The sequence below is a fragment of the Streptococcus sp. 29896 genome, assembly GCF_032594915.1.
GTDB lineage: Bacteria > Bacillota > Bacilli > Lactobacillales > Streptococcaceae > Streptococcus > Streptococcus suivaginalis.
In genome coordinates this window covers 1,672,474-1,903,159 of sequence record NZ_CP118733.1, presented here as the reverse complement: position 1 = coordinate 1,903,159, position 230,686 = coordinate 1,672,474, and the positions used below count along the sequence as shown (strand labels likewise).

At 44.1% G+C, this 230,686-nt stretch carries 169 protein-coding genes, 11 tRNA genes, 3 rRNA genes and 5 pseudogenes (2 of these 188 running past the window's edge); 158 read left to right on the top strand and 30 right to left on the bottom strand.

The genetic code is table 11. The features are described from left to right. From purR to PXH68_RS08500, 28 genes and pseudogenes are all read left to right on the top strand, one after another. On the top strand, window positions 1-694 hold the 3' portion of the coding sequence (purR, locus tag PXH68_RS08635) for a pur operon repressor (protein ID WP_158456438.1). Its footprint begins 119 nt before the window's first position; 694 of the gene's 813 nt are visible here — the last part of the coding sequence; its start codon lies beyond the left edge, outside the window; its stop codon occupies window positions 692-694. Between the two features lie 243 nt (window positions 695-937). Next, the gene (locus PXH68_RS08630; protein ID WP_013730614.1) at window positions 938-1,228 is read left to right on the top strand and encodes a WXG100 family type VII secretion target; all 291 of its coding nucleotides are present in this window, start codon (window positions 938-940) and stop codon (window positions 1,226-1,228) included. Window positions 1,229-1,301: 73 nt separating this feature from the next. Then, a complete protein-coding gene (gene esaA, locus PXH68_RS08625; RefSeq protein ID WP_248027097.1) occupies window positions 1,302-4,448 on the top strand; it encodes a type VII secretion protein EsaA in 3,147 nt (1,048 codons plus the stop codon). Then, window positions 4,449-4,913 (top strand): type VII secretion protein EssA, encoded by a 465-nt coding sequence (gene essA, locus PXH68_RS08620; protein ID WP_024388549.1) that lies wholly within the window; start codon window positions 4,449-4,451, stop codon window positions 4,911-4,913. 29 nt (window positions 4,914-4,942) lie between these two features. Next, entirely contained in the window at window positions 4,943-5,182 is a 240-nt protein-coding gene (locus PXH68_RS08615; RefSeq protein WP_014638709.1) for an EsaB/YukD family protein, read from the top strand. 1 nt (window position 5,183) lies between these two features. Beyond that, complete coding sequence (essB, locus tag PXH68_RS08610) at window positions 5,184-6,458, top strand: type VII secretion protein EssB (RefSeq protein ID WP_248027099.1); 1,275 nt, start codon at window positions 5,184-5,186, stop codon at window positions 6,456-6,458. Window positions 6,459-6,461: 3 nt separating this feature from the next. Beyond that, window positions 6,462-10,880 carry a type VII secretion protein EssC gene (essC, locus tag PXH68_RS08605; RefSeq protein ID WP_316715654.1) on the top strand — a complete coding sequence of 1,473 codons (4,419 nt, stop codon included), beginning with the start codon at window positions 6,462-6,464 and terminating at the stop codon, window positions 10,878-10,880. Continuing rightward, window positions 10,880-11,539: a hypothetical protein gene (locus PXH68_RS08600; RefSeq protein WP_044693880.1), complete on the top strand. Its 660-nt coding sequence runs from the start codon at window positions 10,880-10,882 to the stop codon at window positions 11,537-11,539. The genes essC (PXH68_RS08605) and PXH68_RS08600 overlap by 1 nt, the downstream gene beginning before the upstream one ends. Next, on the top strand, window positions 11,532-14,015 hold the full coding sequence (locus tag PXH68_RS08595; RefSeq protein WP_052836306.1) for an SA1320 family protein: 2,484 nt from the start codon (window positions 11,532-11,534) through the stop codon (window positions 14,013-14,015). Before PXH68_RS08600 ends, PXH68_RS08595 begins: the two co-directional genes overlap by 8 nt. Window positions 14,016-14,450: 435 nt before the next feature. Then, a pseudogene (essC, locus tag PXH68_RS08590) lies at window positions 14,451-18,884 on the top strand (type VII secretion protein EssC). Then, the gene (locus tag PXH68_RS08585; protein ID WP_158456446.1) at window positions 18,881-19,210 is read left to right on the top strand and encodes a TIGR04197 family type VII secretion effector; all 330 of its coding nucleotides are present in this window, start codon (window positions 18,881-18,883) and stop codon (window positions 19,208-19,210) included. The pseudogene essC (PXH68_RS08590) and the gene PXH68_RS08585 overlap by 4 nt, the downstream one beginning before the upstream one ends. A gap of 11 nt (window positions 19,211-19,221) precedes the next feature. Next, complete coding sequence (locus PXH68_RS08580) at window positions 19,222-19,608, top strand: hypothetical protein (protein WP_202848485.1); 387 nt, start codon at window positions 19,222-19,224, stop codon at window positions 19,606-19,608. Next, window positions 19,601-21,142: a hypothetical protein gene (locus PXH68_RS08575; RefSeq protein WP_248028206.1), complete on the top strand. Its 1,542-nt coding sequence runs from the start codon at window positions 19,601-19,603 to the stop codon at window positions 21,140-21,142. Before PXH68_RS08580 ends, PXH68_RS08575 begins: the two co-directional genes overlap by 8 nt. Then, window positions 21,136-21,810, top strand: coding sequence for a hypothetical protein (locus tag PXH68_RS08570; protein ID WP_158456452.1), 675 nt, complete (start codon window positions 21,136-21,138; stop codon window positions 21,808-21,810). Before PXH68_RS08575 ends, PXH68_RS08570 begins: the two co-directional genes overlap by 7 nt. Next, window positions 21,810-22,130: a DUF4176 domain-containing protein gene (locus tag PXH68_RS08565; RefSeq protein WP_238336259.1), complete on the top strand. Its 321-nt coding sequence runs from the start codon at window positions 21,810-21,812 to the stop codon at window positions 22,128-22,130. Before PXH68_RS08570 ends, PXH68_RS08565 begins: the two co-directional genes overlap by 1 nt. Before the next feature lie 285 nt (window positions 22,131-22,415). Further along, window positions 22,416-23,993: a T7SS effector LXG polymorphic toxin gene (locus tag PXH68_RS08560; protein ID WP_248028207.1), complete on the top strand. Its 1,578-nt coding sequence runs from the start codon at window positions 22,416-22,418 to the stop codon at window positions 23,991-23,993. Then, on the top strand, window positions 23,977-24,672 hold the full coding sequence (locus tag PXH68_RS08555; protein ID WP_024383270.1) for a hypothetical protein: 696 nt from the start codon (window positions 23,977-23,979) through the stop codon (window positions 24,670-24,672). Before PXH68_RS08560 ends, PXH68_RS08555 begins: the two co-directional genes overlap by 17 nt. A 44-nt stretch (window positions 24,673-24,716) precedes the next feature. Next, the gene (locus PXH68_RS08550) at window positions 24,717-25,022 is read left to right on the top strand and encodes a DUF4176 domain-containing protein (protein WP_248028208.1); all 306 of its coding nucleotides are present in this window, start codon (window positions 24,717-24,719) and stop codon (window positions 25,020-25,022) included. A gap of 372 nt (window positions 25,023-25,394) precedes the next feature. Beyond that, complete coding sequence (locus PXH68_RS08545) at window positions 25,395-26,489, top strand: hypothetical protein (protein WP_248028209.1); 1,095 nt, start codon at window positions 25,395-25,397, stop codon at window positions 26,487-26,489. Further along, entirely contained in the window at window positions 26,477-27,082 is a 606-nt protein-coding gene (locus PXH68_RS08540; RefSeq protein ID WP_158456456.1) for a DUF443 family protein, read from the top strand. Before PXH68_RS08545 ends, PXH68_RS08540 begins: the two co-directional genes overlap by 13 nt. A gap of 57 nt (window positions 27,083-27,139) precedes the next feature. Further along, the gene (locus tag PXH68_RS08535) at window positions 27,140-27,862 is read left to right on the top strand and encodes a hypothetical protein (RefSeq protein ID WP_248028210.1); all 723 of its coding nucleotides are present in this window, start codon (window positions 27,140-27,142) and stop codon (window positions 27,860-27,862) included. Then, window positions 27,802-28,125 carry a hypothetical protein gene (locus tag PXH68_RS08530; RefSeq protein ID WP_248028211.1) on the top strand — a complete coding sequence of 108 codons (324 nt, stop codon included), beginning with the start codon at window positions 27,802-27,804 and terminating at the stop codon, window positions 28,123-28,125. Before PXH68_RS08535 ends, PXH68_RS08530 begins: the two co-directional genes overlap by 61 nt. Continuing rightward, window positions 28,118-28,453, top strand: a complete 336-nt coding sequence (locus PXH68_RS08525) for a hypothetical protein (RefSeq protein WP_248028212.1) — start codon at window positions 28,118-28,120, stop codon at window positions 28,451-28,453. The genes PXH68_RS08530 and PXH68_RS08525 overlap by 8 nt, the downstream gene beginning before the upstream one ends. A 78-nt stretch (window positions 28,454-28,531) precedes the next feature. Next, entirely contained in the window at window positions 28,532-29,377 is an 846-nt protein-coding gene (locus PXH68_RS08520) for a hypothetical protein (protein ID WP_248028213.1), read from the top strand. Window positions 29,378-29,525: 148 nt separating this feature from the next. After that, window positions 29,526-29,981 (top strand): hypothetical protein, encoded by a 456-nt coding sequence (locus PXH68_RS08515; RefSeq protein ID WP_248028214.1) that lies wholly within the window; start codon window positions 29,526-29,528, stop codon window positions 29,979-29,981. 79 nt (window positions 29,982-30,060) lie between these two features. Then, window positions 30,061-30,294, top strand: a pseudogene (locus PXH68_RS09900) (DUF6572 domain-containing protein); the annotation flags it as partial. A gap of 232 nt (window positions 30,295-30,526) precedes the next feature. Next, window positions 30,527-32,170 carry a hypothetical protein gene (locus PXH68_RS08505; RefSeq protein ID WP_248028215.1) on the top strand — a complete coding sequence of 548 codons (1,644 nt, stop codon included), beginning with the start codon at window positions 30,527-30,529 and terminating at the stop codon, window positions 32,168-32,170. Next, window positions 32,170-32,742 carry a DUF6572 domain-containing protein gene (locus PXH68_RS08500; RefSeq protein ID WP_248028216.1) on the top strand — a complete coding sequence of 191 codons (573 nt, stop codon included), beginning with the start codon at window positions 32,170-32,172 and terminating at the stop codon, window positions 32,740-32,742. Before PXH68_RS08505 ends, PXH68_RS08500 begins: the two co-directional genes overlap by 1 nt. A gap of 116 nt (window positions 32,743-32,858) precedes the next feature. On the opposite strand, the gene PXH68_RS08495 is transcribed toward PXH68_RS08500, so the two are convergent. After that, window positions 32,859-33,728, bottom strand: a complete 870-nt coding sequence (locus PXH68_RS08495; RefSeq protein WP_248028217.1) for an RluA family pseudouridine synthase — start codon at window positions 33,726-33,728, stop codon at window positions 32,859-32,861. A gap of 1 nt (window position 33,729) precedes the next feature. Further along, window positions 33,730-34,698, bottom strand: coding sequence for an NAD(P)/FAD-dependent oxidoreductase (locus PXH68_RS08490; protein ID WP_248028218.1), 969 nt, complete (start codon window positions 34,696-34,698; stop codon window positions 33,730-33,732). 153 nt (window positions 34,699-34,851) lie between these two features. Between PXH68_RS08490 and pbp2a the strand changes: the two genes are divergently transcribed. The 5 genes from pbp2a (at window position 34,852) to PXH68_RS08465 (ending at window position 43,477) form a co-directional block, all read left to right on the top strand. Next, the gene (gene pbp2a / locus PXH68_RS08485) at window positions 34,852-37,086 is read left to right on the top strand and encodes a penicillin-binding protein PBP2A (RefSeq protein ID WP_398582980.1); all 2,235 of its coding nucleotides are present in this window, start codon (window positions 34,852-34,854) and stop codon (window positions 37,084-37,086) included. A 47-nt stretch (window positions 37,087-37,133) separates the two neighbouring features. Beyond that, window positions 37,134-37,286: a 50S ribosomal protein L33 gene (gene rpmG / locus PXH68_RS08480; RefSeq protein ID WP_158456468.1), complete on the top strand. Its 153-nt coding sequence runs from the start codon at window positions 37,134-37,136 to the stop codon at window positions 37,284-37,286. A 9-nt stretch (window positions 37,287-37,295) separates the two neighbouring features. Continuing rightward, the gene (gene secE, locus PXH68_RS08475; protein WP_248028219.1) at window positions 37,296-37,472 is read left to right on the top strand and encodes a preprotein translocase subunit SecE; all 177 of its coding nucleotides are present in this window, start codon (window positions 37,296-37,298) and stop codon (window positions 37,470-37,472) included. Window positions 37,473-37,582: 110 nt separating this feature from the next. Next, window positions 37,583-38,122, top strand: a complete 540-nt coding sequence (nusG, locus tag PXH68_RS08470) for a transcription termination/antitermination protein NusG (RefSeq protein ID WP_044689788.1) — start codon at window positions 37,583-37,585, stop codon at window positions 38,120-38,122. A 144-nt stretch (window positions 38,123-38,266) separates the two neighbouring features. After that, the gene (locus PXH68_RS08465; RefSeq protein WP_248028220.1) at window positions 38,267-43,477 is read left to right on the top strand and encodes a S8 family serine peptidase; all 5,211 of its coding nucleotides are present in this window, start codon (window positions 38,267-38,269) and stop codon (window positions 43,475-43,477) included. A gap of 42 nt (window positions 43,478-43,519) precedes the next feature. On the opposite strand, the gene PXH68_RS08460 is transcribed toward PXH68_RS08465, so the two are convergent. Beyond that, a tRNA-Cys gene (locus PXH68_RS08460) sits at window positions 43,520-43,590 on the bottom strand. A 290-nt stretch (window positions 43,591-43,880) separates the two neighbouring features. On the opposite strand from PXH68_RS08460, the gene rpsB reads away from it, so the two are divergent. Together rpsB and tsf are read left to right on the top strand one after the other, a co-directional pair. Beyond that, window positions 43,881-44,657, top strand: coding sequence for a 30S ribosomal protein S2 (gene rpsB, locus PXH68_RS08455; RefSeq protein WP_172044535.1), 777 nt, complete (start codon window positions 43,881-43,883; stop codon window positions 44,655-44,657). A 240-nt stretch (window positions 44,658-44,897) separates the two neighbouring features. After that, the gene (tsf, locus tag PXH68_RS08450; protein WP_248028221.1) at window positions 44,898-45,938 is read left to right on the top strand and encodes a translation elongation factor Ts; all 1,041 of its coding nucleotides are present in this window, start codon (window positions 44,898-44,900) and stop codon (window positions 45,936-45,938) included. A gap of 364 nt (window positions 45,939-46,302) precedes the next feature. Here the strand turns inward: tsf and PXH68_RS08445 are convergent, their stop codons facing one another. Beyond that, complete coding sequence (locus PXH68_RS08445) at window positions 46,303-47,004, bottom strand: GNAT family acetyltransferase (protein WP_248028222.1); 702 nt, start codon at window positions 47,002-47,004, stop codon at window positions 46,303-46,305. Continuing rightward, window positions 47,004-47,342: a conjugal transfer protein TraF gene (traF, locus tag PXH68_RS08440; RefSeq protein ID WP_248028223.1), complete on the bottom strand. Its 339-nt coding sequence runs from the start codon at window positions 47,340-47,342 to the stop codon at window positions 47,004-47,006. Before traF ends, PXH68_RS08445 begins: the two co-directional genes overlap by 1 nt. A gap of 283 nt (window positions 47,343-47,625) precedes the next feature. Between traF and PXH68_RS08435 the strand changes: the two genes are divergently transcribed. The 5 genes from PXH68_RS08435 (at window position 47,626) to PXH68_RS08415 (ending at window position 53,298) form a co-directional block, all read left to right on the top strand. After that, window positions 47,626-48,084, top strand: a complete 459-nt coding sequence (locus tag PXH68_RS08435; protein ID WP_248028224.1) for a CtsR family transcriptional regulator — start codon at window positions 47,626-47,628, stop codon at window positions 48,082-48,084. Then, complete coding sequence (locus tag PXH68_RS08430; protein ID WP_248028225.1) at window positions 48,085-50,541, top strand: ATP-dependent Clp protease ATP-binding subunit; 2,457 nt, start codon at window positions 48,085-48,087, stop codon at window positions 50,539-50,541. Between the two features lie 128 nt (window positions 50,542-50,669). Then, window positions 50,670-51,707 carry an AAA family ATPase gene (locus PXH68_RS08425; protein WP_158456482.1) on the top strand — a complete coding sequence of 346 codons (1,038 nt, stop codon included), beginning with the start codon at window positions 50,670-50,672 and terminating at the stop codon, window positions 51,705-51,707. A gap of 9 nt (window positions 51,708-51,716) precedes the next feature. Beyond that, complete coding sequence (gene pnuC / locus PXH68_RS08420) at window positions 51,717-52,523, top strand: nicotinamide riboside transporter PnuC (RefSeq protein ID WP_398582962.1); 807 nt, start codon at window positions 51,717-51,719, stop codon at window positions 52,521-52,523. A gap of 1 nt (window position 52,524) precedes the next feature. Next, window positions 52,525-53,298 carry an NUDIX domain-containing protein gene (locus tag PXH68_RS08415; RefSeq protein WP_248028227.1) on the top strand — a complete coding sequence of 258 codons (774 nt, stop codon included), beginning with the start codon at window positions 52,525-52,527 and terminating at the stop codon, window positions 53,296-53,298. A 38-nt stretch (window positions 53,299-53,336) separates the two neighbouring features. Here the strand turns inward: PXH68_RS08415 and dusB are convergent, their stop codons facing one another. The 4 genes from dusB to gshAB all read right to left on the bottom strand — a co-directional run bounded on the left by dusB (window position 53,337) and on the right by gshAB (window position 60,796). Beyond that, on the bottom strand, window positions 53,337-54,341 hold the full coding sequence (dusB, locus tag PXH68_RS08410; protein ID WP_248028264.1) for a tRNA dihydrouridine synthase DusB: 1,005 nt from the start codon (window positions 54,339-54,341) through the stop codon (window positions 53,337-53,339). Further along, window positions 54,334-55,200, bottom strand: coding sequence for an Hsp33 family molecular chaperone HslO (gene hslO / locus PXH68_RS08405; RefSeq protein ID WP_248028228.1), 867 nt, complete (start codon window positions 55,198-55,200; stop codon window positions 54,334-54,336). Before hslO ends, dusB begins: the two co-directional genes overlap by 8 nt. A 78-nt stretch (window positions 55,201-55,278) precedes the next feature. Beyond that, window positions 55,279-58,380, bottom strand: a complete 3,102-nt coding sequence (locus PXH68_RS08400; protein ID WP_248028229.1) for a DUF6359 domain-containing protein — start codon at window positions 58,378-58,380, stop codon at window positions 55,279-55,281. Window positions 58,381-58,564: 184 nt separating this feature from the next. Next, window positions 58,565-60,796 (bottom strand): bifunctional glutamate--cysteine ligase GshA/glutathione synthetase GshB, encoded by a 2,232-nt coding sequence (gshAB, locus tag PXH68_RS08395; protein ID WP_248028230.1) that lies wholly within the window; start codon window positions 60,794-60,796, stop codon window positions 58,565-58,567. A 354-nt stretch (window positions 60,797-61,150) separates the two neighbouring features. Between gshAB and PXH68_RS08390 the strand changes: the two genes are divergently transcribed. The 12 genes from PXH68_RS08390 (at window position 61,151) to PXH68_RS08335 (ending at window position 78,670) form a co-directional block, all read left to right on the top strand. After that, window positions 61,151-62,443, top strand: a complete 1,293-nt coding sequence (locus PXH68_RS08390; protein WP_002937782.1) for an adenylosuccinate synthase — start codon at window positions 61,151-61,153, stop codon at window positions 62,441-62,443. 89 nt (window positions 62,444-62,532) lie between these two features. Next, entirely contained in the window at window positions 62,533-62,859 is a 327-nt protein-coding gene (yajC, locus tag PXH68_RS08385; protein WP_248028231.1) for a preprotein translocase subunit YajC, read from the top strand. Window positions 62,860-62,969: 110 nt separating this feature from the next. After that, window positions 62,970-63,725, top strand: a complete 756-nt coding sequence (locus PXH68_RS08380) for an isoprenyl transferase (RefSeq protein ID WP_205031209.1) — start codon at window positions 62,970-62,972, stop codon at window positions 63,723-63,725. A 24-nt stretch (window positions 63,726-63,749) separates the two neighbouring features. Further along, a complete protein-coding gene (locus tag PXH68_RS08375) occupies window positions 63,750-64,544 on the top strand; it encodes a phosphatidate cytidylyltransferase (RefSeq protein ID WP_248028265.1) in 795 nt (264 codons plus the stop codon). 9 nt (window positions 64,545-64,553) lie between these two features. Then, window positions 64,554-65,813, top strand: coding sequence for an RIP metalloprotease RseP (rseP, locus tag PXH68_RS08370; protein WP_248028232.1), 1,260 nt, complete (start codon window positions 64,554-64,556; stop codon window positions 65,811-65,813). A gap of 407 nt (window positions 65,814-66,220) precedes the next feature. Then, window positions 66,221-68,077 (top strand): proline--tRNA ligase, encoded by a 1,857-nt coding sequence (locus PXH68_RS08365; RefSeq protein WP_248028233.1) that lies wholly within the window; start codon window positions 66,221-66,223, stop codon window positions 68,075-68,077. 90 nt (window positions 68,078-68,167) lie between these two features. Continuing rightward, entirely contained in the window at window positions 68,168-72,559 is a 4,392-nt protein-coding gene (locus PXH68_RS08360) for a PolC-type DNA polymerase III (protein WP_248028234.1), read from the top strand. Between the two features lie 143 nt (window positions 72,560-72,702). Then, on the top strand, window positions 72,703-73,305 hold the full coding sequence (locus PXH68_RS08355) for a nitroreductase family protein (RefSeq protein WP_248028235.1): 603 nt from the start codon (window positions 72,703-72,705) through the stop codon (window positions 73,303-73,305). Window positions 73,306-73,499: 194 nt separating this feature from the next. Continuing rightward, window positions 73,500-74,741 carry an aminopeptidase gene (locus PXH68_RS08350; RefSeq protein WP_105108170.1) on the top strand — a complete coding sequence of 414 codons (1,242 nt, stop codon included), beginning with the start codon at window positions 73,500-73,502 and terminating at the stop codon, window positions 74,739-74,741. Between the two features lie 54 nt (window positions 74,742-74,795). Further along, window positions 74,796-75,026 (top strand): GlsB/YeaQ/YmgE family stress response membrane protein, encoded by a 231-nt coding sequence (locus PXH68_RS08345; protein WP_158456508.1) that lies wholly within the window; start codon window positions 74,796-74,798, stop codon window positions 75,024-75,026. Window positions 75,027-75,446: 420 nt separating this feature from the next. Next, window positions 75,447-76,331 (top strand): ABC transporter ATP-binding protein, encoded by an 885-nt coding sequence (locus PXH68_RS08340; protein ID WP_248028236.1) that lies wholly within the window; start codon window positions 75,447-75,449, stop codon window positions 76,329-76,331. Beyond that, window positions 76,328-78,670 carry a hypothetical protein gene (locus PXH68_RS08335; RefSeq protein WP_248028237.1) on the top strand — a complete coding sequence of 781 codons (2,343 nt, stop codon included), beginning with the start codon at window positions 76,328-76,330 and terminating at the stop codon, window positions 78,668-78,670. Before PXH68_RS08340 ends, PXH68_RS08335 begins: the two co-directional genes overlap by 4 nt. A 41-nt stretch (window positions 78,671-78,711) precedes the next feature. Here the strand turns inward: PXH68_RS08335 and def are convergent, their stop codons facing one another. Further along, on the bottom strand, window positions 78,712-79,326 hold the full coding sequence (gene def / locus PXH68_RS08330) for a peptide deformylase (protein ID WP_044772074.1): 615 nt from the start codon (window positions 79,324-79,326) through the stop codon (window positions 78,712-78,714). Between the two features lie 129 nt (window positions 79,327-79,455). Here def and PXH68_RS08325 point away from each other — a divergent pair, with 129 nt between their 5' ends. From PXH68_RS08325 to PXH68_RS08315, 3 genes are read left to right on the top strand one after another with little or no spacing between them, the layout of a single operon-like run. Continuing rightward, entirely contained in the window at window positions 79,456-80,619 is a 1,164-nt protein-coding gene (locus tag PXH68_RS08325) for an MFS transporter (protein ID WP_248028238.1), read from the top strand. Between the two features lie 36 nt (window positions 80,620-80,655). Beyond that, window positions 80,656-81,282: a GNAT family N-acetyltransferase gene (locus PXH68_RS08320; RefSeq protein ID WP_316715644.1), complete on the top strand. Its 627-nt coding sequence runs from the start codon at window positions 80,656-80,658 to the stop codon at window positions 81,280-81,282. After that, complete coding sequence (locus PXH68_RS08315; RefSeq protein ID WP_248028240.1) at window positions 81,273-82,001, top strand: pseudouridine synthase; 729 nt, start codon at window positions 81,273-81,275, stop codon at window positions 81,999-82,001. The genes PXH68_RS08320 and PXH68_RS08315 overlap by 10 nt, the downstream gene beginning before the upstream one ends. A gap of 41 nt (window positions 82,002-82,042) precedes the next feature. Here the strand turns inward: PXH68_RS08315 and PXH68_RS08310 are convergent, their stop codons facing one another. Beyond that, window positions 82,043-82,624 (bottom strand): xanthine phosphoribosyltransferase, encoded by a 582-nt coding sequence (locus tag PXH68_RS08310; protein ID WP_248028241.1) that lies wholly within the window; start codon window positions 82,622-82,624, stop codon window positions 82,043-82,045. A 216-nt stretch (window positions 82,625-82,840) separates the two neighbouring features. Between PXH68_RS08310 and PXH68_RS08305 the strand changes: the two genes are divergently transcribed. The 29 genes and pseudogenes from PXH68_RS08305 (at window position 82,841) to PXH68_RS08165 (ending at window position 131,172) form a co-directional block, all read left to right on the top strand. After that, window positions 82,841-84,148 (top strand): nucleobase:cation symporter-2 family protein, encoded by a 1,308-nt coding sequence (locus PXH68_RS08305; protein ID WP_248028242.1) that lies wholly within the window; start codon window positions 82,841-82,843, stop codon window positions 84,146-84,148. Between the two features lie 116 nt (window positions 84,149-84,264). Beyond that, the gene (locus PXH68_RS08300) at window positions 84,265-85,494 is read left to right on the top strand and encodes an NAD/NADP octopine/nopaline dehydrogenase family protein (protein WP_248028243.1); all 1,230 of its coding nucleotides are present in this window, start codon (window positions 84,265-84,267) and stop codon (window positions 85,492-85,494) included. After that, complete coding sequence (locus PXH68_RS08295) at window positions 85,495-86,259, top strand: aspartate/glutamate racemase family protein (RefSeq protein ID WP_248028244.1); 765 nt, start codon at window positions 85,495-85,497, stop codon at window positions 86,257-86,259. It abuts the gene before it with no gap. Window positions 86,260-86,346: 87 nt separating this feature from the next. Then, window positions 86,347-86,796 carry a MarR family winged helix-turn-helix transcriptional regulator gene (locus tag PXH68_RS08290; protein WP_248028245.1) on the top strand — a complete coding sequence of 150 codons (450 nt, stop codon included), beginning with the start codon at window positions 86,347-86,349 and terminating at the stop codon, window positions 86,794-86,796. Further along, on the top strand, window positions 86,789-87,520 hold the full coding sequence (locus PXH68_RS08285) for an ATP-binding cassette domain-containing protein (RefSeq protein WP_248028246.1): 732 nt from the start codon (window positions 86,789-86,791) through the stop codon (window positions 87,518-87,520). The genes PXH68_RS08290 and PXH68_RS08285 overlap by 8 nt, the downstream gene beginning before the upstream one ends. Further along, on the top strand, window positions 87,520-89,034 hold the full coding sequence (locus tag PXH68_RS08280; protein WP_248028247.1) for an ABC transporter permease/substrate-binding protein: 1,515 nt from the start codon (window positions 87,520-87,522) through the stop codon (window positions 89,032-89,034). The genes PXH68_RS08285 and PXH68_RS08280 overlap by 1 nt, the downstream gene beginning before the upstream one ends. 9 nt (window positions 89,035-89,043) lie before the next feature. Continuing rightward, window positions 89,044-89,805: a nuclear transport factor 2 family protein gene (locus tag PXH68_RS08275; RefSeq protein ID WP_248028248.1), complete on the top strand. Its 762-nt coding sequence runs from the start codon at window positions 89,044-89,046 to the stop codon at window positions 89,803-89,805. Window positions 89,806-89,939: 134 nt separating this feature from the next. After that, entirely contained in the window at window positions 89,940-91,802 is a 1,863-nt protein-coding gene (locus tag PXH68_RS08270) for an AAA family ATPase (protein WP_248028249.1), read from the top strand. A 16-nt stretch (window positions 91,803-91,818) separates the two neighbouring features. Beyond that, the gene (locus PXH68_RS08265; protein ID WP_044673278.1) at window positions 91,819-92,349 is read left to right on the top strand and encodes a hypothetical protein; all 531 of its coding nucleotides are present in this window, start codon (window positions 91,819-91,821) and stop codon (window positions 92,347-92,349) included. A gap of 33 nt (window positions 92,350-92,382) precedes the next feature. Then, window positions 92,383-93,333 carry a helix-turn-helix transcriptional regulator gene (locus tag PXH68_RS08260; RefSeq protein WP_248028250.1) on the top strand — a complete coding sequence of 317 codons (951 nt, stop codon included), beginning with the start codon at window positions 92,383-92,385 and terminating at the stop codon, window positions 93,331-93,333. A gap of 88 nt (window positions 93,334-93,421) precedes the next feature. Next, complete coding sequence (locus PXH68_RS08255) at window positions 93,422-93,547, top strand: hypothetical protein (RefSeq protein WP_316715641.1); 126 nt, start codon at window positions 93,422-93,424, stop codon at window positions 93,545-93,547. A gap of 32 nt (window positions 93,548-93,579) precedes the next feature. Further along, window positions 93,580-94,473 (top strand): ribonuclease D, encoded by an 894-nt coding sequence (locus PXH68_RS08250; protein WP_248028251.1) that lies wholly within the window; start codon window positions 93,580-93,582, stop codon window positions 94,471-94,473. A 67-nt stretch (window positions 94,474-94,540) separates the two neighbouring features. Further along, window positions 94,541-95,284: a hypothetical protein gene (locus PXH68_RS08245; RefSeq protein WP_248028252.1), complete on the top strand. Its 744-nt coding sequence runs from the start codon at window positions 94,541-94,543 to the stop codon at window positions 95,282-95,284. A 28-nt stretch (window positions 95,285-95,312) separates the two neighbouring features. Then, window positions 95,313-95,423 (top strand): annotated as a pseudogene (locus PXH68_RS08240) (nuclear transport factor 2 family protein); the annotation flags it as partial. A gap of 82 nt (window positions 95,424-95,505) precedes the next feature. Continuing rightward, window positions 95,506-96,015: a hypothetical protein gene (locus PXH68_RS08235; protein ID WP_248028253.1), complete on the top strand. Its 510-nt coding sequence runs from the start codon at window positions 95,506-95,508 to the stop codon at window positions 96,013-96,015. Window positions 96,016-96,156: 141 nt separating this feature from the next. After that, the gene (locus PXH68_RS08230) at window positions 96,157-96,375 is read left to right on the top strand and encodes a helix-turn-helix transcriptional regulator (protein ID WP_024378860.1); all 219 of its coding nucleotides are present in this window, start codon (window positions 96,157-96,159) and stop codon (window positions 96,373-96,375) included. Then, entirely contained in the window at window positions 96,356-96,829 is a 474-nt protein-coding gene (locus PXH68_RS08225) for a DUF6773 family protein (protein ID WP_248028254.1), read from the top strand. The genes PXH68_RS08230 and PXH68_RS08225 overlap by 20 nt, the downstream gene beginning before the upstream one ends. A gap of 219 nt (window positions 96,830-97,048) precedes the next feature. After that, on the top strand, window positions 97,049-98,326 hold the full coding sequence (locus PXH68_RS08220) for a uracil-xanthine permease family protein (protein WP_248028255.1): 1,278 nt from the start codon (window positions 97,049-97,051) through the stop codon (window positions 98,324-98,326). Between the two features lie 206 nt (window positions 98,327-98,532). Then, a complete protein-coding gene (rpsO, locus tag PXH68_RS08215; protein ID WP_002938849.1) occupies window positions 98,533-98,802 on the top strand; it encodes a 30S ribosomal protein S15 in 270 nt (89 codons plus the stop codon). Between the two features lie 565 nt (window positions 98,803-99,367). Then, entirely contained in the window at window positions 99,368-109,063 is a 9,696-nt protein-coding gene (locus PXH68_RS08210) for a beta-N-acetylglucosaminidase domain-containing protein (protein WP_248028256.1), read from the top strand. A gap of 213 nt (window positions 109,064-109,276) precedes the next feature. After that, complete coding sequence (pnp, locus tag PXH68_RS08205; RefSeq protein ID WP_172049436.1) at window positions 109,277-111,496, top strand: polyribonucleotide nucleotidyltransferase; 2,220 nt, start codon at window positions 109,277-109,279, stop codon at window positions 111,494-111,496. Window positions 111,497-111,549: 53 nt separating this feature from the next. Continuing rightward, window positions 111,550-112,167 carry a serine O-acetyltransferase gene (gene cysE, locus PXH68_RS08200; protein WP_248028257.1) on the top strand — a complete coding sequence of 206 codons (618 nt, stop codon included), beginning with the start codon at window positions 111,550-111,552 and terminating at the stop codon, window positions 112,165-112,167. A 31-nt stretch (window positions 112,168-112,198) separates the two neighbouring features. Continuing rightward, on the top strand, window positions 112,199-112,375 hold the full coding sequence (locus PXH68_RS08195; RefSeq protein ID WP_248028258.1) for a hypothetical protein: 177 nt from the start codon (window positions 112,199-112,201) through the stop codon (window positions 112,373-112,375). Window positions 112,376-112,383: 8 nt separating this feature from the next. Beyond that, window positions 112,384-113,727 (top strand): cysteine--tRNA ligase, encoded by a 1,344-nt coding sequence (gene cysS / locus PXH68_RS08190; RefSeq protein WP_248028259.1) that lies wholly within the window; start codon window positions 112,384-112,386, stop codon window positions 113,725-113,727. After that, entirely contained in the window at window positions 113,720-114,121 is a 402-nt protein-coding gene (locus PXH68_RS08185; RefSeq protein ID WP_248028260.1) for a Mini-ribonuclease 3, read from the top strand. The genes cysS and PXH68_RS08185 overlap by 8 nt, the downstream gene beginning before the upstream one ends. A gap of 295 nt (window positions 114,122-114,416) precedes the next feature. Continuing rightward, a complete protein-coding gene (locus tag PXH68_RS08180; protein ID WP_316715627.1) occupies window positions 114,417-128,744 on the top strand; it encodes a CshA/CshB family fibrillar adhesin-related protein in 14,328 nt (4,775 codons plus the stop codon). A gap of 148 nt (window positions 128,745-128,892) precedes the next feature. After that, window positions 128,893-129,744: a helix-turn-helix domain-containing protein gene (locus PXH68_RS08175; RefSeq protein WP_158457217.1), complete on the top strand. Its 852-nt coding sequence runs from the start codon at window positions 128,893-128,895 to the stop codon at window positions 129,742-129,744. A gap of 109 nt (window positions 129,745-129,853) precedes the next feature. Then, window positions 129,854-130,984 carry an ABC transporter ATP-binding protein gene (locus PXH68_RS08170; protein WP_044677868.1) on the top strand — a complete coding sequence of 377 codons (1,131 nt, stop codon included), beginning with the start codon at window positions 129,854-129,856 and terminating at the stop codon, window positions 130,982-130,984. A 59-nt stretch (window positions 130,985-131,043) separates the two neighbouring features. After that, complete coding sequence (locus PXH68_RS08165; RefSeq protein ID WP_316715624.1) at window positions 131,044-131,172, top strand: hypothetical protein; 129 nt, start codon at window positions 131,044-131,046, stop codon at window positions 131,170-131,172. 17 nt (window positions 131,173-131,189) lie between these two features. Here the strand turns inward: PXH68_RS08165 and PXH68_RS08160 are convergent, their stop codons facing one another. From PXH68_RS08160 to PXH68_RS08150, 3 genes are all read right to left on the bottom strand, one after another. Continuing rightward, a complete protein-coding gene (locus PXH68_RS08160; protein WP_248028704.1) occupies window positions 131,190-131,777 on the bottom strand; it encodes a cadmium resistance transporter in 588 nt (195 codons plus the stop codon). A gap of 88 nt (window positions 131,778-131,865) precedes the next feature. After that, window positions 131,866-132,846 (bottom strand): aromatic acid exporter family protein, encoded by a 981-nt coding sequence (locus tag PXH68_RS08155; protein ID WP_248028705.1) that lies wholly within the window; start codon window positions 132,844-132,846, stop codon window positions 131,866-131,868. 69 nt (window positions 132,847-132,915) lie between these two features. Then, on the bottom strand, window positions 132,916-133,305 hold the full coding sequence (locus PXH68_RS08150) for a DUF1761 domain-containing protein (protein WP_248028706.1): 390 nt from the start codon (window positions 133,303-133,305) through the stop codon (window positions 132,916-132,918). 247 nt (window positions 133,306-133,552) lie between these two features. Between PXH68_RS08150 and PXH68_RS08145 the strand changes: the two genes are divergently transcribed. From PXH68_RS08145 to rpsI, 12 genes are all read left to right on the top strand, one after another. Next, window positions 133,553-134,725 carry a PASTA domain-containing protein gene (locus PXH68_RS08145; protein ID WP_248028707.1) on the top strand — a complete coding sequence of 391 codons (1,173 nt, stop codon included), beginning with the start codon at window positions 133,553-133,555 and terminating at the stop codon, window positions 134,723-134,725. Between the two features lie 57 nt (window positions 134,726-134,782). Beyond that, window positions 134,783-135,511: a 23S rRNA (guanosine(2251)-2'-O)-methyltransferase RlmB gene (gene rlmB / locus PXH68_RS08140; protein ID WP_248028708.1), complete on the top strand. Its 729-nt coding sequence runs from the start codon at window positions 134,783-134,785 to the stop codon at window positions 135,509-135,511. Continuing rightward, the gene (locus PXH68_RS08135; protein ID WP_136671262.1) at window positions 135,512-136,033 is read left to right on the top strand and encodes an NYN domain-containing protein; all 522 of its coding nucleotides are present in this window, start codon (window positions 135,512-135,514) and stop codon (window positions 136,031-136,033) included. It abuts the gene before it with no gap. Then, window positions 136,030-136,890 (top strand): DegV family protein, encoded by an 861-nt coding sequence (locus PXH68_RS08130; protein ID WP_248028709.1) that lies wholly within the window; start codon window positions 136,030-136,032, stop codon window positions 136,888-136,890. The genes PXH68_RS08135 and PXH68_RS08130 overlap by 4 nt, the downstream gene beginning before the upstream one ends. A 61-nt stretch (window positions 136,891-136,951) precedes the next feature. Beyond that, the gene (locus PXH68_RS08125) at window positions 136,952-137,845 is read left to right on the top strand and encodes a DUF7916 family protein (protein ID WP_248028710.1); all 894 of its coding nucleotides are present in this window, start codon (window positions 136,952-136,954) and stop codon (window positions 137,843-137,845) included. A 583-nt stretch (window positions 137,846-138,428) separates the two neighbouring features. Continuing rightward, the gene (locus PXH68_RS08120; RefSeq protein ID WP_248028711.1) at window positions 138,429-138,713 is read left to right on the top strand and encodes a hypothetical protein; all 285 of its coding nucleotides are present in this window, start codon (window positions 138,429-138,431) and stop codon (window positions 138,711-138,713) included. A 115-nt stretch (window positions 138,714-138,828) separates the two neighbouring features. Beyond that, entirely contained in the window at window positions 138,829-140,526 is a 1,698-nt protein-coding gene (locus PXH68_RS08115) for an FAD-dependent oxidoreductase (RefSeq protein WP_248028712.1), read from the top strand. Further along, window positions 140,519-141,862, top strand: coding sequence for an APC family permease (locus PXH68_RS08110; protein WP_248028713.1), 1,344 nt, complete (start codon window positions 140,519-140,521; stop codon window positions 141,860-141,862). Before PXH68_RS08115 ends, PXH68_RS08110 begins: the two co-directional genes overlap by 8 nt. Next, window positions 141,859-143,118 (top strand): YeeE/YedE family protein, encoded by a 1,260-nt coding sequence (locus PXH68_RS08105; protein WP_248028714.1) that lies wholly within the window; start codon window positions 141,859-141,861, stop codon window positions 143,116-143,118. Before PXH68_RS08110 ends, PXH68_RS08105 begins: the two co-directional genes overlap by 4 nt. Window positions 143,119-143,217: 99 nt before the next feature. Beyond that, window positions 143,218-143,871: an ArsR/SmtB family transcription factor gene (locus PXH68_RS08100; protein WP_248028715.1), complete on the top strand. Its 654-nt coding sequence runs from the start codon at window positions 143,218-143,220 to the stop codon at window positions 143,869-143,871. Window positions 143,872-144,080: 209 nt separating this feature from the next. Next, window positions 144,081-144,527, top strand: coding sequence for a 50S ribosomal protein L13 (gene rplM / locus PXH68_RS08095; protein WP_002876943.1), 447 nt, complete (start codon window positions 144,081-144,083; stop codon window positions 144,525-144,527). 19 nt (window positions 144,528-144,546) lie between these two features. Further along, on the top strand, window positions 144,547-144,939 hold the full coding sequence (rpsI, locus tag PXH68_RS08090) for a 30S ribosomal protein S9 (protein WP_002942223.1): 393 nt from the start codon (window positions 144,547-144,549) through the stop codon (window positions 144,937-144,939). Between the two features lie 107 nt (window positions 144,940-145,046). On the opposite strand, the gene PXH68_RS08085 is transcribed toward rpsI, so the two are convergent. The 7 genes from PXH68_RS08085 to PXH68_RS08055 form a co-directional block, all read right to left on the bottom strand. Further along, window positions 145,047-146,264 carry a site-specific integrase gene (locus PXH68_RS08085; protein WP_248028716.1) on the bottom strand — a complete coding sequence of 406 codons (1,218 nt, stop codon included), beginning with the start codon at window positions 146,262-146,264 and terminating at the stop codon, window positions 145,047-145,049. A gap of 64 nt (window positions 146,265-146,328) precedes the next feature. After that, window positions 146,329-146,592, bottom strand: coding sequence for a helix-turn-helix domain-containing protein (locus tag PXH68_RS08080; RefSeq protein ID WP_248028717.1), 264 nt, complete (start codon window positions 146,590-146,592; stop codon window positions 146,329-146,331). Continuing rightward, window positions 146,583-147,182 (bottom strand): replication protein, encoded by a 600-nt coding sequence (locus PXH68_RS08075; RefSeq protein ID WP_248028718.1) that lies wholly within the window; start codon window positions 147,180-147,182, stop codon window positions 146,583-146,585. Before PXH68_RS08075 ends, PXH68_RS08080 begins: the two co-directional genes overlap by 10 nt. A 135-nt stretch (window positions 147,183-147,317) precedes the next feature. After that, a complete protein-coding gene (locus PXH68_RS08070) occupies window positions 147,318-147,929 on the bottom strand; it encodes a hypothetical protein (RefSeq protein WP_248028719.1) in 612 nt (203 codons plus the stop codon). Then, window positions 147,929-149,014, bottom strand: coding sequence for a helicase HerA domain-containing protein (locus PXH68_RS08065; RefSeq protein WP_248028720.1), 1,086 nt, complete (start codon window positions 149,012-149,014; stop codon window positions 147,929-147,931). The genes PXH68_RS08070 and PXH68_RS08065 overlap by 1 nt, the downstream gene beginning before the upstream one ends. Further along, window positions 149,014-149,334 carry a hypothetical protein gene (locus tag PXH68_RS08060; RefSeq protein WP_248028721.1) on the bottom strand — a complete coding sequence of 107 codons (321 nt, stop codon included), beginning with the start codon at window positions 149,332-149,334 and terminating at the stop codon, window positions 149,014-149,016. The genes PXH68_RS08065 and PXH68_RS08060 overlap by 1 nt, the downstream gene beginning before the upstream one ends. A gap of 143 nt (window positions 149,335-149,477) precedes the next feature. Then, window positions 149,478-149,963 carry a helix-turn-helix transcriptional regulator gene (locus PXH68_RS08055; protein ID WP_248028722.1) on the bottom strand — a complete coding sequence of 162 codons (486 nt, stop codon included), beginning with the start codon at window positions 149,961-149,963 and terminating at the stop codon, window positions 149,478-149,480. 417 nt (window positions 149,964-150,380) lie between these two features. Between PXH68_RS08055 and PXH68_RS08050 the strand changes: the two genes are divergently transcribed. The 28 genes and pseudogenes from PXH68_RS08050 to PXH68_RS07910 all read left to right on the top strand — a co-directional run bounded on the left by PXH68_RS08050 (window position 150,381) and on the right by PXH68_RS07910 (window position 191,067). After that, window positions 150,381-150,614: a hypothetical protein gene (locus tag PXH68_RS08050; RefSeq protein WP_316715608.1), complete on the top strand. Its 234-nt coding sequence runs from the start codon at window positions 150,381-150,383 to the stop codon at window positions 150,612-150,614. A 63-nt stretch (window positions 150,615-150,677) separates the two neighbouring features. Then, on the top strand, window positions 150,678-152,282 hold the full coding sequence (locus tag PXH68_RS08045) for a site-specific DNA-methyltransferase (protein ID WP_202568011.1): 1,605 nt from the start codon (window positions 150,678-150,680) through the stop codon (window positions 152,280-152,282). Next, window positions 152,279-154,504, top strand: coding sequence for a DEAD/DEAH box helicase (locus PXH68_RS08040; protein WP_248028724.1), 2,226 nt, complete (start codon window positions 152,279-152,281; stop codon window positions 154,502-154,504). The genes PXH68_RS08045 and PXH68_RS08040 overlap by 4 nt, the downstream gene beginning before the upstream one ends. An 8-nt stretch (window positions 154,505-154,512) precedes the next feature. Continuing rightward, on the top strand, window positions 154,513-156,351 hold the full coding sequence (locus PXH68_RS08035) for an ImmA/IrrE family metallo-endopeptidase (RefSeq protein WP_248028725.1): 1,839 nt from the start codon (window positions 154,513-154,515) through the stop codon (window positions 156,349-156,351). Between the two features lie 33 nt (window positions 156,352-156,384). Then, the gene (locus tag PXH68_RS08030) at window positions 156,385-156,939 is read left to right on the top strand and encodes a hypothetical protein (protein ID WP_248028726.1); all 555 of its coding nucleotides are present in this window, start codon (window positions 156,385-156,387) and stop codon (window positions 156,937-156,939) included. 594 nt (window positions 156,940-157,533) lie between these two features. After that, window positions 157,534-158,211 carry a LexA family transcriptional regulator gene (locus tag PXH68_RS08025; protein WP_248028727.1) on the top strand — a complete coding sequence of 226 codons (678 nt, stop codon included), beginning with the start codon at window positions 157,534-157,536 and terminating at the stop codon, window positions 158,209-158,211. 9 nt (window positions 158,212-158,220) lie between these two features. After that, window positions 158,221-159,636, top strand: a complete 1,416-nt coding sequence (locus tag PXH68_RS08020; protein ID WP_248028728.1) for a Y-family DNA polymerase — start codon at window positions 158,221-158,223, stop codon at window positions 159,634-159,636. Continuing rightward, a complete protein-coding gene (locus PXH68_RS08015; protein ID WP_248028729.1) occupies window positions 159,633-159,986 on the top strand; it encodes a hypothetical protein in 354 nt (117 codons plus the stop codon). Before PXH68_RS08020 ends, PXH68_RS08015 begins: the two co-directional genes overlap by 4 nt. After that, window positions 159,983-160,291: a DUF5960 family protein gene (locus tag PXH68_RS08010; RefSeq protein ID WP_248028730.1), complete on the top strand. Its 309-nt coding sequence runs from the start codon at window positions 159,983-159,985 to the stop codon at window positions 160,289-160,291. The genes PXH68_RS08015 and PXH68_RS08010 overlap by 4 nt, the downstream gene beginning before the upstream one ends. 100 nt (window positions 160,292-160,391) lie before the next feature. Further along, window positions 160,392-160,841 carry a pyridoxamine 5'-phosphate oxidase family protein gene (locus tag PXH68_RS08005; RefSeq protein ID WP_248028731.1) on the top strand — a complete coding sequence of 150 codons (450 nt, stop codon included), beginning with the start codon at window positions 160,392-160,394 and terminating at the stop codon, window positions 160,839-160,841. Between the two features lie 68 nt (window positions 160,842-160,909). Next, window positions 160,910-161,869 carry a polysaccharide pyruvyl transferase family protein gene (locus tag PXH68_RS08000; RefSeq protein WP_248028732.1) on the top strand — a complete coding sequence of 320 codons (960 nt, stop codon included), beginning with the start codon at window positions 160,910-160,912 and terminating at the stop codon, window positions 161,867-161,869. Window positions 161,870-161,989: 120 nt separating this feature from the next. After that, on the top strand, window positions 161,990-162,859 hold the full coding sequence (locus tag PXH68_RS07995) for a glycosyltransferase family 2 protein (RefSeq protein WP_316715603.1): 870 nt from the start codon (window positions 161,990-161,992) through the stop codon (window positions 162,857-162,859). After that, window positions 162,860-163,864, top strand: a complete 1,005-nt coding sequence (locus PXH68_RS07990; RefSeq protein WP_248028734.1) for a sugar transferase — start codon at window positions 162,860-162,862, stop codon at window positions 163,862-163,864. Next, on the top strand, window positions 163,861-165,612 hold the full coding sequence (locus PXH68_RS09895) for an SP_1767 family glycosyltransferase (RefSeq protein WP_248028735.1): 1,752 nt from the start codon (window positions 163,861-163,863) through the stop codon (window positions 165,610-165,612). Before PXH68_RS07990 ends, PXH68_RS09895 begins: the two co-directional genes overlap by 4 nt. A 7-nt stretch (window positions 165,613-165,619) precedes the next feature. Further along, window positions 165,620-166,498, top strand: coding sequence for a glycosyltransferase family 2 protein (locus PXH68_RS07975; protein WP_248028736.1), 879 nt, complete (start codon window positions 165,620-165,622; stop codon window positions 166,496-166,498). A 174-nt stretch (window positions 166,499-166,672) separates the two neighbouring features. Next, window positions 166,673-172,852, top strand: a pseudogene (locus tag PXH68_RS07970) (DUF445 family protein); the annotation flags it as partial. 438 nt (window positions 172,853-173,290) lie between these two features. Further along, window positions 173,291-173,533, top strand: coding sequence for an LPXTG cell wall anchor domain-containing protein (locus tag PXH68_RS07965; protein ID WP_316716092.1), 243 nt, complete (start codon window positions 173,291-173,293; stop codon window positions 173,531-173,533). Between the two features lie 278 nt (window positions 173,534-173,811). Then, window positions 173,812-173,907: pseudogene (locus PXH68_RS07960) on the top strand (KxYKxGKxW signal peptide domain-containing protein); the annotation flags it as partial. Between the two features lie 921 nt (window positions 173,908-174,828). Beyond that, window positions 174,829-179,709, top strand: coding sequence for a DUF445 family protein (locus PXH68_RS09890; protein WP_398582979.1), 4,881 nt, complete (start codon window positions 174,829-174,831; stop codon window positions 179,707-179,709). Between the two features lie 570 nt (window positions 179,710-180,279). Then, window positions 180,280-181,533, top strand: a complete 1,254-nt coding sequence (gene secY2 / locus PXH68_RS07950) for an accessory Sec system protein translocase subunit SecY2 (RefSeq protein WP_248028295.1) — start codon at window positions 180,280-180,282, stop codon at window positions 181,531-181,533. A 10-nt stretch (window positions 181,534-181,543) separates the two neighbouring features. After that, a complete protein-coding gene (gene asp1 / locus PXH68_RS07945; protein ID WP_248028294.1) occupies window positions 181,544-183,115 on the top strand; it encodes an accessory Sec system protein Asp1 in 1,572 nt (523 codons plus the stop codon). Between the two features lie 4 nt (window positions 183,116-183,119). Beyond that, window positions 183,120-184,694 (top strand): accessory Sec system protein Asp2, encoded by a 1,575-nt coding sequence (asp2, locus tag PXH68_RS07940; protein WP_248028293.1) that lies wholly within the window; start codon window positions 183,120-183,122, stop codon window positions 184,692-184,694. Beyond that, window positions 184,694-185,236 (top strand): accessory Sec system protein Asp3, encoded by a 543-nt coding sequence (gene asp3, locus PXH68_RS07935; protein ID WP_105160033.1) that lies wholly within the window; start codon window positions 184,694-184,696, stop codon window positions 185,234-185,236. Before asp2 ends, asp3 begins: the two co-directional genes overlap by 1 nt. Before the next feature lie 13 nt (window positions 185,237-185,249). Further along, window positions 185,250-187,628, top strand: coding sequence for an accessory Sec system translocase SecA2 (secA2, locus tag PXH68_RS07930; RefSeq protein ID WP_248028292.1), 2,379 nt, complete (start codon window positions 185,250-185,252; stop codon window positions 187,626-187,628). Window positions 187,629-187,643: 15 nt separating this feature from the next. Beyond that, window positions 187,644-189,143, top strand: coding sequence for an accessory Sec system glycosyltransferase GtfA (gtfA, locus tag PXH68_RS07925; protein WP_248028291.1), 1,500 nt, complete (start codon window positions 187,644-187,646; stop codon window positions 189,141-189,143). A 1-nt stretch (window position 189,144) separates the two neighbouring features. Further along, window positions 189,145-190,470: an accessory Sec system glycosylation chaperone GtfB gene (gtfB, locus tag PXH68_RS07920; protein ID WP_172095959.1), complete on the top strand. Its 1,326-nt coding sequence runs from the start codon at window positions 189,145-189,147 to the stop codon at window positions 190,468-190,470. Next, complete coding sequence (locus PXH68_RS07915; RefSeq protein WP_172095958.1) at window positions 190,471-190,638, top strand: hypothetical protein; 168 nt, start codon at window positions 190,471-190,473, stop codon at window positions 190,636-190,638. 87 nt (window positions 190,639-190,725) lie between these two features. Beyond that, window positions 190,726-191,067, top strand: coding sequence for a metal-sulfur cluster assembly factor (locus PXH68_RS07910; protein ID WP_205031147.1), 342 nt, complete (start codon window positions 190,726-190,728; stop codon window positions 191,065-191,067). A gap of 25 nt (window positions 191,068-191,092) precedes the next feature. On the opposite strand, the gene PXH68_RS07905 is transcribed toward PXH68_RS07910, so the two are convergent. The 5 genes from PXH68_RS07905 to PXH68_RS07885 all read right to left on the bottom strand — a co-directional run bounded on the left by PXH68_RS07905 (window position 191,093) and on the right by PXH68_RS07885 (window position 195,774). Continuing rightward, the gene (locus tag PXH68_RS07905) at window positions 191,093-191,479 is read right to left on the bottom strand and encodes a DUF6176 family protein (RefSeq protein ID WP_248028290.1); all 387 of its coding nucleotides are present in this window, start codon (window positions 191,477-191,479) and stop codon (window positions 191,093-191,095) included. A 54-nt stretch (window positions 191,480-191,533) separates the two neighbouring features. After that, a complete protein-coding gene (gene ilvD / locus PXH68_RS07900) occupies window positions 191,534-193,249 on the bottom strand; it encodes a dihydroxy-acid dehydratase (protein ID WP_248028289.1) in 1,716 nt (571 codons plus the stop codon). Between the two features lie 162 nt (window positions 193,250-193,411). Continuing rightward, complete coding sequence (locus PXH68_RS07895; protein WP_248028288.1) at window positions 193,412-193,819, bottom strand: hypothetical protein; 408 nt, start codon at window positions 193,817-193,819, stop codon at window positions 193,412-193,414. After that, complete coding sequence (locus PXH68_RS07890; protein WP_248028287.1) at window positions 193,800-194,729, bottom strand: phosphodiester glycosidase family protein; 930 nt, start codon at window positions 194,727-194,729, stop codon at window positions 193,800-193,802. Before PXH68_RS07890 ends, PXH68_RS07895 begins: the two co-directional genes overlap by 20 nt. Then, a complete protein-coding gene (locus PXH68_RS07885) occupies window positions 194,716-195,774 on the bottom strand; it encodes a glycosyltransferase (protein ID WP_248028286.1) in 1,059 nt (352 codons plus the stop codon). Before PXH68_RS07885 ends, PXH68_RS07890 begins: the two co-directional genes overlap by 14 nt. A gap of 266 nt (window positions 195,775-196,040) precedes the next feature. Between PXH68_RS07885 and PXH68_RS07880 the strand changes: the two genes are divergently transcribed. The 5 genes from PXH68_RS07880 to PXH68_RS07860 all read left to right on the top strand — a co-directional run bounded on the left by PXH68_RS07880 (window position 196,041) and on the right by PXH68_RS07860 (window position 201,614). Then, window positions 196,041-197,744: an acetolactate synthase large subunit gene (locus tag PXH68_RS07880; protein ID WP_248028298.1), complete on the top strand. Its 1,704-nt coding sequence runs from the start codon at window positions 196,041-196,043 to the stop codon at window positions 197,742-197,744. Further along, window positions 197,737-198,213 (top strand): acetolactate synthase small subunit, encoded by a 477-nt coding sequence (gene ilvN, locus PXH68_RS07875; protein WP_158457297.1) that lies wholly within the window; start codon window positions 197,737-197,739, stop codon window positions 198,211-198,213. The genes PXH68_RS07880 and ilvN overlap by 8 nt, the downstream gene beginning before the upstream one ends. A 141-nt stretch (window positions 198,214-198,354) precedes the next feature. Continuing rightward, entirely contained in the window at window positions 198,355-199,377 is a 1,023-nt protein-coding gene (gene ilvC, locus PXH68_RS07870; RefSeq protein WP_248028285.1) for a ketol-acid reductoisomerase, read from the top strand. A gap of 560 nt (window positions 199,378-199,937) precedes the next feature. Next, the gene (ilvA, locus tag PXH68_RS07865; protein WP_248028284.1) at window positions 199,938-201,191 is read left to right on the top strand and encodes a threonine ammonia-lyase IlvA; all 1,254 of its coding nucleotides are present in this window, start codon (window positions 199,938-199,940) and stop codon (window positions 201,189-201,191) included. A gap of 213 nt (window positions 201,192-201,404) precedes the next feature. Beyond that, complete coding sequence (locus tag PXH68_RS07860; protein ID WP_158457303.1) at window positions 201,405-201,614, top strand: capsule biosynthesis transcriptional regulator; 210 nt, start codon at window positions 201,405-201,407, stop codon at window positions 201,612-201,614. 96 nt (window positions 201,615-201,710) lie between these two features. Here PXH68_RS07860 and PXH68_RS07855 read toward each other — a convergent pair whose 3' ends face one another. Further along, window positions 201,711-202,454: an amino acid ABC transporter ATP-binding protein gene (locus tag PXH68_RS07855; RefSeq protein ID WP_248028283.1), complete on the bottom strand. Its 744-nt coding sequence runs from the start codon at window positions 202,452-202,454 to the stop codon at window positions 201,711-201,713. Then, entirely contained in the window at window positions 202,447-203,997 is a 1,551-nt protein-coding gene (locus PXH68_RS07850) for an ABC transporter substrate-binding protein/permease (protein WP_248028297.1), read from the bottom strand. The genes PXH68_RS07855 and PXH68_RS07850 overlap by 8 nt, the downstream gene beginning before the upstream one ends. A 116-nt stretch (window positions 203,998-204,113) precedes the next feature. Between PXH68_RS07850 and PXH68_RS07845 the strand changes: the two genes are divergently transcribed. The 8 genes from PXH68_RS07845 (at window position 204,114) to sufB (ending at window position 212,350) form a co-directional block, all read left to right on the top strand. Further along, window positions 204,114-204,977 (top strand): undecaprenyl-diphosphate phosphatase, encoded by an 864-nt coding sequence (locus PXH68_RS07845; protein ID WP_248028282.1) that lies wholly within the window; start codon window positions 204,114-204,116, stop codon window positions 204,975-204,977. A gap of 130 nt (window positions 204,978-205,107) precedes the next feature. After that, window positions 205,108-205,821, top strand: coding sequence for an adaptor protein MecA (gene mecA, locus PXH68_RS07840; RefSeq protein ID WP_248028281.1), 714 nt, complete (start codon window positions 205,108-205,110; stop codon window positions 205,819-205,821). 4 nt (window positions 205,822-205,825) lie between these two features. Beyond that, the gene (locus PXH68_RS07835) at window positions 205,826-207,013 is read left to right on the top strand and encodes a glycosyltransferase family 4 protein (RefSeq protein ID WP_158457426.1); all 1,188 of its coding nucleotides are present in this window, start codon (window positions 205,826-205,828) and stop codon (window positions 207,011-207,013) included. Between the two features lie 79 nt (window positions 207,014-207,092). Then, complete coding sequence (gene sufC / locus PXH68_RS07830) at window positions 207,093-207,866, top strand: Fe-S cluster assembly ATPase SufC (RefSeq protein ID WP_248028280.1); 774 nt, start codon at window positions 207,093-207,095, stop codon at window positions 207,864-207,866. A 16-nt stretch (window positions 207,867-207,882) separates the two neighbouring features. Next, the gene (gene sufD / locus PXH68_RS07825; protein WP_248028279.1) at window positions 207,883-209,145 is read left to right on the top strand and encodes a Fe-S cluster assembly protein SufD; all 1,263 of its coding nucleotides are present in this window, start codon (window positions 207,883-207,885) and stop codon (window positions 209,143-209,145) included. Between the two features lie 3 nt (window positions 209,146-209,148). Next, on the top strand, window positions 209,149-210,372 hold the full coding sequence (locus PXH68_RS07820) for a cysteine desulfurase (RefSeq protein WP_248028278.1): 1,224 nt from the start codon (window positions 209,149-209,151) through the stop codon (window positions 210,370-210,372). Beyond that, window positions 210,359-210,799 carry a Fe-S cluster assembly sulfur transfer protein SufU gene (gene sufU / locus PXH68_RS07815; RefSeq protein WP_248028277.1) on the top strand — a complete coding sequence of 147 codons (441 nt, stop codon included), beginning with the start codon at window positions 210,359-210,361 and terminating at the stop codon, window positions 210,797-210,799. The genes PXH68_RS07820 and sufU overlap by 14 nt, the downstream gene beginning before the upstream one ends. Window positions 210,800-210,934: 135 nt before the next feature. Beyond that, window positions 210,935-212,350 carry a Fe-S cluster assembly protein SufB gene (gene sufB, locus PXH68_RS07810; protein WP_105210248.1) on the top strand — a complete coding sequence of 472 codons (1,416 nt, stop codon included), beginning with the start codon at window positions 210,935-210,937 and terminating at the stop codon, window positions 212,348-212,350. A 373-nt stretch (window positions 212,351-212,723) separates the two neighbouring features. Here sufB and pbp3 read toward each other — a convergent pair whose 3' ends face one another. Next, window positions 212,724-213,971: a D-alanyl-D-alanine carboxypeptidase PBP3 gene (pbp3, locus tag PXH68_RS07805; RefSeq protein ID WP_248028276.1), complete on the bottom strand. Its 1,248-nt coding sequence runs from the start codon at window positions 213,969-213,971 to the stop codon at window positions 212,724-212,726. Between the two features lie 283 nt (window positions 213,972-214,254). Between pbp3 and PXH68_RS07800 the strand changes: the two genes are divergently transcribed. The 19 genes from PXH68_RS07800 (at window position 214,255) to recG (ending at window position 228,350) form a co-directional block, all read left to right on the top strand. Further along, window positions 214,255-216,039: an oligopeptide ABC transporter substrate-binding protein gene (locus PXH68_RS07800; protein ID WP_248028275.1), complete on the top strand. Its 1,785-nt coding sequence runs from the start codon at window positions 214,255-214,257 to the stop codon at window positions 216,037-216,039. Window positions 216,040-216,292: 253 nt separating this feature from the next. Further along, window positions 216,293-217,291 (top strand): ABC transporter ATP-binding protein, encoded by a 999-nt coding sequence (locus tag PXH68_RS07795; RefSeq protein WP_172044501.1) that lies wholly within the window; start codon window positions 216,293-216,295, stop codon window positions 217,289-217,291. A gap of 2 nt (window positions 217,292-217,293) precedes the next feature. After that, window positions 217,294-218,235: an ATP-binding cassette domain-containing protein gene (locus PXH68_RS07790; protein WP_248028274.1), complete on the top strand. Its 942-nt coding sequence runs from the start codon at window positions 217,294-217,296 to the stop codon at window positions 218,233-218,235. 2 nt (window positions 218,236-218,237) lie between these two features. After that, on the top strand, window positions 218,238-219,194 hold the full coding sequence (opp4B, locus tag PXH68_RS07785) for an oligopeptide ABC transporter permease (RefSeq protein ID WP_248028273.1): 957 nt from the start codon (window positions 218,238-218,240) through the stop codon (window positions 219,192-219,194). 11 nt (window positions 219,195-219,205) lie between these two features. Continuing rightward, on the top strand, window positions 219,206-220,108 hold the full coding sequence (locus tag PXH68_RS07780) for an ABC transporter permease (RefSeq protein ID WP_248028272.1): 903 nt from the start codon (window positions 219,206-219,208) through the stop codon (window positions 220,106-220,108). A 347-nt stretch (window positions 220,109-220,455) separates the two neighbouring features. Then, window positions 220,456-222,012, top strand: a 16S ribosomal RNA gene (locus PXH68_RS07775). 52 nt (window positions 222,013-222,064) lie between these two features. After that, window positions 222,065-222,137 (top strand) — tRNA-Ala (locus tag PXH68_RS07770). Window positions 222,138-222,305: 168 nt separating this feature from the next. Next, window positions 222,306-225,209, top strand: a 23S ribosomal RNA gene (locus PXH68_RS07765). Window positions 225,210-225,294: 85 nt separating this feature from the next. Further along, window positions 225,295-225,410: ribosomal RNA gene (rrf, locus tag PXH68_RS07760) — 5S ribosomal RNA — on the top strand. Together the 16S, 23S and 5S rRNA genes with 10 tRNA genes alongside form the textbook arrangement of a ribosomal RNA operon. 4 nt (window positions 225,411-225,414) lie before the next feature. Next, window positions 225,415-225,487 (top strand) — tRNA-Val (locus PXH68_RS07755). A 2-nt stretch (window positions 225,488-225,489) separates the two neighbouring features. Beyond that, window positions 225,490-225,562 (top strand) — tRNA-Asp (locus PXH68_RS07750). A 65-nt stretch (window positions 225,563-225,627) separates the two neighbouring features. Further along, window positions 225,628-225,700 (top strand) — tRNA-Lys (locus tag PXH68_RS07745). Window positions 225,701-225,703: 3 nt separating this feature from the next. Continuing rightward, window positions 225,704-225,785: transfer RNA gene (locus PXH68_RS07740), tRNA-Leu, on the top strand. A gap of 16 nt (window positions 225,786-225,801) precedes the next feature. After that, window positions 225,802-225,874 (top strand) — tRNA-Thr (locus PXH68_RS07735). Window positions 225,875-225,887: 13 nt separating this feature from the next. Further along, a tRNA-Gly gene (locus PXH68_RS07730) sits at window positions 225,888-225,959 on the top strand. 7 nt (window positions 225,960-225,966) lie between these two features. After that, window positions 225,967-226,050 (top strand) — tRNA-Leu (locus PXH68_RS07725). A gap of 6 nt (window positions 226,051-226,056) precedes the next feature. Beyond that, window positions 226,057-226,130: transfer RNA gene (locus tag PXH68_RS07720), tRNA-Arg, on the top strand. 48 nt (window positions 226,131-226,178) lie between these two features. Further along, window positions 226,179-226,252: transfer RNA gene (locus tag PXH68_RS07715), tRNA-Pro, on the top strand. Window positions 226,253-226,334: 82 nt separating this feature from the next. Next, a complete protein-coding gene (recG, locus tag PXH68_RS07710) occupies window positions 226,335-228,350 on the top strand; it encodes an ATP-dependent DNA helicase RecG (protein WP_248027666.1) in 2,016 nt (671 codons plus the stop codon). A 47-nt stretch (window positions 228,351-228,397) separates the two neighbouring features. Here the strand turns inward: recG and PXH68_RS07705 are convergent, their stop codons facing one another. Then, complete coding sequence (locus PXH68_RS07705; RefSeq protein ID WP_248027662.1) at window positions 228,398-229,357, bottom strand: asparaginase; 960 nt, start codon at window positions 229,355-229,357, stop codon at window positions 228,398-228,400. A gap of 72 nt (window positions 229,358-229,429) precedes the next feature. On the opposite strand from PXH68_RS07705, the gene PXH68_RS07700 reads away from it, so the two are divergent. Both PXH68_RS07700 and PXH68_RS07695 read left to right on the top strand, forming a co-directional pair. Next, on the top strand, window positions 229,430-230,281 hold the full coding sequence (locus PXH68_RS07700; RefSeq protein WP_248027661.1) for an HAD family hydrolase: 852 nt from the start codon (window positions 229,430-229,432) through the stop codon (window positions 230,279-230,281). Between the two features lies 1 nt (window position 230,282). Further along, window positions 230,283-230,686, top strand: the 5' portion of a protein-coding gene (locus PXH68_RS07695) for a pyrophosphohydrolase domain-containing protein (RefSeq protein WP_239513532.1). The gene runs 112 nt beyond the window's last position; only the first 404 of its 516 coding nucleotides appear in the window; the start codon lies at window positions 230,283-230,285; the stop codon falls past the right edge of the window.

Below are 230,686 nucleotides of genomic sequence, written 5' to 3'. Positions count from 1 at the left end.
TTCAGAAGATATTGCCATCATCAAAAAGGCCTTTGAGGAAAGCTCAATCGGTCAGATTGAAACCATTACAGGTGCTAGTGGTGGGGTTATTTTCACGCCTTCGATTTCACGAGAAGAGTCCCTCGCCATCGCAGAAGACCTTCGCCAGCAGATGGCTGAAAGTAACCGTATCCTTCCAGGTGGTTATATCTATTCATCTGACTTGCTGTCTACACCTCAAACCTTGAAAAACGTTGGCCGTATCATTGCCAACGCCTTTAAGGATGAGAAAATTGATGCGGTTATGACGGTTGCGACCAAGGGTGTTCCTTTGGCCAATGCCGTTGCCAATGTTTTGAATGTTCCCTTTGTCATTGTCCGTCGTGATTTGAAAATCACAGAAGGTTCAACCGTTTCTGTCAACTACGTATCTGGCTCAAGCGACCGGATCGAGAAAATGTTCTTATCCAAACGTAGTCTGAAGGCAGGCAGCCGGGTGCTGATTGTGGATGACTTCTTGAAAAACGGAGGTACCATCAATGGTATGATTAGCCTCCTGTCCGAATTTGACTCAACCCTTGCCGGTGTAGCAGTATTTGCTGAAAACCAAAAAGGAGACCGCAACGTAGCCAATTATAAATCCCTTCTAGCCGTGACAGACATCAACGTTAAAGAAAACCGAGTTGATGTAGAGTTGGGAAATATTTTTGAATAACCTTTCAAATCTGATCTTGAAATAGATGTAGGTCAGACCTACTTTACCTTTATTCGTGCAGAAAGAAAAAGCTGAGTTTTCGGCTTTTTTTGTTTTTTGGCGGCTAATCAAAAGATTCACTACCTAGATCGAAAAAAGCGGACAAAATACACATAAAAAATAGATAAATAAAGTAGCATATATATTGTGTTTCACCTATGATTGATGTACAATGAACCTATAAATAGAAAAAAGGGGAACACTATGTCACGCATTAAATTAACACCAGACGAACTCCGTACTTCAGCGATTCGCTATACAGAAGGTTCAGATAATATCGATGCTATTTTGTCATCTTTGTCAAATGAGCAATCTGTTATTCGTGAAAACTGGGAAGGTACAGCTTTTGACAGTTTTGATGCTCAATTTGAAGCGCTTAAGCCAAAAATTGTTGAATTTTCTGAGTTGCTTCGAGATATCAATGCCCAATTGAATAAAGTAGCTGACATTATCGAGCAAACAGATGCAGACATTGCAGCGCAAATCAATGGCTAAGGGTTGACGAAGTTCAAATGCTAGGAAGGCGCCAGCCTTCCTATTTTTTATCGAGATGAAGGAGATATGAAAAATGGATAAACAGCGCATTTTGAAGTATGGGAGAAATGCTTTGCTGGTCTTACTTTTGCTTCTATCTATCATTGGATTAAATATTGCCGTTCAAAACAACACGAGTATTTCCAAGAAAGAGCAAGAAGCAGGGCAACAAACGATTAAGCTGGATGTTGCCCTAGTCAATGAAGATAATACTGTAACCCTAAATGGTACGGAATATAATCTTGGTGCTAGTTATGCAAAAAACATCGAAAAAAATACTGCCCATAACTGGTCAACTGTCAGTCGTGGTACGGCTGATAAGGGATTAAAAGAAGGGCTTTACCAATTGGTGGTGACCATCCCAAGCGATTTTTCAACAAAAATCTTGGATATCAACAATACCAATGTGGATAAAGCGACAATTACCTACAAAATCAATGCAAATGGTAACTTGCAAGTTGAGAATGAAGCGGTTAAGGTGGCAAAAGGAATTATCGCTGACCTGCAAAGTCAATTGATTGATATGTATATGGCTAGCATTCTTGGCAACCTTTACCAAGCGCAACGAAATGTTCAAACCTTGTCAGATACAAAGGTGAACAATATCGCTGTCTTTCGAAGTAATCTTTATCAAACAGCCGTTGATTTTCAGACACTGTTCCCTAATTTGGTCACAACGGCAGATTCGACATTGGCAGCTAACAATCTCTTAAAAGAAGCACTTTCTGGCAATGTAACAGTCTATGATAGTCTGAATACAGCACAAACAGGCTTGAAAGATAATTTAGCTGGTTTGATTGAGCAACGAAATCAAGGTAAATTATCCCAGGAAGAATTTACAGTTGCACTGTTAGAGATGAATAGCTCGGTGCTCAATGCTGAAACAGAGCAGCTGTTTACAGCCATCAAGACGACTCAAGAAGCACTTTCGGGTCAATTAGGGGCAGCTGCAACAGATGAAACCGGTTCAGCAAGTGGCTATACAGGTCTGGTTGCAAAACTAGATCAGGCTATTGCAGATTTACAGGTCGCCATTGAAGCGGAAAGTACAAAATTAGCAGAACATGAGGCTGCCATTGCTAGTTTTGCTGAGACACACCTCAGTAATTACTACGGTGAGAATTTAGAAACGATTGACCTCGAAGCATTTTTGAGTAAGAGCACAGACCTGCCCGTTTCTCTAGCGTCCTATAAAGCTAGCTTAGATCAGATGGTATTGAATCAATTGGCAGGATTGCCAAGTTTGAACCCTGCAGACCTGGCTTCTGACTTAAACAAGCTAGATTCGCAAGCTACAGGTAAGATTCAATTTGATACAGCATTTGCACAAGCCCTATTTGGAGAAGGATTTACGCCATCTAATGATTTGACAGAGTTACAGAGATTGGCCGCTGAATTAGAACCTCATCTTCAAGCAGCCGCAGATTTTACAGTGCCAACACCAACGACTCAGGCAACTCTTTCTTTAGATATCCCATCGGGGTTTGACCTGGTATCATGGGAACTAAATGGATCCACTTATACCAATCCAAGTGAAGTTGTGGAGCTACAAAAGGACAATGTTGTGCTTGTCACCCTGCAATATGAAAAGAGTTCGACAACTGTCTCAACAACAGTAGTTACTGCCCCAGTATCCGATTCTTCAACGACGGATTCAAGCTCAACAGATGCAGTGACCCCTCCATCAACAAGTACCTCTACTGCTGCGCCAGTTACAAGCACTGAGGTGGTAACGGGGACTGTTGGAGTCCGTGTGAATAATTTGGAGATTACAACGGCGGGATTTGATTGGGAAAGTTTTTTGAACAATCAGGAAAATTACCGCAAGGCAGAAGCAGCCTATGCTGCAAAGGTTAGTGAAATTATTGCAAAATATAATCAGGTTAATAATCTGTTCAATCACTACTATCCTGCGGATCCTACTACTGGTGAACGCAGCAGTTTGACGTCTAGCTTCTTTCATCAAGATGCAAAATCTTTATTAACATCTTTAGTTACGGACTCTATCATAGCAAATCTGCAGTCCTATTCAGAAGCGCGTGCGCAAGATCAAGCTCTAAAGGATAAACTAGCTGAGTTAGAGGGGCAGAGACAAGAATTAACAGACCAACTTCAAAATATTAGTACAACAAATTCTGATTTAGCACAACAGATTGCCAATCAATTAGCATTTTTAGATGACATCAAGGCACGGGCTCAGGCGATTGCAGAAGGGCAAGAGCAGCAGGCCTCTCTTCAAGGAACACATGATACAGAACTAGCAGCTCTTGCTACAGAACTGGATGCCTCACTTTCGATTACTGATGAAGTCAAGACACTATCAACTCAAAACGTCGAAGAGGCAACCAATGTTAATACCATTTTTACAACCTTTACAGATGATGTGCAAGCAGCGCAAGAAAGTGGAAATCGCCTTTCTTCAGAGGCAACTTCCTTGATGGAGAGATTTGAATCAGAATTGGCTGAAAATGGCGACTTTGTCAAAACCTTTACTTCTGTCTTAAGCAATACCTATGACAATGGTGTTCCAAATGAAGTGATTTTGGATTTCTTGTCTGCACCATTGACAGAATCGTCTTCATCTGTAAAAGCAACAGTCAACACCTACAGACCTTTCACCTGGATTTTACTCTTGGAGATGGTGGCCCTGTTTGCAGCTTATGTTTTTGGTACTCATCGTGTGATTAAGGCTGTGAAAGATAAGTTTAAAGTCAGCCGTCTAGAGGATACAGATTTAGTAACGGTGACTGTGCTCAGCGTTCTATCACTTCTGGTCGGTGGATTGATCGGGGTTGTATCAAGTCAACAGTTGCAGATTGATAGCGAGTTGATCCCGACTTGGGTGCTGATGATTACCTTGTTTAGCCTATTACTAGCACAAGGTCAGTATCTATTGATAAAAAATGCTAAAGGACTTGGCATGGGGATTAGCTTCTTCATGGTTATCAGCTTTATTTACCTATCCAATGCCATTGGTACAACTGCTAGTTTGACAGGCCTGCCTGCAACACTGAAAGCTATCAACCCTCTTTCTGTTTTAGAAAATAGTTTATCTGGTTACTTTGATGGCCAAGCTGCCAGTCTGACAGTGATTGCTACGGCGCTCGTATTGGGGCTTGGTTTTGCGGCTTTGAATGCTTTTGTTGATGTGGAAAAATTCCTAAATAAAAAAGAGGATTAAATGAAAAAGATAGCACTTGTTCTTAGTTGCCTGGTTCTCTTTCTTCCGGTTGGGATAGAAGCGTCCGAACTTGGAGACAATAGTCTTCAAATTGATAGTTCACGCATTGAAGTAGAAAAAGAAAAGAAAATAGGTAGTCAGGATTTACTGGTCCAATCTTTGTTTCTGGCGCCAGATCAAGCAGAATTGACTGCCAAAAAAGAAGCTGATCAAGTATTATTAGAGCATCAGCTAAATAGCCTATTCCAAACTGGTGAGAAACCAAGCACGGATATTTTGCAAGTGGGGACCTTGTTTGATACTCGGACCCATAAGGTGATGACAACCAAGGTAGATAGTGGGACAGAGGGGGCTCCAGCAGGGCTTCTCTCTGGCCTGTTTTTTGCTTCTATTGTAGTTGGCATTCTATTGCTTGCAAGTTTAGCAACCTATTTGATGGGTAAGGATGAAGTAGGCCTGGAATAATCTTCTAGTGGTCTATTGGAGGAGATGAGATGGAGACGCATATCAATGTTACCTTACATGATGGAGGACGAATCAGGGACTTACGGATTCCGACTCACATTGAGGTTAGGAGATTAATCAAGGAGTTGGATGGCATCTTCGAAAAAGAGAATGCTAGAAAAAAATACCAACTCCATGTTGTTAATAAGGGGTTCATTTTGGACGAAGGGAAAGTATTAGCCGATTATCCTGTGACAACGGGAGATATTGTAGAGGTTTTGGAGGTTTAGGGTGAAAGAAGAAACATTTGTCTTTGGTGGACAGGAATTTGTCTTTTTAAAGGGTGATAAAGAGTGGCACCTTGATGTAAAACGGTCTGATGTGGCAACTCAAGAGCTATCTGACCTGCTCTTGTTGGATCTGCACCACCCTCAATTTTTACAACAGGAAATGACGGTGGATGAAGATACAGTTCATTTCACCTATCATCTGGATGCATTTGGGCAAACCTTTGAGGACATGAAAGAGAAAGAGGTCTCTGAAAAACTACGACTTTCTCTCAATGTTTTAGAATTGAAGCAGGCTTTGAAATTGCCAATCACCTTTTTCGTGCATCCGTCATCTGTCTTTATTACTAAGGATGGTCGGGCCAAACTAGCCTATCGGGCTATCCCGGAGAAGATGGTGCCTCAGACCTTGGATGCTGCGGATTTGTTGAAGCAATTAAAATCTTATATCCTTGCCTTATTTACAGAGCATGATTTTATGGATCTTTACAATGGTGCGCTGGATGTGGTTCCTGTACCGGAGTTCTTAGATACCATTCGCAAGGCAGAGGATATGGATAGTTTGGAAGGACTTTTGCAGGGCTATTTTCAGGATAAGTTGGAGGAGGAGAAGGCGACTTTGACAAGGGTTTCTCGCTCTAAGCACCGTCTCTATCGCTATGCGACCATCTGGCTTTCTGCTCTGGCAGGATTATTGGTCTTGCCGCTGATTTATCTAGTTTTCATGCACAATCCCTTCAAGGAAAAAATGCTGGATGCGGATACGGCCTTCATCAAGGTGGACTATCCTGGGGTGATTAGTGAGCTGGAGCGGGTAGAGGTCTCTAATCTTCCCTACACTCAAAAATACACGCTTGCCTATGCCTACATCCAAGGGTTTGATTTGAGTAATGAACAACGTTCTGTTATCTTAAATAATGTAACGCTCAAATCAGATGAGCAATACTTGGACTACTGGATTGAAATTGGTCGTGGTAATAGCCAAGAAGCTTTGGATTTGGCCAAGCGTTTGGATGATTCGGATTTGATTTTGTATGCTCTTTATCAGCAAATGGAACAGGTTCGTGAAAATACGACTTTGTCGGGAGAAGAGCGGGAAACAACCTTGGATGAGTTGAAAGCGGAGTATCAAAAGTATTGGGATACCCGAACTACGATTTTGAATGAAGATGGGTCACAGGTGGAAACAGGTACAAGTTCGACGTCTAGTTCAACCTCTAGTTCAACCTCTTCTACAGAGCCATCATCAACGAGTCCATCGAGCTCGAGCGGGGAGTAAGCTATGGCAGAGACAGTAGTTTTTTATAAAGATGGTTTTCGCTATGTGGCGGATGTGTCTGCTGGGAAAAAGATTCTTTTTCAAGGCACAGAAAAGGCACAGGTTTTTGTCTCCTCACTGGATACTCCCTTGACGATTTGGTTAGATGAAGCACAAGTTTGCTATGACTATGATGGAGTGGAAGGAAAGCTTGTATCTGGTATGTCTTTGGCGGGGGGCGTGGTCTATCTTCTTCCGTCGGAACAGGTAATCCTAGACCCTCTGGATAAGCAGGAATTGACCATCGGCCAGCATGCGGGCAATAGTTTTGTCCTTGCAGGGTCAAGTTGTCATGTCTTACTCAAACGCAGTGACCAGTCATGGATGCTTTATCGTTTGGCGGGCTCCATCTATATCAATAACCTTCTGATGGAGAAGGGGGAAATGGAGCTGGCTCTTGGAGATGAGCTTGCTTTTGAGGATACTTTTTTCAAATTTTATGCAGATGAGGTCCTGGTTGCGGGTCCTGTAGAGGCTAGTGATGAGTTGGCTCGTAAGTCTGCATCGCGCTATGCTTTTTATGAGGATTATCCAGACTACCATCGCTCTCCACGGATTATCTATCGGAGTTCAGAAGACAGGGTGGCTATCAATGCTCCTTCGAATGCACCTTCAAAACCGTCTGACAGTTTGTTGAAACTAATCTTGCCTCCTCTTATGATGGTGGGGATTACATTGGTTATCATGATTTTCCAACCTCGTGGTCTCTACGTGCTTGCGACTATCGCCATGTCGATTGTGACGTTGGGGATGTCTATTGCTGGCTATATAAAGGGGAGAAAGGATTACCAGAAAGAGCTGAGAGACCGAGAAGGGCTCTATCATGACTATCTGGCTGATAAGGCCAAGGAGTTGGCTGGTCTGACCAAGTCGCAGAAAGATGGTCAGCTCTACCATTATCCTGCTATTGAGACCTTGGTGGATCTGGCAGATAGCTACCACCATCGGATTTATGAGAAGACGCCTCTTCATTTTGATTTCTTGTATTATCGCTTGGGTCTGGGTGAGGTTCCGGTGTCTTATGACCTGTCCTATGCTCAGACGGAACGGTCGGGCAAGCGGGATCCCTTGGAGATGGAGGGTTTTCAACTCTATGAACAAAACAAGACCATTTCAGATATGCCTATTGTGGCCAATCTGTCCCATGGTCCTGTCGGCTATATTGGTCCGCGGGCTTTGGTGATTGAGCAGCTCCAACTCATGGTCAACCAAATAGCACTTTTCCATTCCTATCATGATGTGCAGTTTATTACCATCATGCCAGAGGAGGAGAAGGAGCAGTGGGATTGGATGCGGTTCTTGCCTCATGCGACCTTGCAGGACATGAATGTGCGTGGTTTTGTCTATAACCAGAGGACCCATGATCAGGTGCTCAACTCGCTCAATCAGATCTTGAAATTGCGCAGGGCTCAAAAGGAAGACAAGTCCAATCGTGAGTCGACCCTCTTCAGTCCTCACTATGTGGTCTTGGTGACGGATGAGAAGTTGATTTTGGACCATGTGATTATGGAGTTCTTCACGGAGGATCCGACGGAGCTAGGCTGTAGCCTGGTCTTTGTGCAGGATGTGCTGTCTTCTCTGTCTGAGAATATCAAGACCATCATTAACATCAAGGATCGAAACACTGGTCAGCTGGTCATGGAGGAGGGTCAGTTGCGTGAGATTGACTTTGCCTTGGACCATTTCCCGGTTGGCTACGACAAGGAGACCTTGGTACGCCGTTTAGCTCCGCTTAATCACCTACAGAACCTTAAGTCTTCTATCCCTGAAACGGTGACCTTTATGGAGATGTACGGGGCTGAGACCTTTGAGGACTTGGGTGTTGTCAGTCGTTGGGAAAAGCATGCGCCTTATAAGAGTTTGGCGGTACCTCTGGGTCTTCGTGGCAAGGAGGATATCGTCTATCTGAACTTACATGAAAAGGCTCACGGTCCGCACGGTTTGGTGGCAGGTACTACGGGTTCTGGTAAGTCAGAGGTCATCCAGTCTTATATCTTAAGCCTTGCGGTTAATTTCCATCCGCATGATGTTGCCTTCCTCCTCATCGACTATAAGGGCGGGGGCATGGCCAACCTCTTCAAGGACCTGCCTCACTTACTTGGGACCATCACCAACTTGGATGGCGCCCAGTCCATGCGGGCCCTAGTGTCCATCAATGCGGAGCTGAAGCGCCGTCAACGTCTCTTTGCGGAGAATGATGTCAACCATATCAATCAATACCAGAAGAAGTACAAGCTGGGTGAGGTGAGTGAGCCTATGCCTCATCTCTTCTTGATCTCCGATGAGTTTGCGGAGCTCAAGACCAACCAACCTGACTTCATGAAGGAGCTGGTCTCAACCGCTCGTATCGGTCGGAGTTTGGGTATTCACCTGATCTTAGCTACTCAGAAGCCATCTGGTGTGGTGGATGACCAGATATGGTCCAACTCCCGCTTCAAGCTGGCGCTCAAGGTGGCAGATCGGAGCGACTCCATGGAGATGCTTAAGACGCCAGATGCGGCTGAGATTACTCAGGTGGGTCGTGGCTATCTGCAGGTCGGAAACAATGAAGTCTATGAACTCTTCCAGTCTGCCTGGTCTGGAGCTGATTACCAGCCAGATAAGGATGAGCAGGGGATTGAGGACCATACCATCTATGCCATCAATGACATCGGTCAATATGAGATTCTCAATGAAGACCTGTCAGGTCTGGATCAGGCTGAATCCATCAAGGAGGTTCCGAGTGAGCTTCAAGCCATCGTAAGTAAGCTGAAAGCCTTGACAGAGCGCCTGTCCATCCAGGCCCTGCCACAACCATGGTTGCCTCCGCTGTCTAAGGAAATCTTCTTGCAAGATCTACGACCACAAGGTTTCAAGGACTTGTGGGGACAGGCAAGTGGTTTGGTTGCACGCTTGGGGATGGTGGATATACCGAGTCGCCAGAGCCAAGAAGTCTTGGAACATGACTTTGAAAAGGATGGACACATCGCCTTGTTCTCTAGTCCGGGTATGGGGAAATCGACCTTTGTTCAAACCCTAGTGATGGACTTGGCACGCCAACTGACACCGGAGGAGCTACACTTCTATCTCTTGGACTTCGGTACCAACGGACTCTTGCCGTTGAGAGATCTGCCTCATACTGCGGATCTATTGATGGCGGAGGATACAGAGAAGTTGACCAAGTTCATGCGTCGGATGAAGGAAGAGTTGGCTAAGCGCAAGGCGGCCTTTAGTCGCTATGCCGTCCCAAATCTCACCCTCTATCGACAGGCGAGTGGAGACGAGCTTCCTGTTATCTTCTTGGTTTTGGATAATTTTGATGGTTTGAAAGAGGCAAGCCTTGGAGCTGAAATGGAGACTCTCTTACAAACTCTGGCACGTGAAGGAGCCAGCCTCGGAATCTACCTGGTCCTCACAGCTGGTCGCAGTGGGGCTCTTCGCCCAGCTTTACAAGCCAGTCTGAAAACACGTTTGGCATTGAAATTGACGGATGACGTCGAATCTCGTACCATTGTCGGTCGCCACCAACATGTGATGGAAGAGGTTCCTGGTCGAGGCTTGGTTCATTTGGATGAGGTTGAGGTCTTCCAAGTCGCCCTTCCAGCCTATGCCAAGGACTCCTTTGGTCTGGTGCAGGCAGTACAGGATGAGGCAAAAAGCATGGCTGCTTCTTGGACGGGTCGTCGTCCAGAAGGCATACCAGTCATGCCTGAGAGCCTGAGCTTTGAAGAGTTTGCGGGTCTAACAAGCGTGCAAGAAGCTGTCGCAGGTGGTGAGCTACCAATCGGACTAGACTTTGAGAATGTGGAAAGTGTTGGTTTGAATATTGGAGCTATGAAGCATTTATTGGTTTTTGGGGATCAATTATCTACGGTGGGCCGTGTGATGAAACATATAGTGACTTATTCTCTTTCTCTTTTGCCAGAAAAAGAAATTATCTACGTTTCATCAGAGCAATCATCGTTTAATTTTACAAGTGAGACTATAGATAGAGTTATTACTGCTGAGATTGGAGTTGAGAAACTTCTGTTTCAAGAAATTCAACAGAGGAAGACTCAATCTATTCGAAAAGTAAGTTTCTGCATTATTCCTGATATAATAGCTTTTCTGGAGCAGACTAAGATGAGTTACTCAGACTTTATAAAACTCTACCAAGAATCACTCAAAGTAGGGGTCCAACTGATAATTGGTGCACAAAAATCATCGTTACTCAAGACAGATTTATCTATTAAGTATATTAAAGAGAATCTGGTGACGGCAATCGTTGCTCAAAGACTATATGATCAAAGTATTGTACAACATAAAATGACAAGTCGTGAGGAGACTTTGAAAGTAGATGAAGTGTATCTATATCATGACCAAGACTATCAAAAAGTAAAAATTAGTAAGCAGGTGGCGGAGTAATGAATCGAATAAAAAAACTAATGATGTGCATTTTAGGAGGTGTTATGATAATGGGTTTGACAGGTTGTAATAAAGAAGCAGAGATTAGAACAGAGTTGGCACCGATGTATGAGGTGCTGGACCAGCAATCGATAGAGAATTTTGATATTCTTTCGATTGAAGACAGTTTGAGGATATATGGTATGGAGAGTGCCAAGGGATTTCAGACTGATTTGACTATCAACTCAGATGGACAGTTTGAAGGAATGAGTTATGATTTGTCTGTTTCTGAAACGGAAGGTTATCCAACGACTTATATAGATGGAGAATTGAAAATAAATACGACTAGTGAAGTGTTAGTAAATAGAAAACTGATGTTTGAAGAATTCCATTTTTCAGAAGACTATTTTAATAATCTAGAGCTAGTGAAGGTACTGGACCATCCCAATACTTATATGAAGGATATGAGTTACCAAGAGAAGACTCCTTCGGACTACACAAAGAAACTAATAGAAACTTATGGATTAACTGATCCAACAGTTGCTAAAATCGAAGTAAGCAAAACAAGGCATGATGAAAAAACATTTTCCTATATACTAACGTATTCCTTATATGACGAAGCTGATATTGAAATTATTCGTGTTTTCAAATTCGTAATGGAGGATATAGAGGATGAGTAGAGAAGAAATAAATCGTCGGGTTGAGGTATCTGCCGCTATTGCAGACAGTGTTTATAAATTTGAAGAATATTATGTGAACAATGTTAGGTCTTTGCTTGATAAAGATAAGGAAGATTTTCAGAAAATAAAAAATAGGTTAGAATCAAAGGATGCTCCCCTTCCTCCTAACACAGAATTAAAGGATTATTACTATGACCCCTCCACAGGCGTAGCTGCCATTGCAGTGTATGATTCTGTAACTGGGGAAACCTATATTGCTTATGCCGGGACAAATATGGATGCGGATGGTAGTGCTGACGTCATTTCTGATGTCAATATAGGGTTCAACAATGGTTTAGCTTTGAAGAAGTTGGAAGAAAGTGCGACCTCATTTTATCGAGAGGTGCAGAAAAGTGGGGCCAATGTAACCGTTACTACTGGACATTCTTTTGGGGACTTCCTTTCAACGCGTGTGGCTATTGTTGAGCAGACCCCCTATAAGTTTGGTTATCAAGGGGCTCCGCAATCCGTAAGTGTAAAAACATTTTTGGAAATGAACTACGATCGCCTACTTTCTTATAAGGTGATCAGTAAGGAGGAACTGGATAAGTTAATAGTTCAGGAGGAGATTGAGGAGCAACGTGTCAATCAACTAATCTCAAATTATTCAGGTTATGCGGTAACTTTTTCTACAACAGCAGATGCGTTAACAAATGCCTTGTGGGATCAAAAACCAAATGAAATAGACTTTGATGGAAAAACCACTGTTAAGGGGTTTCATTTAGATGGTCCCAAGGATCTATTGTTAAATTTTCTGGCTAAAAAGTTTGATACAGAGCTAGAGGCCGTCTACGTTGGAAATGTGATTGCCATTGATGTGCCTATTGAACATGATATGTCCGCGTATAAAAATAGTATGGAGGCTATGCATTACACAACCACAGCTGTTTTAGCTGATTTAAATAGTGTGGACTTCAACCGAGATGGAGTAGCGGATTTTGTACTTAGTCCGGAGTATTTAGTAAAGACGCCTATTATACCTGCATGGGCTTCTGGGGGAGCGGGCTCAACCATTAACTTAGATTTAGGCGTTTTAGAAGTGGTAGCTACTAACCTTCGAGGAATATCCACCTATCTATCCGATCTTCTCACGCTCAATGGGGAAGGGATTTCAGCGAACCAACAAGTAGTTGATGGAGTGAACCAGCGCAAGGAGTCGTACAAGGAGACTATTTCGGAGCAGTTGGAATCAATCGCCTTAGTTCAAGCGGTAAAAGATATTGATTCAGCGTTTGAGCAGATTGTTGATTTAGAAACTATGCTTTCGACAATAGTTTCGTATGATAGCTATGAATTTTCAAGAAGATTTGACAATTGGGGAAGCAGTATTTTCTATAGTTGGTACAAAGAAAATGGTTCTTCGTGGAACTATAATTCTGTTGTAAATTCTTTAACAAGGCTATCCATTGGTTCTGGGGAATTGAGGTCTGTGGCGAGAAATAACTCCGATGTAGGTCCAAGTAAATATGGTGGTATTTTTTCAATAGGAACACGGACAAATGTCGCAAGAAGGGGAGAGGAACTTATCAATTCATTTGAGGAAGAGATTGAATCTGTTACCAAAGGAATTGGTAATCGTAGTTCTTATTCAGACGGAATTCCGTTAGCTATTGGCGAGGTCTTAGAGGTTATCCATTTTAATTTACAAGCAGTTATTCAATGCGTAAATTACACAGTTGAAGTTGTTGAAACGATAAAGGATGCAATGATTTCAGTAGATGCTCAGCTGGCTAGTGATATTACCAAATTAGACTTATCCTTGATTTCTCCTGTAGATGTATCTATCTATACGGACTATCAGACATTTTTAGAATCAACGGGGGTCTTTGATGATATGAGTGTACTTAGAGCATACGATGATCAAATTGATAGAAAAGCAGATGAGTTAGCAGATTCAATGTCTACCGAGTTTGGTAACTATTTATCCGAGGTGTCATCTGAAATTTCCTCAACCAATTCATTGCTTTCTACGATTATCTCTAGCTGTAATAAATTAAATAGTCAAATGGCAACGAATGTTTATTATAAAGAATGGGGAGAAAAGGAGAGACACTATTATGGTCGAGTTGGAGACTTTATTAGTATTTCATATGCTATTTCACGCTTACAGAGTGAGAGTTCAGAAATTGATCGAATGCTAACCACTGCCTCCACAAAAGTGAATACAGTTGTAGGGGCATTAGGAAACTTATATGAACCATTTAGAAGAGGTGCTGAGGATGCGATTTATGGGCTCAGTGGACTAGAAGCCATTGTAAAGGCGCAATTGAGTATTTCAGAAGTTTTATTGTCTATGAAGTCAAGGTTTGAAGAAATGAAAGTTCAGATTTCAAGTAATCAAGGTGTCGCTGTTAACGCTCTTGGAGAAAAAATGGATGAAATTATTTCATTGATGTCAACTTCTGAGCAATTAATTACGGACTGCTTCGGTAATTAGATGATAGTCAGTAAGTTTCCTTCACTAAGCTTATAATAGTATGTTGCCCGGCTAGTATTAGCTGGGTATTTTGACCTAGCGAGAGGTGGATATAACTAAAAAATATAGAAATTATAATGTGAATACTATTTTCTCTTACATTCAACCGTTCAAGGTCACCTTGTCTGGATTTTTTGGCATAATGGAAAGATATATTCTTCCTTGATACATAAGATGTCAAGCTAAGCTCGGTCTAAAGCTGAGCCTGATTGCTGACAAAGGTAGGAGGCTTTGCATCTTATCTCTTTATAACTAAGTTTAGTAGCTCTGCTATTTTCCAAAAACTACCATGAAGATGGGTCACAGGTGGAAACAGGTACAAGTTCGACGTCTAGTTCAACCTCTTCTACAGAGTCATCATCAACGAGTCCATCGAGCTCGGGCGGGGAGTAAGCTATGGCAGAGACAGTAGTTTTTTATAAAGATGGTTTTCGCTATGTGGCGGATGTGTCTGCTGGAAAAAAGACTCTTTTTCAAGGCACAGAAAAGGCACAGGTTTTTGTCTCCTCACTGGATACTCCTTTGACGATTTGGTTAGATGGAGCACAAGTTTACTATGACTATGATGGAGTGGAAGGAAACCTTGTATCTGGTATGTCTTTGGCGGGGGGCGTGGTCTATCTTCTTCCGTCGGAGCAGGTGATCCTAGACCCTCTTGATAAGCAGGAATTAACGATCGGCCAGCATGCGGGAAATAGTTTTGTCCTTGCAGGGCCAAGTTGTCATGTCTTGCTCAAACGCAGTGACCAGTCATGGATGCTTTATCGTTTGGCGGGCTCCATCTATATCAATAACCTTCTGATGGAGAAGGGGGAAATGGAGCTGGCTCTTGGAGATGAGCTTGCTTTTGAGGATACTTTTTTCAAATTTTATGCAGATGAGGTCCTGGTTGCGGGTCCTGTAGAGGCTAGTGATGAGTTGGCTCGTAAGTCTGCATCGCGCTATGCTTTTTATGAGGATTATCCAGACTACCATCGCTCTCCACGGATTATCTATCGGAGTTCAGAAGACAGGGTGGCTATCAATGCTCCTTCGAATGCACCTTCAAAACCGTCTGACAGTTTGTTGAAACTAATCTTGCCTCCTCTTATGATGGTGGGGATTACATTGGTTATCATGATTTTCCAACCTCGTGGTCTCTACGTGCTTGCGACTATCGCCATGTCGATTGTGACGTTGGGGATGTCTATTGCTGGCTATATAAAGGGGAGAAAGGATTACCAGAAAGAGCTGAGAGACCGAGAAGGGCTCTATCATGACTATCTGGCTGATAAGGCCAAGGAGTTGGCTGGTCTGACCAAGTCGCAGAAAGATGGTCAGCTCTACCATTATCCTGCTATTGAGACCTTGGTGGATCTGGCAGATAGCTACCACCATCGGATTTATGAGAAGACGCCTCTTCATTTTGATTTCTTGTATTATCGCTTGGGTCTGGGTGAGGTTCCGGTGTCTTATGACCTGTCCTATGCTCAGACGGAACGGTCGGGCAAGCGGGATCCCTTGGAGATGGAGGGTTTTCAACTCTATGAACAAAACAAGACCATTTCAGATATGCCTATTGTGGCCAATCTGTCCCATGGTCCTGTCGGCTATATTGGTCCGCGGGCTTTGGTGATTGAGCAGCTCCAACTCATGGTCAACCAAATAGCACTTTTCCATTCCTATCATGATGTGCAGTTTATTACCATCATGCCAGAGGAGGAGAAGGAGCAGTGGGATTGGATGCGGTTCTTGCCTCATGCGACCTTGCAGGACATGAATGTGCGTGGTTTTGTCTATAACCAGAGGACCCATGATCAGGTGCTCAACTCGCTCAATCAGATCTTGAAATTGCGCAGGGCTCAAAAGGAAGACAAGTCCAATCGTGAGTCGACCCTCTTCAGTCCTCACTATGTGGTCTTGGTGACGGATGAGAAGTTGATTTTGGACCATGTGATTATGGAGTTCTTCACGGAGGATCCGACGGAGCTAGGCTGTAGCCTGGTCTTTGTGCAGGATGTGCTGTCTTCTCTGTCTGAGAATATCAAGACCATCATTAACATCAAGGATCGAAACACTGGTCAGCTGGTCATGGAGGAGGGTCAGTTGCGTGAGATTGACTTTGCCTTGGACCATTTCCCGGTTGGCTACGACAAGGAGACCTTGGTACGCCGTTTAGCTCCGCTTAATCACCTACAGAACCTTAAGTCTTCTATCCCTGAAACGGTGACCTTTATGGAGATGTACGGGGCTGAGACCTTTGAGGACTTGGGTGTTGTCAGTCGTTGGGAAAAGCATGCGCCTTATAAGAGTTTGGCGGTACCTCTGGGTCTTCGTGGCAAGGAGGATATCGTCTATCTGAACTTACATGAAAAGGCTCACGGTCCGCACGGTTTGGTGGCAGGTACTACGGGTTCTGGTAAGTCAGAGGTCATCCAGTCTTATATCTTAAGCCTTGCGGTTAATTTCCATCCGCATGATGTTGCCTTCCTCCTCATCGACTATAAGGGCGGGGGCATGGCCAACCTCTTCAAGGACCTGCCTCACTTACTTGGGACCATCACCAACTTGGATGGCGCCCAGTCCATGCGGGCCCTAGTGTCCATCAATGCGGAGCTGAAGCGCCGTCAACGTCTCTTTGCGGAGAATGATGTCAACCATATCAATCAATACCAGAAGAAGTACAAGCTGGGTGAGGTGAGTGAGCCCATGCCCCATCTCTTCTTGATCTCCGATGAGTTTGCGGAGCTCAAGACCAACCAACCTGACTTCATGAAGGAGCTGGTCTCAACCGCTCGTATCGGTCGAAGTTTGGGTATTCACCTGATCTTAGCTACTCAGAAGCCATCTGGTGTGGTGGATGACCAGATCTGGTCCAACTCTCGCTTCAAGCTGGCGCTCAAGGTGGCGGATCGGAGCGACTCCATGGAGATGCTTAAGACGCCAGATGCGGCTGAGATTACTCAGGTGGGTCGTGGCTACCTCCAAGTCGGAAATAATGAAGTGTATGAACTCTTCCAGTCTGCCTGGTCTGGGGCTGATTACCAGCCAGATAAGGATGAGCAGGGGATTGAGGACCATACCATCTATGCCATCAATGACATTGGTCAATATGAGATTCTCAACGAAGACCTGTCAGGTCTGGATCAGGCTGAATCCATCAAGGAGGTTCCGAGTGAGCTTCAAGCCATCGTAAGTAAGCTGAAAGCCTTGACAGAGCGCCTGTCCATCCAGGCCCTGCCGCAACCATGGTTGCCTCCGCTGTCTAAGGAAATCTTCCTGCAAGATCTACGACCACAAGGTTTCAAGGACTTGTGGGGACAGGCAAGTGGTTTGGTTGCACGCTTGGGGATGGTGGATATACCGAGTCGCCAGAGCCAAGAAGTCTTGGAACATGACTTTGAAAAGGATGGACACATCGCCCTCTTCTCTAGTCCGGGTATGGGGAAATCGACCTTTGTTTAAACCCTAGTGATGGACTTGGCACGCCAACTGACACCGGAGGAGCTACACTTCTATCTCTTGGACTTCGGTACCAACGGACTCTTGCCGTTGAGAGATCTGCCTCATACTGCGGATCTATTGATGGCGGAGGATACAGAGAAGTTGACCAAGTTCATGCGTCGGATTAAGGAAGAGTTGGCTAAGCGCAAGGCGGCCTTTAGTCGCTATGCCGTCCCAAATCTCACCCTCTATCGGCAGGCAAGTGGAGACGAGCTTCCTGTTATCTTCTTGGTTTTGGATAATTTTGACGGTTTGAAAGAGGCAAGTCTTGGAGCTGAAATGGAAACTCTCTTACAAACTCTGGCACGTGAAGGAGCCAGCCTCGGAATCTATCTGGTACTCACAGCGGGTCGCAGTGGGGCTCTTCGCCCAGGTTTACAAGCCAGTCTGAAAACACGTTTGGCATTGAAATTGACAGATGACGTCGAATCTCGTACCATTGTCGGTCGTCACCAACATGTGATGGAAGAGGTTCCTGGTCGAGGCTTGGTTCATTTGGAAGAGGTTGAGGTCTTCCAAGTAGCCCTTCCAGCCTATGCCAAGGACTCCTTTGGTCTGGTGCAGGCAGTACAGGATGAGGCAAAAAGCATGGCTGCTTCTTGGACGGGTCGTCGTCCAGAAGGCATACCAGTCATGCCTGAGAGCCTGAGCTTTGAAGAGTTTGCGGGCCTAGCAAGCGTGCAAGAAGCTGTCGCAGGTGGTGAGCTACCAATCGGACTAGACTTTGAGAATGTGGAAGCAGTACGTTTACCACTGAATAAATTGAAACATGTATTGATGGTATCTGATACTGAGGAGAACCAAGTGGTACTCATCCATCATGTCTTGAGGTCGGTGACGCAGTTAATGAAAGAGTTCAAAGTTATGTTGGTTGATTCCAGTGAGAATTTTGTGTCTTACAGAGAACAAGTTAGTCAATATATCAGTGATGAAATCACCTTGAAAACTTATTGCCAGCAACTTCTTTTCGAAATGGAAGAACGCCTCAACGAAGATATATCAAGTTTGAGACCGTGGATGATTCTCATTCCATCAATATCAGACTTTATCCACTCCACGGGTGTGACGGCTGATGAATGGAATCGCTTGTTTGAGCTTTCTCATAAAGTAAAACTTTATTTATTGATTGGCGGACAACATCAAGTACTTGGGGTAAGTAATGATTCTATTCTTAAGAAAATACGAACGGAAGCTCAGTATGTATTATTGGGTATGCGTTTAATGGATCAAAACTTCTTGGAAAAAACTTATAATAGTAAGGAAGCAAAAGTTGCGATAGATGAAATATACTTGCACAATAGAAGAGATTCTATTAAGCTCAAAATTAGTAAGGAGGGGGAAGAATGATTCAGAGTAATAGCCAAATTGCTTCACAAGTAGCGACAGGAATAGCCACAAGTGCATCGAATATATCTGGTATTGGCATGGCAACAAAAGATGGAGTTTCTAGCTACAATGGTAATAATGATGCTTCGACTCATATTTCGCGCGAAAAGGACTATAGTACTCAGGTTTCTCATAAGTTGGTTGAGTTTGTCTCTTTAGTCCAATCCATGGCTGCCGAATTTGAGGCGGTTGATCAATCCATTAGTCGTTCCTTGGATCAGTTGGTTCCTTCAGGTGGTGGTCAAGGGGCTTATTCAGGTGGTGGACGTCGCTTACTGACGGATTAAGGTGCTAGGATATGGTGGAAAAACAAGAAGAGAAAGTTCAACTGTTGCTTGAAAGACAAAAAAAGTTGGAGAGGGATATTGAACAACTAGACGAAGTGCGAAAAAAACAGGAACAATTTGAAGAAGAAGTAACGGAATCAATGGGGGAAGTCATGTATTATTTGAGGGAAACCTTGGATCTTGCTTCTTCCCCTACTGATAGTAAGGAGACTAACGAATTGATAGATGATGTGCGCATTAGTCTTTCTAAATTCCAGGGTGAGATGGATGAACAGCGTTCATTCTTGAAACAGGAAGAGAATCGTCTCTTATCGGACTTAGATGAAACACGAGTTGCTTGCATTCGTGAAGAAATTCGACTAGAAGAAGATAGCAGAAAGGAGATTAGTCATGGTTAAGGTTGAAGTAGGTAGTCTGGCAAGTCAGGCTTCCTCTAGCTCCTCTATCGTTAGTGCGCGCATCTCCACCTTACAGGGGGCAATCGGCGCTTTAGAGAGGTTTTTGGTTGAGTCGGGCTTGGAAGGTGCGGCCTATACAAGTGCCAAGAGTTATGCCAGTCAAGTCTTGATTCCCTTGGTTCAGGCTATGATACTTTATTCAGAGAGTGTCAGTGAGAATACCTCTCAATTACAGCGTCAGTATAGCTCTATTTGTAAAGGTGAGAGCCTTGATAGTGATAATTTAGAACGACAGATCCAACAATTAGAAGCTAGCTATCGAGCTGCAAGACGGACCTACGATATTTTGCTTCGAGAGTTGTCTCCGATGGCAGCAGAGTACTCTATACTAATGGGGAATATTCGTCGCCGTATCACCAAACTTCAAACGAAGTTAGATAGGCTCCATCGATTTAATGCGGTCTCTGCTCATACCTTTAGTGATATTGGTAGTCTTGAAGTGGCCTTGATGAGCGGATTGAATCAAGTCAGTGTTAACTTTAGTGGGTTTTCCGCAAGTCAGGGATTTCCAAGTTATAACAAGTCCAACCTCTCATGGGCTAAGACTGTGAATAGTCAGTGGGAGAAGAGGGAGGAGGTAATTACTGAATTTTCAGCGGTTGAGAAGAAATTGAAAAATGGTTCATCATTAACTGAAGAAGATCTCAAGATAATTGAATCTTATCAGAATCGTTTTCCTGGGGTAGAGTTGCCAGATTACGTACAGGGGTATCTAGCCAACCAAAAGGTGTCTAAATCTGAGAATGAAATAGTCTCAAATGTAATTTTTTCTGATCAAAATAAAGAGGCTATTAATACAATAGAGAATGCTGTCGAATTTGCGAAAAACGGCCTGTTTGTTTCTGCATCTGTAAGATATTGGAATAAGCATAAAAATAAATGGACAAGTGAAGTGTTTGAAGCAAGGACGTTTTCTAAAAGTGGGGCTCGCATTGAGGATATAAAAGGTGTGGGGAAATTTTTGAAAAAAAGTAAGACTCTAAAAAAGATCACATCAAAATTTCCATCGTTTGAGCATGGTCGCTTAAATAGAGATTTGAATATGATGAGAGAAACTAATATCAGTAAAAGTCTGAATCAATTTGGAAAGATAGGGGAAGTTACTGGTAAGACACTGAATATTGCATCTAAAGGATTAAAGGTTGCAGGGTGGTTGGGAACGGCTATTAGTGCAAAACAATCATTTGATAAGTATAAGAACGAAGGTTATAGCGACGAGCAAAGCATATCTTTAACAACACGGAAAGTAGTAATTGAAGGTACCACATCTGCTGTAGGTAGTGTAGCTGGCAGAGTAGCAGGTGCAGCTATCGGACAAGTGTTGATTCCAATTCCGGGAGTTGGAGCGGCTATTGGTTCAGTTGCTGGAGGAATCCTTGGTGGTATAGCAGGGAGTTGGATTGGTAGTATGGTAAATGATAATATGGATAGAAATGTGTCACCTAAAAAAAGAGGATGGAGCTGGCCATGGTAATGATCTTAAGAACTTTGTTATTCCCTGTTGATAATGGTATGGGAACTGGATTGAGTGGAGATGGATACTCCGCTGAATATGATTTGTGGACTGGTAAAGTTAGATGGCGGAAAGCTGCTGAAGGCTCAATTAGTAAACAACAAGAGCTGACATTCAGACTATTGGTACTATCTTCTATACTTTCTCCAATACTGGTGGCAGGTTTGCTATTCTTTAGCAGAAATCTATTTCAGGGGACAAAAATTTTATACAAAGATGTAGATAAGTACGCACCAATAATTTTAGGTATTGTTTTATTTTTAGCATTTGAAACTTTGATGCTTGCTATAAGAAGACGAGACCCTATTGTTCAAGTAGAACCAAGTTTAAAGAATCAACATGAATACTTTGAAAAAATGTTTGACTTTTCAATAAAGAAAAATATTTCAGGAAGAAAAATCCCTCCCTATGTAACCACATATTTAGCTTCTTTTAGTGTCTTACTATGTATCCCTCTATCTTACTATGTTTACCTAAATCCTGAGAATTTTTCAGACACAAATTATGGTCCCATTGTGACACTTTTAGTGACGAGTGTTTTTGTTTCGTTGCTACCTAACGTTCTATGGAATCTTATTATTAAGCATATTATTTATTTAAAACTTATTAGAAAAACGAAAGAGGAATAATGATGAACAAACCAGAACATATCTTACCAATCGGTACAATAGTACTTACTCAAATGGGTGAGTTTCCGTTAATGATTGTCAGCCGCGCATCTCTATATGATGATAATGGAGAAATCGGATATTTTGATTACGCTGCAGTCCCTTATCCGGAAGGAATGGGAAATGATGGTGAATATCTTTTCTTTAATCATGAAGATATTGCAAATGTTATTTATTTCGGTTATGTTAATTCACACGAACAAGTATTTTCTGACCAGTATTATGACTTGGTTAGAGAGTCTGGGTATAAAAAATTAAGTTTAGATAGTATTTTAGACTGATTCAAGTATTATTCTTTATTTCATCTGTGCTTAAATTGATATTTGAAAATTTTGAAATACAATTAGTTATAATAAGTATATATGATCAAAAGTTATAGAATATAGTCTTCCAAAGCAATTTCTATCCAGACAAGATTACCTTGTCTGGATTTTTGGCATAATGTAAGAGTATTGTTCTTCCTTGATGGATAAGAAGATTCTTCATTTACTGGTTCGATAAAAAGGAGAAACAGAATTACTACAGTCAATCAAGAGTCAGTGAAGAAAAAGTAAAGGAGAAACCGAATGGTTAAGATGAATCTACCTAGCTCGGATAATCAGGCGACTTCCATCGGTCGAGTATCGGCTTCTCGGATGGGAGCGTATGAGTCGGCTATGCAGGCTCTGGGCTCTTTTATAGGAGCAGAGGGTCTATCTGGTCAGGCTTATGACAATGCCAAAGACTATGCGGCGAGCACTCTTTTGCCTCTGCTTAAAGCAGCGATTCTCTACGAGGAATCTTTGAGCGAGGCGGTTAAGCGCCTCCCTTCCGATTATCGTGCTACCGAATACCTGGAAGGGAAAAGTCTTGATTCGGATGTATTGGAAGCAGAGTTAGCTCGTTTAGAGTCGGTTGGCATGCGTCTGGATTGGTCGATTGATCGAGCTTTGGAGATGGCTCGTGACTATCCCGATTATGAGTGGCATGCCCATTCCATGATGCGTCAGCTCAACCAGGTTATAGACCGTAAGAACAAGGTTCGTCGCCAGCTTCAAGCCTTGCGGTCTTTTGATGGGCGGTCGAGTGGTTTCTTTTCGGGTATAGGTGACTTAGAAACACAGCTTAGTCAAGGGATTGCCCAAGTCGGCAGTGACATGAGTAACTTTTCAGGAAGTTTTCCAAGCGGTCTAAGTCCAGTATGGGTTTCAGCGGTCAATCAGAAGTGGAACGACCGTGTGAAGCGGATGAGGGATACTTCCAGCCCTGCGGATTTCAGGAAGTTGGAGGAGAGGGAAGCGGATGCCTCGGATCTGAATGCTGATATTTATGGGGTTGCAGAGGATGCTGGAATTCCATATGAAGCAGTGATTAAATGGATTATTAAAGGAGAGCCACCTGGAGGTTATAAAATTGCTACTGGTATATTGGCAACCTTTGGGAGTCGGATAACTCAAGAAGGTGAAATTAAGTTCTTAGATGGTAAAAAAATTACCGTTGATAGTGCCGGTAACGTAAAAGTTGGCAACAAGATGCTTTACAATCAGAAAACTGGTCACGTTTATAATGCAAACCGTAATAATGTCGCTAGAGGACGCAGTTCTAAAACAAATTCGAAAACAGCAAGTGGAGAATATAGAAGAAATGTTGGTCATGATTTAGATGTTGATATCACTCAAGTTGGTAAAGCTAGGAACATTACGACTGCCATTGATGCTGCAAAAAGTGGATTTAAATCTGGCTTGGAATTTTGGGATGATTTTGATTGGCGCGCAAACAATATTTCAAGTCTAGGAAAGGTAGGGAAGACTGTCAAAGCATTTGGGATGATTGGAACTGTTGTGGAAGTTGGTAGCAATATCCAAGAAAACTTCATTGACGATACAACGTCTTCCACAGGTGAAAAAATTCGAAATTTTGCCATTGACCAAGGTGTTGATTTGGTTACTGGTACTGGAGCAACAGCTGTTGGTGCAGCAGTTGGAGGATTTTTTGGTACATTTATTCCTATCCCGGGAGCCGGTACGGCTATTGGGGTTGCGATTGGTATAGGTATTGGTGCGGCTATAGATAATTTGAAGGTGAATGAAGATGAATCTTTATCAGATATGGCTAAAAATGCCTTAACAGACTTGTTTGGAGGAGATAATGGCAAAGAAAAATAAAAAATTTACGAAGGAGCTTACCCCTCTTGAAAAATATGGCACAACGGTTGGTTTTCTTGGCTTGTTAGGTTGGGTAAATTTACCTTTTGTTGTTGGTTTCGCGTTAATTGGGAAAAATAATTGGCTCGGAGAATATTCAGATATACTAGCTATTTTCTTCTCGATACTAAGCATCTTCACTATGTTTTGTATCATTTTGTCCTACTTTAAAAAGTTTATTTTGGAGCATTCATTTTTGACCTACATACTCATATCTATCGAATCTATAATAATGCTTATTTGGATAGATTTTATAGGTTTTCTTTTGTTTTCTTCGAAAGATGGACATAAAACGGATAATTTTATAACCGAAAGTTTTTGGATATTTATTTTTTCGTTAACAGTACTTTTTGTCCTATCCCTTGTTTTCTTTTATTTTTACCATAAGAATGAATCTGTTTATAAACTGAATAATTATTTTAATAATGGGAAGGCTTCAAAAGGTGCTGTTAGTGTGCCAATCATATTTTCGGGTGTGATGGCAAGTAGGATGTTTTTTGAGGGGAATGCCTCATACTTGAACATAGTGGGGCTAATCCTTGCTGTTATGTTGACTGCGGTTACACCAGCAGCTATTATGGGCGGTCTCTTTTCGGCAGCCTATATTCGAAAATATCCAGATAGGAAAGAAATTCAGTAATTCTGAAATGAATATCATAACAATTATATGTAAGGAGTAACTATATGATTAAACTATTACCACTTGGTAGCATTGTCCGATTAGCGGAAGGAGATGCAAAACTAATGATTATCAGTCGATATCCGTTATATAAGAATCAAGGAGAGTTGGGCTACTTCGAGTATAGTGCCTGTCTTTATCCAACAGGACAAAATCAGGAAGAATCTTACTTTTTCAATCACGAAGATATTTCAGAAGTGATTTTTGAAGGATTTAGCGATGAGGCTGAGGAAGCAGCTCAGGAAATTTTCGAAGAAAAAATTTCTTCTGTAACAATTCCCCGTTTCAAAGTGGAGGATACCTTACAGTGACTTCAAACGTTGCGTTTTAGTTGATGAAACTGAGGTGAATTTTGATAATACAGGAGTCATTAACAAGCTATTTTCTATCTAGACAAGATTACCTTGTCTGGATTTTTGGGTATAATGGAAAGATAGAAATATTCTTCATTGACACAATAAGAAGCTAGGTTAGAATTGGTTTAAAGCGGAGTTGGTGGTGTAAAGTGAGTTTGAATAGCTATGCTTTTTCTCTGGTTTGAATCAATATGAGTAGCTCTGCTATTTTTCATGTGATAAAGCAAGGAAGGAAAAAGTCTCGGTTCGAATGTATTAGAAGCAGAGTTAGCTCGTTTAGAGTCGGTTGGCATGCGTCTGGATCGGTCGATTGATCGAGCTTTGGAGATGGCTCGTGACTATCCCGATTATGAGTGGCATGCCCATTCCATGATGCGTCAGCTCAACCAGGTTATAGACCGTAAGAACAAGGTTCGACGCCAACTTCAAGCCTTGTATGCCTTTGATGGGCGGTCGAGCGGTTTCTTTTCGGGTATAGGAGACCTAGAAACACAGCTTAGTCAAGGGATTGCCCAAGTCGGCAGTGACATGAGTAACTTTTCAGGAAGTTTTCCAAGCGGTCTAAGTCCAATGTGGGTTTCAGAGGTCAATCAGAAGTGGAACGACCGTGTGAAGCGGATGAGAGATACTTCTAGTCCTGCAGATTTCAGGAAGCTGGAGGAGAGGGAGGCGGATTATGAATTAGTTAATGCAAAATTCCAATCGATTTTTGAAAAAGCTCAAAAAGGATTTAGTCTAACAGATGAAGATATTCAAGCGGTTGAAAAATACCTTGAAAAATATCCACAAGCAAAAATCCCGGAATATCTGCAAGATGCAATAATTCGGTTTGAAAAACAAAAAGAAAATCAAATGACAGTCGCGGAAAAAATCGAGGATGCGACTCATGGGGCAGTAACTGATGTAAGTTTAGGTGGATTATCTTACTTGCTTACTAAGGAGAATGGATTGGCGTCAAAAATAGGTTACTCACTAGGGACAATTTTTGATGATGCAGCAGGACCGATTGCCCGTTCGGCTAATGATGCAATTCGCGTTAGTTATACAGGTGCAATTAATACTGTCGGTGATGCAATAGGATCAACAGTCTTTGGGGCAACTATTGGTTCAGTGATCGGTATGGTGCAAGGAGATAGCCCTGGACAGGCAATTGCAAGTTCAGTTATGACGACTGTTACATCGGTAGTGGTTGGACAAGGAATTACCTTAGGTCTTTATTCTATAGGTTTGATTGCTAGTGCAACACCAGTGGGCTGGGCCGCTATTGGTGTAGCAGCTTGGGCAATATCATCATGGCTATATAATTCTGATTTTATGGGTATGAGAAGTGTTGCTCAAGATTTTGGACAAGGTTTGGATAAGACGTTTTCTGATATCGGCAACACATTTAAAAATATTGGAGATTTTATATGGGGGAATTAGAACAAAACTACATTATTACAAAAATTGGAAATCTTCGCTATCGTCAGCTTCAAATCGGGAATGAGTACTATCTCTTGGATTTAGATACACATATCTGGACTTGGCTTGTCCCTGCAAGCGTTTGGTGGTTTCCTATGAGGGCTTATCGATTACAAGGACCAAAATCTTTTGTTGGTAAAAAACAGCCGAGTATTTCTCCTTATCTAGTTTCATCGCTAGTTGCTATCATTTTTACACGTTTTCCTTTAGGACATACAATTGAAAACCAGTTTTTTGCGATTTCAATTGTGCTAGGGGGATGCTTGCTACTATTTTTAGCGAGACTGGTATGGAGTAAGCAACAAGTAGTGAATATTGCTGATGTGAAGACTGTTCGTATAGATTTTTCTAAGTCCTCAAGACTTAACTATTTAAAAAGGATGGTATTTCCAATCTTATTTTTATTCACATTACTATTTGTTGGCGCATATTATTTTTTAATGGGAGAGCTACTTGGGATCGTTGTCGTTTTTATTTTATTTTTAATGCTACTGAATACGAGCGGTGCTTCAGTGGTACCTGATGACATTGAGAAGATAACTTGGATGCTTTAAATACCTATATGGAAAACCACTATGGAGATAATAGATGATGAAAAGGAGGAGTATTCGATGGACAAAAGCAAGTTTTTTCACAAAGTAATAGGGCTACTTTCTCTTTGTTTCCTCCTGTCAGCCTGTACAGAAGCACATGCCGTAAAGCCTGAGGGAGATAAACTCTATGAGGATTATATTATTACTCCAGTCTTGGAGGTGGAAGATTATCGTTTTGTGGCAGATGGGAACGGCATCGTCATTGTCTGGAAGGTGACCAATCAGGATGAGGTGGAACAAGCGGGAAGTGACGGTTTCGATGAACTAGCCGCCAATAAGAGCTACCTGATTCGCAATGTCATTAAGAAACTTGACCGCAACTTAGGTCCAACAATCAAGGAAATGGGGGAAGAAGAATACCATTATTTGGATATCTATGATCTGAGAACACCGAGTCTAACGAAAAAGCGGATTGACCTTGTGGAGGTCAGTCTGGCCTATCTGAAAGATGAGGGCTACAAAGTCTATGGTGCAGGGGGCTTAGGCGAACTCTTTCAGATTGGCGAGTCCAACTACACCATGATACATGTAGGGAAGCTGCATGGGGAGGACATAAAGTCTAAAAACCTCCTATTCAATCTAGATACAGGCCTGGTCGAGGGTGAGGTACCAGAATCAGATCCTCAACTAACCAACCGGGAGCTTCTTTACTTGGATACATATGTAGAAAAAAATCTCAGGTGTCATTTGGATATAGTGGGACTAGAAAGACTGACCTCTATGATGGCTCGATCAATCTGAGGGATGTGGATGTCCATGCGGCTGTCATCCTCGACCAGGAAGATGCGGAGGCTTATCCCCTCTATGAGATTGTAGATAATACAATCATCAATCAAGAGGGAATCATAGCGACAGAAGAGTTGTTTATGAATAGCGGTTTGAAGTTCTATGACCATGCTTACCTAGATAGAGTAGCTACTGTCGACGGTGAAGACCACCGGATTACTAAGTTTGAGGACATCGCGACCTATGCCAAGAAGCCAGAGGAGTACAACAATGACTAGTCAAAAGAGTATCAACCCTAACCAGATTTTGAGTATCAAATCCAGCTATGAGGATATGTCTGGGATGATCGCTGATAGCGCAGACTTTTTCGATTCTGATGATGCTTCGAAAGAAAAGGTAGCTTCCACTACTAGTCGGCTTAAGTTAGTGAGTCAAGAGATTGTTTCGACAGTTGAGCAGTTGGATGGCTACTTGAACACGGTGGCAGAAACCTTTCGTCAAGCAGACCAGTCGATTGCCAATTCCATCGAGGAAAGTCTGGTGAACGGAAAGGAATTAAGAAAAAGAGATATAACTAAGAGCTCATCCTATCAGATGTTGCCATAAACCAACCCAGACAGGATTATCTTGTCTGGATTTTCGGTGTAATAGACAAGTATGATAATCTGATAAGGATGAGAAAACATGAAAAAATCAATATGGAATGCCTCTTTAGAAGAGAGCATGGGGTTGGTAACGGATCAGTACATTCAGACTTCAATGGAGGATATAGAGAAAAATGGTTATGGAAAGAAAATAATAGGTTTTTTGACAGTTGAATTTTTTATATTTCTAATATCATTTATCGGACCGTATTCGGATAAAGAAGTTGGAAATATATTATTTGTGGAGGCGAAAATCCTATTTTCAATCCCCGTATGGCTTGGCTTATTAGTAATCGTTCATTACCTAATGGATGTTAGAAAGATACGCCACAATCGAATTTTGTCGTATTACTATTTCAATTGGAATATGTTCTTGATGGTGAGTTTACTTAATTATCAAGTATTTGTACTATGTGCGATTGGTTCAGCCATGTTTTTTGGTTCGCTAATTGCAGTCATTCTAAACCTATCTATCATAATCTTTGTAATCGCAGAAAGATATCTATGGTTTAAGAAAGAGGTTTTGAATGGCTTATATGGAAATCAATCTGTTTCTAATCCATTGAATGACGTGTTAGAGAAGTTTGTCGTCTTAGGGAGGAAATATGGTGGCTTAATCGTCTTTCCCTTTGTTGTACTTCGTCTCTTTTTACCCAATCAGGGTAAAGGGATTTATGAGAATGATTTTCTAAGAAGTTTAGTCATGATTTTTGGGATTGGTGGGCCTATATTACTTTTCTACTTTATCGTAGCAATAGTATTTAGTTGCATTGAAGGATTTTATATCAATAAATACATGGAAGACTATCGTATTCTCTCAGGATATAGCATTGAAGACTGGTATGGTAAAGAATCCAAGCGATATAAGGAAAGTTTGGGAGAGTAGGTTTTGTTTAAATCGTCTTAATTTACTTTTGGTTTATGGCTAAGTAATGGATTCCAAAATCCCAAATTACATAATTTTTTTGATGCAACTTGTAAACCCAGACAGGGTCAAGTTGAAAATTACCAAAGAAATAGAATAGGAGAGTAGGATGCAAAAAGAAAAAATGACAGTAGAAGAGTTCTTACAACTGAAGAAGGATGCTCAGGTATCCTTGATTCTGTTTATTGTTTTTGGAGTTTTCCTGTTTTCAAGCATGTTTTATATTACAGCGATTGGTGCAAGAACACAAGTATACAATTCTATAGGGATTACAGTGTTTTTATCTGTGGCCATGACAGCTTTTAGACCCTATTTTTTACCAAAAAATATCTTAGAGAAAAAACAACCTGAGCTGAAGCAGTATTCGACAAAGGGCTACTCAGTTTCTAGTGCCTTTCTAAAAAGGGTTTTTCTAGTTTATTCGGTTGCGATTATTGTGGTTGTTTTCGGTTTTGCCTCTGCCTACGCAACTCGGGTTGAGACCATCCTTCCCGATGATACCTTACCAAGTCTGGAACAGAAGTCTATTATCGAGCAAAAATTGGAGGGTAACAGTAATGAGTGATGAGTATTTGCTTAGTTGTATTACCAATAGTCGTGAAAAGCTTGCAAAGTATGAACGCGTAAGGAATACTATTATGAGTCATAATCTTCATACTCAACGTAGCCTATCTGGTCTCCAATCCTACATTGAGCATTGTCAGAAGGTCATTGATAGGATTGATAGTCAGGAAGGATATGGGGATGACTTTACAGAAAAAGTTATCAATCTGACTTTTCAGTATGCCCCATCAGACAATGGTCTTGCTTTCCTTGTGCAAGTTCAAAAAGTATTACAGCCAACAGATATTCGTTTGAAGGTTGTTGTGCCAGAGTAGAGTTTTAAGTCCAGACAGGGTCATCTTGTCTGGATTTTTAGTATAATAGAAGGGCAGAAATATTCTTCATGTGTGCATAAACAGTTAGGTTAGACTTGGTCTAAAGCGGAGCCCAGGAGTGGGAATGAGGTTGGAGTTGTTATCTCTCGCATCCATTTTGCAACAAGTTGAGTAGCTCTGCAATTAACCACTCCGCCAGACCGACCAGCTAACGGATAAACAAATCAAAGAGTTGGAGTCCAAGAGTGATGCGGAGTTGGTTCAGGAGTTCTATCCGATTCTGGAGTCAGACTATAGTCAAATCAAAAATAGCACTTGGCAGGAGGAGAATAAGGAAGCCTTAGGCTTGGTTGATACAGGTCTCAAAATTTTGGCGGGCGTTGCCCTAGCAGCAGGAACGGTTATGACTGGAGGTGCTGGCCTTCCACTTGCCCTTGCAGGTGGCGCGTACCTCTTTGCGGATGGTGCCCACTCTGCGATTACAGGCAACACCTTGATTACTGGTAATCAGTTGAACACGGAAGAGCGTATCTGGGCTGGTGCTGAGGCTGTTGTGACATTGGCTACTCTTGGTAGCTTTGCGGCAGGTCAGAGTGCCTTGCGAGCAGGTAAACAAATCCCGACGACCGTTCAGACTATTGGTAAGTTGGCTGGCTATGCGGATGAGGGTGTGGAACTTGGACAATTGGCATCTGGTATCCTTAGTGGAGACGGTACGAATGCGACCTTGAATTACATCGGAGGTAAAGCATTTGAAGGCATTGTAGAGGGCTCTGTTAAGGGACTCCAAAGCCAACTTTCTCACATTGAAGTCTCAAGCCCAAGCCAAATTCAGCTCAACGCTCGTCAGGGTCAGGACTTTGTGGACTTACAAACGGTTGAGTTTGGTAAAATCGCCAGCAAGGTCGAGAACAACATCACGATCAAGATGACGGTTGATGGCGTTGAACAGAAAATCCGAGTGGATGCGATTGGCTTTGATGAGGCGGGGAATATCCGTATTCAAGAGTACACAACTGCTCAGAATGGTTTGAAAATCAGTCGCCAGAACCTCTTGGAAGACCTGTCCAAGTACGGCGGCACCATTGTCGGAGCAGGCAAGGGCGACTTTGTGGGTGGTGTTGAGATACCCAAGGGCATACGGATTGATGTCGTGTCGCAGAAGACGGGGAATTTTTCAATAGATAGCACTCCTAACTATATCCAAGTAGGACGTTATACTACAGAACTTTCGAAGATGGATCTACCTCTTGAGGAAAAAGTTATAAGACTTCAAGAGTTTTATTCAGATCTTTCGGATAAGACAGATATTAACGTTCCATCGGATTCTCAATATGTAGTGGCGGTACGCGACGGTTGGGTTGAGTATGATTGGCCAGAGAACTTAGGTTATCAAGAAGGTACCGTTCAGTCGATTACCAGAGAGTCAGGATTGCCAGATCAATGGGATCGTTTTGGACATATGGGAGGAGGGAACTTCTCGGACATCCCTAGTGATGGTCCATATACCTATAGTCAGCGTGCCATTCCGTATGTAGAAAATCCGAATGCTTATCATAAAGGAACCTTTAATAGACAAACGTATTTTGATAAGATTGATGCCATTGCCAATCAAGATAGGGATGCTCTCAATAATATTCTAAAGCAGGAAGGTATTACTCCTGTTTCGCAAGATAAATTTGCAGAATACCTCGCAAAGTATAATAAATACAATGCAGAAAAAACCTCTGCATTGGGATTGTCCATTGAGGACATTAAATATGGTGTTCACGGTAAAGCGGCTACTTGGGGGGATATGTCAGGAGGAGCTGAACAAATTGTAACACCATTTGGAGGGTCTGATATGTTAAAATTAGGGATGATGGAGGAGAACTAATGACAAAGCAAGAATTACTGAATTTTGTGGAAGCTCATCAATCTGAAATAGGGGCATTTAATATTATGCCAGGAAAAAAATTTGGTGGGCAATTTACTCTCGGCTACTATTTTGATGAGGAGTCGCAAAAATATAAAGTATATGAGATGAGTGAGCGTCAAGAATTCTGGGTATGGGATGAATTTGATAGGGAATCTGAAGCAATAGATAGGCTATATAAAAAAATACTTTTCGACTTCAATATAGAAAATGACATTGCAATTAGTCCAACCACCATCGACTCTATCGGCATCGTAGACGGCCACCTAGAACTATTATTGGCAGATGGGAACGAATGGCTCCCTGACACTGAACAAGACCATCTTCTCAAACTCCAAGAAAAGCTGAACAACTACATCCACTTTATCGAAAGCAAGCAGTATGTGGACAGCTACGGGGATGACTTTACAGAAAAGGTTATCAATCTGACTTTTCAGTATGCCCCATCAGACAATGGTCTTGCTTTCCTTGTGCAAGTTCAAAAAGTACTACAGCCGACAGATATTCGTTTGAAGGTTGTTGTGCCAGAGTAGAGTTTTTAAGTCCAGACAGGGTCATCTTGTCTGGATTTTTTGGTTAGTGGAAACATAAAAAAATCACTGGATTAGTCCAGTGAAATTGGGATATAGAATTCTAAGGGTACCGCTATTTATTTCATGTGTTTCAAAACCTTCTCAAAACTCTCTGATCGTGCTTCCACGCTGATTTCTTCAAGGGTCAGCGGGTGCGTTAAGCTAAGTTTTTGGGCGTGGAGCATGAGGCGAGGGGCTGCGATTCGACTATAGAGTGGGTCGCCAATCAGAGTATGGCCATGATGAGCCAAATGCACCCGAATCTGATGGGTCCGCCCAGTTTGGAGGCGACAGGTAACCAAACTATTTTTGCCAAGGGTCTTCAAGAGATAGACCTGGGTAAGAGCAGTCTGCCCTTTGCGGTTGTCGACCACCCGCTTTCTGCGGTCGTGTCGGTCTCGTCCGATTTTATCAGTGATAGTCCAGTCTGTCTTTCTTAGCTGCCCTTGGCAGAGGGCCAGGTAGTCACGGTAGATGACCTTGTCCTCCAAAAGACGATTGAGAATGGGCAGGATAAAGGGATTTTTAGCAAAGAGAATGGCTCCGCTGGTTTCCATATCCAGTCTGTGGACCACATAGCAGGTCTGGCCGACATAGGCAGATACATGATTGAGCAGGGCGATTTCCGTAGGCTCATTGCCGTGGGTTTTCATGCCTTCGGGCTTGTTGACGATAATCAAATGCTCATCTTGATAGAGTTCCTCTACCAAGTCCGCCTGTCCTAGAGGAATACTTTTTTCAGGATAATCTTCCTGGTCAAAGGTCAATTCTAGCAGGTCGCCTGCAGCAATCGGACTCTGCCAGTTTATCAGCTCTCCGTTGACACGGACCTGCTTCTTGGTACGGAGGAAGTGGCGGATTTTTCTGGGAATGAGAAAATAATCTTCCAAGACTTCCTTGACAGTCAGTTGTGGAAAGGCTTCGGGAATGCGAATATCAATTTTCATCTTATAGGCTGGTCGAGTGCTTGGGTTGCACTTTTTCATTTGGATTGAGGTAGTTCATAGCATTGTTAACTGCGGTTGGGGCTTCGCCTAGTCCAGTCGCAATCAGGTCAACCTTGCCCTCGTAGAAGCAACAGTCACCGATAGCATAGATACCAGGGACAGAGGTTTCTTGCTTGCTGTTGACGACGATGCGGTGGCGATTGAGTTCCAAGCCCCATTCTTTCAGCGTGCCAACAGATGATTTGAAGCCGTAGTTGACAAAGAGGTGGTCGAAAGACAGGTTAAGCTTGTCCTCGCTCTTCACCTTGTCAAAATGAATGCTAGAAGCTCTGCCATTTTCCCCAGAAAGCCCTTTAGGAACAAAAGGTGTGTGGATGTTGACGCTGGACTGCTTGAGCTCTTCCACGCTGTGCTCAAGGGCTCGGAAGTTGTCACGACGGTGGACGATCTGAGTGGTCTTGGCGATTTTTTCAAAGGCCAGGGACCAATCGACCGCAGAGTCACCGCCACCCAAGACGACGATGTCCTTGTCGGCATACTGCTGGATATTGGATACGTGGTAGTGGACGTTGTCAAAGCTGTCAGCACCGTCAATCTCCAGCGGACGTGGCTTGAAGGCACCGCCACCCATAGCGATAATCAGGGTCTTGGTTTGGTGGCTACCTTTGTTAGTCGTCAGGGAAATGACCTCTCCTGGCTCAATAGCAGTCAGGGTTTCATTGAGGCAGATGGTGGTGTCAAATGGAGTCAGCTGGGCGAGGAGGTTGTCGGTCAACTCTTGTCCTGTCAGGCTTGGAAAGGCGGGAATGTCTAAAATAGCCTTCTCAGGATAGAGAATGGCAGGTTGGCCACCCAGTTGGGGCAGGGAGTCAATGATTTTGACCTTGGCTTGACGGAGATGGGCGTAGAAGGCGGCGAAGAGACCGACTGGTCCGCCACCGATGATGGTAATGTCATATACTTGTGTCATGGGAATCCTCTTCTTTGTTCAGAATGACCCTATTTTATCATATTTTTGGAAAAAATTCCCTGTCTGTTGTCACAAGTTATCGCAGGCTTTTTTCTGCTAGTTTTTACGAAATGGTGTATAATGGTACAAAATTCACATAGAAAGGAAGAGATGATGGACCAGGATTTACAAGAAACCATCCAGTTAAAGGGATTAGATGAAAAAGAAAAAATGGATAAACCAGACCAGTCTGGACAAGACAGTCTAGAACAAGAGGGATTGAGCCGACGCAAGAGCCGTGGTGGTCAGGATCCCAAACCAAAGAAGCCTTCGCGCATACCAGAACCTATCCGCAAGTTCTGGCGTCGCTACCAGCTAACTAAGATCCTTCTCATTATTGTCGGAATGGGGATATTGACGGTTGGTAGTTACTTGTTCTATTTGGCCAAGACGGCAAATGTTGGAGACCTGCAGGCTGCCCTGAAAGCTACGACGGTCATTTATGACAAGGACGGTGTGGAAGCAGGAACTTTGTCGGGACAAAAAGGGACCTATGTTGAATTGGACGCCATTTCCGATGTCATGGAAGAGGCGGTTATAGCCACAGAGGACCGGACTTTTTACGAAAACTCAGGAATCAATTACATGCGGACTATCTTGGCGGTTCTGACGCTGGGGCGGTCTGGCGGTGGTTCCACCATTACCCAGCAGTTGGCCAAAAATGCATTCTTGACCCAAGAACAGTCAATTAGCCGTAAGGCTAGAGAATACTTCCTAGCCCTGGAAATCAATAAAAAATACAGCAAGGAAGAGATTCTCACCATGTACCTCAATAATGCCTATTTTGGGAATGGGGTCTGGGGTGTAGAAGACGCCAGTCAAAAGTATTTTGGTATTTCTGCCAGCCAGCTGACCTTAGAACAAGCTGCTCTATTGGCAGGGATGTTGAAGGGACCGGAAATTTATAACCCTTATTATTCACTTGAAAATGCGACCAATCGTCGTAATACGATCCTGCAGGCTATGGTAGATGCAGGGGCGATTGATCAGGCAACGGCAGATGCTGGTTTTCAGGTTGATTTAGCCAGTCAGCTCAATGACACCTACGCAGGCAAGCAGAGCAATTATAATTATCCTTCTTACTTTGATGCTGTCATTGCTGAAGCGATTGAACGCTATGGTCTGACGGAGTCAGATATCATCAATAATGGTTATCGTATCTATACTGAGATGGACCAAGCTTCCCAGGCCAGCATGCAGGTCATCTATGATGATGAAAGTCTCTTTCCAACGGCAGCTGTTGATGGCAGCTCTGCCCAATCGGCAAGTGTTGCTTTGGATCCTACAACGGGTGGGGTTCGTGCCTTGGTTGGCCGTGTTAATTCTTCCGAAGGTCAATCCTTCCGCAGTTTTAACTTTGCGACCCAGTCCACTCGAAGCCCAGGTTCGACCATTAAGCCACTGGTCGCCTATTCGCCAGCTGTCGCAGCGGGGTGGGCGATTGATCGTGAGATTGACAACCACACGGAGACCTATGGTGGTTATACACTCCATAACTATGATCGTACAACTTCGGAAACCGTTCCTATGTACCAAGCTTTAGCGCTTTCTTACAACCTACCGGTCGCTGCTATTGTCAACACTTTAGGATTGAACAAGGCATTTGAATATGGTAAGAAGTTTGGGCTTGAGATGGATTCTGTGGAAAAAGTTCTCGGCATGTCTATCGGTAGTGGTGTGTCCACCAATCCTCTGGAAATGGCGCAAGCCTATGCGACCTTTGCAAATGGGGGTGTGATGAAGGATGCCCATCTGATTACCCGCATTGAGTCGGCCAATGGAAAGGTCTTGGGCCAACATAAGGAATCCTCGACCCGAGTGATTGACAAATCTGTTGCCGATAAGATGACCTCCATGATGCTCGGTACCTTTACCAATGGTACAGGAGTTAATGCGGATGTTTACGGATATAATATCGCCGGAAAAACTGGAACAACAGAAACTGGTTTTGATGGAGGATTAATCAATGACCAGTGGGTGATTGGCTACACGCCAGATTTGGTGATTAGTCAATGGGTTGGCTTTGAGGTTACAGACGAAAGCCACTATATTGATGATAGCAACTCCTGGATGGCCCCTCAGGTCTTTCGTACTGTTGCAGGAGCAATCCTGCCCAATACGGCTGGCACGCAGTTTAGTGTTGAAAATGCCTACGTACAAAATGGAATTGTCTCCGTCGCTGAAGATGTGAGTCAGACGACAGAAGATACTGCCTTGCAGGATCAAATTGCTGAGGTCAGTCAGCAGACACAAAACTTATTGGAACAAGCCAAACAGAATATCGTGGATGCCCAACTACCAGAACGTGCAAAGACCTTGATTGATACGGTGATTGGGTGGTTCCAGTAGTTGTCAAAACCTCTTAAACGTGTTACAATAGTTTGGATGGAGGGCTTATGGCACTTAAAAAAGCAAGTTTAGCCTGTACAGTTTGTGGGTCTCGTAACTATTCAATTCAATTATCGAGCAATCCAAGACCAGTACGGTTGGAAGTAAATAAATATTGTAAGCATTGTGGACAATACCAGCCACATAAGGAAACAAGATAGGAGTTTGTTGTGAAATTTTTTGCAGATACCTTTCGAATTTTAAAAGAAACCACTTGGCCAAGCGGTAAGCAGAGCTGGTTGGATTTCTCATCTGTACTTCAATACACAGCCTTTTTCGTAACAGTGGTATACCTCTTTGACTTGATTTTGTCACGAGGAATTATCAGTTTAATTAACCTTTTCTAGAAAATACTTGCCATTTGTAAAATGGAAGTGATATAATAAAGAAAAGCGAAAGCCTTCGGGCTTTTTTTAGCGTCTAAAAATGCAGTGGTTCCATAGAAAGGAAGATAAAAATGTACGATAGTTTTGATAAGGGCTGGTTTGTTTTGCAAACCTATTCAGGATATGAGAACAAGGTTAAGGAGAACTTGCTCCAACGTGCTCACACCTATAACATGTTAGAAAACATTCTTCGTGTAGAAATTCCTACTCAGACCGTTCAAGTTGAGAAGAACGGTGAGGTCAAGGAAGTAGAAGAAAACCGTTTCCCAGGTTATGTCTTGGTGGAAATGGTTATGACCGACGAAGCTTGGTTTGTAGTGCGTAACACACCAAACGTTACAGGTTTCGTGGGTTCACACGGTAACCGTTCAAAACCAACACCGCTCTTGGAAGAAGAAATCCGTCAAATCTTGGTATCTATGGGTCAAACTGTTCAAGAATTTGATATTGATGTAAAAGTTGGCGACACTGTGCGTATCATTGACGGTGCCTTCACCGACTACACAGGTAAAATCACAGAAATCGACAACAACAAGGTCAAGATGGTTATCTCTATGTTTGGTAATGATACCATTGCTGAAGTTAACTTGAGCCAGATTGCTGACTTGTAATAAATATGTAAAAGCACAGGGAAACTTGTGCTTTTTCTTGTTGTTGAGGTAGGGTTCAAAAAAACTTGCCAAATATTTGAAAAAATTATAAAATTAGGTATACTTAATTTATAAATTAACCAAAATTAAAAAACGGAGGTTTTTATGAAACAAAAGTGGTTTCAAATCGAGAGTAAACAACGCTTTGGCATCAAGAAGTTAAGTGTCGGCGTGGCATCGGTATCAATAGGCTTTTTTATCACGGGTGTCCCGATGGTTCAAGCAGATACTAGCGGAGAAGAATTGCAACCTAGGGTTATGCTAGCAAGGGCTATGGACAGTAAGCAAGATGCTGAGGTAGAGAAAGAAGATGAAGCCGTTAAAATGGAGCAGGTGGATGAACCAGTTGCTGAAGAGGAAGTGGTCGAAGAAGTTGTAGATACAGAGGCAGAAGAAGAGTCAGGTTTTCTCGCAGATCGAGCTGCGACCGAGATAAAAACTACAGCTGGTAAGACAACAGATGAGTCAAGGGAAAAAGAAGACATTAGCGGAAAAGAAGCTAGTGCTCCTCAAACAAGCCCGCAGGAATCACCGGTTGAGCCAGAAGAGGTGACAAGAGGGCGCTATATTTTACAATTTTCCGACGAGAACCGAAATCTTGTATTGGATAAATTAAAGAAAATTGATGGCGTTAAAATTGTTCATGAGTATAAGGAGGTTTTAACGGGAGCATCTGTAGAGGTAGGGAAAGAAAGTTTGTCTGATGTGAAGGCAATTACCGAATTAACCTCTTTAGAAGAGAGTCGCCGTATCCGACCGACTCTTCATACTGCTAAACAGCTGGTTGGTGCCTTAAAAGCAAGTTCTAAATATCAGACAGATGGTCGCGGAATGGTGATTGCAGTCATTGACTCTGGTTTGGATATTAAGCACAAAGACATGAGGTTGGATGAAGGTGTCGTCCCTAAAATCAAGGAAATTACTCCATCTACGACAGGGACATACACACTGAAAGTTCCCCATGGCTATAATTACGTATCTGGTAACGATAATCTCTACGATGATACCCACGAACCACATGGTATGCACATAGCAGGAACTCTGGCTGGAAATGCAACAGACGAAGAAGTTGCGTCTAAACAGGGGATTGATGGTATTGCTCCCAACGCACAACTGCTAGTCTACAAGATTTTTTCAAATGACCCTAAAAATTATAAAGCTGAGACGGAGGATGCTGCTTATGCTGCTATTGAAGATGCTATCAAACACGGGGCAGATGTCATTAGTTTGAGCGTTGGTTATTATGATAGCGGGCTGCCAGGGAATGCCTACTACACGATTGCTAAGAGGGCAGCAGAAAAGGGGATTATCATTACAGCAGCTATTGGTAATGCTGGTGCCTCCTCTTCAGACACCTCCTTTGACTTGCATACAAATAATGCCTTAGGAGCTGTGGATACGGCAACAACAGTTGGTGTGGCAGCGACTCCTGCAGTTATCGGGGTTGGTTCGGCGAGAAATACCCATCTTGTTCAACGTGAATTTATGCTGAATGGGCAGTCTTTTGGCTACTATCCTATTGGCTATACAACACTTCCAGAGGGAAATTATGAATTTGTAGATGCTGGAAATGGTCGTTGGGAAGAGGTACAGGGGCTAAATTTGGCTGGTAAAGTAGCGATTATCAAAAATGATAAGTTTGACTTGAAAGATGCCGTTCGTAATTTGAAATTCAAGGATGTTGTTGGACTTGTTGTGGTAAACACTGATCAGGGATGGAACAAGGATTATTATAAGACCCATCAGTTATTGGTAGATGATAAGACTTTGCTTTCCTATTCCTCTATCTGGGGAATTAGTCTTAGCGGGGAAGATGGAAGGCGATTATTGGAAGTTGCCAACCAATCGCAAGGTAACACTGGTTTGGTTCTTAAACCTACAATTGGAATGAAGAAGTTGATTGAAGTGCCGACTGTATCAGGTTTTTCTAGTTGGGGGCCTACGGTCAACTTAGAATTGAAGCCAGAGATTGTGGCGCCGGGAGAGGATGTTTATGCAACCTTGAATGACAATCGTTATGGCTCCATGTCAGGGACTTCGATGGCTTCGCCAATTGTGGCGGGTGCCAGTGCACTTTTATTGCCACGGATTCGCCAAATGACACCACCAGAAGGCATGACTAGGATGGATTTGCTGAGAATCATTTTGATGAATACTGCTACCCCTTTGGTTGATGTTCTAGATTCATCTGGGCATGCTTTGGAAAATTCTCCGAGACAACAAGGTGCTGGTCTGTTGCAGATCGATAGAGCCTTTGAAACAGACGTGATTCTTCACCACCGTCTAAAAGGAGGGGTGGAATTAAAAGAAATAGGGCGTGAGACAGAATTTGAGGTGACCTTGGAAAATCTGGGGAACCAACAAAGAAGCTTTGCTATTTCAGCCGGGAAAGTATTGACTAGTCAAGATATTCCTGTTGATAGAGTAGGACGTTCTGGAAAAGTAGTTAAAGAGATTCATGCGGCAGAAATCAAGGGGGCGAGTCTTCATCTTTCTGAGCAATCCATTCAACTAGGTCCGAAAGAGAAGAAAACCATTCGCCTGAGACTGGATGCAGGAGAAGCGAAGGACCAGTTTGCAGAAGGGTATATTTACTTCAAATCATTGACGGAGGGGCAGTCTGACATCAGCATTCCTTATTTTGGCTTTGTTGGTGACTGGTCAAAAGAAAGGATTGTTGATGCACCGACTTGGGAAACAGACTCTAAATTGAAACTGACCTCGGTTTTATCTAGCTATAAATACAACAAGTCTGGGCGCTATATTGAACTTGGGCGTGAAAAGATTCAAGATAATCAATCGCCTCTCAATCCAGAAAATATCGCAATTCAAAACCAGCATTCGGACAGTCAGATTGGAAATGCCTTTGTTCGATTTGCGCTATTGAGGGATATTACCAACTATGACTTGGATATTGTAAAAGAGGCTACAGAAGATGCTCCTGTTCTAAGGCGGATTGACACAGGAACCATGCTATCTCGCATTCGCTATGTAGATTATTTTGAAAGTCTTTCGGAGTATTCCAAGTTTCGTACCCCGATAGAATTGCACCGCTGGGATGGAAAACTGTACGATGCAAGCCAGGATGAAAACATACCAGCACCAGAAGGACAATATTTCTTCAGATTGCGGGTGAAAAACAAAGAAAACGGGGCCTATCAGTATACTTATCTGCCAGTCAAAATTGATAATCAAAAACCTGAGATTTTAGCCATCGATACTAGTCGATTAGCTAGCCATAAAGAATTAGTCGTCACAGCCAAGGATAATAATAAGGTTTGGGAGGTTCGAGCTAATCTAAATGGAGAAAATCTTCTTGTTGAAAAGGTTGTAGATGATTCAGGTCAACTACATTACCATCTCAAAGAAGTGGAATTGCCACTCGATGCTAAAAATTATCTCCGTGTTGAAGTGATGGATATAGCGGGAAATGTGATTGCTGTTGAAAAAGACTTAGTGTCGCCTGTAATCCAGTTTAAAAATTTGGAAGATTTGATGGCAACTCGCAGTAAGAAAACTGTAGAAATTAAAGCGAACGTCTCAGCCCAAGTTTCCGATGTACAGGCTAACTTGGATGCTCAGGCTGTGAATTACTCTTTGGAAAATGGTCAACTATCTCTCCAAATTCCAGAGCAATCAGATGGACGTCATAGTTTTGAATTAATCTTGAAAGATAAAGACGGCAACCTTATTTACACTAAAACCTTGAATTATTTGGTGGATAATGAAAAGCCGACAATTGATCTTGATATTGAAAAAGATGAAGAGGATGAAGAGGTTATCCAGATTGGTAAAAACGGGCGTTTTACATTGAAGGGGAAAGTGAGTGATAATGTTAGTCTTCCTAAGGACATCAAACTTTACTATTCCAATTTAGACATTGGTAAGGGAGTGCTGAAAATCATAGATGTAAAAGAAGACGGCAGTTTTGAGCAAGACTTCTTTAAGTCTGATTTTCCTAGAGCCATCATGTTAACTGCGGTAGATGAGAAGGGCAATAAATCGACGGCCCTTCGTATCAATACAAGTCCAGAGAGTCTGGATGATGAGGAAGAAACAGAAGTTCCGATTACTGTTAATAACTGGTTGATTGACCCGATTCGTTTCAATAAAGAAAGTCTTGGTCGTGAGCTAGATAGCGAGTTGGTCGACTTCAAAAAGCAAGAAGATGGGACTTATCTATTTACATTTGAAATAGAAGCAGAAACCGAACAAGCTCATTCTGTGCGCATCAATGGTGGCGAAAAACGCTATTTTGAGGATGGGAAGTTGACCTATCCAGTTACCCTAATTGAAGAGGGAAATGTTGTGGATATAAGTGTGTACAATGAGGCGGATGAGTTGACTTACACGAAGAAATATCAGATGTTGGTTGATACAGAAAACCCTGTTTTACAGCTGGAAAATGAGGTGCTACCATTGGAAAGACAGGTAGTGGATAGTAATGAAGATGAAGACGAGGAAAATCAGTATGCAGGAATCCTCCTGGCAGATGCTGATGGGCACTTGATACTTACCGGAAGCGCCAAGGATAATGGAATTTATTGGTCCTTGAAGATCAACGAAGATTTTGTAGCTCGAGGAGGTTTCTGGAGGCAGTATGGAAATAATGAAAAAGACTTTCGCTATGAGCTACATAGTCTGAAAGACGGAGATACAGTCAAACTTGATTTGAGTGACAGTTTTGGAAATGCTGTTGTGAAGAAATATAAGGTACGGTTAAATGACAAGGAGGTATCTGAGCAGGTTCCTGAAAGTGGCCTTCATGTGGAGCAATCAGATAAGGATCAAGCCTCTAGCATTCCTATTTCGAAATCGGAAGCGCACGTACCAATGCCAAAAGAAGAGAATTCGCTTGCTTCGCAAACAGAATCCACTGAAATCGCGCTGTTAACTGGCGATACAAGAGAAGACGGTGTGGAGCAATCAGATAAGGATCAAGCCTCTAGCATTCCTATTCCGAAATCGGAAACTCCTGTACTAGTGTCAAAAGACGATGGCTCACTGATTCCGCAAACAGAATCTACTGAAATCGTGCTGTTAACTGGCGATACAAGAGAAGATGGTGTGGAGTATTTGGGGAGACTTACAAAACATGAGGAGGCATTAGGAATTTCTGACGAGAGAATAGAAGTGTCCATACCTCACAGAGAATTATTTGAAAGAAGCGGAAAAGGAGAGACAGGTACATTGGCAGCGGATACTAGTGGGAAACTGCCTCAAACTGGGGATAACCTGGGAAGTGTCTTTATAAGTTCTTTGTTAGGTCTATTTGGTGGAGCTATAGCTCTTGGAAATATGAAACGAAAAGAATAGCAAAAAACCTAGGAAGTTTCCTAGGTTTTTTAGAAGATTAAAAGGCGGTAGACGGATTTGAACCGACGATCAAGCTTTTGCAGAGCCGTGCCTTACCACTTGGCTATACCGCCATAACAAAGAATATTGTACCTTAAATAGTGAAATAGGTCAAGTGGAAATTTTCGTATCAGCCCCATTTCTAATTTTGGGGTTAGACTAGAACTTACTTTGAGAATTTAATGTGCCGAATTTTGCCGAATTTCTCTACTATTTTACTTGAAAATAGACAGTTATTCTGATATACTAATAGAGTTGCTGTGCGACAAATACTCATCTCGGACCAATTGTGGTCTTGTTGCCGAAAGGTTGGGCTGCAAGTCGAAGTTCGGGAGAGGAGAAAAAACAAAAAGGAGAAATACTCATGGCAGTAATTTCAATGAAACAACTTCTTGAGGCTGGTGTACACTTCGGTCACCAAACTCGTCGCTGGAATCCTAAGATGGCTAAATACATCTTCACAGAGCGTAACGGTATCCACGTTATCGACTTGCAACAAACTGTAAAATTGGCTGACCAAGCTTACGAATTCATCCGTGACGCTGCAGCAAACGACGCAGTTATCCTCTTTGTAGGTACTAAAAAGCAAGCTGCTGAAGCTGTTAAAGACGAAGCTATCCGCGCTGGTCAATACTTCATCAACCACCGTTGGTTGGGTGGAACTCTTACAAACTGGGGTACAATCCAAAAACGTATCGCTCGTTTGAAAGAAATCAACCGTATGGAAGAAGATGGAACGTTCGAAGTGCTTCCTAAGAAAGAAGTAGCATTGTTGAACAAACAACGTGCTCGTCTTGAAAAATTCTTGGGCGGTATCGCTGACATGCCACGCATTCCAGACGTAATGTTCGTTGTTGACCCACACAAAGAGCAAATCGCTGTTAAAGAAGCTAAAAAATTGGGTATCCCAGTTGTAGCTATGGTTGACACAAACACTGATCCAGATGATATCGATGTTATCATCCCAGCTAACGATGACGCTATCCGCGCTGTTAAATTGATTACAGCTAAAATGGCTGACGCTATCATCGAAGGCAACCAAGGTGAAGATGGTCTAGCAGCAGTTGAAGCTGAATTCGTAGCTGAACCAGCATCTACAGAATCAATCGAAGAATTGGTTGAAGTTGTAGAAGGTAAATAAGTAACGAAGGCGTTTAGAAATCTGTATGAAAATAGGAAACTGACGCAGTATGCTTGCATACAAGGAAGTTTATCTTTTTCACTAAGATTTTAGCCTGAGTACAATTGAATAAGTAACGAGGACGATTTAAAATCTATATGGTTTTAGCTCGTGTACAATTCTAAACAACAAAAACAATCCTAGAGGGGCAGGGCTGAGCCCGCTCCTCTATTTTATAGAAAACAAACAAGGAGAATAGACATGGCAGAAATTACAGCAGCTCTCGTTAAAGAATTGCGTGAAAAATCAGGTGCTGGCGTTATGGACGCGAAAAAAGCATTGGTAGAAACTGACGGTGATATCGAAAAAGCGATTGAATTGCTTCGCGAAAAAGGTATGGCTAAGGCAGCTAAGAAAGCTGACCGTGTAGCAGCTGAAGGTTTGACAGGTGTTTACGTTAACGGTAACGTAGCAGCAGTTATCGAAGTCAACGCTGAAACAGACTTCGTTGCGAAAAACGCTCAATTCGTTGAATTGGTAAACACTACTGCTAAAGTAATTGCAGAAGGTAAACCAGCTGACAACGATGCAGCTCTTAAATTGACAATGCCTTCAGGTGAAACCCTTGAAGAAGCATACGTAAACGCAACTGCAACAATCGGTGAGAAAATCTCATTCCGTCGCTTTGCATTGGTTGAAAAAACAGATGCTCAAGCATTTGGTGCATACCAACACAACGGCGGCCGTATCGGTGTTATCTCAGTTATCGACGGTGGCGACGAAACCCTTGCAAAACAAATCTCAATGCACATCGCTGCGATGAAACCAACTGTTCTTTCTTACACTGAATTGGATGAGCAATTCGTTAAAGATGAGTTGGCACAAATCAACCACAAAATCGAACAAGACAACGAAAGCCGTGCAATGGTTGACAAACCAGCATTGCCACTCTTGCAATATGGTTCAAAAGCTCAATTGACTGACGAAGTGATTGCAGCAGCTGAAGAAGCAATCAAAGCTGAATTGGCAGCAGAAGGCAAACCAGAAAAAATCTGGGACAAAATCATCCCAGGTAAAATGGACCGCTTCATGCTTGACAACACTCAAGTTGACCAAGCATACACACTTCTTGCTCAAGTTTACATCATGGACGACAGCAAAACAGTTGAAGCTTACTTGAACTCAGTAAACGCTTCAGTTGTAGAATTTGCTCGTTTCGAAGTGGGTGAAGGTATCGAGAAAGCTTCAAACGACTTTGAAGCAGAAGTTGCAGCGACAATGGCAGCAGCTCTTGGTAAATAAGATGTAACGAAGAACTTCCGAGTAGGAGGTTCTTTTTATATTGAGGGCACTACTTCACGAATATGACTTGCTTCATAAGTTCGATTTCCAATCTTGTACATGTACAAGCTGTACGGCTCTTTTGAGGCTAATTTGGTTCGCACTATCTCCAGTCTTCAAAGGATTCCCAAACCTTTGAAGCGACTACTAAAAGCAAACTGAAAGACTACTCGACAATTCAAGAACTTCCGACAGGGAGTTCTTTTTTGTAAAATCGGTCTTAAGGCTGATGTCTGAACGGGTCGAGTGAGTTATACTAGTATCAATCCTAAATATTTTTCATAATCTCCTTAAAAAGCACCGGCCATGTGGTCGGTGCTTTTTGTTAGATTTCTAAAATATAAGTATCCCAGCTAGGCTTGTTTGGTTGTCGGAATTGGTCAGCTAAATGCATGGCGATAGGATCGCAGTCATCAGCCTCAAAGCTAATCTGTTCATACTGTTCAAATAGTTGGCAAATAACTACTTGGATGAAGGAACCAAAGCTTTGTACATCTTTTCCGCATACGTAGGCAATTTCATTGTTTTCTATAAAAGCCCAATTTTCTGAGTCTGTATAAACCAGGTCAGGTAGATCCTTTTCAAAGTCTTCTTGACTGGCAGTCCAAGGATTGATGTCTTGGTGGACTGTTTGATAGTGGTCAAAAATTTGCTGACAGGCTATTTGATAAGGTGCGGTGCCTTTGCGGACTATGCTTAAGTTGGAAGTGCCTGTTTGACTGAGATAGTCTTGCTTGGTCACTTCGAACTCATAACATTTCCGCTTGCAGACAAAGCCAGCTGCGGTAAGGAAATGGATTCTTTCCTGCTCTGCAGAGGAGAGCATAACTTGAAGAGGTTTTCCGCCTAAGGAAGTCTGTAGGGACTGGAAGAGCTGCTTTGCTATTTTGCAATCGTAATCGACCAAATCTAGTCGAAGATAGATATTGGTCTGGTGGTAGGGATTTTGGTAGCTGTGAATCTTGCCGACTGGTCTTCCGTGATGAGAGATGTGGAAGGTGTTGGCTTGGTAGGAAATGTCTAGCATTAGCCTTGAATAAAAGCCGCAATCTCTTCTTCCGTCATGCTGGAGTCGCAGCGGACTTGGACTCCAGTAGGTTTAGCGACGAGGAGACCTGGGACGGTAGGAACTTGGTAGTGGTCGCGAAGGGTCTGGAGTTCTGGACTGATTTGGCTAGAGTCGAGGAAGTGGATGGTCACTTGCTTTTCTTGGGCGACCTTGTGGAGTTTTGGTGCAAAGCGGTTGCAGTATGGGCAGGTGCTACGTCCGATGAAGAGAATGCCGCCCTCTTTGGCAGCTAGAAGGTTCTGTGCCTGCTCCACGGTCACACTTGTAAAATCTTGGATGTAGTCTTGAAAGTTCATGGTATAAGATATAAAGGGCCTTAAGTGGACACAGACAAAATAGAAAATAGAAGGACGATGCAAGCGTCTAGTTCTCGTTTATCTTTTTGGCCCAGTCCCTAGCCCGTATTCAGTTCAACTAAATACGGGAGCCCTAGTCCTTTCTGTTTTTTCTTTTATTATAGAAAAAAGCAGAGCAGATTTCAAAAATTGGCTACGTTTGTGTGGAAGTGAGGCTTTCGCTTTCAAAATGTGAACAAAAATAGTATAATGGTCAAAGATAGTCAAAGAAAGAGGCGATACTATGGCGATGAAAAATACATCGGATTATATCGAAGAGCATATCAAAGCCATCTTGGACCAGGTCAATGTGGCAGAATTGCGTCGGAGTGAATTGGCCAGTCGGTTTGAAGTGGTGCCAAGTCAGATTAACTACGTGATAAAAACCCGTTTTACAGCCAGCCGTGGTTATATTGTGGAAAGCAAGCGTGGTGGCGGGGGTTATATTCGCATTGGTCGGATTACTTTTTCGGATAAGCACGAACTGGTCCATGATTTGTTAAATAATATGGGTGAGCAGTTGTCTGCGACGGTCTATTCAGATATATTGCAGTTGCTGTTTGATGAGGGCTTGATGACAGAGCGAGAGGGCAACCTCTTTTTGGCTACTGGGTCAGATGATGTTTTGGGGCGAGATGCGGACAGTATTCGGGCGCGTATGATGCGTCAGGTATTGCGTCGCTTAGATAGGAAAGAGGATTAAATGGGAAAAAAGATTTCAAAAGGTTTACAAGGAGTATTTGAAGATGCTCAGTTGATTGCCCAACGTTACCGGAGCGAGTATTTGGAGACTTGGCACTTATTGCTGGCTTTTGTGATCAATCCAGACACGATTGCAGGCTCTGTTTTGGCAGAATATCCTGCTTCTATCTCTGATTATGAGCAAGCCACTTTTGTGGTGACAGAAAAAGTCTATCAAGAAGAGTTGGAGAGGTTTGATTTTCTGCCGTCTTCCAGCCGCATGGTCGAGGTCAATATTCTAGCGGAAAAAATTGCAGAGATTGTCAAGGCTAAGGAACTAGGGACAGAGCATCTGTTTATGGCCATTCTCTTGGACAAGCGCTCGATTGCATCGCAAATATTGGACAGGGTTGGTTTTCATTTTGAAGATAGTGGTGATAAGACCCGCTTTATTGATTTGCGGAAAAATTTGGAAGGTAAGGCAGGTTTTACCAAGGACCACCTCAAAGCCATCCGGAGTATCTTGAAGGGCGGAAAACCCAAGCAAGCCAATGTAGGAAACATGATGGGTATGCCTCAGCCACAAAGTGGAGGTCTGGAAGATTATACACGGGATTTGACGCTCTTGGCTCGTTCTGGTCAATTGGAACCTGTGATTGGTCGAGATGAGGAAATTGCTCGTATGGTCCAGATTCTCTCACGAAAAACCAAGAACAATCCAGTCTTGGTTGGGGATGCGGGTGTCGGAAAAACTGCGCTAGCTTTGGGCTTGGCCCAGCGAATCGCTAATGGTCAAGTGCCAGCCAGCCTTGTCAATATGCGGGTTCTTGAGCTGGATTTGATGAATGTGATTGCTGGAACACGTTTTCGTGGAGATTTTGAGGAACGGATGAACAATATCATCAATGATATCGAAGAAGATGGTCAGGTGATTTTGTTTATCGATGAGCTGCACACGATTATGGGGTCTGGTTCAGGGATTGATTCGACTTTGGATGCGGCCAATATCCTTAAGCCTGCCCTGTCTCGTGGAACCTTGCGGACAGTAGGGGCAACGACTCAGGATGAGTACCAAAAGCATATTGAAAAAGATGCGGCCTTGGTGCGTCGTTTTGCAAAGGTTTTGATTGAAGAGCCGAGTGTGGAAGATAGTATCAAGATTTTAGAGGGGTTGAAATCCTCCTATGAAGCTCATCACAAGGTTTCGATTTCAGATCAGGCTTTGGCAACAGCGGTGCGGTATGCCAAGAGGTATTTGACCAGTAAGAACCTGCCAGATTCGGCCATTGACTTGTTAGATGAAGCCTCTGCCAAGGTGCAAAATCGTGCCAAGGGTCAAGCGCCAGAAGGTGATCTGACTGCCTTGGATCAGGCGCTGATGGCTGGAAAATATAAGAAGGTCAGCCAACTGATGGTCAAGGCGCAGGTTGCTCAGGAGGAGGGCAACCAGTATCAGCTAGAAGTGACGGAAGAAGATATTTTATCTACTCTGAGTGTCCTATCAGGGATCCCTGTGTCTAAATTGAGTCGTTCGGACGCCAAGAAATACCTCCATCTGGAAGAGGAGTTGCACAAGCGTGTGATTGGACAGGATGAGGCGATTTCTGCCATCAGTCGTGCCATTCGCCGTAATCAGTCAGGTATTCGGACAGGACGCAGACCGATTGGCTCCTTCATGTTCTTAGGGCCAACTGGTGTCGGTAAGACAGAGTTGGCCAAGGCTTTGGCAGAAGTTCTCTTTGATGATGAATCGGCTCTTATTCGTTTTGACATGAGTGAGTACATGGAGAAATTTGCGGCTAGTCGCCTAAATGGAGCGCCTCCTGGTTATGTTGGCTATGAAGAAGGTGGCGAGCTGACAGAGAAAGTTCGTAATAAACCCTATTCTGTTCTGCTCTTTGATGAGGTAGAAAAAGCCCATCCAGATATTTTTAACGTGCTTTTGCAGGTCTTGGATGATGGTGTCTTGACCGATAGCAAGGGTCGCAAGGTTGATTTCTCCAACACGGTGATTATTATGACTTCTAACTTAGGAGCAACCGCTCTTCGTGATGATAAGACCGTTGGGTTTGGAGCTCTTGATTTGTCCAAGGACCACAAGGAAGTTGAAAAACGGATCTTCGAAGAGTTGAAAAAGGCTTATCGCCCTGAATTTATCAACCGTATTGATGAAAAAGTAGTCTTCCACAGTTTGACAGAGTCGGATATGTTGGATGTTGTCAAAGTGATGGTGAAGCCATTGATTGCGGTTGCCGCGAGCAAGGGAATCCTTCTGAAACTTCAACCATCAGCTCTTAAATTGCTGGCCAAGGAAGGCTATGATCCAGAAATGGGTGCCCGTCCACTCCGTCGTTTGCTCCAAACAAAATTGGAAGATCCGATGGCGGAAATGCTCTTGCGCGAAGATGTTGGTGCAGGTATGACCTTGAAAGTGGGTGTCAAGGCCAACCAGCTCAAGTTTGAGAGTGTGAACGAATAGACTCGAGAGAAACAGGGAAACCTGTTTCTTTTTACTACACCTTTTTATAAAAAATAATAAATAGGTCTTGACTGGTTATGGAAAAAGGGGTATGATAGAAAATATAAAAAAATATAAAAAGGTTATCTATGAAAAAAACAGTTGCAGTTATCTTTGGGACTTTTGCGCCAATGCACAAGGGGCACATTGACTTGATTCAGCGTGCCAAACGAGAAAATGACCGAGCGGTGGTCATCGTTTCGGGCTATGATCAGGACCGTGGACATCAGATTGGTTTGGGCTTGCAGAAGCGCTTCCGCTATATCCGTGAAACCTTTAATGACGAAGCCTTAGTTTCTGTTTTTAAGTTGGATGAGACTGGCATGCCGCCTTATCCAGAGGGTTGGACCCCTTGGTTAGAAGCCTTGGAGGCCTTGGTTTCTCCTCGGGAAGACGAGGATTTGGTCTTCTATGTTTCAGAAAAAGAGTATGCAGAGGAATTGCGGTCACGGGGCTATCTAGCTTCCTTTACGGAGAGAAATTTTGGGATTTCTGCGACACTGATTCGGGAAAATCCTGCCAAGTATTGGAATTCCATCGCCAAGCCCTTCCGACGTCACTTTTCTAAGAATGTCTTGGTGGTCGGCTCAGCTTCAAATGGAAAAACCACGCTAGTGCGAGATCTGGGCCGCTATTATTCCTGTCCCGTTTCGTTGGAATATGCCCGCTACTACCAGCAACGCTACAATGTCCGTGACGATGAGTTGACAGGAAAGGACTACAACTATCTTCTGACAGGTCAATACCGGCAAACCTCTGATTTGATTGATTCGGAGACCAACAGGGGATTGGTGATTGCAGATACCAACGCGACTGTTACAGAAGCCTACTACGACTACTACATCGGTGAAACTTCTAGTTCCTTCCACTCGCTTTGTGCGGATACGGTGAAGAATGAAAAATGGGATTTGATTATCTTTGTCTTGCCGACGGGTTCTTATGTTGATGATGGTTTTCGGGATATGACCATGGCTGACGCTGACATTCGCAATGCCTTCACCGAGCATTTGAAGGATTTGGTTGCCAAAAACCATCCGCAAACCCAGTTGGCTTATATCGGTGGGGATTATGCAGAAAACTATGCCAAGGCCATTCAGTTGATCGATGGTATTTATCAGGAATATTAGGAGGAAGATATGAATCAATTGCTTCAGCGTATCGAAGGGATGAAGACCGCTGTGACACAGGTTCCAGAAAATATGGCTGCGATTGCAAGCAGGGCAAGGAAAATGGGGCTACTTGGGGTCTTGCAGGCGGTTGTTGCAGACCTGTTTTTAGGGCGGACGCTCTTTCAATGGTCTTACTTACTGGTCCTGTCGAGTGTGCCTTTTGTCTTAGAGTTTACCAATGGTGCTGCCAATCATGACTGGGTTGGGCTTTTTACCTCCTGGACGGGCATTGTCTGCGTGATTATGGTGGCAGAAGGTCGTGCAAGTAACTACTTTTTTGGTTTTCTGAATAGTGTGATTTACTTTGCCCTCTCCTACCAAAATATGTTTTATGGAGAAGTAATGACAGCCATCTTTTTCATTGTCATGCAGCCAGTTGGTCTTTATTTTTGGTTGACTGCCCGTGTTAATGGAGTGGCGGAAGAGGAGAAGACGGAGTTTGAGGCCCGTAAGTTGGACTTGAAGGGCTGGATCAAATGGCTGGGCTTCACTTTACTGGTTTGGGCAAGTTTTGGCTTGATTTATCAATCGGTTGGTTCGGCTCGTCCATTCCGTGACTCTATCACAGATGGGACCAACTGGACGGGTCAATTTTTGATGACCTATCTTTACCGTGAACAGTGGATTTTCTGGATTGCGACTAATCTATTCTCTATCTATCTCTGGTGGGGGACTTCTCTTCACATGCAAGCCATGTACTGGGTTTATGCCCTGAACAGTGCGGTTGGTTGGTACCAGTGGTCTAAGTCTATAAAAGAGGGGCAGGTGGCGTAGGATGGTTAGGCCAGAAGGTCTATCAGACAAGGAATATTATGAAAAATATGGGACGGAAGAAGAATTTTTGGCCTGGTACCAACAACAGGATTTGCCGCGTTTTGAAAAGCCTAGTGTAACGGCTGATATGGTGGTTTATAGTTTTGTCCAGGGTCGAATCAAGCTCCTCTTGATTCGGCGGGCTGCCCATCCTTGTCAACACAAACTCTCCTTGGTAGGTGGCTTTATTGCCAGAGGCGAGGATGCCTACCAGACCTGCCAGCGTGAGATAAAAAAAGAAGCAGGACTGGATTTGCCACGGAATCACATTGAGCAGCTTTTGACGGTTTCCAATCCAGAACGGGATCCGCGGGGCTGGATGATGACCATTGCACACTTGGTTTACCTGCCTAGTCAGGCCTTGGACTTGGTCAAGCCAGGTCCAGATGGACGGGAGCCGATTGTGATTGATGTAGATTTTAAGACAGCGCAGTGCTTCTATGAGGATCAGGTCTTGGGGGCAGAGGATTTTGCCTTTGACCATTATGAGATTGTTATGACCTCTATCCAGCGGATTCAAGGGCGAATGAAGTGGAATCCTACTTTTCTCAATCTCTTGCAGCAACCTTTTACCATCTATGCTGCGACGGACTTGGTCAATCTGATTTCTCCTGACAAAAAAATACTCCACAACAATTTCCTTGCCAAATATGGAGATTTTGTGGAAGAAGTGGGGGAAGAGCGCCTGCCCAAACGCAAACCCAGAAAAACCTACCGTTTGAAAGAAAGTTTATAAAACAAAGAAAACTCCAGCTGATACTGGAGTTTTTGATATTATTTGGTTATCCGTTCTTGATAGGCTTCTCTGGCTTGGTCAAAGAGTTCTTGGACCTGCTCAATGGTTTCTGCCTTGGCAACGGCGCCACGAATTTTGGCAGCACCTGCTGAGCCACGGAGATAGTGGGGAGCAAGGCCACGGAATTCGCGGACGGCAACGGACTCACCTTTGAGATTGGTCAATCGGGTCAGGTGGTCGAAGGCGACATTGAGTTTGTCATCGAAGGAGAGGTCGGGCAGGACTTCTCCTGTTTCAAGATAGTGGTTGATTTGGTTGAAGATGTAAGGATTGCCCATGGCAGTTCGTCCGACCATGACGGCATCGGCTCCGACTTCCTCGATTCGCTGGCGGGCATCTTGGACATTGCGGATGTCGCCGTTTGCGATGAAGGGAATCTTGGTCAGGCTGCCAGCCACCTTGGTCAAGGTTTCCAGGTCAACCGTTCCTGTGTACATCTGCTCGCGGGTTCGTCCGTGCATGGCTAGGGCAGCCACACCGCCACTCTCTGCGGCCAGGGCATTTTCGACCGCCAGGTCGGTGTTATTCCAACCGGTCCGCATCTTAACGGTCAAGGGAATATCGAGGACCGAGGTCACTTCCTTGATGATGTGGTAAATCTTGTCGGGGTCCTTGAGCCACTTGGCACCGGCCTCGTTCTTGATGACCTTGTTGACGGGGCAGCCCATGTTGATGTCCACGATATTGGCCTTGGTGTTCTTCTGGATGAAGTCCGCAGCCCGTTTCAGTCCTTCGGCATCGCCACCAAAAAGCTGGATGGACATGGGGTATTCGTTGTCGTCGATATGGAGCATGTGGAGGGTCTTTTCGTTGTTGTAGAGAAGGCCTTTTTCAGAGATCATTTCCATAACGACCAGGCCTGCGCCCATTTCCTTGGCAATGGTGCGGAAGGCCGAGTTGGTCACGCCAGCCATTGGGGCCAGCACGCAGCGATTGGGGATTTCCACATCACCAATCATAAAAGGGGTGTTGAGATTAGCCATTGATGAGTTCCTCCAAATCGTTTTCGTCAAAGTGGTAATGGGTCTGGCAGAATTGACAGGTGATGTCCACGCCCTTGTCCTCGTCTTTCATCTCTTGCAGGTCTGTTTTTGGCAGGCTGGCTAGAGCATCGAGGAAGCGGTCTTTAGAGCAGTCGCAGACAAAGCCGATTTCCTCTTCGGATAGGTGTTTGAAGTCGTCGTCGCCATAAATGGCGGATAGCAGAGCTTCTATGTGGTTTTCAGAAGCCAGCAAGCTCGAAATGGCAGGCATTTCCTGGATGCGTTTCTCGAAACGGGCAATTTCAGCCTCAGTTGCACCTGGTAAAACTTGCAGCAAGAATCCGCCAGCTACCTTGACCTTGTCTTCTTCGTCTAATAACACGTTCAGTCCCACCGCAGAAGGTGTCTGCTGGCTGTCTGTTAAGAAATAAGCAAAGTCTTCACCGATCTCACCCGAAATCAAGGGTGTCATGGAGTTGTAAGGATGGCCTGTTCCGTAGTCTGTGATGACCAGGAATTGGCCATTGCCCACAAGCGGCCCAACGATGACTTCACCAGTCGCTGTCCGTTTGTAGTCCAAGTCTGGATTTTGAATGTAGCCCTTGACCTGACCTTTGGTATTAGCAACGGAGATGATAGCCCCAACAGCACCGCTGGCCAAGATTTTCAGGGTAATCTTGGTATCGCCTTTTTCATTGGCAGCCAAGATCTGATTGGCGATGAGGGTGCGGCCCAGAGCCACGGTGGACGACGCCATGGTGTCATGTTTTTCTTGGGCAGTTTTTACGGTTTCTGTGCTGTCTAGCACAAAGGCACGGAAATGCCCGCTTTTTGATAGAGTCTTAATAATTTTATCCATAAGGATTATTATAGCACAAGTGGAGAGGGAGGGGGAAGAAAATAAGCCTGAAAGTCAGGCTTTCAGGCTTAAACTCTATTAGGAGCGGTTGCATTTTTTGAATAGATTGAGTGCCAAGGTAAGAAGTCCTAGCGAAATCAAAACAAAGCTCGCTTCCTGTCCTGTACGAGGTAGGATTTTTTTCCGGCTCGTTTTTATTGGTGCTGGGTTGGTTTCTGAAGAAACAGTAGCTGATTCCTTGGTTTCTTTTTCGGTTTCAGTCTGATTTTTTCCGTTTTGCCCCTTGTTTGTTTCACCAGTGTTTGTAGGTGCTGTGTCGGTAGGTTGGTCTGTATTTGGTTCGGTTGGTGTAGTCGTTACAGATTTTGTCAAATCTAGCTGTACCAAGAGTGGGTCATGGTCAGAAGCTCTGCCATGTTCCTCCATAAAGGCTGAATTGACATGGACCATGTCAAAGGCATAGCGATCAAGGAGATTGGTAGAGACCAAAATGTTATCTAGTGATTGATTATTGCCGTTGTAGAAATAGGAGAAGCGGTCTGCTGCATCATGAAGGCTGACCAGGTTTGCCATTCCTTCTGCTTCTAATATGCCAACTGTTTGGGTAAATTCAAAATCGTTGAAGTCGCCTAACATAACAACATTGGCACTCGGATTTTGAGCTAGACCTGTCTTGGTAAAGTCAGAAAGAATCTGAGCTAGGGCATGGCGTTTTACCTCTGACTGGAGGCTAATCGGTTGAATTTTTCCGTAGAGGCCGGTGTCGCCGCGTTTTGAATTGAGATGGTTGGCAAGGACAACGACTTTCTCGCCTTTGAAGACAAACTCAGCTGCAAGTGTTTTGCGGACAGCAGCCCAAGCGCTGTTGGTTGGGTCGATGCGGCCAAGACTAAGGTTGAGTTCGCCGTTTTCCCAAACTACTGCCTGTGTTGCAGTACCAATTGGTTTATCGGAAAGGCTGACGCGGTTGGCGTTATAAAGGAAGCCGACACGAATATTGCCCCCTTCTTGTCCACCGTCCTGATTATTTTCAGGAGCAATGTCCACATAGGTATAGGCTGGACCTCCAGCTGCCTGAATAGCGGCAATCAAGCGTGCGGCACTCTGACTGGCATCCGTTGTGCCATCGTTTGTAGCACCGTTGTTGTCCTGCACTTCAATCAATCCGATGATATCTGGAGAATGCAGGTCTGCAACAAAGGATTTGGCAATGCGTTGGACTTTAGCATCTGATGTTGACTTGCTGTCAGCAGAGAAATTTTCAATGTTATAAGAAGCGATGGTCAGCTTGTCCTCGCTTGGAAGAATGGTAGTTGTTTCAGGTTGTGTCGTTCCCTCATGAAGGGGTGGTAAGGTACTGTCATCTACATAGACCTTATAATTGGTATAAGAATAGGTAACTGGTCCAGCGATTCGGCCAGTAAAATAGTCCCCTGATTTGACAATTTGTTTACCGTTTTTCAAAAGGAGGGGAATAATGTTGGTGTTATTTCCGTCAGGTCGAAGGTTAACACCGCCAACCTTATTTAGAGTCAGCTGGCCAGCAGCTGGTGTAACGTAGATTTCCTTGTTTTTTAGTGGGCCGAGGATTTTTGCATCATCAACGGCGACAACCATGCCTTCAAGTGATTCCCAGAAATCGAGTGCATCTTCTTCTGGATCAAATTGTGCAAAGCCGTCATTGTCAATAATATCTGCTGGGATGGTTCGATCAAGACCAAGGACGATAGGAGCTGGTACAGGTGCAGTCCCATCCACAGTTACTTCAGTAGCTCGAATTTGTGTGATGGTTAAATCGGTGTCCTCACGTTCCGCATATCCTCTGCCTAGGTATTCTTCAACTCGTCCAGAAAGACTCACCTGGTCACCGACTTTTACGTTTGTTTTGAGAGAATCTGTGTAAATGAGGATGCCGTCTGATGTTTTTGGATCGCTGTCTGGTGTATGGTCTTGGACATAGAAGGTATTGTTGGAGACGACATAGGTCACTACGGCATTTTTTAGGCTCACATTTTTGTCAACCAGAGGAGATCTGTGGCTAGCTCCTTGGATTTGCCCGACCGTCACTTCTTCGGTTTGGCTTGGTTGTGCGCTGGCTTTTTCAACCACTTCAAAATGCGACAGGGCAAATGGTTTTAATTGCAATTTACCATTAAAAGTGGATAAAACAGCAGTGAGGTTGATCTTGTCTCCCTGGTTGATGTGGGTAAGCAGATCAGCGGTCTTGATGCCGGATCGGCTATCGAGACGGACTTCAACGGTCTGTCCATCGGCATCTGTTACAGAGAAGGTCGAATTTTGATAGTTGTCGCTTTGGATTTGTCCAACGGTTACCCCTTTTAGGCTAATCATAGTTGCCTGTTGTTGGTTGGGCAATTGGGCGATGGTGGTCTCAAGGACAGGAGTCTCAATTGATTCGGTCACAGGCTGGTGCTGGCTGACTGCAGTTAATTGACGTTCGCCCTTGTATTCTCCAAGGGTTCCTGTCAGTTGAACGGTATCGCCTGTCTGGTAGCTTAAGGCTGCTCCTGGATAGATGTAAATTCCGGCTCCATCGGATCCCTGAAGGTAAAAACCATGGCCACCCCAAGCATTTACCGCGCTGATAATTTTTCCAGAAATGGTATAGCTGGTGCCTAAGTTACCTGCTCGAACGGTCGAAATGGGTGTAGAGGTCAGCTGGGCGTTTTCTGTAGCTGGGGGAGTTTCGGTTGAACCAGTCGGTTCAGCTGGGGTTTCAACTGATGAGCTTGCCTCGTCCAATACTTGGATACTGGTCGTTGATTTGATACCGGGCCTGCCCATGTAGCGCTCGCTTGTTCCGGTGATGCGAACCAACTTACCAATCAACTCAGGATGGTCAACCAGGTTGAATTGACTGCGCAAAGGCTCCCGTAATTGTACAGGAATGGTATCGGTGGCAGCGGTCGTTGGGCTAGCTCCTAGTCCGATGTTGGTTTTGTTCGTAGCTTCGAAGGCTGTCCCGCTACTGTTGAGTGGAGCGACAAGGTAGCCTTGAATGGTCACCTCAGCATTTGTCACAGCTAGGGTCGGATAGTTCTCGATGGCTACTTCCGTAGCGTGGATGGACAAGGGAGCGACAGACAGGCTGATCAAGAGACCGGCGGTGACTGCGGCAGAGCCCAAACCTGTAAGAAGGGAATAGCTTCGCAATTTCATACTAAACTCCTTTTCATTGAACTTGCTTAAAACGCTTTTATTACTATATACATATATTGTAACAAAAAATGAATCGGATGGACGAAAAAAGAATCCGTTTTCACATTTTTATTCAAAAAACGAAGCTTTCTGCCTACCCTCGAAAAGAAAAAACCAAGAAACCGTTAAGGTTCTTGGTTGAAAGCTATAGTTCTGGAAACAATTTCCGCAAGATTTTTGGTGTAATGCTCTGCCCAGGTCCTGCGTAAGTATAGGTGTGCAGGTACATGGCAGGGTTGAAGTTGAGTTCGATGCAGGTACAGTTAGGATCTTCTTTGCTGGCTGGCTTGGTGCGGTCGGGGATAATCAAGTCCACACCACAGGCCCAAGCTCCCATAGCAGTCGCCATATCAGCGGCCAGTTGCTTGTAGGACTCGTCCATCTGGTCGGTCATATCGATGGAGTCGCCACCTGTTGAGATATTAGAATTGCCACGCAGAAAGGCTTGAACGCCCTCTGGCAAAACTGTATCAGGCGTGTAGCCCTGTTGCTCCAACATAAGCAGTTCGATGTCACCCAAGTTAATGATTTCCAGCGGCGAACGGTGGTCACGCCCTCGCAGTGGATCTTGATTTTTCTTGTCCACTAATTCACGGATGGTTGAGCTACCGTCCCCCACGACATTGGCTGCGACGCGGAGCAGGACAGCCTCGCACTTGCCGTCCAGGACGAAGAAGCGGTACTCGGTTCCCGCTACGAATTCCTCCACTAGTACATGGCTGTCTTCTGAAAAGGCAATGTCCAGGGCCTTTTCATAGTCCGCAAGGCTGGCTGGTTCTTGGAAGATAGAGATGCCAAGACCGAAGTTGGTGGATTTTGGTTTGACAACAATAGCAGAGCTGGCTACCTGTCCGTAATACCGCAGGGCATCTGTCTTGTTTGCAAATTCAGCTCCCGCAGGCACTGGGAAACCAGCCTGGTCCAAAATCTTTTTGGTTACGACCTTGTTGGCCATGGCGAGAGGAATGACATAGTTGTCCTTGGAGGTCATGTTGCCATTCTTGATATACTCGACATGGTCACCATGCCAGAGCTTGAGAAACTGGTCTTCTTCATCCAAAATATCGACATGCAAGCCCATTTGAATGGCGTCAAAGAGAATCATTTGGGTGGAGAGTTCCATGTTTTCATAGCCCTTGAGGGCGTAAGGGGCTGTCCAAGCATAGTCATGGAAGAGTCGTCCTTGCTGCTGGCCAAATCTTTCCAGAGACCCATCTTCAACCTGCTCTGCTATTTTTCCAGAAAGGGTCAGACGAGGGTCTTGAAGGGCTGTCTCTACCTGAGTAATGAGCTGACTGTAGTAATCATCCAGTCCGAAATGCTGAACGATAGCCTTCATAGCGGTCAGGATAGGGCTGGCATCTGCCTCTGCTGGTAGGGGGGTGTGGGGATGACTGAGGGCGATGCGGTTGTTGAGGTCTGCCGCCTGAGCCAACTCTTCATCAACTTGGTCCATATCATCAAGACAGAGCAGTGCCAAGGCAAAGAGATGGGTGGTGTCCAGCGTTTCTTGGCTAATAGCCAGTGGCTCGAAGGGGTTGAGGTCGAAGTTGCGGAACTCCAGATAGGTAATGCCCTTGGTTAAGAATTCTCGACTGGTCTTAGCTCCACGGAGGCGGACAGCTGAATAAAATTCCTTTTCAGCAGACAGCTGACCGCTAGCCACGGCTTGTTCGATGTCGGTCACGTATTGCTCTAGCGAAGAGAAGGAGATGTGGACATCGGGGGCGTTGACATAGCCGTAGTTGGAGTTGCGAATGGACCGCACGCAGCCAATCTCATCTGCTAAAAATCCCTCCTCAGCCAGACTGCTAGCTCCATAGAGGTAGGTCAAGAGCCAACGGTAGCGTAAGAAATTCTGAGCCAGTTTGAGATAGAGGGTATTTTTAAAGCTGGTAAGGTCGTCATACCCACTGACTGCAAAGAGTTGTTGGGTCAGGTCTTTACCTAGCTCAAAATTGTAGTGAATGCCAGACATGGATTGGAGTAGTTTGCCGTAGCGGTCTGCCAAGCCGACACGGTACTGGTACTCGTAGTCGCTCTCCAGCTGGGCAATCTGAATCTCGTCTTCTGAAATCACAGGTGGCATGGACAGGGGCCAGAGGTACTCGCTCTTGTCCATGGACCGCACAGCGACATCCGTAATGGCTCCTAGGAAACGGCGGGCCTCCTTGGTCGAATGAGCCACAGGCGTAATCAGCTCCAGCTGTGGCTCGCTGTAGTCTGTCTGGATATAGGGATGAAAATTGCGTGAGCCTAGGTTTTCTGGGTGGGACGTCTGAGCCACGCGGTTGTCAGCATTGATGCGTAAGGATTCCCGTTCCAAACCGAAGGTGGCTTGGAGGATGGGACTGTTTGGGGATAATTTCTGTAACATAAGCAATCCTTTTTTGTTTCTCTAAAAATCTACTTCCAATTTTATCTAGTTTGGGGAACAAATACAAATTTCTGCTACGTTTTTCCTTTGGAATGAAGAAAAATCATCATCTTCTCTTCGGAAATATCGACCGATTCCTAGCATATACTGGGACAAACCGAGAGAAAGGTCGGATAATGGTTTCTTTAAGCGTTTAATTTGTGTAAATGTTCGCTTTATTTGAAATACGGAAGAATTCTTGAAAAAATGTTCGTTTTTTTGTAAAATAGAGTGTAAGACAAACTTGCAGGTGAGATTCCTGCCAGGAGTTGAAGAAAGGCTGGACTGAGGACAGTCCAGAAAGTAGAGAAGTTTATGACATCAGTAGTTGTTGTAGGAACCCAGTGGGGTGACGAAGGTAAGGGCAAGATTACCGATTTCTTGTCAGCTAATGCAGAAGTGATTGCCCGTTACCAAGGTGGTGACAATGCAGGTCACACGATTGTCATTGATGGAACAAAATACAAGTTGCACTTGATTCCGTCAGGAATCTTCTTCCCGGAAAAGATTTCTGTCATCGGTAATGGTGTGGTTGTCAATCCAAAATCTTTGGTCAAGGAAATCAACTATCTCCATGATTCAGGTGTGACAACAGATAATTTGCGGATTTCAGATCGTGCACACGTCATCTTGCCTTACCACATCAAATTGGACCAGTTGCAAGAAGAATCTAAAGGTGAGAACAAGATTGGTACAACCAACAAGGGTATCGGCCCTGCTTACATGGACAAGGCAGCCCGTGTTGGTATCCGTATTGCAGACCTCTTGGACAAGGAGATTTTTGCGGAGCGTTTAAGAACAAACTTGGCTGAGAAAAACCGTTTATTTGAGAAAATGTATGAGTCAACTCCGATTGAGTTTGATGAAATCTTTGAAGAATACTACGCTTACGGTCAAGAAATCAAGAAATATGTAACAGATACCTCTGTTATCTTGAACGATGCTCTCGATCAAGGCAAACGTGTCTTGTTTGAAGGGGCGCAAGGGGTTATGTTGGATATTGACCAAGGTACCTATCCATTCGTTACTTCTTCAAACCCAGTTGCTGGTGGTGTGACGATCGGTAGCGGTGTCGGTCCAAGCAAGATTGACAAGGTTGTCGGCGTATGTAAAGCCTACACTAGCCGTGTTGGTGACGGACCATTCCCAACGGAATTGCACGATGAAATCGGAGACCGTATCCGAGAAATCGGTAAAGAATACGGTACGACAACTGGCCGTCCACGTCGCGTTGGTTGGTTTGACTCAGTGGTCATGCGCCATAGCCGCCGTGTGTCAGGTATTACCAACTTGTCCCTCAACTCAATCGACGTCTTGTCAGGTCTTGAAACGTTGAAAATCTGCGTGGCTTATGACTTGGATGGTGAGCGGATTGACCACTACCCAGCAAGCTTGGAGCAACTCAAACGTTGCAAACCAATCTATGAAGAAATGCCAGGTTGGTCTGAAGACATCACAGGTGTACGTAGCTTGGATGAATTGCCAGAAGCGGCTCGTAACTATGTTCGTCGTATCAGCGAATTGGTCGGCGTTCGTATCTCAACCTTCTCAGTAGGACCTGGTCGTGAACAGACCAACATCCTTGAGAGTGTATGGAGCGCAAAATAAAACAGAAAAGGCAAGCAGTTTTCTGCTTGTTCTTTTTTTCAGATTTGTTATAATAGTCAGCAAAGTAAAAAAATGAACGAGGTGTTCCAATGGAAGGATTAATTTTACCACTAGCTATGGTTGCCATGTTGGCCTTTATGATGTACAGCCAGCGCAAGCAACAAAAACAACGCCAAGATGCGCTCAACCAGATCAAAAAAGGTGATGAAATCGTCACAATTGGTGGTCTATTTGGTATTGTCGATGAAATCGATGAGAAAAAAGTTGTCTTGGATGTAGATGGGGTTTATTTGACCTTTGAACGTGGTGCTATCCGCCAACGCGTAGCAGAGGCAGCGAACGTGACAGCAGAAGATTTGAGCCCAGCAGTAGAAGAAGTTGCAAGCACAGAAGTGGCAGCAACTGAGGCTGAATAAGTTTCTCCTGCAAAAAATAGCTAGAAAGAGGGAATCCTAAAGGTCCCTCTTTTTCATTTGCCTGAAAATATGGTATAATAGACTGATTTAATATACAAAGGAACAAGGATATGTTTAACTTCGGTTTTAAGAAAAAAACAACCATTGAAACAGCCATCGAAGTCCCCAAACATATTGCCATCATTATGGATGGAAATGGACGGTGGGCGAAAAAAAGGATGCAGCCGAGGGTCATGGGCCACAAGGCGGGAATGGATGCCCTTCAAAAGGTGACCAAGGCAGCTTCAGATTTAGGCGTCAAAGTGCTGACAGTCTATGCTTTCTCGACAGAGAATTGGTCTCGACCAGAAAAAGAAGTCTCCTTCATCATGAACCTGCCGGTAGAGTTCTATGACAAATATGTCCCAGAACTGCACGCCAACAATGTGAAAATTCAGATGATCGGAGACCACAGTCGCCTGCCACAGGCAACCTTGGATGCTCTTTACAAGGCTGAAGAGACGACCAAACGCAATACAGGGTTGATTTTGAACTTTGCCTTGAACTATGGTGGACGTGCTGAATTGACCGATGCGGTTAAAGCCATCTCCCAGGATGTCCTGGATGCCAAATTGAATCCTGGGGATATTGATGAAAACTTGATTTCGGATTATCTCTACACGCATTTCTTGAATCCGAATTTGCGGGATCCTGATTTGGTCATCCGCACGAGTGGAGAAATTCGACTCAGTAATTTTTTACCTTGGCAGACTGCTTATAGCGAGCTCTACTTTACAGATGTCGCTTGGCCAGATTTTGACCAAGAAGCCTTGACAGAGGCGATAAAAGAATACAATAGACGCCATCGCCGTTTTGGTGGTGTGTAGCGAGGATATATGATGAAGAACGATTTGCAAAAACGTGTCATTTTTGGAGCGGCGGCCTTTGCGGTCTTTGTTCCCTTTTTATGGGCGGGTGGAGTTGCCTTTCAGCTTTTTGTTGCTCTCTTGGCAATGATTGCAGTGGCTGAGTTGATCAAGATGCATGGTTTAGCTCCTAATTCACTTGAAGGTGTCTTGGCTATGCTAGCGACCTTGGTCCTGACCTTGCCCTTGGAAAATTACCTGTCCTTTTTGCCGACAGATGGTAATTATACTGCCTTTGCCTTGGTTATCTTCCTTTTACTAGGCTCCATCGTTATCAACTTTGGTTCCTACAACTACACGGAAGTTGTCTTTCCTATTGCTTCCAGTTTCTATGTTGGTATTGGTTTCCATAATCTGATTTTGGCGCGAATGGATGGACTCAACAAGGTTTTTTATGCCTTGCTGATTGTCTGGGCAACAGATATTGGTGCTTATATGATTGGTCGTCAGTTTGGTCGCCGACGATTAGTGCCAAGAGTGTCTCCGAATAAAACTGTTGAAGGTTTTGTAGGAGGAATCTTATCAGCTGTTCTTGTGGCGGGAATATTTTTGATTTTTGACAAGACCATCCGTGGCATCTTCCCAATTCCGACCATGTTGCTTTTGGTTGCGATTTTCTCTGTTTTCTCCCAATTTGGAGATTTGGTCGAATCAGCTATCAAGCGTCGTTTTGGAGTCAAAGATTCTGGGAAACTCATTCCAGGACACGGTGGTATTTTGGACCGTTTTGATGGGATGATCTTTGTCTTCCCAATCATGCACCTCTTCGGTTTGTTCTAAGGAGAGTTTATGAAGGGAATTCTAGCGTTTCTATTTATTTTTGGGGTGATTGTGGTCATCCACGAATGGGGTCATTTTTACTTTGCCAAAAAGGCAGGTATCCTGGTTCGTGAATTTGCAATCGGAATGGGACCCAAAATCTTTTCGCATCGTGGACAAGATGGAACCCTCTATACGATTCGGATTTTGCCCTTGGGAGGCTATGTTCGAATGGCGGGTTGGGGCGAAGATAAGACTGAAATTAAGACAGGTAGTCCTGCTAGTCTGAGCCGCAACGCTTCAGGAATCGTAACCCGAATCAATCTGTCAGATAAGCCGATTGATCCGCAAGCCTTGCCGATCAATGTGACCCACTTTGATTTTGAAGAGAAGTTGACTATTACTGGCTTGGTGGCAGGGGAGGAAGAGACCTACTCTGTCGAGCATGATGCTACGATTGTGGAAGAAGATGGGACAGAGTTGCGGATTGCTCCGTTAGATGTCCAGTATCAAAATGCCAGTGTTTGGGGGCGCCTCTTGACCAACTTTGCAGGTCCTCTTAACAACTTTATCTTGGGTATCTTGACTTTTATCCTCTTGATGTTTATGCAAGGTGGGGTTGCCGATACGACCAGTAATGCCATTACGGTTGTTGATGGTGGGGCTGTCCAGGCAGCTGGAATTGAGACAGGGGATCGAATTGTATCGATCAATGGACAGTTGACTACTGATTACTATGCGATTGTGGAGCAGATTGATGCAGCTGTTTCGGATGCCACGACCGCACCAAGTTTGGAGTTAGAAGTAGAGCAGGATGGTCAGACAAAAATAGTGACGGTCCTTGCCCAAGAGGTTGATGGTAGTTACCGTATTGGGGTTTCTCCAGCCTTGAAAACAGGATTTTTTGATAAGATTATCGGAGGTTTCCAAGAGGCGGGAGCAACTGCACTTCTGATTGTGACAGCCCTGAAGAACCTGATTGCTAATTTTGATGTTAAACAGTTGGGTGGACCAGTTGCGATTTACAGCGTTAGTGCCCAGGCTGCCGAAAGCGGGTGGGCAAACGTCCTGCAATTGATGGCTGCCCTGTCCATTAACCTCGGAATCTTTAACTTGATTCCTATTCCAGCCCTAGATGGCGGTAAAATTGTAATGAATATCCTAGAAGCTATTCGCAAAAAACCGCTCAAACAAGAGACAGAATCTTACATCACTCTAGCAGGAGTTGCTATCATGGTCGTTCTCATGCTAGTCGTGACATGGAATGATATTATGCGCGTCTTCTTCTAGAGACGAATGAAAGTGTAAACACAGGCCCAACCTGTGTTTTACTGATAAAAAAGATGGAAAGAAACAGAGAGTTTTCAGATTTGAACTCGAGCGTCAGCGAGGGTTTTGATAAGTGACTTCTGTGATTCCTAATCCAGTTAAACTACGAAAGGAATTGAATGCGTGCTAAACGCAGGATGTTCTGAAAAATACGAAAAAGAAAGGAACAGAGAGTTTTCAGATTTGAACTCGAGCGTCAGCGAGGGTTTTGATAAGTGACTTCTGTGATTCCTAATCAAGTTAAACTACGAAAGGAACTGAATGCGTGCTAAAAACTTTACGAAAAAGATAAACCTGCCTAGTGCCAACGGCACTGCGTTAGGTTTCCTATTTTCGTTTCGTTTTCTTAACGCACTTATATCTTAACTATGAAACAGTCTAAAATGATTATCCCTACTTTACGGGAGATGCCTTCAGATGCGTCGGTGATTAGCCACGCTTTGATGTTACGTGCGGGTTATGTCCGTCAGATTTCTGCTGGTATCTACAGCTACTTGCCATTGGCTAACCGTGTGATTGAAAAAGCAAAAAATATCATGCGTGAGGAGTTTGATAAGATTGATGCTATTGAATTTTTGGCACCAGCTCTTTTGTCAGCGGACATTTGGCGTGAGTCAGGTCGTTACGAAACATATGGCGACGACCTTTACAAGCTCAAAAACCGTGAAGGTTCTGACTTTATCTTGGGTCCAACCCACGAAGAAACGGTGACCCTTTTGGCGCGTGATGCGGTCCAGTCTTACAAACAGTTGCCGCTCAACATCTACCAAATCCAGCCGAAATACCGTGATGAAAAACGCCCACGTAACGGTCTTCTCCGTGGTCGCGAGTTCATCATGAAAGATGGCTACAGCTTTCATGCTAGCTACGAGAGCTTGGACCAGACCTACGATGATTACAAGCGTGCCTATGAGGCTATTTTCACTCGTGCAGGCTTGGAGTTCAAAGCTATCATCGGTGACGGTGGTGCCATGGGCGGTAAGGACAGCCAGGAGTTTATGGCTATAACTCCAGATCGTACCGACCTGGACCGTTGGGTTGTCTTGGACAAGTCAGTTGCTTCTTTTGAAGAAATCCCAGAGGATGTTCTTGAAGCGATCAAGGAAGAACTCTTGGCTTGGTCTGTGTCTGGTGAAGATACCATCGCCTACTCTAGTGAATCAGGCTACGCTGCCAACCTAGAGATGGCAACTAGCGAGTACAAACCAAGTACAGCAGTTGTCGTCGAAGAAGACTTGGTTAAAGTGGCGACGCCAGATGCTAAAACGATCGACGAAGTTGCTACCTTCTTGAATGTCGCTGAAGAGCAAACTATCAAAACTATGCTCTTTATGGCAGACGGTGAGCCAGTTGTTGCCCTCCTTGTTGGCAATGATCAAGTTAACGATGTCAAATTGAAAAATTACCTCGGTGCAGATTTCTTTGATGCTGCTAGCCCAGCGGATGCGGAAAAAATCTTCGGTGCAGGTTTTGGTTCCCTTGGACCAGTCGGCTTGCCAGAAAACATCAAGATTATTGCAGACCGCAAGGTGCAAGATGTGAAAAATGCTGTAGTCGGTGCCAACGAAGACGGTTTCCACTACACAGGTGCCAATGCGGGACGTGATTTCCAAGTGACTGAGTATGTGGACATTCGTGAAGTCAAGGAAGGTGAACCTTCTCCAGATGGACACGGGGTTCTCAACTTTGCCCGTGGTATCGAGATTGGTCACATCTTCAAACTCGGTACACGCTATTCAGACAGCATGAATGCCAACATCTTAGATGAGAATGGTCGTTCTATGCCGATTATCATGGGATGCTACGGAATCGGTGTTAGTCGCCTCTTGTCAGCCGTTCTTGAGCAACACGCTCGCCTCTTTGTTAACAAGACACCAAAAGGCGAATACCGGTACGCTTGGGGAATCAACTTCCCTAAAGAATTGGCACCGTTTGATGTGCATTTGATTCCAGTCAATGTCAAAGATGAAGTGGCAATGGAATTGACTCAGTCTATCGAAGCAAGTTTGGTTGGTGCAGGCTATGAAGTATTAACTGACGACCGTAACGAGCGTGTCGGCGTTAAGTTCTCTGACAGTGACTTGATTGGCTTGCCGGTACGAGTGACTGTTGGTAAGAAAGCAGCTGATGGCATTGTCGAAGTGAAAATCAAGGGAACAGGTGATACTGTTGAAGTTCATGTGGACCAACTCCTTGAAACCTTGCAGATTTTACTACAAGTATAAAAAGTGAGACCCGCCTTGCGGGTCTTTTTGTTCTCGAATAAAGAGACAGAATATGGTAAAATAGGTGTACTATACTGCAAAGGAAAAACTATGTCAGATACATTTCAACTCTTAATGGAGCAAATTGGTTTGCCTGCTGAACTCAAACAGTCAGCAGTTTTTTCGGTAGCTAAAATTGAGTCTGTCCGTGTCCACAAACTCAGCAAGGTTTGGGACTTCCTCTTTCGCTTTCAGGCTCCGCTGTCTGCGGTTGATTACCAGCTATTTCAGGCGCGTTTGCTGACAGAGTTTGAAAAGACAGGGAATCGGGCTCGCTTTGCAATTGTGACGGATACGACAGAGTATCCTGCCGATCTTGTTGAAGCCTATTATAAGTTGGCTTTTAAGGAAGAGCTGTGTCAGAGTGCAGGTTTTCGCTCGCTCTTCCAGGATTTGGAAGTGGAATACCAGGAGGGCGTACTATGGATTAAGGGGCCAGAAACCATAGACACTCCTCATTTTCGGAAGAACCACCTACCAAATTTGGTGGAGCAATATGCACGTTTTGGCTTTTCTAATCTCAAGGTAGATATTCGAGTTTGTCAGGATATGACTGCAAGTATGGTGGCAGATTTTCATGCGCAAAATGAGGAAATCTATCAGCAGGCCAATCAAGACAACCTGGCGGCTATGGAGCAACTGGCACAAATGGCCCCTCCTCCAGAGGCAGCTCAGCCATTTGTCCCAGAGTTTAAGAAAAATCGTCCTGCCAAGGTCAGCCTAGACAAGGCCGAAGTGACTCAGATGATTGATGTGGATACGGAAGAAAACCGTATCGTCTTTGAGGGACTAGTTTTTGAGTCTGAGCAGAAGACGACACGGACTGGGCGGATCATCATTAATTTCAAGATGACGGACTATTCGTCTTCTTTCACCCTGCAAAAATGGGCTAAGAATGAGGAGGAAGCGCAAAAGTTCAGCATGGTCAAAAAAGGAGCCTGGTTGCGGGTGCGTGGAAATGTAGAGATGAACAACTTCACGCGCGATTTGACCATGAATGTCCAAGAGGTTCAAGAGGTCAAGCGAGAGATTCGAAAGGATCTGATGCCCGAAGGGGAGAAGCGTGTCGAGTTTCACGCCCATACCAACATGTCCACTATGGATGCTCTTCCTGCGGTCGAGGATTTGGTGGCACGTGCTGCGGCTTGGGGACACAAGGCGGTGGCCATTACTGACCATGGCAATGTTCAATCCTTTCCTCATGGTTACCATGCAGCCCGCAAAGCGGGGATCAAGGCTCTTTTTGGTATGGAAGCCAACATCGTAGAGGATTCGGTTCCAATTGTTTATAACGAGCAAGAAATGGATCTGTCTGATGCGACCTACGTGGTCTTTGACGTGGAAACAACCGGTCTTTCTGCGGTCAATAACGCCTTGATTCAGATTGCGGCATCGAAGATGCACAAGGGCAATATCATCGCAGAATTTGATGAATTTATTGACCCAGGTCATCCGTTAAGCCAATTTACGACGGATTTGACAGGGATTACAGATGAACATGTGCGTGGTTCCAAGCCTTTGGAACAAGTTCTGCGTGAATTTCAGGATTTTTGCCAAGATGCGATTTTGGTTGCCCACAATGCCAGCTTTGACGTTGGTTTCATGGATGTCAACTACGAGCGAGCAGGTCTTGCGACCATTAGCCAGCCAGTTATCGATACCTTGGAATTTGCCCGAAACCTCTATCCTGAATACAAGCGACATGGTTTGGGGCCGTTGACCAAGCGCTTTGGGGTTGCTCTTGAGCACCACCACATGGCCAACTATGATGCGGAGGCGACAGGACGCCTGCTCTTCATCTTTCTAGAAGAAGCCAAGGAAAAACACGGTTTGACCCAGCTCCAGGAATTGAACAGCCGCCTGATTGCGGAAGATTCCTATAAAAAAGCTAGGGTAAAGCATGCAACACTTTATGTCACCAACCAGGTCGGCTTGAAAAATATCTTTAAACTGGTTTCTCTTTCCAATACCAAGTATTTTGAAGGGGTGCCACGTATTCCGAGAACACTCTTAAATGAACACCGAGAAGGTCTTTTGCTAGGAACGGCCTGTCAGGAGGGGGAAGTCTTTGATACCCTCTTGTCAAAAGGGATGGATGATGCAGTAAAGGTCGCTGCCTATTATGACTTTATCGAGGTCATGCCACCTGCTCTTTATGCACCAATGATTGCGCGTGAGCAGTTCAAAAACATGGCAGAAATTGAAGAAACCATTAAGCAATTGATTGAAGTAGGTCGCAAAGCAGGTCTGCCTGTTCTAGCGACAGGAAATGTCCACTACATTGACCCAGAAGAAGAAATTTACCGTGAAATTATTGTGCGGGCCTTGGGACAGGGAGCGACCATCAACTGGACCATTGGAAGTGGCGAAAATGCCCAGCCAGCTCCCTTGCCAAAAGCCCACTTTAGAACGACCAGTGAGATGCTAGATGAGTTTGCCTTTTTGGGAGAAAGTCTGGCCCGTGAGATAGTTATTACCAATCCAAATGCTATGGTAGAGCGATTTGAAGATGTTCAGGTGGTTAAGACCGACCTCTACACGCCTTATATCGAAAAGGCTGAGGAAACGGTTGCAGAATTGACCTATCAAAAAGCCTTTGAGATTTATGGCAATCCTCTACCGGATATTATCGATCTGCGGATTGAGAAGGAATTGACGTCTATTTTGGGTAATGGCTTTGCCGTGATTTATCTGGCTTCGCAGATGTTGGTGCACCGTTCCAACGAGCGGGGCTACCTAGTTGGTTCACGGGGGTCTGTCGGCTCCAGTTTCGTTGCGACTATGATTGGGATTACCGAAGTAAACCCTATGCCTCCTCACTATGTCTGTCCAAATTGTCAACACAGTGAATTTATCACAGACGGCTCCTATGGTTCAGGCTTTGACCTGCCAGACAAGGATTGTGAAAAGTGTGGGACCAAATATAAAAAAGATGGCCAGGACATTCCTTTCGAGACCTTCCTTGGTTTCGATGGAGACAAGGTTCCCGATATTGACTTGAACTTCTCAGGGGATGACCAACCGTCTGCCCATTTGGATGTTCGGGATATTTTTGGTGAAGAAAATGCCTTCCGTGCAGGAACGGTTGGTACGGTGGCTGCGAAGACTGCCTACGGTTTTGTCCGAGGCTATGAGCGGGATTATGGCAAATTCTACCGTGATGTGGAAGTAGAACGCTTAGCTGCTGGCGCGGCTGGTGTCAAACGGACGACTGGTCAGCACCCAGGGGGAATTATCGTATTCCCTGACTACATGGATGTCTATGACTTTACGCCTGTTCAGTATCCTGCTGATGATGTGACAGCCAACTGGCAGACCACCCACTTTAACTTCCACGATATTGATGAGAACGTCCTGAAACTCGATGTCCTGGGTCACGATGATCCGACCATGGTTCGCAAGTTGCAGGATTTGTCAGGCATTGATCCGCAGACCATTCCTGCTGATGACAAGGGAGTGATGGCCCTCTTTTCTGGTACGGAAATTCTGGGAGTAACCCCAGAGCAGATTGGGACGCCGACAGGTATGTTAGGTATTCCTGAATTCGGAACCAACTTTGTACGGGGGATGGTGGAGGAAACCAAACCGACCACCTTTGCAGAACTCTTGCAGCTGTCTGGTCTATCCCACGGTACAGATGTATGGTTGGGCAATGCACAGGACTTGATTAAGGCAGGAATTGCCGACCTATCCACAGTTATTGGTTGTCGGGATGACATCATGGTTTATCTCATGCACGCAGGTTTACCGCCTAAGATGGCCTTTAATATCATGGAGCGGGTACGGAAGGGTATGTGGCTCAAGATTTCCGAGGAAGAGCGAAATAGCTATATCCAACACATGAAGGATAATAAGGTACCAGACTGGTACATCGAATCCTGTGGAAAAATCAAGTACATGTTCCCTAAAGCCCACGCAGCTGCCTACGTTATGATGGCCTTGCGGGTTGCCTATTTCAAGGTTCACTATCCAATCTACTACTATTGCGCCTATTTCTCTATCCGTGCCAAGGCCTTTGATTTGGCGACCATGTCAGGCGGTCTAGATAAAGTCAAGGCTAAGATGGAAGAAATTGCTCTCAAGAAGAAGAACAATGAAGCCTCAAACGTCGAACAGGACCTCTACACCACGCTTGAATTGGTCAACGAGATGCTGGAACGTGGCTTCAAGTTCGGTAAATTGGACCTTTACAAGTCCCATGCGACTGACTTCTTGATTGAAGAAGATACACTTATCCCACCATTCGTCGCTATGGATGGTCTAGGAGAAAACGTAGCCAAGCAGGTTGTGGCGGCGCGTGCTGAGGGAGAATTCCTCTCCAAGACAGAACTTCGTAAACGGGGAGGCCTATCTAGCACTCTTGTTGAAAAAATGGATGAAATGGGCATCCTTGGTAAAATGCCAGAGGATAACCAGCTGAGTCTCTTTGATGAATTATTTTAGATCTGATCACTGTTTCTTTTGGAAGCAGTGATTTTTTATAAAAAATAAGTCAAGACTCTTGACTATTTTCCTGTACAGGTATATAATCTCTACATAGTGATAAATACTACTATGTAGTAATAATTAAGAAAAGAGGAAATTTTATGTCAGACTTTGCAAAACTTCAAGAAACTCGTCGTTCTATCTATGCACTTGGTAAAGAATTGCCAGTATCAAACGAAGAAGTAGTAGCGCTTGTAGAAAAAGCTATGAAAGAATCTCCATCAGCTTTCAACTCACAATCAAGCCGTGCCGTTGTGCTTTTCGGTGCTGAATCAGACGCTTTTTGGAATGAAATTGCCTACAGCGAATTAGAAAAAGTAACGCCAGCAGACGCTTTTGAAGGCACAAAAGGTCGTTTGGCAGGCTTTGCGGCTGGTGCTGGTACTATCTTGTTCTTCGAAGACCAAGATGTGGTGAAAGGTTTGCAAGAAAGCTTCCCACTTTACGCTGAAAACTTCCCAATCTGGTCTGAGCAAGCTCACGGTATCAACTTGTACGCGGTGTGGTTGGCTTTTGCTGAGAAAAATATCGGCATGAACGTACAACACTACAACCCACTGGTTGATGCACAAGTTGCTGAAAAATACGGTATCCCAGCTAACTGGAAACTCCGTGCCCAAGCGCCATTCGGTAGCATTGCAGCTCCAGCAGCAGATAAAGAATACATGGCGGATAGTGACCGTGTAAAAGTTTTTGGTAACTAATACTCTGCGAAAATCGGTATCAGCCGTTGTTGACTTGATGTGGTGAGTGTAAAGCTCCGATGTGGCAACGGATGGAAACTAATCCATCAAAGAATATCGATTAAACTTCCTGTTTGTGCAGGAAGTTTTTTTGTCAGCCCAGCTTCAAAATATGATACAATAATAGGGTATTTCAAAGTACAAAGGAGAAAAAAATGGTATTACCAAATTTTAAAGAAAATCTCGCTAAATATGCTAAACTTTTGGTTTCAACAGGTATCAATGTGCAGCCTGGTCACACGGTTCAATTGACTATCGGTGTGGAACAGGCTGAATTGGCTCGTTTGATTGTGAAGGAAGCTTATGCGCACGGTGCGGCTGAAGTCTTGGTCAACTGGTTGGACGATGTGATTGCGCGTGAACGTCTGGTCAATGTAGATGTGGAACTCTTGGAACAAGTTCATCCACAACGCATTACAGAAATGAACTACCTCTTGGAGCGCAAGGCAAGCCGTTTGGTGGTCTTGTCTGAAGATCCAGGAGCTTACGACGGTGTGGATCCAGAGAAATTGTCTCGTAACGCTCGTGCACTCAGTCAAGCTTTGCAGCCAATGCGTCAAGCAACGCAAGCTAACAAGGTTAGTTGGACACTTGGTGCAGCCTCTGGTTTGGAATGGGCTAAAAAAGTCTTTCCAAATGCAGCGTCTGACGAAGAGGCAGTGGACCTCCTTTGGGATCAAATCTTCAAGACTTGCCGTATCTACGAGGAAGATCCAATCAAGGCTTGGGAAGAGCACGAGGCACGCTTGGTGGCTAAGGCTAAGGTCCTTAACGACGAGCAGTTTGTCAAATTGCACTACACAGCACCAGGAACTGACCTCGTTCTTGGTATGCCGAAGAATCACTTGTGGGAAGCGGCTGGTTCGGTCAATGCCCAAGGTGAACACTTTATTGCCAACATGCCAACAGAAGAGGTCTTCACAGCACCTGATTACCGTGTGGCAGATGGCTATGTAACGTCTACAAAACCACTCAGCTATAATGGTAACATCATCGAAGGCATCAAAGTAACCTTCAAAGATGGTGAAATCGTGGATGTAACGGCTGAAAAAGGCGACGAAGTCATGAAGAAATTGGTCTTTGACAATGCCGGTGCACGCGGTCTCGGTGAAGTTGCCCTTGTGCCAGACAAGAGCCCAATCTCTCAATCAGGTGTGACTTTCTTCAACACTCTCTTTGATGAAAATGCCTCAAACCACTTGGCGATTGGTCAAGCCTATGCCTTCTCTATCGAAGGTGGTACAGAAATGAGCCAGGAAGAGCTGAAAGAAGCTGGTCTCAACCGCTCAGATGTCCATGTGGACTTCATGATTGGTTCTAACAAGATGAACATTGACGGTATCCGTGAAGACGGTACTCGTGTACCAATCTTCCGCGACGGCGAGTGGGCTATCTAATGATATTATATAAGACTGGGCAACCAGTCTTTTTGTCAATAGAAAGGAAAAACTATGTTATCAAGTATTATCGCAGGAGCCATTATTGGCTTAATTGCAGGTGCTCTTACTTCGTCAGATGACCGTCGTGGTTGTCTGGGGAATATTATCCTTGGACTTGCTGGTTCGTGGATTGGACAGTTGCTCTTTGGTGATTGGGGACCACAATTTGCTGGCATGGCCCTGGTACCGTCAGTCTTTGGAGCGGTATTGTTGGTGGCTCTCTTTGGTCGAAGAAATTCCTAAAACTTGTCCCCATGTGGACAAGTTTTTCTTTTCTCTAGGGGAAAATATGGTATAATCAATATAACAATATACAGAAATACGGAGCAGGATATGGCAATTGTTAGTTTGGGGAGCTTTTTCTTGGGATGGCTTTGTATGTGGCGGTATAGATTGGAGAAAAGAGGGGCCTTTAAATGGCTAAGTTACTGTCTTTGGGGCCTAAGTTTGGTATTTTTTGTCTATACATTCTTTCGTAGTAGCTAGCTTGCTGTGCATTTGTGCTTGGCTTTTAAAAAGAATGATGTGGAAACGATCCTTTGGATCGTTTTTTGCTGTTTTATTTTTGTATAAGTTCTTGATATACATATTAAAAAATGCCATAATATACTTAGTTGATGTAATCTTCTCTGCTCTGCTATTTGCCCAAAGAAAGGAGTTTCTATGCTAAAAGTAGTCGATGTCTGTAAGCGATACGGTACCCACCAGGTCTTGTCCTATGTGTCCTTTGAGTTGCAAGCGGGGAACTTGGTTGCCCTAGTAGGTCCCAATGGTGTGGGAAAATCCACCCTCCTAAATATCATCAGCAATACAGATACCGCTGACCGTGGGTCGGTAACCATCAATGGTCGGCCCAATAGTGACCGAGCGATTTTTCAGGACATGTCTGTCATGTTGGATGCTCAAGCTCTTTATCCACAGTTGACGGGTTATGACCATCTGACCTATGTGGCTGCGACCCACAAGTTGGGGAAAAAGGAAGTGGCTGCGTTGGTGGAAGAATTGGGGATGGGCTACTATGTCAAAAAGCGGGTGGCTGGTTATTCCATGGGTATGAAGCAGAAGCTGCTCTTTGCCATGGCTGTCCTTCCCAAGCCCAAGCTCTTGTTGCTGGATGAACCCCATATCGGCTTGGACCCGACCAATATCATTCAACAGCGGGAATTTCTTCTGAATCTACAGGCAGAAGGGGTTGCTATTTTGCTTTCTTCCCACCATTTGTCGGAGATTGAGAAGCTGACCAATCAGGTTTATTTTCTCAAGGCCAGCAAGTTGATTGCCACAGAAGTGGAGTTGACGGCGGATTATGATTACCATCTTGTTGTGGAAAACTCCAAACAGGTTCAGGAATTTTTACGGGATTATCCTCAACTCTTGTGGAAAAAGGCAGAGCAGGGTCTGGTGGAAATCTTCTTGCCCGAGCGAGATTTACTAGACTGTTTGGATTGTATTCCCATCCAGCAAGTGGCTGGCCTTACAAAAGCCAGCGACTATATGGAATCCCTCTATCGAGATCTCTATGTGGAGGAAGGTGGTGAGGAGACATGAGGCTGCACTTTGAAATCAAGAAAATTCTATGGTCGCCTCTCTATTGCCTGCTCGTGCTGGTTTTTTTAGGTCTGGCCTACCTTCCCATCTCACAAAGGCAAGCCCATCAAGCGGCCTATGTGGAAACCTATAAAGAAGAACTGAGTGAATTGGCCAGTGTCTTGGCAGATATAAAAATTGAGGAGGGGTCAGAAGAGGCGCCGCGGATGGTGGGCTTGAAATCCGATATTGAAAGTATCAGTCAGGCCTTGGATGAGGGGAAGTTTGAAGCTATCCCCAACTACCGCAAACTCATGTATCAGGATTTGGACTATTTTATCAGCCGCAATCGGCAGCTTTTTCAAACGCGGCAATCCTTGACGCTTAGTGAAGTCGAGCGTTTGGTCAGATGGAATGACTGGTTACTTGCCTACCAATTGCCTGATGGTCCTGAAAATCAAGCTTGGTCAACAGGCCGTATTGTTCAAGCCTACTTGGAAAGTTTGTTTGGTTTTCTTCCTGTATTTTTAGTGCTGGGTTTTCTACTTGCCAATCAGCTGGCAGAAAAGACACTTGCGCATCAAGTTTGGCAGTTGCGGCAATGGGATAGTCTGAGTTTGCAGGGGGTCAGGCGTTTGGCTGCTTCCTTGCTTTCGCTTTTACTGGCTGTGGGGATAGGTTTGCTCTTTATACTGGTCTATGATGGGCTGACAGGTCAGTTGGCTGTATCTAGTTTTCAAGCTCCTCTTGAGATGTTGGGTCAGAGTCAGTTGATAGGCTCTTGGCTTTACGGGCTTATCTTGCTTGGTTTTTGGCTGGTCTTGCTTCTAGCTGTTCGCCTACTTTTTGGATTTTTGGACTACTTGTTAGCCAGTCGGCTGACTTTTGTGGTGACTGGCTTACTGTTAGCTCTGGGGCTTTCCTATCAGGCAGGTGCAGTAGCTGGTTGGTCAGGTCAAATTCTGCCCTTGCTTGCCTTTCCGAGTTTTTTAGACACAGCTGTATTTTCACAGGTCTTTATACAGGTGGATGTCTTTCTCCTGCTGACCATTGGGCTTTTTGTGGCTTATTATCTGCTGACAGAGAGGAAAAGGGTGGTCCTGACCGTGGGGCATCAGAAGGAGTTAGACACAGGGCGTTTGGACAAGGCTTGGTCTTTTGATGTTCTCATCCTTAGTCGGCTCAATTCTTGGAAAGGGCTCGTCTTGGGCAACTTGCTTTTAGCTCTGCTATTTTCCCTACTGACGGGACTAGAAAAGCAAGAGGTTGCCCAGGAGGAGAGGGGTTCGATGGAGTTGGTTGCCCAGTCCTATGAGCAAGATGGGGCCTATGTGGAGAGTTTGCAGTCGGAAATCAACCGTCTGAGGCAGTTGGTCAAAGAGGATACGAGCTATCAAGAGGAGTTGGAGCTGAGGCTTGGTCTCTTGCAAGAATATCGTGTCTATAAGGACCTCTATGTCAAGCAATGGCAGGTATATCAGGAAAACCCTCAGGCTCTGCCGGCTAGTCACCTTGCTATGCTGAAGGCAGAGCAGGTCTATCTATGGGCTAGAGAGGAAAAGGCTTTTGCCGATGGTGATATTGGGGCCAGCCAGACGGTGGATAATCTTCGCCGTTACCAGACCCGCAATCAGGTCAGTCAGTATTACTGGCAGCAGCTGATGGAGGCTGGGGTGCCTGCAACTAAGCGAGGCAAGGATGTCGTTTTGACCAGCTTGGAAAATCGTTTTGATACCAATGATGCCTTGGTTCCAGTAGACGATCCTTCTTGGGACCGCTCCAGAGATCTGTCAGGTATTGGCAGTCTGCGCTCTCTCTTTGATGGTCCGGCCTATTTGTTGGTGCTCTTGCTGGCGGTTTGGCTGGGCAGTCGGGGTAAGGCAGTGGAGGTTGCAGGGAGAAACTGGCGTCTCTATCAGACCCAGCCTGTGGATTTGCGCAAGGTTCTAGTCACCAAGTGGTTGCTGGGACTGGGTCAGGCTCTTTGTTTTACAATGCTCTTTCTAGCTAGTCTTTTCCTAGTCAATAGTCTGATCGGAGGAATCGGTTATCTGGAAGATGGCCTTATCTTGCTTTCGCATTCGGAGAGGGGGATTTTTCTTGAACTCCTGAGGGGACAGGAACTCTGGGCTTGGTTCCTTCCAAATGCCCCTTATCTCTTGTGGATGGTGCTTGGCTTGCTTGTCTTGGAAATTGTTCTAGTCAGTCTCAATCATCTTTTGCAGGTTCGGTTTTCAAATCGCTTAGTGGTTTTCATCCTGCTAGCTGGTTTGCTGGCTTTGCTGGACTATCTCCTCTTTCAAGACCTGGTCTTGGATGGGCAGGAAATTTTTAGGCAGTTAGCTCTGCTATGTTTATAAAAAAGAAAAACTGACCGAAGATTTCAGTCAGTTTCTTATGTTTATTCAATCACTAGCATGCCTTCTTTAACGGCAAATGGGTGTTCTGGGTCAATGCGGTCGTAGAACATGACACCGTTGAGGTGGTCGATTTCGTGTTGGACCACGATGGCATTAAATCCTTTGAGTTTGATACGGTGTGTTTCTCCGTTTTTGTCCATGTAATCAACAGTCACGCGCGCGTGGCGGACTACGTAGCCTTGGACTTCGCGGTCAACAGATAGGCAGCCTTCGCCCCCTTCCATAGCCGCCTCTTGGACAGAGTGTGCCACGATTTTAGGGTTGTACATAACCTCTTGTAGAGAGTAGGCTTGGGCAGGTGGATTGCCTTCTTCGTCCTCTGGATTTGGGACTAAGACAGCAATGATGCGTTTGGAAACGTCAATCTGAGGCGCTGCTAGACCAACTCCGCCACGGAGTTTCATTTTCTCAGCCATGACTGGATCCTGTGAATGTTTGAGGAATTGCATCATTTTTTCGCCTAAAATAATTTCCTGATCAGATAGGGGAAATACAACTTCTTCAGCGATTTGGCGTAGGGTTGGGTGCCCTTCACGGATGATGTCATCCATGTCAATCAAATGGGCAGCTTTTGTCAATCGTTCAATAACAGACATGATTCTCTCCTTTGAGTATAGTTAAGTTAAGTATAGCATGAAATGGGAGAGAATAAAAGTCGGACTTTTCTATCCATTCGCTTTCAAATCTGCTATACTAGTAAAAGACGAACGTTGAAAGGGAGAAAAATGAAAAGAATTTTAGAAAAAGCCAGTTTGCTGGCCCTGTCCACCATGCTGGTTTCGACATTTGCAGTTTCACCAGCCATTCCACAGATGATTGAGCATTTTGCCCAGCAGGGAATTGTAGCGGCCCAGGTGGAAAACTTAATTACGGTGACCTCCTTTGCTATTATGGTAGCACTCTTGATGAATGGTCTAGTTGTCCGTTTCTTATCGGAACGCAACATTATCATTGCAGGGCTCTTGTTAATGGCAATTGGAGGTGCTTTACCGGTGTTTCTAACTGCCTATCCTCTGATTTTGTTGGCTCGTATCTTGCTTGGTTTGGGGATTGGCTTGATCAATGCGCGTGCGATTAATATCATCGGTAACTTTTTCACCGGTCAGGAACGGGTCAAAATGATGGGTTTGCGTGGTTCGGCAGAGGTAGTGGGAAGCGCAGGGCTGACTCTCCTTGTTGGTTGGTTGACTCAATTTGGTTGGCAACCTGCCTTCTTGGTCTATCTTTTTGCCTTGGTTATCTTGGTTCTTTTTGTCCTCTTTGTGCCCAAGGAAGAATTACTTGCTCGCATGGAGGTAAAGGTTGAGGAGAACGCGCCCAAGGTCAAGCTGGATAAGACCATGTGGATGATGGGCATTTATCTGGCATTCTTAGCCTTCTTTGTTATCAATGTCAATACCTTTCTGACCATTCGTATTCCTCAGATTGTTTTAGCCAAGGGCATCGGTACTGCTCAGCAAGCCAGTCTGATTCTCAGTCTTATGCAGGTCATGGGGATTGTGGCAGGGACGGTCTTTAGTAGTCTGGTTGGTCGTTTGAAGGGCTGGCTTTTAGCGGTTTCCTACGTGGTCTTTGGACTCGCGGTTGTCGGCATTGCCTTTGCGGATAATCTCTGGGTGCTGGGCCTCGGTGGCATGGTGTCAGGATTTTTCTACAGCATCATTCTAACCATTGTCTTTAGTCAGGTAACGGACCGTGCGCCTAAGGCCTTGCTCAATGCAGTCATGACAATCGTCCTTATGGGTTGCAATATCGGTGGTGCCACATCTGCCATCTTGCCGACTTATCTGGAAAAACTCAACCCAACCCCAACAGGAGCCTTTGGTATCTACGCCATCGGCTGTGCCTTGATAAGCGCTGGCTTGATTTATAAACAACTGAAGAAGTAGGAGCGGTTTTCCGCTCCTTTTTGGTATAATATTCCTATGTTAGAAAACAACCGCTTAAATGAATTAATACTCCGTTTTCCCGAGGATGTTCAGTTGATTTTTAAGGATATGATTCCCTCTTATCAGTTGGGCTATGTGGATTATGTCTATCAGACAGATAATTACGCCACCCAAAACCGTCGGATTAAAAATTTGGCAAAAAATTTCCGAAGAATGGATTATTTTTACATCATGCCCCTGCCCCAGGATCTGGCATTGGAGATTGCTAACCAATGGCGCTATCAACCACCTTTGGATGCCTATACGATTAGTGCAAACTCCAAGATTTATGCTGAGATGATTTCACCAGAGGCGCGTGGGGATCGCTTTTTTGCAGTCATCCGCAATGCCGCCCTCATGGGCTATTTCTGTATTGACCAAGATGGCGAGACCGTTGACATTCGTTTGGGTATGAAACCGTCTTTGACAGGTCAGGGAAATGGCAGAGCTTTCTACCAGACTATTGAAGACTATTTAGTAGAGAATGTTCAGCCAGCTAGTATCAAACTGACAGTTGCTACCTTTCATCAAGTAGCTCAAACCCTCTTTCATGCTCTTGGATTTACAGAAAGAGAAAAGCAAGCAGAATATATCAAAATGGAAAAGAAACTCGTATGCGATTAGATAAATTTTTAGTGGATTGTGGTGTTGGAAGTCGGACAGAAGTCAAGAAAGTCCTGAAAAACAAGCAAGTCACAGTCAATGGCCAAGTAGAGACGTCCCCAAAGCAACAGATTGATGAAAAGTCAGACCAAATTGCAGTAGCAGGTCAGGTCTTGAACCATGAGACCTTTGTTTACTATCTGTTGAATAAACCCAAGGGTGTCATATCAGCCACCGAGGATGACCGTCATCGGACTGTCTTGGACCTGCTAGATGATACAGCTCGCCATAAGGAAATTTTTCCAGTTGGACGCTTGGATATTGATACCCACGGTCTCTTGCTCTTGACCAACAACGGTCAGCTGGCCCATGCCATGCTTTCTCCGAAAAAACATGTTGATAAACGCTACCGTACACAGGTTGACGGGATCGTGACCCAAGAGGATGTGGAGCGATTTGCGGCAGGAATTGAGCTGAAAGACTTTACCTGTCAAACAGCCCAGTTGACCATCTTGGAGATGGATGAAGACAAACAGACCTCACTCGTTGACATCACCATCCGAGAAGGGAAATTTCACCAGGTCAAACGTATGGTGCAGGCCTGTGGCAAGACGGTGACAGACTTGCAACGATTGACCATGGGGCCACTTGAGTTAGATCCAGCGCTCGCTCTTGGAGAATACCGCAGGTTGACTGCTACCGAATTAAAGCAATTAGAAGTCTTTGGTGTGGAATTATAGATAAATAGAAGAGACTTGCTCCCGATTGGAAGCAAGTCCTTTTAAATATCAGCAGGTGCGAAAACAACCTGTCCATCTTGGAATTTTTCAATACGAGCGAGAGAAGTAACAGGTACACCAGCATCAAGCAAGAGCTGGCGGCCATCTTGGAAGGATTTTTCGATGATGATACCGACCCCAGCCACTTGTGCCCCGGCCCGTTGGATAATGTCAATCAGGCCTTTTGCTGCTTGTCCATTGGCCAAAAAGTCATCAACGATTAGAACACGGTCCTCAGATGACAAAAACTTGCTAGCGATGGAGACCGTGCTGGTGACTTGCTTGGTAAATGAATAGACTTCAGCAGTCAATATCCCTTCTGTCATGGTGATATTTTTATGCTTTTTGGCAAAAATCATCGGAACTTCTAAACTTTCTGCAACATAGACGGCTGGTGCAATACCCGAGGCTTCGATCGTGACAACCTTGGTAATTTCTTTAGATCGATAGGCATCTGCCAAGACCTGCCCCATTTCTTTCATCAAGCGAAAATCAACCTGATGGGTCAAAAATGAGTCAACTTTTAAGATATTTTCTCCTAATACCTGACCATCTTTTAAAATGCGTTCTTCTAATGCTTTCATGTTTATCTTCTCCTCCAAATGCTACTTTTGTGTATTATAGCATTTTTTTAACAGAATCAAAACAATAAACGAATTTTCAGGTTAGAATATTGTAAATATTAACGAAACTCTTCTATAAACACGAACATTATTTGTTTATAGGAACAAAATGTATTGAAAATGGTTGTGTTTTCTGATAGACTAATACCATTATTTAGGAATAATGAAGGAGAAATCATGTCTCAGAAAATAACAAATGAACATTCCTCAGGGATGCTTTACGGAATTGATGAACAACCACCAAAAGGGATGGCTGTTCTGCTTGCTTTTCAGCATATTTTAGCAGCATTTGCAGGAATCATCGCAGTGCCTCTTGTCGTTGCAAGTGCCTTGGGATTATCGGTCGAAGATACGTCTATCATGGTATCAGCCTCTATCTTTGTTGCCGGTATTGCCACCATTTTGCAATCTAAAGGTTTGGGGCCAATTGGTTCACGTGTCTCTGGTATGATGGGGACGGACTTTACCTTTGCCAATCCAGCAATCAGCGTTGGTAGTCAGTTGGGAATTGCTGGTATTGTAGGAGCAACCATTGCTGGTTCATTTGTAGAGATTGCTCTCAGTCGCTTTGTCAAACCCTTGATGCGCTTCTTTCCGCCATTGATTACGGGGACTGTTGTATCCCTCATCGGTATTACCCTCATGCCAGTAAGTATGGACTGGGCAGCTGGTGGAGCTGGCGCTTCAGACTATGCTTCAGTTGAAAATATCGGTATTGCCTTTATCGTCTTGGTCTTTACTTTGGCCTTAAATCATTATGGTAAAGGCATGCTAAAAACAGCCTCTGTCTTCTTTGGGATGGTTTTTGGTTACATCTTGTGTATTTTTCTTGGGAAAGTTGATTTATCGGCTGTTGGAGAAGCAGCCTGGTTTGCTCTTCCTAAAATTTTCCATTATGGTGTGAAATTTGACCTATCTTCTATTCTAGCCTTCATCCCGGCCTATGTCGTATCCTTGATTGGAACGGTGGGGATTATGATGGCCATTGGAGAAGCCTCAAATCAAAAGATTTCTTCTGAGCGGGCAGCAAATGGTGTTCTGGCAGACGGTGTTGGTTCCTTGATTGCCGGTATTTTTGGGGCTGGTCCAAATACAGCCTTCTCACAAAACGTTGGCCTCATTACTTTGACTAAAGTTGCTAGTCGTCATGTCATGATTTTAGCAGGTATTATCTTGACCATACTTGGCGTCTTTCCAAAATTATCAGCCTTGATTTCCATCATGCCTCAGCCTGTTCTTGGTGGTGTTGGGATTATCATGTTCGGTTTGGTTGCAGCCCAAGGGATTAAGACTCTTGCAACGGTTAAAATTGGGGATCGTGAGCTCTTGATTATTTCCATTGCCTTTGCGCTGGGGATTGGAGTGACCGTTCGTCCAGAATTATTGAGTCATCTTCCATCAGCTCTTCAAATGGTCTTCTCATCAGGTATTTCAACAGGGACCTTGGCAGCTCTCTTACTAAATGTTGTTTTGAAAGAAAAATAAGATGAAATAGGCTATCCTCGTGATAGTCTATTCTTATAGATGGTCATAATTTACTGGTATTGGCCGAGTGAGTGTGGTTTTGTTATACTAGGAAGAAACGACTATGGGAGGGATTTATGTCAGTAGAAGAATGGAAACAAGCACCGATAGCGATTTTGGGGGCAGGTGCAGTTGGAAAAGCGGTTGGAGCGGATTCTAAGTTGGCTGGGAATCGTGTCCACCTCTTTGAGTTGCCAGCATTTGCGGGACAAACCTTAAAAAATCTGGACAAGACAGGGATCACCTTGACAGGTGGACAAAATAGTCTTTATGGTTTTGAGCGTAGCGGACGTGCCTTTTTTGACCTGGTGACAGACCGCATTGAAGAAGCTGTAGCAGGAGCCAAGATTGTCATTGTGGCGGTGCCGTCCATTGCCCATGACCAATTTTTTGAAGCCTTGGTGCCTGTCTTAGAAGATGGGATGATTGTTCATATCATTCCGGATAATTTTGGCAGTTTGAAACTTCGTAAGAAGATGAGAGAGTTGGGTTGTCAGAAGCAGGTTATTGTCGGCGGCTGGACCAGTGCCCCTTATGGAGCTCGAATTGTCAGGGAGGGCGGGGTCATGACGCCAAAAATCGAGTTAAAATATCGGGCTATTACGCTTCGAGGTGCAGCTCTGCCCTTGACCGACCAAGACATCTTCCTAGAGAGTTCGCGGGCGATTGGAGCCTTTGATGCTATTACGGAGGGGGACGGTGTGACAGGCGGACAGACCGTTTTGGATGTTGGTTTTAGCAATGTCAATCCAGTCTTGCATTGTCCTGGTACGATTTTGGGGGCTAGTGTGATGGAGAATTTTGGTCGGATTTTCGGTGGCAATGATCCGCTCCAGTACTCTATCTATTCACACGCTTATAGTGAATCCGTGGCAGAAGTGCAATATGCCTTTTATCTGGAGCAAGTGCAGCTGGCAGAGGCAATTGGTGTTGATTTGCTCCGCTATCCCAAGGAGAACTTTTTGTCGCGGACCAGTATTTTGGGGCCAGAGTATATGGGAGATGACTGCATTGTTCCCTTCGACCAGCAGTTTCCAATGGCTTATGGGACAGGTCCTTTCACCATTCAGGACCGTTATGTGACCGAGGATGTGCCTGTTGGTTGCCATATCTATCATGAATTAGGTAAGAAATACGGGGTGGCTACGCCGGTTATTGATAGTATGATTGTCTTGGGCTCCGTCATGACAGGTCGTCAATTTTTTGAAGAAGGCTTGACCTTGGAAGACTTGGATTTGGCCCATTTGACCAAGGAGGAGACCTTAGCTTACTTGGAAACAGGACTCTTTCGAGAGCGGGAGGTATAAATGACACATTTCAGAGCGAGTATTGAGAATGCTGGGCAGTTGGACCAGTTTTATCAGGTGCAGAATGCTTCTGTGGCAGGATTCTCGATTGGAATTATTACCATTGACTTTAACTATGTCAAGTTGCCAGGCAATGTCGCCAATGCGACTACCTTCTCCTTCCCGGTCGTCTATGAGGACATTGTTTTGGAGATAGAAGACCTCTTCAATGGTGAGGAGAAATTGTTGGATATGGTCATTGAGGCTGCTAAGAAGCTGGAGAAAAAGGGTGTGCGGGCTATTGTCGGTGCCTGTGGCTACTTCAATCATTTTCAGGAGCAGGTGCGGGATGCGGTAGCTGTTCCTGTCTATCTGTCCAGCGTTCTTCAGATTCCCTTGATTAAAATGGGGCTCAAGCCAGACCAGAAAATTGCAGTTCTGGTAGCAGACGGAGAGGGGGCCGATGCAGAATTCTTCGCCAAGGCCAATGCCTCTATTTCAGACTGTATTGTCAAGGAAATTGGTAGCTTGGAGAGTTTTGCTCCTATCCGCTACAACAAGCCCTATCTGGACAATGGTCGCTTGAAGGCAGACCTAATAGCAGTTGTGCAGGAACTACGTGCCAATCATCCAGAAATTGGGGCGATTTTGCTGGAATGTAGTGACCTGCCTCCCTATGCGGCGGCTCTTCATCGAGCAACAGGCCTGCCAGTCTTTGATTTCACCACCTTGATTAACTGGGTGCATTCGGCAGTAGTCCGCAGGGAATTTTATGGGTATATGTAAGAGAAAAGATGGTCAATAATATTGACTATCTTTCTTTTTCTGGTAAAATAGTAAAAAAAATTGACTATTCACAGGAGCAGAGCGACGATGACAGAATTGAGACAGCGGAGTAAGGACTTGGCCCGTATTTTTGACCAGCAGGTCGGGCTTTACGAGGGTTATGCACGGCGGCAGAGCCTCAACGGCAAGTGCCTATCGATCCTTATGTGGCTTTATTATAATCCCGGAGGTATGACACAGAATTTGGTCAGTAAGAAGACTTACTCTAGTAAGCAGGTGGTCAATGCCACCATTAAGAAATTTCTGGATAAGGGCTATGTCTTTTTTGAGGAAAATCCAGCAGACAAACGGCATAAGAAGGTCAAATTGACCGAGGCTGGCCGTGTCTATGCCAGTCGGATTTTGGACCCCTTAGAAGAGGCGGAAAAAACAGCCCTGTCCCAGTTCAGCTTGGAAGAACAGGAGCAGTTACTGGACCTCTTTGGTCGCTATGGGCAGGCCTTGACAGAAATCATAGGAGGAGGAACCAATGATTGAGTACCAAAATGTGTCCTTGACCTGTAAGGTTAACGGACCAATCTTGAAGAATTTGACCTTTGACATTCAAGAGGGAGAATTCTTTGTCCTGATTGGGCCAAGCGGTAGCGGAAAAACAACGACGTTGAAACTGATTAACCGCCTGATTGAGCAGACAGACGGAGATATTCGGATTCAGGGCAAGCGGCTGAAAGACTTTGACCTGCGTGAGCTACGCTTGGAAACTGGCTACGTCCTGCAACAGATTGCTTTATTTCCAAATATGACAGTGGCTGAAAATATCGCCCTCATTCCTGAGATGAAGGGTTTGAACAAGGAAGAAACCTTGAAAAAATCCAGACAACTCTTGACCAAGGTGGGTTTGGATCCTGACAGCTACTTGGACCGTCTGCCCAAGGACTTGTCTGGGGGAGAAAAGCAGCGGATTGGGATTCTGCGAGCGATTATTGCCAATCCCAAGGTCTTGCTGATGGATGAGCCTTTCTCAGCCCTAGACCCTATTAGTAAAGGGCAGTTGCAGGACTTAATCAAAGACTTGCATGAGGAATTCAAGATGACAACGGTTTTCGTCACGCATGATATGGATGAAGCGGTTAAGTTGGCAGACCGTATCTGCTTGATGAGGGCAGGAGAAGTAGTCCAGCTGGGCACGCCTGATGAGCTCCGCAATCAGCCTGCTAATGACTTTGTTGTTGAATTTATGAAAAATCGGGGAGGTGCCTAATGGATCAGTTGATTGCAACTTTTATCGAACGCAAGGCAGACTGGCTGACAGCCCTCTTTGAGCACCTGCGGATTTCACTTCTGGCCTTAATTATCGCCATTGCTATTGCGGTGCCACTGGGCTTGGTCTTGTCCAACAAGAAAAAGCTGACCGAGTGGAGCTTGCAGGTGACAGGGGTATTTCAGACTATTCCCTCCTTGGCACTGCTGGGACTTTTCATTCCCTTTATGGGTATCGGAACGCTGCCTGCGGTGGTGGCTCTGGTCATTTATGCCATTTTCCCCATTTTGCAGGGGACGTTGACCGGACTTTCGGAAATCGATCCCTCTCTGGAAGAGGCTGCGACAGCCTTTGGAATGACCAAGCTGGAAAAACTGCGTAAGTTTCAGTTGGCTCTGGCCATGCCCATTCTCATGTCTGGCATTCGGACGGCGTCCATTATGATTATTGGAACGGCAACGCTTGCTGCCTTGGTCGGTGCGGGTGGTCTGGGCTCCTTTATCCTCTTGGGAATTGACCGCAATGACTCGGCTCTGATTTTGATTGGGGCGATATCGTCAGCCGTCTTGGCTGTTCTCTTTGGCTCGATCATCAAGTTCTTACAGGACAAGAAGCCTCGTACTATTCTGGCGGCTCTCTTGGTGACACTTTTGGCAGTCGGAGCTAGCTATGTTCCGCTCAACCAGTCTTCATCGAAAAAGCTGGTCATCGCTGGGAAACTAGGGGCAGAGCCTGAAATCCTCATCAATATGTACAAACTCTTAATTGAAGACCAGACGGATATCGAGGTGGAGCTGGAGCCAAACTTTGGCAAGACCAGCTTCCTCTATGAAGCCCTCAAGTCAGGCTCGATTGATATTTACCCTGAGTACACTGGTACCATTATGACCACCCTTTTGACCAATCCGCCGTCTGATTTGTCCAATAACCCTGAGGAGGTTTACACTTACGCTAAAGAAGCGATTTTGGAGCAGGATGGTCTGATGTATTTAGCACCAATGGCTTTCCAGAATACCTATGCTTTGGCTGTGACGGAAGACTACGCTCAAGATCATGGTCTTGAAAAGATTTCGGATTTGGCAAAAGTGCAGCAGACAGCTGTTGCAGGCTTCTCTTTGGAGTTTAATGACCGTGAGGACGGGAATATCGGTCTGACCAATCTTTATGGGCTCAATCTCAATGTCAAAACCATGGAGCCTGCCCTTCGCTACGAAGCCATTAAAAATGGAGATGTGCAGCTAGTTGATGCCTACTCAACGGATAGCAAGATTGTTTCTTACAAGCTGAAAATCCTGGAAGACGACAAACAGCTTTTCCCACCTTATCAGGCCGCTCCGCTATTGACCAAAGAAACCTTAGACAAATATCCCGAGTTGGAGCAAGTCCTAGGGGCTTTGGCGGGCAAAATCTCGACCGAGGAAATGACCCAGATGAACTATGCGGTCGATGTGGAAGGCAAGTCGGCAGAGCAAGTGGCGAGGGAATATTTAGAACAAGAAGAATTGTTAAAATAGGTGAAAATCATGACTAATCAACTAGAAAATGCTAAAAATCTCTACCTCCGTGGCATTCGCGACGGGGAAATCAAGGAAGTCCATGAAAACTATATGGGAGCTACGTACACCCAGCATAGTACAGGTGTGCCGGATGAGAAAGAGGGCTTTGCGGCTTTCTTTGAGGATTTTTTCAAACGCAATCCCAAGCGGGCAATAAATATTGTTCGTGCCATTGAAGACGGAAACTTTGTCTTCGTCCATGTCCACCAGAAATTCAATGATGGTGAGGCTGAGTGGGTGACGGCGGACATCTTCCGTTCAGATGAAAACGGCCGTATCGTCGAGCATTGGGATGTCATTGATGCCTATCCAAAAACCATTGGCGACTTTGACCCGATTTACGCTGACTTTGCCTTGACTGACTTGGACAAGACCGAGGAAAACAAGAAAATCGTCCGTCGCTTCTTGGTCGATGTCCTTCAAAACGGGGAAATCGACAAGTTTGACGACTATGTGGCAGCAGACCTGATTCAGCACAACCAAGAGATTGCTCAAGGCGGCGCGGCCTATAAGGACTATCTGGTAGAGAATAAAGTCAACTACGACTTTGTCTTTAAGGTGATGGGACAGGGGGACTATGTTGTGGCTTATTCAAAAGTCTGGATTGCAGGTCAGGACTACGCCCACTTTGACATCTTCCGCCTCAAAGACAGGTTCATTGTCGAGCACTGGGACAACAAGGAAGTCATGCCAGAGAAGAAAGACTTGACCAACCTTGGGAAGTTTTAATGGAAAAGCAAAGCAGGCAGAATATTTCTGTCTGTTTTTCTTATTTTGAAAAATAAATCAAATAGGTGGACAAATTATGTCTATCTGTTTTTATATACTTTCTATAGAAACATAAGAACAGGGGTGGGATAAAGATGAATTATTATCATATCAAGCTTATGGGAGAAGTACAGCAACTAGAGCGACCTAGTGAATCTTTTACACAAGAAAATAATTGGATGTATTTTTTGAATGAGAAGCAGGACTTATTCATTGTAACGGGAGCCGCAAATACAAAAAGAGAGATAGCAAAAAAGGTTCAATCACTTTGGAAAGTAGATGTTTATTTAGACGAGTATTCTTCACTAACCGAGAGTGATTTTATTGAAAAAGTTGGGCGTGAAAATTTGGGAGAATTTGGTTATTTCTTATTGAAGCAATCAAAGGAAGATAAGCAAGGACTTACTCCGAATGCAGATGTGTTGTCAGAAAATATGATTGGACTCAGCGACTTTAAAAATAGCATTCAGCATCTTATAAACTATTTAGACTACCAATCAAACTATTTAGAATCGCATGCGAAAGAACCATTTTTCTTAATTTTCAACGGTCAAAAGGGGAGTGGTCGAAAATATGCCCTCCAATATTTAGAACGATTGTTCGACTTGCAAGCAGTTGATACTCATTGCAGCGAATATTTTCTTCCCAAGACTGATGAAAAGCAATTTCCAGTTGTTTATGACTATTTAAAAGCAAGGGCTCGCCCTAAATTAGAGCTTTTCGCTAATATTAATACAAAGAAGGAGAATAATATTTGTATTCTAATTGCTCAATCGACTGAAGAAGCTAAAAAAATAGAAATGGAATTACAGGAGGAATACTATAATGTAAATAGAATCGAGTTTCCTCCTTATACAAATGACGAACTGGTTGAAATTGCTATTCAACTATTGGCAAAAAGACGAATTATTATAGATAAGAAAATTGTTAGGGAGTATGTAGAAAAGGCTTCAAATCTCATTAATGCAAAAGATATTCGACGAATGGTTCAGAGAATCCATGAATATGCGGTGGCAACCAATTATTGTCAAGAAAATGGATTGATTGACCTTAGCCAATTTAGTTTGCAAAAGGAACAATCTAAAAGCAAATGTGGCCAAGCTGAGAAGAGGCTGAATCAAATGATAGGTCTTCATTCTGTAAAAAAATTAATCAGACAACAGGTTGCTTTTGAAGAACTATCGAAGCTGAGGAAAGAAAAAGGCTATCATGTTGAAGAAAGTAATGGGCACCTGTTATTCACAGGTAATCCCGGGACGGGTAAGACAGAGGTAGCTCGTCTTTATACAGAAATCCTGTATGAACATGGTTTGATCGTAGAAAACAAGATAGTAGAGGTTGGAAGAGCAGATCTTATTGGGGAATATGTTGGCCAAACAGCACCAAAAATAAAAAAGGTGTTTGATAGTGCAAGTGGTGGTGTACTGTTTATCGATGAAGCTTACAGTCTGATTCCACAGAGTGAAAGAGATTTTGCCAATGAAGCTATACCCACCATTATTCAAGAAATGGAAAATCGTCGCAATGAGGTAGTTGTTATTTTTGCTGGCTATAAAGATTTGATGCACAATTTTATAGACACGAATCCAGGATTACAATCTCGAATCTCAAACAACATTCATTTTGAAGATTACGCTGTGGACGAACTGTACGAAATTTTTAGAATGATGTTGAGTAAAAAAGACTATTCTCTTGAATCTAGTTGTGAGAGGGTATTGCGTTCGCATTTTTCAAAAGTTGGAACAACCGAACATTTTGGCAATGGTCGTTATGTTCGTAAGCTAATAGAGGCTAGTTTGTATCAACAAGCGACTCGAGTGATGGAAAAGATGGGCAATAGAACCTTAGAAGAAACAGAGATGAATGTTGTAATAGAAGCTGATATTAAAAACGCCATCCAAGAATTATCAGAGTTGGAATCAACTCAACGGTTAATAGGTTTTGGATTACAGGGATAGAAGAAAGGAAATGCATATGAATAACAAAGACTTGAAAGAAAACACTGTGTTTAATGATATGGAAATTTTAGAAATATTTATCGATTTGCTATACAGAAATTTGGACTTAGATACTAGGTTGAGAAGTTCTTTTGACAGTATCAATCGTGAAGTAAGTGATTTTTTTGGGATTCCCCCAAAGAGCTATATCGGACAACTTTTATATATTATTTCAGATGTTGATCAGATTAGAAGGAGCTTTATTGACCACATAGAATTTTACTATCGAGAGATGAATAAGAAAGTAAAACGAGTAGTCGGAGTCAGTCTGGCGATAGAAATAGCCCAAAATGTTCATTTTCTAGAAGAATTTGATGTTGTGATGATTGAAAATATTGAAGAATTTTATAATAGTACCGATGCGATTCAGAAGAAGTTGGCAAGAATTTTGGAAAATTATCTAGAAACAGGCGGAAAATTACTGGTAACAGGTTGTGAGTTTGATAATTCAAATGACGCATTGAGCAAGATTCTTTACCAAGGAAATTTATTGAATTTGACTTGTTAAGAGTGTTATAATCTTTTTAGAATTGAGGTTTCTATGAACGATCAGGAAAGATTACTTACAATATTTTTACGCTTACAATCAGGGGCGCATCTAAAAAAATCACAATTGGCAGATGAATTTGGGGTTAGTGAGAAGACTATTCAAAGAGATTTTGCCCTTCTAGGAGGATTTATCGAAAGTCAGCCGATGATTGCAGCAGAATTAGCCTATGATTCCAAGCATCATACTCGCTTCTTAAAAGGGAAGTCTCTTTTTAACAAAAAGGAAATTCTGACCATTTCTAAGATTTTACTGGAAAATCGTGCTTTGAATACGGAAGAAAACAAGGCTGTTTTAGATAGCTTATTAGCACTAGTATCGAAAGATGAGCAGAAAGAAATTTCAGCCATTATCGCCAGTGAACTCTTAAACTATGCCCCGCTTTCAGATACTCAAAACAGGATCGATAAGATTTGGGAATGGTCAGAGGCCATTCGTAAGGAATTGGTATTAGACATTCGCTACCAATCTCCCTACAATATAGAAAAGAAACACACGGTTTTTCCTGTGTCACTCTATTACGATAGTCATTACTTTTACCTTGTAGCTTATAATCTAAAACATTCTTCCTATATGACTTTAAAGTTAGATCGGATTTTAGAGTGGAAAGTTTCGACTGAGAAGAAACCGGATATTTCTTATGGCAAAAAGTTTCGAGACGGTGAAGTACGGAATAAGCGCGTGGATTCTTTTATGGGACGGGAACGAACCATAAGAGTCAGATTTAGCTATGATCCAACCATTGTCTTGGATCAATTTCCGACAGCAAGGATTATCGAAACAAGCTCAGAGGGCAATGTGATTGAACTTGTCAGTCAAGACACACTAGGCTTAAAACGTTGGTTGCTGAGCCAGGCTGATGCCCTAACTGTGCTTTCTCCAAATTCGCTTGTAGAAGATATGAAGCATTTTATCAAAAATATGCAAGAAAACTATAAAAATTAGAAGAGCAGGACATTATTCGTCCACCCTATGTATTAGAATGAATGTATCAAATAGATAGTGAATTCTTAATTGAAAGGAGGAGAAGTAAATGCAAGAATGGATTGTAGTCGATCAATTTGGGAATGTCGTTGCAGGACCTTTTTATGATAAAACAGCCGCGGAAATGCATGCGAAAATGATTCCGAATGCAACAGTTGTTTTGAAGAACAAATAGATTGTAAGGATAGGAATGGAGCTAGTAAGAATATGGAATACGTAGCAAGAATTAATTTGAAAACAGATACAGAATTTCGTAATGAATTGATTGACTTTTGCCTAAAATCAGACGAGCAATTTCTTGCGATTGGCTGGAGTCGTATTTATGGAGAAAATAAATCGCTAACTTTTTCTGAATACTACGATCGTATTCGTCAAGATTCGAATAGAGTGAATACTGTCCTGAATATTTTTAAGGACGCTGTCCTTGATGATTTATTTTGGACACGTGACTTAGATGGTAATTATTGGATCTGTCGGGTAACAGGTCCTGTGGCGATGAAGCGAGACCACCGTTTAGATTATGGGGCGTTGTTACCCGTCAAAGCCTTTAAAGTTGGAACGCAGGTTCCTGGACAGATCAAAGCAACATTTAATAGAGCTAACGCAGGAACGGCACAAAGAATTCGAGAATCAGTCATTATTGAGTATTCTAAAGCTGTTTATAACGAACTCTCTAACGAAAATTATTATGAGATTTCACACTTAGAAGGAAATCTACTGGACAACTTACCTGATTTTGACTTGGAGGAATTAGTGATAGCTTTTATCCAAATCAAGTATAATTACTATGTTTTATCCAATTCAATTGCTCGAAAATCTACAACTATTAAGGTCGAGTGTGAATTCCTTTCTCGAAATACAGATCAGCCTAAAAAAGCAATTGTTCAGGTAAAGGGAAGAAAAGCTGCTCCATTGGATGCCCTGCAATTCATTGACTTTTTACAGGATGGGTATGAGGTGTTTCTATATGCCCCGACAATTGTAAACGCAGAGAATTTGAACAACCTCGTTGTTATTACGCCAAGTGAGTTACTGGAGTTTTATCATCAGTATAAGGCAGTCTTGCCTGCTTCTATAACACAGTGGGAAAAGTTGTATTAATGAGTTTAACGATGTCTGAGTATTGGAAATCAATCAACTCATAAAAAGTACAGATAAAGGAGAGGGTATGAGGCTACTTTATAAAATAGAACGAAGAAAAAGTACCAAGTATGAAAGTTTCCAAAATGAATATTACCAAAACGGAAATATAGTTGAAAGATATACAACTACTTGGACAAAAATTCCTGGTCGTCTTGAAAGAGACGAAACAAGAACGAAGGAAATACGAAGTTTAAGTGGTTCATGGGAGATTGATGACCCTCGTTTGCCACAATGGCTCAAAAAGTATATCGTTGTTGATTCGGATTCAGAATTACCTACTGAAGAATACATTGCGAAACTCAAAGAAAAAGGATTTCGAGTTTATTTGTGGGGTGATGGTCACCTAATCGTTTTTAAAAATCGAATGGTCAAAATTTTGCTTGAAGTTGTTTGGATGGATATAGTTCCGCTTATTAAGCTCTACTATGGTAAGAAAAATACTACTGGAAGACTATTGACTACTTTTGAGAATGATTGGTTAGCTCAAAAAGTTACTTATCAGCAACTCTTAGACAGGGAAGAAGAAATAAATCAGGAAAAGAAACAGAATGTATATGATAACGCTTATCAAAGATTCTATGATATGGACTATGATAGTGAGGCGTCAACAAGTCAACTCATCAAACTGTTGAAGAAGCTTGTCTCAATATCCAAAAAGAGCGATAAAGAATTTTATAACAATCTACTCGAACAAGTTCAACAAACGGACCCGAGTCACGAGAGTTTTGCAACCTTTATGGCTACTATTTTCAAGCATAGGTCGCAATAAGCTATTACTGAATAATATTGTCTAAGACTACGCCCACTTTGACATCTTCCGCCTCAAAGACAGGTTCATTGTCGAGCACTGGGACAACAAGGAAGTCATGCCAGATAAAAAAGACTTGACCAATTTAGGGAAGTTTTAAGAAGGGAATTTTCTCTTCTTTTTTCTTGACTTGTTTAGCTTCTCGGTTGATAATAGAAAAAAACAGATTGGAGTAGTTGTTCATGTTCAAATACCTTCGAGCTCTTCCCTTGCTTGTTGTAGCAGGTGCTGTTGTATATCTTTCGATTTGGATGTGGATTGATAATGGGGACTGGACCTACATCATTGCCAGAGTGTCTGGTATGACTGAAAAACATGCTAACAATCTGGCGCTTATTGCTATCGCCATTCAGTCCCTCTTTTTTACGTCCGATTGGTTTTATAGTCGTATCCGTTCCTTTCTAAATCGTCGTTTGGAAAAAGCCAGAGGGCTCAATCGGCAGATTTATCTGGGCTACAAGGCTGGAGTTGAATTCCTGATGGCTCTGCCCAAACGGACCATCTTGTTTAGCTTTTACCTGCTCTTGACTATTTTGGAAAACCTAGGTGTGATTGATAGTGCCAAAGACTATGCGGTGGTCATTGTGTTTATTATTGCCGTGGACCGTGTGACTAAAATATGGCCAGACGAAAAGCGGAGGATGATTGAGTTTAGTCAGAAGATTAAGAAACGGATTAAGAGTGTGGGATAAGTCAAGATTAAATATTTTAAGAAGGCAAGGCTGCCTTCTTTTTTGTTAAAAAAACCAAACAAAATGTAATATATATATTGCAAAATAGAAAATATAGTGTATAATATAACTATAAAAATACTAAAGGAAGATGGCTATGATATGAAGAACATACGGCTTAAGCTGGCTCGTGTAGAAAAAGACATGACCCAAGGGGACTTGGCGGAGGCTATCGGAGTGACCCGCCAGACAATCGGTCTGATTGAGGCGGGGAAATACAATCCCAGTCTTAGTCTCTGTCTATCGATTTGCCACTGTTTAGGGAAAAGTTTAGATCAATTATTTTGGGAGGAACCAACTAATGAAAAAAATTGTGACTGATGAGCGTGTTCGACAAGAAGAAAACCAAGTCTTTGCCTGGGTAGGCAGGACTATGAATTTTCTTTTGCCTCTCTCATTTCTCATCAAGCGCCTTGTCTTAAAATGGTCGTTTGATACCTATGTTTTTGAACTGCTTGCCATGTTGGTAGTTTCGGTCTATCTCTTTTACGGTTACTGGAAGAAGGGGATAGATATGGAACGGGGGCCTGCTTGGAAAGGTTACCTTTATCTAGGAGGGATAATTGGTGGCACAACAATTGTAATAGCTTGGACCAATTACCAGACCTATGGTCATCATTATACTGGTATTTGGGATGGACATTTTTGGGCAGTCGTTTTAATATTCTTTATTTCTATGACCTGTCTTGTTCTGTTATTGCTGAACATAGTATCTTGGGTAAATACCTACCGTCAGAAGCAGGTGGAAAAAGAGTTGGAAGAAGAGCTTGGATAGACAATTGAGTTCGCCTTTCCTGCTCTGCCATTTTCCTAAAAAATAAAAATTTACAAAATTCCTTGCAAAAAACTTCCTCTTTATGCTACAATACCAAAAGCGTAGGTTTTTAAACTCATCCCGTGAGGTGAGAAAGACAACAGGAAAATCAATTAAGGGCCTATGACTATGTATATTTAGAAAGTCTGGGTCTTTTTGCGTACCCAGAATGGGAGATTTATGAGTACAAAAGCCAATCTTTTGTTTGATGTCCATGAGAAACCAGCACCCTTGCAAGGGATTTTGTTGAGTTTCCAGCACGTGTTCGCTATGTTCGGAGCGACAATCTTGGTGCCCTTGATTCTCGGTATGCCAGTTTCGGTTGCCCTCTTCGCATCAGGTGTCGGGACTTTGATTTACCAAGTAGCGACACAGTTTAAGGTGCCGGTTTACCTGGGCTCTTCCTTCGCCTACATCTCAGCTATGGCCCTCGCCATTAAGGAAATGGGCGGCGATGTGTCAGCTGCGCAGACAGGTATTCTCTTTGTCGGCTTGATTTATGTCTTGATTGCTGCACTTGTTAAAGTTATCGGCACCAAGTGGATTGACAGTCTCTTGCCACCAGTTGTTATCGGACCTATGATTATCGTTATCGGTCTGGGTCTCGCCAACTCTGCCGTGACTTCGGCAGGCTTCGTTGCAGACGGCGACTGGAAAAACGTCGTCGTGGCGATTGCAACCTTCTTGATTGCGGCTTTTGTCAATACCAAAGGGAAAGGCTTCGCCAAGATTGTTCCTTTCTTGATTGCCATCGTCGGTGGTTATGTGATTGCCATCTTCCTTGGACTAGTTGATTTCAAACCTGTTTTGGAAGCTGCTTGGTTTGAATTGCCAGGTTTCTACCTACCATTTGAAACAGGTGCTTTCAAATCTTACAATTTCTACTTTGGTCCGGAAATGATTGCCATCTTGCCAATCGCAGTGGTGACCATCGCAGAGCATATTGGAGACCACACGGTTCTAAGCCAAATCTGTGGCCGCCAGTTCTTGAAGGATCCAGGTCTCAGCCGTACCTTGATTGGTGACGGTGTGGCGACTGCCGTATCAGCCTTTATCGGTGGACCTGCTAACACGACTTACGGTGAAAACACAGGGGTTATCGGTATGACCCGCATCGCATCAGTGTCCGTTATCCGTAACGCAGCCTTGATTGCCATTGCCTTCTCATTCTTGGGTAAATTTACAGCCCTTATCTCAACCATTCCAAGTGCCGTTCTTGGTGGTATGTCTATCTTGCTCTACGGTGTTATCGCCTCAAACGGTTTGAAAGTCTTGATTGAAAGCCGTGTTGATTTCGGTCAAGTCCGCAACCTGATTATTGCAAGTTCGATGCTAGTATTGGGCCTCGGTGGTGCAGTGCTTAACATCGGTGCCATCACCCTTTCAGGTACAGCCCTCTCAGCCATTGTTGGCATCGTCCTCAACCTCATCTTGCCAAAGGCAGAAAAGGCTGAGTAAGTAAATTTGAAAGAATAGCAGAAAGTCAGCTCCGGCTGGCTTTTTTTGAAAATAGCAGAGCAGCTCAGCTATTTCTCAAATCAGTTGACAAAAGAGCCATTCCTTGATAGAATAAATGAGGTCCAAAAGGACAAATCTAGCCTTTTCTTGGTTGCAGGTCGCCAACCTGTCACTCGGATTTGGCTCAAAAATAAAGGAGAACGATTATGGCAATCTCAAAAGAGAAAAAAAATGAAATCATGGCACAATATGCTCGTCATGAAGGCGACACAGGTTCAGTTGAAGTTCAAGTAGCAGTACTTACTTGGGAAATCAACCACCTTAACGACCACATCAAACAACACAAAAAAGACCACGCAACTTACCGTGGTTTGATGAAAAAAATCGGTCGCCGTCGTAACTTGTTGGCATACCTACGCCGCACAGACGTAAACCGTTACCGTGAATTGATTCACTCACTCGGACTCCGTCGTTAATCAAGATGTGAGAGCGTCAAGAAAGTCCAGCAAAAATAGGAATTCATCGCAGTGTGCTTTAGCACACAAGCTGAATTATCTTTTTTGCCAGACTTTTAGCTCGAACTCAATTCAGAAAGAGCCTGTTTTCAGGCTTTTTTTGTTTTCCCGTTCTTTTCCGAGTTTTTAGGCTGTGTTCGACTGCTCAAGATGTGAGAGCGTTAAGAAAGTCCAGCAAAAATAGGAATTCATCGCAGTGCGCCTTAGCACACAAGCAGCCTGTTTGTTCCATTATCCTCTTTGAGGAACGACCTTTAGAAGTCTCTTCCCAGACTTCTAAAGTTTGCCAGACTTTTAGTTCGCTCCAACAGTCTGGGGATAGACTGTTGGAGGTTGGAAATGAAGCGAACGCAGTTCGTGTCAACAATTCAGAAAGAACCTGTTTTCAGGTTCTTTTTTTTTGTTTTCTATTACGCTTGGTTTTGAAAATATCAATATATTGAAATACAAGAAAAAAAGAGGTATAATATGCTTGATACAAGTTTACAAGCGCTTACATAAGCGAAAAATAGTAAAGGAGGACTAGATGAAACGTAGTTCAAAAGACTTGTTTGACAAGCGATACAGCTACTCAATTCGGAGGCTAAGTGTTGGTACAGCTTCTGTTGTTGTGGGTTGTATGTTGTTCGGCAGTCAGATGGTTCAGGCCAATACAGTAGAGGCGAGTGATCCATCCTTAGAATTGGTGACCGATGAGACAGAAGAATTGCCGGTCATTCCAGAGGAAGAAGCTGTGGAAGAAACACCTGCAGTTCTTTCCGAAGGGGGAGAGGTGGGGCAAGATGATGGCTCAGAGTCTGTGACAGAGCTTGAAGCACTTGAAGCAGTGGCTGCAGAGCCGATGTTGGCACCTGCAGCGGACCTTCCTCAAGCGAATGAGAGTGAGGGTGGTGAGACTCGAGAAGCAACAGCTCAATCCCAAGATCAGGTTGTGGCGCCAGCTAGCTGGACGACCATCCACCATTATAACCAGGTGGACCAACAGGTCAATTTCGATCAAGCCTGGAAATTTAGCTTGGGGGAGACTGCTGGTGCATCTGCCAAGCAGTTTGATGATTCAAGCTGGCAGGTTTTGGATTTGCCACACGACTTTAGTTTGATTCAGGACTATACCCAATCGGGTGAGGCTGAGAGTGGCTACAAGCCAGGCGGAACTGGCTGGTACCGCAAGGCATTTACCGTATCAGAAGAGGTTGCGGCAGGTCGTGTTGAATTGCAGTTTGATGGTGCTTATATGGAGACCGAGGTCTTCATTAACGGGACTTCCTTAGGAGTGCATCCAAATGGATACAGTCCATTTACCTTTGATTTGACAGGCCATGTCCGGGCAAATGAAGAAAATATCATTGCAGTTAAGGTTGTTAACCCTGTTCCAAGTTCCCGTTGGTATTCAGGAAGCGGAATCTACCGTTCTGTCCATCTCAATATGACACCTAAGGTTCATTTGGCGGAGTACGGAGTGGTTGTGACCAGTCCCAACCTCAAGGAGTCGAAGACTGGTCAAGGTACAGCTAGTCGGGTAGAAGTTGTGACCGCATTAGAAAATGCTGGTAGTCAGTCTGCGGCTGTTACAGTGAGAACAAGCCTCTTTGAGCGGTTGGCAGATGGCAAGGTCGGAACAAAGGTAGCTGAGAAAACCAGCAGTTTGACGACTATTTCTAGCCAAACCAGTAGCAAGATTCGCACGGAGTTTGATATTAACAACCTCAAACTTTGGTCTGTCAGCAACCCACATCTTTATATCGTACGGACGGAAATTCTTGATGGTGCAACAGTAGTACAGAGTCGGGATCAGGAGACAGGTTTCCGTTATATTGAATTCGACAATGTTTCTGGCTTTAAGTTAAATGGTGAGAAGCTCAAGTTACAAGGGGTTTCCATGCACCATGACCAGGGCGGTTTAGGAGCTCGTGCCTATTACGATGCCATTGAACGCCAGTTTGAAATTCTCAAAGGGATGGGTGTCAATGCGGTTCGGGTGACCCATAACCCAGCCGCTCGTGCCATGAAAGACATTGCCAATCGAATGGGCATGCTCTTGATTGATGAGGCATTTGATACTTGGGAACGGCCGAAAAACTCCAACGTTAATGACTATTCTCGATTCTTCAATCGTACAATTGGCACAACAGCAGAAAACCTAGTCGGTGCCCGTGCCCAGGACCAGCAATGGTCGGAATTCCATGTGAAACAGATGGTCAAGAGCGGTATCAACGATCCGTCCATCATCATGTGGTCAACAGGAAACGAAGTGCTTGAAGGAATTAGCGGTAGTGCTAGCAATTATGTATCGGTCATCAATCGTCTGATTGGCTGGATCAATGAAGTTGACCCAACCCGTCCGGCTACTATCGGTGACAACAAACTCAAACATGGGGATCGGATCGCGGTTGGTATGGGTAATGCCTTAAACGATGCGACGGTGCGTGGTATTGTCGGTTACAACTATGCCGATGGTAGCAAGTACGACGAAAGCAAAGCCAACCATCCTAACTGGATTATCTATGGTTCAGAAACGGCTTCATCTGTCAATAGCCGTGGGGTCTACAATATCAAAGGCAATGCCAGTCGTTCAGACAAGCAGCGGACAGCCTATGACCAGAGCCATGTTAACTGGGGGCACACAGCTAGTCAGGCCTGGTATGATGTTATCACACGGGATTTTGTAGCCGGTGAGTTTGTATGGACTGGTTTTGACTACCTTGGAGAACCAACTCCGTGGAATGGAGTTGGTCCAGGTACCCAACATGGTTGGCCAGCGCCAAAGAGCTCTTATTTTGGTATTGTCGATACGGCGGGCTTCCCTAAAGATTCCTATTATTTCTACCGGAGCCAATGGAAACAAGACGACACGACGCTCCATGTCCTTCCTGCTTGGAATGACGCAGTTTTACAGAAAGATAGCAACAACCGTGTTGAAGTCGTCGTCTATTCCAATGCAGCCAAGGTGCAGTTGGTTCACATTGCCGCAGATGGAACGCAGCGTGATTTAGGAACCAAGGAATTCACAGAAGTTACGACAGATGCTGGTTACAAGTACAAAATTTACAACGGTGCAGACAAGAGTAGCACCCCTCATAAGAATCTCTATCTGACCTGGCAGGTTGACTACCAGCCAGGCACCATCAAGGCCATTGCCTATGATGCTCAGGGAAATGTGATTGAACAGACTGTCGGTAGCAGTCAGCATTCAACCTTTGGTGCAGCCAGCAAGCTCCTTGCCAAGGTTGCCAAGGTGGATCAAGCTGTGACAGACCATTCTCTAGCTTATATCGAGATTGATGTTGTTGATGCCAATAACAATCTCGTTGTCAATGCTGCCAACCCTGTATCCATTTCTGTCAGCGGACCAGCTAAGTTGGTAGCCATGGATAACGGAAATGCTATGGACCATCAAAGTTATCAGGCAGATAACCGCAAGGCATTTGCCGGTAAGGTCTTGGCTATTGTCCAGATGACGGGTGCTAGCGGTACAGTTTCTGTGACCGCGAGTGCAGATGGGTTGACTGCTTCAACGGTTGAATTTGCAGTGACAGGTCAGGCAGACCAAGCGGCAAACAAGGCTAAGGAATACAAATTATCTAAAAATATTTATATCAAACGTGGAGCAGAAGTGAATCTGCCAACCAGCGTGACAGTTCGCTTCCAAGATGGTAGCGAGGCCGAGAAGGCTGTCAGTTTTGATAAGGCTGCTATTCGAGAAAAATTGGCAACAGAAGACACGGTGACAGCTCGTGCTCGTGTTGCAGACCTGGATTTGGATGTATCCTTGCTGATTTCTGTCATCGATCAGGTTGCGGCAATTAAAAATGTAGCCACCGCGGTTGAAATCGGGTCACCTCTGGTTTTACCACAAATGGTCGAAGCCTTTTTGGCAGACGGTACCTTGCTCTCATCGCAATTCCCAGTGACTTGGACCCAACCAAGTGACGACCAGTTGCGAACAGAAGGGGTCATCGAGGTGCGTGGGGTTGCAAATGTTTTGGGTGATCAACTTCCAGTAATTGCTAAGGTGCGTGTGGGCAACCGTGCGGTCACTATCGGGGGCAACGTTGCACCAAAAGCAACCCGTATCGAGCAGGATATCCCGCAAAATCTTCAGTCGGATACCCTGATGGCTATTGTTGACGGTGGTTTGCAGGCTTCTGCCAACAACGATGGTGGAGCAAACGAAACCATCTGGTCCAATTACGATGCCGCCCAAGCAGACCGCAAAACAGCGACGCTTAGCTTTGTATACGATACTGCGCAAAACATCGCAGAAGTGTCCATCTACTACCACCGAGACAACTGGTCTCTTCGTCAGCCTAAGTCAGTAACCTTCTCTTATCAGACAAGTTCTAGCGCAGAAGCGACAGTTGCCGCTCATCGCGTGACAGAGACAAAACCAGTCAACGGCTTGACCAAGGTAACCTATCGCTTGGATCGGCCAGTTTCAGCTGAAATCTTTAAGGTGACAGTTGAAAATTCTGACGAGGTTCTATCTGGTCGCAAACCGTCTGTCGGTATTGTTGAGCTGGAATTGAAGACGGCCCTTGAGGCATTTGTCAAGTCGAGTGATGCTAGTATCAATGAGATTCAAATCGGCAACCAAGTCCTCCGCGGTGCCTCCATCACCAACAACATGACAGTATCAGGTCGTGGGGATATCACAGCTCGTAACAGTGCCAATAATGTCGGAGTGACCGTTCTGCGAACAGCTGATAATACGGTGAAAATCGTTACCTCATCTGAGGACGGTAGCCAGTCAGAAACCTATACTCTGACCTTTGTTCCAGATAGTCCGACAACAGAAGGCCGCAACTATATAGAGCGGTCGGAGATGACCCTTACTGCGGGTTCTGTGGAAAATAGAGCCAGCGAAGCAGTGGACAATGCCAAAGACTTTAACTTGAACAGCCACTGGCACTCTGCCTGGTCAGGAACAGATATCAGCAACCTCTGGTTAACAGTTGATACAGGCCGAGTTCGCCAGCTCAATGGTCTGGCTTACCGCCACCGTCAGGATGGAAGTCCAAACGGCAAGGTCGCTAGCTATGACATTTTAGTGAGTACAGACAACCGTACTTGGACATCTGTGAAAACAGGTAGCTTTGATGAGAATAATCGTGATTGGCAGGAGGTAAGTTTTGATCCAACTAGCGCTCGTTACATCAAGTTACAGGCTGTCAATACCTTGGGAGATGGTGGCCGTCCAAATCGCTTCATGTCTGTCAGTGAGATCCGTGTCAGCGAATACTTGGGTCAAGTAGAAGCAGTTGCTCTGACAAGTGACCATGTCCGCCTAGCAAGTCAAGAATATGCCTATACAGGTCAAGCCTTGACACCGAAGCCGACAGTTAGAGTCAACGGGGTTGACCTGGTTGAAAATCAAGACTACCATCTCGATTATAGTGACAATATCGGCCAAGTAGGCACAAGCAGTCGGGCAAGTATCCGAGTGACCGGTTTGGGCCGCTATACTGGAGTTGTCTCCCTTAACTTTACGATTCGAGCAGGTCAGGCAGAAACAGTCTCTGATGGAACGATTGAGACTGCGGATCGGTTCGATGCGACTCGCCCAGCTAGTGCAGAAGTGATTGCGGTGGCCTTGGCAAGCGAGGACTATCTCAATAAGAACTATCAAGTCTTTCCTACCCCTCAAACTGTGACCTATGGCAATGGACTGGTAGCCCTAAATGGCCGTGTCAACCTGGTCATTGGTCAAGGAGTGGATATTTATACCCGTAACCGTCTCAAAGATACCTTGCAGGCCCACCAGATTTCGTATGCAACCAGCACAAGTGCGGTGGAAGGTGCAACCAATATCTACATTGGTATTCATGGTCAGGCTGGTTTTGCCCAAAGCCATCAGGCTAATGCAGGACGTACTGCCCAGCTCTTTGATAAGATTGATGCCTACCGTTTGGTGGTCAAAGACAATGCTATTTCAGTCATTGGTAAGGACACAGATGCAGTCTTCTTTGGTTTGACAACCTTGAAGCACATGCTCAATGACAGTCCGGCTCCAGTTCTGCGTGAAGTAGATGTAGAAGACTTTGCAGACATTAAAAACCGTGGCTTCATCGAAGGCTATTATGGCAACCCTTGGAGTACAGCTGACCGCATGGAATTGATGCGCTACGGTGGTGACCTCAAGCTGACCCAGTATTTCTTTGCACCAAAAGATGATGAATACCACAACAGCCGCTGGCGTGAACTCTATCCAGAAGACAAGCTAGAAGAAATTCGTCAGATGGCGCGTGTGGGGAATCAAAACAAGACCCGCTATGTCTGGACCCTCCATCCATTCATGCATAATAGCGTACGCTTTGGTGACGACAACCACTATCGTGAAGATCTTGAAGTTATCAAGCGGAAATTTACCCAATTGATGGGCGTTGGTGTGAGAGAATTCGGTATCCTGGCAGACGATGCCCGTCATCCAGCAGGCGGATTTGCAAGCTACAACCGTCTCATGGCGGATCTGACCCAATGGCTGGAAAGCCAGCAGGCTCAGTATACTGGTTTGCGCAAGGAGATGATCTTTGTACCGCACGAATACTGGGGAGACGGGGATGAGGCAGAATTGCGTTCGCTCAATGAAAATCTTCCTGAAAGTGCTAGCCTGACAGTGACAGGTGGCCGTATCTGGGGACAAGTGTCCAACCAGTTCCTGACAACCTTGAGCACCAATTTGAGTCAGGGAGGCAAGACCTATCGTCCTGTTCAACTCTGGATCAACTGGCCATGTACAGATAACTCCAAAGAGCACTTGATTCTTGGTGGCGGTGAAAAATTCCTGCAGCCAAATGTTGATGCCAGCCTAATTGGTGGTATCATGCTCAACCCAATGCAGCAATCAGAGCCATCTAAGATCGCTCTCTTCTCTGCTGCTGAATACACATGGAATATCTGGGAGTCAGAAGAAGCTGCCAAACGTGTCAATGACATTGCCTTCAACTTTGTTGAAACAGGCCGCTTTACCGATTCGGAGACCTCCCTTGCCTTTAGAGAACTGGGCAAACACATGATCAACCAAAATATGGATGGCCGTGTGGTGAAATTGGAAGAATCCCTTGAATTGGCACCGAAACTGACTGCCTTTCGTACCAAGTTGGAAGCGGGAGAGGATCTGACAGAAGACCGTCGCCAATTACGGGCGGAATTTGCTAAATTGAAGGCCGCAGCCCAACTCTATAAGGAGTCTGGCAATGAGTTGATGCGCAATCAGATTCATTACTGGCTAGACAATACCATTGACCAGATGGATGCCCTAGAATCCCTTTTGACAGCGACCGAGTTTATCGGAAGTGACCAGGCAGACCAGCTTTGGAACCACTATAACCGCGGTCTTGGTCTCTATGAACAGTCCAAAGGCTATACCTTCTGGTATGTGAACCATTATGAAAAAGCAGAGCTGGGCGTGCAGCATATCCGACCATTTATCTTGCACCTCTTGGAATTCCTTGCAGGTCAAGTCGAGTCAGAGCTCTATCCAGACCGCATCAATAGCCGCTTGATCACCAATCGCTCAGGAGCAGAAGGAAGTGTAGCCAATATCCTAGACGGTGACCTATCGACTCAACTCCTCTTCAAGAATCCAAACACCATTTCGACAGGTGACTATGTTGGTTTGGAATTCAACAAGACCATCGATTTGGACAGCTTGACCTTTGCCATGGGAGCTGTCAGCAACCTGCGTGACACCTTCTCAGCCGCAGCTATCCAATACCAGACAGAAGACGGAGAATGGCTGCCAATCCCAGGTCATACTTACACAGGTAGTGAAGCTCTCATAACCTTCTCTAACTTGGGCCTGAAGGCCAAAGCGGTGCGGATGATTGCGACAAGCGATAAGGCCAATACTTGGTTTGGTATTCGTGATATTGCTGTCAACAAGCCATTAGAAGCGAGTCGCCAGACAAGTGTGGCCATTACCCACAGTACTAATTTGGTTTACAAGGGGCAAACCAGTGAAGCCCAAATCAAAGATGGCAATGATGCGACAGAAGCAATGTTTGCTAATGCTGATACTGCTGGTTCTCAACGAGATACCACACCTGCCGAAGCTTGGGTACAGCTCGACCTAGGCCAAGTGAAACCAATCAGCAAGGTTCGTTTGGCACAGGGAACAGGGGACAAACTTAACAAAGGTGTCTTGGAATACTCTGTCAACGGAACCGACTGGACCAATCTTACTTCCCTTTCTGGCGAGCAGCTGAAAGAAGTCAGTCAAGAATTTGAAGCCCAATACATCCGTGTGCGCAATACGGAAAACCTGCCAAAATGGTGGCGTATCAAGGACTTCTCAGTAGAGACCAATGAAGGACGCAGAGATATGGTTGAAACAAGTATCGCCAGTCTGGAAAATAGTCCAGTCTTTGAGACACTTGGTTCCTACCGTCTACCATTGCCTGCAACTACTCAGCTAGCGCCAGGCGACTTTGTTGGTATCAAGTTAGACCGCCTCCATGAGTTGGAATCCTTGCAAGCAACAGGTAGTCAATTGGATTTGGTTTATTCACCAAACGCAGTTGAATGGTACCAGCTTGACCAGTTGTCCGAGCAACCTTTGGCTCGCTATATCCGACTGATAAACAAGGGGCAGACCAGTCAAAATCTTGGTAGTTCAGAATTGTTGGTTGAAACTAAGGAAATCCATCCAGATAAGTTGAAATCAACTACCTTAGGCATTAACCAAGTCTATGGCAACAATGATGTTCGTCGGATTAAGAACCTAGGTCAACTCTTTGATGGAGTCTACAATAACTTTGTCGAATTCGCAGATGTTCCACGCCAGGGGGGTGAAATTGTCCTAGAACTAGGTGTGCAACGACCAATCCGTAAGATCCGTGCCTATATCCAAGATGGCACCAAGAACTACCTCCGTGATGGCAAGATTCAGGTCAGCCAAAACGGCCAGGATTGGGTAGATATTGTGACAGTTGGAGATGGTCAGGCCAATGCTTCGAGGGATGATTCTCTGGGAGACGGTTGGACACATGATTCTAACCTGCCAGGCAACCGTTATATCGAAGGTAGCCTGGAAACACCTGTCAATGCTAAGTACCTCCGCATTTATTTCACCGCCAACTACGATTACCGCTTCGTAGGCTTCACAGAAATGGTCATCAATGATAGTGAATTTGTCAAAACCATCAATGATCCAACTGTGACAGGAGATGGTGGTGAAGCAGCCGAGAACCTCTACACCAACTTAGTGGACCGCAAGGTACTCAGCTCCTACAAACCGGCTAAGGATCAGGGGCACCTCGTCTACCACCTATCTGAAAAGACAGGGGTCAACCATGTGAAGCTGATTTCTAGTCTTCCGGCAGGATCCAGTGTCCAGTTACGAGCTCGTGTGATTCGCCAAGGCCAAGATGCTGGTCCTGAATGGGTTGAGTTGGGGGCAGTAACCAATAGTCTTCAAACCTTTGTCCTGGGACAAGATGTAGCTCACTTGCTGGATCTTGACCTGTCATGGACTGGTGGACGTCCAGAGTTCTATGAGTTATCTACTTATCATGCGGAAATTGATCAAGAAACTCCAATTGAAGATCAACCAACAACAGGCGGTGAGACCAGCCAGCCAGATCAACCAACAACAGGCGGCGAGACAAGCCAGCCAGATCAACCAACAACAGGCGGCGAGACAAGTCAGCCAGACCAGCCAACGCCAGGCGGTGAGACCAGCCAGCCAGATCAACCAACAACAGGCGGCGAGACAAGTCAGCCAGATCAGCCAACGCCAGGCAGTGAGACAAGTCAGCCAGGTTCAGATGAGTGGGTATGGACTGTGAAGCCAGAAAGTGGCCTCCTATCTCTGACTCATGAAAAACCACGCCTGGATATTCTCGAAAGAGAACGTGGCTATGGTCGTCAAGTGCTTGACAATCCTGACTTGCCAGTCGGAGTGACCCGCCTGGTACAGGCAGGAAAAGCAGGCAGAGAGCGTGTCTTTGTTCAGGTAGTCACTGAGAATGGGGTTGTTCTTTCCCAGCGCATTGTCCATACCATGGTACTGGAAGAAGCACAGGATGAAATCCTAGAAGTTGGTAGAAAACCGCTAGCCCCACAAGCTGCTAGCCAATCAGCTACCGTTCAAGAAACCAAAGCAGCTGTTTCCCAAGCTCAGTTGCCAGAAACAGGCAGTCAAGACCAGTCCTATCTCCTTACAGGGCTCAGTGTACTTGCGACACTTGGCTTGGTTGCGCGTGCAAAACGCAGAGAAGAATAAGGGGATAGCCCCAAATCTCTTCCCGAAGCAAGAAGATCAGACCCTAGTCTGGTCTTCTTTATTTTTTCGTTAGAAGAGGGATTTCTATGGGAAAAAAAGGAAATAATATGGTAAAATAGACTGGATACGTGGTTTTGTGCAAAGCTGAATCCAGTAATACTATTGGGTTGAACTTTGTAGAAAACACGTAAACTAACAATTAGGAGAACATTCATGTCAAAACAAGTATTTGAAACGGTTTTTGCTGGCAAAAAATTGGTCGTTGAAACTGGCCAGGTTGCCAAACAAGCCAACGGTGCGGTGGTCGTTCGCTATGGCGACTCCACAGTTCTTACAGCGGCAGTTATGTCAAAAAAAATGGCGACGGGTGATTTCTTCCCCCTCCAAGTCAATTATGAAGAGAAAATGTACGCTGCTGGGAAATTCCCAGGTGGCTGGATGAAGCGTGAAGGCCGTCCGTCAACTGATGCGACCTTGACCGCTCGTTTGATTGACCGTCCGATCCGCCCAATGTTTGCGGAAGGTTTCCGTAACGAAGTCCAAGTCATCAACACAGTGCTTTCTTACGATCCAGACGCTTCTGCTCCAATGGCAGCTATGTTTGGTTCTTCATTGGCATTGGCAATCTCAGATATTCCATTCAACGGCCCAATCGCAGGTGTCCAAGTCGGCTATGTCAATGGTGAACTCATCATCAACCCTGATAAGGCTCAGATGGAAGAGTCTCTCCTTGACTTGACAGTAGCTGGTAACAAGGACGCCATCAACATGGTAGAGTCTGGCGCTAAAGAATTGTCAGAAGACATTATGTTGGAGGCACTCCTCAAAGGTCATGCGGCTATTCAAGAACTCCTTGACTTCCAAAATCAAATCGTGGCAGCAGTCGGCAAGGAAAAAGCAGATGTGGAGCTTCTTCAAGTGGATCCAGAATTGCAGGCAGAGATTGTCGCAGCTTACAATGACGATTTGAAAAAAGCGGTGCAGGTAGAAGAAAAATTGGCCCGTGAAGATGCGACCAATGCCGTTCGTGAAACCGTCATCGCAGCCTACGAAGAAAAATACGCTGAACACGAAGAATTTGACCGCATCATGCGGGATGTCCATGAAATCTTGGAACTCATGGAGCATGCAGAAGTTCGTCGTTTGATTACAGAAGACAAGGTCCGCCCAGATGGACGCCGTGTCGATGAGATTCGTCCGCTGGATGCAGAAGTGGACTTCTTGCCAAACGTTCACGGATCAGGCCTCTTTACACGCGGTCAAACTCAGGCACTTTCAGTCTTGACCTTGGCTCCAATGGGTGAAACCCAAATCATCGACGGATTGGACGATGAGTACAAGAAACGCTTCTTGCACCACTACAATTTCCCACAATATTCAGTTGGTTCAACTGGTCGCTATGGTGCACCAGGTCGTCGTGAGATTGGTCACGGTGCTCTTGGAGAGCGTGCTCTCGAGCAAGTCTTACCGAGCTTGGAAGACTTCCCTTACGCTATCCGCTTGGTAGCAGAAGTTTTGGAATCAAACGGTTCTTCATCGCAGGCTTCTATCACAGCTGGTACCCTTGCCCTCATGGCAGGTGGTGTACCAATCAAGGCACCAGTTGCAGGTATTGCTATGGGTCTGATTTCAGACGGTACCAACTATACCGTCTTGACCGATATTCAAGGTCTTGAGGATCACTTTGGCGACATGGACTTCAAGGTGGCGGGTACCCGTGACGGTATCACAGCCCTTCAAATGGACATCAAGATTGACGGTATCACACCGCAAATCTTGGAAGAAGCCTTGGCACAAGCTAAGAAGGCACGTTTTGAAATCCTTGATGTCATCGAAGCGACGATCCCAGAAGTTCGTCCTGACTTGGCACCAACTGCACCGAAGATTGACACTATCAAGATTGATGTGGATAAAATCAAGATTGTCATCGGTAAGGGTGGCGAAACCATCGATAAGATTATTGCAGAAACTGGCGTGAAAATCGATATCGACGAAGACGGTCTTGTGGCGATCTTCTCACCAGATCGTGCTGCAATTGAGCGCACAAAAGAAATCATTGCTGGTCTTGTTCGTGAAGCAAAAGTGGATGAAGTCTTCCAGGCAAAAGTGGTTCGTTTGGAGAAATTCGGTGCCTTTGTCAACCTCTTTGACAAGACAGATGCCCTGGTCCACGTTTCTGAAATGGCTTGGACTCGTGTCAATAAACCAGAAGACCTAGTTGAAATTGGCGATATTGTCGATGTTAAGGTCATCAAGATTGACGACAAGGGCCGTGTCGATGCGTCTATGAAGGCTCTTCTTCCAAAACCAGAAGGTTATGTGGAGCCAGAAAAACGTGAGCGTTCTGACAGACCACGCCGTCACAAAGACAACAAAGAGAAAAAAGATAACAACTTTGGTGAATTCAAATTCCACAAGGTTGAAAAGAAATAAGCTGAGTAGACAAGTTCGGTAGCGGGCTTGTCTTCTCGCTAGAAGGAGTGACTATGGGGTGGTGGAAGGACACCATTGAGATTGTAAAAGAAAAAGATCCGGCAGCACGGACGACCTTGGAAGTTCTTTTGACCTACCCAGGTGTCAAGGCCTTGGCTGCCCACCGTCTGTCCCACTGGATGTGGAAAAAAGGCTTTAAACTCCCGGCTCGGATGCACAGCCAATTTTGGCGCTTTTGGACCAATATTGAGATTCATCCAGGCGCCGAGATTGCTTCGGGAGTCTTCATTGACCACGGAGCTGGTTTGGTTATTGGTGAGACAGCTATTATTGAGTCTGGTGTCATGCTTTACCACGGGGTAACGCTTGGTGGAACGGGTAAGGATACGGGTAAACGCCATCCAACCGTTCGAAAAGGTGCCCTTGTCTCTGCCCATGCTCAAGTGATTGGCCCCATTGAGATTGGGGAAAATGCTAAAGTGGGTGCAGCTGCCGTTGTCCTAGCCGATGTTCCAGCAGATGTGACAGTGGTCGGTATGCCAGCTAAAATTGTCCGTGTACACGGTCAAAAAGATGAGAAGATCATTCATGACATGGAAGATGGGCGTGAACACTACACCACCAAACTGGCAGAGCTGAGAGAAGCCAGTCACCATTCGTCGCATTTGTAGGATTGAACCAAGGGGGCAAAAGGAGTAACAAATGAAAGCATTTAAAGGAAGCGACTGGCTCTATCCAGTCAATTTGGTTTTGGCCATTGTGTTGGCTGTTTTAAATTATAGCCGGGGGTCCTATGGGCTCGGTCATATCTGGGCTGCCTTGGCAATCTTTTGGGTGATCCGACTGGTCTTGCTTTGGATCCAGCGGAAGAAAAAGTAGGAGAAAGCATGATAAAAATTTACGATACCATGACCCGCAGTTTGCGTGACTTTGTGCCCTTGGAAGAGGGCAAGGTCAAGATGTATGTCTGCGGACCAACGGTTTATAACTATATCCATATCGGAAATGCTCGTAGTGTCGTGGCTTTTGATACCATCCGTCGCTACTTTGAATACCGTGGCTTTGATGTAACCTACATTTCTAACTTTACGGATGTGGATGACAAGATTATCAAAGCTGCTAATGAAGCTGGCATGACAACCAAGGAACTGTCTGATAAGTTTATCGTAGCTTTCAAGGAAGATGTGGCAAAACTGGGTGTCAAACCTGCTACCAAAAATCCTCGTGTCATCGACTATATGGATGAAATCATTGATTTTGTGCAGGTCTTGATTGACAAGGGCTATGCCTACGAGGCGGCTGGGGATGTTTATTTCCGTGTGGAAAAGGCTGAAAACTATGCTCGTTTGGCCAACAAAACCCTGTCTGACTTGGAGGCTGGTGCTTCTGGTCGGGTTGAGGGAGAAGGTCAGCTGAAAGAACATCCTTTCGACTTTGCCTTGTGGAAAACTGCCAAGCCAGGCGAAGTGTCTTGGGAAAGTCCTTGGGGAGCAGGTCGTCCAGGTTGGCATATCGAGTGTTCGGTTATGGCGACAGAGATTTTGGGAGCTACCATTGACATTCACGGTGGGGGTGCGGACTTGGAGTTCCCACACCATACCAATGAAATCGCCCAGTCTGAGTGCAAGACTGGTCAGACTTTTGCGAATTATTGGATGCACAATGCCATGCTCAATATCAACGATGAGAAGATGTCCAAGTCCTTGGGCAATTTCCTGACAGCCCATGATATGTTGGAACAAATTGACGGTCAGGTCTTGCGATTCTTTCTATCGACCCAGCACTACCGCCGTCCACTCAACTACACTGAGAAGGCTATTTCAGATGCGGAAATCAATCTTAAATATCTGAAAAATACTTATACACAACCTGTGCAAAACTCTGTGGATAAGTCAGCTCTTGAATTACATCTGGCAGCCTTTGAAGCAGCCATGGATGATGACTTTAATGCGGCAAATGGGATTACGGCTATCTTTGACTTTGCCAAATGGATCAACTCAGGCAACTACGATGAAACTGTAAAAGAAGCCTTTGGCAAAATGCTAGAAGTATTCGGTATTGTCTTTGAAGAAGAAGTCTTGGATAGCGAGATCGAAGCCTTGATAGAAGAGCGCCAAGTAGCGCGTGCCAATCGAGATTTTGCGACGGCTGACCGCATTCGTGATGAATTGGCAGCCCAGGGCATCAAGCTCTTGGATACCAAAGATGGTGTGAGGTGGGCACGTGACTAAGGCAGTAGATGTCAATCTCATCAATGGAATTGCCCTGGCTTTTGAAGGGGATGCTGTCTATTCCATGTATATCAGACGGCACTTGATCTTCAAAGGGCTGACCAAGCCCAATCAATTGCACGGTGAGGCTAACAAATACGTCTCGGCCAAGGCTCAGGCAAGCCTGATTTCTGCCCTCTTAGAAGCTCAGCTATTGACCGAAAAAGAGGAAGAAATCTACAAGCGGGGGAGGAATAGCCATAGCCACACCAAGGCCAAGAATGCGGATGTGGTCACCTATCGGATGTCCACAGGTTTTGAGGCGGTTTTGGGCTATTTGCATATGACCGAGCAGATGGAACGCCTGGATGAACTGGTGGGCTGGTGTATTGAGACAATTGATATGACAAAATAAGGCTATCTAGCCTTATTTTTTTGTCTTTTTTGACAAGATTTTGAAGAAAACGCTTTCTGTGATTTTATTCATTTCTTCTTATAAATATAAGTATATATTGCCAGATTTTTCTTATATCTTTCTAACTTTGAAGATGCATTAATAAATATAAGTCTATTTGTAAGGAATGTATGTTTTTCATCTATTTTTTACATATTAATAACTGGACAAACCACTTGAATTTGTGTATTTTTTATGATTTAATGGAAACTGGTGTAGAACCTAATATATTAATATATAAGATAGGAGAATGGAAATGTCTAGTTCGACGAAACATTCAAAAAAACGTTTTGGTTGGTTCAGTAGACGACAGCGTTTTTCGATTCGCAAATACCATTTTGGTGCAGCTAGTGTCTTGCTAGGTGTTACCTTGGCGAGTTTGGCAACAGGTTCCTTGGCCAAGGCAGATGAGGTTCAGCCTCAAGAAGGAGCTGTGACGGTAGAAGTTGAAAGTGCTGGGACTGCTGAAGTCATCGAGACTGCGGTGCCTTTAGAGGCAGAAAAAGTGGCATCAGCTCTTCCAACTGAGACTGTCAGCCCAACCCCGGAGGCTGTAGAGAGTCTTGCGCCTATCGATATCACTTCTGAAGCAAGTACAGAAAGTACAGAATCAGAAGAGACCCTTGTACTACCAAGTCTAGATCTGTCTCGAGCTGCAACGGAAACGGAGTCTCCTGCAACAAGTGATGGAAAGATAGAAGAAACTGTAGCGCTTGTTCCTGCTGAAGAAACAGAGGCTAAGGCAGACGAGTCTATAGAGGTCGCTGCAGAAGAAGTGCCTGAAGCAGAGCCAGAACCTGAAAAACGGAAGGCTCACCTTGTTTACAGTATTGAGTATGTCAATGCTGATACTGGTAAACGAGTGTCAAGAACACCGCATGCCCTCTATGTGGAGACGACACAGGAGCGTGCGGAAATTGATTTTTCTATGACCGCTCAACCACCTGCAGGTTATAGACTGGTGGATGGTCAAGCCAACCACCAGGTTCAGACTTTAACTGAGGAGACTACAGCAGTTTACCGTTTCTTGGTGGTGAAGGAGGAGGAACAGACTGCTCCTCAAGAAGGTACAGGTTTCCGTGCGACGACAAACACCACTCAGGGTGAAGATGTGACGGTCTATACAGGGACAGAGCATTACAAAAACTTCCTCAACCGAAACAAGGACAAACTGCTTGACCAGATTACCTGGATTGACTTCTCGGATCCAACAACGATTTTCAATACTGGGCGAGTGCGCAACCAAGCAGTAGGTGGTAATGTGATGGCACCATCGCTTCAAGTCGGGACTGTTTTCCGAAAGGAATTGGCTCCAGGCTATGTGGTCGAGTTGGAAGTTATCGAACTGAAACCCTTTGAAGCGACTGAAATCTACCATGAGCGAGTGAAGGGGACTGACAAGGAGCAGTACTATAACCCTGATCGTAAAAACCACAATATTAAGGATGGTACAGAGGCGCATATCATTGCGGTAAAACAGGATCCTACATGGTCTCATGTAAGACAACAGGGATTAAACTTTGGGAACAAGGCAGTAACCTTGCAATCTGACAAAGATGGTGGAAACGTTGGAGTCAAATTCCGTGGTAGGGCAACCTATTATGGAAATGAAGTTCCTCTCAACTTCGTCTTTATGTCCGGTGAAGAAGCTAAAGTTAACGAAATTGAAATTTACACTACCAATGGTGAAGGTTTTGAACTCTTAGGAGAACTGTCGAATTCGACCACAACCTCTTCTTACAAGGTAAATGGTGATGCAGATGTTAACTGGGGACTAGATTATATTAAAGGGACCAACAATACTATGTCCACCCCAGATTGGCGAGAACGCTGGAATAGATTTCTTTATTTGAACAAGGGGACTGAAGATGTTGTAAACAGTGAGGGTGAAGTTATCCAAAAAGGCTCCATCTCAACTGCTAAACAAGTTTTTCGTGATCGAGTGACAGGAATCACCTATGTCGATGGCATTGGAACCCAGGTATTTGGTCCAGTCAGCAACCGCATGCCAAGTACTACAACTAACTTGAGTTACTCAACTCCCTTGATCTTTACACGGAATGCGACCGAAGTAGGTATGTATATCGCTTCACGTGGTCGTCAGTCTGCCATGATTGGGGTTGTGGTTGCGGACTTTGGAGATGCGCCAGATTCCTATGGTCGTCCGTCCCATACTATCCAGATTACAAATGCAACCAAGCACCCTTATTTAGGAACCACTCGAGGTGACATCGACTTTGTTCCAGAAGCTATCCCACCTGGAGCTGCTTCTTGGGTGCAGGATGAATTGATCTCTTCTTGGGATGAGGGTCCTAACCAATTGATGGGGAAAAATGTTCAGAAGAACAACAACTATACCCTCCATCATTCCAATAATGGCACCTACAGCCTACAATTTGAAGCAGATCCAAATACCAACGCTACAGCCTATGTTCAGGGATGGATTGACTTTAACAACAACGGCAAGTTTGATAAGGATGAAAATTCAGGCGTTCTTGCAATTACTAACAAGGGGACACATACCCTGACATTCTCCAATATCAAGCAGATTTCAGATGAAAACCTGCACAAGTTGGGAGTTCGTCTGCGGATTGCCATTGATCGTCAGGATATCTTGACACCTGATTTGCCAGCTTATTCTGGTGAGGTAGAAGACTTCCAGATCCAGTTGACGCACCCACCACGTAGTGAAAAGGTTGAAACTCGCAATGTGCAAGGGCAGAGCCAAACAGGAACTCTTCGCTTCTATGCCTTTGGTAGCGAAACTTACTCAGACATTCGAGCGACGATTGACACGACGATTGCACCTGTGATGGTTGATGCTGACAACCGAGAAGTTGGTAGTGATCGTTTGGATAATCAAGGTTTCTTCTATGTTCAGGGAGAAGGGAAGTATAAGGTCGAGGCTGTCGGTAAGGATGTACGAGTTACCTTTGTGCCGGATCCAGGATTTATCACAGAGTATGCAGATGGCCGCAAGGTCAATCAAGCAAAAGGGATCAGCGTCCGCCGGACAGCGACGGTATTGGATAGCAATGGTCAACCATATACGACAGGTTGGACTGCTGCCACTATTGACAATGGTTTAGAAAATACTTCCGAGCAGATTTCGACAATGGATGGTCGTTACATTCCGCATGTTGTTGCCATTGCTCCGACAGGTACGCCTGCCATCTCTGTTAAGATGCAAGGTGAAGTGCAGACAGGTCGTCCTGAGTTTGTATCCGGTTCTCAAGCAGTTCCGATGGGAAATACTGTCGATGCTTCAGGCCAAACTCTTGCAGGCGATGCACAACCAAAATATCCAATAAAACTGATTGATAAGTCCAACCAAGAAGTGGAGTCAACCAATGCCTATGCACGAGTGGCAGGTGTTGAGACTGTCGTGGGAACCTACTCCATCGACGGCAAAACAGGTATGGTTACCTACACGCCAAATGACGCTGGGAAACGCTTTGTTGGTGAATTGTTATCTGCGGAAGTGATTGCTCGAGATGCAAATGGTGCAGAAGCCAGAACAACTTACACCCCAAGCATCATGCCAGTTTTACCGATTGCAGAACCTGCGACAACGGTTGGTCTGCAAGGGAAAACACAGTCAGGTCGTGTTCATTTTGCCAAATCTCCTACAGCTCCATCTGGTGTTGCAGATTTGATTGGCTCTAGCTTGACCCTGCTCAATGAACAAAATGCCCCTGTAACAGAACTTGTGCTAGCAGGTCAGGGCACCTATCGTCTGGAAAGTGATGGTAGCATCACCTTTGTGCCATTAGCTACCTTTATTGGTCCAGCAACAGCTGTCAAGGTGCAAATGACAGACAGCAATGGTAGTCTCGCCACAACAACCTATACCGCGATTGTGGTGGAGACACGCCCAGTTGGTCGTCCACAGGCGACTTATGGCTTGAAAGGGGATGTACAGACCTCTAGTCCAGACTTCTTTACACCAGGTCAGGTGGATTTAGACGGTGATCGCAACTACGATCCTGTGAAGGAAGTAGTGGACTTGAACAAGGCCAGCTTGACTCTGGTCGATGCAGGTGGTCAAGATGTTCGAACGGTTCGTGTGGAAAACCAAGGTGAGTATCGCTTGATGGATGATGGTACCATTACATTCACCCCTGATCAAAACTTCGTAGGACAGGCAAGTCCTGTGACTGTTAAGATTTCGGATGTTAATGGAACAAGTGCGACGACTCTCTACACTCCAACGGTCATTGAGATTCCAGAAGATCAGTTAACAGAAACAGTGACGCGTACCATTCGCTATGTGTATGCTAACGGTAGTCAAGCTTTTGAGCCTTCTGAGAAGACCTTACACTTTACCCGCACAGCAACTGCCAACCCGTTGACTGGAGATATTTCTTACTCTGAGTGGACAAGCACAGATGCGGACTTCCCAGCTGTGACTTCGCCTAGCTTGACCAACTACACTGCTAGCCTCCAAGAAGTTTTGCAAGAGACAGGGGTTGCAGCTACAGCTGATGACCGGTCTATCACAGTCATCTATCGTGAAAATGAGAAACAACTAGCAACCATTACCTTTAAGACAGAGTCAGGCACAGAATTAGCCAAAGATAGTCAAACTGGCCACTCTGGTAGCCCGATTAGCTACGATCCAAGCGCCCGCATTGCTGACTTGGAACAACGTGGTTATGTTTTAGTGAGAAATGATTTCGCTGCTGAGTCTGACAAGACCTTTGACAATCAACTTGACAGAGACCAGAATTGGGACATTGTCTTCAAAGAAAAGGTCGTTGAGTCTGTGCCAGATAAACCGCAAAACCCAGGTGACCCAGTCGATCCGAACAATCCAGCTGGTCCACGTTGGGAAGCTGTGGTGAAGACTATCACACGAACAGTTTCCTACAAGTATGATAGTCAGGATGGCAGGGAAGCTGCACCGACTCAAGAAACTAGCGTCACCTTCAAACGCACGGGCTCTTATAATTTTGTGAGCAAGCAAGTAACCTATACAGACTGGGTAGCAGACCAGGCAGATACGGTCTTGGAAGGCCGAGTACTACCTGTCTTGGCAGGCTATACTGCGACGAGCGCCTTTGAAAATGGACAAGCAGTTCTTGTTGCTTCAACGACTCAGGACCGCACCGTTACATCTTTGAGCGAGTCCATCACAGAGCTTGTGGTCTATACAGCAGATACGCAACAAGCAAGCATTTCTTACAAGTTGGAAAATGGTTCAGTTCTTGCACCGACAGATACGGTGACAGGTCCAAGTGCGAGTCCTATTAGCTACGATACAAGCGCGCGGATTGCTGAATTGGTACAAAAAGGCTATGTCTTAGTACGAGATGGTTTTACAGATGCCCCATCACCAGTATTTGACCTGGATAGCTTACAGCACCAAAGCTTTGAAGTTATCTTCAAGGAGCAGATCATCACCATCCGACCAAATGAACCTAAAGAGCCAAATACACCTGTCAGCACAGATCCAAATGGCCCTCAGTACCCAGACGGTTTGAAGGAATCGGATTTGAAGGATACGGTGGTCCGAGTGATTCGCTACCTCTATGAAGATGGTACGGAGGCTGGTGATCCGGTTCGTGAAGAACTTGTCTTTACCCGGACAGCTACCCTAAACGTGGTGACCAAGGCGATTCAGTATGGTCCTTGGGAATCAGTGGACAATCAATTTGACTTGGTGCCAACCCCTGAAAAAGCAGGCTATACGCCAGACCAGGCTGAAGTTGCAGCTCAGGAGAATGTTCAGGCCTTGTCTCCTGATAGCGAGATTCGGGTTGTCTACCGTAAGAATCGTCAGTTAGGAAGCATTCGTTTTGTAGATGTGACCAAGCCAGATGCACCTGTTCAATTGAACCAAGTTCCTCTAGTTGGGAAGACCGCAGAGCCATTTGCCTATGACACAAGTGCCCTTGAAGCAGCCTATAGTTCAATGGGCTACCAAGTGACCAACCGTGATGGCTATAGCAAGGATGACGTGTTTGACACTATCGCAGATAATTCTCAAGACTTTGTCTTTGAATTGGTACAGCGCACATCTAGTTCGACTCCTGACAATCCACAGACTCCAGGTACACCAGTAGATGCTTCTAATCCGAATGGACCGAAGTGGGAGGCCGTGACTAGTGAGATTAGTCGCACAGTTTCCTACCACTTGGACGCCGTTGATGGACAAGTAGCACCAGGTACAACCAGTGCTACGACAAGCGTACGTTATGAACGGACAGGCATTTACAACCATGTAACCAAGCAAGTGATCTACACACCTTGGGTAGCTGAGAATGCCGATACGACCTTGGAAGGTAGGACATTACCAGTAGTAACAGGCTATGTAGCAACAGAAGCGATCCGCAATGATCAGGCAATTGCGCCGAAAGCTACAGAACAAGCGATTGACATTTTGCCATTGGCAACCAATATCGTGGAGCGCGTGGTTTACAAGTCCTTGTCAGAATGGCGCATTACACCACCGCCAGGTAAGGATCCAGTTCCACCGATTGCCTATCCAAATCATCCAACGGATCCAACCAAACCTGCTGATCCAACTCCAGCTCCGGGCATTCCAGTTCATGAAGGTTTTATCCCAGTAGGTCCAGATGGACAGGATTTACCAAAAGATCCTGTAACCAATCTATACCTACCTCCTGTTCCAACAGATCCAACCCAGCCGACGGATATTCGCTACCGTGCGCTTGAGCAGACAGCTATTGTTCGTTATGTATTGGATGGAACAGAGCAAGATTTGGTGCCGGCTGTTCGATTGACCGGTGACTCAGAAGCCCGCATTGAACATAGTGCCCAGGCTACGATTGCCCAGTTGGAAAATAAAGGCTACACACTTGTAACAGATGGTTATAGCTTGGATACTGGTCGCTTCTATGATACCGATAGCAATCAGGACCAGGAATTCCGAGTAAGCTTTAAGGAAACGGTTGTGACGATTGTTCCGACAGATCCGAAAAACCCAGGAGATCCGGTTGATCCAAGCAAGCCAAACGGGCCAAGCTACCCAGATGGATTGACAGCTTCTGATTTGAAGGAATCTGTGACCCGCACTATCCACTATGTCTATGCTGACAGCAGTCAAGCTGCACCTTCCCATAGTGAAACGCTTTACTATACGCGAAAAGCTCAGGTAAACTTGGTGACTAAGGTTGTGACCTACGAGGCATGGACAAGCCTTGATGATCAATTCAAGGCAGTTGATTCGCCAGTAATTCGAAACTTTACACCTGATCAAGTTCGAGTGGCGGAAAAAACTAGCGTGGATGCCCTTGCGCCGGATGAGGTGCTTACTGTCATCTACCTAGAAAATGGCAAGCAGTTGGCGACCATCACCTACCGCTTAGAAGCTGGAACGACAACGGTTGAAGTAGCGAAGTATAGCCTAGAAGGTCACCCAGAACAAGACATTGCCTACACAACTACAGACCGAATTCGTGCCTTCGAACAATTGGGTTATGAATTGGTTTCAGATGAGTTTACAGCAGCAAGTCCACAAGAGCGTCTCTTCGATAGTGTTGAAAATAATATCCAGAATTTCGATGTCATCCTGAGAGCGAAACTCACTACTATCCAGCCAAATGATCCGCATGAACCCGGCAAGCCAGTTGATCCAAATGATCCAACTAGCCCAGTCTTGGAGGACTTGACAGAGACGGTGACGCGACGGGTGAAATTTACTGACCAACAAGGAACAGAATTGGTAGCTAGTCCAACTCCAACAACAGCTCAATTCACTCGAACAGCTACTTATAATCATGTGAGCAAGGTAGTAACTTACTCAGATTGGATAGCTGTCGATGCAGTGGTAGAAGGTAGCCCGATTCCGGTAGTTAAGGGCTATATTGCAACAACTGCTACTGCGAATGGGGAAGAAGTACATCTGGGCTCTATTGCCAAGGATAAATCAGTCAAATACAATTCAGAAGACATTGATGAGGTTGTCATCTACAGCCCACTCGGTTCATGGACCCCTCGTGTACCAGATGGATTCGATCCAATCCCACCGGTTGTCTACCCGAACCACCCAACAGACCCAACAGTTCCAGGTACAGACCGACCAGTTATTCCGTTCGTACCGGGCTTGACGCCAGTTGTGCCAAACCCAGACAACCCATCTCAACCAGTGCCACTGACACCGGTGGATCCAGCAGACCCAAGTCAGGGCTACTACCTCCCACCAGTGCCAAGCAACCCAGGTCAGGACAGCCCAATCTTCTATGAGAAGGACAAGCAGGCAGGTCGCATCAGCTTTATCAATGTGACCAATCCAGACCAAGCAGTTGTTGTGGACACCGTGACCCTACAGGGTCTGACAGGCGATGCCTTCGGTTATGACCCAAGTGACAAGGTGGCTGGGTTTGAGAAAGCGGGTTATGTGGTGACCAACAAGGACAACTACGACAAGGATGGCCTCTTCAGTCCAGATTCGACCGATGACCAACACTTCGTCTATGAATTGGTAGAAGTGGTGAAACCGATCGAGGACCCAGAGAACCCACCGCGTCCAGGTCAACCAGTTGATCCGAATCATCCAGACGGCCCAGTATGGCCAGACTCTGTCGCAGACCTCTTGATGACAGAAAGTGTGACCCGGACCATCCGCTATGTGGATACGACTGGTCAGGAAGTCTTCGAGATGGTGACAGAGACCAAGTCCTTCCGCCGCAGTGCCGAGGTCAACCTGGTGACAGGAGCCATCCACTATGGTGACTGGACTGCCAACCAGACTCTTCCAGAAGTGGCTTCTCCACTCAAGCAGGGCTACCTGGCAGACAAGGCAAGTGTTGCCTCTGTAGAAGTCGGCCCATTGTCAAGCGACATGACAGAAGTGGTGACCTACAGCCCCCTCGGTTCATGGACCCCTCGTGTACCAGATGGATTCGATCCAATCCCACCAGTTGTCTACCCGAACCACCCAACAGACCCAACTGTTCCAGGTACAGACCGACCAATCATTCCGTTCGTACCAGGCTTGACGCCAGTTGTGCCAAACCCAGACAACCCATCTCAACCAGTGCCACTGACACCGGTGGATCCAGCAGACCCAAGCCAGGGCTACTACCTCCCACCAGTGCCAAGCAACCCAGGTCAGGACAGCCCAATCTTCTATGAGAAGGACAAGCAGGCAGGTCGCATCAGCTTTATCAATGTGACCAATCCAGACCAAGCAGTTGTTGTGGACACCGTGACCTTACAGGGTCTGACAGGCGATGCCTTCGGTTATGACCCAAGTGACAAGGTGGCTGGGTTTGAGAAAGCGGGTTATGTGGTGACCAATAAGGACAACTACGACAAGGATGGCCTCTTCAGTCCAGATTCGACCGATGACCAACACTTCGTCTATGAATTGGTAGAAGTGGTGAAACCGATCGAGGACCCAGAGAACCCACCGCGTCCAGGTCAGCCAGTTGATCCGAATCATCCAGACGGCCCAGTATGGCCAGACTCTGTCGCAGACCTCTTGATGACAGAAAGTGTGACCCGCACCATCCGCTATGTGGATACGACTGGTCAGGAAGTCTTCGATACGGTGACAGAGACCAAGTCCTTCCGCCGCAGTGCCGAGGTCAACTTGGTGACAGGAGCCATCCACTATGGTGACTGGACTGCCAACCAGACTCTTCCAGAAGTGGCTTCTCCACTCAAGCAGGGCTACCTGGCAGACAAGGCAAGCGTATCGGCAGTTGAAGTTGGTCCATTGTCAAGCGACATGACAGAAGTGGTGACCTACAGCCCACTCGGTTCATGGACCCCTCGTGTACCAGATGGATTCGATCCAATCCCACCAGTTGTCTACCCGAACCACCCAACAGATCCAACTGTTCCAGGTACAGACCGACCAATCATTCCGTTCGTACCAGGCTTGACGCCAGTTGTGCCAAACCCAGACAACCCATCTCAACCAGTGCCACTGACACCGGTGGATCCAGCAGACCCAAGCCAGGGCTACTACCTCCCACCAGTGCTAAGCAACCCAGGTCAGGACAGCCCAATCTTCTATGAGAAGGACAAGCAGGCAGGTCGCATCAGCTTTATCAATGTGACCAATCCAGACCAAGCAGTTGTTGTGGACACCGTGACCTTACAGGGTCTGACAGGCGATGCCTTCGGTTATGACCCAAGTGACAAGGTGGCTGCGTTTGAGAAAGCGGGTTATGTGGTGACCAACAAGGACAACTACGACAAGGATGGCCTCTTCAGTCCAGATTCGACCGATGACCAACACTTCGTCTATGAATTGGTAGAAGTGGTGAAACCGATCGAGGACCCAGAGAACCCACCGCGTCCAGGTCAGCCAGTTGATCCGAATCATCCAGACGGCCCAGTATGGCCAGACTCTGTCGCAGACCTCTTGACGACAGAAACCGTGACTCGCACCATCCGCTATGTGGATACGACTGGTCAGGAAGTCTTCGATACGGTGACAGAGACCAAGTCCTTCCGCCGCAGTGCCGAGGTCAACTTGGTGACAGGAGCCATCCACTATGGTGACTGGACTGCCAACCAGACTCTTCCAGAAGTGGCTTCTCCACTCAAGCAGGGCTACCTGGCAGACAAGGCAAGCGTATCGGCAGTTGAAGTTGGTCCATTGTCAAGCGACATGACAGAAGTGGTGACCTACAGCCCACTCGGTTCATGGACCCCTCGTGTACCAGATGGATTCGATCCAATCCCACCAGTTGTCTACCCGAACCACCCAACAGACCCAACTGTTCCAGGTACAGACCGACCAATCATTCCGTTCGTACCGGGCTTGACGCCAGTTGTGCCAAACCCAGACAACCCATCTCAACCAGTGCCACTGACACCGGTGGATCCAGCAGACCCAAGCCAGGGCTACTACCTCCCACCAGTGCCAAGCAACCCAGGTCAGGACAGCCCAATCTTCTATGAGAAGGACAAGCAGGCAGGTCGCATCAGCTTTATCAATGTGACCAATCCAGACCAACCAGTTGTTGTGGACACCGTGACCTTACAGGGTCTGACAGGCGATGCCTTCGGTTATGACCCAAGTGACAAGGTGGCTGCGTTTGAGAAAGCGGGTTATGTGGTGACCAACAAGGACAACTACGACAAGGATGGCCTCTTCAGTCCAGATTCGACCGATGACCAACACTTCGTCTATGAATTGGTAGAAGTGGTGAAACCGATCGAGGACCCAGAGAACCCACCGCGTCCAGGTCAGCCAGTTGATCCGAATCATCCAGACGGCCCAGTATGGCCAGACTCTGTCGCAGACCTCTTGATGACAGAAAGTGTGACCCGCACCATCCGCTATGTGGATACGACTGGTCAGGAAGTCTTCGATACGGTGACAGAGACCAAGTCCTTCCGCCGCAGTGCCGAGGTCAACCTGGTGACAGGAGCCATCCACTATGGTGATTGGACTGCCAACCAGACTCTTCCAGAAGTGGCTTCTCCACTCAAGCAGGGCTACCTGGCAGACAAGGCAAGCGTATCGGCAGTTGAAGTCGGTCCATTGTCAAGCGACATGACAGAAGTGGTGACCTACAGCCCACTCGGTTCATGGACCCCTCGTGTACCAGATGGATTCGATCCAATCCCACCAGTTGTCTACCCGAACCACCCAACAGACCCAACTGTTCCAGGTACAGACCGACCAATCATTCCGTTCGTACCAGGCTTGACGCCAGTTGTGCCAAACCCAGACACCCCATCTCAACCAGTGCCACTGACACCGGTGGATCCAGCAGACCCAAGTCAGGGCTACTACCTCCCACCAGTGCCAAGCAACCCAGGTCAGGACAGCCCAATCTTCTATGAGAAGGACAAGCAGGCAGGTCGCATCAGCTTTATCAATGTGACCAATCCAGACCAAGCAGTTGTAGTGGATACCGTGACCTTACAGGGTCTGACAGGCGATGCCTTCGGTTATGACCCAAGTGACAAAGTGGCTGGGTTTGAGAAAGCGGGTTATGTGGTGACCAACAAGGACAACTACGACAAGGATGGCCTCTTCAGTCCAGATTCGACCGATGACCAACACTTCGTCTATGAATTGGTAGAAGTGGTGAAACCGATCGAGGACCCAGAGAACCCACCGCGTCCAGGTCAACCAGTTGATCCGAATCATCCAGACGGCCCAGTATGGCCAGACTCTGTCGCAGACCTCTTGATGACAGAAAGTGTGACCCGGACCATCCGCTATGTGGATACGACTGGTCAGGAAGTCTTCGAGATGGTGACAGAGACCAAGTCCTTCCGCCGCAGTGCCGAGGTCAACCTGGTGACAGGAGCCATCCACTATGGTGACTGGACTGCCAACCAGACTCTTCCAGAAGTGGCTTCTCCACTCAAGCAGGGCTACCTGGCAGACAAGGCAAGTGTTGCCTCTGTAGAAGTCGGCCCATTGTCAAGCGACATGACAGAAGTGGTGACCTACAGCCCCCTCGGTTCATGGACCCCTCGTGTACCAGATGGATTCGATCCAATCCCACCAGTTGTCTACCCGAACCACCCAACAGACCCAACTGTTCCAGGTACAGACCGACCAATCATTCCGTTCGTACCAGGCTTGACGCCAGTTGTGCCAAACCCAGACAACCCATCTCAACCAGTGCCACTGACACCGGTGGATCCAGCAGACCCAAGCCAGGGCTACTACCTCCCACCAGTGCCAAGCAACCCAGGTCAGGACAGCCCAATCTTCTATGAGAAGGACAAGCAGGCAGGTCGCATCAGCTTTATCAATGTGACCAATCCAGACCAACCAGTTGTTGTGGACACCGTGACCTTACAGGGTCTGACAGGCGATGCCTTCGGTTATGACCCAAGTGACAAGGTGGCTGCGTTTGAGAAAGCGGGTTATGTGGTGACCAACAAGGACAACTACGACAAGGATGGCCTCTTCAGTCCAGATTCGACCGATGACCAACACTTCGTCTATGAATTGGTAGAAGTTGTGAAACCGATCGAGGACCCAGAGAACCCACCGCGTCCAGGTCAGCCAGTTGATCCGAATCATCCAGACGGCCCAGTATGGCCAGACTCTGTCGCAGACCTCTTGATGACAGAAAGTGTGACCCGGACCATCCGCTATGTGGATACGACTGGTCAGGAAGTCTTCGAGATGGTGACAGAGACCAAGTCCTTCCGCCGCAGTGCCGAGGTCAACCTGGTGACAGGTGCCATCCACTATGGTGACTGGACTGCCAACCAGACTCTTCCAGAAGTGGCTTCTCCACTCAAGCAGGGCTACCTGGCAGACAAGGCAAGTGTTGCCTCTGTAGAAGTCGGCCCATTGTCAAGCGACATGACAGAAGTGGTGACCTACAGCCCCCTCGGTTCATGGACCCCTCGTGTACCAGATGGATTCGATCCAATCCCACCAGTTGTCTACCCGAACCACCCAACGGACCCAACTGCTCCAGGTACAGACCGACCAGTTATTCCGTTCGTACCGGGCTTGACGCCAGTTGTGCCAAACCCAGACAACCCATCTCAACCAGTGCCACTGACACCGGTGGATCCAGCAGACCCAAGCCGGGGCTACTACCTCCCACCAGTACCAAGCAACCCAGGTCAGGACAGCCCAATCTTCTATGAGAAGGACAAGCAGGCAGGTCGCATCAGCTTTATCAATGTGACCACTCCAGACCAACCAGTTGTTGTGGATACCGTGACCTTACAGGGTCTGACAGGCGATGCCTTCGGTTATGACCCAAGTGACAAGGTGGCTGGGTTTGAGAAAGCGGGTTATGTGGTGACCAACAAGGACAACTACGACAAGGATGGCCTCTTCAGTCCAGATTCGACCGATGACCAACACTTCGTCTATGAATTGGTAGAAGTGGTGAAACCGATCGAGGACCCAGAGAACCCACCGCGTCCAGGTCAGCCAGTTGATCCGAATCATCCAGACGGCCCAGTATGGCCAGACTCTGTCGCCGACCTCTTGATGACAGAAACCGTGACCCGAACCATCCGCTATGTGGATACGACTGGTCAGGAAGTCTTCGAGATGGTGACAGAGACCAAGTCCTTCCGCCGCAGTGCCGAGGTCAACCTGGTGACAGGTGCCATCCACTATGGTGACTGGACTGCCAATCAGACTCTTCCGGAAGTGGCTTCTCCACTCAAGCAGGGCTACCTGGCAGACAAGGCAAGCGTATCAGCAGTTGAAGTCGGTCCATTGTCAAGCGACATGACAGAAGTGGTGACCTATAGCCCGCTCGGTTCATGGACCCCTCGTGTACCAGATGGATTCGATCCAATCCCACCAGTTGTCTACCCGAACCACCCAACGGACCCAACTGCTCCAGGTACAGACCGACCAGTTATTCCGTTCGTACCGGGCTTGATTCCGTTCGGTCCTGATGGACAGCCTTTAGAATTTATTGATCCGAAGGATCCGACGAAGGGTTACAGACTCCCTCCAATGCCTGAGAACCCAAGTGTTGATACAGTGATTGAATACATCATTGTACCTGAACCGAAGAAACCAGCAACTGAGACCCCTGTGAGACAATTACCTAAGACAGGTGAGAGTCAAACAAGTTTGGTATCGGCAGTAGGTGTCGGAATCTTGTTGGCAGGCCTAGGCATGTCACGAAAAGGTCGTAAGGACCAGGAATAAGTGATAGCAGGTGAGACTGGCTGTTACGGCAGTTTTCTCCGCGCTAGAATAGAAATATAGGTGCCTCATGATGGGGCACCTATATTTTGTTTGGAGAAGACGGGGATATGGTATAATGGATTACAGAAAATAGAGAGGAAGAGTCGAAGTGGATAAGGAAAGAGTCTTGCAATATTTTCCGCAGGCCAAGTGGTCGAATGCGCGCCCTCAACAGGGAGAGGCTTTCGTCAAACTTGTGGACGGACAGTATCTGACGTTAGGTGAAGGCCTATCGGATCGGGAACGCTTCTTGTTGGATTTGTTACAAGGAGAAGGGACAGAGAGCCAGCAGTCTCCTTGGCGGCTTTTCTTGGATGGCAAGCGATCCTTGCCACAGCCTATTGCAGCTTTGCAGTTTGTACAGGTTCGATTGTGGTCGGATGTGGAAGATGAAGTGCGCCAAGCTTGGCGTCAGACGATGGAAGACCTGCTTCCCAATCTAGTAGCCTGGTATGCTTCCACGGCTAGTGACTATGTTTTTGTCTTAGAGCAGTCGCCTTATCTAGATTGTCGGGAGATCTTGAGAGACACCCTGTCGGCACTCGAGTTTGATTTTGGTCTGCGCTTGACTGTTTTTGTTGGACAGGTTTGGCCAGAGGAAGTCGCAGCTTCTTGGCCACAACTTTTTCAGCAGGAAGAAGCTCTCTTTCAAGAATGGTGCCAGACCTATAATCATTCGACCCTCTTGCAGTTTAGTCAATTATTCCTTTGGTCGGGCAAATCTTACGCCAGCTTAAAAACAGGAGTGGCGCAGTTGGTTTCCAAACAGGACCTGGGAGACGTGATTCGAGCCTTGTGGGCTGAAGGGGCAGTATTGACCAAGACTGCACAAAGACTGTATATCCACCGCAATACGCTTCAGTATCGCTTGGATAAATGGCAGGAATGGACAGGCTTGCAGTTAAAGGAGTTAAATGATTTAGCGGTATGTTATCACGCTATCATAGATGATGAATTTTGATATTTTGTGCAACCTGCACAGAATATCTTTTTTCTTTTGGTCAACTTGACATAGAAAAATAAAGCGTTTTCATTTACAATAAAACTATCAAAGAAAGCGAGGATTGAACATGGTTCAATTGAATTTAAAAAACATTTACAAAAAATACCCAAACAGTGAGCATTACTCAGTTGAAGACTTCAACTTGGACATCAAGGACAAGGAGTTTATCGTATTCGTAGGTCCTTCAGGATGTGGTAAGTCAACGACTCTTCGTATGATTGCTGGTTTGGAAGACATCACAGAAGGGGAAGCATATATCGATGGCGTTCTCATGAACGATGTGGCTCCAAAAGACCGCGACATTGCCATGGTTTTCCAGAACTATGCCCTCTACCCACACATGACTGTATTTGACAATATGGCTTTTGGTCTTAAGTTGCGTAAATACAGCAAGGACGAAATCAAAAAACGTGTGGAAGAAGCTGCACAAATCCTTGGATTGACAGAATTCTTGGAACGCAAACCAGCTGACCTTTCAGGTGGACAACGCCAACGTGTTGCCATGGGTCGTGCTATCGTTCGTGATGCAAAAGTATTCTTAATGGATGAACCTTTGTCAAACTTGGATGCTAAATTGCGTGTATCCATGCGTACAGAGATTGCTAAAATTCACCGCCGTATCGGTGCAACAACCATCTACGTAACCCACGACCAAACAGAAGCAATGACCTTGGCAGACCGTATCGTTATCATGTCTGCAACTAAAAACCCAGCAGGTACAGGTACAATCGGCCGTATCGAGCAAATCGGTAGCCCAGAAGAGCTCTACAACCGCCCAGTTAACAAGTTTGTTGCTAGCTTCATCGGTAGCCCAGCTATGAACTTCTTTACAGTAACACTTCAAGACGGTGTACTTGCTGGTGATGGCTTCAAGGTAGCTCTTCCAGAAGGTCGTCGCAAGCACTTGGAAGAAAAAGGCTACAATGGCAAATCATTTACCCTCGGTATCCGTCCAGAAGACATCAAGGCTTCTCAGTTGGAATTGGACACGTACCCTTCTTCTATCGTAGAAGCAGAAGTGGTGGTATCTGAGCTTCTCGGTGCAGAAACCATGCTTTACTCTAAGGTTGGAAACACTGAATTCGTATCTCGCGTTGATGCGCGTGACTACCACAACCCAGGCGATAAAGTTCGCTTGACCTTCAACCTCAACAAAGCTCATTTCTTTGATGATGAAACAAGCAAGGCAATCGTATAAAATTGTTCATAAAACACCTGACCGTCAGATGAAAATCTGGCGGTTTTTGGTTAGGGAAGGTGTCCGCCAAGGAGGAATTTATCATTGCAGTCGCAGGGAATACAGTCATGATGGGCTTGTCTTTCTTGCATTTGCACAACCAAGTATCAGATGAATTTCATGGGAAAATAGAAGAACCGTCGGTTTAAACTGACGGTTCCTTTTCTTATGTTAGTAATTGTAGTAGGTAGGTCATTGTTCCGAATTCGAATAAAATGTAGATTCCTAATACGATAAAAATGGTTGGAAGAATCATTTTTTCATATTTTTCTATGAATTCAGAAATGCTATGGAGACTTCCAAATTTTTCTGCTAGGTAGCAAATGGCGACTGTCTCTAGCAAGATCAGGCTAGCAGTTAAGAGTGTTTCTAAGGTACTTAAAGTTGTAAAATAAGGGGTAAATATTCCTAAATTATCTACTCCCGATGTTAATGAAATAAAAATGATAGATAGTAGTCCGATTTTGCTATCAGGAATTTCTGTTTCTGCTTCGTTTTCAAAAAGGATTCTAACCCCTAGTAGAATAGGGACGAAGCCGAGCAGACCAAGGATCCAGTCAGCTAGAAAAATATTGGCAACTTGGCTAAGAATCGAACTTAAGAGGATGAGTATAAAGCTAGCAAGTAGTTGTCCAAAATAGATTGTGCGTTTTTCACCTGGTTTTTTTGCCTGTGAAAATAAAAGGAATAAAATTAGGAAATAATCGATACTTGTTGAAATACCAAGAATCAGTGCATAAGTAATAATAGTCATGGTTCCTCCGTATAATATAGTAGTCATAGATATTTATTTACAGAGGCACATCAATTTTGAAAGATAGAAGTAAAAATTGCGGTTCATTTTAATTTCCTTTTTCACTACCCTCATCTTCATCTTTGTAAACCTCATAAAAGTCAACCTTGAGGCGAATAAAGGCTTCCATATCGTGTAGGAGCTGAAAGAGGGTGGCTCGGGTTTCAAATTCTTCTCGGGTTTGTGGCAGAGGTCGCTCGCGGAAGGTGGCATGGAAGAGTTCGATGTCTAGGAGGAGTTCCTTAGCGGAGTTTTCTCGGCTCAGTTGCTGGGCTGCTCGCTCGAAGAGGCTGGACAGGATGACATTTTCTCTGCCTTCTAGCAAACATTTGTTGATATTTCCTGCCATGGTCCGCAGGATTTTATTTTGTGCGGCTCGCATTTCAAAGTAATGGACCTGGTAGTTGGTCTGCTGGAAGAGCTGGTTGTGGCGGTCTAGATAGACGACTTTGAGGGCCTCCTCCAAGGTCTTATCTAGCTGCGTAATCAATTCTGCCTCGTTTCGTCCATCACCGTTGAGCAGAAAGGCTTCAAAGCGGAGGAGAATCTGCTTGAGCAGGTCTTCGACTTGGTCGTGATAGGCCTCGATTTTCTTTTCTTGCGAGGGCATATAGAGGTTAAACAAGAGTGCAAGTCCTGCCCCAATCAGAAAAAGCGCCAGCTCATTTCCCAAAAAAATCAGCGAAATATCCTGCTCTAGCAAGAGGTGGGTGACGAGGACGGTCGAGGGAGCGATGCCTGCCTCCCAGTTGAAACGGTAGGCCAGAGGGACGTAGAGTGCCAGGTAGATGCCCAGGGTCCAGATGCCAAAGCCAAAGAGGGCGAAGGTCAGGACGGCTATGGTCAGGGCCAAGAGAGTGGAAAAGAGGCGGTTGCGGGCCATTTTGAAGCTGGACTTGCGGGTGTCGAGGACGCTGAGAATGGCGATGATACCGGCAGCCGTCGCATAGGACAAGTCTAGAGTGGTCGCTAGGTAAATGGCTAGGACGGTAGCAAATATCAGTTTAATCGTTCGGAGGGAGAGGGACATGGGGGCTCCTTTGGTCTTAGTCTTCCTTTTATTGTACCATAAAACCCTCCTATATTAGGAGGGCTGACTTTATGCAAACAAGGCAATGATTCCGACTACCAAATAGCAGACCAGTTTGTAGCTTTCATTGATAAGGATGAGTTTAAGAGGGCGTTGCTCAAAGACGTAGTTCTTCAATGAAGCAAGGACTGCAATTACGCCCATGCCACCAGCTGCGTGGAGTGGTGAAACATCAAGGGTCTTGATGAAGAAAATTGCCACAACAGCAGTCAAAACTTCAATCGCCAAGGAAATCACCATTTCCTTCTGGCCATTTTTCCCAGCTTGACGGTCAGCTTCTACCTTGGTCATGTCAATGCCAGAGGCTTCAATCCAAGCATCACGGAAAATCAAACCATACCATAAACCACCAATAGCAAAGGCAATCAGCCCTGCCACAATTCCCAAAATAAGTGTCATATATTCTCCTTATACTTGTATGGACAAGTTAATAAAGCTTAGCATACCACATCGTATGTCACATGTCAAAATTTCTTTTTCAAAAAATACAAACAAAACCGTTGATAAACTGCTATTAGCTGTAATTTGAAATATGAGAGTAATCCCATGGGATTGCTCTTCTATCATTGTTTTGTTATACTATGAGAAATAGGCTTGGTGGAGGATACTAAGTCGATGATGAACTTGTTTTTAGGAGAGTTGGAGCATGGATAAATGGATGCGTGATATGGAAGAACAGCGAAGACATGATGAACTAAGTCGAAAAATGGATGCCCAGACCAATGCTATTCATTCTCAGTCCTATGCGATTAATTCCCAGACCCATGCGCTAAGAAAACAGAATGCACTTCTTGAGAAGGAGCATGAACGTCAAATTGAAAAAGAGTACAAAGATCGAATTTTTCAACTCCAACTTCATTTGGCTCAAGCCTCAGATGACAGTCAGCGACTAGTCTTTCAGCAAATGCTCGATGATGCTGAAAACGATTATTCCCAGTATCTTTTAGAGAAAGAGGAGAGACAACTGGTGGCAGCAAGAAGAAGACAACTGGGCATTTTTATTTCCCTCTTAGTGCTACTAGTCGGTATGTTTGGTGTTTACTATGTTTATACAGACATGCAGCAGGTTAGGGTTCCAGAATTACGTGGCGTGTCCTTGGCTGAGGCCAAGGAAGTCTTGCGTGATGAAGGTTTTGTATTGGGAACGGTCACGGAAATTGGTGGACAGACCGTTGAACCGGGCCAAGTCAGCTTATCGACACCTAGTGGGGGCAGCAAGGTGAAAAGAGGGAAAGTGGTAGATCTGATTGTAGCAAAAGAGGAGACTGCGACATCAGAAACAAGCAGTGAAGGAACAGCTTCGACGACGAGCAGTAGCCAAGTTTCTTCTCAAACCTTTACCATTGAAATTGAAAGGACAGGCTTGTCTATCCTTCAAGCGCCTTATTTAACGGCAACTTATGTTGCGACCATTGATCCAGGCACCTATACTATTGTGGAGACGACTTATAACGATGGTCATAGCTGGGGCAAGCTAAAGTCAGGGCAGGGGTGGATTTCGTTGACGGAAGTTCAGGGAGGTCTTGCACAGGTCAATACCAAGGATTTGACAACAGAGCAGGTGCAGAGATGGGTTGCCTATGCATTTTTCATGAACCCAGAGAACGTTCACTACAATCGTCAACAACCAGTCATTTCGGTTTACAAAGAGGAAGATGATTTGGTTTATGCAGATGTGACGATTCCATCAGATTCAGACTTTGAACCAAGCTATTGGCGGTACCGTGTCAATGCCCAAGGTGAGTTGGAACATGGTTCCTATGAGGAGGCTACAGGGAACACCCACTGGTATGTTTTATTGGAAGAATACAGGGAGTAAGTTTTAGCCAAGGTTTTCCTTGGCTTCTTTGTTTCCAAAATATGCTATAATAATACCATGGAACAAAATGATATGGTATATGGCGTACATGCTGTAGTGGAGAGTTTGGAGGCCAACACTGGCAACAAACTCTACATTCAGGATGATTTGCGCGGAAAAAATGTAGAAAAAATCAAGGCACTGGCAGCAGAGAAGAAGGTGTCGATTTCTTGGACGCCCAAAAAGACCCTGTCCGACATGACAGAAGGTGCCGTCCACCAAGGCTTTGTCCTGCGGGTCTCCGAGTTTGCTTATGCAGACCTTTCGGACATTCTGGAAAAAGCAGAGCAGGAAGATAATCCCCTCATTCTCATCTTGGACGGGCTGACAGACCCTCACAACTTCGGCTCGATTTTACGGACCGCAGATGCCACTCAGGTAGCAGGTATCATCATTCCCAAGCACCGAGCAGTTGGCGTGACGCCCGTTGTGGCAAAGACCTCAACAGGTGCGGTGGCTCATGTCCCAATCGCCCGAGTGACCAATCTCAGCCAAACCCTTGATAAGCTTAAGGAGGCTGGTTTCTGGGTATTTGGTACGGATATGAACGGAACCCCAAGCCACAAGTGGAATACAGCTGGTAAACTAGCACTTATTATTGGCAACGAAGGCAAGGGCATCTCCAGCAATATCAAAAAGCAGGTGGATGAGATGATTACCATTCCTATGAAGGGCCATGTCCAATCTCTCAACGCCAGCGTAGCAGCAGCCGTGCTGATGTACGAAGTATTTCGGAAGAAAATCTAAATGAAAGAAAAAGTTCTCATTGTAGATGGCTACAACATGATTGCCTTTTGGCAGGCCACCAAGCAAGATTTTAAAAAGGGAGACTTGGATGCAGCCAGAACGACCTTGCTTCGAACCTTGTCTCACTACGCAGCCTTTGAACAGATTGAGGTGATTTGTGTCTTTGATGCCCACCATGTGCCAGGTCTTCGCCAGCAGTATGATGAATACAAGGTGTCGGTCATTTTTACAGAGGAGGAAGAGACGGCAGATAGTTATATCGAACGACTCAGCGCCCAGCTCAATAGTGACCGTCGCAAGCAGGTTTCCGTCGCAACCAGCGACCTCAACGAACAATGGGTGGTCTTTTCACAAGGGGCCTTACGGATTTCGGCGCGTGAGTTAGAGGAGAGAGCCAGGGTTATCAAAAAGGACTTGGATAAGTTTGTGGACCAGGTCGAACTTTATACCCCACGGCTCAATCCCTGGTCAGATGGGAATTTTCAAGCCTTAAGAGAAATGATGGAGGAAATGAAAGAGTGACATTTACAATCGTAACCGATTCGACATCGGATTTGCCAACCAGCTGGGTCCAAGAAAATGATGTGACTGTGCTTGGTTTGACCATCAACCTAGATGGTGTGACCTATGAAACCGTTGGGGAAAACCGCTTGACCTCAGCAGATCTGCTGGAGAAAATGGCAACAGGCGGCCTTCCGACAACCAGTCAGGTCAATGTTGGTCAGTTTGAAGAAGTTTTTGAAGCGGCAGCCAAGGAAGGTCAAGATGTACTCTACCTAGCCTTTTCATCGGCTCTTTCAGGGACCTATCAGAGTGGGACTATTGCACGTGATATGGTCTTGGATAACTATCCACAAGCCCATATCGAGATTGTCGATACCAAGGCGGCTTCTATCGGGGAAGGCTACTTGGTCATGCAGGCGGCTCAAGCGCGTGCTGCGGGTAAGACTTTGGCAGAAACCAAGGCGCTGATTGAGGAATTGGTGCCACGCTTGCGGACCTATCTCTTGGTCGATGACCTTAACCACCTGGTGCGTGGTGGTCGCTTATCTAAAGCAGCAGCTCTCATTGGTGGTCTGGTCAATATCAAGCCCCTCCTTGCGCTCAATGCGGAAGGAAGGTTAGAAGCGATTGCCAAAATCCGTGGTCGCAAAAAAGGAATCAAGGAAATGTTGAACCTGACCTTGGATAATTTGGATCATTCTACGGTTATGGTGGCCTATACAGGTGATATTGAGGCGGCTGAAGCGATGAAGACAACCTTGTTGGAAGATGGCCGTGTCAGCGAGGTTCTTTTGACTGAGTTGGGCCCTATCATTGCCACCCATACAGGAACAGGGGTGCTAGCTATCCTATCTATCAATAAAGAAGAGAGATAATCTCTTTTCTTTTTACAGAAACAGAAAGCGATTACAAACTAATTTCGATTTGGAGGTTCTTATGAAACGCTTGTTGTCTTGTTATGCCAGTGACTTGCTGGGAGCGACCAAGGAGGAGCTCAAGCAGTCCATTTTATCCAGTGAAGGTCGGATTATCATGGGAGAAACGGTGGTCACAGCGGCTCCCTTGATTGCCGGGGTGACCAATGCGGAGATGATGGCTGCCTTTGGTTGTGACCTCTTGGTGCTCAACGAATTGGATGTCTTTCATCCGGAGATTGTTGGTTTTTACGACTGCGACAATCCTATTGCGGAAATCAAGCGGTTGACAGGTCGATTGGTCGGGATTAACTTGGAGCCTGTGGATAGCAGTCAAGAGGTCCAAGACCAGCAGGTCTTTCTCAAACCGGGTCGTCAGGTCAGTCCAGAAAGTCTGGGACAGGCCCAAGCCCTTGGCGTTGACTTTATCATGCTGACAGGCAATCCTGCTACGGGTGTGTCCATGGCTGCAATCCGCTCTGCCATTGGCCTTGCCAAAGAACACTTTAAGGGCCTCATCTTTGCGGGGAAAATGCACGGTGCAGGTCTGGGAGAGTCGGTCGTGGATAGCCAAGCCCTGCTGGATTTTGTGGACTTGGGGGCAGACGGTGTCCTCATTCCTGCGGTCGGCACGGTGCCGGGCGTGCGGGAGGAAATAGTGGCACCGATCGTCAGTCAGGTCAAGGCGCGTGGTGGTCTGGTTATTTCGACTATTGGGACCAGTCAGGAGAGTGCGGACAGCCAGACGGTGCGGGAGTTTGGACTCAGCAACAAACGGGTGGGATCGGACATCCACCATATCGGAGACGGGGGCTACGGTCGTATGCCCGACCCTGAAAATATCTTGGCTCTGTCCTTGGCGGTCAGAGGCAAACGGCACACCTATTTTAGAATAGGTCAATCAGTGAGGAGATAGTCCTCTGCGAAAATCAAAATTATCCGTTGTCAACTTGGCTTGATGACTGAAAAACTCCAGTGGAGTTTTTCAGCCTGTTACCTTGAAATAAGGCAGTAACAGAGTTCTATCGTCGCCTTCGTTTCCTAGGCTACTTTTGATTTACATGGAGCAAAAAATGTCACTTATCGTTAGAAGAGAAGAAGAAAAGGATCAGCGTGCGGTGGAGGAGCAAACACGTGACGCCTTTGGAATGTCTTTCGTCCGTCAGTTTATCTTTTATTACATCGTTAACTCGTTTTGCCGTACTCCAGTACTGTCTGCAACTCGTTGCCTTGTACTAAAAGTAAACTGAAGGGCTGTTATCTGAGTGCGACTGAGCATTTGGTCCTGCATCAATTACGCGGACAAGACCATGTGATAAAAGACCTCAATCTTGTGTCGGAAGCCGACGGTCAGTTGGTGGGGCATATCCTCTATATTACGTCGGAGATCACAGCGGACGGCGCTTGCCTGCCCAGTCTGACCCTTTGGTCCCTTTAGCATCTCGCCAGACCAGCAAGGCCGCGGTTACGGTCAGGCACTTTTGGAGCATTCGCTGGCTTTGGCGGAAAATAGCGGAGCGGTTTTGGTGGCTATTACAGGCTTTCCTGATTACTACAGTCGATTTGGTTTTTTTAAGGGGAAGGAGGTCGGCATTCGCTATCAAGCGGACCCAGAAGCTGATTATTTCTTGGTCAAATTGTTCCGACCAGAAGCCCTGGCCGGCCGGGACTGGTGGTTTACTGATCCGCCGGGCTACACGGTGGATCAATCAGTCTTGGAAGAATTTGATAAAACCTTTCCTTATAAGGAAAAGTTGGTCTTGCCTGGACAACTAGGTCAGTAGGTGAGTAAATTTTAGAAGAATGGAAAGAAGTCCATTCTTTTATTTTGAAATCGTTGACAAACAATCAATTGAATGTTAGAATGTGCTTGAGAGAAAAATCACAAAGGAGGTCGCGATGACTAAGAAATATATAGTTGTAGGTGGTGTTGCAGGCGGTGCCTCTGTAGCAGCTCGTCTTCGTAGAATTGATGAAAGAAGCCAGATTCAGATTTACGATAAGGGTTACGATATTTCCTTTTCTAACTGTTGCTTGCCGAACTATTTCAGCGGAGAAGTCGAAAATGTAGAGGATTTAGTTTTTTATGATACTGAGAGTTTTAAGAAAACCTATAATCTGGATGCCAAAGTTCGTCATGAAGTGATAGAGATTCTTGCAGATGAACATAAGGTTACCGTAAAAAATCTTGAGACTGGCGAAGAGTTTCAAGATTGGTATGATGCCCTAATTTTGTCACCTGGGGCAAGGGCAATTCGTCCCTCTAGTATAAAGGGGATCGATGCTCCTCATGTTTTCGCATTGAAGAATGTGTCAGATGTTCGCAACATTGATCAGCATTTAAAGCATTCAAAAGCAGAGCAAATCGTTGTGATTGGTGGCGGATTTATTGGTGTCGAGGTAGCAGAATGTTTGCGCCATTCTGGCAAAGAGGTAAGCCTTGTTGAAGCTAGTGCTCAAATCATGACTCCGTTTGATGATGATATGGTTCAGATGCTGCATAAGGAACTCTATGACAATGGTGTGCAACTAATCTTAGAGGATAGTGTTGTCGAGATTACAGAGAAGGAAGTTGTGTTACTGAGTGGAAAACGATTGCCCGCTCAAGCAGTTATCGTAGCTATCGGTGTCAGCCCAGATGTTGATTTTGCAGTCAAGTCAGGCATAAAATTAGGGGAGACAGGGGCGATTGAAGTAGACTACCGCTACCAAACAAACTTACCAGATGTTTATGCTGTGGGTGATGCTATTGAAGTTGTGCATCAGATTACAGGTCAAAAGACAAGACTACCTCTTGCGGGGCCTGCCCAAAAACAAGCACGAAACGTGGCAGATGCGATTTCGGGCAAACAAAATCGCAATCGAGGCGTGATTGGTTCTTCTTGCATCCGGGTCTTTGGTCTGAATGCGGCTAGTACAGGGCTAAATGAAAAAGACTGCCAAAAGGCTGGTATCGATTATCGTGTTGCCTTGGTTATCCCAAACGACCGTGTTGGGTTGATGCCAGATGCAGCACCCATGCACTTTAAATTACTTTATCAGTATCCGACCGGAAAAATAGTAGGTGCCCAGGCGATCAGCAAGGGCAATCCTGTTAAGAACATCAATGTCATTGCGACCGTGATTAGTTTGGGTGGCTATCTCGAAGATTTGAAAGACCTAGAATTATGCTATGCTCCTGCATTTTCAACTGCGAAAGATGTAGTCAATTTCGCTGGGATAGTCGGTCTGAATTACCTCAATGGAGATTACAAACAAGTACCGGTTACAAGTGTGCGTCAGCTAGTAGATGAGGGGGCATTTATTCTGGATGTTCGTGGAAGAGAGGCTTTTAACAAGTCTCATGTTATTGGAGCAATCAACATTCCTTTGGATGAAATTCGTGAACGCGTAGATGAGATTCCAAAAGATAGACCTGTTTATATCCATTGTCGGACTTCTTGGAATAGTTACTATGCTATCCGTGCTTTGAAAGGATATGGTTTTGAAAATATCATCAACATTCAAGGTTCTTTCCTAGCTTTGAGTTACTATGAATATTTCAGAGACATGACAACTAATCGGACACCGATTGTAACGGGGTATAATTTTGACTAACGCTAGGCAGACTTTATCGAAATTAGATGTTATCTCATTGGTGGTAGGGTCTGTTATTGGATGGGGTGCTTTCTACCTTCCGGGAAATAAATTTTTACCAGAAGCAGGTGTTACGAACACAGCAATTGCTTTCTTATTAGGTGCGGTACTGATTTATTTTATTCAAATGGGGTATCATGTGATGATTGAGAACCATCATGAAAGAGGAGGAGAGTTTTCCTATGTATTTGCTCATTTAGGAAGAAACCATGGTTTTCTAGTAGGTTGGGCATTGACATTTTGTTACCTTACGCTGATTCCATTAAATGCTACTGCAGTAGTGCTCGTTTTAAAGCAGTTATTCAATGGGATTTCGTTTGGTTATCTCTATACAATTGCTTCTTATCCTGTATATCTGACAGATTTGTTGATTTCGACTCTGGTCATCTTAGTATTCTATTGGATCAATTTGCAAGGTGTATCTCTATCCATGCGCTTACAAAAAATATTGATTCTCAGTCTAGTTGCAATCGTATCTGTCAGTTTTGTCTATATGCTCTTTTTGGGAGATAGACAACAATTTGCGGAGAATTACCTAGAGAATGGTCGTCTGGACAGTGCTGCCATTTTGAAGGTACTGGCCATTATTCCATTTCTTTTTGTAGGATTTGATATTGTACCGCAGGTTTTAACGGATCTCGGTTTTCCGCATCGTTTTGCGACAAGGATGACGATTTTAGCAACTATCATTGGAATGCTCATTTACAATATGTTGAATGTTATTACAGCGTTAGCCTACTCTCCAAGTCAGGCAAATCAGTTTGTTTGGGCCTCGGGAAGTGCGATTTTGGAATATGCTGGCTGGATTGGTTTTTCTGCTTTATGTATTGCTCTCTTTGCGGCAGTAGTTGGCGGAATTAATGGATTTTTGGTTGGAAGTAGTCGAGTACTTGCTTCTCTTGCTACCCATACATTACTTCCAACATATTTTGCGCATGAAAATCAATATAACATACCAGAAAATGCTCTTCGCTTCGTCACTCTGGTTAGTATTCTTATGCCTTTGTTGGGAAGAAGCGTCATTTTATATATTGTCGATCTATCCAGTTTGATGGCTGCAGTGACCTATGCATATGTATGTTATGTCAGTAGTCAAGTTGCAAAAAAACGGATGATGAAGTACCAAAGTTTGCTGGGAATGCTAGTGGGAATTGCCTTCGTAATCTTACTCATCTTTCCAGGTTCGCCAAGTCAGTTATCTCTCCACTCATTTATTATACTAGGGATTTGGACAGGTCTAGGATTTCTCTATTTTTATTTCACAAAAAATAAATTCAACAAAAAGGAGTTTTTATGAAACATGTAGAACGTTATAGCGGTTTTCTATTAGGAGCAGCTATTCTGGTTTTAGGACCAAAGTTATTGTCATCGGATATGTTATTCTTTCGTCTCATTATGGGTGTAGCTTTTGGCTACACTCTCAGTCGTGGTTACACAGGCTTTGCAGGCAGTGTCAATCGAGCATATCGAACAGGCTCTACACGGTTGATGCGTACAATGATGATGATGTTCTTTATTACAACCTTGCTTAGCACAGCTTTTCTATTCAATGCAGATGCAGCATCTTATGATTTGTGGGTGAATCCAATTAACCTAGGTCTCCTTTTAGGAGGAATTCTATTTGGTTTTGGGATGACCTTCTCATCTTGTTGTGCTTCGGGAGTGTTGACAGATTTGGTCACAGCTTTGCCTCGCGGACTGATTACCTTGGTATTTTTCTGCTTGGGAGTCTTTATAGGTTTCCCAGTACAAAATTCAGCTAGTTGGATTACTAAGTCGTGGTTTACAACAGAAGTTGGTTCGAAACTATATGGGGGAGTTTATCTGCCAGACCTATTTGCTTTTGACGGTTTAGGTGGATATTTGGGAGCGTTGCTCTTTACAGGCCTTCTTTGTGGGATTGTTATTTGGCTTTCCTACCGATATGAAAATTACCGGAAGCAAAACGGAACTTACACAGGGCACTTCGGTGAGAAAATTCAAGATATGGAAGTGGCAGAGTCTTTGGAAAATCCAGCGGATGAGGCAGGCTGGTATGATCGCTTGTTTGTAAAAGCATGGTCTTTGCGTAAAGCTGCGGTTATTCTTGCCATTCTCTTCACTCTCTTAATGGGAGTGACAAAAGCAGGTTGGGGTGCAAGTACTCCCTACGGTTTATGGTTTGGTCAATTCTTGATGCTGTTTGGTATAGATGCAAGTAGTTTGGCGGAGTTTACCCTGATGCCAGAGGGGGCATTTTCAACACCATTCTTTGAACATCCAATTAGCACACAAAACTTTGGAATCATGTTAGGGACAATTTTCTTCTTATTGACCTCAGGTACCTTTACCAAAGTAGCCAAATCAGAGTTGAAAATTACTCCAAAACAGGCTTTCTTCTTTGCAGTAGGAGGATTGCTGATGGGATTTGGAACGCGGTTGTCTAATGGCTGTAATGTAGGGGCTCTCTTTACTCCGATTGCGAATTATTCTCTGTCGGGATGGATTTTCTTAGTTGTTCTGGTTGCGGGTGGAGTGCTAGGTAATACGGTAGCCAAGAAATTAGAACTCTAATTCCTATAGTATTAAGGAAAAATACTTTGTTAGTTCTGACTAGCAGAGTATTTTTACTATATGCTATAATGGAAACAGTAAGTTTAGCAAGGAGTCATCATGAGTCAAGATCGTGACTATATGGATCAAGTATTTTTAGAATATGTTCGGATCGCCAAAGCCCTTTCTAGTGAAAAACGCTTGGAGATACTTCACCGTTTAATTCATGGCCCCAAGACGGTAGAACAGCTAACCAGAATGACCGATATGACAACAGCTAATACATCTAGGCATTTGCAAGTTCTGAAGGAAGCATCTCTCGTTTCAATTGAAAGAGACGGAAAATATATTTGGTACAGTATTTCCACCTCGACAGTAGAAAAACTCTTGTCTGATATTCATTCCATTAGTGAAGAACGGTCGCCGATGTTAGGGTGGATTGAAAAGAGTTATATTGAGCAAGATAAAGCAATCCAAACAATTGGTTTAGATGAAGCCAAGGATAAGGTCTTTTCTAGCCAGGCACAACTAGTTGATCTAAGAAGCGTTAGTGAATTTGAGCTGGAGCATGTAGATGGGGCGGTGAATATTCCCTTCAGTCAATTGGAGGAGCATTTAGAGGAATTAAAGCGCGATAAACCAATTATTCTGTATTGTAGGGGATTATTCTGTACCTATGCCAATCGGGCGGCGGCCTTTCTAAATAAGAGAGGTTATCATGCCTATAGTGTAAGTGGGACACATTTTGATTGGAAGCGAACTAGAGAGGAGTAGTTGTAGATGGCAAGGCTTTCATTCTCAGCAGCTCTGCTATCTTTCAAAAAATAAAAAAAGTAAAGTAAAATGGCTTGACGGAGACTAGTAGATTTGATAGAATGGTAGACGGTATTGTTTACCCCATTTGAAAGGCCCCGGAACCTTCCAAATACCCGCGGACCGGAACATCCGCCCAGTAAACAAAAACGATTCGTATAGGAGAAATCATGAACAAAACAACATTTATGGCTAAACCAGGCCAAGTTGAACGTAAATGGTATGTAGTAGACGCTACTGATGTACCTCTTGGACGCCTTTCAGCAGTAGTTGCTAGCGTTCTTCGCGGTAAAAACAAACCAACTTTCACACCTCACACTGATACTGGTGACTTCGTTATCGTTATCAACGCTGAGAAAGTGAAATTGACTGGTAAAAAAGCAACTGATAAAATCTACTACACTCACTCAAACCACCCAGGCGGATTGAAATCAATCTCAGCTGGTGAATTGCGTTCTAAAAACGCTGTTCGTTTGATTGAAAAATCAGTTAAAGGTATGCTTCCACACAACACACTTGGTCGTGCACAAGGCATGAAATTGAAAGTGTTTGTAGGTGCTGAGCACACTCACGCTGCACAACAACCAGAAGTACTTGATATTTCAGGTCTTATCTAAGGGAAAGGACGTAATCTAAATGGCACAAGCACAATACACAGGTACTGGTCGTCGTAAAAACGCGGTTGCACGCGTACGTTTGGTCCCAGGTACTGGTAAAATCACAGTAAACAAAAAAGATGTAGAAGAGTACATCCCACATGCTGACCTTCGTTTGGTTATCAACCAACCATTCGCAGTAACTTCAACACAAGGTTCATACGACGTTTTCGTTAACGTGAACGGTGGTGGTTACGGTGGTCAATCAGGTGCGATCCGCCACGGTATCGCGCGTGCATTGCTTCAAGTAGACCCAGACTTCCGCGATTCATTGAAACGCGCAGGCCTTCTTACACGTGACGCTCGTATGGTTGAACGTAAGAAACCAGGTCTTAAGAAAGCACGTAAAGCTTCACAATTCAGTAAACGTTAATATCAAGCGATATATCAACGTTTCAAAGCACTCAAGAGTTTACCTCATGGGTGCTTTTTTCGTTGTTTTTTGGAAAAGTTCACCTCAAAATTTACCTTATTTTCACCTTATTGTTTTAGAGACTTCAAGGCAAATTCGCCAACTGCCATAGGAACGACATTGGAAGTATTGACATAAATCTGAGTCGTTGCAGTATCGCTATGTGTCAGAGCCTCAGAAATGGCTTCTAAGCTCATTCCTGCTTGTTTAGCGAGTGTTGCCCCTGTATGTCTTAACTTGTGAGGTGTGGCATGGGCGAGCTCTTTATGACGATTTCTGACGGTCTTCATTTTATTATTTAAGTAGTCAGGATGTAGACGTGCGTTAACATTACCTTTGGTATCAATATAGGTAAAAACAAACTGTTCAGGATTGCTAATAATTCCAAACCTAGCTAGCTCCTGTTTTTGTTGTTCTTTCCATGAGTTGAGAAGTTGAACTAAGTCATTTGAAATTGAAAATATCGTTTTCTTATTTCCTTTGGTTGATTTAACTTCCCCATATCTATCTAGAGCTTGAATCAGTTGGATTTGTGAGGTTGAAAAATCAATGTGTTTCCATTGTAAAGCATAAGTTTCCGATTTCCTATCTCCTAGAAAAAAGGTTAAATAGAAGAGAACATAGTCTTTTAACGAGATTTTATCATCATCCAAATCTTGCTTGAACGCAGTAAACCATGCTTGTAATTGTTCCTGAGTGAGATATAGGTCTTCATCTTTTCGAGCCTCTGCTAGATGGATTTTCTTTGTTGACTTGATACGGCGTAAGGTTTTTGCGATACGATTAGCTTCAATATATTCAAGTTCTTCTGCCCAGTCAAATATTGAAATAACGTAACTTCTGAGAGTTTTGAAGTTAGCGTATTCATTCGCCTTAGCAGTCATTAAGTTCAGAATAACTTGCTTATTCTGATTGAGAAATTGAATTGTATAGTTACCTAGCAAAGGTAAAATGTGTTTTTCAAAGCAAGTTTTAGTATTGGCAACGGTTGACCGAGTTGGTGGTTTAGAAGTTGAGGTTGTTTGCCCTGATTTGTAGGAATCCCACCAAATTTTTTCATAGAAATCTTTGAAAAGTATTTCCCCTTTACCAAGTCCTGTAAACTCGTTATTTTCAATCTGATTTAGTTTGGTTAAAAGGTCTATCTCTGCTTGTCTAGCCTCCTTTCTTGTCTTGAACCGCTTATCAAAGTAGTTGTTATTCACGATGCCGAGTGGCATTCGTGCTTCAATTGGGATATAGACTTTTAGGCGGTAAGTTCCATTTTTTGTCTTAGTGATAGTCATGATATTCTCCTTATATCGAACCAGAAAATATCATGACCATTATAAAACAAAAATCCTGAATTTTCTAGTTGTGAGTGGTTAGCCAGCGGTCGATTGATTCTATGTGAAATCGGATAGTCTTTCCGATTTTGATTGCTGGAAGCCCTTTTTTAATCCAATTATCCAGTGTATTGTTAGATATACCGAGATAGTCGCAGGCTTGTTGCTTGTTTAGGTAGGGGCTATTTAGACCACTTTGCTCTAGTTGTTGTTCAATTTCTTTTTGGATAAGATTTGAAAGTAGTATCTGAATTTGATGAATCTGTTCATCTGGAAGGATTACTTGCATTTCTCATCCTCCTTCTTGATGTTGTTACGCTGTGGATTGCAACGCCGTGAATCAAGGTATTTGGCGAAGAAGTAGGTACGTTCAATGATGAGTCCAAGAAGTGGTGTATGGTTTGCACGTGCGTACCAAACCAATTCTTCAAATTCAGTGAAGTCATTTTGTTCGATGATATCCACGACTTCGTGCATAAACTCATCTGAGTTCATATCTACAAGAAACTTATCAAGGTTGAAGCCACAACCAACCTCAATGTCATTCACATCATACTGGGTTTTGTCTTTATTTTCAGCGTGAGTGAAATAATCGAAGAGCCCCTTAGGAGATTGGACAACCTCCACATGGGCAGGACCATTCAATTTATCCTTGATTAACTCAGATACTTGCTTGTAGCTCTTGAGTGAATCAAAGAAGAATGCTCCGTGTTTATGAGCTTTTTTCAGTTCTCCTGTTTGTCGATTGATGTCTTTGTCGTGCCAAGGGCTCAGAATGAAGGGGATGTGCAATTCTTCTAATACCTCAAGATAGTCAGTAGGGCAACTCTCTTTGTAGAACAGGAATGTCCACTTGCTTGAGCGTTGTTCTTTTGCCATATATTTACATGCCTTTCTAATTTTGATTACTGATTATTGGATAATTGGGGGGTCGTAGTAATCCCCAATTATCTTGTTCAATGGAAAAGAGGGAGCTATTTGGCTACTGCTTAACGCAAGCCATAGCCCCCTCTTTTACCGTCTATTCCCAACTAACCAAAGGCTATTGCGAACCCGATTAGGTGCAGAGAAATAGTAGTCAGGATGCTGGCTAGAGACTTCTTCTTTCAACTGGGAAGTCATATCTCCCAAGACTTTTTGCCCTTGCTGGTCTCTAGGGACTTTGATAAAGACGGTAACTTCATCTTTTCGGATGTCTACCACGCTCTTATGAGCACAGCGATTGAAACTACCATTGATTGGGTTGTAGGTGGTAATGGTCTGGTTGTCTATGGTGGTGACCTTCTCTGACTTTTCTCGTTGAGTCAGGAAGTTACGGAGCTTGAAGGTGTGGTAGATAGATTTGAAATAGTTGAAAAGATTATCAAATCGGATACGATTCAAGACTTCAAGCGTAACGGATGCAAACAAAGTACCGAGTAAGTAACTCATAGCCATATAAGCGTAATGGCTACCTATTGCTAGATAGCTATTGACTTGAGAGAGGTCAAGTGCGATAGGAAGTGTTAAGTCAATAGTGCTTGCTAGAAAGCTTAATGACCATCCAAGGAAACCTGTTAGGAGTGAAAACAGCATCAAGTAGATATTGAAGTTGTAAGTCCTCATAAAGAATGATTTTTTCATCATTAGTGAATGCCCTCCGTTGTGTAGTATGTTGGACAAAGTAAAGGAAGCACTTGATAGGGATGTTCATTATCAATCACCTGAATCAATCCAGTGCCGTGTCCAGTAGGAATGACAATGCCTTCGGGGTCGAGGTCAGGGAATAAGAATTGGGTTGTTTTTTTATTGATATTGCCAATCTGGATGAGAACATTGAGTTGCTCACGAACAGAAATTGGGATAGTTGTGTGGTCGAAACGCTGGCTAACAAGGAGTAAGTGAATCTTGGTAGCTCGTCCCAGTAGAGCAATTTGCGATAAGAGGGAGAAGAAGGACTCTTTGATGGTCTTATTGACACCCTCTGAGAGAGCCAGCACCTCGTCCATGACGATAGTGAGATGGGTGAACTTATGGCGGGGGTTGTCATATAGAATTGCCTGACGTTGTTGAATCAGATTTAGGCATTGACTCAAACGCTCATTGACTTCTGAAACGAAGTCAGATTTAGAGCGATTTTCCACGGGATGGATGATGGCAATTTTATATTCACGAGCCCAACGGCTTGGACTATCGAATTTTGGGTCTACGATAATTAAATCAGACTGATTTTTTAGCACAGACAGCAGATAGGTGAGTGCGTAAGACTTACCTGAGCCACTATTGCCACAGATTGCCATATGATTGACCTTATCAAGGTTGAGAACAAAATTTTCCATAATTGGAATTTGATTCTTTGGTAGGTCAGCAGTATACTTATCAAGGTCAGGTATGACCAAGCGTTTTGAGATACCCAACTTCCATGGAAAGAAGAGTCCACGCTGAACATGAATATCATCTGTCTTGAGTGGAACAAAATAGGTGGAGTTCTGCTTCAATAGCGTGTAATGTGGATAGAGTGAAGCATTAGCAATTAAGAAGATTTTATCGTAGAGCTCATCATCAAGGATATAGGCACAAGGAAGCCTTGGAACAAAGATGAAGCCATCTTCTTGAATCAAAATATTAAAGCTGTTTGTGTAGCTGGTCTCGCCCTGCATTAAAGCTCCCAGAGCCATATTTAGGCTCTGGAGCAAGTAAGATTGTAGGATGGTATCTGCTTTCGTTGCCATTATTTTACCTCCTTGATACCGTCAGCTTTGAAGTAGACGTTGTAACGAACCTCAACAGCTTGCAGGTTGTCAAACTCAACCAAGCTCAAAAACTCAGGAAGTTTGACCTTGCCTTCAAACTTGACTTGAAAAGGCTCAAGGCCTTCTTGAATGAAGGTTGCCTTGTAGGCAATAATTTCACCAGTCGGCTTTCCGTCCTCAAAGAGTTGTTGGGGTTCTAGTTCAATGCTCAGGCTGTGAATCGGCTTCGTAGGGTTCACATATTCCATTGCAGTTGTGGCGGAGTAGCCACCTTTTTTGTGTTTGGTTTTAATTGCCATATCTTTTACCTCCATATGGTCTTGGAATTTGTTAAAGTGATATGCTCAGTTTGAGTCGTGAGCTAGACTGTCTTAGCTAAGTACACCTCTATGATAATTGATTTAGCATTACCTCGATTTCAAGAATCTTGAAAGTGTCGCACTTAAAGTTGTGCTACAAGAGCAACAAATTCAATTAACCATTCAGTTAAGCTTTCAGCGATTTGATAGGATGTTTCTTCTTCAGGAAAATCAGGGAAGTAATCATATAGAGCTGTTGTCAAGGTTGAGAGATTCTGTTGAATGTCATTCTCTTTTGCTTGAAAGAGTTGCTTTGTATAGCTAGAACCATTAGTAAGAATCAACTCTGTCAATTGGCTAATGAGTAACTCACAGAAGTCAAGATTAGGGAAGAAGACACTTTTTACATTGGTTAGTCCTAGTGTTTCTTGTAGGGCATCCACAGTATCTAAGGTGATGTTGCGTTTCCCTTTTAGGATTTGGCTAATTGCAGGGGCAGAAATCAATCGGATGTCATCATCAAAATAGTAAGACACTTCGTTTTGAGGGATTTCTTGTTTAATCAATTGTTGCTTGATAGATTCTCCGAGCAATTCACAATAGAGGGTTTTAACTTTAGCTTTTAGCATAAGTTGTCCTTTCCAGCCCTCAGACGGAAAGAAACATATGAGCTATTACAGTTACCGAGTGAGTGTAAAAAAGCACACCAAAGACACGGTGAAACAGTAATATGCAGAATCAACCTGTTATTGGCTGATTTTCATATTGTTTCATTCCGTCCTTTGGTGGCCACCATTTGGACTATTTATATTTATAAGCTAATCTTAACTCTTTGCAGGATATAAATATATAACTTGTCAAGTCACTATCATTAAGCTTGATATAACGGAATTTCTTGCTGTTTTTCTCTGAAATATTGAACTAAAATACCCCGAAAAAGGACTTGTCAGGTCATTTTTTTCTTTTAGCGGTATTAAATTTTTTTCTCAAGTCCTTCGTGGTATAATAGAACAGTAAAGAAATCAGTTGACAAGGAGATTTAGAACTTGATACCATTAGCAACAAGCAACAAGCAACAAGCAACAAGCAACAAGCAACAAGCAACAAGCAACAAGCAACAAGCAACAAGCAACAAGCAACAAGCAACAAGCAACAAGCAACAAGCAACAAGCAACAAGCAACAAGCAACAAGCAACAAGCAACAAGCAACAAGCAACAAGCAACAAGCAACAAGCAACAAGCAACAAGCAACAAGCAACAAGCAACAAGCAACAAGGTAGTTTTCTACCTCTTTTCTGCGTGTACGAAAACACCCTCTTTTTTGAGAAAGGGGGTGTTTTGTAATGTCTAAAGATTTTATCGAACGCCCTCGTAAGAACGAGAAAGATGGAGCTATCACCTATGTACAGGAACTTCTGAAACAGGCTCGTGAAGATAGACGAAATGAGGATGTTGATAAGCTGGAAAATCTTATCCGCTTGCTCAATACTAAGAAATATGGTTTGGTCTGGGAGGAACATGCCGAATTGGTCGAGGAGGAAATGAAAACAAAGATTCCTGTCTTCATTGAGGACGAGACCAAGAAAATTGTGGGGAATCCTGAATCGGAGGATTATAACTTCCTGCTTGAAGGTGATAACCTTCATAGTCTACATCTCTTGAAAAAAACACATGCCGGGAAAATTGATGTTATCTATATTGACCCGCCTTATAATACAGGAAACAAGGATTTTATCTACAATGATAAGATTGTAGATAAAACAGATGGATACTCGCATTCAAAGTGGTTGAGTTTTATGAGTCATAGATTGAAAATTGCAAAAGACTTACTATCTCAAATGGGGGTTATTTTAGTAAGTATTGATGAAAATGAACAAAGTCAATTAAAGCTACTTATGGATGAAATTTTTGGTGAGCAAAATTTTGTGGAATCAATTGTTTGGGATAAGAAATCGTCTGCTAAAGGTGTCCCACCAAGAAACATGATGGTAGGAGTACATGAATATATACTTGCATACCAAATTTCCGACAATTTCAGATTTTTGGGAGAAAAAAGAGATGAGTCTGGATTTAAAAATCCAGATAATGACCCGAGAGGACCTTGGAGAGAATCTAATATAAAAAGTACCATAAAGCCAATCGAGGAAGCATTTACTATAACTGACCCTAATACTGGGAAAAAGTATACGAACACTTGGGCTTTTTCTAAAGAATCCTTAGAGAAGATGATAGCTGAAGATAGGATTTTATGGAAAGCAAATCTTCCAAAGCAAAAAGAATTCTTGAACAATATGAGAAATTCTACTAAGGCCTTAAAATCAAATTGGGGGGTATTTGATAATCAGAAAACGACTATGTTTTTGAAGAAGTTATTACCTAAAGTACAGTTTAACAATCCTAAACCTTTGGAGCTAATGAAATATTTAATAGAAGTTACTGCTCCTGAAAATTCTACTATTCTGGATTTTTTTGCTGGTTCTGGAACAACAGCTCAAGCTGTTATTGAAGCTGGTGGAAATAGAAAGTTTATTTTGGCGACTAACAATGAAAATAATATTGCTCAAGATATTACTTATGCACGCTTAAATAAATTACATGAAGGAACAGAGTTTTATGAGTCTCAAAAATTTAATCTCAAATACTTCAAGACAGACTTTGTGGTTAAGGAAGATTTTCCTGATGTGACACTTGAGTATGAGTTGCTCAACTATGTGACCCCTCTGGTTGAGTTGGAATTTGGTGTTGATATTTCAAATCCCAAAGTGCAGGTCATCTTGTCAGAAGGACAGTTGGATGAAATGGCTGAGTCAGATTTTATTGAAAATTCTACCCTCTTCATTCATCCTGAGATTTTCTTCGATGAGAAGCAAGAACGCATCCTTCGTGACAAAAACATCACGAAACAGGAGATTCCACATTACTACTTCGGAAAGGATATTTGGTCATGATTGAATTAAAAAATTTCCAACAAAAACTGGTCGATAAACTTTTAAAGTTTACAGCACCCGAGTATGGTGTGAATGAACTGATGATTAAATCGCCAACGGGTTCGGGTAAGACGATTACCCTTCTTGATTGGGTCAATACCTATATTTCAAGTACACATGATAACGTAGCATTTGTATGGTTTACGCCTGGAGCAGGAGAACTTGAAGAACAGAGTCAGGATAAGGCGAAGCATTTCTCATCTATTAAGGCACAGTCAGTGGATGATGCCTTACTGCAAGGATTTGATAAGGAAAGTGTTACCTTTATTAACTATGAGCGTGTTATCGGTAAGAAGTCGAAAGCCATGCTTTCGGATAGCGAGCGTGATAATCTTGAAGATAAGATTGAAAAGGCTGTCGCAGCAGGTCGTCATTTTATTCTTGTCATTGATGAAGCACATCGTAATGATACCAAAAAGGCGAGAGACATTATTGCACGCTTTAATGCTTCAAAAACTGTCAAGGTTTCTGCTACAATTGAAGACCCCAATATGCCTGACAAGATAGAGTTCTATGAGGTGATGGAAGAAGAAGTTATTGCATCAGGATTGATTACAAAATCGGTTGTCGTCAACGAAGGACTTGAAAACTATCTTGACGAGAGTCAGCATATTAGTGAGGAATTTGAACTTCTCTTTGAAAGTGCTGAGCTGAAGCGTAAAGAAATTGTGCAGGGCTATGCTGAACATGGTGTAACAGGAATCAATCCCTTGGTATTGGTTCAATTACCTGATAAGTCGGATTCAGAGCCGGAGTTGGTTAGTCGGATTGAAAAATATATTCAAGAAAAACTACATAAAACTTATGAGGACGGAAAACTTGGAATTTGGCTAGCTGACCAAAAGCGAAACTATCTCAATGTACAAGAGCTTGATAACGAAGTAGAATATCTTATTATCAAACAGGCAATTGCCACAGGTTGGGATGCTCCACGAGCTAAGATTCTGATTAAGATTCGTGAAAACATGGGTGAAGCCTTTACTATTCAGACTATTGGTCGTATCCGTAGGATGCCCGAACCTTTCAAAGGGCATTATGATATTGATGTATTGGATAATGCTTATCTTTATACTTTTGATGTGGACTTCTTGAATGGTGCATTTACTCAAAAAGGAGTAGGAGCACCTACGCCACTTCTGAATCGAAAAGATATAGCTAAAGATTTCCATTTAATCAGCGAGCGAGTACTTGATTTGCATGAAGGACAAAATGAAAAAGCTATACGTGAAAATCTCTATCAAGGTATGGTTCGTGAATGGAATCTGACAGAAGATGTTGAATCAAATAAGCAAAAGTTAGAAAATCAAGGACTTCAATTTGGAAGTTCCATTGTTAACACCTATAAACAAGGTCGTTTTGATACGTTGGAACATTCTGACCGCCTTCAAGATAGAGAAAGACGAGTAGAAGCAGACTATCGTGCTAATCGTCTTGACTTGCTTCATGCTTATCATGAACTTGACCGAGTTACTCACTTGAAAGTAAGTCAGGTTGAAGCTCTTCTGAAACGCTTCTTCATGGATGATAAGCGACCAAACAAGCAAAAACTTTTGATGTTGGAAGCTAGCGAATGGACAGCCTTTATCTTGAATAATTGGCGCGCTCTGCGTGAAGTCTTTAGACAAGCTGATATTCAGCCAACCATCAGTATGGGACTTGTAGTACCTCAGGAGAATGATTTCTATATTCCGATGACAGAACGTTATTCCTATAATCCAAAATTGGAACATATTGATACAATAACCAATATCTATGAAGGTTATACAAATAGCGTTCTCAAAGGAAGTGAAGTTGAACGTCTTTTTGAAGAGTACATTGAATCACACGAAGATGCTGTTGAGTTTGTCTATAAGAACGGTGATAAAGGAAGTCAATATTTTTCAATTGTCTATTATACAGCCAGCTCCTCCCATCATTTCTATCCTGATTATATTGTCAAAATGAAGAATGGCGATGTCTATATTGTAGAAACCAAGGGCGGAGAAAGTGCTAAAGGTGAAGATAAGAATATTGACGAGTACGCACCCTTGAAATACGAAGCTTTGAAAGCTTATCTTGAGAAATATAATTTAAAAGGGGCACTTGTCCGTGATATTGCAGGCACTCTTCGCTATTTGAACGAAGGGGAATGGAGAGACGATATGGCAGATTGGCATCCGATTGATGAACTGTTTGGATTTTAGGAGGGGACTTGATTTCTTTTACCAAATATATTGAAAAAACATTCTATGATGAAATCTATGATGCAAGTGAGAAATATTTCCTAGGCAATCTTGAAGAGCTAGGTATTACCTATGATTATGACGATGAAGTAGAAGTTACAGATGTAGACTTCAAGTATGTTTATGCTGGACATCGTGGAGATGGCGAAATTGATATAGATATTTTGACGGATGTCTATGCAGTAGTAACTGAACGTACCAATCATTATGAGAATACCATCGAAAAGAATCGTTGGCTTCGTGTATCTGCTATTGGAAAGCCTGATGCAGGAATCAAAAATTTTAAAATTGTAAAAGTTGATACCTATGAGAAGGGGACGTATAGTACCTTTAAATATCCTCTCTCTGATAAACTTGTTCCATTTATTTGGAAGGATGATTTGGATAAGGTGGCAGAAGCAATTTTGAATAAATATGACCGAAATGCCTTGCTGACACCGACAAGAGTTGAACCTGATTATATTGTTCAACAAATGGGGCTTCAGTTAAAGTATGCTTCCATTACGGAGGATACTTCAATTTTTGGTCAAATCTATTTTCAAGATAATCCTGAAAAGGATATCTCTGCGGGAACAGTAGTTATTGATGAAAAGCTTCCTCAGATACGAAATCTTGGAGTTGTGAGAAATACGATTCTTCATGAATGTGTTCACTGGGAATTGCATCGTTATGCTTTAGAATTAGCAAGAGCTGAGGAAGAGGAACTTTCTGTTCTATCTACAACAAATGACATTAAGGATGAAAAAGCTTCTGATATGATTGGTTGGATGGAATGGCACGCTGAATCAATTGCCCCAAAAATCCTGATGCCCAAAGAGATGTTTATTCAAGAAGCAAGGAGTAGACAGCAATGTCTTATTGAAATGAGCCAAACCCGAGATGAACTCGAGATTGTAGAGAAGTGGATTGATGAACTAGCTCAGTTTTTCGGAGTTTCTCGCTTGTCTGCAAAAGTTCGCTTGGCAGAATGTGGATTTGAAATAGTCAAGGGTGCATTTATTTATGTAGATGATGCCTACGTCCCAACTCACAGATGGAAGACAGGCTATCTAGAGGATACTCAAACATTTTCAGTAAGTTTAATTCAGTTAGGTTTACAATTATTATCTCAACCAATCTTAAAAGAGCGTGTTGAAAAAGGTGAGCTACTTTATGTGGAATCTCATCTTTGTATCAATGATGCTAAGTATATCTCGTATGATATTGTGGGGAATCCATTCTTTACACCGTATGCACGTCAACATATGGACGAATGCTGTGTAGTATTTGAAATTTCTTCTAGTACCAAAACAGGACATTCTACCGCTTTGACTTTGTTGCTCAATCGTGATGCCGATTCTGATATTCAAATTACGATTAGCTATCCTAAAGATAAAAATGAGTGGATTGAGAAAGTTGATATTCATATAGGTGATGTTATTGAAATCATGTCCAAGCTCAATGGGATGAGCAGTTTTTCTCCTGCATTAGTGGAAGTGATGAAGTGGCGTGATGTGAGAAATCAGGAGTTGGCTGATGCAAGCAATCTTGGGTTAAAAGCAATTTCTAATCTTCGAAATGACAAGACTGAGCCCAAGCTTGAAAGCGTTATTGCTATTTGTGTCGGAATGAAGTTGCCACCGATTGTTAGTAAAAAATTGGTTGAACTATCGGGAAACATGCTGAGAGCAGGAAATCAGAAGGATACACTATATGAGTTCATACTAAGTGGGACGGCAAGTTTAGATGTAAATATGTGTAATGCACTATTAATCAACTATGGATTTAAAGAATTAGTCACTAATAGAAATGAATTGACAAGTAAATAATGGTGGGAGAAAATTAGGAAGGAGTTAACGCTTATGGGAACAGAAAGTAGATACTTGCAAACACTTATTAAAGATGTGATGGATAGTTCTGAATCTAATAGTTGGGAATCGGCTGTTGCTGAGTGGGAAATTTCAGATGTAGAAGAAGATGAATTGCTAGAAGAATCATGTATATGCGGTAAGGAGCATCTTCGCTACCTTTTTACTATCGAAAATAAATTGAATGGTAGTATATTATACCCTATCGGAAGTTCCTGCATTAAGAAATTTGAACGTGATGATTTGAAACATGAAGTTGATGTCAAAGAGCAATTATTTAAGTTGTTGCATGCAGTAGAAGAGAATCAGTTTCTTCAATTATCGTCAGAATTTTTTAGTCGCAAACTTTTGCTTTATTTATATGAAATTGGAGCATTTAAACCTACACAATGGAATGATTATGAACCCGAAAAGGATTATAGATTTATGCTCGATATGTTCAACAAGAGAAATAGAACTGAAAAGCAAGACAAGAAAGCAGGAGCTATTATTCTTGGCTCAATAAAACCATTCTTGCAATCTGAACTGGCAGGCAAAGTGAAAAGATAAAAAAAGACAGATGCGAACACCTGCCTTTTGGATTCCTCTGCACAATCGAAAAGACTACGCTTTTTCGACAGTTTAGAGGAATGAAGTAGTGAGAGTAGAAGCTACAAAAGTATTCTTTCATAATAAACAAATAAGGTAAACTGTTATATTTTCTGGTTCGATTTTGCTTATTTTGTTTGAAAATTTACCTTATTTTGATGATATTAGTTGAAATTGGATGAAATTTACCATTTTAGAAATCGTGAAACCTCATGATACTAAAGGTTTTTGAATTTGGATAAAACTAGTGTTGCCCCAACCAGGTCTTAAGAAAGCACGTAAAGCTAGCCAGTTCTCAAAACGTTAAGAACCAGCTACATTACAGTATTTACAACACTTCATGGTTCACACCATGGAGTGTTTTTTGTGCTCGTTCAAGGTGTTCAGGCTAGCTTGTGTGTCGCCTTTGTTTTGTTTCTTGTTTACCGGTGTTCCGTAATTCCTTCTGTGGCTAAATAGACCATTTAGTTGTCGAAGGGAAAATTCATCCTTGTCAGTTAAGCATTTATTTTGTATAATATAGTTACTTTATAAAGAAACTTATTGAGGTGAAGGATGTTTTCAGGGGAGCGTTTGCGAGCGATTCGTTTGGTCAATGAGATGACGCAGGAAAATCTAGGGAAGCTGGTTGGTGTTGGGAAGGTGACGATTTCTAAGTGGGAATCGGAGACGACGGTTCCCAATGCCAAGCATCTGCGGACTTTGGAGGAGACTTTTTTGGTAGCTAAAGGTTACTTTGAGTCTGATTTTGAGCTCTTGTCAGTCTACCATAAGCTGACTAGTGCTCATAAAGGAAAGGTGATGCGTTACTCACAGCGTTTGTTGGAGGAACAAGAACAGTCGGTACAATTTGTGGCCTATCAGGTTCGAACCAATATTTTGCTGTCTGCAGGGCCTGGTGAGACCTTTGAGGATGAGTTCGAAACAGAAACGGTCTATTTTGATAAAGAGATGGACCATGACGTGGCGACTTGGATTAAGGGGAATTCCATGGAGCCCATGTTCCAATCAGGAGAGGTGGCGCTTATCAAGGAGACTAGTTTTGATTATGACGGTGGTATCTATGCCATTGTCTGGTTTGGTCATACCTATATCAAGCGTGTGTATCGGGAGGAGGAAGGTTTCCGTCTGGTGTCCATCAATCCAGACCATCCGGATAAGTTTGCCTTCTATGAAGACCAGCCTAAGATAGTAGGAAAGGTTGTTGGTCATTTTATGCCTTTGGCAGTTTAGGGTGATAAGATGGTGGTAATTGATTATACCAAGGAGCCAGTTTCAGATATTGCCTTTGTCGATATGAAATCCTTCTATGCATCGATCGAATGTGTCGAGCGTGGTCTGAATCCATTGACAACTTCTTTATGTGTTCTTAGTCGAGATGATCACTCAAACGGGCTGATTTTAGCAAGTTCACCTATCTTTAAACAGGTATTTGGTCGTGATAATGTCGGAAGAACGCATGAATTGCCTTTTGACATTCGGACGAGGAAATTTTCTTATCAAAATGCCAAAAGGAATAGTTTACCCATAACTCCAGACTATATCCGGTATGTCGAGTATTGGGCCAAACGTTCTTACATTGTGCCGCCTCGGATGGAATTGTATATCGAAAAAAATATTGCGATTCAAAAAATTTTTGAGGACTTCGCCGGCAGAGATGAGATTTTTCCATATTCTATCGATGAAGGCTTTCTTGATTTAACGACCTCCTTGGACTACTTTGTGAAGGATCCAGCTTTATCACGTAAGGTAAAATTAGATCGGGTGGCTGATCGGATTCAGCATGCGATTTGGGCACAAACAGGTGTCTATGCGACGGTTGGGATGAGCAATGCTAATCCCTTATTGGCTAAGCTAGCCTTGGATAATGAAGCTAAGAAAACTAAAACCATGCGGGCAAATTGGTCCTATCAAGATGTGGAAAGCAAGGTTTGGAATATCTCAAAATTGACTGATTTTTGGGGAATTGGGCATCGAACAGAGAAACGCCTGCACCAGTTGGGGATTCATTCGGTAAAAGAGTTAGCCTTGGCCAATCCAGATCATCTAAAAAAAGAATTTGGTATCATGGGGACTCAAATGTGGTTCCATGCCCATGGAGTAGATGAATCCAATCTCAAACATCCCTATCGTCCAAAGAGCAAGGGGATTGGCAACAGTCAGACACTGGATCGAGATTATACAGATAAACAAGATTTAGAGATTTTGTTACGGGGGTTTACTAGTCAAGTTGCACGGCGTTTGCGGAAAAAGGGTAAAAAAACAAAGAGAGTTGGTCTGACGCTTATGTTTTCAAGTCGAGAGAATCGGTTGCCTATCATGGTGCAACGAACGATCGAACCCACAAGTGACTATAAGCGTTTAGCTGCTATTGTCATTGATTTGTTTCGAGAGAAATACAAGGATGGCGCTATTCGTCGAGTAGGGATTCGCTTTGATCAATTAGTAGATGAATCGGTAATGGTTATTGGACTATTTGATGATATCGAACAGTTGGAGAGAGATGAGCGCTTACAGCAGGCTATAGACAGCATTCAAAACAAGTATGGTTTTACATCATTGGTCACAGCAGATGTATTGGATCCTGCCTCAAGAGTCTTCGAACGTAGCAGACTGGTGGGTGGACATTCCGCCGGTGGATTGGAGGGATTGGAATGATTGATCGGAGTTACTTGCCTTTTGATTCAGTTCGGTTCTATCAGGATAGGGGGATGGCTAAATGGATGGGATTCTTCATCTCGGAGCATATGACTGCCTTGCAGGAATCATCAGTTGATGTAGAGGAAATGGAGCAATTGCCCTTGGCTCAAAAGCTCTTTCTCCTTAATCAGTTGTTCTTGCAGCAATTGATGGGGAAATTTTTGGTCCAAGAAGGCGGAGAACGGCGGTATCGTATAGGTATGATCACAGACTTGTCTAGGGAAAATCTAGTGCTCAAAGAGGGGGGAGGGCATGTGAGGATTCCGATGGAACAGCTGTTGGCCTTTAGTTTGGAGGAAGAGAGATGAAAGTAAGACAAACTCGACAAAATGAATGGCAGTTTGATTATTTTTCGGAAAATTACCATCAGTTTGAAGGAGATTTTTATAAATACTCAGCGCTGGATACTCCCTTGAGTTTTTTGGCGGATGATATCCTGCTGACCATGGCCAGTTCTGGTAAGTCCTATTTTCGTCTTAACAAGGAGTCGGCTAAGGATGGTAGAGACCATTATTTTTTATTTCGGATAAAGATGGTAGACCCAAAGGTGTTTAATCGGACCTTTGTCTATGTAGGGACAACAACTCAGCTAAAGAGTGGGCGTAGGGGCTAGAGGGATGGGAAATATTCAGTAGTATTTTTGTATGTTTACCTTAACTTTCCGAATGGAATTTGCTATAATTTAGGTAGAATGTAAGTCTAGGAGGCTACTTATGGAAGTCAAAAATGTCATGGAAATTTTGGAAGGAATGAAGCTAGGGATTTTTGCGACGGTTGATGAAGCTGGAAATCCCCATGCACGTCCGATCCATATTACAGCAGCCAATGAGGATGGTATTTTCTTTATGACTGGTTCGGAAACGCATTTCTATCAACAACTGATGGGGGATGAGCGTGTTGCACTAACAGCCCTGTCAGAAGAAGACTACTTGATTCAAGTTATTCGAATCGAGGGGAAAGCTCGTCCGGCTAGTCAAGAACTCTTGGAGAAGGTTTTTGCGGACAATCCTTATGTCCAACATGTTTACAAGGATGAGGAAAGTCGCAAGACCATGCAGATTTTCCAAGTCTATGAGGGAGATGGCTTCTATCATAGTTTGACGCAGGGGCATAAGTATGTCTTTAAAATCAATAATGGGGTAGGTCAAGCTCGAACAATCTAAGCCACTAGCTTCGCATTCATGCTATTCTGTGCTATACTAGAACGAAATAACCGAAAGCAGGAAATGCCATGACCAAATATGCCCTTTTTTCTTACACAACAGGTAATATAGGAGATGAGATTCAATCCGTTGCGACCAGTCGCTTTTTACCACGGATTGACTACTTCATCAATCGTGATTACATGAATGAGTTTCAGGCGGAAACGGATGAAGAAATAAAAATCATCATGAACGGATGGTACTCACATCGGCCGGAAAATTTCCCGCCTAAGCAGTCCTATCTTCACCCGCTCCTGATTTCTATGTATGTAGATGAGGATAGTAAGTCCTTGTTCTCATCTCCTGAAAATCGTGCTTTTTTCACCAAATATGAACCAGTTGGTGCTCGGTCGATCGATACCCAATCTTATTTTGAAGATCTGGGAGTTGAATCCTATCTCTCGCATTGCATGACCTTGACGATTCAATCTGAACCAGGAGTGAAAAAGCAGGACATTGTACTTGCGATTGACCTGCCAAATGCTGTTTATGATAAGTTGGCAAGAGAATCTGTTTATCCGGTTATTCGGATGAGTGCGGATATCAACCACCAGTACATGAGCCCTTCTCAACGGATGAAAGTAGCTCAGTACTACCTCTACCTCTATCAGTCAGCACGCTTTGTCGTTACCACTCGTTTGCATGGAACCTTGCCATGTTTGGCGCTTGGAACTCCTGTTTTGAATATTCAAGAACAAGGGTTTGAAGAAGGGCGTTTTGCTGGTTTGCGTGAGTTGGCCAACTACATGACGGTTGAGGAGTTTTTGGCAGGAGCTTGTGATGTGAACCAGCCTTTGCCAAATCCACAAAAGCATCTGGACATTCGGAAGGAACTAGAGGAACGCTGCCAAGCTTTCACAGGTTTTAAGAGCGAAGCTGGATACCTCAATGGGCAGGAAGTTACAGATTTCTTTATGGATCCAGAGTTGGTTCAAGCCATGGTGACGGGACTGTGGTCAGCTCACCAGTATTATGGAATCTATCGTTAAAAAAGGGGAAAATCCCCTTTTTGTTTACAGAAAAATGACAGACTATTTTTGCATTTCTAGTCTAGGCATGCTATGATAAAGGTAATATATAAGAGGGAATGAGGCATTTAAGTGGAAAAAGTGAGTGTAATTGTACCTGTTTACAATGGGGAAAAACATCTTCGTCAATGTGTCGAAAGTATTATGGCACAGGATTATAAAAATCTAGAGATTTTATTAATCAATGATGGTTCGACAGACGGGTCAGCTCTCTTGTGCGAGCAGTTACGTCAGCAAGATCGACGGGTTAGAGTGGTTCACAAGGTGAAGAATGAAGGTCTAGGCGCGGCCCGTAATACATCACTTGAGGTGGCGACAGGGGACTATATTGTATTTGTGGATGCAGATGATTGGATTGATCCTAATCATGTTTCTGATTTGTATGAACTACTTACTCGTACAGGAAGTGATGTAGCCATTTCCAACTTTACTCAGTATTACGAGGAAACTGGGCAGTTCAATTTACACATTGGGGCAGATGATTATTACGAGGCTGTTTATAGCCCAGAAGAGTGGTTTGCTTTCCAATATGGGGTTGGCCACAATATTTCCCTCTGTTTCACAGTACCTTGGAGCAAAATGTATAAAAAGTCTCTGTTTGAATACATCCTCTATCCGACAGATGGTTTTGGGGAGGATGACCGGACAACTTGGAAAACATACTTGGCAGCGAATCGAATCGCCTATATGCATCGCTCTAGTCTGATTTATCGTGTCAATGCGGGGTCGATGACCCAGACAGCCGATCAGGCGACAATCTTTTCAACGGAGCCAGTAGCAGAGCGCCTTGAGGTGTTGGGCTTGCTTGGTTTTGATTTGTCACGGGAAATTGCCGCCTACAAATGGCGTTCGCAGATAAATCGGGATAGCAAACTGCGTAATGGGGATGTAGTAGCTTATAAGAACCTGGAATTCCGCAAGCGGATGATAGATAAATACGGAAACAATTAAATGAGAGTCTATATTACAAATTTAAACGGTCAAGCAGCATCTTCAACGGCGCAGCTTGGACAAAATATGGTGACAGATATTGCGATTGACCTTGGCTATCGTGAACTGGGGGTCTATGCTTATAATATGGAGGCAGATAGTCCGTCTGAACTCAGTAAACGCTTGGATGGGATTGTGGCTGGCTTGCGGCATGGGGATGTTGTCATCTTCCAAACGCCGACTTGGAATACAACGAATTTTGATGAGCGCTTGATGGCAAAGTTGAAGGCTTATCAAATCAAAATTGTGATTTTTATCCACGATGTTGTTCCTTTAATGTTTGCGGGGAATTACTACTTGATGGACCGGACCATTGCCTACTATAATCTAGCAGATGTCATTGTGGCTCCGAGTCAAAAGATGATTGATGTCTTGCGTGAACATGGCTTGACTGTGAAAAAGACACTAGTTCAGGGGATGTGGGATCATCCGACCAATGCTCCGCAATTACCAGCTTATTATAAGCCCTTAATCCACTTTCCGGGCTCACCAGAGCGTTTTAGTTTCATGAAAAGTTGGAACTATCCTGTTCAGGTTCATCTTTATTGTCGCCAAGAGGTGGAGTTGCCAACCATGGTAAAACGCCTACCTTATCGCCCAGATGAACAGCTCTTGTTAGAGATGTCGCAAGGCGGATTTGGCTTGGTGTGGATGGATGATCATGACAAGGGGTATCAAACCCTCTATTGTCCGTATAAATTAGGTGCTTTTGTAGCAGCGGGCATCCCTGTGATTGTTCAGAGAGGAATTGCCAATCAGGAAATCATCGAGGCGAATGGACTTGGTTTGGTTGTGGACAGTCTGGATGAAGCGGTTGAAAAAATTCAAGCTATGACGCCAGCTGACTATCAGGGATTTGTGGCTAGAGTAAGGGCCTTTAATCCCTTGGTTCGACAAGGGTATTTTACGAAAAAATTATTGGTCAATGCTGTCTTTAGTGCCATATGTGATGGGGGAGAAGGATGAGAAAATTAGAAGAAATTCGTGTTTTGCCGATTTTGGATAGCCTTGCTTATATCAAAGAACACCAGTCCTCTGTTGTGCGATTTGGAGATGGAGAAATTGATGTGATTCAGGGGTCTAGCATCCCCTATCAGCCATATGATTCAGAATTAGCGGCAGCCTTAAAAGCTATTTTGACCATTCCAAGTTCTCCGGAATTAGTGGTGTGTTTGCCAGATGTTTTTCAAGGATTGGAACGGTATAACTCAAATGCTCAACAATTTTGGAAGAGTCATTTTGAGCGCTATGGTCAATTTTATGCCCAGGAGTGTCAATCTGACTGGTACGGTTCAACCTTTATCTCGCGTCCCTATATCGACTTGGTGGATAAGGAACCTGCGGCAGCCTATTTTGCGGCCATTAAGGACTTATGGCAGGGGCGAGATATTTTGATTGTCGAAGGTGAAACCAGTCGATCGGGGGTTGGAAACGACCTGTTTGCTGGAGCAGATTCTGTTTCTCGTATCGTTTGTCCATCAAAGAATGCTTTTGCTAAATACGATGACATTCTAGAAGCGATTTTAGAGCATGCAGATGATAAGTTGATCCTTCTGATGTTGGGGCCGACAGCTAAGGTCTTGGCAGTTGATTTGATGCAGAGGGGTTATCAGGCTATTGACTTGGGACACATCGATTCTGAGTATGAATGGTTTCAGATGAAGGCGACATCCAAGGTGAAACTTGACCACAAGCACACTGCTGAGCATAATTTTGATACAGATATTCAGTTTACAGAAGATGCGGACTACCTTCACTCCGTAAAGGCTTGGGTGGGTGTTGCGTCGCAAACTCTACAGGAGGTTTCGGTGAAAGAAGAACACGAAGTGCAAGCAGTACCTGCTTTAATTAGTATTATTGTCCCTGTTTATAATGTAAAGCCTTACTTAAACCGCTGCATTGATTCTTTATTGAAACAGACTTATCCTCATTTTGAATTGATATTAATTAACGATGGCTCGACAGATGGGAGCGCCTTTGTTTTGGAAGAATATGCCAAAAAAGATGAACGTATCCGTGTCATTCACCAGGAAAACGCAGGGGTGTCTGCGGCACGCAATAAGGGGATTGACAGTGCGAAGGGAGAATACATTACCTTTGTCGATTCAGATGATTTTGTAGAAGATTACTATCTCCAGCATCTATATGACGGAGCGAGAGAGTCAGGATCGGATATTGCTGCCACTAATTTCACCTCTTTCAATGAGGAACGGCAGTCTTTCCTTTTTTACCATCATGAAGGAAACTATTTCCAGACGGTTTATTCCATCCAAGACTGGTTGGACTTAGAGGGAAACATGAAAAACAATATGCACCTTGCTTTCACCTTCTCTCCGTTGAAATTATTTAAAAGGTCCTTATTTGGGGATATCCGCTACCCAACAGGTCGTCTCAGAGAAGACGATGCAACGATCTATAAATTGTATTTGAAAGCCAATCAGATCCATTTCACCAATGAAGGTCCCTATTACTATTCACAACGGCCGGAAGGGCTGTCTCGGTCTGTCATGTTGCAGGACATCACGACCATGATCAGTAACGCGGAAGAACGGATTGCGTTATTGGTGGCCTTAGGCTATAATCCGGCAGCCCAGATAGATTCCTATGTAGCTCGCTTGAAAAAATGTCAAGCAGATGCTCTCTATGCAGGTCAGATTGAGCTCTATCGGTCTATTAGTGCTAAGTTAGATTTGATGAATCGATTTAGAAAGTAGAAATAGGATGGAAAAAGTATCAGTCATTGTTCCTGTATTCAATGCGGGTATCTATTTGAAGCAGTGTTTGGATAGTATTTTAGATCAAACCTATCAAAACATTGAATTAATATTGGTGAACGATGGATCAACAGATGGTAGTGCCAGTGTTTGTGAAGCTTATCGTCAAAAAGATAGTCGAGTTAAATTGGTGAATAAGGCAATCGGAGGAGGAGGGGTCGGAGCAGCACGAAATACAGCCCTGCCTCTAGTTAGTGGTGACTATGTTTTATTTGTTGATAATGATGATTGGTTGGAACCGAATCACATTGAATATCTCTATCAGTCGTTGAAAGAGACGGACGCTGATATTGCTGTGGTTAACTTTACTCAATTTATGGAAGAGACCAATTCATTTGCTTTCCACCTGCAAGCACAGGATTATTTTAGGCAGATTTTTAGCCCACAAGAATGGTTTAAAAAAGAGTACGAGAGTCGATTTTCGATCAGTCAATGTTTTACCGTCCCATGGTGCAAATTGTATAAGGCTGCATTGTTAGATGGAATTGTCTATCCGGAGGATGAAAAGGTCGAGGATGACTATACAACTTGGAAAATATACCTAAAGGCTGAGCGAATCGTGTATTCAAACACTAGTTTGTATTATCATCGTAAGCGTCAAACAAGTGTGACCAAGACAGTTGAGATCTCTTCGGTTTTTCCTCTGAAGAGCATTGAAGAACGTATTGCTGTCTTATCATTGATTGGCTTTGATATCGAGCCAGAATTACGAGCCTATAGATGGCGATTGAATCTACATAAGGATTTTTATTTGAAAACTGGTAGGATGCAAGACTATCAAAAATGTATGCAAAAGATTTCAATTTTAGAAAAATGGAAAAGGTGAGAGTAATCTTATCTTTTCTTTTCATTTGTATTGAAAAAAACATATGAAAAAGCGCAGGAAAATGAGATCAATTGATTGACAGGAAGGGAAGGGAAGGGATAGGGTAAGATAGAAGCTATATTCTACCTATATTTATAGAAGGAAAAAAAGCCATCCGGCTCAGATTAGAGTCGGATGGTCCTTTGTGTCAAAATGAAAAAACAATCGATTACAGAAACTCATCGTCATACCCATGTGCGGATGCATAAGTCCGGAAAGCACTGGGTCAGAACTGTCATTTCTAAAGTTGCTTGGAAGATATTTGGCCAAAGCAACATTGAAACCAAATCAATTTCTCTAGCGTCAAAGTCAACCTATTCTTCGGCTAGTCTGTTGATGAAATCGGCTATGGTGGCTGGTTTGGCAGTAGCGGGCGGAGAATTAGTTCAAGCTCAAGAACTTAGTCAAGAGGCCTTGGTGACTAAAGAAGAGGTGGTGTTGGAAGTTGGTTCAGATGTAGCCAGCTTGTCCTTGTCTGCCTCAGAAAGCCTTTGGTTGAGCCAATCTAGTAGTTTGTCGGAGTCAGAGTCAATAGCATTTAGCCAGGAAGAGTCGCTCTCCCACTCTTTCTCGGAGTCTGAGTCGGTTTCCGAGTCGGAAAGTCTGTCAGGGTCAGACTCCATCTCTGTATCAGAGAGTCAAGTAACATTTACTACAAATAGTGAGGTAAATGAGCAAACAGTTCAGACGGAGCTTAGTCCACTTGAGCGTTTGGAAACAGGACTTTTTTATCAGGCATTGGAAAGTATTGAGCGGGCTCTGTCTCAACAAGTACCCAATTCGACGGATTTAACAAGTAGTAAGGGTCAACGTTACCTAGCAGCTCTTGAAGCAGCCAATGTGCAACTAGCGGCAGCAAAATCAGCTATGTTAGACAGCCAATTGAGTCAAGAACGATTGGATGCATTAACCAAGTCCCTAGCTCAAGCAGCCAACAATCTAACAGGTCGTTACCAACAGCTTGTTGGGGTTAGCGGTCAGGTAGGAACTGGTTTTAGAGCAACTGACACGACAGCGCCCACCTTCTCGGCTACAACGGATGTTTATGTTTTCCGTGGTGTGACAATGACAACCCCAATACAGGTGACGACGATCACTGATCCAGAGGGTGCGATCACGGCTGTTCGTATTACCCTTAACTTATCGAATGGTGTGTCTGAAAATAGTAAGGGATTAGCTATTTCTACCTCTGGTGTAGTCAGTGGTACGCCAAGTGCCAGTGCAGCGCTTGGTTTGTATACCAACCAAGTGAGAGCGACAAATGCTGCAGGGCTTACAAGCCTTTCGACCCCATTTAGACAGTATTTTATGGATGTACAAGGCGGAAGCGCAACACGCGAATATGGCGTAAAATTCACAGATGCGGAAATTACTGCAATCGTGAGCGCAACTCTTCGTTCAGGTACTGCCAATGTCAGTGGTGCAGGTTTGACATATACTGTCCTTACCTCCCATCAAATGGAAATTGGGACTCATGCAGTAACCGTTCGTGTACAAACCTATCAAGGAAACTACAAGGATGTTGTTGTTAACCTGACCTATACTCCGAACCAATCTATGACAGAAAGTTTGAGTCTCTCTGTATCGGAATCCGTCTTTGAGTCCGTCTCCGAATCCGTTCGACAATCCGTCTCTGAATCAGTGTCTGAGTCGCTATCCAATTCTATTCAGCAATCCGTCTCCGAATCCATCTCTGAGTCAATTTCCGAGTCAGTGTCAGAATCAATCTCAGAATCCGTATCGGAATCAGTTTCTGAGTCAGTGAGCGAGTCCATTTCAGAATCAGTCTCAGAGTCCATTTCAGAATCCATTTCAGAATCAGTATCAGAGTCAATTTCAGAATCCATTTCAGAGTCGGTATCAGAATCCATTTCAGAGTCAGTGTCTGAATCCATTTCTGAATCAGTCTCAGAATCCGTTTCTGAGTCAGTCTCAGAATCCATCTCTGAATCCATTTCAGAATCAGTCTCAGAGTCCATCTCTGAGTCAGTAAGTGAATCAGTCTCAGAATCTATCTCAGAATCAGTAAGTGAATCAATCTCTGAATCCATTTCAGAGTCAGTATCAGAATCCATTTCTGAGTCAGTATCGGAATCAATTTCAGAATCAGTATCTGAGTCCATCTCTGAGTCTGTAAGTGAGTCCATCTCAGAATCAGTCTCTGAGTCCATTTCAGAATCAGTATCAGAATCAATCTCTGAGTCTGTAAGTGAGTCCATCTCAGAATCAGTATCAGAATCAGTATCAGAATCAGTGTCAGAATCCATTTCAGAATCTGTATCTGAGTCAATTTCAGAATCAGTCTCTGAGTCCATCTCAGAATCAGTATCAGAATCCATCTCTGAATCCGTCTCAGAGTCAGTTTCTGAATCCGTATCTGAGTCCATCTCAGAATCGATTTCAGAATCGATTTCAGAATCCGTCTCTGAGTCAGTCTCAGAATCTAACTCCGAGTCAGTCTCAGAATCAGTATCCGAGTCCATTTCAGAGTCTGTAAGCGAGTCAATCTCCGAATCAATTTCAGAGTCAGTGTCTGAATCCATTTCCGAATCAGTATCCGAGTCCATTTCAGAGTCAGTTTCAGAGTCCATCTCAGAATCCGTCTCAGAGTCGGTTTCTGAGTCCATCTCCGAGTCAGTTTCAGAATCAGTCTCAGAATCAGTCTCTGAGTCAGTATCTGAATCAGTATCCGAGTCAGTCTCAGAATCCATTTCTGAATCAGTCTCAGAGTCCATTTCTGAATCAGTATCTGAGTCAGTGTCAGAATCCATCTCAGAATCAGTTTCCGAGTCAATTTCAGAATCAGTCAGCGAGTCCATTTCAGAGTCAGTTTCAGAATCAGTCTCAGAATCAGTCTCAGAATCAATCTCTGAGTCAGTAAGTGAATCGGTTTCTGAATCAATCTCGGAATCAGTATCCGAGTCAGTTTCAGAGTCAATTTCTGAATCAGTCTCAGAATCCATCTCAGAATCCATTTCAGAGTCCGTTTCAGAGTCAGTAAGTGAATCGGTTTCTGAATCTATCTCGGAATCAGTTTCCGAATCAATCTCTGAATCCATTTCTGAATCAGTGAGCGAGTCCATCTCAGAGTCCATCTCTGAATCAGTATCCGAGTCAGTTTCAGAATCAATTTCCGAATCCGTCTCTGAGTCAGTCAGCGAATCCATCTCAGAATCAGTGTCTGAATCCATCTCAGAATCCGTCTCAGAGTCCGTATCCGAATCAATTTCAGAGTCAGTCTCAGAATCGATCTCTGAATCCATTTCAGAGTCAGTATCCGAGTCCATTTCAGAATCAATTTCTGAATCAGTATCCGAGTCCATCTCAGAGTCAGTCTCAGAATCGATCTCTGAATCAATCTCTGAGTCCGTCTCCGAGTCAGTGTCTGAATCAATTTCAGAATCCGTCTCAGAGTCAGTCTCAGAGTCCATTTCCGAATCAGTCTCAGAATCAGTCTCAGAATCAGTCTCAGAATCGATTTCAGAATCAATCTCTGAATCGGTATCTGAGTCCATCTCAGAATCCATTTCTGAATCAGTCTCAGAATCCATCTCAGAATCCGTTTCTGAGTCAGTATCCGAGTCAATTTCAGAATCCGTTTCAGAGTCAGTAAGTGAATCGGTTTCCGAATCCATCTCGGAATCAGTTTCCGAATCAATCTCTGAATCCATTTCTGAGTCCGTCTCAGAATCCATCTCTGAGTCAGTATCTGAGTCCGTCTCAGAATCGATTTCAGAATCAATTTCTGAATCCGTCTCTGAGTCCATTTCCGAATCAGTTTCTGAGTCAGTCAGCGAGTCCATTTCAGAATCAGTCTCAGAATCTATCTCAGAATCAGTCTCAGAGTCCATCTCAGAATCCGTATCCGAGTCAGTCTCAGAATCCGTTTCTGAGTCAGTATCCGAGTCAGTCAGCGAGTCGATTTCTGAATCCATTTCAGAATCTATCTCTGAATCAGTCTCAGAATCAATTTCTGAGTCCATCTCTGAGTCAGTATCCGAGTCAGTCTCAGAATCCGTCTCAGAATCCGTCTCTGAGTCAGTATCCGAGTCAATCTCTGAATCAGTATCTGAATCAGTATCTGAATCAGTATCTGAATCAGTATCAGAGTCCATCTCAGAATCCGTCTCAGAATCCATCTCAGAATCCGTCTCCGAGTCCATTTCAGAATCAGTCTCTGAGTCCATCTCAGAATCGGTTTCAGAATCCATTTCAGAGTCAGTGTCTGAATCCATTTCAGAATCAATCTCTGAATCGGTATCTGAGTCTATCTCTGAGTCAGTATCAGAATCCATTTCAGAGTCTGTAAGCGAGTCCATCTCAGAATCCGTCTCCGAATCAATTTCAGAATCTATCTCAGAATCCATTTCAGAGTCTGTAAGTGAGTCCATCTCAGAGTCAGTCTCAGAGTCCATCTCTGAATCAGTATCCGAGTCCATTTCAGAGTCAGTCTCAGAGTCAGTCTCAGAATCAGTCTCTGAGTCAGTATCAGAGTCAGTATCAGAGTCAGTATCAGAATCCATTTCAGAATCAGTCTCAGAATCCATTTCAGAATCCATTTCAGAGTCAGTGTCTGAATCCATTTCAGAATCAGTATCCGAGTCAGTCTCAGAATCCATTTCTGAGTCCGTTTCTGAATCAGTTTCAGAGTCCATTTCTGAGTCCATCTCAGAATCAGTCTCCGAGTCAGTTTCAGAGTCCATTTCTGAATCCATTTCAGAGTCAGTAAGTGAGTCCGTATCAGAATCCATTTCGGAATCAGTCTCAGAGTCCATTTCCGAATCAGTTTCTGAGTCAGTCTCAGAGTCAATTTCTGAATCAGTCTCAGAATCAGTTTCTGAATCAATCTCTGAGTCAGTTTCAGAGTCAATCTCGGAATCAGTTTCCGAATCAATCTCTGAATCAATCTCTGAATCCATTTCAGAGTCCGTTTCTGAATCAGTATCCGAGTCCATTTCAGAGTCAGTCTCAGAATCTATCTTAGAATCAGTCTCTGAGTCAATTTCTGAATCAGTCTCAGAATCCATCTCTGAATCAGTATCCGAGTCAATTTCTGAATCAGTTTCTGAGTCAATCTCTGAGTCAGTTTCAGAATCCATCTCAGAGTCAGTGTCAGAATCTGTATCAGAGTCCATTTCGGAATCAGTATCCGAGTCCATTTCGGAATCAGTATCCGAGTCCATTTCGGAATCAGTTTCTGAGTCAGTCAGCGAGTCCATTTCCGAATCAGTCTCAGAATCTATCTTAGAATCAGTCTCTGAGTCAATTTCTGAATCAGTCTCAGAATCCATCTCTGAATCAGTATCCGAGTCAATTTCTGAATCAGTTTCTGAGTCAATCTCTGAGTCAGTTTCAGAATCAATCTCAGAGTCCATTTCCGAATCAGTCTCTGAATCAATTTCTGAGTCAGTATCAGAATCGATCTCTGAATCGGTTTCAGAATCAATCTCAGAGTCAGTATCAGAATCTATCTCCGAATCAGTCTCTGAATCCATTTCTGAATCAGTCTCTGAGTCAGTCTCAGAATCCATTTCAGAATCAGTCTCCGAATCAATATCAGAGTCAATTTCAGAATCAATCTCTGAGTCAGTCTCCGAGTCAATTTCTGAGTCAGTCTCCGAATCAATCTCAGAATCAGTCTCTGAGTCAGTATCAGAGTCAATCTCAGAATCCATTTCAGAATCAGTCTCTGAGTCAATTTCTGAGTCAGTCAGCGAGTCCGTTTCAGAATCCGTCTCAGAATCCATTTCTGAGTCAGTCTCAGAGTCCATTTCCGAATCAGTATCCGAGTCGATTTCTGAATCAGTCTCTGAGTCCATTTCCGAATCCATTTCTGAGTCAATTTCAGAGTCAGTTTCTGAGTCAATTTCAGAGTCAATTTCAGAGTCAGTCTCAGAATCCGTCTCTGGGTCCATCTCTGAGTCAGTAAGTGAATCAATCTCAGAATCCATTTCAGAGTCAGTCTCCGAATCGATTTCAGAATCAGTGTCAGAATCCATTTCAGAGTCAGTGTCAGAATCACTTTCAGAATCCGTCTCTGAGTCAGTATCCGAGTCGATTTCAGAATCCGTCTCAGAGTCAGTTTCAGAATCCATTTCTGAGTCAATTTCAGAGTCAGTTTCTGAGTCAATTTCAGAGTCAGTCTCAGAATCCGTCTCTGGGTCCATCTCTGAGTCAGTAAGTGAATCAATCTCAGAATCCATTTCAGAGTCAGTCTCCGAATCGATTTCAGAATCAGTGTCAGAATCCATTTCAGAGTCAGTGTCAGAATCACTTTCAGAATCCGTCTCTGAGTCAGTATCCGAGTCGATTTCAGAATCCGTCTCAGAGTCAGTTTCAGAATCCATTTCAGAGTCGGTGTCTGAATCTATCTCAGAATCAGTCAGCGAGTCCATCTCAGAATCGATCTCTGAATCAGTTTCTGAATCTATCTCCGAGTCAGTCTCCGAGTCCGTTTCTGAATCCATACGCGAGTCAGTCTCCGAATCAATCTCTGAATCCATTTCAGAATCCATTTCAGAATCCATTTCAGAATCTATCTCTGAATCCGTCTCCGAATCAATTTCAGAGTCAGTCTCAGAATCAGAATCAGTTTCAGAATCAATCTCTGAGTCCGTATCCGAGTCCATTTCAGAATCAGTATCAGAGTCAGTCTCAGAATCAGTCTCTGAATCAATTTCAGAATCCGTCTCCGAGAGTGATCGTGAAATCCACAGTCATGGTCCGGGATTACTCAATCCGCCGCTGCCAACCTTGGATATCAACTCTATTAGTCAGTCGTTATCACTTTCAGAGCACTACTCAGAGTCGGAATCTGTCTCTGGAACTGAAGCGATTACGCCTGTTCAGCAAGTTCCATCTCAATCCCTATCCGAATCTGTGCTCCAAGCCTTGCCAAGCACAGGTCAGGAATCGCAAACCTCCCTCTCCTTGCTCGGAGGAATGCTGTTATTTGGACTATTCAAAAAGAAAAAACAAAAAGAAGAGCAAGAATAATCATGAAACCAGTTGTAATCAACTGGTTTTTTGATTTTATTGATATAAAAATGAAAATGATTAAAAAATATATGAAAGAAATCTATTTTGAAAACTACGTCGAAATAATATGTTAAATTTGAAAGTAAAAGACGAAAAATCCGTTTTCATTTCAGTAAAAATCATTGACTTTAGTATAATTCATTGGTATAATGGATAAATTATTTAGGGGGACTATTGGGGAATAGGACATTTTTAGGACACTAAATGATAAAGAAACATCAGGGGGATTTCTTTGAATGAAAATGCAAAGAAAAGATGACTTTACCGAAGTATCTCGAAAAAGTCGTGTAAAAATGCATAAATCCGGTAAGCACTGGGTGAGAACAGTCATGTCGCAAATCGGTTTGATGCGTATTGGAGGCAAGTCTTCGGCAAGTTCAGCCGAGGTCAACCTTGCCACTGCAAAACGTTCAATGACCGCAAGCCAATTGTTACGCGGGTTAGCAGCAGCGGGAACTGTTGTGGGGGGGAATGTCGCGGTTGAAACCGTTATGGCTTCTGAAGTTGTCGCGACATCAGAAACAAGTACATCAACCTTGGCAGAAGCAGATACTGTCGTGTTAACGACAGTTGTCGACTCAGACTCAATTTCAGTAAGCTCCTCGGAATCGACATCGATTTCCGAATCAGCGAGTCAGTCTGAGTCAACCTCAGCATCGGAATCGACATCGATTTCGGAGTCCGAATCGCTCAGTTCATCAGAGTCCGTATCGAACTCAGAAAGTCAATCGGCTTCAGAGTCGCTCTCTGTTTCAGAATCAACTTCTGTATCACATTCGGAATCTGAATCAGCATCGACTACGCCATCAAGTTCGACAAGCTCTGAAACCAGCACAAGTGAATCAGCAGCAAGTGAAACAGGATCTGAAACCAGTGTGAGTGAAACAGGCGCTACAACTGTAGTAGAAGAAAAGCAAACCTTAGAGCAAGTTGTTTCGGAAGCAGAGGTTTTAGTACAAATCGCAAGTAACCAAACTGCACCAAGCCAAGCCTTGCTAACTGCAATTGGAACCAGTCGTGATCAGCTGCTGTTGGCTCAAACCATCTTAGGAGATGCGGATGCGACTGCAGCTGACCTTGCTACCATTATCAGCAGTTTGCAAGCAAGCAACCAAGCAATTGGTCTTTTGTTGTTGGAAAATGATGAAGACGGAGTGATTACTTTTGCTCTTAATACTTCAACGACAGCAACACTTAAAGTTGGTGAGGGTGAGGGTATCTTAGTTGATACACTTTCAACGGCTACCCCTGAAATGACAGATGCTAACGGGGCGAAAGTGACTGGTTTGACATTTTCATCGCCATATGCTGGTACAAGTGTAGCTGGTTGGCATACATTTAGTTATACAGCAACAGATACTTATGATCAAAACCATAAGAGTTCAGGCGGTACAGCTTTAAATGCTTATATTCGCTATTCATTAGATGAAGATCCAAGTACTTACACAGTACTGGCAGAATTGGTAAGTAAAACTGGTACTGTATTAGAATCTTATAAAATTGATCCTGGATCTAGTGCAACCTTTACTTATCCAAGCACTCTAGATTCTGATAACTCACCAATTACTATTACCTATGACACTTCCTTGGCAACAGCTTCAGGAATTCCTGGTGGATTAAGGTTTAGTACCAGCTCAGCTAATGTATATGGGACTACATTGGTGCCAACATATACACTAAATACCACCTATTATAAAACAACAGACGGTACCATTATTGCTACCTATTCTGTCATGACAATTGGTGGACAAACAGTGACACCATCTGGCGTTCGTTCATTTGTTGGCTATGACTATTCCACGACTACACATGCAACTTCAACCAGAGCTTTGACTCCAGGTACTACCTATATGCACGGTAAGGTTGAAGAACAGGGAACGAAGACCTTGATTACAGTCATTGATGATCAAGGGACAATCAAAAGAAGTTTATATTATCGTGATCCAACCTATACAGGTACAGTTGATTGGAATGGCACAGATACCACTGGATTTATTAAGTTATTTGAAACAAGTGAGATAAAAGCTTCGACTTCAACATCAGGGACTAATTACAATACCTATTCGACTATTGAACCGAGTTATACAACAACTACTTACAATGGTCAACGTATTATGGTCTTCTATACTAGTCCGGCTAAAAATTGGCGCTTAATTGGATACTGGTCAGGTGGCTCAGCCCAAGGTGGGACTCAGTATGGTAGATTCTTCTTCGGTAGGCAGTCTTTAGATAAGACTGGAAAGTGGGGGCTTTGGCAGGCCAATTCTAGTTCGACAGGTGTGGGTGACTATGGGACTCAGTATGGTTTGGGAAATCCATTGTCTACATTGGTTAACGAAACAACGCACTGGTACACGGTTGATACATCTGAGTCTGAATCACTCTCGAATTCAAACTCACATTCATTGTCTGAATCTGAATCAACTTCTAACTCAGAATCAGCATCAAATTCAGAATCCATCTCAAACTCTGAGTCACTGTCTAATTCTGAATCAACATCAAATTCTGAATCACTTTCAAACTCGATTTCTGAATCAGTTAGAGAATCCATTTCAGAGTCAGTATCAGAGTCAATCAGCGAATCCGTTTCTGAGTCAGTGTCTGAATCCATTTCAGAATCAGTATCAGAGTCAATCAGTGAATCCGTTTCTGAGTCAGTGTCTGAATCCATTTCAGAATCAGTTTCTGAATCAGTATCAGAGTCAGTTTCAGAATCTGTATCTGAATCCATTTCAGAGTCTGTATCAGAATCAGTATCAGAATCAATCTCTGAATCAGTATCAGAGTCGATTTCAGAATCGGTATCTGAATCAATCTCTGAGTCAGTATCTGAATCTGTAAGTGAATCCGTCTCAGAATCAATCAGCGAATCAGTATCTGAATCTGTAAGTGAATCAATCAGCGAATCAGTATCAGAGTCAGTATCAGAATCAATTTCTGAATCGGTATCTGAGTCAGTCTCTGAATCCATTTCTGAGTCAGTCTCAGAATCCATTTCAGAATCAGTTTCAGAATCAGTTTCAGAATCAGTTTCTGAATCAGTTTCAGAATCAGTTTCTGAGTCAGTGTCTGAATCAATCTCAGAGTCAGTCTCAGAATCCATCTCAGAGTCAGTTTCTGAGTCCATTTCAGAATCAGTCTCTGAATCAATCTCAGAATCAGTATCAGAGTCAGTTTCTGAATCATTAAGCGAATCCATTTCTGAGTCAGTCTCTGAATCCATTTCTGAATCAGTTTCAGAGTCCATTTCTGAATCCGTCTCAGAATCCATTTCAGAGTCAGTCTCAGAATCCATTTCTGAGTCAGTCTCAGAATCCATTTCTGAGTCAGTAAGTGAATCAGTTTCAGAATCAATTTCTGAATCAATCTCAGAGTCAGTCTCAGAATCCGTCTCAGAATCCATTTCTGAATCAGTCAGCGAATCAATTTCTGAGTCAGTTTCAGAATCAATTTCTGAGTCAGTTTCAGAATCAATTTCTGAGTCAGTTTCTGAATCAATTTCTGAGTCAGTTTCAGAATCAATTTCTGAGTCAGTTTCAGAATCAATTTCTGAGTCAGTTTCAGAATCTATCTCAGAATCCGTTTCTGAGTCAATCTCTGAGTCAGTTTCTGAATCTATCTCAGAATCCGTTTCTGAGTCAATCTCTGAGTCAGTTTCAGAATCAGTATCAGAGTCAGTTTCTGAATCTATCTCAGAATCAGTCAGCGAGTCAGTTTCTGAATCCATTTCAGAATCAGTGTCTGAATCAGTGTCTGAATCAGTATCAGAATCAATCTCTGAATCAGTATCTGAGTCAATCTCTGAGTCAGTTTCAGAATCAGTATCAGAATCAGTATCAGAGTCAGTTTCTGAATCAATTTCTGAATCAGTATCTGAATCAATCTCAGAATCAGTCAGCGAGTCAGTTTCAGAATCAGTATCAGAATCAATCTCAGAATCAATCTCTGAGTCAGTATCAGAATCCATTTCTGAATCAGTATCAGAGTCAGTTTCTGAATCTATCTCAGAATCAGTATCAGAATCTATCTCAGAATCAGTCAGCGAGTCAGTTTCTGAATCAGTATCAGAATCTATCTCAGAATCAATTTCAGAATCAGTTTCTGAATCAATCTCTGAGTCAGTATCAGAGTCAGTTTCAGAATCTGTATCTGAATCAGTATCAGAATCCATTTCTGAATCAGTCAGCGAATCAATTTCTGAGTCAGTATCAGAATCAATCTCAGAATCAGTCAGCGAGTCAGTTTCTGAATCAGTATCAGAATCTATCTCAGAATCAATTTCTGAATCCGTTTCTGAGTCAGTATCAGAGTCCATTTCAGAGTCCGTATCTGAATCCATCTCTGAATCGGTATCTGAGTCAGTCTCTGAGTCAATCTCAGAATCAGTTTCCGAATCAGTCTCAGAGTCAGTCTCAGAATCCATTTCAGAGTCTGTAAGTGAGTCCATCTCAGAATCCATTTCTGAATCAGTCTCAGAGTCAATTTCTGAGTCAGTCTCAGAGTCCATTTCAGAGTCCATTTCAGAGTCAGTTTCAGAATCAGTTTCCGAGTCAGTCTCAGAGTCCATCTCAGAATCCGTTTCTGAGTCAGTCTCAGAATCCATCTCAGAATCAGTATCCGAGTCAGTTTCAGAGTCAATTTCTGAATCAATCTCAGAGTCAGTCTCAGAATCCATTTCTGAGTCAGTTTCTGAATCCATCTCAGAGTCAGTCTCAGAATCCATCTCAGAATCCGTCTCTGAGTCTATCTCAGAGTCAGTAAGCGAGTCAGTCTCCGAATCAATTTCTGAATCCGTCTCTGAGTCCATCTCAGAATCAGTTTCTGAATCAATTTCAGAATCAGTCTCTGAGTCAGTCTCAGAATCCATTTCAGAGTCTGTAAGTGAGTCCATCTCTGAATCAGTATCCGAGTCAGTTTCTGAGTCGGTATCCGAATCCATCTCAGAGTCAGTCTCCGAATCAGTTTCTGAGTCAATCTCTGAGTCAGTAAGCGAGTCAATCTCAGAATCAGTTTCTGAGTCAATTTCTGAGTCAGTAAGTGAATCCGTTTCTGAGTCAGTCTCCGAATCCATTTCTGAATCAGTTTCAGAGTCAGTCTCCGAATCCATTTCTGAATCCGTCTCTGAGTCTATTTCTGAGTCAGTATCAGAATCCATCTCAGAATCCGTTTCTGAGTCAGTCTCTGAGTCAATTTCAGAATCAGTAAGCGAATCCGTTTCTGAGTCGGTATCCGAATCCATTTCTGAGTCAGTATCAGAATCCATCTCAGAATCCGTTTCTGAGTCAGTCTCTGAGTCAATTTCAGAATCAGTAAGCGAATCCGTTTCTGAGTCAGTCTCAGAATCCATCTCAGAATCCATCTCTGAATCAGTATCCGAGTCAGTCTCAGAATCAATTTCAGAGTCCATTTCAGAGTCCATTTCTGAATCCATCTCAGAATCAGTATCAGAATCAGTCTCCGAGTCAGTTTCAGAATCAATTTCAGAATCAGTTTCTGAATCTGTTTCTGAGTCAGTCTCAGAATCCATTTCTGAGTCAGTAAGTGAATCCGTTTCAGAATCAATCTCAGAATCAGTTTCTGAGTCCATTTCAGAATCAGTCTCAGAATCAGTCTCAGAATCCATCTCAGAATCCGTCTCTGAGTCTATCTCAGAGTCAGTAAGCGAGTCAGTCTCAGAATCTATTTCAGAGTCAGTTTCAGAATCCATTTCTGAATCAGTTTCAGAGTCAGTCTCCGAATCAATTTCTGAATCCGTCTCTGAATCCGTCTCTGAGTCCATTTCTGAATCAGTTTCAGAGTCAATCTCAGAATCCGTCTCAGAATCCATTTCTGAGTCAGTATCAGAATCCATCTCTGAATCCATTTCTGAATCAGTATCCGAGTCCATTTCAGAATCAGTCAGCGAGTCAATCTCAGAATCAGTATCTGAATCCATCTCTGAGTCAATCTCTGAGTCAATCTCTGAATCGGTCTCAGAATCAACTCCTTCACAGGATTCACAGCTTCCTCGTAAGTCAGCAGCATTGCCAAGTACAGGTGAGGAGTTGTCATCTTGGGCAGGATTGCTTGGAGCAGGCCTCTTGTTTGGTGGTTTGTACAAACGTCGCAAAAAAGACGAAGAAGAAGCAAAGTAATCAAAGCTAGAAGGCAAAAAGAAAAGTAGCTAGCAAATGCCAGCTACTTTCTTTGTATCAAGTTCTGATTTAAATATGGAAAAACCGATAATCAGTTGAATAATAGACAAAGAAACAGTACACTAATAGATAAGTAATGGAACGGTTAGCAGTTTTTATGGAAAAAGCTGGCGCATAAGATTTTTTAGACTCATTTAACCTTAAAATAGTAGACTAGAAAAAGTAGCCTCAAAAAAGGAAAAATAAGTGCCAACTAGCTATATTTTCCGTAGGAAAATTGAAAATGTATTCATTGAAAAACTTAGTGTTTTCACAGTCTTTTTATTGACTTAGCCTAGCAATAGTGCTAAAATTGGGAGACTCTTTTGGACATATTTAAAACTAGTAAGACATAAGCAAAAACGCAGTTAAAAAAATGATTTTTTAACACTTTTCTTGAAATAGCGAATAAGAATGAACAAGTCATACTAGTTGAATCGAAGCTGCCCTTTAACGAGGGCAACTTCGATTTATCATATGTGGGGATAAGATCTTATCCCTAGATATGATAAGGAATAGGAAGTTTATATTATGAAAAATATATGGAGAAACTATCGTTCTTCTACTCTAGCTAACCGCTTGACCTGGATGGTTGGCATCGTATTTGTCTATATGTTGGGGAAATATATCCCAATCGCAACCCTTCCTGCTGCAGGCATTGAAGCGGGTGCCTATAAATTAGATAGTGCCTTGGAGAACTTGGCCATGGTAACAGGTGGTCAGTTTTCGACCCTGAATCTATTTTCTCTCGGGCTGAGTCCTTGGATGACAGGGATGATCTTGTGGCGTTTTTTGACACTCTTTAAGACAATTAAAGGGTTAACTGCCCAACAAAGCCATCGCTACCGCATGTTACTGATGTTTGTTGTAGCCTTGATCCAGTCCATTGGGGTTAGTTCCCTATCGGATTACTATCAGTTTAGTCAGTTTGGTGACTATTCACTCCCAATCTTAAGGGGAATTACAATGGTAGTGATGATTGCCGGTAGTTTTGTCCTCATGTGGTTGGCAAATGTGAATGGCCGTAAGGGCTTAGGAGGCCCATCGGTTATTATTGTCTCCAACATGATTTTAACTTTTATCATCAATATCATTCGGTATTTTTCAGAAAATCGGTTGGGAGGCCTCGAATTTTTGTTGACGATTGCGGTGATTGCACTAATCGCTTCTGCCTTGATTTGGATTACAGTTGTCGTCTATCGAGCAGAGTATCGGATTCCGATTCGACGGATTATGATTATCAGTGCATTTGCCGAATCCACCTATATCCCAATTCGGGTGACGCCGGCAGGAGGGATGCCTTTCATGTATGCGATGACGCTGATGTCCTTGCCACCAATTCTGATTTCAGCTCTATTACAGATTTTTCCAGAAAATCCTATATTGAAAGATCTGGTTGGGAAGGTGAGTATTTCAGAATTACTCGGGATTCTTGTGTATATCTTCTTGCTCTTCATCTTAGCTATTGGTTTTGCCTACTTCAATATAGACCCGACTGAAGTCGCGGAAAATATGCAGAAAAGCGGGGACTATATCGAGAATGTTCGTCCAGGAGAGGCAACTCGGAAGTACATTTCCTTCTATCTAAATCGTTTAGCCTTGGTTGGTGCGATCTATACCTGCTTGATGGGAGGTGTGCCCTTGCTCCTGGTGTGGAGCCAGCAAGGGCAAATCAGTATCGCACTGTTGATCAACAATATTTATATTGTCACTACCCTTTTGTTGGGCATAGTGGAACAGGTTCGTATTCTTCGTTCATGGAGAGAATACGACGAGATTATTTAAAGGAGTTACTATGTTTTATTTTGTCCCATCCTGGTATCAAGGAAATCGTAAGTGGTATATGGAAGCCCCATTATGGTTTCGTGTCATTGAAAATATGACCTTTGACGATGCCGTGAATCAATTGAAGACCTTCCAGGCTGCGGGTGAAGAAACGATGATGCTCTTGTTGGGGTACCAACCCCATTTGCGCTATTTTTTGCACCGTCAAGATATTCTTTCAACCCCTTACTGGTCCTTCTTTGACGAGATTCAAAATATCCAAAGCAAAAATACCAAGGTGCTCCAGGTAACTGATTTGACTTGGCCACAGGGGGCACGTTTTGTCTATACTCCCTTTGCCTTGTTGGTCAAAATTGGGGATGAACGGATTGCGGAAGTGCATTTTGCTGAGAGCGGCAATCTCTTGAAAGTGGAATACTTTAAGGAGAATGAAGTTACTTACCATTACCTGTTTGACGATCGTGGATTTTTATCGAGTATCCTTTATTTTTCAGATGGGCAGCCTAGCCATCAGGACTATCTGAATGAAAATGGGGTCTGGCAGGTTCGTGAGCACTTGGCAGAAGCTTCCAATCTCATTACCGTCAACCCACGGGCAGATCAGGAATTCTTCCAGCTGGCTTATGAGAGTTGGGATGATTTGATTTTAGAGAAATTATTCTTCTTCAAACGTCTGCGTATGACAGAACATGACTACTTGGTTATGGCAGTCCATGAACAACACAATCGCCTCTTGTTGGATGCTTTTGAACAACAGAAAAAAGTGTTGTCCTTTAGTGGTGACCGTTACAGTCTCCAAGAGGGCAGTGACTTAAAGCGTCTTGCTCAGGAAGGTGATGTCCTGGTAGTGGATTCGGAGAAAAACAAGCTGGCCCTTGAGTACAGTTTGGCCCAGCTGGGAACCTCTGCTCACCATGTCAGCAAGGTGACGCCGTTTGATACGCGTTTGCGTTTAGGACGCAGTCAGACGGTCAAGGAATTAATTATTTACTGGCAGATAGACGGTGCAAGCCGTGAAGACTATTTACAAACCCTGCATGTTTTATTGCAGTTAATGGAAGAAAATCCCTTGATTGAATTGGACATTGTCAGCTATGAACGTGCACGCAATATGAAGGCTTTGGAAAGTGAATTGATTGCTCTTCTGCAGGAAAAATACACACTTGAACGGTTCATGGAAGTATCGGAAGAAGCTGGTGAAAACCAATTGGAAGAGGATCAAGAGATGACCTTGTCTAGCATTCGCTTCCATACCTTTACCAATGAAAATCAGATTATTCGTCAATTAGATACGACCCGATTGGTATTGGATTTGGGACAGGTTCCGCATCTTTATACTCAGATTGCTAGTATTAGCGCCGGAATTCCACAAATCAATCGCCAAGCTTCAGAGTATGTAACGCATGGAGAAAATGGTTGGATTGTGGCGGAAATAAAAGATCTGACAGAAGCAGTCGCTTATTACTTTGATGGTCTGACAAATTGGAATAGGTCCCTTGTTTCAACTGTTCAAAAAATGGGGGACTACACTAGCGGTCGCATTATTGATCAGTGGAAAGAATTATTAGAAAATAAAGGCTAACAGAATGAAAATTTTACAGATAGGAAGCCAGGATTGGTCGAAAGGAAAGGAGCTTCCAGCAGACCTGGAATGGCTTTATACGAGTGCAGAAGGCATTACAGACCTTCTCCAAGACTTAAACGATGCAGCTTTGGCAAAAATTCCTGCTGAAAAATTAGCAGAAATGGGACAAAATCCCAAGGTCCCTCTTTACTTTACAGGAATCCTGGTAACCGATTCCCTGTCGGAAAAGCAACTTGAACCATTGATGAATTGCATCGAAGCTTACGCTGTCTTTATGACAGAAAATGTGGAGATCTTTGATATAACTCCGACTGGTTTTTACCGCAGAAAGGTGATGTCTTACCTACCGATACAGGGAAGTCAGGAAGAGTTGATTGCCTTTCTCCATATGAATCTCTTTTCAGGACAATATGGGGCAAAGTTAAAGATCCCTGAGATTGATGTCAATCCCAACTTTACGGGTCAAGTTGATTATGAGGGCAATGTCGGTGTTACGTTTACAGGTGATTTCGGGGAGGATTTCCAACCCTTGCTGACCTTTCGCTACAATCTGAGTACTTTTCCAATGTCTCTTGAAATCTGGTTGGAATACATAAAAAATGGTGACTGTGAACTTCGTCTGGAGTTGGATCTGATCCGTAAGGGTTCTTTAGCTGATGTTTTTGAGAAACAGATTTTGAGTGAAGAAGAAATGAAAGAACCTTATGTTCTAGCACGACATCCAGAGGTTGGTTTCTATAGTGTGTCTGTTTCTGCCAGAGGGACAGGATCTATCAAGACAGGTGTACTCCATTGGCGTTATTCGCGTTCTGGACTTGGTCGTTTTGTCTTAGGAGGGAAGCGCCATTCGGATGCCAAACGCCAAGAAATTTTTCATTACTTTAACCCAGGTGATATGAAACCTCCTTTGAATGTTTATTTCTCTGGTTTTCGGGGAGCGGAAGGATTTGAAGGTTTCTTCATGATGAAACGCTTGGGAGCTCCCTTTCTACTCGTAGCCGATCCGCGTTTGGAGGGTGGATGCTTCTATTCTGGAACAGATGAATTAGAAGAAGGGGTCCAAAAAGCAATTGAGGATGCCTTAGATTACCTTGGTTTTGAAAAGCAACAGTTGATTCTTTCAGGTCTATCAATGGGGGCCTTCGGAGGTCTCTACTATTCTTCTTATTTTAATCCTCACGCTGTTATTGTGGGCAAGCCTTTTACAAACTTAGGTGAAACAGTGACAAATGCAAAATTGAAACGTCCGTATGAGTTTACTACCAGTGGTGACATGATTCGTAATGTTGTCGGTGGAGCTGATTCTGCCTCAGTTGAAGCCTTTAACCAACGATTCTGGGATAAATTTGGTGAATCAGATTTTCATACGACTCAATTTGCGATTGCGTATATGGAGCAGGATGACTATGATGGCCATGCTATGGAACGCCTGATTGATTATTTGGCGGATAAGGATGTCCATATTTTCTGTAAGGGGTATGAAGGCCGACACAATGACAATAGTCGTGCCATCAACCGTTGGTTTATGGCTCAGTACCATAAGATTCTAAAAAATGATTTTGGAAGGGACATGTAATGGTAGAAGCGTTAGTGCAAAAATTACTCTGGACAGGAGTAACTCCAGGTGTAAACTACCTGTACGGTTCAATAATCCAGATACAGGAAGACTCGATTTTCTTTGAGAACCTTCATTTCTCACCAGGTAAACCTATTAAAACTTGGCGGTCTCGAACCAATTACCAGGCCAATCGTTCCTGCCCAGAACTTCCCTTGCTCTATCCAGGAGTTACCTATCGCCTAGAGCAAAAGGTCACCATCACGCCAGAACAGACCGCCTATTTTCAAATTCAATATTTCAATCGCCAGAATGAGGAAATCCAACGGGATATCCTCAGAAATGGGCAAGAAGAATTTACCTTTCCGAAAGATGCATTCACTTATCGGATTTCCCTGATGAGTGCAGGTTGTCGACAGGTGGAATTCTTCCATATTGCGATTTATGGACCTGAAAATAGCGCCAAACCTTTGGTAGAAAGAAATCAGGTCAGCAGTTACACCTCAGGTCAGGAACCTGAGGAACTAAGATTGGTGAGCCGCTTGATTCACCAAAAAGGATAAAGGAATAGCAACCATGCAATACAAGACTTCTTTGCTGAATCAGATTCGGTTGAGAAAGATTAAAAAATTAACCAGACAGATCAATGCTCTGTCCGATACCTACGAAGGGATGACCGATCAAGACTTGGCGAATCAAACAAGTCTCTTTAAGGCGCGCTTGGAAGCAGGTGAGGACCTAGACGATATGCTGGTAGAAGCGTTTGCGGTTTGTAGGGAAGCCTGTTACCGTGTCCTAGGTCAATTTCCTTATGATGTGCAGGTGATGGGGGGAATTGCTCTCCATCAAGGGACCATTGCGGAGATGAAGACTGGTGAGGGAAAAACCCTGACGGCGACAATGCCCCTATACCTCAATGCCCTATCAGGAAAAGGCGCAATTTTGGTCACCACTAATGAGTATCTGGCCAAGCGGGACGCTCTGGAAATGGGGCAGGTCTATGAGTTTCTTGGCCTAACTGTTGGTCTTGGTGTCTATGATGATGACCAAGAAGGAGATGCAGAGACCAAACGAATGGTCTATGGAGCCGATATCACCTATGTAACAGGTGCTGGTCTGGGTTTTGATTACCTGTCTGATAACCTTGCCTCTTCAAAGAGCGAGAAGTTCCTACGTGACTTTAACTATGTTATCGTTGATGAAGCGGATGCGGTTTTGCTAGATAGCGCCCAAACTCCTCTCATCATCTCAGGGACCCCTCGAGTCCAATCCAATATGTACGATATCTGCGATCAGTTTGTTCTAACTTTGGGTGAAGAGGAGTTTTACTTTGACCCAGATAAAAAGGAAGTCTATTTGACGGACAAGGGCAATGACTATGCGGAACACTATTTCGCAGAAGAGAGTATTTACAATGCAGATAACTGGGAGCTCAATCGCCATATCAACCTAGCCTTACGGGCCCACTATCTCTACAAGAAAAATCATGATTATGTGGTACAGGATGATGAGGTCAAGCTCTTGGACAATCGAACAGGACGCGTGTTAGAAGGTACCCGTCTACAATCTGGGATTCACCAAGCCTTGGAAACCAAGGAAAATGTGAAGAAAACCAAAGAAAGTCGTGCCATGGGCTCAGTTACCTATCAAAGCCTCTTCAACATGTTCCCTAAACTTGCGGGAATGACAGGGACAGGACACCAGGCAGAGGATGAATTGATTTCGACCTATAAGGTTCCAGTTGTCTCCATTCCGACCAATGTACCGATTCAACGAATCGATTATCCAGATAAAATTTATACCACTCTTCCGGAGAAATTGTATGCAACAATGGAGCTAGTTAAGGAGCTGCATGCCAAGGGACAACCTGTGCTGTTGATTTCTGGAACTGTGGAAATCACCCAAATTTATTCGCAACTGCTCTTGCAAGAAGGGATTGCTCATTCGACGCTGACAGCCAATAACGTGGCAAAAGAAGCCTTGATTATCAAAGAGGCTGGTCAGTTGGGAACGGTGACTTGTGCGACCATCATGGCCGGCCGTGGGACTGATATTAAGTTGGGACCAGGCGTGGAAAAATTGGGTGGTCTGGCAGTTGTTGGAACCGAGCGGATGGCCAATAGTCGGATGGACTGGCAGTTGCGCGGTCGAGCAGGTCGTCAAGGTGAACCAGGCATGTCTCAGTTTTTTGTCTCCTTGGAAGATGAATTGTTGACCAACTATGGTCCGGAATGGGTCAAAAAATACTTTAAAAAGCATAATCGTGAAGATCGCAGAAATTATGGTCGAGCTTTGACAGGTCGCCGCTTCCATGCGGCCATTCATCAAGCTCAAGAAAAGAGTGAGGATAACGCTGTCAGCGCTCGTCAATCAACTATTCGCTTTGATGAAAGCCTGCGGGTCCAGCGCCAGAAGATTTATGGCTTGCGGGACCGCTTGATTCTTGATGATGAGAACTTGGCGGGAAATGTCCGCCAGATCATGGAAGAAGTAATTGATTCCTATTTGGCCGAGAATAAGGAGCGAACACGCCATCAGCTACGCCGCTATATCTTGGACAACTATAGCTATGCTTTCAGGTATTTCCCAAGAGCTTTAGACTTGGACGATGACCAGGACGTTAAGAACTATTTGTTAAAATTGGTGGAAGAAGAAGTGGATAAAAAAGGGACGCTTTTGCAGTCAGAAGAAGCTTTGTCAGAGTTCTATCGTCTGTCTGTTTTGAAGGCAATTGATGAGTGCTGGGTCGAAGAAGTTGACAGTCTCCAACAATTGAAGGGGGTTGTCACAACACGATCTACAGCCCAGAGGGATGGGATGTCCGAATACTACCAAGAATCCCTGCGTTCCTACAAACAGATGTCTGATTTTGTCAAACAGAAAATCGCTCGAAATGTTATGCTCAGTACCATAGAGCAATCGAAAGATGGAAAACATTCTATTTATTTTGTATAAGAAAAGGAACAGAAGATGACCATTTATAATGTCAACCGTGGAATTGGTTGGGCTAGCAGCGGAGTAGAGTATGCCCAAGCCTATCGGGCCAGCATTTTTAGAAAGATTGGCCAAGATAGTAAATTTATTTTTACAGACATGTTTCAAGGAGAAAACCTGGCTCATTTTACAGCCAATATTGGCTTTGAAGACCAGGAAATTATCTGGCTCTATGGCTTTTTTACCGATGTCAAGATTGCAGCGACAACCTATCCTTTGACGGAGTTTGAAGCTAGTCTAGATTCTGATTTTACCAAGGTTTCACAGAGCCCTGAATCCGTCAAATATCAGCATAAAGACAAGGACTTGGTCATCTTGGTTTTTACACGGAAAAATCATCCAGACTATGTGCAAAAGGTAGAGTTTCTTGCCAAAGGGAAGCTGATTCGCAAGGACTACTATAGCTATACCAAGATGTTTTCGGAATACTATGCTCCAGTTGATAATGCACCTGTTTTACATGTGCGGGTCTTTTTCAACGAAGATGGTTCTATCGCCTATGAAGAAAACTGTTCTGGTGACCAGAGTATCTTCCGTTTTCCTGATGCTATCCTCTGGACAAAAGAGGAGTTGATTGGTCGCATGTTGGACCGATTGGCTCTGACAAAAGAGGACATTATCTTGATTGATCGTGCTACTGGGACAGGTCAGGCGATTCTGCGCCACCGAGGAGAGGCCCGTGTGGCAGTCGTGATTCATGCAGAGCATTACAATATGAATTCTGTGACAGAAGAAACCATTCTTTGGAATAACTATTACGAATATCAGTTTTCGAATGCGGATAAGATTGATGCCTTTATTACCTCAACCAAGGCGCAAGCGGAAACGCTAGCGGCCCAATTTGAGACCTATACGCCTTTCCGTCCGAAAATTTTTACTTTACCAGTTGGTAGTTTGGATGAATTGCGCCAGCCCGAAGGGGACCGTCGTCCTTTCTCTCTGGTGACCTGTTCGCGACTGGCTAGTGAGAAACACATTGATTGGTTGGTGGATGCGGTGATTCAGGCCCAAAAACACTTGCCAGATCTTCAATTTGACATTTATGGTGAGGGTGGGCAACGCAGCCGCTTGGAAGCTATGATTAAAGAACACAATGCTTCCTCTTTTATTCGCTTAATGGGACATCATGATCTAACAGAGGTTTATAAACACTACCAAGCCTACTTGGCAGGTTCGACCTCAGAAGGTTTTGGTTTGACCTTGATGGAAGCCATTGGTTCTGGGCTGCCGATTATTGGCTTGGATGTTCCTTATGGCAACCAAACCTTTGTGCAGGATGGGCAAAATGGTAGCTTGATCAGTCGTTTGGACATTGATGATCCGACTGTCTATGGCCGACTCTTTGCCGAAAAACTGCTGGACCTATTCCAATCAGGTCAGCTGGAAGACTGGCAGGCGGCATCCTATGACCGTGCCAAGGAATTTCTGACGGTCGAATTGGAAAAAGCGTGGTTGCGCTTTATTGAGGAGGTTTAAAATGATTCAATTATATGATAGCTTCCATCAGGCCAGTAAGGATCTGTATTATTCACTGACTCAGGCAGGTTTTCAAGGTCCTGTCGTTGTCATTAATGATGATGGTTTTCTACCAGAGGGAGTGACCTCTGCCTATTCATACTATTGCCAAATGGAGACAGGTCAGGGGCGCTCGCTTTATTTCAACCAACTCCAAGTCCCTCCTTTTTGGGAAATTACAGGGACCAATGGTGATGGGGAAGTCTGGGATTACAGCCAACGGAAGGCAAAGATTTTTTATGCCGAACCCAAGCACCTTCGTCGCATCAAAAATGTTGACTGGTTTGGACCAAATGAAAAGGTACGTTTTACAGACCACTACAATCGCTTTGGTTGGTTGTTTGCACGAACCTATTTTAATGCTGAGCAGAAGGTGACTAGCCGTATTTATTTCAATCAGGCCAAACAAGAGGTCTTGGTTGAGAATTTCATGACGGGTGACATTCAGTTAAACTGGCAGGGAAAAGTGTATTTCTTTGACAATCGTGTGGAATTGTTCCGCCATTATTTTGCGGAAATGGGCTGGGAATTGTCAGAGATTTGGTACAACTCTTTATCGACTCCTTTTTTCCTCTCCTACAACAGTCCAGAAGCAGGTCAAGATATCCTCTTTTGGCAGGAAGGTATCCAAGAGGACATTCCAGGAAACATGAAAGTCATGTTGAATTCTTCCCACGTTCGTACACAACGTGTTTTGGTGCAGCAGCGTCAGGTTTATCAGAAGATGATGGATATTTTGCCGGAGGAACAAAAGGCCAAGATTGCTTACCTAGGTTATATCTATCCAAGTTTGCGTGAGAACGCTGGACGAAAGGAAATCCTTATCCTTACTAACTCAGATCAAATTGAGAAATTAGAGGAGCTAACTCAAGCACTACCAGACTTCCACTTCCATATTGGCGCATTGACAGAAATGTCTCAACGATTGATGGCTTTTGAAGCAAAGTCAAATATTACCCTCTATCCAAATATTTCACAGAAACAGCTACAACGGTTGTTCCAAGAATGCGATATCTACCTCGATATCAATCATAGTGGAGAAGTAATGGATGCGGTTCGCAAGGCCTTTGAGCAAAATATGGTGATTTTGGCCTTTGAGCAAACCATTCATAACCGTGATTTGATTCCAGCTGCCCACCGCTTTGATGCCAGCCAGCCAACTGACATGGTGATGGCCTTGGCAGGCTTTGCAGCATCTTATCCACAGATGGTAGCCTTGCAGCGTGAAGAAACTAGCAATGAATCTGTTACTGGATACCAACAGTTACTTGGGAAGGAGGAGCGCTAAATGACAGAGAAACGCAATCCTTTATTGGATGAAGCGATTGAGAAACAAATTAAGGAAGCTCGCTATGTTGAGCCTAAGAAAAACAAGCAGAGACGGAATTATTTTTACCTGACTATCATTTTCCTTGTGACCTTGGCAGTTATTTTCTCCCTCCTTCGTTACTTATAGAAATTCTTGCCTACAAGCCAATTGAAATCTTGAAAATTGCATGAAAATGTGAGAAAATATGTCAAATAAGAATGTGGGGGAAGAGCCATGCGAGATGATATACTCTTGAATGACCGAGCGGCTGCTCTTGCTGACCAATTGGTCCCGATATTAGAGACGATTTATGATCCAGAGATTGAGCTGGATATTTACAATCTGGGCTTAGTTTATGAGATCCAAGTTGATGAAGTTGGTTTTTGTAAGGTTGTCATGACCTTTACAGATGCAGGGTGTTCTTGCGCTGATACCATGCCAGGAGAATTAGTTGCAGCCTTGAAAACCATTGAGGGAATTGAGGATGCCCAGGTCGAAATCGTCTGGTCTCCTGCCTGGAAGATGACCCGTATCAGCCGTCTCGGACGTATCACGCTTGGCATCAGTCCGAAATAAAAAGAAAATGAGTTGCATTGGCAACTCATTTTTTAAATGTCTCATCGTATTGTCTGTCTAAATCTTCCATGGTTTCATAGATAGTTTTAGGAATCATGACAACTTGAGGGATTAGATCTACCATGCCATAGCTCGGGTCGATGCATTCTTCCCAAAATTCTATGTGTTTTTTATCAATATAGGATTCTGAATCTTTGACTTCAATCCCTCCTTCAGCTTGAACAGAATACCAGTAAAGGTATTCGCGTCCGTCCAATCCCTCACGGAAGATGGTTTCGACATACATTTTCTCTCCTTCAAGAGTGAGAAGGGTGTCTTCCATGTGCTCGTTGAGAAAGGCCATCCATTCATCTACTTTGGCAGTTTTCCCTTCTTTAACACGAAAGCGGGAGAGTTCGACGTTTAGTTTCATTCCATTTACTCCTTTAAAAACCCCGGTCATTGTGTGACAGGGGTTGTATTCTTTTTATTTTTTACCGCTTCGTTCGGGTCTCCAGAAGTCGGTAACGGCTCCTTTAGAGGCAGAGGATACGGTGTGGGCGTATTTACCGAGAACACCACGAGAGTAGAGTGGAGGAATGACAGTTGTTTTCTTGCGTTCTTCGATTTCTTGGTCAGAAACGTGCATGGTGATTTCTTTGGTATCTTGGTCAACCGTCACCAAATCACCTGTACGGAGGTAGGCAATTGGTCCACCATCCTGAGCTTCAGGTGCGATGTGTCCAACAACCAGTCCATAGGTACCACCAGAGAAACGACCGTCTGTTAGAAGGGCTACCTTGTCACCTTGGCCTTTTCCGACAATCATGGAAGAAAGGGATAGCATTTCAGGCATACCAGGACCGCCTTTTGGTCCAACATAGCGGACAACGACTACATCGCCATCTACGATTTCGTCAGTCAAGACTGCTTCGATCGCTTCTTCTTCAGAATCAAAGACCTTGGCTGGACCTGTATGGTTGCGGACTTTCACACCAGAAACCTTGGCAACGGCACCTTCAGGAGCAAGGTTACCTTTGAGGATGATGAGTGGGCCATCTGCACGTTTTGGATTTTCAAGTGGCATGATGACATCTTGACCTGGAGTCAAGTCTGCAAAATTCTCTAGGTTCTCAGCAACGGTTTTACCTGTACATGTGATGCGGTCGCCATGAAGGAAGCCGTTTTTGAGCAAGTATTTCATAACTGCAGGGACACCGCCGACATTATAGAGGTCTTGGAAAACATATTTACCAGATGGCTTGAGGTCAGCTAGGTGAGGTACTCGTTCTTGGAAATCGTTGAAATCTTCAAGTGTGAGGTCGACATTGGCAGCATGGGCGATGGCTAGAAGATGGAGCGTAGCGTTGGTTGAGCCCCCCAGAGCCATTGTGACTGTAATAGCATCTTCAAATGCTTCACGAGTCATAATGTCAGATGGTTTGATACCAAGTTCTAGCATGCGTACAACAGCACGACCAGCTTCTTCAATATCAGCCTTCTTCTCAGGAGATTCAGCAGGGTGAGAAGAAGAGCCAGGAATAGACATGCCCATTACCTCAATGGCAGTAGCCATGGTATTGGCAGTGTACATACCACCACACCCACCAGGTCCAGGACAGGCATTACACTCAATTTGACGAACTTCTTCAGCAGTTAAGTCGCCATTGTTCCATTTTCCGATTCCTTCGAAGACAGAAACCAAGTCAATATCTTTACCATTGAGGTTTCCTGGAGCGATGGTTCCACCGTAGGCAAATACGGCAGGAATGTCCATATTGGCGATAGCAATCATAGAACCAGGCATGTTTTTATCACAGCCACCGATTGCGACAAAGGCATCCACGTTGTGTCCTCCCATAGCTGCCTCAATAGAATCTGCAATGATATCACGTGAAGTCAAGGAGAAGCGCATACCAGGAGTTCCCATAGCGATTCCGTCTGCAACGGTGATGGTACCATATTGAACAGGCCAGGCACCTGCATCTTTTACCCCTTCTTTGGCTAATTTTCCAAAGTCATGAAGGTGCATGTTACAGGGGGTATTTTCAGCCCATGTCGAAATAACCCCAACAATAGGCTTTTCAAAGCTATCGTCGGTCATTCCTGTTGCGCGAAGCATGGCACGGTTGGGTGACTTAACCATCGAATCGTAAACAGAACTACGATGACGGAGTTTTTTTAGGGTATCTTTTTCGGTCATTTCTCTTCTCCTTATCTTTCTGGTGATTAGTTTCCTTATTATACCATAGTTCTGAGGGAATTGAAAAAGGATTTGGTAAATAATGGGAAATTTCTGAATTTTTTGAAAACAAAAGAAAACAGCTCCCACATATTAGTGAGGAACTGTTTCACTTTATTGAAATTATACTGTTGGAGTAGCAGTTTTAGCATGCTTGATGAAGAGGCTGATCACAGCCAGAATCAGGAAGCCAGCACCGACATACCAGTATGGTTGATCCAGGGTTGTAGACCGTCCGGACAGGTTGATGATACCACGGAGGAGAAAACCTGCGGTGATAACCGCTACGCCAGAATTCCAGAGATTGTAGGTCAGGCGAGAGAGGGTGCGATGGATGGTCATCAAGTCAAGGAGAAGCCCCCCACCAATCAAGGTTACACTAAACATGTAATGCATATGGAAGGAAACCTCGCCGTAACTGAGACTTTCATAGACTCGGCTGAAGATGAAGAGGAAGGCCGTAAGTGCTAAATACGTGATAAATGTGCGAATAGTGCGTTTGTTTTCTGTTTTAGTAACCGATGTAGACAATGTCGCTCACCGCCCTTTCTGAAATAGTGTTTCCATTGGTTGTTGGATTGTTAATAACTTGACCGTTGAAGTAAAGAGTTGACGAACCACCGCCATCAAGGTTATAGGCTGTCGTTGCTCCGTATTGCTGCATAACTTCTGCTAGTTGATAGAGTGAGAGACCTTCGCTCTCAGAAGTTCGACCATCTGCCACGACAATGATGTAGTGGTTCTCATCGATGATTCCGATAGCAGTTCGAGGGTTCGATGACATGGCACGGCCGACCTCTGTCGATGTATCGACGACGATTTCACCGTTTTCAACCAATGCAGGACCAAAGGCTAGCAGGTTGACAACGCCATTGTCAATCAATTCTTGGGCTGTGATTTCATTTTCATCGATGATTTCAAATGAGCCGTCTGCATAGATGGCTAAGTCGCCATATGAGGCATTGTCACGGATGGTGTCACGGTAAAGCACGCCGTTTTTAATGACATAACCAGTTGAGTTGGCGCCATAGTAGTCACCGTTGATGGCCAAGATTGCATTATTGGCAGCAGCTGTTTCAGATGTTTTTGCCGTTACGTTGGTGCCATAGGTATTTTGTGCCAAGGCAGTTTTCAAGTATTCAGCTGAGCTAACTTGAATATCCGCTACATATACTGTTGTATTGTTGGTTGTAATGGTTTCAAGTGTAATTTGAATATTGTCATCACTGTAAGAGGTATCGGTTGTCGATACATTGGTGGTAGTACTTGCAGCTGTCGATTCTGTCGAAGAAGCCGTTGTTGTCGATGAAGTGGTAGTCGATGCAACGGTTGTGATTGCTTCAGAAATAACAAATGTCTTTAGCATGGAGTAGGTGAAACCACCGGTGAGAAGTGTTCCGAATAGTGAAGCATAAATGAAGGGTTTTTTAAGCAATTTCATGGGAAAATGAGTTCCTTTCGCGAAAGATGAGTTTCTTTTGGACAAACCAAGAGACAAAGAAGAGGAGAATGCCAACTACGATTTTCACCAAGTAGAGGTTGATACCGAGTACTTGATGGAAGAGGTAAAGCAAGGCAGTGTCACAGAAGAAGAGGACAAGGACAAGGGCAAAGTAGCCGCTACCTGTTTTTGCCAGGCTATCCTGATTGTTGAAAACAAGTTTTTTGTTCAAAGAGTAATTGCAGATTGAACTAGTCACTCTGGCTAGAGCATTGGCTAAAATGAGTCGAATGGCAGTCGGTGTTGCTGCAAGAAAGAGAAGAGCAAGAGCATAGACTGCATAATCGATTAAAAATCCACTAAAAGATGCCAGAGCAAATTTGAAGAGATTTTTGTAAATCATTAGCCCATCTCGAACCGGGCGGAAATGAGAACTAGCATTGTCATCGATATAGATGGTATCGATAGGGACTTCTGTAATCTTGTATTTCTTACTTGCCTGAGTCAACATGTTCATTTCGTATTCGTAACGATTACCTTCAACGGTCAACATAAATGGTAGCAAGTTGGAGTGGAAGGCACGTAAACCAGTTTGGGTGTCGCTGACCTTTACGCCTGTCTGTATATGGAAGAGCACGCGGGTTAATTTGTTACCAAAGCGACTTCGAAGTGGAATGTCATTGGTAAATTGACGGACCCCGAGGATGAGGCGGTTGGGGAGCTGGATGGCTGCGTGGGCAACACGATCGATGTCATGGACAGCGTGTTGACCATCTGCATCGGCTGTGACGATTACGGCATCTTTTTGCAGTCCTTGGATATAGTGAAAGGCTGTTCGAAGGGCTTGTCCCTTTCCTTGGTTTACCTTGTGATGGAGAACCGTTGCATAGGTCTTGGCTTCTTGTATAATCTGCGCCGCTTCTCCTGTACTACCATCATCTACGACAATGGCTTGACAGGAAAGACGATTTTGCATAAGTTCCAGTAGTTGTATCAGTTTTTGATCGGGTTGGTAGGCGGGAATAACAACATAATACATAATCATAACCTCTCTTGTTTTTGCTATGGTATCACTATACTGGAGTTTTCTGAAAGGAACCTAAAACCAGGCCAGCCAAGGGATTTGCTTAAGTTTAGCTTAAGAATTTGTTTAGGAGTTTTTAAGAAACTGAATAAATGTAGGAATTTTCTGAAAATTGTTTGACTTTATTTTACTTTGTGCTATTATAGAAGATAACTACAAATTACTAGTATTATCCAAAGTGAAATGTTATTATAGTAGAAACTAATTTATAGGAGGGGGATACCTTGTTGGAAGAGTTTCGATTAGACAAAGAATGCTCAGGTTCCTATCTGATTTTAGATACCCTGCGTCAACTGGGGATTGATACGATTTTCGGTTACCCGGGTGGAGCTGTTTTACCTTTATACGATGAAATCTATCGTTTTGAGGGGATTCAGCATATTTTGGCCCGTCATGAGCAAGGGGCCGTTCATGCGGCAGAAGGCTATGCTAAGTCAACTGGTAAATTAGGTGTTGCCTTGGTGACATCAGGTCCAGGAGCGACCAATGCCATTACAGGGATTGCTGATGCTATGGGGGATAGCGTACCCTTGCTGGTTTTCACCGGCCAGGTTGCAACAAGGGGGATCGGTAAGGATGCCTTTCAGGAGGCGGACATTATCGGGATTACAACCCCTATTACAAAATACAACTACCAGATTCGCGATACGGCGGATATTCCGCGCGTGATTACAGAAGCTGTCCACATTGCTACAACTGGTCGTCCAGGTCCAGTCGTTATCGATGTTCCAAAAGACATCCAAGAGACATTGGTTAGCAGCTACCATGATCCAAGTATTCACCTGCCAAGCTATCAACCAACGGTTGAGCCAAATGGCTTGCAGGTCAAAAAAATCCTCAAGCAATTGAGTCTTGCCAAACAACCGGTTATTCTTGCAGGCGGAGGGGTCAACTACGCCGATGCCAATCAAGAGCTGATAGCCTTTGCAGAGCGCTACCAGATTCCAGTTGTCTCAACCCTGCTAGGTCTAGGTGCTATGCCAATCGAGCATGCACTGTCTCTTGGAATGGGCGGTATGCACGGATCTTACGCCTCCAATATGGCTATGAACGATGCGGACTACATCATCAATATCGGAGCTCGTTTTGATGACCGTTTGACAGGGAATCCTCTGACTTATGCACCAAATGCCCTAGTTGCTCATATCGATATCGATCCAGCAGAGATTGGTAAGGTCAAAAAGACGGCTATTCCGGTCGTAGGAGATGCCAAGGCAACCTTACAGGCCTTACTGAAACTAGATACGGTAGAAACAGATTATGCAGCCTGGACAGCTCAAGTCTTGGACAACAAACACAGAGCACCGTTTTGGTATGAGGAAGATGATAGGGTTATCAAACCGCAACAAGCTATTGAATTGATTGGTCAGTTGACCAAGGGAGATGCAATTGTGATCACAGACGTTGGCCAACACCAGATGTGGGCAGCTCAATTCTATCCTTACAAGCATGCCCGCCAATTGGTGACATCTGGCGGTATGGGAACTATGGGCTTTGGTATTCCAGCAGCTATTGGAGCAAAATTAGCCAACCCTGACCGTGAAGTCGTTCTTTTTGTCGGAGACGGCGGTTTCCAGATGACCAACCAAGAACTAGCTATTCTTAATGGTTATGGTGTGCCGATTAAGGTGGTTCTGATTAACAACCATTCACTTGGCATGGTCCGTCAGTGGCAGGAATCCTTCTATGATAAACGTCGCAGTCAGTCCGTCTTTGATGCCGAGCCTAATTTCCAACTATTAGCGGAAGCCTACGGTATTGCCCATTATAGTTTTGACAATCCAGCCACCCTTTCTGAAGATATGAAAGTCATTTTGGAAGATAGACCGATGTTGATTGAAGTGCATATTTCCAAAACAGAGCACGTTCAACCAATGGTACCGGCTGGCAAGAGCAATGCAGAAATGTTGGGGGTGAAGTTCAATGCGTAGAATGTTAACAGCTAAATTACGAAATTCCTCCGGAGTGCTCAATCGTTTTACAGGTGTCCTATCTCGTCGCCAAATCAATATCGAGTCCATATCCGTCGGTCCGACAGAAGTGGATGGCATCTCACGTGTGACGGTGATTGTAGACGTGGCCAGTCACGATGAGGTCGAACAAATCATCAAACAGCTGAACCGCTTGATTGATGTGGTTCGAGTACGTGACTTAACGGACATACCCCACTTAGAACGGGAAGTGATTCTGGTTAAAATTGTCGCTCCACCAGCCAAGCGAGCAGAAATTTTGGCGATTATCCAACCCTTCCGTGCCAGCGTTGTCGATGTAGCACCGCACTCCATTACCATCCAAATGACTGGTGACGGAGATAAGATTGACGCCCTTCTGCGTGTGATTCAGCCTTATGGTATTAAAAATATCGCCCGTACTGGAGCGACTGGTTTCAGTCGCGACTAATGTTCTTCGAAAATAAACACTATACTGCGTTGACTTGGCTTGATGAACTTTAGTTCTATTTTCGCCTTCGTCGCCTAGTATAGCCTTCGTTTTCTTTGAGCATCTAACCTTATAAATAAAAAAAATAGAAAAGAGAATCTTATGACAGTAGCAATGCAATATGAAAAAGATGTAACAGTAGCAGCACTTGACGGTAAGCGTATCGCCGTTATCGGCTATGGTTCACAAGGTCATGCTCATGCCCAAAACTTGCGTGATACAGGACATGATGTTATCATCGGTGTGCGTGCAGGTAAATCATTTGACAAGGCAAAAGAAGACGGTTTTGAAACTTTTGAAGTAGCAGAAGCAGCAAAACAAGCAGATGTTATCATGATCTTGGCTCCAGACGAAATCCAAGCAGACCTTTACAATGAAGAAATCGCTCCAAACTTGGAAGCAGGAAATGCCCTTGGTTTCGCTCATGGTTTCAACGTTCACTTTGAATTTATCAAGGTACCAGCAGATGTGGATGTCTTCATGTGTGCACCAAAAGGGCCGGGTCACTTGGTTCGCCGTACTTTTGAAGAAGGCTTCGGTGTGCCAGCCCTTTACGCAGTGTACCAAGATGCAACTGGCAATGCCAAGCATATCGCTATGGACTGGGCAAAAGGCGTTGGTTCGGCTCGTGTAGGTCTTTTGGAAACAACCTTCAAGGAAGAAACGGAAGAAGACTTGTTTGGTGAGCAAGCAGTTCTCTGCGGTGGCTTGACAGCCCTTATGCAGGCAGGTTTTGAAGTCTTGACAGAAGCGGGTTATGCACCAGAATTGGCTTACTTCGAAGTGCTCCACGAAATGAAACTCATCGTTGACCTTGTCTACGAAGGTGGCTTCAAGAAAATGCGTCAATCTATCTCAAACACTGCTGAATTCGGTGACTATGTATCAGGCCCACGCGTAATCACAGACCAAGTTAAAGAAAACATGAAGGTAGTCCTTGCAGATATCCAGTCTGGTAAATTTGCTAATGACTTTGTTAACGACTACAAAGCAGGTCGTCCACGTATGGAAGCCTACCGCAAAGAAGCAGAAGGACTTGAAATCGAAAAAGTCGGAGCAGAACTCCGCAAAGCAATGCCATTCGTCAGCCGCAACGACGACGATTCATTTAAGATTTATAACTAGAATAGCCTACGGATAGGCTATTCTAGCCCTTGCCTAGAAATACGAAAGCAAGGCAAGGGAAGTGGACTATTTTAACCCGAGCTTGACAACAAGAGAGCGAGGTCAGTCCGGTGGAGTGAAAGGGAGTGGGAAAGAACTCGACTGGTCTAAAAAGAGTTCGTCTTCCCACCCCCGCACAGTTGATTAGGTCAGATTTGGAGTGGGAATCACGAACAAAGCTGCCAATCAACCACTGCGCTGAGATGTTGACACGAACTCTAAGAAGTGGCACGGGGCTAATTGCCCAGACTCTTTCAGCTGGTCGCCTAGAAATGCGAGGGTAACCAAAGGATTTGAGCTTACAATGGAAAAGTGAGGCTCGTTAAGAGAGAAAACTTAAGAGAGCTACTAGGTCTATCTAGTACAAATCTTGATAATATATAAAGGTTGAAAAGAGTTGGGCGTTCCAACTCTTTTCAACCACTCTATGATAAAAATGCAATGAAATAGTCGGAAGTGCGCATAATTTCTATAAATTTCTTTGCATATTTGCTATAATGAACCAGAAGAGGAGAAAACCATTGACCTTACAAGCAAAACATGTTCAACAAGCATATGAAACCTTGCAAAATGTAGTTGTTCGTACATCATTGGATTATGATCGTTACCTATCTGAAAAGTATGGTGCCCAAATTTATATTAAGCGGGAAAATGAGCAACCTGTTCGTTCCTTTAAGATTCGCGGAGCTTACTATGCCATTTCCGAATTGAGTCAGGAGCAAAAAGCTCAGGGTGTTGTATGTGCTTCGGCTGGAAATCATGCACAAGGTGTGGCTTATACCTGTAAAGAAATGGGGATTCCAGCAACTATCTTTATGCCAGTGACTACTCCCCAGCAAAAGATTGGGCAGGTCCGATTCTTTGGTGGAGTTCAGGTGGATATCAAGTTGGTAGGTGATACCTTTGATGAATCTGCTAAGGCAGCACAAGCATATACTCAAGAAACAGGGAAGATATTTATTGACCCCTTTGATGATCAAAATGTACAAGCTGGGCAAGGAACGGTTGCAGTTGAAATGTTGGAGCAAGCGAGGGAGATGGCTATTTCCTTCGATACCATTTTAGTACCTGTTGGTGGTGGTGGTCTGATTGCAGGTGTCTCTGCATATATCAAAGATCAGGCTCCGGACACCAAAATAATAGGAGTAGAAGCTAGCGGTGCTCGTTCGATGAAGGCGGCCTTTGACAAAGGAAGACCGATTAAACTGGAAACCATTGACAAGTTTGCGGATGGGATTGCTGTTCAAAAAGTTGGTAAAACAACTTATGAAGTGGCACGTAAGCATGTTGATCAACTCGTCGGAGTTGATGAAGGCTGGATTTCAGAAACCATTATTGATTTATATTCCAAGCAAGGGATTGTTGCAGAGCCAGCTGGTGCCGCAACGATTGCAGCCCTTGATGTTGTCAAAGATCAAATCAAAGGCAAGGTTGTTTGTTGTATCATTTCAGGAGGGAATAATGACATCAACCGGATGCCGGAAATGGAAGAGCGAGCATTAATTTATGAAGGGATCAAGCATTACTTTGTGGTTAACTTTCCGCAACGACCTGGGGCATTGCGCGAGTTTGTAAACCACATCTTAGGACCAAATGATGACATTACTCGTTTTGAGTACATCAAGCGGGCTAATAAGGGGACAGGTCCCGTTCTGATTGGTATTGCACTGGGGAATAAAAATGACTTTTCAACCTTTATCCAACGCTTAGAAGAGTTTGATCCTCAATACATCAATCTCCATGAAAATGATTCTCTTTATAAAATGTTAGTCTAAGATTCCTATTTTCTTCATGCAGGATTGACTGCAGGGTTTGTAATGGAAAGGAGGCTGATTGCTCCAAATTATCGCTCACTACAGAGGTTCTCAAGGCATATGTTTAACCTATATTTCCTTGTAAAACTTGGAAAAAACGAACATTTTTCTTGACAAGTCCTAGTCTTTTATATTATACTAAACTGCACGAATAAAATGGAAGGGGGGTCATTTATGACAAGTTACGAAAAAGTAGCCGCTGTTGTCGGCTGGGTCCGTGATAAGAAAATCACAGGTTACCGTATCTCTAAGGAAACCAATGCACGCGAAATGTCAGTTATTGCTCTTGCACAAGGTCGTGCAAAAATCGACAACATCTCATTTGCAACTGCTCTGGGTTTGATTGATTTTTACGATAAAAACCATAAAAAATTTGAAGGCTAATCTGATATAGCCATATAAAAATAGACAGTTTGCTTTGCAGACTGTCTATTTTTATATGAGAAAAAGGATGGGGAAAGCCCATCCTTTTTTGCTTGTCTAACCGAGGAATCGTTGCAAGAAGACCTTGGTCCGTTCTTCCTGGGGATTTTCAAAGATTTGCTGTGGGCTACCTTCTTCAGCGATGACTCCCTTGTCCATAAAGATGACACGGTTTGAAACATCGCGGGCAAATTCCATTTCATGCGTAACGATGATCATAGTCAAGCCGGATTTGGCAAGATCCTGCATGGTTTTGAGTACCTCTCCGACCATTTCCGGGTCAAGGGCTGAGGTTGGCTCGTCAAAGAGAATGACTTCTGGATTAACAGATAAGGCACGGGCAATAGCGACCCGTTGTTTTTGTCCACCAGAGAGTTGGTTCGGTTTGGCCTGCCAGTACTGCTCGGTCATTCCGACCTTGTTGAGGTTTTCTTTGGCGATTTTTTCAGCTTCTGCACGATCGCGTTTTAATACAGTAGTTTGTGCCACGATGGCATTTTCCAAAACATTGAGGTTGTTAAACAGGTTAAAGGATTGGAAAACCATACCTAGTTTTTCACGGTAAGTAGTCAAATCATAGCCTTTTGCCAATACATCTTGGCCGTGATAGAGGATTTGGCCTTCAGTTGGTGTTTCCAAAAGGTTGATTGAACGAAGGAAAGTTGATTTTCCAGAACCAGAGGATCCGATAATGGAAATGACTTCTCCTTTCTCAACGCTCACGGAGATGTCTTTGAGGACTTGGTTTTGTCCATAAGATTTCTTTAGGTTTTTAATTTCAAGTATGATGTTGTTAGTCATGAGGTACCTCGATTTGCATTTGGTTGGCACCGGTTGTATAGGTGTCTGTGTCAAAGCGTTTTTCAACTGCACGCAAGATGCGGGTCACAGTGAAGGTCAAGATAAAGTAAATGATGGCAATGACGGTAAAGGTTTGGAAGTACTGGTAGGTTTGCGTCGCCACAGTATTTCCTGAGAAGTATAATTCTACGACGGAGATAACATTCAATACAGATGTATCCTTGATGTTGATGACAAACTCGTTACCAGTTGCTGGAAGGATGTTACGAATAACCTGTGGCAAGACAATCTTGCGCATGGTTTGGTTGTGGGTAAATCCAAGGGCCGTTGCAGCTTCAAATTGTCCCTTATCAACGGCAAAGATACCACCGCGAACAATTTCACTCATGTAAGCACCAGTATTGATGGAAACGATGAAGATGGCAGCTAGTGTACGGTCAAGGTTGAGGCCAAAAGCTTGGGCAGTACCGTAGTAGATAACCATGGATTGTACAATCATCGGTGTACCACGGAAAATTTCAATATAGATATTGATGAACCAACCGAGAATTTTTTGACCGATTGCCAGAGCCTTATTAGCTGCCTTTGGCGCTGTACGGAAGACTCCTATCAACAGGCCGATAGCTGTACCGATGACGGTACCCAAGATGGAAATGAGCAAGGTCATACCTGTTCCACGAAGCAATTGCTGCCAGTTGTTGACAACAATGTTCCAAACTTGGGCAAAGAAACTTAATGTTTCCCCTTCGCTTGCCTCTTCGACAGGCTGGTTTTCAATCATATTGTCCATAAGAGCGATTTGCTCTTCTTCAGAAATGCCTGCAAGAACTTGGTTGACCTGGTTGATACGGCTGTCGTCCTTGCGCATACCAACTGCGATCGTCACATCTTCTGCATTGGTTGTAAATCCGTCAGTCAATTCAACCATTTTGAAGGAAGAGTTGGCTGCTTCAGCGGTGCGGGCTTCTGGTCGTTCGGAAACATAGGCATCAATAATACCTGATTCTAAGGCTTGACGAATCTGAGAAAAGTCTCCCATGGCTGTCTGCTTGTTGGCACCTTGGATTTGGTCAATCAAGTCGTAGAGGTAAACTCCTTGCTGGGCAGTAATTTTTGCGCCAGTAAAATCAGCTAGACTGCTTGCATCGGCGTATTCACTGTCCGAACGAACCACAAGGGTTGGAATCGAAGTGTAGTAGCTATCTGAGAAGGCGATCTCTTTCTTTCGTTCCTCAGTTGGGCTCATACCAGCGATAATCATGTCGATTTTGCCAGAAGTAAGAGCTGGAACAAGTCCTTCCCATTTTGTTTTAACGACCAAAAGTTCCTTGTCTAGTGATGCTGCAATTTTTTTTGCAATCTGCACATCGTAGCCGTTGGCATACTGGTTGGTTCCTTCGATTGGAACAGCGCCATTGCTGTCATCCTCTTGGGTCCAGTTAAAGGGAGCGTAAGCTGCTTCCATCCCAACTCGTAGGTAGTCATCTGCTTGAACCCCTGTGCTAATTGAAAAAACACTGATCAGGGTCAGCAGAAAAATCATCCATTTAGTTTTCATAATGTCTCCTTACTGAAAGTATTTCTCTATTTTACAAAAAATTCTGACAAATTTCAATCCTATTGTTTTTTTATTCACTCTCAGGTCGAATATGGTATAATATGAAAAAAAGAATGGGGTTTGACATCTTGATTGAAATAATAAAAGCGATTTTCTTTGGTATTGTAGAAGGGATTACAGAATGGCTACCCATCTCTTCGACTGGCCATTTGATTTTAGTGCAAGAATTTGTCCAGTTTTCAAAGGTCAGTGATGATTTCACTTCGATGTTTAATGTTGTGATTCAGTTGGGAGCAATTTTGGCTGTGATGGTTCTGTATTTTGATAAATTGAATCCTTTCCAAGCTGGTAAATCAGCTAAGGAGATTCGTTTGACTTGGCAGCTTTGGGCGAAGGTTATCATCGCAGCAATGCCAGCAGCGGTTTTGGGTTTTCTTTTTGATGATTGGTTGGACTTGCATCTCTACAACTTTGTAGTTGTTGCCTTGATGTTGATTGCCTACGGGGTTGCATTCCTTTATGTTGAAAAATGGAACCAATCGCGTGAGCCGCAGGTTACTTCCTTGGCACGTCTACCTTATAAAACGGCTCTCTATATTGGATTGTTCCAAGTTCTTGCCTTGATTCCAGGAACCAGCCGTTCTGGAGCTACAATTTTAGGAGGAATTTTATTAGGGACCAGCCGTCAGGTTGCAACAGAATTTACCTTCTTTTTGGGAATCCCGATTATGTTCGGTGCTAGCTTGCTGAAGGTGGTCAAGTTGTTGGCGAAAGGGATCTCTGTGACGGGGGCTCAATGGTTCTTGTTGCTCGTTTCTATGGTGACAGCTTTTGGGGTTTCTCTTTTAGCCATCCGCTTTTTGACGGATTATGTCAAACGCCATGACTTCACGATTTTTGGAAAGTACCGTATCGGATTGGGGACGCTCTTACTCCTCTATTATCTCTTTACATTGATCTTTTAAAAGGCAGACAAGTCTGCTTTTTTTTTGTAAAATACGCTTCTTTCTTGTATAATGAAGGAAGTAACCCTGTATGAGTGTAGCCCTAGGCTTATTTTTTTCGAGCAAGGGCAATGAAAGTAAGAGGTATGTGATGAAAGTCAAGCAAATAAGTGATTCGACCTTAAAAATCACCATTTTATTAGACGATTTAGAAGAAAGAGGGATGGAGATTGCTGATTTTCTGATTCCTCAAGAAAAAACAGAAGACTTTTTCTACACTGTCTTGGATGAATTGGATCTGCCAAATCATTTCAAGGAAAGTGGGATGCTTAGTTTTCGAGTAACGCCAAAACCTGATCGTGTGGATATTTTTGTCACCAAGTCAGAAATTGACCAGCAGTTAGATTTTGAAGACCTGGCAGATTTGTCCAACTTGGATGATGTGTCCAAGCTTTCTCCAGAACAGTTATTTAAGACTTTTGAAGATTCCTTGCGTAGTAAGAGTGCAGCGGACAGTGCAGCAGTGAATTTTTTGGAAGAAGTGGATAACTTGGATGCTGAAGAAGAGGAAGAGGATCGTCGGTACATCTATTACATCCTTGAATTTGATGATTTCCAACAACTGCATCAATTCAGTCAAACAGTTGATTTTGACATCGAGGAGTCTGAACTCTACAAAATGGATGGTCGCTACTACATGACAGTTTTGATTCATGTGGAGCATAAGGTTAGAAACTACCCAGAGTATGTCTTGGCGCGAATGCTGGAACATAGTAGGGATTCCAACTTGACCCGTGCTGTCCTTCAAGAGCATGGGTATCTCTTGTTGCCTCAGGCGGCCTTGGCCACTGTGAGAAAGGTCTGAGATGATGGTTCCATTCGCTCTTAAGTACATTTTAGTACTGATTGGAACGCTGGTAGGCTCCTTAATTTTGACGCCCTTGGTACGTTTGCTATCTTTTAAAATCGGGGCGGTCGATCAGCCGAATGCCAGACGAATCAATAAGGTTCCCATGCCCTCGGCAGGTGGTTTAGCAGTCTTTTTATCCTTTGCGATTGCTTGCTATTTCTTCTTGCCTAAGATTGTTTTTCCGCTGCCTCATTTAGGAGATTTTAGGGATTATATCATCCCTCTTCTATTGGCGGGTGGACTGGTAGTGGTGGTTGGCTTAATCGACGATATCTTTGAGTTGGCTCCTTTGCCAAAACTACTTGGCATCATTGTGGCAGCATCGTCCATTTGGTTCTATACAGATTTTCATTTTGATCAATTCAAGATTCCCTTTGGAGGACCAGTCCTTCATTTTGAACCATGGCTCTCCTTCTGTTTGACAGTTTTGTGGATTATAGCTATTACCAATGCCGTTAACCTGCTTGATGGCTTGGATGGCTTGGTATCAGGGGTGTCGATTATTTCTCTATCCACTATGGGAATTGTATCCTATTTCTTTCTGTATGATAGCAATATCTTTTTGACCGTCACCGTTTTTGTTTTGGTAGCGGCTATTGCGGGATTTTTGCCCTATAATTACAATCCTGCAGTAATCTATCTGGGAGATACGGGGGCCTTGTTCATTGGATTTATGATCGGTGTTCTATCTCTTCAAGGGTTGAAAAATTCGACGGCAGTTGCAGTCGTGACCCCTATGATTATTTTAGGTGTTCCTATTACGGATACGGTTGTAGCCATTATCCGGCGTAAATTATCTGGTCAAAAAATCTACGAAGCTGATCGGATGCACTTGCACCATCGACTTTTATCACTTGGTCTTAGTCACCGAGGGACTGTTTTGGTGATTTATGCTATTTCCTTTGTTTTTGCCCTAATCTCGCTCCTGCTCAATGTTTCAAGCAGGTTAGGTGGTACCCTGCTGATGATTGCTCTTTTGTTGGGTGTGTTGATTTTATGCGAATTGATTGGGATTTTTGGAGAAAATCGGACACTGCTCTTGAATTTCCTACGATTATTGGGAAATAAAGATTACCGACAGGAACGCATAGCGGATTGTAAGGAAAAGCGTTGCCTTCGTAAGCATCGAGCCAAGGAAAGAAAATAAGAATCTTTCTAAACAAGATTAGAGCCGTCAGGCTCTTTTTTTGGTATAATTAGAAAGATAATAAATAAAGGAGACCGACATGTCAGTATTAGAAATCAAAGACCTTCATGTGGAAATTGAAGGCAAAGAAATCTTGAAGGGTGTGAATTTGACCCTTAAAACAGGTGAAATTGCAGCCATCATGGGACCGAACGGAACAGGGAAATCCACCCTTTCAGCAGCCATCATGGGCAATCCAAGTTATGAAGTGACCCAAGGTGAGATTCTGTTTGACGGTGTCAATATTTTAGAATTAGAAGTCGATGAACGTGCCCGCATGGGACTCTTCTTGGCTATGCAATACCCGTCAGAAATTCCAGGCATCACCAATGCGGAATTTCTTCGTGCTGCTATGAATGCTGGTAAGGAAGATGAAGACAAGATTTCTGTCCGTGATTTCATCACCAAGTTGGATGAAAAAATGGAACTCCTCAACATGAAAGAGGAAATGGCAGAACGTTACCTCAACGAAGGTTTCTCAGGTGGTGAGAAAAAACGCAATGAGATTTTGCAACTGCTCATGTTGGAGCCAACCTTTGCCCTTCTTGATGAGATTGACTCAGGTTTGGACATCGATGCGCTTAAAGTCGTGTCAAAAGGAATCAATGCTATGCGTGGTGAAGGCTTCGGTGCCATGATTATCACCCACTACCAACGCTTGCTCAACTACATCACACCAGACGTTGTCCATGTCATGATGGAAGGCCGTGTTGTGCTTTCAGGCGGACCAGAATTGGCGCATCGCTTGGAAAAAGAAGGATATGTCCAAGTTGCAGCTGAGCTTGGCATCGACTACAAAGAAGATGACATTTAAGTCTTTGGAGGAAGCTATGACCAAAGAAAAAATTCAAGAATTTTCAGCCTTGCAGGCAGAACCAACTTGGTTGACTGACCTGCGTCTTAAGGCTTTTGACAAAATAGCAGAGCTGGACTTGCCAGTTATTGAGCGGGTCAAGTTTCACCGCTGGAATTTAGGTGACGGAAGTCTAGCCACAAATGATGAAATCGGGGCTGTTCCAGATTTTACAGCTATCGGTGACAATCCTATGTTGGTACAGGTTGGTAGCCAAACTGTTTTAGAGCAGTTGCCAGCTGACCTAGTAGAAAAAGGTGTGGTCTTTACAGACTTTGCTTCAGCCATGGACATCATTCCAGATGTGCTTGAAAAATACATCGGCGCTGCCGTAGCCTACGACGAGCACAAATTAGCGGCTTACAACACAGCTTATTTTAACGCAACAGCTGTCCTCTACGTACCAGATAATGTTGAAATCGACCAGCCAGTTGAGGCCCTTTTCTACCAATACAGCACTAGTCCGGTTGCCTTTAATAAACGTGTCCTCATCATCGCAGGAAAAAATGCCAAGCTTAATTACCTGGAGCGTTTTGAAAGTCTAGGTGACGGAGCGGCAGCGACTTCAGCCAATATTGTTGTAGAAGTAATTGCTCTTGCTGGTAGCCAAATCAAGTTTGCGGCCATTGACCGCCTTGGTAAGCATTTGGATACCTACCTCAATCGTCGTGGCTATCTCGGAAACGATGCAACGATTGACTGGGCCATTGGTCTGCTCAACGAAGGAAATGTTGTTGCCGATTTGGACAGCGAATTAAAAGGAAACGGCAGTCATGCCAATCTCAAAGTTGTCGGACTGTCATCAGGTCGTCAGGTACAAGGTGTGGATACGCGCGTGACCAACTATGGTCATAATTCGGTCGGACACATCCTGCAACATGGGGTTATCTTAGAAAGCGGAACCTTGACCTTCAATGGTATCGGACACATTGTTCGTGGTGCCAAAGGTGCGGATGCCCAGCAAGAAAGCCGTGTCCTCATGCTGTCTGACAAGGCTCGCTCCGATGCCAACCCAATTCTCCTTATTGATGAGAATGAGGTTACAGCTGGACACGCAGCCTCAATCGGTCAGGTGGATCCAGAAGACATGTACTACCTCATGAGTCGTGGTCTGGACCGAGCAACTGCTGAACGCTTGGTTGTTCGCGGTTTCCTTGGCGCAGTCATTACCGAAATTCCTGTCAAGGAAGTTCGTGACCAACTGATTGCCGTGATTGAAGAAAAACTAACAAAGAGATAAGATATGGATTTGGAACGCATTCGCAAGGATTTTTCAATCCTAGACCAAGTTGTTAACGATGAGCCGCTGGTCTATTTGGACAATGCGGCGACCACTCAAAAACCGCAGCAGGTACTAGATGTGCTGGCGGATTATTACCAGAAGGACAATGCCAATGTCCACCGTGGCGTTCACACCCTGTCGGAACGGGCAACTGCTCGCTACGAGGCAGCTCGGCAGAAGGTGGCAGATTTTATCCAGGCCAAGTCTAGTAAGGAAATTCTCTTTACCAGAGGAACGACCACCGGTCTTAACTGGGTGGCTCAGTTTGCAAAGGAAATTCTCCTGCCAGACCAGGAAGTTATAATCTCAGTTCAAGAGCACCACTCCAATATCATCCCTTGGCAGCAAGCCTGTCAGCAAACAGGTGCTAAGCTCCGCTATGTGACCCTAAAAGACGGCGAGCTGGACATGGACCACCTGCGGTCACTACTATCTTCTAAGACCCAGTTCGTCTCCCTAGCACACGTATCCAATGTTTTAGGAAGTGTGGCTCCTATTGGGGAAATAGCAGAGCTGGTGCATCAAGTCGGGGCCTACTTGGTGGTGGACGGAGCCCAGTCAGTTCCCCACATGGCTGTCAACGTGCAAGAATTAGACGTGGACTTCTATGCTTTTTCAGGTCATAAGATGTTAGGACCGACAGGAATCGGCGTTCTCTACGGCAAGGAAGAATTGCTCAATCTCATGTCGCCTGTTGAATTCGGCGGCGAGATGATTGATTTTGTCTATGAGCAGTCAGCCACTTGGAAGGAATTGCCTTGGAAGTTTGAAGCAGGAACGCCCAACATTGCAGGTGCCATTGGTCTGGGAGCAGCCATTGATTACCTAACGGAAATTGGCATGGACGCTATCCAGGCCCACGAGGCGGAACTGGTTGACTATGTCTTTCCAAAATTGCAGGCTATTCCAGGCTTGACCACTTATGGCAGTCAGGACCTGTCCAAGCGGACGGGAGTTATCGCCTTTAACTTGGATGACTTGCATCCACATGACGTGGCAACTGCTCTGGACTATGAAGGTGTTGCTGTGCGGGCTGGCCACCATTGTGCCCAACCGCTTCTCAGATATTTGCAGGTGCCAGCCACCGTGCGAGCAAGTTTTTACATCTACAATACCAAGGCCGACTGTGATAAGTTGGTTGAGGCAATCATCAAGACAAAGGAGTTTTTCAATGGCCCTATCTAGATTAGATTCTCTTTATATGGCAGTTGTGTCTGAACACTCCAAGTCGCCTCGTCACCGCGGGAGCTTGGACGGAGTGGAAAAATTAGAACTCCACAACCCAACCTGCGGCGATGTGATTGAACTATCAGTCAAGATTGAAAAAGATGTGATTACCGATATTGCTTTTGACGGAGTTGGGTGTACCATTTCAACCGCATCGGCGTCCATGATGACCGAGGCTGTCCTTGGAAAAGAAATCAGTCAGATTCAAGAACTGGCAGAAATCTTCTCACAAATGGTCCAAGGCCAAGAAGACACACGCCAGAAGGATCTAGGAGATGCCTCGCTCCTTGCAGGCATTGCCAAATTCCCCCAACGCATCAAGTGTGCTACACTTCCATGGAATGCCATTAAGAAAGCAATCGAACGGAGTGAGAGTGCTGACTGAGCATATTGAATAAACAAAAAACGAAAATCATACAGAAAGGATTGTTCAGTTTCTGATTGGAATTGAACAGGCCCAGCAGTATTTAAGAGAGCGTAACTGCTATTTTCATACTTTTTGGGCTTAGTATCTTATATTATGTCAGAAGAAAGAATTGAACCAACCCCGATTGACCTTGGGGAATACAAATTCGGTTTCCATGACGAGAACGTGGAACTGGTGGCTTCGACTGGGAAGGGTTTGAACGAAGAAGTCATTCGTGAAATGTCCCGTATCAAAGGCGAGCCTGAATGGATGTTGGAATTCCGTTTGAAATCCTATGAAACCTTTAAGAAAATGCCTATGCAGACCTGGGGAGCCGACCTGTCTGAACTGGATTTTGATGATATTGTTTACTATCAAAAACCGTCGGATAAGCCAGCACGGAGCTGGGATGATGTACCGGAAAAAATCAAGGAAACATTTGAACGCATCGGTATTCCAGAAGCCGAGCGTGCTTACCTGGCAGGTGCTTCTGCCCAGTACGAATCAGAAGTGGTCTACCACAACATGAAGGAAGAGTACGACAAGCATGGCATTATCTTTACAGATACCGATACAGCCCTTAAGGAACACCCAGAACTCTTCAAAAAATACTTTGGAAAACTAGTTCCACCGTCAGACAATAAACTAGCCGCCCTCAACTCAGCGGTTTGGTCGGGTGGAACCTTCATCTACGTACCAAAAGGTGTTAAATTAGATATTCCACTCCAGACCTACTTCCGTATCAACAACGAAGGAACAGGGCAGTTCGAACGCACCCTCATCATCGTGGATGAAGGAGCAAGTGTTCACTACGTAGAAGGCTGTACGGCTCCGACTTACTCAACAGCCAGCCTCCACGCTGCTATTGTGGAAATCATTGCCCACGAAGGTGCCTATATGCGTTATACCACCATTCAAAACTGGTCTGACAACGTTTATAACTTGGTAACCAAGCGTGCCCGTGCTGAGAAAAATGCCACAGTTGAGTGGATTGACGGCAACCTTGGTGCTAAGACGACCATGAAATATCCAGCGGTTTACTTGGAAGGCGAAGGAGCTCGTGGAACCATGTTGTCCATTGCCTTTGCCAATAAGGGTCAAGTTCAGGATACCGGTGCTAAGATGATTCACAACGCCCCACGGACCTCGTCGTCTATCGTGTCCAAATCTATTGCCCGTGGTGGTGGAGAGGTCAACTACCGCGGTCAAGTGACCTTTGCTAAAAACTCAGCCAAGTCTATCAGCCACATCGAGTGCGATACCATTATCATGGATGATATTTCCAAGTCAGATACCATTCCATTTAATGAAATCCACAACTCACAAGTGGCCCTCGAACACGAAGCCAAAGTATCAAAAATCTCAGAAGAGCAACTCTACTACCTCATGAGCCGTGGCTTGTCCGAGTCCGAAGCTACAGAGATGATTGTCATGGGCTTTGTCGAACCATTCACAAAAGAACTCCCAATGGAATACGCAGTCGAACTCAACAGACTGATTGCCTATGAGATGGAGGGGTCAGTAGGATAAAAATAGTCTGGGAGACTATTTTTATCCTACTGACATCGCTTCCTGTAAGGAAGTGATATGTAATAAAGAGTTCCGCAGGAACTCTCTCCAACCGAGGTAGGAGATAAGGAGTAGCGAAAGCTACTCTGCATTGCAATGCCAACGCTCGTTGGAAATAGAGAGCGAAGGCAGTTGCTCTTCTTTGTAATCTTATAAGAATCCCAGTAATCTTATAAAAATCCTATTCCTTCCACGCTCGTCGTTTTCTGTCAGAAAAGGATAGGTAGCAAGGAATTCTCCCCAAACCACTGCAAAGGATCCTAAATAACAGAACACAGACTCTGAAAGGAATCTGTGTTCTTTTTCTTCTATATTAAAAAATTAAAAAGCTAATTTATAAATTTTCATTCACATAGCGGACAAAATGGTTCCACCAGGAAACGGGCCAGCTTGCTTCTTTAGCAGTTGATTTTGCGACCATTGTGATGGAAGGTTGATCACCGATATAGCCATTGCCGATGAAGTCAGCATCTGTCAGTTGTAGTTGCCCTACTGTGCTACCTTTTTCAATTGGGGCAGCAAAGACAGAAGCAGAAGGAGTGAAAGAAGCAGTCACAGGCTCGGTGTTTTTGAGGCGTAAGACGTAGTGTAAATCACTAGCTGCGACAGCTCCGATGCTATCTTTTTGTCCGTTAAAAATAGCAACAGAACTAGACTGATAAGCCTGGCCTTGAGCGACAAGTGATTTTAAGGTAAAGTACTGATATACATAGTTCATTAGGTCGTTGGTGGCGACAAATCGGTTATCCGGATTCTCGACACCATCAGTTGCGTTTAGCAGCACAGTGACAATACGCATGTCATTTTCCATAGTAGTGGCAACGAAACTTGCCCCAGCTGTATCTGACATGCCAGTTTTTAGTCCATCTACGCCAGTGCGAGCATAAGTGCCTCCTTCAAGCATGGCATTGGTCGAAGCATAGTAATATCCACCAAAGAGGTAAGTTGCTTGTGAACTAATATCTAAAACTTGTGGATAGTCCAAGAGTAAACGTCGAGCAATATAGGCTACAGTTGTTGCTGATAACATATTTTCATCATCTGTGCTAGAACCTGGATAAATGTTGTCACCTAGAAACGAGTTGCTCAGCCCAGTTGCGTTAACTAAGGTAAAGTCGCTAAATCCCCACTCTTCAAGCTGTTTCTTCATTAAGTCGACAAAGGCGGGCTCGCTACCTGCAACAGCTTCAGCAAGGGCAATAGTAGCGCTATTGGCTGAGGAGATAATCACAGCGTGTAAGAGGTCCTGAACACTGTATTGACGTGCATCTAAATTAACATTGCTAACGGCGCTATCAACTGTTAGAGAGTAAGGATAGTCTGAGATGGTTATTTGGGTATCCATGGACAAGGTCCCGTTTTCAATAGCTTGGTAAAACAAATAAATGGATAGCAATTTGCTAACAGAAGCGACCTTGGTTTTTGTATCAGGATCTTTTGAATAGAGGATCTTTCCTGTTGAAACCTCAAAAGCAAGGGCGTGATCTGCTGCAGCTTGGTATTCTTCAGCATGAACAGTGGATGGTAACACGGCAACAAAGAAAAGACTGAAGCACATGATATAACGTAGTAATTTAATCATACCGACATTATAACACAAAAGACAGTAAAGCATGAACTGAAAGAGAGGATAATTCTAGATAAATAGTGCTGCAAAAAAACAATAAAATATAAATAGGAAAAATAAAAAAACTTTTGCAAAAAAATTGAAAATGTAGCGCAAATAATTAGAAAATTATGAAAGTATAGATTTTTACGAAATTTTCTGACAAAAAGGTTTTCTTTAAGAAAACTTTATGGTAGAATGTTTTTTATAAACAGTTAGTATACTGTTAATAAATGAAAAAGAAAAACAGAGGTGTTTTATGAAAAAGTCAAGTAAACTTCTTGCCTTAGCTGGTGTGTCGATTTTGTCAGCTTCTGTCCTTGCAGCATGTGGTTCGAGCTCAAGTTCAAAAACAGCTACACAAAATACAACTTTCCCAACTGAAGTATCCAACGAAGGTACTGCAATTAAAGGCGGACAATTGAACTATGCGGTTGTTGCTGCATCTCCATCTACTGGTTTGTTGATTGATGAGTTGACGGATAACAATGTAGACTCTACTTTCGGTGGCATGGTTGATGTACCGATCTTCAGCTATGATGGAAACCGTAAATTGGACGATTCAGGTCTTGCAAAACCAGAATTTGACACTGAGAACAAGACTGTAACGGTAACCTTGACTGGTAAAGACTACAAGTGGTCAGATGGTGAAGCCTTCACTATCGATGACTACATCTTCACTATCAAGGCTTTAGCTGACAAGGGCTATACTGGTGTACGTTTTGATGATACATATACAAACATCGTTGGTATGGATGAGTATCGTGAAGGTACTGCAACGGACATCTCTGGTATCAAAAAAGTGGATGACTACACTGTTGTCTTGACAATGAAGAAAATGACGCCTTCTATGATGTATGCAGGTGGTGCTGTGCCAGCTCACATTGCACCTGAACACATCTATAAAGATATTCCAGTTGCAGATTGGGAAAAGAGCGAGTACTCTCGTACAGCTAAGCACGTAGGTATGGGTCCATTCACGATCAAAGAAATGGTAAGTGGTGAGTCCGTAACCTTTGCAGCAAACCCTAACTACTACAAAGGTCAACCAAAAGTTGACACTGTGAAGATGGATATCGTTTCTCCAGATACAATCGTATCCGAAATGAAAGCCGGTAACTACGATATCGCAGACATGCCAAGTGATCAATTGGATTCTTACAAAGACTTCTCAAACATCACCTTGACAGGTGCGATTGGTTCTAACTACGAGTACATTGGTTTCAACCTAGGTAAATACGATACTGAAGCTGAAACAAACGTTATGAACGAAAATGCCAAGATGAACGATGTAAAACTTCGTCAAGCTATGGGTTACGCTTTGGATACTAAGACTGCAGGTGAGAGTCTCTACAATGGTCTGTATAAACCAGCTAAGTCATTGATTATCTCATTCTTCGGTGATATCCATGATTCAGAATTGGCAGGCTATACTTACGATCCAGAAAAAGCAAATAAATTGCTTGATGAAGCTGGCTATAAAGACGTAGATGGCGATGGTATCCGTGAAGGTAAAGATGGTAAAGAATTCAAGATTACATTTGCTGCTCGTAAACGTACAGAAGCAAATGAAACATTGGTACAACAATACCTTGCTTGGTGGAAAGAAGTTGGCTTGAATGTAGAATTGTACACAGGTCGTACAATTGAGACGAACTCATTCTACGATATGCTTCAAGCTAGCGACCAAAACATTGACGTTTACGCAGGTGGATGGTCAACAGGTTACGATCCAGATCCATCTGGTTTGTATGGTCCAGATGCGATGTTCAACTTCAGCCACTTCGTATCAGATGAAAATACTGAATTATTGAAAGCAATTTCTTCAGAAGCATCATTTGATGAGGCGACTAACCTTAAAAACTATAAAGCATGGCAGACATATGCTTTTGAGCAAGCGTTTGTAATTCCTACATTTGAATCAGAAGTATTGACTGCGGTTAACAAGCGTGTGAAATACTATGACCGTCTCTACGGATCAGCTTCAAAAGCAGGATGGGAGCAAATTGAATTAGTTGCTGATAAAGGTGTCGTTGCAGAATAATATTTTGCTACTAACTCTGAGAAAAAGCCAACGAGAGTTGGCTTTTTTCGAGTTGGGATTGGGAAATACCGGACAAAGAATAGGTAGTTTATCAAAAATACTGTCATTCAAATTATTTGTTTTTATTAAAATAGCTAGCGCAAACCTTAGATTTGTGATAGACTAATAGCAATATTCTATTTTAATAAGAATGGAAATTTGAATCCTGAGCAGGGCGTTTTGCGTACTAGCTGACGATAAAAGGAGGAAAAGCGTGAGTAAGGAAAAACCGCTTTTAGAAATTAAAGATTTGCACGTCGGATTCCGAATTGGCGACGAGTTTTTTGATGCCGTTGATGGCGTATCGATGGAGTTGCAAAAAAATGAGATTTTGGCTATCGTAGGTGAATCTGGATGTGGTAAGTCAACCTTGGCAACGACCATCATGGGCTTGCACAATCCATTGAATACAAAAATTGATGGTAGTATCCAGTACGATAACAAAGAATTGGTTGGATTGTCAGAAGATAAATACAACACTATTCGTGGAAATGACATTGGTATGATTTTCCAAGATCCATTGGCATCTCTCAATCCTTTGATGACCATTGGTGCACAAATTGATGAAGCTTTGGTCTATCATACAAACTTGACAGCTGACGAGCGTACGGAACGTGTCTTGGAACTGCTGGCACAAGTAGGTATTCCAAACCCAAAACGTACCTTCAAACAATATCCACATGAATTGTCAGGTGGTATGCGTCAGCGTATCATCATTGCGATTGCTCTTTCATGTAAACCACCAATTATCATCGCTGATGAACCAACAACAGCCTTGGATGTAACCATTCAAGCACAGATTTTGGACCTTTTGAACGACATTCAAGCAGAAACCAATTCAGGGATTATTCTCATTACGCATGACCTTGGTGTCGTTGCTGAGACTGCAGACCGTGTAGCTGTTATGTATGGTGGACAATTTGTAGAGGTTGCACCTGTTGAAGAGCTCTTTACAAATCCTAAACACCCTTATACTCGTTCTCTATTGAAATCAAACCCACAATCAGAAGGGGAAGGTGGAGATCTTCATGTTATCGAAGGGATTGTTCCGCCAATTACCAAGATGATTCGAAATGGCTGTCGCTTTGCCCCACGTATTCCTTGGATTGAAGCAGCAGCTCATGAAGACAATCCAACCATGCACGAAATTGCACCAAACCATTTCGTCCGTTGTACCTGTCACGAAACATTCTACTTTGAAGAGGAGGCTTAAGAATGGGATTTATTGAAGTCAAAGATTTAAAAGTTCATTACCCAATTCGTAGTGGCTTCTTTAACCGTGTCACAGATCATGTTTACGCTGTGGATGGTGTCAATATCGAATTTGAAGAAGGTAAGACCTATGGACTTGTTGGTGAATCAGGTTCTGGCAAATCAACAATAGGTAAGGCCATCATTGGTTTGGAACGTGCTACTTCAGGTCAGATCTTTTATGAAGGTCAAAATGTGACCAACAAATCACGCAGTAAAAAAGGAAACTTTAACCGTGATGTGCAAATGATCTTCCAGGATTCATTGTCAAGTTTTAACCCTAAGAAGCGGATTTTAGACATTATTGCTGAGCCAATCCGCAACTTTGACCGCATGTCTCCAGATGAGGAGAAGAAGCGCGTGCTTGAATTGCTGGATATCATCGGCTTGAACGAAGAAGCCTTGATTAAGTATCCACATGAGTTCTCAGGTGGTCAACGTCAACGTATCGGAGTTGCTCGTGCGCTTGCAAGTAACCCACGTTTGATCATTGCTGACGAACCAGTTTCAGCTTTGGACTTATCCGTTCAGGCCCAAGTTTTGAACTACATGAAACGCATTCAAGAAGAATACAAATTGAGTTATCTCTTTATTTCGCATGACCTTGGTGTTGTTCAACACATGTGTGATGAATTATTCATTATGTATCGTGGTCGTTTTGTGGAAAGTGGTAATAAAAAAGATATCTATACCAATCCGCAACACATCTATACCAAGCGTCTACTATCTGCGATTCCTGTCATTGACCCTGTTAACCGCGTGAAAAACAAAGAGAAGCGTTTGGCGGCGGAAAAAGAATACCAGGATAAACAGGCGTTCTACTATGACGAAAATGGTCGTGTATTCGATTTACAAGATATCTCGCCATCACATAGCGTAGCCTTGCCAAAGGAAGGAGGTAACTAAGTATGTGGAAAACTATTTTACGTCGTCTGCTACTGATGATTCCTCAAATTATCATTCTTAGTATTATCGCCTTTGCTTTTGCTAAGTTGATGCCAGGGGATCCCTTCACTGGTATGATCGACCCATCTATTGACCCAGCTATTATTGAACAAAAACGTATTGCAGCAGGTTACTATGATCCAATTCATATTCAATATTTCCGTTGGGTTGGTAATCTTTTGCAAGGGGACTTCGGTCAAAGTTTTGTCTTTAAGCAGCCTGTTTTGAACATTATCATGGAACGGATGAACAACACAATTTGGTTGTCTCTGCTAACCATGGTTCTGACCTATGCCATTGCCCTGCCTTTGGGGATGATTGCGGGACGTTATCAAAACTCTCTTGCTGATCGTATCATTGTTGTTTATAACTTCTTGACCTTCTCAACTCCAATCTTCATCTTTGCTATTCTCTTGCTCTGGATGTTTGGTTTTGGATTGGGTTGGTTCCCAACTCGTGGTTCCGTTGGATCTGGTGTTGACGGAATTGCGCTGATTTTCAGTCGCCTGCACCATATGATTCTTCCGGCCTTAACCATGGCCATCTTGTCAACTACCGGTACCATTCAGTACCTTCGTACGGGAGTGATTGACGCCAAGGGTCAAGACTATGTACGTACTGCTCGTGCAAAAGGTGTTCCAGAAAAAGTGGTTTACAACCGCCATATTTTCCGTAACTCTATCTTACCGATCGCCTCTTTCTTGGGTTATGAATTGACAGGTTTGATCAGTGGAGCAGTCTTTGTAGAATCAATTTATACCTATCCAGGTATGGGACAACTCTTTATCACATCACTTTCTGGTCGTGACTATAGTGTTATCTTGGCCTTGATTTTGATTTTTGGTTTTGCAACACTCTTGGGTACGCTACTTTCAGATATTATTATGAGCATAGTTGACCCACGGATTCGTGTGAAGTAAGGAGGAGTCAGGTGAGTAAAGAAAATAAAAAACAAACGAATACGGCTTCAACTCCTCCAGGAGGATTCCGTGTCATCTCAAGAGAATTCTTAAAAGATAAGGTTGCCTTGGGATCATTGATTATTCTGGTAACGGTCTTGTTGACGGTTTTCATCGGAGCACTTTTCTTGAATCAAGAAGAAGTGATGAAAGTAAACTTGATGGGACGTTACTTACCACCAGGGATGGATGGTCATATTCTAGGAACAGATGAAGGTGGTAAAGACATCTTTGGGCAATTGATTATTGGTGCTCGAAACTCAATCATTATCGGTTTCTCTATTACCATCATCACAAGTATAATCGGTGTGTCAGTAGGTATTATTTCCGGTTATTACGGTGGCCGCTTGGATGGTTTCTTGATGCGTGTTGTTGACTTTATCATGATTTTGCCAACCTTAATGATGATTATTGTTTTTGTAACAGTTATTAAAAACTATACAATTTTCCATTTTGTGGCAATCATGAGTGTGTTCTACTGGACCTTTAAGGCGCGTTTGTTCCGGACAAGGACTCTATCAGAATCACGTTTAGATTATGTGAGCGCATCGAAAACACTTGGAACGAGCGATTTAATGATTATGTTCAGAGAGATTTTACCAAACCTCAGTTCATTGATTATTGTAAACTTAACCTTGAACTTTGCAGGAAACATTGGTATTGAAACATCACTTACCTACCTTGGTTTCGGTCTTCCATCGACTGTTCCAAGTTTGGGAACACTAATTTCAAATGCTCGAAATGCGGATGTCTTGGAAAACAAGACATGGATTTGGTTGCCAGCAGCAATTTTTATCCTTGTCATGATGTTATGTATTAACTACATTGGTCAAGCTTTCCAAAGAGCTGCAGATGCAAAACAACGTCTAGGATAAAATAAGAACAACTCCATTTGGAGTTGTTTTTTTGTATTATTTTTTTGAAAAAAGTTTCAAAAAGATATTGACAAAGGTAGGTTAAGGTGATAGAATAATGGAGTTGTCTCGAGCGATCAGTTAACAGTGAAGAAACGAAATAAAAAAAGTTTCAAAAAAGTGTTGACAAGTTTCGCAAGAAATGATAAACTAAGATAGTTGTCGCGAGAGAGCGATAACGAACAAGACCTTTGAAAATTAAAGAAGACGAACCAAACGTGCAGGGTGATTTATCTAAGGATAAATCGTCAATAACGAAAAAACAATAAAACGGAAAGCTAGTGATAGCTTGAGTTTGAATCAAAACTTTTTATGAGAGTTTGATCCTGGCTCAGGACGAACGCTGGCGGCGTGCCTAATACATGCAAGTGGAACGCACTTATATCACCGGAGCTTGCTCCACCGAGATAAGTGAGTCGCGAACGGGTGAGTAACGCGTAGGTAACCTGCCTCATAGCGGGGGATAACTATTGGAAACGATAGCTAATACCGCATAACAGTATTTACCGCATGGTAGATGCTTGAAAGGAGCAACTGCTTCACTATGAGATGGACCTGCGTTGTATTAGCTAGTTGGTGGGGTAACGGCTCACCAAGGCTTCGATACATAGCCGACCTGAGAGGGTGATCGGCCACACTGGGACTGAGACACGGCCCAGACTCCTACGGGAGGCAGCAGTAGGGAATCTTCGGCAATGGGGGCAACCCTGACCGAGCAACGCCGCGTGAGTGAAGAAGGTTTTCGGATCGTAAAGCTCTGTTGTAAGAGAAGAACGGGAGTAGGAGTGGAAAATCTACTCTGTGACGGTATCTTACCAGAAAGGGACGGCTAACTACGTGCCAGCAGCCGCGGTAATACGTAGGTCCCGAGCGTTGTCCGGATTTATTGGGCGTAAAGCGAGCGCAGGCGGTTTGATAAGTCTGAAGTAAAAGGCTGTGGCTTAACCATAGTACGCTTTGGAAACTGTCAAACTTGAGTGCAGAAGGGGAGAGTGGAATTCCATGTGTAGCGGTGAAATGCGTAGATATATGGAGGAACACCGGTGGCGAAAGCGGCTCTCTGGTCTGTAACTGACGCTGAGGCTCGAAAGCGTGGGGAGCGAACAGGATTAGATACCCTGGTAGTCCACGCCGTAAACGATGAGTGCTAGGTGTTGGGTCCTTTCCGGGACTCAGTGCCGCAGCTAACGCATTAAGCACTCCGCCTGGGGAGTACGACCGCAAGGTTGAAACTCAAAGGAATTGACGGGGGCCCGCACAAGCGGTGGAGCATGTGGTTTAATTCGAAGCAACGCGAAGAACCTTACCAGGTCTTGACATCCCAGTGACCGTCCTAGAGATAGGATTTTTCTTCGGAACACTGGTGACAGGTGGTGCATGGTTGTCGTCAGCTCGTGTCGTGAGATGTTGGGTTAAGTCCCGCAACGAGCGCAACCCCTATTGTTAGTTGCCATCATTCAGTTGGGCACTCTAGCGAGACTGCCGGTAATAAACCGGAGGAAGGTGGGGATGACGTCAAATCATCATGCCCCTTATGACCTGGGCTACACACGTGCTACAATGGCTGGTACAACGAGTCGCAAGTCGGTGACGGCAAGCTAATCTCTTAAAGCCAGTCTCAGTTCGGATTGTAGGCTGCAACTCGCCTACATGAAGTCGGAATCGCTAGTAATCGCGGATCAGCACGCCGCGGTGAATACGTTCCCGGGCCTTGTACACACCGCCCGTCACACCACGAGAGTTTGTAACACCCGAAGTCGGTGAGGTAACCTTTTAGGAGCCAGCCGCCTAAGGTGGGATAGATGATTGGGGTGAAGTCGTAACAAGGTAGCCGTATCGGAAGGTGCGGCTGGATCACCTCCTTTCTAAGGAAATGGAACCTGTACGTTAGTCTTCTTTAATTTTGAGAGGTCTTGTGGGGCCTTAGCTCAGCTGGGAGAGCGCCTGCTTTGCACGCAGGAGGTCAGCGGTTCGATCCCGCTAGGCTCCATTAACAACGGAAGTTGTTAAAGTTTTGTCCATTGAAAATTGAATATCTATCAAACATTCCTGATGTATCGATTAAGATACATTAAGAAATAGTAACAAGAAAATAAACCGAAAACGCTGTGAATATTTAATGAGTTTTCTAATTTTTGAAAAAAAGTTAGGTTAATAAGGTTAAGTTAATAAGGGCGCACGGTGGATGCCTTGGCACTAGAAGCCGATGAAGGACGTGACAAACGACGAAATGCTTTGGGGAGTTGTAAGTGAGCGAAGATCCAGAGATGTCCGAATGGGGGAACCCGGCAGGTTGATGCCTGTCACTCACTACTGTTAAGGTAGTGTAGAGGAAGACGCAGTGAACTGAAACATCTAAGTAGCTGCAGGAAGAGAAAGCAAAAGCGATTGCCTTAGTAGCGGCGAGCGAAACGGCAGGAGGGCAAACCGAGGAGTTTACTCCTCGGGGTTGTAGGACTGCAATGTGGACTTAAAGATTATAGAAGAACTACCTGGGAAGGTAGGCCAAAGAGAGTAATAGCCTCGTATTCGAAATAGTCTTTATACCTAGCAGTATCCTGAGTACGGCGAGACACGCGAAATCTCGTCGGAATCCGGGAGGACCATCTCCCAACCCTAAATACTCTCTAGTGACCGATAGTGAACCAGTACCGTGAGGGAAAGGTGAAAAGTACCCCGGAAGGGGAGTGAAATAGAACCTGAAACCGTGTGCCTACAACAAGTTCGAGCCCGTTAATGGGTGAGAGCGTGCCTTTTGTAGAATGAACCGGCGAGTTACGATATGATGCGAGGTTAAGTTGAAGAGACGGAGCCGTAGGGAAACCGAGTCTGAATAGGGCGCCTTAGTATTATGTCGTAGACCCGAAACCATGTGACCTACCCATGAGCAGGTTGAAGGTGCGGTAAGACGCACTGGAGGACCGAACCAGGGCACGTTGAAAAGTGCTTGGATGACTTGTGGGTAGCGGAGAAATTCCAAACGAACTTGGAGATAGCTGGTTCTCTCCGAAATAGCTTTAGGGCTAGCGTCGACATTAAGAATCTTGGAGGTAGAGCACTGTTTGGATGAGGGGGCCATCTCGGTTTACTGATTTCAGATAAACTCCGAATGCCAAAGATTTATGGTCGGCAGTCAGACTGCGAGTGCTAAGATCCGTAGTCGAAAGGGAAACAGCCCAGACCACCAGCTAAGGTCCCAAAATAATTGTTAAGTGGAAAAGGATGTGGGGTTGCACAGACAACTAGGATGTTAGCTTAGAAGCAGCTATTCATTCAAAGAGTGCGTAATAGCTCACTAGTCGAGTGACCCTGCGCCGAAAATGTACCGGGGCTAAAACAATTTACCGAAGCTGTGGATAACACTTAGGTGTTATGGTAGGAGAGCGTTCTATGTGTGAAGAAGGTATACCGTGAGGAGTGCTGGAACGCATAGAAGTGAGAATGCCGGTATGAGTAGCGCAAGATGGGTGAGAATCCCATCCACCGTAAGACTAAGGTTTCCAGGGGAAGGCTCGTCCGCCCTGGGTTAGTCGGGACCTAAGGAGAGACCGAAGGGTGTATCCGATGGACAACAGGTTGATATTCCTGTACTAGAGTATGAAGTGATGGAGGGACGCAGTAGGCTAACTAAAGCGGGCGATTGGAAGTGCCCGTCTAATCAGTGAGGTGTGATATGAGTCAAATGCTTGTATCTATAACATTGAGCTGTGATGGGGAGCGAAGTTTAGTAGCGAAGTTAGTGACGTCACACTGCCGAGAAAATCTTCTAGCGTTGTATCATACTCTACCCGTACCGCAAACCGACACAGGTAGTCGAGGCGAGTAGCCTCAGGTGAGCGAGAGAACTCTCGTTAAGGAACTCGGCAAAATGACCCCGTAACTTCGGGAGAAGGGGTGCTCAGTTAAACTGAGCCGCAGTGAATAGGCCCAAGCAACTGTTTATCAAAAACACAGCTCTCTGCTAAATCGTAAGATGATGTATAGGGGGTGACGCCTGCCCGGTGCTGGAAGGTTAAGAGGAGGGTTTAGCGTAAGCGAAGATCTGAATTGAAGCCCCAGTAAACGGCGGCCGTAACTATAACGGTCCTAAGGTAGCGAAATTCCTTGTCGGGTAAGTTCCGACCCGCACGAAAGGCGTAATGATTTGGGCACTGTCTCAACGAGAGACTCGGTGAAATTTTAGTACCTGTGAAGATGCAGGTTACCCGCGACAGGACGGAAAGACCCCATGGAGCTTTACTGCAGTTTGATATTGAGTATCTGTACCACATGTACAGGATAGGTAGGAGCCTATGAAGTCGGGACGCCAGTTTCGACAGAGGCGCTGTTGGGATACTACCCTTGTGTTATGGCTACTCTAACCCGGATAGGTTATCCCTATCGGAGACAGTGTCTGACGGGCAGTTTGACTGGGGCGGTCGCCTCCTAAAAGGTAACGGAGGCGCCCAAAGGTTCCCTCAGAATGGTTGGAAATCATTCGCAGAGTGTAAAGGTATAAGGGAGCTTGACTGCGAGAGCTACAACTCGAGCAGGGACGAAAGTCGGGCTTAGTGATCCGGTGGTTCCGTATGGAAGGGCCATCGCTCAACGGATAAAAGCTACCCTGGGGATAACAGGCTTATCTCCCCCAAGAGTTCACATCGACGGGGAGGTTTGGCACCTCGATGTCGGCTCGTCGCATCCTGGGGCTGTAGTCGGTCCCAAGGGTTGGGCTGTTCGCCCATTAAAGCGGCACGCGAGCTGGGTTCAGAACGTCGTGAGACAGTTCGGTCCCTATCCGTCGCGGGCGTAGGAAATTTGAGAGGATCTGCTCCTAGTACGAGAGGACCAGAGTGGACTTACCGCTGGTGTACCAGTTGTCTTGCCAAAGGCATCGCTGGGTAGCTATGTAGGGAAGGGATAAACGCTGAAAGCATCTAAGTGTGAAACCCACCTCAAGATGAGATTTCCCATAACTTTATGTTAGTAAGAGCCCTGAGAGATGATCAGGTAGATAGGTTGGAAGTGGAAGTGTGGCGACACATGTAGCGGACCAATACTAATCGCTCGAGGACTTATCCAAAAAATAAACTAGAGTCAATATTGACAGCGTTGGTAAAACTTGTTAGAATATAGATATTCAATTTTGAGTTGACAAGACTCAGTAGTTAAGTGACGATAGCCTAGGAGATACACCTGTTCCCATGCCGAACACAGCAGTTAAGCCCTAGAACGCCTGAAGTAGTTGGGGGTTGCCCCCTGTGAGATACGGTAGTCGCTTAGCGCAAGGGAGTTTAGCTCAGCTGGGAGAGCATCTGCCTTACAAGCAGAGGGTCAGCGGTTCGATCCCGTTAACTCCCATAGGTCCCGTAGTGTAGCGGTTATCACGTCGCCCTGTCACGGCGAAGATCGCGGGTTCGATTCCCGTCGGGACCGTTCAATCAGTCTATTGGATTGTTTGAAGTAGGAAATAGAGCAAACAAAGTTTGCATCATATTTACGACTCGTTAGCTCAGTTGGTAGAGCAATTGACTTTTAATCAATGGGTCGCTGGTTCGAGCCCAGCACGAGTCATATGCGGGTTTGGCGGAATTGGCAGACGCACCAGATTTAGGATCTGGCGCTTTCGGGCGTGGGGGTTCAAGTCCCTTAACCCGCATAGAGAATAATAATAGGCCGGCTTAGCTCAGTTGGTAGAGCATCTGATTTGTAATCAGAGGGTCGCGTGTTCAAGTCATGTAGCCGGCATTAAGAAAAGATTGCGAACGTAGTTCAGTGGTAGAACACCACCTTGCCAAGGTGGGGGTCGCGGGTTCGAATCCCGTCGTTCGCTTTGAGAGGCCGGGGTGGCGGAACAGGCAGACGCACAGGACTTAAAATCCTGCGATGGCAACATCGTACCGGTTCGATTCCGGTCCTCGGCATGACGAGCACCCTTAGCTCAATTGGATAGAGTACCTGACTACGAATCAGGCGGTTAGAGGTTCGACTCCTCTAGGGTGCATCACTCGCTTAATGTAGAACATTAGGGGAGGTTTATTTTTAATGATATCGGGAAGTAGCTCAGCTTGGTAGAGTACTTGGTTTGGGACCAAGGTGTCGCAGGTTCGAATCCTGTCTTCCCGATGGAAGCAACTGTGAGTTGCTTTTTTTGTTTTCTGGAGGCTTGGCCTTCTTTTTTCATATTATTTGATATAATAGTGTTATGATAAGTTTGAAAGATAGTCTTTTGGTCTTGCCTGGTGTTGGACCAAAGGCAGTTGAAAAATTTCAGAAGTTAGATTTGTATACGGTGGAAGACCTTGTTGTTTATTTTCCATTTCGGTACGAAGATTTTGCTTCTAAGTCTGTTTTGGATTTGGTAGATGGTGAGAAGGCAGTTGTTGTTGGAACTGTTTCGACCCCTGCTAATGTACAGTATTATGGGTTCAAGCGCAATCGTCTGCGTTTTTCGATCAAGCAAGGTGAAGCAATTATTGCAGTTTCTTTTTTTAATCAGCCATATTTAGCAGATAAAGTTGAGGTTGGACAGGAAATTGCTATTTGGGGAAAATGGGATAAGGCGAAAGCTAGTTTGACTGGGATGAAAATTGTTGCCCAATCTTCGGAGGATTTACATCCGATTTACCATGTTGCACAAGGGATATCTCAGGCTAATCTTGTGAAATTAGTCCAAGCCGCGGTCGATAGGGGGTATTTTGATTTAATTGAGGAAAATTTGCCGGCTATCTTGTTGGAGAAATATCGCTTGTTACCTCGGAAACAGGCAGCCTTTGCTATGCATTTTCCTAGAGATTTGGAGGAATATAAGCAGGCTTTAAGGCGAGTAAAATTTGAGGAATTGTTTTATTTTCAGTTGAACTTGCAAGTTCTAAAGGTTGAAAATAAGGCGGAATCCAACGGCTTGGTCATTCCCTACCAGAGAAGTTTGTTGGAGGAGAAAATTGCTAGTCTTCCTTTCGCATTGACGGAGGCACAGCAGTCTGCTTTGGATGAAATCTTGTGCGACATGTCCTCAGGCGGCCACATGAATCGTCTGTTACAGGGAGATGTGGGGGCTGGGAAGACTGTTGTTGCAGGTTTGGCCATGTATGCCGCCTATACGGCTGGTATGCAGTCGGCCATCATGGTTCCTACGGAGATTCTGGCAGAACAACACTTCGAGAGTTTGTGTCAGCTTTTTCCTGACCTATCGATCGCCTTACTGACAGGAGGAATGAAGGCGGCACCGCGTCGGGCTGCTCTGGCGGCAATTGAGTCGGGGGAGGTCGATTTGATCGTGGGTACACACGCCTTAATCCAGGAGGGAGTGGTATATCATCAGTTGGGCTTAGTGGTGACGGATGAGCAGCATCGTTTCGGTGTCAAGCAGCGGCGGCTCTTGAGGGAGAAGGGAGCCAATCCTGATGTCTTGATGATGACGGCGACGCCAATTCCGCGGACTTTGGCTATCACGGCCTTTGGGGAAATGGATGTATCCGTTATCAATCAGTTGCCTGCTGGCAGAAAGCCTATTATCACGCGTTGGGTCAAGCACGAGCAGCTGCCAGTCGTTTTAGAATGGCTGGACAAGGAAGTGGCCAAAGGGGCTCAGGTTTATGTCATTTCGCCCTTGATTGAGGAATCTGAGGCCTTGGACTTGAAAAATGCGGTGGATTTGAAGGAGGAATTGGTTGCCTACTTTGGTGAGAGAGCAAGTGTCGCCCTCTTGCATGGTCGGATGAAGAATGATGAAAAAGAGGCCATTATGCAGGAGTTTAAGGCGGGGAAGACGGATGTCTTGGTTTCTACTACAGTGATTGAGGTGGGGGTCAATGTTCCCAATGCAACGGTTATGATTATCATGGATGCGGATCGGTTTGGGCTCAGTCAGCTACACCAGCTTCGTGGTCGCGTTGGGCGTGGTAGTAAGCAATCCTACGCGGTCTTGGTTGCCAATCCTAAGACGGATTCTGGGAAGGACCGGATGAAGATTATGACGGAAACGACGGACGGCTTTGTGCTGGCTGAGGAGGACTTGAAAATGCGGGGGGCAGGTGAGATTTTCGGGACACGTCAATCCGGTTTGCCAGAATTTCAAGTGGCCAATATTGTTGAAGATTACGCTATTTTGGAGGAAGCAAGGCGGGTAGCCAGCCAGATTGTGTCTGAAAAAGATTGGAAGGAACAGCCTGAATGGGCTATTTTAGCCAAGCATTTGCGTGAGAAAGAGAATTTGGATTAAGAAAAAGCTGGTCGCGATGGACCAGCTTATTTGTTTGCTATGTTTTATTAGCCCTGAATATAGTCGACAAGTTCTTGTCCAGTTAGGCCGGCTTCTAAGGCAATGAGCAGTTTAATTCGTGCTTTTTGGGCATTTAACTCTTTGACGAAGAGGATACCCTTGTTTTCCAAATCCACTCCGCCTCCTTGATAGGAATACACAGGTTCTGCAATGCCGTTAAAACAGCGGGAAACGAGGACAACTGGAATTCCCTTATCAAGTAGGTTGTCCAGGGCAGGTAGGACTGCTGGAGGCAGGTTGCCGGCTCCTAAGGCTTCAATCACAATACCGTCAATGTTTGTATGGGCCAGGGATTCTAGAAGAAGGGGGTCCATATCGGCATAGCTCTTGATGATTGGGACTAGGCCAGCTACGCGGTTTAAGTCAAAACGAACGCGAGGTTCTGCTGTTTTAAAGAAGAGAATTTCCCTCTTGGTGACAAGACCTAGTGGGCCATGGGTCGGAGTTTGAAAGGTGGAAACGTTGGTTGTATGAGTTTTAGTGACGTATTTTGCAGCATGGATTTCATCATTCATGACAACTAGAACGCCCTTGTCAGCGGACTTGTCGTCTGCTGCAACACGAAGTGCAGTGAGGTAGTTATAAACTCCGTCGCTGCCCAATTCGTTGGAAGACCGCATGGCTCCTGTCAAGACGATTGGCTTTTGGGGAATGGCCATTGTATCGAGGAAATAGGCGGTTTCTTCAAGGGTATCGGTACCATGTGTAATGACGAAGCCGTCAAATTGCTCGGCTTCCAGTTTGATTTTTTGGTAAAGGGCCATCATGGCTTCAAGAGTCATGTGTGGACTTGGAAGATTGAGAAAATCAACAGCAGTCACCTGGATATTGTCAAGTGGTGAAGTCATTTGGGTCATAGGATTGATTTGACTAGAAGAAACTTGTCCTTTCTCATCGGCCTGCATGGAAATGGTACCTCCTGTATGGAGGACGAGGATATTTTTCATATTCTTTCATATTCTTTCAAGATTGTGATATACTAATTGTAACATAAATGTCATGAAAGAAGGTGAGATGGTTTGGAGATTCGGGCAGTTTTTTTTGATATCGACGGGACCTTATTGACGGATAATCGTTCGGTCAGTCCGTCCACCATTTTTGCCATCAATCAGCTAAAGGAAGCTGGCATTTTAGTCGGTCTTGCCACTGGTCGAGATCCACGTTTTATCCTTCAATACATGGCTGCCCTTAGTTTAGACTTGGCGATTGCCTATAATGGTCAGTATATTTTTTCACGGGAAAAAGTCCTCTATGCCGATCCGCTCCAGGTTGATGATGTCCGTTCTTTGATCCAGTATGCCAGACAAGAAAACAAGGATCTATCCTTTGGAACAGCTTCTGGGGTGGCAGGAAGTGGCATCATGTCATTTGGTGGTGGTCACCTTGCTTATCGGATTTCCCGTATGATTCCGGAATCGTGGGCAGGATTGGTGAATTTTATTTTTAATCGTCTGATTAGACGCCTGCGTCCTCAGAAGGAGGCAAATGTGGAAGAAATTTTACAGCAGCCCATTTACCAACTCTTGTTGCTAGCTACAGAGAAGGAAACGACGAAACTTCAAGGTCGGTATCCTGGTTTAGAATTTACACGGTCTAGTCCCTATGCAGCAGATATTATCAATAAAGGGGGCTCTAAATTGCAAGGAATCCAGCGTCTTGCCAATCAATTTCAATTTGGTTTGGACCAGGTTATTGTATTTGGAGATTCCAATAATGATTTGGAAATGTTAGAAGGAGTTGAGCATTCTGTTGCGATGAAAAATGCGACACGGAAGGCTAAAAAAGCTGCATCTTTTGTGACAGACTCCAACAACAAAGATGGTATTTTCAAGGCTCTTGAGCGTTTTGGCTTGGTCAAGGAAAGGGGCTAGGATGAAAGAACAATCTGCATTTGAATCGGCACAGGCTTTTCATTTGAAAATGGATGGTTCCCTACCTGGTCATCCAACTGAGTTGAGTCCAGACCAGTCTCTATTTCGTATGATATTCAAGTTAGAAGAGATGGTGGAGTACCTGCATGCGAGTTTTGACTCGGAAGAGGATTTTCAAGCTGGACTAGAGGAATTACGCGCTAGCTTGCATCTTGCAGAGCAAAAAGTGATGAAAAAAGGACCGGTCAAAAGAGACTGGGTTGGTCAAATTGATGCTCTTGTTGATTTGCTCTATTTTACATACGGCACCTTTGCTTTGATGGGCTTAGATCCAGCACCTTTTTTCCAAATTGTCCACGAAGCCAATATGGGTAAATTTTTTCCAGATGGTAAGGCTCACTATGA

Excerpts from the sequence above, each read along its gene's own strand:
- PXH68_RS08525 (WP_248028212.1), top strand. The coding sequence starts at position 28,118 with ATGACTAGTCAAAAGAGTATCAACCCTAACCAGATTTTGAGTATCAAA.
- pnuC (WP_398582962.1), top strand. The coding sequence starts at position 51,717 with ATGAATCAATTGCTTCAGCGTATCGAAGGGATGAAGACCGCTGTGACA.
- PXH68_RS08045 (WP_202568011.1), top strand. The coding sequence starts at position 150,678 with ATGTCTAAAGATTTTATCGAACGCCCTCGTAAGAACGAGAAAGATGGA.
- pbp3 (WP_248028276.1), bottom strand. The coding sequence starts at position 213,971 with ATGATTAAATTACTACGTTATATCATGTGCTTCAGTCTTTTCTTTGTT.
- rplM (WP_002876943.1), top strand. The coding sequence starts at position 144,081 with ATGAACAAAACAACATTTATGGCTAAACCAGGCCAAGTTGAACGTAAA.
- PXH68_RS08075 (WP_248028718.1), bottom strand. The coding sequence starts at position 147,182 with ATGGCAAAAGAACAACGCTCAAGCAAGTGGACATTCCTGTTCTACAAA.
- rpsO (WP_002938849.1), top strand. The coding sequence starts at position 98,533 with ATGGCAATCTCAAAAGAGAAAAAAAATGAAATCATGGCACAATATGCT.
- PXH68_RS08290 (WP_248028245.1), top strand. The coding sequence starts at position 86,347 with ATGACAGAATTGAGACAGCGGAGTAAGGACTTGGCCCGTATTTTTGAC.
- essA (WP_024388549.1), top strand. The coding sequence starts at position 4,449 with ATGAAAAAGATAGCACTTGTTCTTAGTTGCCTGGTTCTCTTTCTTCCG.
- yajC (WP_248028231.1), top strand. The coding sequence starts at position 62,533 with ATGGAAGGATTAATTTTACCACTAGCTATGGTTGCCATGTTGGCCTTT.
- PXH68_RS08630 (WP_013730614.1), top strand. The coding sequence starts at position 938 with ATGTCACGCATTAAATTAACACCAGACGAACTCCGTACTTCAGCGATT.
- PXH68_RS07990 (WP_248028734.1), top strand. The coding sequence starts at position 162,860 with ATGAGAGTCTATATTACAAATTTAAACGGTCAAGCAGCATCTTCAACG.
- sufD (WP_248028279.1), top strand. The coding sequence starts at position 207,883 with ATGACCAAAGAAAAAATTCAAGAATTTTCAGCCTTGCAGGCAGAACCA.
- PXH68_RS07910 (WP_205031147.1), top strand. The coding sequence starts at position 190,726 with ATGCGAGATGATATACTCTTGAATGACCGAGCGGCTGCTCTTGCTGAC.
- PXH68_RS08020 (WP_248028728.1), top strand. The coding sequence starts at position 158,221 with ATGGTGGTAATTGATTATACCAAGGAGCCAGTTTCAGATATTGCCTTT.
- PXH68_RS08010 (WP_248028730.1), top strand. The coding sequence starts at position 159,983 with ATGAAAGTAAGACAAACTCGACAAAATGAATGGCAGTTTGATTATTTT.
- PXH68_RS08155 (WP_248028705.1), bottom strand. The coding sequence starts at position 132,846 with ATGTCCCTCTCCCTCCGAACGATTAAACTGATATTTGCTACCGTCCTA.
- PXH68_RS08555 (WP_024383270.1), top strand. The coding sequence starts at position 23,977 with ATGGCAAAGAAAAATAAAAAATTTACGAAGGAGCTTACCCCTCTTGAA.
- PXH68_RS08600 (WP_044693880.1), top strand. The coding sequence starts at position 10,880 with ATGAATCGAATAAAAAAACTAATGATGTGCATTTTAGGAGGTGTTATG.
- PXH68_RS08005 (WP_248028731.1), top strand. The coding sequence starts at position 160,392 with ATGGAAGTCAAAAATGTCATGGAAATTTTGGAAGGAATGAAGCTAGGG.
- PXH68_RS07800 (WP_248028275.1), top strand. The coding sequence starts at position 214,255 with ATGAAAAAGTCAAGTAAACTTCTTGCCTTAGCTGGTGTGTCGATTTTG.
- PXH68_RS07790 (WP_248028274.1), top strand. The coding sequence starts at position 217,294 with ATGGGATTTATTGAAGTCAAAGATTTAAAAGTTCATTACCCAATTCGT.
- PXH68_RS08060 (WP_248028721.1), bottom strand. The coding sequence starts at position 149,334 with ATGGCAATTAAAACCAAACACAAAAAAGGTGGCTACTCCGCCACAACT.
- pnp (WP_172049436.1), top strand. The coding sequence starts at position 109,277 with ATGTCAAAACAAGTATTTGAAACGGTTTTTGCTGGCAAAAAATTGGTC.
- PXH68_RS08040 (WP_248028724.1), top strand. The coding sequence starts at position 152,279 with ATGATTGAATTAAAAAATTTCCAACAAAAACTGGTCGATAAACTTTTA.
- PXH68_RS08430 (WP_248028225.1), top strand. The coding sequence starts at position 48,085 with ATGGGAAAAAAGATTTCAAAAGGTTTACAAGGAGTATTTGAAGATGCT.
- PXH68_RS08570 (WP_158456452.1), top strand. The coding sequence starts at position 21,136 with ATGGTAATGATCTTAAGAACTTTGTTATTCCCTGTTGATAATGGTATG.
- cysE (WP_248028257.1), top strand. The coding sequence starts at position 111,550 with ATGGGGTGGTGGAAGGACACCATTGAGATTGTAAAAGAAAAAGATCCG.
- PXH68_RS08300 (WP_248028243.1), top strand. The coding sequence starts at position 84,265 with ATGTCAGTAGAAGAATGGAAACAAGCACCGATAGCGATTTTGGGGGCA.
- PXH68_RS08595 (WP_052836306.1), top strand. The coding sequence starts at position 11,532 with ATGAGTAGAGAAGAAATAAATCGTCGGGTTGAGGTATCTGCCGCTATT.
- PXH68_RS08445 (WP_248028222.1), bottom strand. The coding sequence starts at position 47,004 with ATGCTAGACATTTCCTACCAAGCCAACACCTTCCACATCTCTCATCAC.
- PXH68_RS08070 (WP_248028719.1), bottom strand. The coding sequence starts at position 147,929 with ATGATGAAAAAATCATTCTTTATGAGGACTTACAACTTCAATATCTAC.
- PXH68_RS08565 (WP_238336259.1), top strand. The coding sequence starts at position 21,810 with ATGATGAACAAACCAGAACATATCTTACCAATCGGTACAATAGTACTT.
- pbp2a (WP_398582980.1), top strand. The coding sequence starts at position 34,852 with ATGGACCAGGATTTACAAGAAACCATCCAGTTAAAGGGATTAGATGAA.
- rpsI (WP_002942223.1), top strand. The coding sequence starts at position 144,547 with ATGGCACAAGCACAATACACAGGTACTGGTCGTCGTAAAAACGCGGTT.
- secY2 (WP_248028295.1), top strand. The coding sequence starts at position 180,280 with ATGAAAAATATATGGAGAAACTATCGTTCTTCTACTCTAGCTAACCGC.
- ilvD (WP_248028289.1), bottom strand. The coding sequence starts at position 193,249 with ATGACCGAAAAAGATACCCTAAAAAAACTCCGTCATCGTAGTTCTGTT.
- PXH68_RS08250 (WP_248028251.1), top strand. The coding sequence starts at position 93,580 with ATGGAATACGTAGCAAGAATTAATTTGAAAACAGATACAGAATTTCGT.
- PXH68_RS07850 (WP_248028297.1), bottom strand. The coding sequence starts at position 203,997 with ATGATTTTTCTGCTGACCCTGATCAGTGTTTTTTCAATTAGCACAGGG.
- PXH68_RS08400 (WP_248028229.1), bottom strand. The coding sequence starts at position 58,380 with ATGAAATTGCGAAGCTATTCCCTTCTTACAGGTTTGGGCTCTGCCGCA.
- PXH68_RS08285 (WP_248028246.1), top strand. The coding sequence starts at position 86,789 with ATGATTGAGTACCAAAATGTGTCCTTGACCTGTAAGGTTAACGGACCA.
- asp1 (WP_248028294.1), top strand. The coding sequence starts at position 181,544 with ATGTTTTATTTTGTCCCATCCTGGTATCAAGGAAATCGTAAGTGGTAT.
- secA2 (WP_248028292.1), top strand. The coding sequence starts at position 185,250 with ATGCAATACAAGACTTCTTTGCTGAATCAGATTCGGTTGAGAAAGATT.
- tsf (WP_248028221.1), top strand. The coding sequence starts at position 44,898 with ATGGCAGAAATTACAGCAGCTCTCGTTAAAGAATTGCGTGAAAAATCA.
- PXH68_RS08230 (WP_024378860.1), top strand. The coding sequence starts at position 96,157 with ATGAAGAACATACGGCTTAAGCTGGCTCGTGTAGAAAAAGACATGACC.
- PXH68_RS08540 (WP_158456456.1), top strand. The coding sequence starts at position 26,477 with ATGGGGGAATTAGAACAAAACTACATTATTACAAAAATTGGAAATCTT.
- PXH68_RS08015 (WP_248028729.1), top strand. The coding sequence starts at position 159,633 with ATGATTGATCGGAGTTACTTGCCTTTTGATTCAGTTCGGTTCTATCAG.
- PXH68_RS08275 (WP_248028248.1), top strand. The coding sequence starts at position 89,044 with ATGACTAATCAACTAGAAAATGCTAAAAATCTCTACCTCCGTGGCATT.
- PXH68_RS08115 (WP_248028712.1), top strand. The coding sequence starts at position 138,829 with ATGACTAAGAAATATATAGTTGTAGGTGGTGTTGCAGGCGGTGCCTCT.
- PXH68_RS08145 (WP_248028707.1), top strand. The coding sequence starts at position 133,553 with ATGGATAAATGGATGCGTGATATGGAAGAACAGCGAAGACATGATGAA.
- PXH68_RS08025 (WP_248028727.1), top strand. The coding sequence starts at position 157,534 with ATGTTTTCAGGGGAGCGTTTGCGAGCGATTCGTTTGGTCAATGAGATG.
- PXH68_RS08170 (WP_044677868.1), top strand. The coding sequence starts at position 129,854 with ATGGTTCAATTGAATTTAAAAAACATTTACAAAAAATACCCAAACAGT.
- PXH68_RS08585 (WP_158456446.1), top strand. The coding sequence starts at position 18,881 with ATGATTCAGAGTAATAGCCAAATTGCTTCACAAGTAGCGACAGGAATA.
- PXH68_RS08225 (WP_248028254.1), top strand. The coding sequence starts at position 96,356 with ATGAAAAAAATTGTGACTGATGAGCGTGTTCGACAAGAAGAAAACCAA.
- PXH68_RS07835 (WP_158457426.1), top strand. The coding sequence starts at position 205,826 with ATGGTTCCATTCGCTCTTAAGTACATTTTAGTACTGATTGGAACGCTG.
- PXH68_RS08280 (WP_248028247.1), top strand. The coding sequence starts at position 87,520 with ATGGATCAGTTGATTGCAACTTTTATCGAACGCAAGGCAGACTGGCTG.
- PXH68_RS08150 (WP_248028706.1), bottom strand. The coding sequence starts at position 133,305 with ATGACACTTATTTTGGGAATTGTGGCAGGGCTGATTGCCTTTGCTATT.
- mecA (WP_248028281.1), top strand. The coding sequence starts at position 205,108 with ATGAAAGTCAAGCAAATAAGTGATTCGACCTTAAAAATCACCATTTTA.
- PXH68_RS08125 (WP_248028710.1), top strand. The coding sequence starts at position 136,952 with ATGAAACGCTTGTTGTCTTGTTATGCCAGTGACTTGCTGGGAGCGACC.
- PXH68_RS08465 (WP_248028220.1), top strand. The coding sequence starts at position 38,267 with ATGAAACAAAAGTGGTTTCAAATCGAGAGTAAACAACGCTTTGGCATC.
- PXH68_RS08260 (WP_248028250.1), top strand. The coding sequence starts at position 92,383 with ATGAACGATCAGGAAAGATTACTTACAATATTTTTACGCTTACAATCA.
- PXH68_RS08345 (WP_158456508.1), top strand. The coding sequence starts at position 74,796 with ATGTTATCAAGTATTATCGCAGGAGCCATTATTGGCTTAATTGCAGGT.
- nusG (WP_044689788.1), top strand. The coding sequence starts at position 37,583 with ATGTACGATAGTTTTGATAAGGGCTGGTTTGTTTTGCAAACCTATTCA.
- PXH68_RS08295 (WP_248028244.1), top strand. The coding sequence starts at position 85,495 with ATGACACATTTCAGAGCGAGTATTGAGAATGCTGGGCAGTTGGACCAG.
- PXH68_RS07820 (WP_248028278.1), top strand. The coding sequence starts at position 209,149 with ATGGATTTGGAACGCATTCGCAAGGATTTTTCAATCCTAGACCAAGTT.
- PXH68_RS08310 (WP_248028241.1), bottom strand. The coding sequence starts at position 82,624 with ATGAAAGCATTAGAAGAACGCATTTTAAAAGATGGTCAGGTATTAGGA.
- PXH68_RS08055 (WP_248028722.1), bottom strand. The coding sequence starts at position 149,963 with ATGCTAAAAGCTAAAGTTAAAACCCTCTATTGTGAATTGCTCGGAGAA.
- PXH68_RS08180 (WP_316715627.1), top strand. The coding sequence starts at position 114,417 with ATGTCTAGTTCGACGAAACATTCAAAAAAACGTTTTGGTTGGTTCAGT.
- PXH68_RS07890 (WP_248028287.1), bottom strand. The coding sequence starts at position 194,729 with ATGAAATTGCTTAAAAAACCCTTCATTTATGCTTCACTATTCGGAACA.
- PXH68_RS08355 (WP_248028235.1), top strand. The coding sequence starts at position 72,703 with ATGTCAGACTTTGCAAAACTTCAAGAAACTCGTCGTTCTATCTATGCA.
- ilvC (WP_248028285.1), top strand. The coding sequence starts at position 198,355 with ATGACAGTAGCAATGCAATATGAAAAAGATGTAACAGTAGCAGCACTT.
- PXH68_RS08105 (WP_248028714.1), top strand. The coding sequence starts at position 141,859 with ATGAAACATGTAGAACGTTATAGCGGTTTTCTATTAGGAGCAGCTATT.
- PXH68_RS08305 (WP_248028242.1), top strand. The coding sequence starts at position 82,841 with ATGTCTCAGAAAATAACAAATGAACATTCCTCAGGGATGCTTTACGGA.
- traF (WP_248028223.1), bottom strand. The coding sequence starts at position 47,342 with ATGAACTTTCAAGACTACATCCAAGATTTTACAAGTGTGACCGTGGAG.
- PXH68_RS08425 (WP_158456482.1), top strand. The coding sequence starts at position 50,670 with ATGAAAAAAACAGTTGCAGTTATCTTTGGGACTTTTGCGCCAATGCAC.
- PXH68_RS08315 (WP_248028240.1), top strand. The coding sequence starts at position 81,273 with ATGCGATTAGATAAATTTTTAGTGGATTGTGGTGTTGGAAGTCGGACA.
- PXH68_RS08100 (WP_248028715.1), top strand. The coding sequence starts at position 143,218 with ATGAGTCAAGATCGTGACTATATGGATCAAGTATTTTTAGAATATGTT.
- PXH68_RS08220 (WP_248028255.1), top strand. The coding sequence starts at position 97,049 with ATGAGTACAAAAGCCAATCTTTTGTTTGATGTCCATGAGAAACCAGCA.
- PXH68_RS08030 (WP_248028726.1), top strand. The coding sequence starts at position 156,385 with ATGGGAACAGAAAGTAGATACTTGCAAACACTTATTAAAGATGTGATG.
- sufB (WP_105210248.1), top strand. The coding sequence starts at position 210,935 with ATGTCAGAAGAAAGAATTGAACCAACCCCGATTGACCTTGGGGAATAC.
- PXH68_RS07905 (WP_248028290.1), bottom strand. The coding sequence starts at position 191,479 with ATGAAACTAAACGTCGAACTCTCCCGCTTTCGTGTTAAAGAAGGGAAA.
- PXH68_RS07915 (WP_172095958.1), top strand. The coding sequence starts at position 190,471 with ATGACAGAGAAACGCAATCCTTTATTGGATGAAGCGATTGAGAAACAA.
- PXH68_RS07855 (WP_248028283.1), bottom strand. The coding sequence starts at position 202,454 with ATGACTAACAACATCATACTTGAAATTAAAAACCTAAAGAAATCTTAT.
- PXH68_RS08160 (WP_248028704.1), bottom strand. The coding sequence starts at position 131,777 with ATGACTATTATTACTTATGCACTGATTCTTGGTATTTCAACAAGTATC.
- PXH68_RS08335 (WP_248028237.1), top strand. The coding sequence starts at position 76,328 with ATGAGGCTGCACTTTGAAATCAAGAAAATTCTATGGTCGCCTCTCTAT.
- PXH68_RS08435 (WP_248028224.1), top strand. The coding sequence starts at position 47,626 with ATGGCGATGAAAAATACATCGGATTATATCGAAGAGCATATCAAAGCC.
- PXH68_RS08270 (WP_248028249.1), top strand. The coding sequence starts at position 89,940 with ATGAATTATTATCATATCAAGCTTATGGGAGAAGTACAGCAACTAGAG.
- PXH68_RS07845 (WP_248028282.1), top strand. The coding sequence starts at position 204,114 with ATGAAAAAAAGAATGGGGTTTGACATCTTGATTGAAATAATAAAAGCG.
- gshAB (WP_248028230.1), bottom strand. The coding sequence starts at position 60,796 with ATGTTACAGAAATTATCCCCAAACAGTCCCATCCTCCAAGCCACCTTC.
- PXH68_RS08080 (WP_248028717.1), bottom strand. The coding sequence starts at position 146,592 with ATGCAAGTAATCCTTCCAGATGAACAGATTCATCAAATTCAGATACTA.
- PXH68_RS08210 (WP_248028256.1), top strand. The coding sequence starts at position 99,368 with ATGAAACGTAGTTCAAAAGACTTGTTTGACAAGCGATACAGCTACTCA.
- PXH68_RS08350 (WP_105108170.1), top strand. The coding sequence starts at position 73,500 with ATGGTATTACCAAATTTTAAAGAAAATCTCGCTAAATATGCTAAACTT.
- PXH68_RS08615 (WP_014638709.1), top strand. The coding sequence starts at position 4,943 with ATGGAGACGCATATCAATGTTACCTTACATGATGGAGGACGAATCAGG.
- PXH68_RS07860 (WP_158457303.1), top strand. The coding sequence starts at position 201,405 with ATGACAAGTTACGAAAAAGTAGCCGCTGTTGTCGGCTGGGTCCGTGAT.
- PXH68_RS08515 (WP_248028214.1), top strand. The coding sequence starts at position 29,526 with ATGCAAAAAGAAAAAATGACAGTAGAAGAGTTCTTACAACTGAAGAAG.
- PXH68_RS08065 (WP_248028720.1), bottom strand. The coding sequence starts at position 149,014 with ATGGCAACGAAAGCAGATACCATCCTACAATCTTACTTGCTCCAGAGC.
- PXH68_RS08340 (WP_248028236.1), top strand. The coding sequence starts at position 75,447 with ATGCTAAAAGTAGTCGATGTCTGTAAGCGATACGGTACCCACCAGGTC.
- PXH68_RS08545 (WP_248028209.1), top strand. The coding sequence starts at position 25,395 with ATGGCTCGTGACTATCCCGATTATGAGTGGCATGCCCATTCCATGATG.
- dusB (WP_248028264.1), bottom strand. The coding sequence starts at position 54,341 with ATGGCTAATCTCAACACCCCTTTTATGATTGGTGATGTGGAAATCCCC.
- rpsB (WP_172044535.1), top strand. The coding sequence starts at position 43,881 with ATGGCAGTAATTTCAATGAAACAACTTCTTGAGGCTGGTGTACACTTC.
- rpmG (WP_158456468.1), top strand. The coding sequence starts at position 37,134 with ATGGCACTTAAAAAAGCAAGTTTAGCCTGTACAGTTTGTGGGTCTCGT.
- def (WP_044772074.1), bottom strand. The coding sequence starts at position 79,326 with ATGTCTGTTATTGAACGATTGACAAAAGCTGCCCATTTGATTGACATG.
- rlmB (WP_248028708.1), top strand. The coding sequence starts at position 134,783 with ATGGAACAAAATGATATGGTATATGGCGTACATGCTGTAGTGGAGAGT.
- PXH68_RS08575 (WP_248028206.1), top strand. The coding sequence starts at position 19,601 with ATGGTTAAGGTTGAAGTAGGTAGTCTGGCAAGTCAGGCTTCCTCTAGC.
- rseP (WP_248028232.1), top strand. The coding sequence starts at position 64,554 with ATGAAGGGAATTCTAGCGTTTCTATTTATTTTTGGGGTGATTGTGGTC.
- PXH68_RS08580 (WP_202848485.1), top strand. The coding sequence starts at position 19,222 with ATGGTGGAAAAACAAGAAGAGAAAGTTCAACTGTTGCTTGAAAGACAA.
- PXH68_RS08255 (WP_316715641.1), top strand. The coding sequence starts at position 93,422 with ATGCAAGAATGGATTGTAGTCGATCAATTTGGGAATGTCGTTGCAGGA.
- PXH68_RS08360 (WP_248028234.1), top strand. The coding sequence starts at position 68,168 with ATGTCAGATACATTTCAACTCTTAATGGAGCAAATTGGTTTGCCTGCT.
- PXH68_RS08390 (WP_002937782.1), top strand. The coding sequence starts at position 61,151 with ATGACATCAGTAGTTGTTGTAGGAACCCAGTGGGGTGACGAAGGTAAG.
- sufC (WP_248028280.1), top strand. The coding sequence starts at position 207,093 with ATGTCAGTATTAGAAATCAAAGACCTTCATGTGGAAATTGAAGGCAAA.
- asp3 (WP_105160033.1), top strand. The coding sequence starts at position 184,694 with ATGGTAGAAGCGTTAGTGCAAAAATTACTCTGGACAGGAGTAACTCCA.
- PXH68_RS08235 (WP_248028253.1), top strand. The coding sequence starts at position 95,506 with ATGTTCAAATACCTTCGAGCTCTTCCCTTGCTTGTTGTAGCAGGTGCT.
- PXH68_RS08550 (WP_248028208.1), top strand. The coding sequence starts at position 24,717 with ATGATTAAACTATTACCACTTGGTAGCATTGTCCGATTAGCGGAAGGA.
- PXH68_RS08495 (WP_248028217.1), bottom strand. The coding sequence starts at position 33,728 with ATGAAAATTGATATTCGCATTCCCGAAGCCTTTCCACAACTGACTGTC.
- asp2 (WP_248028293.1), top strand. The coding sequence starts at position 183,120 with ATGAAAATTTTACAGATAGGAAGCCAGGATTGGTCGAAAGGAAAGGAG.
- gtfB (WP_172095959.1), top strand. The coding sequence starts at position 189,145 with ATGATTCAATTATATGATAGCTTCCATCAGGCCAGTAAGGATCTGTAT.
- PXH68_RS08085 (WP_248028716.1), bottom strand. The coding sequence starts at position 146,264 with ATGACTATCACTAAGACAAAAAATGGAACTTACCGCCTAAAAGTCTAT.
- PXH68_RS08320 (WP_316715644.1), top strand. The coding sequence starts at position 80,656 with ATGTTAGAAAACAACCGCTTAAATGAATTAATACTCCGTTTTCCCGAG.
- PXH68_RS09890 (WP_398582979.1), top strand. The coding sequence starts at position 174,829 with ATGACAGATGCTAACGGGGCGAAAGTGACTGGTTTGACATTTTCATCG.
- PXH68_RS08415 (WP_248028227.1), top strand. The coding sequence starts at position 52,525 with ATGGTTAGGCCAGAAGGTCTATCAGACAAGGAATATTATGAAAAATAT.
- PXH68_RS07975 (WP_248028736.1), top strand. The coding sequence starts at position 165,620 with ATGGAAAAAGTATCAGTCATTGTTCCTGTATTCAATGCGGGTATCTAT.
- hslO (WP_248028228.1), bottom strand. The coding sequence starts at position 55,200 with ATGGATAAAATTATTAAGACTCTATCAAAAAGCGGGCATTTCCGTGCC.
- essC (WP_316715654.1), top strand. The coding sequence starts at position 6,462 with ATGGCAGAGACAGTAGTTTTTTATAAAGATGGTTTTCGCTATGTGGCG.
- PXH68_RS08500 (WP_248028216.1), top strand. The coding sequence starts at position 32,170 with ATGACAAAGCAAGAATTACTGAATTTTGTGGAAGCTCATCAATCTGAA.
- PXH68_RS08380 (WP_205031209.1), top strand. The coding sequence starts at position 62,970 with ATGTTTAACTTCGGTTTTAAGAAAAAAACAACCATTGAAACAGCCATC.
- PXH68_RS08000 (WP_248028732.1), top strand. The coding sequence starts at position 160,910 with ATGACCAAATATGCCCTTTTTTCTTACACAACAGGTAATATAGGAGAT.
- PXH68_RS07705 (WP_248027662.1), bottom strand. The coding sequence starts at position 229,357 with ATGAAAAATATCCTCGTCCTCCATACAGGAGGTACCATTTCCATGCAG.
- PXH68_RS08560 (WP_248028207.1), top strand. The coding sequence starts at position 22,416 with ATGGTTAAGATGAATCTACCTAGCTCGGATAATCAGGCGACTTCCATC.
- PXH68_RS08490 (WP_248028218.1), bottom strand. The coding sequence starts at position 34,698 with ATGACACAAGTATATGACATTACCATCATCGGTGGCGGACCAGTCGGT.
- sufU (WP_248028277.1), top strand. The coding sequence starts at position 210,359 with ATGGCCCTATCTAGATTAGATTCTCTTTATATGGCAGTTGTGTCTGAA.
- PXH68_RS08520 (WP_248028213.1), top strand. The coding sequence starts at position 28,532 with ATGAAAAAATCAATATGGAATGCCTCTTTAGAAGAGAGCATGGGGTTG.
- PXH68_RS08195 (WP_248028258.1), top strand. The coding sequence starts at position 112,199 with ATGAAAGCATTTAAAGGAAGCGACTGGCTCTATCCAGTCAATTTGGTT.
- PXH68_RS08365 (WP_248028233.1), top strand. The coding sequence starts at position 66,221 with ATGAAACAGTCTAAAATGATTATCCCTACTTTACGGGAGATGCCTTCA.
- PXH68_RS08265 (WP_044673278.1), top strand. The coding sequence starts at position 91,819 with ATGAATAACAAAGACTTGAAAGAAAACACTGTGTTTAATGATATGGAA.
- PXH68_RS08245 (WP_248028252.1), top strand. The coding sequence starts at position 94,541 with ATGAGGCTACTTTATAAAATAGAACGAAGAAAAAGTACCAAGTATGAA.
- PXH68_RS08535 (WP_248028210.1), top strand. The coding sequence starts at position 27,140 with ATGGACAAAAGCAAGTTTTTTCACAAAGTAATAGGGCTACTTTCTCTT.
- cysS (WP_248028259.1), top strand. The coding sequence starts at position 112,384 with ATGATAAAAATTTACGATACCATGACCCGCAGTTTGCGTGACTTTGTG.
- PXH68_RS09895 (WP_248028735.1), top strand. The coding sequence starts at position 163,861 with ATGAGAAAATTAGAAGAAATTCGTGTTTTGCCGATTTTGGATAGCCTT.
- ilvN (WP_158457297.1), top strand. The coding sequence starts at position 197,737 with ATGCGTAGAATGTTAACAGCTAAATTACGAAATTCCTCCGGAGTGCTC.
- PXH68_RS08135 (WP_136671262.1), top strand. The coding sequence starts at position 135,512 with ATGAAAGAAAAAGTTCTCATTGTAGATGGCTACAACATGATTGCCTTT.
- gtfA (WP_248028291.1), top strand. The coding sequence starts at position 187,644 with ATGACCATTTATAATGTCAACCGTGGAATTGGTTGGGCTAGCAGCGGA.
- esaA (WP_248027097.1), top strand. The coding sequence starts at position 1,302 with ATGGATAAACAGCGCATTTTGAAGTATGGGAGAAATGCTTTGCTGGTC.
- opp4B (WP_248028273.1), top strand. The coding sequence starts at position 218,238 with ATGTGGAAAACTATTTTACGTCGTCTGCTACTGATGATTCCTCAAATT.
- PXH68_RS08325 (WP_248028238.1), top strand. The coding sequence starts at position 79,456 with ATGAAAAGAATTTTAGAAAAAGCCAGTTTGCTGGCCCTGTCCACCATG.
- PXH68_RS07885 (WP_248028286.1), bottom strand. The coding sequence starts at position 195,774 with ATGATTATGTATTATGTTGTTATTCCCGCCTACCAACCCGATCAAAAA.